The following is a 230,686-nucleotide window of genomic DNA, read 5'->3' as shown; positions in this document are numbered from 1 at the left end:
TAACACCCGAAACCGCTTTAAAAAGTTATTTACACAATAACGACTCCCATTTTAAATGGGAAATTAAAGACACCTATAAGATTGGCGAATCTACAGTTTACGATCTTCTTCTGACCTCCCAAAAGTGGCGCGAATTTATCTGGACTCATCAGTTATCAATAATGGTGCCTAAGGAGGTGACCCACAATGGAGCCTTATTGTTTATTTCCGGTGGGAGTATAAAAGACGGTTCTCCCAATTGGTCGTCAAATCTAGGGGATAAAAGAGCCCTAAGTTTTAACCATATTGCAGAAAAGAACCAAGCAATTGTAGCCATCCTAAAACAAGTTCCCAATCAACCACTTTATGATGGTTTGGTAGAGGACGAACTAATATCCTATACCCTACACAATTACAAGAATGACAAGGATCTTACTTGGCCTTTGCTTTTCCCAATGGTAAAGAGCGCTGTTAGCGCCATGGATGCGGTACAGGAGTTTAGCAGTAAAGAATTAAAACAACAAATAACCCGTTTTACCATATCGGGAGCCTCCAAAAGAGGTTGGACCACGTGGTTGACTGGTGCCAATGACAAAAGGGTAACCGCTATTGCCCCCATGGTCATCGATGTACTTAATATGCCCGTGAGCCTAGATTATCATATTACCGCATGGAACGAATACAGTGATCAGATCAACGATTATATAAAGCTAGAAATTCCCCAAACCGTACGTTCTGCAGAGGGTAATGCCATTACTCAAATGGTGGACCCCTACTCCTATAGGGACAAACTCACTATGCCCAAATTGATATTTATTGGCACCAATGACGAGTATTGGCCCGTAGATGCCGTTAAAAACTATATAGATGATATCCCCGGCGAAAATTATCTTCATTATGTTCCTAATGCAGGCCATGATCTTGCTGGGGGAGAACAAGCCTTGAAAGCATTGAGTGCGTTTTGGGGAAAATTATTAAATGAAAAACCCCAACCTCCATTATCCTATAAAATAAACTCTGATAAGGAATCAGCCACTTTAACCGTAACCACAACCTCCAAGGAACTACAAAATGCGTATTTGTGGTCTGCAGATTCCGAAGATCGCGATTTTAGGGATGAAGAATGGACCCCCATTAAAATTGAAATAAAAAACCCAAAGGATATTTTCTACCATATCCAATTTCCGAAAAACGGATTTAAGGCATTTTATATCGATTTGGAATTCAGCGACCCAAATGGTGGTCTATACACCAAGAGCACTAGGATGTACGTAACGGATACCGATGAAATTCTTTAGAAAAAAAAACAGTCGTTGGTCGGTTGCAATAGTTGCTTTACTATTGTTGACCTGCATGTATCTGTTGATATCCTTTCTTAGTACCAGCCATAGTATTTCGGTAACCAACTATTATGAATATGACAAGGCAATCCCCTTAAATGACACGCTGGCACCCTTGCAGGATACTTCTGATTTTTATCTGTACCACCTACAGTACACCAGTGTACACAACAAGATTGTAACCGGACTATTGAGTATACCCAAAATTGGAAAGGCTCCCTATCCAGTAATAATTTTAATGCACGGACTTGGCGACCATAAGGCGGTAGATTATGTAGCCTATGGCAATTCTCTTTTTACTAAAAATGGATATGCTGTCTTGCGGTTAGATATGAACGACCACGGGGAAAGAAAAGGGGATTTTTATGATTTCGATCTTACTGGGCCACACAAATATTGGACTAGGGAAATTATTGCCCAGACTGTTTTTGACCTAAGACGTGCCGTAGATTTTATAGAGACCCAAAATAATCTAGATGCCTATAGAATAGGGTATTATGGTATTAGCCTTGGGGGAATAACGGGCACAATATTCTGCGGGTTGGAAGACAGAGTAAAAGTTCCAATTGTAGCATTGGCAGGGGGACAATTAAATCTACTTTATGGAAAGGGCGGTCTATCGCGGGAGGCAAAAGAATTTACCAGTATTATTGAACCTTTAAATTTTGTAAAGCAGATAGCCCCACGTCCCTTTTTAATGTTAAACGCCAAAAATGACGAGGTAGTTCCGCCAATGATGTCCAAATTACTTTTTAAAGGCGCGAGGCAACCAAAAGAAATAATATGGTACAATGCCAAACATAGGGACGCTCCTTTAGACAGTATCTATGGCGATGGCCTCAATTGGTTTAACGAATATTTATAATCAAAAAATACATCATGAAAAAATTACTCTTAACTAAATCTATATTGGCCTTGAGTCTTTCTGTATTTCTAATGGGATGTGGAGAAAAGAAAAGTAAGGACCAAGTAGCCACAACTACCTTGGATAGCTTAGAACAGTTATCCGAAACCCCCAATACATGGGCCGAAAAATTGGGCTGGCCAGCAGGAAAAAAAATTATCATGCTACATGCAGATGATATTGGCATGTGCCCAGAAGCGAATATTGCGGCCAAAGCGCAACTGACAACTGGCCAAATTCAGTCCGCAGCGGTAATGATCCCTTGTGCCAGTGCCGAAGAATTTATCAGCTGGGCCATAGAAAATCCGAAAATGGATATCGGGTTGCACCTTACCCTCACCAGTGAATGGAAGGAGTACCGCTGGGGGCCTATCACCGACAAAACCCAGGTCCCCGGTTTAGTGGACCCAGAATCCAAATTATGGCGAAGCGTACCAGAAGTGGTACAAAACGCCTCTGATTTAGAAGTGGAAAAAGAGATCCGCGCCCAAATAGAACAATCCATTGCTTGGGGCTATACCCCAGATCATATAGACACGCATATGGGGACCCTGTATGGCGATCCTAGTTATGTGAAAGCATATATTAAGGTAGCTCAGGAATACGGTATTCCAGCAAATATCATAGACATTTCCAACCCAAAAGTATTGGCCCTATTTAAGGAACAAGGATATCCTTTGGATGATTCGGTTGTTGACATGATAGCTGGCTACACTCTTCCCAAATTAGACTTTTTTACGAGTGCCCCTAAAGCCAAATCTTATGACGAAAAGATAGCCAACTTTAAAAAACTTATTCTCGCACTGAAACCTGGACTCACCGAAATTATTTTTCACCCCTCGGTAGAGACCGAGAACTTAAAGGGAATAACCAATTCTTGGCAGCAAAGAGTATGGGAGGCCAAAATGTTCGGAGACCCTGATCTAATCGATTTTTTCAAAGAAGAGGATATCATTTTTACCAATTGGAAAGAAATTATGGAGCGGTTCAATGCCATGAAAGAATAGGACCGGACAACAATAAACAAATTAAATTATTCTTGCCTATTGCCTCATAACCGAAGACATCCGTTAATATTAGGTAATATATGATGTAATTAGCACAATATATACGAAGTAATTCTCAGTTCTTTAAAGTTTATTTGTCAGTAGTGGTTGGTTTGCGGCCATGCGTATTTTGTGTCAACAATTTAAGATAGCAACACTAATATATGAATACTACTACTGGAATTATTCTCGCAATTTCATTAATTATAATCATGTTCGGGATGGGACTTTCCCTAACCCTTTCAGATTTTAAGAGAGTTTTGATCTACCCGAAAGCCATGATTGTGGGCCTTTCCTGCCAAATTATTCTACTTCCGCTCATCGGATATCTTATCACCCTATATTTAAACCTGTCTCCTACCACGGCCATTGGCGTAATGTTATTGGCCGCATGTCCTGGTGGACCAACTTCCAATATGTTGACCTATTTGGCTAAGGGAGATTTGGCATTGTCTGTTTCCCTTACAGCGGTGGCCAGCCTGCTCACCATTATTACTATTCCGATCATAGTGCAATTTGCGCTGGTAGAATTTGCAGATCAAAGCTTAACGGTCAGCGTAGATGCCATGACCATGGTTAAACAATTATTGGTCATCGTAATTGTTCCCGTAGGGATAGGAATGTTGGTGAAAGATAAGTTTCCCCACTTTGCAAAAAAAATGGACAAGCCCGTGAAAATAGCCTCTGCCGTAATTTTTATCTTGGTCATTATTGGAGTTACTTTTAGCATTAAAGATGTTTTTATGAGTTACTTGCAAGAAGCGGGGCTTCCAGCTATTTTGTTAAATATAAGCACTATGACCGTTGGTTTTCTACTGGCTGTATTGTTTAAACTATCCAGACCACAAGCCATTAGTATTTCCATAGAAACCGGAATTCAAAACGGGACCTTGGCCATAACTTTAGCCACTATTGCACTTAACAATGCGGAATATTCCATTGTTCCAGCAATCTACGGTCTCCTTATGTTCGTTACCGCCACAGGTATCATATTTATAAGAAAACCACTTGGTGTAAAAGACGAACTAAGCATAGAAGAAAAATTATAAGTCAACATTACCTCCCTCCTCGATATGAAAAAAAGACATCTAATTGTAATTCTAATCCTTTTCATCTTTTTTGTCATTTCCTTTTTGACCAATATTTTAGGGCCTTTGATCCCCGATATTATTACGGATTTTAAAATGAGCCTTACCATGGCTGCATTATTGCCTTTTGCCTTCTTTATCGCCTATGGTGTTTTCTCGATCCCATCCGGAATTGCAGTAGAGAAATACGGGGAAAAAACAACAATTTTGGGAGCATTTTTTATCGCATTTTGTGGCGCAATTTTGTTCTCGCTCGTCCCCACTTTTCCCATTGCTTTACTATCCTTGTTTTTAATAGGTTCAGGAATGGCAATGTTACAAGTAGCTATTAACCCTTTATTACGGGTTGCAGGAGGGGAGGAACATTTCGCCTTTAACTCTGTGTTGGGACAATTGGCGTTTGGACTAGCCTCTTTTGTGAGTCCATTCCTTTTTTCTTATCTAGTTCTAAATCTAGAAGACTACTCTGGAACAGAAAACAGCAATTTTATGATCACTCTTTTTCATAATTTGGTTCCGGCAGAACTCCCTTGGGTATCTTTATATTGGATCTTTGCCATTATTTGTTTGTTGATGCTGGTCTTAATCGCTCCCGTAAAACTTCCCAAAGTGGAAAGAAATGAGGAGGAAAAAGCGGGAAATTGGGCTACAAATAAAGTGCTTTTAAAAAATAAAAAAGTCATCTTCTATTTTATGGCCGTGTTCGCCTATGTGGGTACTGAACAAGGCGTAGCCAACTGGATGTCCCAATTTTTATCCCAATATCACGGTTTTGATCCCAGAATAGAAGGTGCCACCACTATTTCCCTATTTTGGGGATTGTTGACCGTAGGTTGTATCCTTGGTCTTATTTTGCTAAAAATAATGGATAGCAAACTAGTATTAAAACTCTTCTCTGGAGCCGCAATCCTGAGTCTCACGGCCGCCTTATTTGGATCTGCCCAGGTGGCACTTATTGCATTTCCTATGATAGGTTTTTTTGCTTCTGTAATGTGGTCCATCATTATTTCATTAGCATTGAATTCTGTTAGGGACAATCACGGGGCGTTATCTGGCATTCTGTGTTCAGGAATAGTAGGCGGTGCCGTAGTCCCTTTAATAGTAGGTTCTATTGGAGACGCCATTGGACTAAGGGGTGGAATGATTTTTTTATACCTGACCTTGGGCTTTATTTTCAGTATTGGGTTTTGGGCCAAACCTTTAATCAATAATCAAACTACTAAAATAAAGGATCTATTAGGCTACAAACCTGCTCCTAAACCCTTCACTGATTTTAAGAGCAATATTTACCCACCTAACAATTAAGAAAATGAAGAAAAAATCCATTTTTCACAAAATAATCATACATCAATTTAAAAAAACCAATCGGATGAAATTACTATTCTTTTTATGTTCTTTGATACTCATATCTTGTAAAGGAAAAATAGAAAAATTACCCGATATTATTCCCTTAAACCATCCTGCCATTGTAGAACAGGAATTTATTTACGAATTAGATAAGGCACTGACTCCGGAATGTCACGCCTCTACCGTAGAGGTCAGCAATGGTATTGTGGTGGCTTCCTGGTTTGGGGGTACCAAGGAAAAAAATGACGATGTAGGGATATGGGTATCGCGCAAAACCGACGGATCTTGGTCCGCTCCCGTAGAGGTGGCCAATGGGGTACAAGCAGATGGTTCCCGATTTCCTAGCTGGAATCCGGTGCTGTTCAAGCCAAAAGACCAACCCCTAATGTTATTTTACAAGGTAGGGCCCGATCCTAAGGATTGGTGGGGTCTTTATATGACCTCCAATGACGATGGGAAAACTTGGTCTGCCCCTATAAAACTTCCTGACGGAGTCTTGGGACCTATAAAAAATCAGCCTATACAATTGGCTAATGGAGAAATAATATCCCCATCCAGTACAGAAAGCGATAAGGACGGATGGCAGATACATTTAGAACATAGCTCAGATTCGGGTAAAACTTGGTCCCGGACCGAATCCCTGAACGACGGAAAAGAATTTGGTGCCATACAGCCAGTAGTATTAAATTATGGCGATGGGAAACTACAATTATTGAGCCGTACCGAAAATAATGTAGTCTCACAAAACTGGTCCAACGACTTCGGTAAGACCTGGGATAAAATGACCGCCACACAACTACCCAATCCAAACTCGGGTATCGATGGCGTAAGTCTAAAGGATGGGCGACAATTATTGATCTACAACCCCACAGGAAAAAACTGGGGAGACCGGGTACCTTTAAGTCTGGCACTATCCTCTGATGGAAAAAAATGGGATAGAGTGCTAGATTTGGAACCCCTACGCGAAACCACGGATAAAGAAGGCGAAGAGTACTCCTACCCTACCATGCTACTGGCAGAGGACGGAATGGTCCATATTGTATATACCTGGAATCGAAAAACGGTGAAATATATAAAGTTGGACCCAACAAAACTTAAATAAAGTAGGCTGATGCAAAAATGGGGAAAGGTATTGTTAAAAATAGGGGTCGGCTTATTGCTATTGTTGGGCTTAATTTTCTTTATTGCTACTGCCTCTATAGATACCACCCCCTATTTTGAAACGGAATACTACCATAATACCATCGCGAAAATGGAGGTGGCGGCTAAAAACAAAACTGAAGCCCAGGGCTCTCTTTTAGCCGGATTTGCAAAAGTAAATATTACCCCCACGATAGTCGAGGGGAGCCCGAATCTCGAAATAGGTGAATTTAATCGAATTAAATTAGCTGGATATGGGGATGGGAAAATTGCCAATGGGGTGCACGATTCCATTTACGCCAAGGCAATAGCATTACAAGTAGGGGAACAAAAGTTGGTATTGATTAGCGCCGACCTCCTCTTAATGCCAGAGCCTGTAGTGATAGCGGTTTCGGAAAAACTAAAAGGACTTATAGAACGGGATCAACTATTATTTGGAGCAACACACACTCATTCTAGTATTGGGAACTGCCTTCCCAGCTATGTTGGCGAAAGTTTTGGTGGAGCGTATCAACCAGAAATGGTAGCCTGGCTAAGCGATAAGTTTGTCACCCTTATAAAAAAAGCGATAGCAGATAAACATCCAACTAAATTTTCATCGGGTTATATTAGAGTTCCCAATGTAGTTCGAAATAGGATTATTGGGGAACCAGGCAGATTAAACGATAAATTGGACGTGTTGTCCTTTGTACAGGACAACGGTAAGAAGGCAACCATAGGGATCTATTCTGCACACGCCACGGTAATAAGCACCTTTAACGACAAATTTAGCGGAGATTATCCTGGGTATTTTCAGCGACATTTAGAGGCGAACGGAACAGACCTTGCTCTTTTCTTTGCTGGTACCGTAGGGAGTCATTCCAACAAAGGAGAAGGTGAGAAATTTGAAAAAGCAAAATATATAGGGGAAACCCTAGCCGATTCCGCACAAGTAGTCCTAAATAGATTGGAATACAATCCAAACGTCCATTTATCAGCCATCACCACAGAATTGGAAATCCCAAAACTGCAATTCCTAAAGATTTCTGACCGACTGCGATTATCACCATTTATAGGTCAAAAATTAATGCCTGAAATAAAATCCATCCCCCTACAAGGATTCCAATTAAACAATCTTATATGGCTAGCATTGCCCTATGAACTAAGCGGAGAATATGGATTGGACCTTAAAAACGCTTTGGAAGCAGAGGGATACCAAATGGTCTTAAGCAGTTTTAACGGACAATATCTAGGTTATATCATCCCGCCAAAATACTATTATTACGACACCTACGAAGCAGCATTAATGGGGTGGTACGGTCCAAGTATGGGGGATTATCTCATGGAACTTAATTTTAAAATGGCCAATGTACTTACCCATTCCAAATTCTAAAGAGGCAACACTATGAAAGCATTTAAAAGAATCATAAAAATAACGGGACTCCTCTTTTTCCTATTTCTAATTGTTCTGGTTTCAATAGCCATGTACAATTGGCGGGACCGGCATCCGGAGTATTCCATAGATCTTAAGATAGAAAATAGTGCCCTTCAACCCATTAGGGCAGGGTTTGCAAAAAGGCCTATTACCCCAACCATTGTAGACACATGGAACGATGCCAATGGAAACCACAAATACAACAAAAGTGAGGGAGACACCTACAATGACAACAATAATAATGGCATATTTGACGCGTATTGGATTGCTGGCATGAGTAATGCCAAGCCTGCCCAAGGAGTCCATGACGATGTATGGTCTAGGGTAATGGTCATTGAGGATAACAATACAAGAATCGCCCTAGTATCATTGGATGCTATAGGTTTTTTACATGGAGACGTGGTCGATATTCGGAAACGCCTTCCCAAGGAATTAGGAATAGACTACACCCTAATTGCCTCGACCCACACCCATGAAAGCAATGATCTTGTTGGAATATGGGGAGAGAACATATTTAATTCTGGGGTTAACCCGGAGATGATGGAATACGTAAAAACCCAGACAGTGGCTGCCATTACAGAAGCGGTGAGCAATATACGAACTGCCAAACTGGTCTTTGCGGAAGATCTTTCGGGGGCCGACGCAAAGTTTATAAAGGATACTAGGAAACCCATTGTAAAGGCAACGGGAATTCATTTAATGCAGGTGCTGGATGCAGAAAATGGTACTACCATGGGCACCGTGATCAATTGGGCCAATCATCCGGAGACCCTTTGGTCTCAAAACCTTTTGATTAGCTCAGATTTTCCGCACTTCATTCGGGAAGCCATAGAAACTGGTGTGTATCACGATGGACAATTAATGCAGGAAGGATTGGGCGGAACGGCCATCTACTTTTCGGGAGCTATAGGTGGCCTAATGGCACCGCATCCCTCTTTGGCAATACCACATCCCTTCACCGGCGAGGAATTGTCAGAACCAACTTTTGAAAAGACAAAGGCGCTTGGAGATCAAATAGCCCTACTCTCCCTAGCAGCACTAAAGCAAAAGGGGGACACTATTATAGAAAGCAATATTTCTTTAAGGGCAAAGACCCTCTTGGCACCAGTAGAGAACAATATCTTTAAACTAGCCAGTGCCATGGGATTGATTGATATGGGCATGCCCGAATATTTTAAGCTAAGGACCGAAGTAGGCGCCATTCGTATTGGTCCCAGCCTTTGGTTAAGCATTCCGGGGGAAATTTACCCTGAAATTGTATATGGGGGCATTGAAGCGCCCGAAGGCAGGGATTTTGATATTCAACCCTTAGAAATCCCCCCAATAAAGGAGTTAATAAGGGACAAATACAAGTTTTACCTCGGCCTATCCAATGACGAGATTGGATATATTATTCCCAAAAGCGAATGGGACGTAGAAAAGCCCTATCTCTATAATAAGGAAAGCGCTACCTACGGAGAGAGTAACTCCTTGGGGCCAGAAACCGGGCCTATAATTTATAAGGCCTTAACGGAAGTGATTCAGGATTTGGACTAATATGATTTTCTTGGGGTCCATTTTTAATTGAGATTAAAAACTTGAGGTTGAGCAATTATTCACTGCATCCTTAACATTGGCTATTTTAAATCTATAGGGAAGCGACATTATTAATAATAGCTCTGCATTATTAACTGGCAACATAGAAAAACACAACTATCTACTATTTGTTTATCAAGGACAAGGTTAGGTTATAGTTATCGCGATGAAAGATAATCGGGAAGCACAAGCAAGCAAGTAATCAAAAGTTTACACTATCCCGTAATTGGAAAGGTTATTGGCACACATGTTTACACTTGGAAGCCTCCATCTGAATAATGATGTAAGAACATCATTATTCCATGATTTTCCCATAACTTTATTGTCCTTAAATCTTAAAGTAATAGATGTACAGCATTATAGATATAGAAACTACCGGGAACGGAATAATGGGCAATAAGATTACAGAAATCTCCATTTTCAATTTTGATGGTGAGGAAATAGTGGATGAATTCACTTCTTTGGTAAATCCGGAATGCGAAATACCTCATTTTATCACCGGATTGACAGGGATAGACGATAGTATGGTCAGAAACGCTCCAAAATGGCATGAAATAGGGGCCAAAGTATTGGAAATGACCCAAGACACCATTTTCGTGGCCCATAGCGTTAATTTCGACTATAATGTAATAAAGAATGAATTTAAGGATTTAGGGATTCCCTATATCCGGAAAAAACTCTGTACGGTTCGACTTTCCCGTAAATTGATACCTGGATTAAATTCTTACAGTTTGGGGAAATTATGCACCGCTCTAAACATTCCCTTAACCGATCGGCATCGGGCAAGAGGAGATGCGCATGCAACGGTATTGTTGTTTAAAAAATTAATGATTGCCGAGGGAGCTGATAGTGTATTCCAAACCTTTCTTAACTCGCGTTCACAGGAAGCCACTCTCCCACCCGGACTCCCTAAGGAAGTTTTTGAGAAACTTCCCAATGCGACAGGGGTTTATTATTTTAAGGACGAAAATGGCAGTATCATATATATAGGGAAGGCCATCGATATAAAAAAACGGGTCCTCGGTCATTTCTATAATAAGTCTAATAAGGAAAATCTCTTGTGCAAGGCTACCCACGACATAGATTATGAACTTTCGGGCAGTGAATTGATAGCACTTTTAATGGAATCTGATGCAATAAAACAACATTACCCAAAATACAATTCGAGCCAAAAAAGAAATTCACAAGAATTTGCTATTTTTTCCTATGAGGATAGAAATGGAATTCTACATCTGGCTTACAACAACCTAAAGATGGTTACGGACCCCATATGCACCTTCAATAACATTACGGAATGCAGGTCCTTTTTAGAGGAAATGTGCGAATCCAGCCTTCTATGTCCAAAATTCTGTCATTTACAGGAAAATACTGAAAGCTGCTCCCATTATAGCCTTAGTAGCTGCGAAGGGATATGTAGGGAAAAGGAGCCCCTTTCAGCATATAATGTAAAAGTGAAACGAGCCATTGAAGTCGTAAAGAATAAAAATCAGGATATAATGATTATCGAAAAAGGCAGACAATTTAACGAAGAAGCCTTTGTTTTAATAACGGCTGGGCAGTATAGGGGATTTGGATTTATCGAAAAAAACCAACAGATCACGACCTTGGAGGATTTGGAAAACTTTTTGGAACGTAAAAAAGAAAATATAGACACCATAAGAATAATTTCTTGGTACCTAAGAAAATTCCCCCGTAAAACCGCTCCAATACCACACACAACCCTGTAGTGCATGCAGAGATAGGAAAGCCTGGCTATAAAGCCGTTTCAGGAATCTAATTCTTTTTGCCGCTGCTTAAAAACACTAGTACTATACCCACCAACGCTACGCAGACCACGCCAAAGATTGCAATCATAACAATTCCATTACTCCAATTGACCAAGGGTAAAAATTTCATCATATTCCAAATTGTTTAAAATTTACAGATGCTAAAATAGTAGCATATAGTTTCAAATAATATGACTAATGTCAGCATCTAAAAATAATTCATCAGGTGCATTAACAAACTAAAATACAACAAAAATCTCCTAGTTACACATCAAAACTCACATAATTAAACCCAACTGGTCAACTATAAAGTCGATAATAAAAATATTGGATTACGATTAAATCACTAAAAGCAGGCAACCCTACCTCAAAAAAAATGCCCAAACAATAGGACATCTAAGTCTATTATTTGGGCAAATCTACTTATCAATTATATTCTTTACGATTAATTTCCTACAGTGTTGTGGGACACACATAGTCTGTAACCGGCACCCCGTTCTCCTTTAATCCCGCATACCCCCCTGCGATATCAATTAAGTTATGGATACCTCTACTCTTTAGGATTGAAGCGGCAATAACCGATCTATAACCTCCGGCACAATGCACATAAAATGGCGCTTCCTTCGGGAATTCTCCCATATATTGGTTAAGATAGTCCAAGGGTGTGTTATGGGCATCCACCACATGTTCCGATTGGTATTCCGAGTCTTTTCTCACATCGAAAACTGGAACTTTATCTTGAGCCAATATTGTTTTTAAATCACTTGCCGGAATAGAGGTAATGGTATCATAATCCTTACCTGCATCTTTCCAAGCATCAAAACTTCCATTCAAATATCCTATGGTGGCATCAAAACCAACTCGGGATAAGCGTATAATGGCCTCTTCTTCCTTTCCTTTATCCGTCACCAACAAAATGGGTTGTTTCACATCTGCGATCAGGGCTCCTACCCAAGGTGCAAATCCGCCATCTAATCCTATAAATATCGATCTGGGAATATGGCCCTTTACAAAATCGTCCTGATGGCGCACATCCAAGACTATCGCATCGGTAGCATTCGCCGCTTCCTCAAATTCATCTGGAGAAAATGCAGTAGTTCCCTTTTTTAGGATTTCACTGATATCTTCATATCCTTCCTTGTTCATCTTTACGTTTAGTGGAAAATATTTTGGTGGCGGCAATAATCCGTCTGTGACCTCTTTTATAAATTCTTCCTTGGTCATATCTGCCCTGAGGGCATAGTTCATTTTTTTCTGGTTCCCCAAGGTGTCCACCGTCTCTTTCATCATATTCTTTCCGCAAGCAGATCCCGCTCCATGAGCAGGATAAACAACCACCTCATCGTTTAGCGGCATAATTTTATTTCTAAGACTGTCGAACAGTATTCCCGCAAGATCTTCTTGAGTCATATTTGCGGCCTTTTGCGCTAGATCTGGTCTGCCAACATCTCCCAAAAACAAAGTGTCTCCAGAGAAAATGGCATGGTCCTTCCCATTTTTATCCTTCAAGAGGTAAGTAGTACTTTCCATGGTATGTCCTGGTGTATGCAATACTTTTATGATTAACTCTCCCAATGGGAATTCTTGTCCGTCTTTGGCTATAATAGCATCATAAGTAGGATTGGCCAAAGGACCATATACTATAGGTGCTCCGGTTTCCTTAGAAAGAGTAAGGTGACCACTTACGAAATCAGCATGAAAATGCGTTTCAAAAATATATTTCACCTTGGCTTTATCTTCTTTTACACGTTGAAGGTAGGGTTCTACTTCACGCAAGGGATCAATAATAGCTACTTCTCCTTTACTTTCAATATAATAAGCACCCTGTGCCAAACATCCGGTATATATCTGTTCTATTTTCATCTCAATTAATTTTGTTGTTTTTCAGGTCGATTTTGAATATGGCATTAATGGCATATCACAAAATCTTTAACCTTAAAATTTACTGTTATATTTAAAGTGTTTCCTTAAGCTCCCAAGAATTACTTTTTCTTGAGGGTTCTTTACAAAAATAAAGGATATCTTTCACTTCGTCGGTAACTTTAGTTACCGAGATTTTGATAAGCTACTTTTTCCCTGAAACGAGGAATGGCCTTGGGGTCGTCAAAATAGTCCACAGCCTCTTTTATTTTCACAAAAAGATAGGCCTTATCCAAGCAATTAACAATTCCACTACTGAATATGATATCCCTAGTAGGTCCTATTGCCCCTGCTATAAAGAACTGTATATTCATTTCATGAATGTCCTCTATAACCTGGATAAGCATATTAGAGGCACTTGCATCGATATAATTTATAGCTTCTGCATTCAAAATCACCGCTCTTAACGTAGGACCTTTTGCATGGATATACTTAAAAAGCTGACTTTTAAAATAGGCGGTATTCCCAAAATATAGCTGGGAGTCGAACCTAACAATCAATAGGTCATCACGCACCTCTACCTCATCCCCAAAGCGATTGACATTCTTATAATAATCCGACTCCTTTATTTTTCCCAAAACCGCAAAATGGGGCTTAGAGGTTCGGTATACCATTAACAACAATGCCAATAACACCCCAATTAGGATGCCTTGTACAATACCTACGGAAAGCGTCATTAAAAAAGTAAGCAGCAGCACCGAAAATTCGTCCTTATGTTGTTTCCATAAATATTTTGGATAGGATAGGTCGATCAATCCAAATACAGAAACCATAATAATGGATGCCAATGCCGCTTTGGGCAAGTTATAAAACAATGGGGTTAAAAACAATAAGGTTAATACCACCATAAGTACACTGACCACTGAGGCGACGGTACTTTTTGCTCCCGCATCAAAATTTATGGCAGATCTGGAAAAACTGGAAGTAACGGGATAGGCTTGAAAAAAGGAACCTATCATATTTGCACTTCCCAAGGCTACCAATTCTTGATTGGGGTCTATGGTTTCTATCTTGGTCTTCTCCTCAAAAGCCTTGCCTATGGAAATGGCTTCTAAATACCCCAACAGTGCCAATGTCAATGCAATTGGCCATATCTGCGTTACCTTATCCCAAGTAATATTATGCAACTGAAAGCTTGGTAATCCTGCCGGTACTTTTCCCACAACCTGAACATCGTAGGCCTCCAAATTAAAAAAATACACTACCAAGGTGCTCAATACCACCACCACCAATATGGCGGGAAACTTTTTAAGCCATTTTTTAAATGATACTATAATAAGAATCCCTGCAATGCCTATACCAAAGTCGTAGATATTGGTATAAGAGAGGTTTTGAAAGGTATTTATTACTAGAATGTGAAACTTATTACTATTGGCAATATCAGCTCCCAATAAGTGTTTTAACTGACTGAAAATAATAATGAGGGCGGCGGCAGAGGTAAAGCCACTGATGACGGGTTTGGACATAAAGTTCACCAAAAACCCCATCCGTAGCAGTCCCAACGACAATTGAAAGAGCCCCACCATAAAAGATAGGAACAGTGCCATAAGGATATAATTCTCTACTCCTGTAATGGCCAAAGTTCCCAATCCGGCAGCTACAAGCAGTGAGTCCATGGCCACTGGGCCAACCGCTATTTGCCTAGATGTTCCCAAAAAGGCATATACCAGAACGGGAAACAAGGAAGCATATAATCCGTATACCGGAGGCAAACCCGCAATCATTGCATAGGCCATACCCTGCGGAATAAGAATTATCCCCACTGTAAGTCCGGCTACAATATCTTTCCCAAAATATTCTTTGTTATACTTTGGCAGCCAATCTAAGAAAGGAAAAAATCTTCTCATTTGTCAAAATTAGTATTAAATACTTAAATCGAATGTAATCAAGGTTACACAATTCACATTCCCTTCTATAATCCCGAAGCAACATACCCAGATAAATAAAAATTAAAACTCCTATCTTGTACCCTTAAATTCATGAAAAATAATTTAAAATGCGGAACTATCTCACCATTGTATTGTGCTCCCTATTAGTACTGGTATTCTGCCAGTGTGGTACTGTAAAACCAATTTCCCAGCAAGAAAATGACGGCTGGATCAATATGTTCAACGGAAAGGACATAAAGGATTGGACCACCAAGATACACCATTATGAAGTAGGCGATAACTACGGGGACACCTTTAGGGTAGAGGACAGTATTATTAAAGTGCGATATGATAAGTATGAAGGCGACTTTAACGAAAGTTATGGTCATCTTTACTATAATACACCATATTCGTATTACCATTTAGTGATAGAATACAGGTTTGTGGGCGAATTACATCCTGGAGCTCCCAGTTATACGATAAAAAATAGTGGTGTCATGTTTCACTCACAAGACCCCAAAACCGTGTTGAAGGAGCAAGATTGGCCCATATCGGTGGAAATGCAGTTTTTAGCAGGATTAGAAGAGGGGAAATCGAGACCCACAGGCAATATGTGTTCCCCAGGTACTGATGTGGTATACAAAGGAAAAATAGACCCGCGTCATTGTATAAATTCTACTTCAAAAACCTATTTTGGTGATCAATGGGTCCGTGCAGAGGCCATAGTTTTGGGAGATTCCTTGGTAACGCATATTATCAATGGGGAAAAAGTTCTGGAGTACGCCAAACCACAAATTGGAGGTGGAGTAGCCAACCGATACGACCCAGCGATTAAAATTGACGGCAAATTATTGAAGGAGGGATTTATAGCCCTACAATCTGAAGGGCAACCCATAGATTTTAGAAAAGTATCCCTAAAAAACTTAAAAGGATGTATGGATCCCAAAGCAAAAAATTATCGGGATTACTATATAGAACCAGATATGGTGGATTGTAAATACTAAACCAAAACCTGTTTATTTTTCTTCGTTTCCTATATGCCATTCTTGGCTTTCACCAAATACCTAGATTCTTTTATAATACCGATTCTATAGGATTAAAATTAGGCTGCCTAGTGAATATTTCCTCCTACGGGAAGTCCACTAGGCACTTTTTCGGGAATATCCGTATCAAAATTAGGGTCATTCAACGTATTTAAAAAGGAGATGATCCTAGACATATCCTTCACGCTAAGCTGTAGCTCCCTAACAAACGGATCAAACATTTCTTTGGACACCAAAGGGTTCCTAGTTTTCCCAAAGGAGATATCCTCATAAAATTCCAGCACTTGTCTTAGGTTCTGGAAACTTCCGTTGTGCATATAGGGTGCTGTAAATCTCAAATTTCGAAGGGAAGCCGTTCTAAAAGCAAAACTCTCATCTATACCCCCATCAGGAGCATTTAATTTTTTATTCTCTGGTACCCCCAATACATGTAATTTATAATCTGAAAACATGGGCCCATTATGGCAGTTAATACATCCTACGGATTTAAAGAGGTCAAAACCTTCCTTTTCGGAATTGGAAATGGCATTAAAGTCACCATTCATATACTGATCAAAGCGCGAATTATTGGCTAGCAAGGTTCTCTCAAAGGCTGCAATGGCCTGTGATATACTGATACTATCTATGGCGACATGTTCTCCAAATGCATGGGCAAAAAGGGTCCTATACTCGGGGATATTCATTAATCTTTGTGCCACTTCGATTAATATTTCAGATTTCTCAAAATGATCGCCTTTCATTTCTTCCAAAGTCTTAATAGGTTCTAGAGCTTGTTTTTCCAAGCTCTTTACCCGGTCGTCCCAAAACATAGAGGCCTCTTCAGGATTATATCCCTTCCCATTGGCAATCCCATTAAAGGCAGTGTTTAGAATGGTTGGGGAGTTGCGTTTCATTATTGGGATTGAATTGGGTGTATTAAAAATCCGTTTACTGCCCAGCCCTCTCCCATTGGCACCAATAGAAAGATCTAAAAATTCTGCGTAACCAGTTGAAGGGTGATGGCAGCTGGCACAGGAAACGTCCTTTCCTCCAGAAAGAATGGGATCATAGAACAAAAGTTTTCCCAAATACTCTTTTTCTGGGGAGTTGGGATTATTTAAAGGAAATTTAATTTCTGATGGCAGTGCAGCAACAGTAGGCATTGGCCTAACTGGCTCCAAATCTATTGTTTTTTCCACTTTAGGGTTCCCGCAGCCTATCCATACCAATATGGGTAATACCATTACATATTTTATAGCGCTACTTTTCATCTTTGTGGTAGTTCCCCTAAATACCAAGCCACTTCTCCCTTTAATAATAAGTGATTGATGATTAAAGATTCAATATTTTAATATGATTCCGGTTAAGCTCAATTTTACCATCCTTCTCCATCTTTTTAAGCAATCTAGAGACTACCACCCTTGAGGTGTGAAGGTCATACGCAATATCCTGATGGGTGGCATAAATAACATCATCTTGAGTTACCTTGGCCTTATCATGGAGATGTTTAAGGAGACGTTCATCCATTTTCATGAAGGCAATGGAATCTACCGTTTCCATAAGCTCCATCATTCTGGAATGGTAACTATCCAAGATAAATCGCTGCCAAGTTTTATATTTCCCCATCCAGGATTCCATGTATTTTACGGGAATCATCAATAATTCGGCATCGGTTTCAGCAACTGCCCGTATTTCACTTTTATTCCCACCCATACAACAAGAAAAAGTCATGGCGCAAGTATCTCCCCGTTCAATAAAGTAAAGCAGAAGCTCATCTCCTTCATCATCTTCCCTCATAACTTTTATTGCACCTCGCAACAATAGGGGCATCGTTTGCACCAGGTCACCAATATCCATTAATTTTTCTCCCTGCTGTATTTTTCTATAAACACCAATTTTTCTGATTTCCTCCAGTAATTCCTCCTCAAAAAGATAGCCGTAATAACGCTCTAACAATTCTTCCATACCTTTACCATTCAAAAATCAGACATTATCATCACTTTAAATATATTCTCAGATTTCTTCAGGTTCTGAAAACCTGTATGCAATTGAGGCTGTTCTACATTATAAGGATAAAATGTAATGGGTTCTATACACACCATATTGGACACTTCTGTCCACAGCATAAAATTCCCAAAACCTTCGGTAGTAATCTTTAATTTCTTACCATCGGTCAAGGTTAACGAATCACAATTCAGTATAGGAAGCGCCCTATTTCCGACTTCCATTATTTGGTTTAGGGAGATAATCCTATTCCCAGCTGTAATTACCGGATTGGAGGTATGCAATTTAAAGGCGGGATGATATCCCAACATAAAAGGCATAACATCCTCGGCCTTTATTTCAAATTGGATGGTGAGTCCTTTTTCGCTTAGATGGAAAGATTTTGTGAACTCAAAATCATAGGGCCAATACAAATATTCTTCTGTAGATTTATCGGGGAACTTGGCATTTTTAACCTTGGTTCCTGCAACATATTTTTTAATAAAGGTTGTGCTATTTTCCGTCTGCTGGGCAAGTTCATACTCCAGTTCTCTAAGCAGACCATGCTGATCCTGAACAGCGATCCCCTTTGGGGTCTGTACCCTAAAATTCGACTCTTGAGTTGGACCAATAACAGGAAACATCTCCGTATCCGAATTTGACCATCCAGGACTTCCTTTTTGGTGGATATACTCATGACCATCTACATTATACCCCACCAATTCCCCAGCATCTATAGTAACCTTTTTTTCGTTTTGTGTTAAGCTTATCATTTAATAATAGTGTTGTTGTATTAACCTATAAAACCTTTTTCCTTCATCCATTCATCATTAAACATTTTACCGACATACCTACTCCCGTGATCGTGGAACAATACCACCACCACATCATCTTTGGTAAAATGTTCCGCCAGCTGTAAGACCCCTTTAATAGCCGCCCCTGCAGAATTTCCAAGAAACATGGCTTCCTCTTTTGCCAAACGTTGGGTGTATACGGCCGCATCCTTATCGGTAACCTTTGTAAATCCGTCTATAATATCAAAATGAACATTCTTTGGCAGAATATCCTCACCTATCCCTTCCGTGATATAAGGATAGATCTCATTTTCGTCAAAGATACCAGTTTCATGATATTTCTTAAAAACGGAACCATAGGTATCTACACCCCAAATTTTAATGTCTGGATTTTTTTCCTTTAAAAAGGTCCCTACCCCAGAAATGGTTCCCCCGGTACCTACGCCCACCACAAAATGGGTAATCTTGCCCTCGGTCTGCTCCCAAATCTCAGGACCAGTACTCAGGTAATGTGCTTTATAATTGGAAGGATTATCATATTGATTTACGTACCAAGAATTAGGGGTCTCTTGTGACAGCCTTCTAGCGGTGGAATAATAACTTTTAGGATCCTCCGGAGCCACATTGTTAGGGCAGACATAGACTTCACTACCCATAGCTTTAAGAATATCTACCTTTTCCTTGGATTGCTTATCACTGATAACGCATACCATTTTATACCCTTTAATAATAGCCACTAAGGCAAGTCCCATCCCCGTATTTCCGGAGGTACTTTCTATAATGGTCCCTCCAGGCTTTAGCAGGCCCGAAGCTTCAGCATCTTCGATCATTTGAAGGGCCATACGGTCCTTCACCGAATTCCCTGGATTAAAAGTCTCATATTTTGCGAGTACTAAGCAGGGTAAATCTGCCGTTATGCGGTTTACTTTCACTAAGGGAGTGTTCCCAATTGTTCCCAGAATATTTTCCGTGTATTTCATAGCCTATAAAGATAATGGATTCTTAAAGGAGGAGCAATATGCTCAATCTGCGATTCTTAATTTAATCGGATTTTTTCCCTTTGGCGCAACATGCTGCTCATCTAGGGCAAACCAAAATAAGCCTAGCCCATTAAGTAAACATACAAAATCTAGATTTCTTTTGAAGGGGGTGTAATGGATTATTGCAAATTTTCATCATAGACTGAGAATCAGCTGGTACTTTATAAGTTATTAGCTCCAATGGTCCAAGGAAAATTAGAGTGCACTATAAAATATCTTAAAATTTTATATTTTGCCCCTCCAAAAATTGCAAAAAGTTAATTTAGTTTATTCAAATTTAATGGCCTTAACAGGAGAAATTTTAGTAATAACATAGGAAGGAATCAACAACATTAGCAAGCATAAGACTAGGACACCTAGATTTAACGCCAATACCATCCAAACATCTATATACACGGGAACATAATCTATATAATACTCCTTGGGGTTAGGGAATTTCAATATCCGAAACTTATATTGCAACCCAATAATCCCCAGTCCTATACTATTGCCCAACAACAGACCAACTCCAATAAGGTAGGTAGCGTTGTACAAAAATATTTTTCGGATACTCCAATTAGAGGAACCCAATGCCTTTAACACCCCAATCATCTGGGTCCTTTCCAAGATCAACACTAAGAGGGCGGTGATCATGTTAAAGCCTCCTACGATAATCATAATACCAATGATGATCGCGATGTTTAGATCGAAGAGTCCAATCCATTCAAAGATCCTAAAATACTTCCCTTGAATGGTTTGCGTATCTAGATCGGACAAGGTTTTTCCATAGATTTCCTTAGCCTTGGATTCCATATCATCAAAATTATCGAGAAATATCTCAAAATTCCCCACTTCATCTGGGGCCCATTTGTTCATATGGCGAATGTGGCGGATATCGATAAAAATATAGGAAGCATCGAGCTCTTCAAAACCACTGTCATAAATTCCCGTGATGATGAATTTCCGCTGATTGGGCATTTTTGATTCATCGTCTTCCTTAAAAAAAATCGCTACAAAGGAATCGCCTGTTTTAAAATTTAAGCGGTTGGCCAATATTTGGGATATCAATACCTCATCATTTAACTCCCCTGAAAAGTCTGGAAGCTTCCCATCTACCAAAAATTCCTTAAATACTTCCCAATTAAAGTCTGTCCCCACTCCTTTGGAAATTACACCCTCAAAAGTTTCTTCGGTCCTAATGATACCAGCCTTTGTGGCTACTCCCTGAATGTGCTTTATACCACTGACCGATTTAAATTCAGGGTAAAATTCCTGTTCTAGAGAGACAGGGACCACGGATACGTCCGAATTATTATTATCGTAGTTATAAATCTGGATATGCCCGTTAAAGGCCGCAATCTTCTCCCTGATCTTATGCTTTAATCCTACTCCGGTCGCTATTGCCACCAACATCATTATGACCCCTAATGCAATTGCTGCGATTGCAATTTTTATTATAGGTGCAGATATACTAATTTTATGCTCCTTTGCAGTAACCAGCCGTTTGGCTATAAAAAATTCAAAATTCAAAATATGGCAGTTTTATCCGTTCTCAAAAATACAGTTTTATTATTGGTTTATATACTTTCTTCTTGTGGAAGCCCATCCAAATCCAACAACAAAGACCAAAGCACCAAGTTGGGTACAACCACATTGGAAAGCGAACCACCTATAATTGTGGCCGCCAACCGAACCGCAAAATACTTGCCCTTGTTAAATGGAAAAAAGGTAGCCGTTGTCGCTAACCAAACCAGTGTTATCTTTAAGGACACGGCCCCCTTGACCTATACTCATATTGTGGACTCTCTGATGAGTTTAAACATAGCAATAAAAAAGGTCTTTGCACCTGAACACGGCTTTAGAGGTGAGGCAGATGCCGGAGAAAAAGTTGTAGACGGCAAAGATGAAAAGACTGGCCTACCTCTAATATCGCTCTATGGAAAAAACCGAAAACCCTCAAAAGAAATGTTACAGGACATAGATGTGGTCCTTTTTGATATTCAGGATGTTGGGGTACGCTTCTACACATATATTGCTACCATGCAATTGGTAATGGAAGCTTGTGCTGCTCAGAAAATTCCTGTGATTATACTGGACAGACCCAATCCCAATGGGCATTATGTAGACGGCCCCAGCATGGAAACCGAACACCGTGGTTTCTTGGGGATGACCAATATTCCGTTAGTTTATGGGATGACGATTGGGGAATACGCTAATATGATTAATAAAGAAGGTATGATGGAGAACAAAGCTAAGGTAGACCTTACTGTAATCCCTTTGGAAAACTACGATCATTTTAAAGACTATAACCTCCCAATTAGGCCCTCTCCGAACCTGCCTAATAACACTTCTATTTACCTATACCCTAGCTTAGGCTTTTTTGAAGGCACTAATATAAATGCAGGCAGAGGAACCGAGTTTCAATTTCAGCGGTACGGTGCACCCTTTTTGGACAGCACCCAATACAACTTTAAATATACTCCAGCCCCAAATTTCGGGTCTAAAACCCCAAAACATAATGGCGAAATTTGTTATGGAAAAGATCTGTCCCAAATGCCAAAAATGAAAACTGTGGATTTAAGCTTTCTTTTGGATGCCTACCAAAACAGTACCGACAAGAAACTATTCTTCCTCACCAGTGGTTTTACAAGACACGCGGGAACAACAAAATTGCAAAAACAGATAGAAACGGGACTCTCGCAAGAGGAAATAAAGTTAAGCTGGCAAGAAGACATTAACCACTTTAAACAACTAAGAGCGAAGCACCTTCTTTATGATTGAGATGTAGATTTCATATCTACTTTTTCCGGGGATTTATAGGTTTTAAAGGGGATTTTCAACAATAATCCAATATCTGAATTTTCCCTTTCATTAAAATAGGTGTCCACCCCGTATACAATATCCTGGTTTGGCAATTTTAGGAAGGTTCCAAAGAGTCGGTCCCAAAGGGAAAAAATATTCCCATAATTGCTATCCGTATAGGGCAATTTGTAATGATGGTGAACCTTGTGCATATCTGGGGAGACAATTATCCAGCTCAACACATTGTCCAGTTTTTTGGGCAAGGAGATATTGGCATGATTAAATTGTGAAAAAACAACCGAAAGAGCCTGATAGATCATTATGATGGCGACCGGTGCACCCACTATTAAAGTTCCAAAACAAGTGAAAATAAAACGGACCATACTTTCTCCCGGATGATGTCTATTGGCAGTGGTGGTATCTACTTGATGATCGGTGTGGTGTATTAGATGAAATCCCCATAACAATTTCACCTTGTGCTCTACCCAATGGGCAAGCCAAGCACTTAAAAGATCTAGCAACATTACCCCAAGCAGTATTTTTATCCACAATGGCATTGCGGGCAGCCACTGTAAGACACCAAAATTATTAGCGATGGTCCAATCACTTGTTTTTAGCAATAAAAATGCCAATGGAAAATTCACCAGGACCGTGGTTAGGGTAAAGAAAATATTGATGCCTGCATGCTTAAACTTCTTGTATTTAAGTTGGAATAAGGGAACGATAGATTCCAATATCCAAAAGAATGCAATTCCCAACACCAAAATCAGGCTTCTATGCGCTGGAGGTATAGATTCAAAATAGTTGTAAATGGTTTCCATGATTTAAAAATACAAAATATTTACAATGAAATGGATGTGCTACAAAATTCCTATTTAAAGGAATCCACGCCCTTACAAGAAGGGCCCTAAGGGAGGTACAGCAGGTTCTATAAAATTAAGGAGAAATAACTGTTTGCAAAATTTCTGCACGGAAATAAGAGAGCTATATCGAAAATCAGCCTCTTGGGGATCGTGCATAATCATGAAATAATCCAATTCCTAAGGCGACCATTTAGGGTGCATGGATATTTCATTAGATTTCTTTCTTCCCAAGAATAACCCTCACCTCAACTTCCGTCATACACAAATAGTACCCTCGGAAATAATAAAATATTATTTCTGATATTATCAAAAGTTACTTCGAAATACGTATAAAAATCCCACTTTTGCATAGAAACACTAAATTTGAATGAATAAGGATATCTTAGGCAAGGCGGTATTGGATTACCAAAATGGAAATTATTTCGAGGATATAAAAACCTTTTCCTCCTTGGAAGAGGAAGACGTTATTCCCGTACCATACCTTTTTAGAGTGTATAAAACGATGCCCGATCTGGAGAAAAAAGCCTTAAAACTCTGCAAGGGAAACATTATGGATATTGGATGTGGCGCTGGCAGCCACAGCCTTTATTTACAAAAAAAAGGATTTAATGTAACGGCCTTAGACAATTCGCCAGGCGCGGTTGAAACCTGTAAACAAAGAGGTATTGATCAAGTGATATTGGCAGATATTTTAGACGTAAAGAACCAAAAGTACGACACCTTATTAATGCTTATGAACGGGATAGGTATCGTGGGGAAATTAAACGAGATCGATGCTTTCTTTACCCATTTAAAATCTCTTTTAAAACCCAAGGGTCAGATTCTATTAGACTCCAGTGATATAATATATATGTTTGATGAGGATGAGGATGGGGGGTATTGGATTCCAGATGGCCAAGAATACTATGGAGAGGTATCCTTTATTATGGAATACAAGGGGCAGAAAAGCGAACCATTACCCTGGCTATACATAGATTACAACACTTTACAACGGGCAGCAATTGCAAATAACCTGACATGTGAGCTGGTATACGAGGGCGAACACTATGATTATTTGGCAAAACTTACCTTGTTAGGGAAATAGAATGGCAAGTTTCCCGTTTTATTAAAGTGGCCAGACCATTATTAAATTAAATGACCATGAGAAAAATTTCCGTATTGTTACTACTAATTTTTATTTGCGCTCTTGGTTGTTCGAAGGATAATGACCTAGACACTTCAAAGACGCCAGATAAGACTGCAAATTTAAAAGATCCGGGAGATTCCGCAAACGACTTTCTTTCCGATTCAAAATATAAGAACTTGGTAATCCAAATAGGTTATGTTACTGGATTTGCCCCTACCGAAATCGCTATTTCCAATTTTGTGTCCCTGCTAAGCCAACGCACGCACAAGGATGAGATTAGCGTAGTATATAAAGAGTTGACTTCCCCTGATAAAGATAGCCTGAGCATAAAGGAAATTTCTGAGTTAGAAACAAAGAATAGAACGATGTACACTAATGGAGATACCTTGGGTCTATATATCTATTTTTCAGATGCTTCATCCAATGCAGATAAACCCGAAGAAGATTTGGTTACCCTAGGTGCAGTTTATAGAAATACTTCAATGGTCATTTATGAGGCCACCATTAGAAAATTGGCGTCAAAAAGCATCTTATTATCCACTGGAGAAGTAGAATCCGCAACCATATGCCACGAAGCTGGACATCTATTTGGATTGGTCGACATAGGATCTCCATCTGTTGTCCCACATCAGGATCCCAGCGCGGAGAGCCATTGCAATATTGCTGGCTGCCTAATGCGGGCAGAACTTCAATTTGGGAATGGTATGGCGAAAATGTTGACCGCAAAGGGTGGAAGAACTCCTGGATTTGGGGTGGAGTGTATTAAGGATTTACGTGCCAATGGAGGAAGGTAATTAAGTAGTATTGAGTACAAAGTATTGAGAGATGAGCCCCTTACTCGGCGAGCCCGAGAATACGAAATTTGTCTAGAAGTAATTCCAAAGTTGGTGATTACGCCTGCATATCACGAGAAAGGCAAACCTGCCAATCAGCAGAGTCCAAAGTACTTTCAAATAAATCTTAAGAAAGCGAAGTTTTTGCTTTATACTCTTTCCCTCTTTAACCCGATTTCTCTTTCAATAATTCGGGATTCCTAGGGAATATTCAGGTATTTATGCGTTTGAAGGGAGACCTTCCATTTCGGGTTTTGCATTACATAATCAACAATCATAGGGACAACTTTATCCCTTACGCTCCACTCTGGTTGTAGGTACAAAATACAGTCTTTATTGGTCTTGGCAGCTTGTTCCTCCGCGAAAATAAGGTCGTGTTTATTGAATACGATTACTTTTAATTCGTGTGCCTTATCATAGATAATGCCCTCGGGTAATTTATTCTTTTTAGGAGAGAGGCAGATCCAGTCCCAGGTTCCCGAAAGCGGATAGGCTCCAGAAGTTTCTATATGGGTCTTGAGATTCTTAGCCTTTAAAGCTTTCGTTAAAGGCCCCATATCCCAAGTTAGGGGCTCCCCACCGGTAATAACTATGGTGTCCGAATATTTTACGGCATTGTTCACAATATGGTCTATCCCCGTTGGCGGATGGGTTTCCGCGTCCCAGCTTTCCTTTACATCGCACCAATGGCACCCAACATCACAACCTCCCACACGAATAAAATAGGCCGCCGTTCCCTTGTGGAAGCCCTCACCTTGTATTGTGTAGAATTCCTCCATCAACGGAAGCATAAGCCCCTGATTTACCAGCGTTAAAACTTCTTCTTTTACCATTTAGCAAAGATAGAAAATAGACTGCTCTGGCCCTACTATTTTAATAAAAGATATATGACATATATGTCGGTCATCTTTGAGCGCAATCTTGTAGCAATCAACAAAAAAGCACAAATTTCTTTATTTAGTTAGGATTCCTTACTATATTTGTTTCGCAATAATGCATCAACCTTAATTGAAAACACATGAAAAAATCAGTTTTTTATCACGCAGGATGCCCAGTATGCTTAAGTGCAGAACATGAGATTCTAGAACTAATTGGCACCGATAATGTAGAAATTGTACATTTTGGTCAAAGTAAATCCCGAATCGCAGAAGCGGAGAAAGCAGGTGTTAAATCTGTCCCCGCCCTAGTAACCCCTAGCGGAAATGTGCTACATATTAATTATGGAGCCTCAATGGCAGACGTAAAGGCATAAGAAGTGTTCACGTATTCTTTTAATCCAAAAAGTTAGGATTCTTTATTGCTAGGGTCCTAACTTTATCTACTTTAAAATTGTCTTCAGTAAACCTAAACATTTTCATCACAGGAAGGAGAAAAGAAAACTGACAAAAACAGAAACCTCCCTTTAAAGTGGTGTTATTTCATTAGGTTAATTAATTTTACCTGTCGGCCAAAACCCCAGTAGGAATTTTTATGAAAGATAAGAGCGTTTTTAATCCGGACTATCAAAATTCCGACATTTCAAGTAAAATTGTTGCGGGTCTATCACGAATATCCGAAGCATTTAAAGTGCTCCTATGGGAAAAAGCCAAACTTCTGGGTCTGAGTCCCATTCAAATACAGATTCTTATTTTTATCGCTTACCACAAACCAAACGATTCCAACGTAAGCTATTTGGCTAAAGAATTTAACCTAACGAAACCTACCATTAGCGATGCTATAAAGGTTCTTCATCAAAAAGGAATGATTACCAAAAATTACTCTCTCACGGACAGCCGGAGTTACAGCATTGAATTGTCCGACACAGGAATAAAGTTGGTAGCAGAAACAGATGATTTTGCCTTTCCATTAAAAAATGGGCTTAAAGATATTGATGAGGCCAGTCTGCAACAACTCTTTGGAACCCTAAGCAACCTAATCTATCATCTAAACCAAAACGGCGTCCTCACCGTACAACGCACCTGTTACGGATGTAAATTCTACAGTAAACATCAAGAAAAGGACTATTGTAACCTCCTTAAAACTGAGTTATTAAACACGGATATTAGATTGGACTGTCCGGAGTATGAGGAAAAAAACCGAATTTGATTTCTACCAACCCTACATCATTTTAAAAAATAGAGTCCACAAGAAGAGAAATAACCTTACATTAATTCACCCACAGCATTGTGTTATCTCCCAATATTTTGGATATTTACCTGATTTCTTCTTCCAGAACATTAGGAGACCTAATCTGGGATCACATTATTGTAAACAAGATATTGCTCATGAAAAACTTCTGGTTACTAAGCGTTATATTTCAATTGTCTATTTCCTCAAGTTTTGCTCAACTAGAGAATATATCATCCCTGTCAATCAAGGAAATAATGAAGGGGGACAACTTTGTTGGGCATCTTCCTTCCAATCCACAATGGTCCGTAGACGGCCAAACTCTTTATTTTAATTGGAATCCAGAACAAGCCTATAGCGACTCTCTTTATGCACATCATTTAAAATCGTCCAATACGGTAAAAACCAATTTTGAGACAGAATTCGCCTTACCGAGCACGCGCGGGGTTTTGAACGAGGATAAATCCCTAAAATTATACGCAAAACGGGGGGATATATTTATCGTCAACCAAAAAACACAAGTCATTACCCAAATTACAGACACCGAAGAATACGAGGGCAATCCACATTTTACCGAGAACGGAACCAAAGTAGCTTTCAGTAAGGGCGATAATCTTTATACATGGAATATATCTAGCGGAACCACGGTACAGCTGACCAACTTTAAATCCGAAAAAACGGATCAAAAGAAAAGCATTAAAAACGAATGGCTATACAATGATCAATTGGCACTTTTTGATGTACTGCGTACCCGAAAGGCGAAAAATGACGAGGCTGAGGAATTAAATAAACGTTTAGAAGCAAAAGGACCACTTCCAATTGACCCCGAAGGGAAATCGATCTCAAATCTGCAAATTAGTCCAGATGGCAAATTCATTACCTACCTATCCATTAAAGCACCTTCTGATAGGGAAGGAACCATTGTGCCTCATTACGTAACAGAATCTGGTTATACCGAGGATCAGAATACCCGATCGAAGGTTGGCGACCAACCCAGTGAATATGAACTATTTGTTTATGATATTCAAAACAGAAAGGTGTATCCTGTTGTTCTAGATAACCTAGAAGGACTGGATTATATCCCGGAATATGCCAAGGACTACCCAGATAAGACGTATGAAAATAAAAATAGGATCGGATATATTACTGGTCCAGTTTGGAGTAAAGACGGAAAACACGCAGTACTAGATATTAATACCAACGATTATAAAGATAGATGGATCGTGCTTTTAGATCCAGAAAACGGCACAGTTACGAACTTAGACCATCAGCATGACGAGGCTTGGGTTGCAGGTCCAGGTATTGGCGGATACCGTGGAGGTGAGTTAGATTGGATGCCAGATGGCAAGAGCATCTGGTTCCAATCGGAAAAAACCGGTTATTCCCATCTTTACGTGATGGATGTGAGATCCAAAAAAACGAAGGCCTTGACTTCTGGTAATTTTGAAATCTACGACCCACAAATATCTAAGGATCAAAAAAGGTGGTATTTTACGGCCAATAAAAATCATCCTGGGGACAGGCAGTTTTATAGTATGCCCCTAGGAGGTGGAAAATTGCAACAATTAACGGAAATGACTGGGGGAAATGAGGTTACCCTATCCCCAGATGAAAGTAAAATGGCAATCCTTCACTCGTATGCCAATAAGCCCACCGAACTCTACCTTCAAGACAATCCTATTTGGGGAAAATCTAAAGAGGGGGCAAAACAGATTACCTTTTCCACAACCCCAGAATTTAAGAAGTACCAATGGCGCGATCCGGAAATAATCACTTTTACCGCCGAAGATGGCGCAGCCGTACACGCGCGACTCTACAAACCTAATGCTGGCGTGAAAAATAAGGCCGCCGTTATCTTTGTGCATGGGGCGGGCTATTTGCAAAATGCTCATAAATGGTGGAGTAGCTATTACAGGGAGTACATGTTCCATAATATCCTAGTTGATAATGGCTATACGGTGTTGGATATAGATTATAGGGGCAGCGCTGGTTATGGCAGGGATTGGAGAACAGGCATTTATCGCCATATGGGCGGAAAGGACTTGTCTGACCATGTAGATGGAGCCAAGTATCTGGTAAACGAATTAGGAGTGGACCAAGATAAAATAGGAATATATGGTGGTTCTTATGGTGGCTTTATTACCTTGATGGGTATGTTTACCGCCCCAGATACCTTTAAGGCTGGTGCCGCAATTAGATCTGTAGGCGATTGGGCGGCGTACAACCATGGTTATACGGCCAGAATATTAAATACCCCTGTTACGGATAGTCTGGCGTACCGAAGAAGCTCCCCTATTTATTTTGCTGATGGATTACAGGGCGACTTATTAATCTTACACGGGATGGTAGATGACAATGTACATTTTCAGGATATGGTGCGACTCTCACAACGGTTGATTGAATTGGAAAAACACAATTGGGAAATGGCCGTATACCCGGTAGAACGACACGGTTTTGTGGAACCTAGTAGTTGGACCGATGAATATACACGTATCTATAAGCTGTTCCAACAAAGCTTGCTGGACAAATAAATCGCAAAAAACTATTCGATTTTAACGGCAACCACCTCTATCTCTATCTTTGCATCCATAGCCAGTCCACTGGCTGCGAAGGTAGTACGGACAGGTTTTTGGGGAAAGTAGCCGGTGTATACCTCGTTAAAAGCAGCAAAATCATCAATATTTCTGAGAATTACCGTGCATTTAATAACATTTTCAAGCTCCATTCCATGTTGCCGTAGCACTTCTTGGATGTTATGTATGGTCTGTTCGGTCTCAGCAGTTATTCCGCCACTCACCACTTCACTTTTATGATTGTCCATTCCTATCTGGCCCGACAAAAAGAAGAGGTTCCCCACTTGTACCGCATCACTAAAAGGAGCATTTTTTTTTCGCTCCACATGACTCTTGTGAAATATTGGTATTTCTACTTGCTGCGCCATTAATTCCGTGGTAGAGGTCAGCAAACAAATAAATATGATAATGCTATAATTTTCCATAAATAAGAAGGGTAAGGATAAACACAAATACAATGCGCTTTTCTGTTGATTAAAATTACCCTATTTTTATCAAAAATTTCAACAAATGGATGCCAAGGAAAAGTTCTTTGCACATATAGAGGAAGGATACACCACCAAGGGCGATTACATAACCATGGGTGCGGCCATGCTTAATGAAGAAACTTTGACCAATGCCTTCGTGAAGATCCCGCTAAAAACATTGAACAGGCACGGACTAATCGCAGGTGCCACAGGTACAGGAAAAACCAAGACCCTACAGGTAATGGCTGAAAACCTTTCCGAAAAAGGAATCCCTGTGCTGTGTATGGATCTCAAAGGCGATCTTAGTGGTCTAGCACAACCAAGCCCCGGACATGCTAAAATAGATGAAAGGCATGCGAAAATTGGGCTACCTTTTACCGCTTCTGGATTTCCTGTAGAAATACTTTCCCTATCCGAGCAAGGCGGTGTAAAATTAAGGGCCACTGTTTCCGAATTTGGTCCCGTACTCTTGTCTAGGATTCTAGACCTATCCGTGACTCAAGAGGGAATTGTAGCGGTAATCTTTAAATATTGCGATGACCACCATTACCCCTTATTGGACCTTAAGGACTTTAAAAAAGTATTACAATATGCCACCAATGAGGGCAAAAAGGAGTTTACCGATAGCTACGGACGCATATCTACCAGCTCTACGGGTACTATCCTTAGAAAGGTAATAGAATTGGAACAACAGGGAGCGGACCTCTTTTTTGGGGAAAAATCCTTTGAAGTGAACGACCTTACCCGTATTGATGATAAGGGCCGTGGCTATATCAATATCATAAGACTGACCGATATTCAGGACCGGCCTAAATTGTTTTCCACCTTTATGTTGAGCCTTCTGGCGGAAATCTACGACACCTTTCCTGAACAAGGAGATAGTGACAGACCGGAATTGGTGCTCTTTATAGATGAAGCCCATTTACTGTTCAATGAAGCCTCTAAAGCGCTATTGAACCAAATAGAAAGCATTGTAAAACTAATCCGATCTAAAGGTATCGGACTTTATTTTGTGACCCAAAACCCCACCGATGTCCCCGATGCAGTGTTGGCCCAATTGGGATTAAAAATACAACATGCCCTAAGAGCTTTTACGGCAAAGGATAGAAAAGCTATAAAACTTACGGCAGAAAACTACCCCATTTCTGAATATTACGACACCAAAGAAGTGCTAACTTCTCTTGGAACTGGGGAAGCTTTAATCTCTGCCTTGGATGAGAAGGGAAGACCAACCCCCTTGGCCGCCACAATGGTAAGGGCTCCAATGAGCCGTATGGACGTGTTGACAGAAAGTGAGTTAAATACGCTGATAGGCAATTCCAAATTAGTTAAAAAATACAATGAGACTATAGACAGGGAAAGCGCCTATGAAATGCTGAACGACAAAATTGATCGTGCGGAAAAACTGGCTGAGAAAGAAAGTGCCAATACCGATTCAAAAAGTACCACTAGGACCAGTAACCGAAGAGCCAGCACCCGACAAAATCCCATTATAAAAGTACTTACCAGCGCCACTTTCATCCGAGGTGTATTGGGAGTATTAAAGAAAGCAATGCGCTAGAGAAGAACGATTAATACATAAAACCACCATTTCCTAATATGACAAGATTCCCTATTTATACAGTAGTACTTTTATCCTTACTATTTATTCAATGTAATACCAACAACGATTTTTTAATTACTAAAGATCAGGTAGGTAAATTAGAGAAATCTGCCTCCTTAGACCAATTGGAAACGCTTTTTGCAGCAGATTCTATTGTAAGGGATACGGCTTTTACCAGAATCGGAGCCCGGGTAAATAAAATAAACATCTATGAAAAAGGAGGAGTGCACCTAATGACTCTTACCCCTTCAACCGATAGCGTTCCCAAGGTAGAAATAATAAGAATTTACGACCCAAGGTTTGTGACGGATAAAGGAGTGGGGTTAAGTAGTACTTTTAAGGATATTAGAGATAAGCACAACATCCGAAAGATTGTAACCGCCTTAAATAACGTGGTGATTTTCTTAAAGGATTCGGATGTCTATTTTACCATTGCCAAAACAGAACTCCCCAGTAGCCTACAGTATGCTTCCAGCACCAATATAGAAGCGGTTCAGATACCGGACGCTGCCAAGATAAAATATATCATGATTGGCTGGGAATAAATTACTATATGAACAAAACTGTTTACCATACTTTGGCATTGTCCTATGGAGCCTATTTTAATACTCTTGCCCTTTTTTCGCAGTCCCATGCAGCAAAAAAGGCGTTCCAACTTTTTAGTACACCTAGAAAAGGAAAGGTGTTACCTCATCAGGAACAATTCCTAAACAATGCCAAGGACAAAACGGTTTTAATTAATGGATTGGATTTACAAACTTACCAGTGGGAAGGGCAAAACGACACCGTACTTCTAATGCACGGTTGGGAAAGCAATGCATTTAGGTGGCGCAACCTAATTGAAAAGTTACAGGAAGAAAAATTCAATGTTATTGCCTTTGATGCTCCTGGACACGGATATTCCAATGGCAATTTATTAAACTTGGCCACGTATTCCGACAGTGCAAGGCAATTGATCCAAATGTACCAACCGAAGCATATTATTGGACATTCTATGGGTGGCCTTGCCACAATCCATCATCAATACCAAAATCCAGATACTTCAATTCAAAAAATTGTGGCATTGGGAGCTCCAGCTGAACTCACAGAACTGATGGAACACTATCAAAACCTACTCAAGTTTAATGATAGCGTCCTAGAGGGGTTGGACAAATACCTATACGAGAATTACAATTTTTGGATCAAGGATATTTCTACCCCAAAATTTGCACGATCGATATCTAAACCAGGCTTAATAGTCCACGATAAGGAAGATATCATTACTCCCTTTAGCGCTTCCGAACGCCTCCACAAAAACTGGAAAAACAGTCAGCTGATAGCAACTACAGGCTTAGGACATTCCCTTCATCAAGATGAGGTGAATCGCAAAATCGCGAAATTCTTAAGCTCTTAGAATAGCTCATTTTAGTATTGCACCCTATATCCGATTTAAGGGAGAAGTAGGTAAGCAGCCTAGCATGTTGTTTTAGACCCTGTAGGAAATGCCTTGGAGTTTACCGATATATAACAGCTATTTGCAAAATAACCGACCCATTAAACTTCTAAATTCAGTCTAGAGATCCTTCATATACTCCATATTATGAGCCATACTCTCAAATGGTGTACTTGCGTATTCCTCCTGTTCTATAAATATATATTCAAGTCCTGACTCCTTCCTATGTTTTAACATTTGTGGAATATTAAGTCCGCCCCTACCAAACTCAGTACTTTCCTTTTTCTCCATGTCCATATCTTTTAAATGCCATAGGGGAAACCTTCCAGTGTATCTCTTAAAATAATCCAAGGGGTCTTTTCCAGCGACAACCACCCATCCTAGATCCAGTTCCATATGCACCAAATCTGCTTGGGTATTGTCCAAGAGCACATCGTATAGTACTTCCCCATTTTCTGATTCAAATTCGTAGTCGTGGTTATGATATCCAAATTTAATTCCCCTTTGTTTGCAATCTTCACCAGCCTTATTAAATGCCTCTGCAACTGCCTTATAATTATCCACTGTCTGCCCGTTGCTAGGCATGGAGGAACAAATAAGATACTCTTGACCTGATTCCGAAGCTTGATCCAGCGTGTTCTGCCAATTTTTGTCCAAGGCTACATGTCCGCTTCTAAGTGTCATACCTAAGCTTTTACAAACCTTTTTCATTTCTTTCGGTCCCAGCCCATAATACAAACCTTTCTCACTTCTAGCCGACTCGATCTGTTTTATGCCCAAGGCGGCAATCTTCTCTAATGTCCCTACAGCATCTGCCGCCATTTCATTGCGAAAGGTATACAATTGGACGCCTAAATTTCTCACCGCTTTTTTGGGCGCTGTAGTAAAGGAGGGCATCAACACTGTCCCTGCTACCAATAGTCCCGATTTAATTAAAAACTCTTTTCTCGTTGTCATAGGATACTGTTTTTATATTATTGGGACCAAGAAGTTGGTTTTCTATCCCAACGATGCCCTTTTAATTCTTGATATATTTCTTTAGAAAGGCCTTTGCCATCGCTCAAGGCGGTGTTCATCAATACATTTCTTTCTTTTCGCATTCCTGGAATTATGGTACTGACGTTTCTATTCATGCTAATAAAACGCAGTGCCATTTCAGCCATGGTCATTCCCTCTGGCACAACAGGTCTAAGACGTTCGGCACGTTCGGCACTGGCAATTAAATTCTCTGGAACAAAGTAACTTGCCCTCCAATCTTTTTCTGGAAAGGTAGTCTCTTTGGTAATGGCGCCTGTAAGGGTACCCTCATCAAAGGGCACCCTAGCAATAACCGCTATATTTAGATCCTCACAGAGCGGAAAAAGCTTGTCCTCTGGAGCTTGGTCAAAAATGTTATAGATAACTTGAACCGCTTCAAACTTTCCCGTTTTTAGTGCTTTTATCCCATTTTCTGGCTCCCATCTATTAACACTAATACCCATGGCGGCAATTTTTCCAGAGGTCTTTAAATCCTCGACCGCACGTTGCCACTCTTCCTGATCGGCCCAACTATCGTCCCAGGTATGGAACTGCATTAGATCTATCTGCTCTAATCCTAAATTCTTTAAGGACTTCTCGGTATAATCCATAATGTGGGCTATGGGGTAGGATTCCTCCAAAGCGTATTCGGGTTTTGCCGGCCACCTAAAATTCTTTGCGGGAATTTTGGTTGCGGTATACAATTTTTTATCCGGATGCCTTTTCACTAACTCTCCCAACAACTTTTCACTATGTCCATGACCGTAAGCCCATGCGGTATCAAAGAAATTTACCCCCTGTTCTACTGCTAGGTCCAAAGCCTTGGCAGAAAGTAGATCATCAGATTCCGTCCACTCCCCCATACCCCACATGCCATACCCTATCTCACTTATGTCCCATTGGGTTACTCCAAATTTTCTATGTATCATTTTTGGTGTCTATCTATTTCCTTGATTTAAAAAGCTATAAATTACTCTCTTGCACACTATTGATGAAAAGCATCGGATATGAACTCCAATACATTTGGTAAGGATTCTCGCCAATACGTCCAGTTATGCTTCCCGTCCCTTACGCGATATTCATGGGGTATTTCCTTTTTTTTCATGGCGATATGCACCAAGCTATTCCCTTCATACAGAAAGTCATCATCGCCGCAATCTATATACCACCGCACCGAACTGATCCCCTCCACAGGCATATTCTGGATTAGGGAAAGGGCGTTATGTTTATCAAAATACGCCTTAATATCCTTCTTATTGTACGTTTCCTTGTTCCTCTTTAACCGCTCTTCCATTTCATCCATGCTTAATGGTCCAACATAGGCGCTTAGCGGACAGGCAGAGGAAAACAATTCGGGTCGATGTAAGGCGTACATAAAAGATCCTCCACCTCCCATAGAGAGTCCGGCAATTGCCCTAAACTTTTTTTCGGCTTTAATGCGATACTCTTTTTCCACATGAGGCATTAACTCCTCAAAAAAGAAATCCTCATAGCGCCAATCCCCATTGATGCTATTAAAATAACCGCGAACCCCAGTATTCGCATCTGGCATAACAATAATCATTGGCGTGGCCCTGCCTTCTTTAATGGCTAAATCGGTAATACGTAGCACCTCGCCGAATTGTATCCAACCAGTTTGATCGTCCCCTGCACCATGCAACAAATACAAAACCGGGTAATTTCTCTGGGAAGTTTCATAATCTGGAGGCAGGTAAACTGCAAATTTGCGTTCGCTATCCAATATTTCACTTTTCATACTAAGTTGATCAAAAACTTTTCCGGATTGTGCATTAGTAGCCAACAGGCCGGTAATTAGAAATAAAAAAAGAAATGGACTTTTCATAGGTGATACTAATTTTAAGAACAATCCGGACAGCATTCCACAATAGAAATCCTTCCAATCCGAATCATTAAAAATAGAAAATATTTGCCGCTATACCTCATATGAGAAACGGAATAAATTATTTGGCAAAATGACCGACCTCTCTGGACACCATTAAAATAGAAATAAATTCCCAATAAAAAAGTCCGTTATGACCGGTAAGCCCCCTGTGTAACACAGCTAGATCTCACTACCCTTAACGGACTTTTTTTAATATAAGTCGATACTACCTTTAAATAATAGCGTATCTATTGCAATCCTTTAATTTCTACCATTTCATTTACATCCTTTTCATAATCTACCCCAGGCACCAAAAATCCAAAGAGATTAAAGAAATCCTTTTCATAACCTTTAAGGTCACCTATATTGGGCAAGGTTTCTGTTGTAGCCTTTTCCCAAAGTTCAGCTACTTCGGCCTGTACATCATCACGCATTTCCAAATCATCTATTCTAATCCTCCCTTGATCATCTGTTGGGGTGCTAGCTGAATACAGTCGGTCTTGAAATAAACGTTGAATCTGCTCTATACAACCTTCATGAATTCCTTTTTCCTTCATCACTTTGTACAGCAGGGAAATATATAACGGGATTACAGGAATGGCAGAACTTGCTTGGGTAACCAAGGCCTTGTTTACAGAAACATAAGCTTCCCCATTTACAGATTTCAGTGCATCTCCAATGCTAAAAGCTGTCGCCTCTAAATGATCTTTAGCCTTACCAATGGTTCCTTTTCTATAAACGGGTTCGGTAAGTGATGGGCCAATATAGGAATAGGCAACTGTTTTACATCCATTAGCCAAAAGTTCTTCTTCCTGTAAGGCATCCATCCACATTTTCCAATCTTCACCCCCCATAACTGCAATAGTATTGTCTACATCATCACCAACGGCAGGTTCTATAGAGATATCAGATACTACCCCCGAATGAAAATCCACTGTTTTATTTTTAAAACTAGACCCAATTGGTTTTAGCACGGATTTGTACCTAACACCTGTTTCGGGATGCGTTCTAACCGGGGAAGCCAAACTATAAATTATCAAATCAATTTGCCCTAAATCTGCCTTTATCAAATCCAAGGTCTGTCTTTTTATCTCTTTAGAAAAGGCATCTCCATTAATACTTTTAGCATAAAGTCCGGCTTTATGGGCTTCCTGCTCAAAATAGGCACTATTGTACCAACCTGGGGTAGCAGGCCTACCTTCTGAGGGTGGTTTTTCAAAAAACACTCCAATCGTAGCTGCCTGTGAACCAAAGGCACTGGTTATTCTAGATGCTAGTCCAAATCCCGTAGATGCACCAATAACCAATACTTTTTTTGGCCCATTAATGGTTCCCTCCGATTTGATGTATTCAATTTGGTCAATTATGTTTTGTTCACAGCCCGAAGGATGTGAAGTAAGGCATATAAATCCCCTCGTTCTAGGTTCTATAATCATGTTCTGTTTCTTTATTTTTCAATGCCTAATGCCCGTGCATAAAGCAGAGTGGTTTACTGTGTTTAAAATTTACCAATTATCGAAGATATATAAAAGTTTTAAAAGACTACCCTGCCAACTCTAAAATTGAATGTAAAAAAAAATTAAAACCCCTATATCTGGGAAAATATAATGATGATTATTCACTTTTATAGCAGTTTAAACTTTATCGATTTAAAAAACCAAATAGGCCTTCTCTTTTCAGATAATTATTTAAAAATAGGCTGGCATTTTCAAAGAACCTTCGCCTATAACTTCAATTTTCAGTGCATCCCATATAACAAAAGGATACTGTTTGCGTTATAATGAGAGTTTGACTTTGGATAAAACCAACAAATTTCTGAAATCATGAAAAAAATGGCAAGTGTACTTACATTATTTTTTTGTTGTATTGCTATTGGCAGTTGTACGAATGATGAAAATGATGAAAAAATAGATATCCTAACTCCAACAGATAGCACCAAAACTACACAAACAGCCAAGGCCCTAGTTTTTTTAAGATAAAAAGCGAACCACTTTAAACATTTATACAATTACTAGTCAAGGCGCCTAAACACTCCTCAAAGTGTCCATTTATACGTTAGTATTAAAACGGAACTGTTTTAAGGACCCTAAAAACGAAAGGTCTTTTACATAAAAGTAATTATAAAAGTAGCTCCCTTATTAATTTCACTACTTACAGTAATGGTACCGCCAAGGTTTGTAACATGGTTATACACTAGGTATAGGCCTACACCCTTACTGTCTGCGTTTCCATGAAATTTTTGGTTAAGACCAAATATTCTATCCCCTATCTTTTCCATATCAAAGCCAAGACCGTTGTCCTCAAAAATTAGTTGTTTCACACCATTTGTAACGCTAGTTGTAACTTGAATAAGCGGCAAAACCTCTGGTCTTGCATATTTTATAGAATTGGTCAATAAGTTTAAGAAAATACTCTCCAAATAATTCTTTTTGAAAAGCACCTTTGGTAAAGCTGAAAAATCCATTTCAATTTTCACATTTGAATTCCCTACTAAGGATTCTATGGAATGACGAACTTGCTTAAAGGTCGATTCAAATTCCACCTCCTCCATTTCCACCTTTAGGGTATCGTTCAGACTTAGTAAGTCCACATATTTATCCATGGATTGATGGAGGCCTTCAGTGGCCATCTTCATATACCCCAAGGTTTCCAAAACATCAGGATCCTTAATTTTGCTTAAATCTAAAAAGCTAAATAAGGTCAAAAGGTTGTTGACAGGAGCCCTTAGATCGTGAGAAGTGGTATAACTAAGCTGCTTTAAGTCCTTGTTGATTTCTTCCAACTGGACAATATGGTTATTCCGCTCTTCTTCCAACTTTTTTTTATGGGTAATATTTTTGGCAATGGCATAAATTAGCTGTTTATCAGGTAATGGGATCGAGGTCCATTGCAACCATATCAACTCCCCAGATTTGGTGATAAATCGGTTCTCATAATTGATCAAGGGAACAGCTTTCTTTAGGTTTTCCCGATAACTTGCCGTTATCGACTGGTCCCCTTTATAAATAAAATCGCTAATCAATTTCGAAAACAGCTCTTCCTCGGAATACCCCAAAAGCTTTCTAAAAGCTGGATTTACTCTTCTAAAATAGCCATCATAACCAGCAATACACAGTAAATCCATAGATAGCTCAAAAAAAGGATCAAGACTTAGTACCAACGGGTTATTCATAAATTTTATTTTTTAAAAATAGGTCAATTATCTCAGGGCAAGCCCATGAAGTATTGGACGGAAACTATCGATAACATTTCGACACAAGCATCTGAGCAATCAAATCTCACTTAGTGAGTATAATATAATTTTTCTAATCCTCAAAATTTTATCCTGATTCACCCAAACTATTGCATTATAAAAATATTATAAAGAGTGGGAAGAACATATTTTACAATTAAAATGAGGCTAAAAAAAAACCCGAAAATAGTAATATTTACGGGCTACTAAAACTTATTTCTTACTTCTATGACGTTCTCTGGCCAATAGCGTATTCTTTAATAACATAGCAATAGTCATGGGACCAACACCTCCTGGAACTGGAGTGATAAAAGAGGCCTTTTTACTCACATTTTCAAAGTCCACATCCCCAGTAATATAGTATCCCTTCGCTTTGGTATCGTCTGGCACCCTAGTAATTCCAACATCGATCACCACTGCATCATCTTTCACCATTTCCGCCTTTAGAAAGTTGGGAACTCCTAAGGCCGAAATTACGATATCTGCCTGTGAGATGATCTGCGTAATATTTTTAGTGTGACTATGCGTCAAGGTTACCGTAGAATTTCCTGGCCATCCTTTTCTCCCCATTAGTATACTCATGGGCCTACCCACAATATGGCTTCTACCGATCACTACGGTGTGCTTGCCCTTGGTTTCTACATTATATCTTTCCAACAGTTCTAAAATCCCGAAGGGGGTAGCCGGAATAAAAGTACTCATGTCCAAGGCCATTTTCCCAAAGTTGGTGGGATGGAATCCGTCCACATCCTTATCTGGGTCCACTGCCAACAATACACGCTGGGTATCTATCTGATCTGGTAAAGGTAGCTGAACAATAAAACCATCTATATTCTCATCTTTGTTCAACTCTTCAATTTTGTTCAACAACTCTTGTTCTGAAGTAGTACTTGGCAATTGCACCAAAGTAGACTCGAAACCTACTTTTTCACAAGACTTAACTTTGCTGCCAACATAAGTAAGGCTTGCTCCATCGTTACCCACAATTACAGCGGCTAGATGAGGTACTTTTTCTCCTCGCTCCCGCATTTTTGCCACCTCAACAGCAATTTCCTCCTTAATTTGATTCGATACTTTTTTACCGTCTAAAATTGTCATTCGTTTAAAGTTTAAAGTTTAAGGTTCAAGGTTGGTTTTAGTTAAACTTTGAGCCTTTATATTCTGATTTGTAAAGATGATTTAAAAAGGAACTGTTTTTTTTACTCTCGAACAGTACTTTTTCCAATAGTACGTTGAAAGTATCTTCATCTATATGGTTGCAATCCAACGTATGATTAAGGGGGGAATTAAGCGCACCACATGATGCTTTTGACATACTTAAAAATTGAATAAATTCCCAATTTCCATTCCGCTCGAACCCTTTCGAAATAGTATCCATTTAATTCCTTAATATATAATTTTTTTCTTAGGTAGTGGTTTCAAAAATTTGATTTACTACAATGCAAATTTCTCTGGCTAATTTCCATGTCTTCAAACCTTTCAATCTTCACCATTATGAAGTTGTCTTTGAACCTACAACTGCCAACCATTAAAAACCTACTTCATCCCCTTCATGGCACCCATCATCTGCATCATCTTTTTACCGCCCCCGCCTTGCATCATCTTCATCATTTTACTCATTTGATCAAATTGTTTTAACAGCTGGTTTATTTCTTGGATGGAGGTACCACTACCCTTAGCGATCCTTTTTTTACGACTAGCGTTCAAACTAGTTGGTGTAGATCTTTCTTCCGGAGTCATGGAATGGATAATAGCCTCTATATGCTTGAAAGCATCATCGTCTATATCCAATCCCTTTAATGCCTTACCGGCACCTGGGATCATCCCCATTAGGTCCTTAAGGCTACCCATCTTTTTAATCTGCTGTATCTGACTTAAAAAGTCGTCAAACCCAAATTTATTCTTGGCGATTTTCTTTTGGATCTTTCTGGCTTCCTCCTCATCAAATTGTTCCTGGGCACGTTCTACTAAGGAGACCACATCTCCCATCCCCAAAATCCGTTCGGCCATACGCGCAGGATAGAATACGTCTATAGCATCCATCTTCTCCCCGGTACCGATAAACTTAATAGGCTTATTTACTACGGATTTAATGGATATTGCAGCACCACCACGGGTATCTCCATCCAACTTCGTTAGTATTACCCCGTCAAAATTAAGTATATCGTTAAACGATTTCGCAGTGTTTACCGCATCCTGACCCGTCATGGCATCCACCACGAAAAGGGTTTCCTGAGGTTGAATAGCCTTATGGATGGTCGCTATTTCATTCATCATCTGCTTATCCACTGCTAACCTACCAGCGGTATCTATAATAACTACATTAAAACCATTGGCTTTGGCGTAGGCAATTCCCGCCTCAGAAATGGCCACTGGGTCAGTGTTACCACGATCGGAAAAAACTTCTACCCCAATTTGATCCCCTACTACATGAAGCTGATCGATTGCAGCCGGTCTGTAAACGTCACAGGCAACCAATAACGGATTTTTATTCTTCTTGGTCTTAAGATAATTAGCCAGTTTCCCTGAAAATGTGGTTTTACCAGAACCTTGTAACCCAGACATTAATATAACCGATGGTGTCCCAGAAAGATTAATTCCCTCTGCCTCGCCGCCCATAAGTTCGGTGAGTTCATCCTTTACCAACTTCACCATCAATTGGCCTGGTTGAAGGGAGGTCAATACATTCTGACCCATGGCTTCTTCCTTGACCTTATTGGTGAATTCTTTAGCTATTTTAAAATTGACATCGGCATCCAATAACGCTCTCCTGACCTCCTTTAAGGTTTCCGCAACATTAATTTCCGTTATTTGACCATGCCCTTTTAGAACATGTAACGCCTTATCTAACTTATCACTTAAATTATCGAACATAGTTTTCTGTATTAACAGGAATGCGCAAATTTAAGAATAAGTAAGGGAAGTGTGAAGTTTGAGATACAAAATATAAATGCAAAAAAGGGTAATCCCATAAAGAGACTACCCTTTTTCACAAAAAACTTGGGGCAAATTCGGTTATTTTTTTTCAAAAATTAAAATATTCGCACTACCATCGTCGTCTTTATCCCTTAACTCTAGCCTGTTACCACTGAAGGAAACCACCCTCCAATTATTCGTAAGCTCTTTCAAGGAACCCACCGACCCAAAATTGAGATAGCATTTCAACTGATTATCGCTATTTTTAATGACTTTCCATAATCCTAAGTGCACGGGAAGTGCATTAGAAGAAACGGTTACTACCGCAAGGGCTGAAAAGGTGAAATCGAAATTGGCATAATTTGAGGTTTCGTCTTCACCATCATCCAAGTATTTAGACACCACCCATTTGTCTACCTTCAAAATATCCCTAATCTCAACAGCATCGACATCTGCAATATTAGCCGTACAGATTTTCTCTAAAACAAGTTCGTAATCATCGTCACCCATATTAAACTCTAAGCGCTCATCTTCAAGGTCAGACAACAACCATTCAAAATTAAGGGCGGTTTCATCTGCTATATCTAGCATCATAACCAAACGTCCTTGGGAGTTACTGGCAACTTCCCAAGTTCCATCCTTGATGATAGTTCCGTTGGATATAGTAGCCCCACCATCTGCCATAATGATGAATTCATAACCCAATAACCTTTTCAATTCCTCATCATCTACCTTCACTTTACTAATAACCCAACTACATTCCTTTAAAAGCTCCCTTAAAACTTCGGGATCATTATTTATAATATCACATCCTTTTTTCAAGATTATCCTATTTCCGTCTTTGGCAATTAATTTTATTCTATCACCTCCAATATCATATACAAACCATTCTAAAGATAAATCTACCAGTTCATTAAAATCCAATTTCAATTTCACCTTAGAGCCAACCTTAACCGTACTCCAACTACCAGTTACGGTATTCCCCGTACTATTATTTAGAGCAACGGTACCATCTGCCTCAAACCTCATCACGTTTTCTAGGTATTGGGTAGTCTGGTATTTTCCATTGGCAATCACTTCTTTCATTAACAAGGGGCAGGCTCCTAGATACGCATTCAATTCTTGCTTTGAAAACTCGTCATCATCATCATCATCATCACAATTTTTCTTGGCGCTCTCTATAACGTCGGTCATTTCTGCATTATTATGGACCACAAACTCAATGTCATTATATAATTTCAAGGAAATTGGAAACTGAAAGCTAATAAGGTCATCATCATCCAAATTATCAAAATAACGTCTTAACTCCATATCATTCTTTACGGACACACTGCCTGTTTGCTGAAAAGTGATATCAAAAGAGAATACTTTAAAAGGATACATAAAGCTTACACAATCAATACTATCCTCATCACCCAATACCTGACATGCTTCTACAAGCTCCTCCAATTGGTCCTCATCCGTTAGGACAATTTCACTATAATCCGCTAAGGTGACGATGATTGGAAAGCGTATATCCAAATCATCATCGTTTTCACCCAATAGGCCTTTAATCAGTTCCAGATCATTCACTGTCTTAAGATTAACATTTAAGCCGTTAATATTTACAACATAGGGAAAGTTGATAGAGAAACAACTGGCTCCATCCACAATATTGTCATAAGAACCATCTTTTGAGGAAGCGCCTTTAATTAATTGTGCCGTATTAGAACTAGCATTAATAGCTTCCTGATTATTTTGTTCTGGCAGGTCTTCAAATTCCTTCTGGCAAGCACCAAGACAAATGAACACCATAAGCGTACAAGTGTATAAAAAATATAAAGTCGGCTTTTTCATTTCTATTTGGTTTTTCGTATTATACCTCTTTAACAATCAACTTTTAAAATACCCTACCCCGATTATTAATTATTTTAAAATATCTTTGGGCAAAACAAGAGATTGAAAACAGATACTATTACTAATGTATGCGAGGATGAAGTCTACGCTTCTATCTTTAGCACCCATTCTAAAACGGTTTTTAATTACATATATTATAAGTTTGGCAATGAGGAAAAAGCCTATGATGCCGTACAAGAGGCCTTTATAAAGCTTTGGGAAAATTGCTCTAAAGTTTCTCCCGATAAAGCCAAATCCTTTGTTTACACCGTAGCTAACAATTTGTATCTCAATGTGATAAAGGCAGAAAAGGTGCGTTTAAAACATAGGGCACAAACCCAGAATACGGAATACGAGTCTCCAGAATTTATCATGGAACAGCAGGAATTTAAGGAAAAATTGGACAAAGCGCTCCAAGATCTTCCAGAAAACCAACGCACCACATTTTTACTGAACCGTATAGATGGAAAAAAATATGCCGAGATTGCTGAGATGGAAGGAGTAAGCGTAAAGGCGATAGAAAAAAGAATGCATCTGGCCTTAAAAACACTTAGGGAGCAGATTGATGGAATTTAAAAAGTGGTATTGAATACTAAGTACAAGGTAGTGAGAAATGAATAATTTACTAGTTATTGCGGAATTATGCTCACTTCATATTGTTTATTGATTGATTTAGTTGTTCGTTGACCATTGATTACTGTTAAGGAGTTATGATGAAAACCATATCTCAGCACAACTAATTGTTGATTGAAAGTGATTTCAACTACGCTTACCTATCGGTAGGCGAACTCAATAAAAAGCTTTGAAGCTCTCATTTAGTCTGATTACTGAAATGAAATCATAAGGTTAAGATGAACACCACACCTCAATACTAAAATCTCAATGCTCCATACTAATATCTAAATACTAATAATAAAGTAGGGTTTTCATCAATTAAGTTGTTATACCGATATAAAGCTGAACACCATGGAAGAGAATTATCTAGCAAAATGGCTCAACAACGAGCTTTCCGCAGAGGAGGTCGCCAAATTTAAGGAGACTAAGGAATATGTTACCTATAAAAATATTGTGGATGCCTGTGATACCATGGAAGCTCCTGAATTTGATATGGCAAAAGCCAAAAGAGACCTATACAATAGGAAACAAGGTACTACAGGAAAGGTAGTTTCTTTAAACCCGTATAAAAAATACCTTCGTATTGCAGCGGTAATTGCATTAATCCTTGGAGTTTCATATTTCTATAATTCCACTTTGGACCAAACCGTAAGCACCCAATATGCAGAACGTGCAGCAATCATCCTCCCCGATGCTTCCGAGGTACAATTAAATGCAGAATCCCAAATTTCCTACAGCAAGAAAAATTGGAACCAGAAACGAAATATAGACTTAAAAGGGGAAGCGTTCTTTAAGGTTGCCAAAGGTGAACGCTTCACTGTAACTACGGATAACGGTACGGTAACAGTTCTAGGCACCCAGTTTAATGTAGAAAACAGAAAAAACTTTTTTGAAGTTAGCTGTTATGAGGGATTGGTCAGCGTTCTCTATAACAAAAAGGAAATAAAACTTCCCGCAGGCCATGCCCTTGTGGTTGTAGATGGCCAACTAAAAACATCAGAAGTAGCAGGCTACAGTCAACCATCATGGTTAAAACAGGAGAGTACTTTTAAAAGTATCCCCCTAAAATTTGTCTTAGATGAATTTCAAAGGCAGTTTAATTTGGAAGTAACTACCGAAAATCTAGACATAGATCAATTATTTACCGGGTCATTCAGCAATACCGATAAAAATTTAGCGTTGAGAAGTATAAGTGCACCTTCTGGCATGAAATTTAAAATAGAAGGGGAAAAAGTGCTGTTCTATGCCGAAATGCCATAATTACTTTGTAATTCTTATCTATCTTCACCTCTTCCTACTATCTTTTTTGGGAAGGGCTCAGGAAAGTACTCCCACATTAGCACCACTTATTTCCTATATAGAGCAATTGGAAAGGGAACACAACGTTAAGTTCTCATTTATAGATGCCGATGTTCGCTCCATTAAGATTACCATTCCCACAACCAAAACATTGGAAGGGATACTTACTGATCTTGAAGCCCAAACAGGCCTCAGCATCACCAAACTTAATGACCGTTACTACACCATTGTCAAAAACCCATTAGTTGATCTCTGTGGTTTTGTAGTAGAAAATTTTGAAAACAACACCATTCCAAGTGCTACAGTTGAAGTTTTGGGCACCAAAACTAACGTAATTACTGATGCGAACGGTCAATTTCACCTAACGGATGTGCCTAGAAATGCCAATATCGTCATAAAACATATAGGGTTTAAGACCATTTTTTTAAGCGCAGAAGAGTTCTCACAAACAGACCCATGCCGTAAAATTCCTTTAACTACCATCTATCAGGAACTGAAAGAGGTAGTCGTATATCAGTTCCTAACAACAGGGATCAATAAAGAACAAGATGCCAGTATTACAATAAATACGGGGAAATTCGGAATTTTACCCGGACTTATTGAACCAGACGTGTTACAGACCATACAGGCCCTTCCAGGAATAAAAAGTGTAGACGAAACGGTATCAGATATCAATGTAAGGGGCGGGACCAATGACCAAAACCTAATTTTATGGGATGGTATAAAAATGTATCAATCAGGACATTTTTTCGGATTAATTTCCGCCTTCAATCCCTATTTAACCGAGAAGGTCACCCTTATAAAAAATGGAACCAGTGTTGAATATGGAGATGGGGTAAGTAGTGTAATCAATATTCAGACCGAAAACAAAGTCAGAAAAACTTTTGTAGGAGGAGCGGGATTTAATTTATTGAGCGGAGATGTATACGGAAATGTTCCATTATCCAACAACGTCTCCTTTCAATTTTCGGGAAGACGATCTACTACTGATTTTATAAAAACCCCAACTTATGACCGATTTTTTGAAAAGGCCTTTCAAGATAGTGAAGTAACGGAAAACAACAATGTGGAAGATAATAGCGATTTAACTCGCGAGGAGGATTTCTATTTTTATGATATTACCGGGAAGCTCCTTTATGACATCAATGAAAAGCAAAAGGTACGTCTTAGTTTTATCCATATAAACAACAACCTCAATTACAACGAGACTACTGATACAGACCACAGACAAAGCCTTTTAAAACAGAACAACCTGTCCTTTGGCGGGAGTTTACAAAGCAACTGGACCCAAAGGTTCAGCTCCCACTTAAACCTTTATTACACCCGCTATAACTTAGATGCGCAGAATATAGTTTCCGAGGCACAGCAACTATTTCAGAATAACCAAGTATTGGAAAAGGCCCTTAAATTAAATACCAATTACAAACTGAACTCCACCCTAAATTGGAGTAACGGATACCAACTGAACGAAACGGGGATCACCAATCGCACCCTTGTAACACAACCTGCTTTTAGGAGCAATATAAAAGGGGTAATCCTTACACATTCCTTATTTTCAGAATTAGGGTTTAAATCTCCCAACTCCAAATGGTTTGCCAGGGGAGGAATCCGATTAAATTACATTAAGAACTTAAAGACTTTTGCCACCTTTGATGACCTAATACTAGAACCCCGGCTAAACCTCAACTACGCGATAACCCAAGACCTAAAGATTGAGGTATTGGGAGAATTTAAAAGTCAAACTACCAACCAGATTATTGATTTAGAACAAAATTTCTTGGGTATAGAAAAAAGAAGGTGGATCTTATCTGATGACCAAACGCTACCAATCACCAAGAGCAAACAAGCCTCCTTGGGGATTAATTATGAAAGGAATAGTTTATATGTTGGACTGGAAGGGTTTTACAAAAAAGTGGAGGGCATTAGCACTGCAACACAAGGTTTCCAGAATAAAGACCAATTTAGGGGCGAAATCGGAAGCTACGACGTTTCTGGAGTCGAATTTTTGATCAATAAAAATATGAATACCTATAGCACTTGGCTAAGCTATACTTACAACCTTAACAATTATTATTTTGACGACTTAGTCCCCCATAAATTCCCTAACAATCTCGATATAAGACATACGTTTACTTTTGCTGGCACCTATACCTATAAAAAATTTAGGGTCGGACTTGGGGCTAACTACCGAACGGGAAAACCATATACCCAACCACAGGAGGGAGACAATCCCATAGACAATACCACTTTCCCTAGTAGAATAAATTATGCGGACCCTAATAGCAGCCGACTTTCTGATTATCTAAGGGCAGATGCCTCTTTTATCTATAGTTTTAAAATCGGAAATAGAACAAAGGCTTCCTTTGGAGCTTCTGTATTAAATATTTTGAACAAAAAAAATATTCTGAATACCTATTATCGCCTAAACGACCAAAACGAGATAGAAACTATAAAGCGAGGTTCATTGGGAGTTACGCCCAATGTAAGTTTCCGCATGAATTTCTAATCACAGATGGCTTTTATCTATGATACTTACCTTATACATTACAGAAAATAGACACTATACTGCATAAAAAAATCGGAAGCCTTGGGAACGATCATTCCCAAAACTTCCGACTAATAAAATGTTAGCTACGGTTATTTAGCCAAATCCTTGATTCTAATATTTCTAAACGCCAATTCTGCGCCATGGCCCAAGAAGGCAATATGCCCTTTGTTCCTTAACAATCCTGGGTGATTTTTCTTATCCAAAGTGCCGTTTTTAGAGGCTTCTTTCATATTCCCATCCAAGATTACTTGTCCGTTTAGGGTGATTTTTACAGCATCTCCTTTAACGATTACTTCTTGGGAATTCCATTCCCCAACCGGATTTAACGCTCCCTTTTTGGCAGCTATGATCCCGTAAACGGAGCCATGATATTGGTAAGGTTCTAAATTGGCATAGATATCTGCCGTATCGTCTAGAATCTGCAATTCCTTACCCATATAAGCAACATCTCCTTTCAAAGGCGCATGGATACCTAGACCATTGTTGGCCCCTGGGGTAAGTTTAAAGTCGAACCTAAAAACAAAATCCGAAAATTCCTCCGCAGTATACAAATTACCATGACCTCCTTGTTTTGGACGTACAAGCAATTCGTTGTTTTCCATGATATAATCGGTCTTGTTCCCAATCCAATGATCTAGATCCCTACCATTCAAAAGGGATTTAAATCCTTCCTTCTTTTCAGCCTCGGTCAATTGATCGTCTCCCGAACTAATTTCCCTTACATAGATATTTCTAAAACCTAGGTCTTCTCCATGGGCTTGTAATTCAATGGCCTCCTTGGCAAAGATCGCCTGCTTGCGGTCCCAGTAATTTTCCAATACCACATTATCCGTAACCAATACACCATTTAAATGAACAGTAACACGATCTCCAATCATCTTGATTCTAAAGGTGTTCCATTCATCGATTGGGTTATCGGCAACTACCAAAGGCTTGGTCTCATGCTTTTGATTGTTGTAGAGTCCGCCAGAACCTACTTGGGCACCAACTTTAACCAGTGCAATGTCCCAGATCTGAACTTGTGGAGTTCCCCTTAAATAAATTCCAGAATCTCCTCCTTCTGTTATTTTCCAGTCTACAATCATTTCAAAATCGGCATAGTCTTTTACGGTACAAATATTATTATACCCTTCGCCTTTAAATCCAATAACACCATCCTCTATATACCAATCCCTCATCATTTGCGCATTGGCTTTGGCCTGCTCTTGAGCCAATTTTTTCGCAGACATTTTAGAACGTGCAATCGGGTTTTGTACCAAACCTTCCCATCCATCAAAATCTACTCCATTAAAAATGGATACAAATCCTTTTTCATTGGGCATTTTATCTAAAAACTCCTTTACATCAATTTTGATATATTGACTATCTGGACCGGTAAGGTTATCTACACTCCTAGAAACGATATCCCGCACTACTTCACCACTTAGACCATCCTTTACCCCAGGGGTTGGAAGTGCAATAGCTATGGCAGCATTTGAAGCTGTAGTCAACAACGCCTCCTCGTTTAAGTATTCGGACACAAAAACCAAGGAAAGGAAGGTCTTAATCCGTTGTGCCGCTCTCAACACCTGTTTCTTTTCAACAGTACTTTTTGCCTCTGGCATCAACTTTCTTACAAGAAGAAGTTTTTGATCTGCTGGATAATCGGACCGCACCACTTTAGACAGGTAGTTCTCAAAAGATTTTTTCCTGATTTCCCCATCCACTGCATTCTTGGTCGATTGGAACAAATATGGAATAGCATCGTTATTTTTCCAATTTGCCAAGGCGTTCAATGCAATCACCCTTTCACTTTCGTTTCCATTTAACAATTGGTCGGAAACCAGTTCTAGTGCCTTTTCGCTACTTAAAGAAGCTAATACCGGCAATAATTTAGATTTATCCGTTGCCTCTCCATAAGCGTTGTACAACTCATTGGAGAACTTACCGTTTCCGGCATTTACAATACCCAACAGCGCTTTTTGGATATTTCCAACCTGATCGGATGTATCGGTTTTATCCAACAGACCTATTAGAATTGTTAAGTCTTTATCCGAAGCTATGGATGGCAATGCACTGTATATTGCACTATTTACCTTTTCACTTCCTTTGCCCAATTGCTCCAATAGCGTATTAAACTGGTTCTTGGCATCCCTAGCGGATAATACATTTACCAACACTACCTTAGCATCCTCGCCAACTGTAGGTAATTGATCTGCCAATAACTGGTTATCCTTTGCGTTGCCCAACCTTAACAGGGTTTCTTCAATGGCTAAATACTCCTCTGGGGAACTGGCCATTTTTAAACTACTGAACAATACTGGAAATGCCTTGTCTTTCTCTTGATAAGACAACGCCTTAATTCCCGCTGTACGCACAGCTACATCCTTATCTTTAACCGCTCTTAAAACTACGGATTGAAATACGGCTTCATCCTTACTATTAGCAAGCATCCTAACAATTAATGGCTTGGTTTCCGCGGATGATTTTTTATACTGTTTTGCCCATTTAGCCACCTCTGCAGAAGAGAGATCTTCTCCAGCAGCATCCAATACGGCACCAACATAAGCAATGTTCTTATTTCTAGACTCCTTTAGCAATACCTTAGTAATACTACTGCCTTCATTTTCACTTAAGATATGCACTCCGGCAGATCTAAAATGTAACTGATCTTCATTTTTACAATTTTTAAGCAGTTTTTTGGCCACATCATTACTCAAAGCCTTATCGCCCTTTTCCTGTAATCTATTCCCGTAATGTATAAATGCCAATATACTGTTGGTTTCATCCAAGCGATAATTAGATTTGGAAGCCCAATTCTCCAACTCCCCATAAGAATTAGGGTTGGCAATATTAGCCATAGCCATTAGCGCTTTCCGTTGTACCACTTTGGAAGGGGAAGTCAGGGCAGTATGTAATACCGCCTCGGAAGGAGCAAATTTCAATACACCCAAGGCATCTATCAAATCTGCTAATTTATTTGTTTCCGCATCTTTTGCCGCTTCCAAAATAGCATTGGCGGCTTTATCTGTACCGATAGAAGTTAAGGCTGCAAGGGCAGGCTTATACATATCACTGGTTTGAAGATAGCTACTTAACGCTGAGATTGAAGTATCCGTTCCACTAAAGATAAGTCGGTCTATAAGAAAGGTTTTCACTTCCTTGTCCGATGCTTTATCCAAAGCCTTTAACAAAGCGTTTTCAACTACTCCATTTTGAATTTTAGACTCCAATCCTCCGTTATAAATTGCTAAGCTATTGATGGCGTATCTAGCTTTGGTATCGTTTCCTGTTCCTAGGGGAACCAACATATCGGTAAATTTCAAAATACCGTTTTCCCCTAATCCGATAACCTCTTGCATTAGGCGATCGGTATGTCCCAGATCCGCTGTTGGTAATTGCGCCAAAACATCTGCAACTTTGGTGTCTAGGGTCCTGTTGTCCTGTGCATTAATTACTTGTGCGCCTACAAACAACAATAGCACACTTATAGTTTTATATATATTATTCATCGTATAAATTCTTAGTATTGGTTAATATGCCCAAGAGGATCTCATTGGCTGATCGATCAATCTATTGGCTTCCTCGTCATTGATAAATTCCTGTTTTACAGGATCAAATTCTAGGGTTCGTCCTAAACGAAGTGCAATAATGCCCATATTTACTACGGTAGCAGATCTATGTCCGTTTTCCTCGTTTAGTGCAAATTTCTGCCTTGTTTTTACCGATTCGGAGAAAACAGTAATCTGTTCCTCTGGATCGGGCATACTATTGATTAAGCCCTCAATGTTGGGAATAGTGGATTTAAAACCGTTATAGATCTTTCCATTTGGCCCTTCTATATAAGCCGCATCCTTATCCTTGTTTTCTCCATCCAATATAATCTGACAGCCATCTGCATAGGTGTAGACAATTTTCCTCCAGGTACCAATAGCGTCATAATGCTGTTCTGGGGCATCAACCTCCACTTTTACTGGGCTGGTATTATCCTTCCCAAGGAAGTACTGAACAGGGTCTATATAATGTTGGCCCATATCTCCTAAACCACCACCGTCATAATCCCAATACCCTCTAAAGGTACCGTGCACCCTATGTGGGTGATAAGGTTTCTCAGGTGCAGGTCCCAACCACATATTGTAATCCAATTCTTGTGGTACGGCTTGTGGAGCTAAATTTTCCTTTCCTACCCAATAGAATTTCCAATTGAAACCGGTAACTCCACTGATGGTAACTTTTAACGGCCACCCTAAGGCACCGCTATCTACTACTTTCTTTAATTTTTTAACTGGGGTACCCATTCCGTAAAAATTATCTTTAAAACGGAACCAGGTATTTAAACGGAACATTTTCCCGTGTTGCTGCATAGCCTCAACCACTTTCTTTCCTTCCCCTATGGTTCTGGTCATCGGTTTCTCGCACCATACATCTTTTCCGGCTTCAGCGGCCATAATTGACATTAACCCGTGCCAATGTGGTGGGGTTGCAATATGAACGATATCTATGTCCGGTCTCTGTAGCACTTCACGGAAATCCCGATAGCCTGTGACACCACTTCCCACTTTTTTTAGGGTATTGGCCAAATGATTGGCATCTGCATCACAAATAGCCAACAATTTAGTGCCTTCATAGGTTAAATGTCCTTGACCCATTCCCCCAACTCCTATTACGGCCTTTGTTAATTGGTCACTAGGAGCTATAAAGTTAGTCCCCCCCATAACGTGTCTTGGTATAATACTGATACCTGCAGCTGCCACAATGGATTTTCTTACGAAATCCCTACGGCTTGTTGAATTTTTCTTCATCGATTCCTATACTATTTCTATTAATTATTTGAACATGTGCTATTTACTTGGTCAAAGAAAGACCACAATGCGTAAAAATAGGGGTAATATATGGGGTAATATTATTAAAAAATATAAAAAACTGATGATTTTTATGCCCAAGATCAAGATATGACATTTGGATCACCAAGAATATCCTCGAATTTAATAGGGTAAGTTTCCCCGTATAGTTTCTTATAGAGCTTAGCAAATTTGTCGTAAACGGAATGTGCCGTACTTAATTTACCTTGTTTTATCAATATTTGCAATTTCAACTGAAGTGCATTTTCGTTTAGATCATCGTATATGTACATTACGGAGGCTAAATCATGCAGCAGTACATTATGCTCCTCTAAATTAAGTTTTGCAGCAATCCCCTGACAAAACTCCAGAATTCTATTGCTCAATTTTTCTACAAAGGGATCTAACCATGCATCCTCAGTATTTGACAAAAAGCGTTCCTCCTTAATAATTTCGAGCAAACTGGGTAACCGACTTTCAAGTTCCTTGATCTCGATATCCTCCTTACCAAGAGAATCCAAATACTTATGGACTACTTGATATTCACAAAAACAGTCTTCCCCTACTTCTAGGAACCAAAGTTTTTCCTTAAAAATCAATCTGATCGAAGCGGAGTCTGCCAAAATTGCCCTTAAGTTCTGAATATTAGTGCCTCTAGTGTTTTTTGCACTGCTGGAACTCATTCCAGGCCAAAGAAATTCGGTAAGTTTTTTGGTGCTGATCCCTTTCTTCCCCCCAACACTGTGTAATAACACCACTAGAAAGAGTTGCTTAAGTTTAGGAGAAAGCTTTTTTGCTATATCAGAACCATCCGCAACACTTATTTTCAAAGGACCAAAGCTACGTATCCTTTCCCCATACTCCGATGTTTCCGCTACCGGAGTGGTAGCTTCCAATTTTACCGGAGCTGTGGCTATTGGCTTGCTGATATTAGCGTTTAACCGATTTCTTTTCCTCCAAAAATGAAGTATCAATAATAGCACTAGTACCGTTAAAACTCCAATTAAGGGGATAAGGAAAATATGTAGGCCAACAGCATCTCCTTGGGATGTGGTATCATACTCTTTAAAGATCTCTTCCTGATTTAGCTCTCGATTCCAAATTTTAATATTATCCAGATACCCTATAAAAAATTCTTGCCACAAATTACTCCCAATAACCAAATCGTACTCTGAAGTATCGTAGTCCTCAATCAATTGAATCTTATCGGTCTGTATCCCATTAATAAAAAATGAAAGGTCATCGTTAAGTGTAGAATGCACTAAGGCAACATGCGTCCATTCGTTCACAGGGACTGGTGAAGATGGGGAAATATAATCCTTTATATCGGCCATGGTAAAAGTAAGTAGTCCCTCATGTAGTTTCAATACAAAACTTTCCCCCTTCCCTAAGATACTATTGTTTCTATTGAGGACTGTTGGCTTTATCCAAGCTGAAATTGTAAAACTGCCTTGCAACGCCATTCTACTATCCAATCCCGCATCTACATAGGCGCCATTATCAAAATAACCCACCTTGCCACGGCTCCGATCATCTACTAGTTCAACTTTATTTACAATTAGTTCGCTATTATTTTTCCGGATATTGTTTTTAATAATCGGACCAAACGAAAAATGATCCGTGATTCCGAATTCAGGATCTAGAGGAAAACCAATAAATTCCTTTAGGTTCCCACTATTATCGGCTGTAGTTCGAATAATATCGGGGGAGAAATAATAGCCCGCCTTATGCGGAATAAAAACAGGCAAGTCTTCCTTGGAAAGCCTAGGAAAACTAAAATTACCATCTACCCTTAGGTTTTTATGGTTTTTAAACCCTACCCCATTTAACAGTCCATTTTTGGACCTGACCGTTCCAAAAACACGTTTTATTCGGTTAAGCCTTTGCACCACACTATCCGTATATAAAAAATTCTGTGGGTCTACTTGGATAAAATTAGGCACCCTTCCCGTTTTTTTCCAAAGTTTTACAATGCTACTATCGCCTATTATTTCTTTATGGGCAAACGGCATAAAAGTCAGTTCCTTACTTGGTACAGATCGCAACGAATCCTTTAGGAATACTTTCCAATTCCATTGCACAGTGTCCACCACATCCATGGATACAAATTGCGTTATATTTTCGGGAAAGGGCTCCCCTTCAAGGTAGGCCTTCCCCAATACCAACATCCTTCTATTTTTAGTGTCCAGTTGATTGAGCAACGGAAGGTACGCCTCCTTATATTCCTGAATATAAACTGCCAAGGGGGCGGCTCCTTGCATTAAACTAGATATATTGGAGGAGTTTATCTTATCGATATCGATCAAGACATAGGAATGCAGTCTTATCTTCCATTTATCCTCCTCAGAAAGTAGATGATACTCTTGAGCCGTTCCCTTTCCTAAGAAAAGAAAGAACAAAAGAGTGAAAAACTTGAAAAATAAAGGTCTATTTAACAAAATTCTGTAGGAACCCACTTTAGGGCATTTATGTTGACCCTGCAATTTAATAAGAATAAACATAAACTCCATCACAGAATTTTGCATCACCCAATAGTAGGTAACAAACGCATCAATCACTTGGGGCAACCCAATAAGTGAGGCTAAATCTTCCTTACATCCTTTCTGGAACCTGAATTCCTAAAAGCTTGAATGCAGATTTAATGACCTCCCCCACTTTTTTAGCCAATTGAATTCGGAATATTTTTTTATTCTCATCCGTTTCGCCCAATATGGAAACGTTTTGATAGAAGGAATTAAACTCCTTTACCAAATCGTAGGTATAATTGGCCAATAGGGCGGGACTAAAGTTATCTGCAGCCTGCTGTAGGGTCTCCGGGAATAATTGAATCTGTTTTAAAAGTTCTTTTTCCTTTTCATGCAGTTCAACCAGCTCCTTAGCCACTGAAATATCATAATTCAGCTCCTCGCCTTTCCTTAGAATAGACTGGATTCTTGCATAGGTATATTGAATAAACGGACCTGTATTACCTTGAAAATCTACCGATTCCTCTGGATTGAACAGGATGCGTTTTTTGGGATCCACTTTAAGGATATAATATTTAAGGGCCCCCATACCTATAATTTTATAAAGCTCCTGCTTTTCCTCTTCCGAATAGTCCTCTAATTTACCTAGTTCCTCAGAAATTTCCGCTGCGGTACGGGCCATATCCTCCATAAGCTCATCTGCATCTACAACGGTCCCCTCCCTACTTTTCATTTTTCCACTTGGCAGGTCTACCATTCCATAGCTTAAATGATAGAGATTATCTGCCCAGTCAAACCCAAGTTTTTTAAGGATTAGGAAGAGCACTTTAAAATGATAATCCTGTTCGTTACCTACCGTATATACCATACCTTTTACTTCCGGATTATCCTGAACCCGTTGTATGGCAGTCCCTATATCTTGAGTCATATATACCGCGGTACCGTCCGATCTCAGAACTATCTTTTCATCTAAGCCTTCATCGGTAAGATCTATCCACACACTTCCATCGTCTTTCTTATAAAAAACACCCCTTTTAAGTCCGTCTTCCACAAAATCTTTCCCCAACAAATAGGTATTGCTCTCGTAGTACAACTGATCAAAATCTACGCCTAGGTTTTTATAGGTGACATCAAATCCTTTATAGACCCAAGAATTCATGGTTTCCCAAAGCTGTACCACCTCTGGATCACCAGCCTCCCATTTTATAAGCATATTCTGGGCTTCCAAAAGTAAGGGAGCTTCTTTCTCTGCTACATCAGATTTAACACCTTCCGCAATCATAGCAGCAATTTCTTCCTTATAGGCCTTATCAAAAGCTACATAGTAATTCCCTACTAATTTATCCCCTTTTAGACCCGTACTTTCAGGTGTTTCGCCATTCCCAAATCGCTGCCAGGCAAGCATACTCTTGCAAATATGGATTCCTCTATCATTAATAATCTGGGTTTTATACACTTTTTTTCCAGAAGCTTTAATGATCTCTGCCACGGAATATCCCAACAAATTGTTTCGAACATGCCCCAAATGCAGTGGCTTATTAGTATTAGGCGAAGAATACTCCACCATAATGGCTTTATCCTTGTTTTGGGGCACAAAACCAAAATTTGGATCTCCCAATATTCTATTAAAAAAATCGAGATAATACCTATTACCGATCGTTATATTCAAAAACCCTTTCACCACATTGAAATCCTCCACTTCATCTACTTCATTCTTCAGGAACTGGCCTATTTGCTCGCCTATTTGTACTGGATTACCTTTTACCACACGTAACATTGGAAAAATCACAACGGTAATATCCCCAGCAAATTCTTTTCTTGTGGGTTGAAATTCTACCGTTGGCAATTGAACCTTATATATTGAGGTTATCGCTTCCTTTACCTTCTGGGATAAGACTTCTTGAATGTTCATTAAATTCTGGTGTTTAAGGCTGCAAAATTAAGCATTTTTATTGTTACACTGAGATGTTCGCCCGTAGCAGCGGCTGAAGTAGGAAGATTTCTTTAACTTTATAACAATTAACACTATTACCAAAATTCCAATTAAGGAAATAAAATGTAAATATGCTAGTCAACGTCTCTTATAACAACAAGGATATCATTCGAAAAATAGAACAAGAAGTAGGCAAACCGTTTTCATTTCAAGAGCGATTCGCCCTAGATGGAATTGGCTCCCCTAAATTAATAATTATAGACAGTAGCATCCATATTAAAAACCTGTTGATTTTAGACAATAACACCGATTCTTGCAATATAGAACTACGTCCTAAAGGAATAATAATCCGATTTAGATCACTATTGGAAACCTTTGGATTAATTATACCCTATTACAAGCTCTCGCTCTACAAAACCGATTATGGATTATACACTATTTATAGGGACCAGTATTACGTTAAGATTAGAGCGGACACCAAGGCCATTCAAAAGTTTTTCACAAAGATATTGGGCCATAGGGCAGACAATACCCCTACCAAAATTGAAGATCTCTAATAGCTTACTGTAGGTTTTAGTTTTAGACCAAGGAAAATAGGACCAGCTTCTTGAGCTCCAAATATTGTTAATCGGGAAACTAAATAGGCACAGCACATCTATGACCTAAGGTTAGGAAAAAACTTATATTTATAGGACTAAAGTCAAACAATATCAAAACGCTAAAAACCATTTTTAGAAACCCCTTACTTTCCATTTCTATCGGAATCCTGTCTATTTCGACCTTGGTCGTATTTCTAGCAACCAAATCTAGTTATAACGCCATAGAAATCGCCTCTGTATGGGTAAGAAACCATTTTGGTCAGTTTTACCTCTATCTAGGATTGGGCTGTGTTCTTCTTTTGCTGGGCGTCGCAATATCACCCTTGGGAAAAATAAAACTCGGAAAACCGTCACAAGGTCCGGAACACAGTATTTGGGCGTGGACGGCTATGTTGTACAGTGCAGGGATGGGAGCCGGAATCTTATTAAGGGCGGTACAAGAACCCGTTTTTATGCAGCAAAATTCACCTTACCCTTCCCAAGTCTCCCCAGACATCTTGGCTTTGGTGTACACGTTTTACCAATGGGGATTTACAGCATGGGCATTCTACGGGTTATTTGCTATGGTAATTGGTTATTTCCTCTTCGTTAAAAAGAAAAAAGTTTTAGTGAGCGCAACCATAGAAGATGTAATTCCACAAAAATCTTTTAAAATTGCTATAGACACCCTCACCGTAATCACTACGGTATTTGGTTTGGTTGCCGCAATAGGCTTGGGCACTACTCAAATAAATGGGGGATTAAACCATATTTTCTCCACCCAAAACGGATTGTTCACCACCTTAATATTGGCTACAATAATTTCATCCCTCGCTTTTTATTCCGCCTGGAGCGGAGTAAATAAAGGAATAAAGGTAATCTCCAAAATAAATATCCTTATAACCTTGGCCTTGTTGCTCTTTACCTTTGTAAATAGTGATATGAGTGCTATCCTTATCAATTTTTATAAAGCGACATTACAATATCTAAAAGATTTTATTCCAATGAGTTTGGCCTACGGAGATTATGACCCCGGCATTGTATTTCTTACAGATTGGACCTATTATTATTGGGCATTCTGGATTGCTTGGGCCCCTTTTACAGGAATATTTATAGCACGAATATCCAAAGGACGGTCCTTAAGGCAATTGTTATTAGGCGTCTTAATCATCCCCAGCTTGGGTACCTTTTTTTGGTTTTCCGTTTTTGGCACTTCTGCCTTTCAACTAATGGAGGGATGGGGAACTTACCAAGGTGAATTTGCGGGTGTATTTTCCTCCATTTTTATATTCTTCGCCAATTATCCTTTGGCCACCATTCTAAACGTAACAACCATAGTGCTCCTTATTGGTTTCTTGGTCACCTCGGTAGATTCTGCCGTCTTTGTCCTTAGTATGTTCTCGGATAAAGGAAAAAAAAACCCGAGTAAAACCCATAGATTGCTATGGTCTATTTTTATATTCCTAACTACAGTTGCCTTGATTTTATTGGGAAATGCAAAACCGGATATTGATGTGTTGGTTGCGGCACAAAAACTCCTCATCATTACTTCACTGCCCTTCGCTTTCTTTATGGTTGCCATGACCTTCTTATTCTTAAGGCAGTTAATGAAGAAATAACTTCGTTCTTTAAGTTCTAGGAATAGCCTCAAATGAGGAGGTAGTAAAATTTTGTATCGATTATACTATTTTTTAGGCAAAAACACCTCTGCCATCATACACCTCGCACTTCCACCTCCACAAGTTTCTATTGTTTCCAAAGAGCTGTGTACTATTCCACAATGTTTTTCTATGGCTGTTATCTGTTCAGGCCTCAGGCTATTGAATGCTGCCGTGCTCATTACGAGGAACCGCCTATCGCCCATACCCAATACCTGAATCATATTCCCTGCAAATTGGTGCATTTGGGCTTCTGTAATAGTTATTATTTCCTTCCCATCTTGCTTTAAATGGGACACCACATTTTTCTTCTCTTTTTTATCGTCAATACTGTCCAAGCAGATTACTGCGAAGGATTCTGCTAAGCACATCATCACATTGGTATGATAAATTGGCTTTCTTCCCCCACCAACCGATTGGAAAGCGGTAAATATGACCGGAGTATATTCGAAATCCTCACAAAATTCGATAAAAAGATCCTCATCGGCACGTACAGAAAGTGCACAATAAGCCTTTTTGTTTACCCTGTCCAATATAACGCTGCCAGTAGATTCCAGAAAATATCCTTCGTCCTCAGCAGAGGTATAATCCATAACATTATGGATAACAAAACCTTTTTCCTCTAAAATATCCAACACATCCTCCCTGCGTTCCTTTCTTCTGTTTTCCGCAAACAGCGGATAGAGTCCCACAGTACCATCATCGTGAAAGGATATCCAATTGTTGGGGAATACAGCATCGGGAGTATCTACCTTATCATTGTCCTCAACAACAATTACATTAACGCCTTTTTCCCTCAATACCAGAACAAAAGCATCAAATTCAGCCTGTGCCCTACTATTAATCTCCTGATTCTTTATATCGATATCTTCCTGAAAGTAATTATTTACTGCAGTTTGCTCATTCATCCGAAAATTTACGGGTCGGATCATTAGAACGGTATTGGTGATTTGCATTGCTTTTATTTTTTATATAGTTGAATTACTACTCCTCAGTTACTTAAAAGAGGTCGAAAGCTACTTGAATCGTTGATTCTTACTAATATTTTCGACACTAACATAAGCCCATACGAGCAAATCTATTCCCCCCCCTAGTGTTTAATAAAATATTACTTGAGGGCAAAGTGGCCTCCATTACTAGGTGCCACTGGTGAAATCCGATATTCAATTATCGGTATTTTTCTATACTGGGGGAAAGAAAATATCTTACTCTCTAACTAGGGGCAAGGTACTACATCTTAACAATCCCTCTTGTTTCGCTATTTCAGCATAGGGTATTTCCTCTACAGTAAAACCACGATCTCGCAACCAATTGTTCAATCTGGTAAAGTTGCGTTCCGATACCACCACTGTGGGTGAAATGGAAAAAACATTGCTCATCATACTATACATCTCGTCTTTGGTGATTTCGAAAACCTTATCTTTCCCAAAGTAATCCAACAACCACTGGTATTCCTCTTCTATTAGGAATCCATTTTCATGTAAAATGGCCATATCCTTTCCTATAGGTTGAAAACAGCAGTCTAAGTGCAGGGCATTCTCCCTTGCATTGGTATTGGATTTCCGGAGTTGGAACGATTTCACAATTTTATTTGGAAATTTTTCCTTAATAAAATCAACCGCCGCGTTATTAGTCCTAGCGGTAATGTAGCTAGCATATTCTGGTCCGGTATAGACCCCTATAAATATATATTCTTTCCAAGGCATTACATCCCCACCTTCTATATGCACTTCTTTAGGGGGGTAAATAATCTGATCTTCCTTTATCTTTTCCAGCACATATTTAATGGCCTGAAACTCTTCTTCCCTATCTGGGAGGATATTTGCTTTTATCAACTTATCTTCAATAACGAATGCAATATCCCGAGAGAATATTTGGTTGCAATCCGTTATTACCTTAGGTCTAAAAACTTGGACATTGTATTTCCTTAGGACCGCTACAAACGCATCCATTTCCCGAATCATATCGGTTTCAACGGGGTACGTGCCAGCCAAAATGTGTTCCAATGACTTTGGATCATATGCCTCCTCAGCTTGGGGGGTAGGACCACTACTTTCTGCAGTTCCCAAAACCACCGACCTTAATCTGGAAGTCTCATCAGTAACGTTCAACTTTAGCATCGCTAATTTTTAAGCAAATATAGAAATACTTATACTTATAATTTAAACTGCCCTAAGTATAAATTATACTTAGGGCAGTTTAAATAAGATGATAAATTTTTATCTTTCATCTAAGGGAACAAAGCTTCTGACTGTAGGCCCTATATACACTTGTCTAGGTCGCCCTATAGGCTCCTTATTCAGTCTCATTTCTCTCCATTGGGCTATCCACCCTGGCAATCTACCAAGGGCAAACATTACAGTAAACATTTCTGTTGGAATTCCTAAAGACCTATATATTATTCCGGAATAAAAATCCACATTTGGATATAATTTTCTATCCACAAAATACTTATCATCCAAGGCCTCTTTTTCCAAACCTTTGGCAATATCCAAAATAGAATCTTCCACACCTAGGTCGGCCAATACTTCGTCTGCTGCTTTCTTGATTATTTTAGCCCTTGGGTCAAAATTCTTATACACCCTATGCCCAAATCCCATTAAACGGAACGGGTCATTTTTATCCTTGGCCTTGGCCATATATTTTTTAGTATCCCCACCGTCGGCCTCAATGGCTTCAAGCATTTCTAATACGGCCTGATTGGCTCCACCGTGCAATGGTCCCCATAAGGCAGATATCCCTGCGGACAATGAAGCAAATAGTCCGGCATGTGAAGATCCTACCATACGAACGGTAGAAGTGGAACAATTTTGTTCGTGGTCTGCATGCAAAATCAATAATTTATCCAATGCATCTATGACCACCTTGTTCTTTTCATATTTATGATTGGGTTTTTTAAACATCATTTTATGGATGTTCTCTACATAGCCCAACGTATCATCACCGTAATCTAACGGCAATCCTTTTTTCTTTCTTAATGTCCAAGCTACCAAAACGGGAAATTTAGCCATTATTCTAACAATGGCCCAGTACATTTCCTTTTCGGAGGAGACATTAACAGAGGTAGGATTAAAGGCAATCAAAGCGCAAGTTAAACAGGAAAGCACTCCCATTGGATGTGCCGATTTTGGAAAACCATCCAAAATCTTTTTCATTTCCTCATCAACATGGGATTCTCCCTTAATATCGTTATGAAATTTATCAAGTGCTTCTTGATTGGGTAATTCACCAAAAATTAGCAAATAAGCCACTTCTAAGAAATCTGCCTTTTCCGCCAATTCTTCGATGGAATACCCCCTATACCTTAAAATGCCCTTCTCTCCGTCCAAAAAAGTTATGGCACTCTTACAAGAGCCTGTATTTTTATATCCAGGATCTATGGTAATCATTCCCGTAGCAGAGCGGATAGTTTTAATATCTATGGCCAATTCATTTTCAGTGCCTCTTATAACGGGAAATTCGTAACTTTTCCCGTCGTATTCCAATCTTGCGTTATTTGACATTCTTAACTTCCTGTTTTTTTGATTAGTCGTAAAATTACTAAAAACACTTTAGCTTAACAATTGAAGATTTCTTATTTCACAAATAATTTTAAAATCTTTTTATAATATGGCTCTATTTTGGGTTATGGATTAATGGAGTACAAATATTTATAGTAATCATCCACCGATTTTTCCCAGGTAAACCGCATTTTCTTAGCGTTGGCGCAGATCTGTTTCCACTTTGGTTTATCGTTCCCATACACATCCAGTGCCTGATCCATAACCTCTAGCATATTTTCAATTTTTTCATCATAGGTCTTCCCATCAAAACTAAAGCCCGTTTTCATATGGGAGACGGTATCTTTTAGTCCTCCAGTGTTATGTACTAGGCAAGGATTTCCATTTCTCATGGACAGCATTTGGCTAATTCCACAAGGCTCAAACAAGCTGGGCATAAAATAGAGATCGGTTTCTAAGTAAATAGAGTCTATAAGATCTTCCGATTGCCCATTGGTAAAGATAAAATTCTCATGTTCGTAGCTCAATTTACGGAACAACTCCTCATAATCGGGAGCTCCTGTCCCTAAAAGCATAAAAATACCATCTACTTTTTTCAGCTTGTCTAAGATAGCTACAAAAGCCTCTGGAGATCGCATAAAGAAATAAAATTTTTGCTCTGTCAATCTGGCTACGCTAGACACAATAAATTTGGGTTTGTTGGAAACATATTGCATTACCTTCTCCCCGGTATGCGCTAAGAAATCGGCCTTGTATTTTTTATTTTCGTCCTGTAACCATCCAAAAAGTGCCTTTACAATATTGCGATAGATTAAGCCTTTCTCAGCTATTCTAATATTTTTATAATTGGCACCATTTAAAATCCCAAATAACCTTCCCTCGTTATTGGCCTGCTGTAAGTCGGACTCCAAGCCCTCCCCTCCAATAAATTCTGGTGGAGTGCTAGGCTTTAGTACATCTTCCTTATAGGACGGCGACACAGTATGTACAGCATCTGCAAGGCGAATCCCTACTGCCATAAGATTAACACAGTCATGATATCTGTGGTCCCTTAACCTCTGTTCATCTATAGGAATGTTCGGGAACCAATTGGATAAGGACGAATAATTTCCATAAAACGGACGTATACCCTGTATGGCCAAATTGTGTATAGTGTACACAAAGCGCATTTTTTTCAATTCCGTATAATCGGGATGATAGGTTTTCAGGAATAACAGAAGACTGGAATGCCAGTCGTGCATATGTATTACATCAAGGACTCCAAAATACCCCAATTTTATGGCTTCCGCTACTGCGGTACAAAAAATAGTGTATTTTACATTGTCCGAAAAAAATGGCTCCTCGGGATCATCGTGATAAATATGACCAATTTCTCCAGCTTGTATCTCGGGGTGATGAATAACATAATGATGCAGGTTGGCAAATTCTTTTTTGGGAGCTACTTCATAAAGTTCAGCGATGTATTCGGTTCCCCTTAAACTAATCGACATTGTGCCAATTAGGGTTCCGTTCTGATGTAATCTAGAATAAGACGGCACTACAATATGTGCGGAATCTCCCCGTTCAGAAATTTGCCTTGGCACATCCCTTACCACATCCCCCATACCTCCAGCCTTACATTGAGCGATACCATCGTTCTCAGCAGCTACAAATAAAAAGTTAATCATAGGGTCTAATTAAATGGTTAGTTAATATTTCATAATATAATTATTTATTTCTGATAAGCGACCAATTCACAGGCATTTTTAATGAAAAAAATGCCTTTCAAAACTTGAAAGGCATTTTTTTTAAAATATTCGATAATCTGAAATAATTATTTAATATTGAAAGCATTTTGTTGTGGGTAATAAGCCACACTTCCCAATTCTTCCTCAATTCTTAGCAACTGATTATATTTTGCCATTCTGTCTGATCTTGAAGCTGAACCAGTTTTAATTTGACCTGTATTTAAGGCTACGGCAAGATCGGCAATTGTATTATCCTCAGTTTCCCCTGAACGGTGCGACATAACGGAGGTATACCCTGCATTTTTGGCCATATTTACGGCTGCAATGGTCTCAGTCAACGTTCCGATCTGGTTCACCTTAATCAGGATAGAGTTTGCGATACCTTCTTTAATACCTCTAGATAGACGCTCTACATTGGTCACAAATAAATCATCCCCAACCAACTGTACCTTATCACCAATTTTATCGGTCAAGGCTTTCCAACCATCCCAATCGTTCTCATCCATTCCATCCTCAATAGAAATGATAGGATATTTGGCACTCAAATCTGCCAAATACTGAGCCTGTTCCTCAGAAGTTCTTATTACTCCCTTATCTCCTTCAAATTTAGTATAATCGTATTTACCATCTACATAGAATTCTGCAGCGGCACAATCAAGAGCAATCATTATTTCATCTCCTAACTTGTATCCCGCTTTTTCTACCGCTACTGCAATGGTATCCAATGCATCTTCGGTTCCACCTGCAAGATTGGGAGCAAATCCACCTTCATCACCTACTGCTGTACTCAATCCCCTGTCGTGAAGCACTTGCTTAAGATTATGGAAGATTTCAGTCCCCATTTGCATGGCATGAGAGAAACTATTTGCCTTTACAGGCATTACCATAAATTCTTGAAATGCGATCGGAGCATCGGAATGCGAGCCTCCATTAATAATATTCATCATTGGAACAGGTAAAGTGTTAGCACTTACCCCTCCAACATACCTAAACAAAGACATACCTAACTCATTGGCAGCTGCCTTAGCTACTGCTAAGGATACCCCCAAGATGGCATTGGCTCCTAATTTAGATTTATTTGGTGTACCGTCTAGTTCTATCATTACCTGGTCTACCAAGTTTTGTTCAAAAACAGACATACCAAGTATTTCTTCAGCGATCAAAGTATTTACATTCCTCACTGCCTGAGTGACACCTTTACCCATGAATGCTTTACCTCCATCACGTAGCTCTACGGCCTCGTGCTCCCCAGTGGAAGCCCCGGAAGGAACTGCTGCCCTGCCCATAACGCCATTTTCCGTGATTACATCTACCTCTACCGTAGGATTGCCTCTAGAATCCAAAATTTGTCGTGCATGAACACTTAGGATGATACTCATATGTTGTTATTTTAATTTTAGTTAAATTATTATACAAATATAGCAAAGGAACCCCGTTTCCTCCTACTATTATTGGGGTTAATAGCGTTTTAATAACTATTAAATAAACTATAACGTTTTAGTGTGATGCGGATTCGATCATTTCAAAAAACTGATCGAACAGGTAATTTGCATCATTAGGCCCGGGACTAGCCTCGGGATGGTATTGTACAGAAATAACATTTTTTCCCTTCATTTTCATTCCTGCCAAGGTATTGTCATTTAGATGCAAATGGGTGATTTCTAAATCAGGATTAGCCTCTGCTTCTTCCTTATTTACAGCAAAACCATGATTTTGGGATGTAATCTCGCCTTTCCCCGTAACTAGGTTCATCACAGGGTGATTAATACCCCTATGCCCATTGTGCATTTTGTAGGTAGAGACCCCATTGGCCAAAGCTATTACTTGATGTCCTAAGCAAATCCCAAACAAGGGTTTGCCTGAAGCAATCACTTTCTTGGTTGCCGCAATAGCATCGTACAACGGATCTGGATCCCCTGGACCATTGGAAACAAAATAGCCATCAGGATTCCATTCACTCATTTCCTCAAAGGACGCATTGTACGGAAAGACCTTAATGTAAGCATCCCGTGCAGCCAAATTCCTAAGTATATTATTTTTAATTCCAATATCGAGAGCAGAAATCTTATATTTTGCATCCTCAGCACCATAGTAATAAGCTTCCTTTGTAGAAACTTGTGACGCAAGTTCTAAACCTTCCATGCTAGGCACTTCCGCTAATTTCCTTTTTAATCCTTCTACATTATCTACATCGGTAGAAATAACGGCATTCATTGCCCCGTGATCCCTAATGTAACCAACTAATGCCCTTGTATCTACGTCTGAAATAGCAAATAGATTGCTCTTCTCCATAAATTCTAACAAACTGGCATCGGATGATGGCCTAGAATAGGTATAACTAAAATTTTTACATACCAATCCAGATATCTTGACTGAATCGGATTCTACCTCTTCCTTATGTGTTCCATAATTACCGATGTGAGCATTAGTGGTCACCATGATCTGACCAAAATAGGAAGGATCGGTAAATATCTCTTGATAGCCGGTCATTCCCGTATTAAAACAAGCCTCTCCAAAGACGGTCCCTTCCTTATCCCCTACGGATTTACCGTGAAAAATAGTTCCATCGGCCAATAACAATATTGCTTTTTTTCTTGTTTGATACTTCATTTCTAGTGTTCCCTTTATTTAATTGACAAAATGATATAAACTCGGTTTCCTCCTTAAAAGAACCTTTTAAATTAAATAGAATTATAATATTTTAAAATATGGGCTACATCATCTATCTTATTGAACTTTAATTTATTCTGTTTTGCAAATTTTGTGACCATCTCCTTTTTATCTTCTTCTATTAAGGCAAAAATATGAGATTTTCTTAATTTAATAGTTTCCAACTCCTTGCTAGTACCTCTTTTAATATAATACATTGGATCTTGCACAAGTTCATCTGGCTGGCTCTTTTCTTTGGTTAAAGGATTAATTGCCCCTTTCTTTATTTTTATGGCATAATATTTCAGTAAGGTAGCTCCTTTAAAACTGACAATATTTTCAAAATAAGAGACTCTTGCACCCTTATCCCCCATATAACCAAAACGTTGAAATGTCTTTCCGTTAACAACTACTTTATCAACACTGGAAGGATTAATCACGAAAATAGAATCCTTTTCAAATTTAGCTTCAAAGTGATCATCTTTTAAATTATAGTTCAACCTATTTATCGCATAAATCTTATTTTTATAATAGATTTTGGAATCAGTTTCCCAATCCTTGAACAAATAATAAGATCCTCGTAATTGGTTATTGCTTTTACTTTCTTTTAAGGATTCTATTAAAACAGAAGATTTCACTTCATCAAAGTAAGAAACATTATCCAGACCCTTTTGTGCAAAGGCACTAATGGCATTAAAAAAGACACACAAAATTAAAAGGTATTTCATCAAAATGAGTTTGTTGTACAGTTAATTTCCTTGCGTTATAGTGGTTACATTAATTTCAAACAAATTTACGAGGAATCTAGCTTATTTAATATAAAAAAAGGATAAGCTTTTAGGCTTATCCTTTTTTATATGGTATTATGTAAAAACAGTATTACTCTTTAGAATCATCGGCTTTTGTATCAGCTTTTGTTTCTGGTTCTGTTTTTGTTTCCGTTTCGGCAGCTGGAGCAGCATCGGTATCCGTTTTCTTGGTTTTACCCCTTCTTGTAGTTTTTTGCTTCTTCGGCTTGCCAGCATTGTAGATTTCATTAAAATCTACCAATTCTATCATTGCCATATCCGCATTATCCCCAAGTCGGTTCCCCAACTTAATGATCCTTGTATAACCACCCGGTCTTTCGCCTATTTTATCAGCTACAGTGCTAAAAAGCTCGGTAACCGCATATTTATCGCGAAGATTCTTAAAAACGATACGACGGTTATGAGTGCCTTTTTCAACTGTCTGGTTGTTCTCTGCCTTAGATTTAGTAATCAGGGGCTCAACAAACTGTTTTAAGGCTTTCGCCTTGGCAACTGTGGTATTGATTCTCTTGTGCTCTATTAAAGAACAGGCCATATTTGCCAACATAGCTTTTCTATGGGCTGCCTTTCTTCCTAAATGATTAACTTTTTTGCCGTGTCTCATTGTACTTTTCTATATACTTTTCCTAGATATGGTTGTACCAACTCCTAAAAAGCGCTATTAATCTTTATCCAATTTATATTTTGACAAATCCATTCCGAAACTCAACCCTTTGTTGATGACCAATTCTTCCAATTCGGTCAAGGATTTTTTTCCAAAGTTTCTAAACTTCATTAAATCGTTCTTATTAAAGGAAACCAAGTCTCCCAAGGTATCCACCTCTGCCGCCTTTAAGCAGTTTAGTGCCCTTACCGAAAGATCCATGTCTACCAATTTGGTCTTTAAAAGCTGACGCATATGCAAAGATTCCTCATCGTAGGTCTCTGTTTGTGCAATCTCGTCTGCTTCCAAAGTAATTCGCTCATCTGAAAACAACATAAAGTGGTGTATAAGCACTTTTGCGCCTTCTGTTAAAGCATCTTTAGGGTGGATTGAACCATCGGTTACAATCTCGAAAACCAATTTCTCATAATCGGTTTTTTGCTCTACCCTAAAGTTTTCAATACTATACTTAACGTTCTTAATAGGCGTAAAGATAGAATCTACCTCAATAGTTCCCAACACGGCGTTTGACTTTTTGTTTTCCTCAGCTGGCACATAACCTCTACCTTTCTCGATAACGATATGCATGTTAATGCTTACTTTGGGATCCATGTTACAGATAACCAAATCTGGGTTTAGCACTTGATAGCCTGAAATGAATTTTTGAAAATCACCTGCTGTTAGTTGCTCCTTTCCACTAACGGAAATGGAAACAGTCTCACTGTCCACATCGTCAATCTGTCTCTTAAAACGAACTTGCTTAAGATTTAGAATGATTTCGGTAACGTCTTCCACAACACCTGAAATTACAGAAAACTCATGTTCTACCTTATCAATTCTGACAGAAGTGATAGCAAAACCTTCCAAGGATGAAAGCAAAACTCTTCTTAATGCGTTCCCAATTGTAAGGCCATAACCTGGTTCCAACGGACGAAATTCGAATTTGCCTTCGAAATCGGAGGAATCAATCATTATAACTTTATCGGGCTTCTGAAAATTTAATAATGCCATAACTGGATCAGTGTTGTTTTATTTAGAGTATAACTCAACTATTAATTGTTCTTTTATGTTCTCCGGAATTTGCATTCTCTCTGGAATAGCAACGAAGTTACCCTCTAATTTCTCCGAATTCCATGTAATCCACTCGTAAACGCTACTACTAGCGGACAAAGCATCAACAATGGTTTTTAGGGATTTAGATTTTTCCCTAACACCAACAACATCGCCAGGTTTTAGGGTATAGGAAGGAATATTTACCAAATGACCGTTAACGGTAATGTGTCTGTGGGAAACCAATTGTCTGGCTCCACTTCTAGAAGGGGAAATACCCATTCTGTACACAACATTATCCAAACGAGCCTCACATAGTTGAAGTAAAACCTCACCGGTTACTCCACCACTACTATTGGCTTTGCCAAAAATGTTCCTAAATTGTTTCTCCAAAATACCGTAGGTGTATTTTGCTTTTTGCTTTTCCATTAACTGGATAGCGTATTCAGACTTTTTACCACGACGTCTATTGTTACCGTGTTGTCCTGGAGGATAATTTCTTTTCTCAAAAGACTTATCATCTCCGAAAATCGCTTCCCCGAATTTACGGGCGATTTTTGTTTTTGGTCCTGTATATCTTGCCATTTTCTTTAAATTTGGCGGTGTGATCATGAATTAAGGCTAATCCTTCGATAATCGTAACTACACCTGCCTGAAAAACCCTTGTTTGGGCTATTGATTAATACTAATTATACTCTTCTTCTTTTTGGTGGTCTACAACCGTTGTGCGGCATTGGAGTTATATCGATAATCTCTGTAACCTCAATTCCGGAGTTGTGGATAGAACGAATGGCAGATTCCCTACCGTTTCCTGGTCCTTTCACATACACCTTTACCTTTCTTAAACCTGCTTCATGAGCAACCTTCGCACAATCCTCAGAGGCTATCTGAGCTGCGTAAGGAGTGTTCTTTTTAGAACCTCTAAAACCCATTTTACCTGCTGAAGACCAAGAGATAACATCTCCCTTTTTGTTGGTTAAAGAAATAATAATATTATTAAAAGAAGCAGTTACATGGGCTTCACCCACAGACTCTACTATAACTTTACGCTTCTTTGCCGCTTTTGCACTTGCCTTTGCCATAATATCCTACTTATTATTTAGTTGCCTTCTTTTTATTAGCAACTGTTTTTCTCTTACCTTTTCTTGTCCTAGAGTTGTTTTTGGTCCTTTGTCCCCTTAAAGGCAGACCAGATCTATGGCGAATACCTCTATAACAACCTATGTCCATTAAACGCTTAATGTTCAATTGGTTCTCCGAACGCAATTCTCCTTCAATTGTCAAAGAAGAAACTGCCTCACGAATTCGACCGATCTCATCATCGTTCCAGTCAGATACCTTGGTATCTTCACTTACTTGGGCAGTAGATAAAATTTCTTTTGCTCTACTACTTCCTATACCAAAAATATAGGTAAGGGCTATAACCCCTCTTTTTTGTTTTGGTATATCTACACCTGCGATTCTTGCCATAACTACCCTTGTCTTTGTTTAAATCTAGGATTCTTTTTATTAATTACGTACAATCTGCCTTTTCTGCGCACAATTTTGCACTCGGCACTTCTTTTTTTAATTGATGCTCTAACTTTCATCCTATTTGCTTAATATCTATATGTAATTCTTGCTTTAGTTAAATCGTACGGACTCATTTCTAGTTTTACCTTGTCTCCCGGAAGCAACTTAATATAATGCATACGCATCTTTCCTGAGATATGTGCCGTTACCACATGACCGTTTTCCAACTCTACGCGGAACATGGCATTTGACAATGCCTCGATAATGCTTCCATCCTGTTCAATTGCTGCTTGCTTGGCCATAAATTATGCTACCTTTCTATTTTTACCAGATTTCATCAACCCATCATAATGCCTATTCAGTAAATATGAATTTACCTGCTGCACGGTATCAATGGCCACACCTACCATAATCAATAGTGAAGTTCCTCCGTAGAATAAGGCCCATCCTGCCTGTACATCCATAAGCTTAACTATCACTGCCGGAAGAACCGCCAGCAAAGCTAGGAAAACTGATCCTGGCAACGTTATTAGGGACATAATCTTATCTAAGAAATCTCCAGTTTCTTTTCCGGGTCTAATCCCAGGAATAAATCCACCACTTCTCTTAAGATCATCGGCCATTTTATTGGTCGGTACTGTAATCGCCGTATAAAAATAGGTGAATACAATAATTAAAAACCCGAACAGTAAGTTATATGCCAAACCAAAAATATCCTGAAACTGAACTTCCATCCATTGCCCTACAGCTGTATTGTTAAATGTTTTCCCTAACAAACCAGGAGCAAACATTATAGCTTGGGCAAAAATGATTGGCATTACCCCAGAAGCATTCAATTTTAAAGGAATATATTGTCTAGACCCCGTGATGTTCTTTTCATACCCACCAGAAGCCGTACGTCTTGCATACTGTACTGGTATTTGGCGAGTAGCCATAACCAATAGTACACATAACAATATAACAACAAACCAAATAATCACTTCAATCAGCATAAACATTAGACCTCCGTTATTATTGGCAGTCCTAGATATAAATTCCTGAACAAAGTTTTGTGGCATGTTAGCGATAATCCCTACCATAATCAACAAGGAGATCCCATTTCCAATTCCCTTATCGGTAATCTTTTCTCCCAACCACATTGCGAAAATGGTTCCAGCTACCAATATTATTACCGAAGGCATAATAAAGTTAAGACCTTTACCAAAAACAAATGCACTTTCTGGAACTCCCAACGCTCCTAAACTGTACAAATAGGCGGGAGCCTGAACGATACATATACCAATGGTTAACCATCTAGTAATTTGATTGATCGTTTTTCTTCCACTTTCACCTTCCTTCTGTAATTTCTGCAGATAAGGAATAGCAATACCCATTAATTGCACTACAATAGAAGCAGAGATATAAGGCATTATCCCTAGCGCAAAAACCGAAGCATTGGATAATGCTCCTCCTGTAAATGCATTCAAAATACCTAAAATACCGCTATCCGTATTGGAAGCCAAAGCCCCCAATTGAGTAGAATCGATACCCGGAAGAACCACTTGTGCACCAAAACGATACACTAAAAGCAAACCAAGGGTAATCATAATCCTACCCCTAAGTTCTTCTATCTTCCAAATATTTGATAATGTATCGAAAAATTTCTTCATAGTATTTCTTTACTTATAAACCTATTGCTTCACCACCTGCAGCTTCTATTGCAGCCTTCGCAGTAGCAGTAAATTTATGTACAGAAACTTTAAGGGACGTCTTTAGTTCCCCACCACCTAATATTTTAACTAAGTCGTTTTTTCCTACCAATCTATTTTCCACAAGGATATCCAAAGTAACTACATCCTTTACAATTCCTTTATCAACCAATTCCTGAATCTTGTCTAAATTAACACCAGCGTATTCTTTCCTGTTGATGTTGGTAAAACCGAATTTAGGAACACGTCTTTGCAATGGCATCTGACCACCTTCAAAACCGAGTTTCTTAGAATATCCAGATCTGGATTTTGCTCCTTTATGTCCTCTGGTGGCGGTACCACCTTTACCAGAACCTTGTCCTCTTCCTACAACTTTACCGGCTCTTTGGACCGCGCCATCCGCAGGTTTTAAATTACTTAAATTCATAACACTAAAATTATATTAAGCTTCTACAATAGAAACTAAGTGTTTAACTTTATTTACCATTCCAAGAATGTTAGGGGTATCATCATGTTCTACCACCTGTCCAATCCTTCGTAAACCAAGAGCCTCTAAGGTTCTCTTTTGATTTTGAGCTCTTTTAATGGCGCTCTTTACCTGTTTTACTTTAATCTTTGCCATGTTTATCAGTTTTCAGTATTCAGTAATCAGCAATCCGTATCAGCAGTTTTCTGTTTTAACGCAACAATTCAACTCATCAATACTTCACACTTAATACTTGGTACTATAAATTTATCCTTTAAAAACTTTTTCCAAGGAAACACCTCTCTGAAGTGCTACCGTTTTGGCATCCCTAAGTTGTAAAAGTGCATCAAAGGTAGCTTTTACTACGTTGTGAGGGTTAGAAGATCCCTGAGATTTAGACAATACATCCTGAACCCCAACAGATTCCAATACCGCTCTAACAGCACCACCTGCAATTACTCCGGTACCGTGCGAAGCGGGCTGAATATACACTCTAGCTCCTCCGTATTTACCTTTTTGCTCATGTGGCAAAGTTCCTTTATTAAGAGGAATCCTGATAAGATTCTTTTTAGCTTCTTCGATCCCTTTGGCAATAGCTGTTGCGACTTCCTTGGACTTACCAAGACCGTGACCTACAACACCATTCTCATCACCAACAACAACGATAGCGGTAAATCCGAACGCCCTACCACCTTTGGTAACCTTGGTAACACGTTGTATCCCTACCAATTTATCTTTTAATTCTAAACCTCCCGGCTTAACAGTCTCTACGTTTTTGTATTTCTGATACATAATATTCTTAGAATTTTAATCCTGCTTCCCTTGCGCCTTCGGCCAATGATTTAACGCGTCCGTGGTATAAGTTGCCACCTCTATCAAAAGCTACCAATTCTATACCGGCTTCCTTTGCTTTTTCAGCAATAGCCTTACCTACCAAGTTTGCAACTTCTGTTTTAGTTCCTTTTGTCTTAGCCAATTCTTTATCCCTAGATGAAGCAGCTACCAAAGTAGTTCCGGCAACGTCATCGATCACTTGAGCATATATTTCACTATTACTTCTAAAAACAGCAAGTCTTGGCTTTTGTGCAGTACCCGTGGAGACTTTTCTAATTCTCCTTCTGATACGTAGTCTTCTTTCAGTCTTTGATAATCCCATAATCCAAATTATTAGGCTGATTTACCAGCTTTTCTTCTTAATACTTCTCCTACGAACTTAATACCTTTTCCTTTGTAAGGTTCTGGCTTACGGAAAGCCCTGATTTTTGCCGCTACTTGACCCACCAGCTGTTTATCATGGGAACTAAGCTTCACTATAGGATTCTTACCCTTTTCAGAGATAGTCTCTATTTTTACTTCTGGGGCGATATCCACAATAATATTATGTGAAAAACCTAATGCAAGGTCCAATTTCTGACCTTGATTACTTGCACGGTATCCTACACCTACCAATTCCAACTCTTTTATCCAACCTTTAGCAACCCCTTCAATCATATTAAAGATCAAAGACCTGTAAAGACCATGTTTTGCTTTGTGCTCCTTGGAATCAGACGGCCTTGTAACATATACTTGCCCGTCTTCTACCTTTACAGCCACTCCAGAAAATTTTTGGGAAAGTTCCCCCATCTTACCTTTTACGGTAATAACATCTTCCTTAACTTCTACGGTTACTCCCTCTGGAATTGCTATTGGATTATTACCTGTTCTAGACATTGTTCTAAATCTTTATTGTATTAATAAACATAACATAATACTTCCCCACCTGCATTCTCAAGCTTTGCTTGCTTACTGGTCATTACCCCATGTGAAGTAGAAACGATAGCAATACCAAGACCGTTTAGAACTCTAGGCAACTCCTTGGAGTTGGCGTATTTTCTAAGACCAGGCTTGCTTATCCGCTTAATTTTCCTGATGACAGGCTCTTTAGTGAACTTGTCGTATTTTAAAGCGATTTTTATAACACCCTGTACGGAATCGTCTTCAAATTTGTAGCTTAAAATATATCCTTGATCGAATAATATTTTAGTAATTTCTTTTTTTAAATTGGAAGCTGGTATCTCTACCACTCTGTGCCCTGCACTACTTGCGTTCCTAATTCTTGTTAGATAATCCGAAATTGGATCTGTGAACATAGTTATTGATTTGCGGTAACGGTTTTTAACATTTTGTTAAACCTGCAACCTATTTATATTTATTTTACCAGCTAGCTTTTCTTACTCCTGGAATTAGACCGTTATTGGCCATTTCCCTAAAAGTAACCCTAGATATACCGAAGGTTCTCATGTAACCTCTTGGTCTACCTGTAATCTTGCAACGGTTGTGCAAACGTACTGGAGAGGCATTCTTTGGCAATTTCTGCAATGCTTCGTAATCTCCAGCCTCTTTCAAAGCCTTCCTTTTCTCAGCATACTTAGCTACAGTCTTTTCTCTTTTGACCTCACGGGCCTTCATAGATTCTTTAGCCATACTAATTCTTTTTAAAAGGTAGTCCTAATTCAGTTAATAATGATTTGGATTCCTTGTCGGTCTCCGCAGAGGTTACAAATGTAATATCCATTCCATTGATTCTGTTAATTTTATCAATGTTTATTTCAGGAAATATGATTTGTTCCGTAATACCAAGGCTATAATTCCCTCTTCCATCAAAACCAGTGGCCTTAATTCCTTGGAAATCCCTTACCCTTGGCAAAGCTGAAGTCACCAATCTATCCAAGAACTCGTACATTCTTTCACCGCGCAAAGTAACTTTTGCCCCAATAGGCATTCCTTTACGCAATTTAAATGCCGCAACATCCTTTTTAGATATAGTTGAAATTGCCTTTTGTCCAGTGATCAAGCCCAACTCATCTACCGCATGGTCTATAAGCTTCTTGTCTGCAACAGCGGCACCAACACCTCTACTCACAACAATTTTCTCTAATTTGGGAACTTGCATTACATTTTTGTAACCGAACTCCTCTTGAAGAGCTTTTACCACTCTTTCTCTATATTCCTGTTTTAATCTTGGAACGTAAGCCATAATTAAATTACTTCTTTAGATTTCTTAGAAAATCTTACTTTCTTACCGTCCCTTACTTCAAACCCTACTCTTGTAGCCTCTCCCGACTTCGCGTCGATCAAGGAAAGATTGGATATATGTAAAGGAGCCTCTTTCTTAACGATACCTCCCTGTGGGTTGTTCGCACTAGGTTTTTCGTGTTTGGATACCAAATTAGCACCTTCAACGATCGCCTTGTTCTTCTCACGGTCTACCTTAGAAACCTTACCTTCAACCCCTTTGTGGTCGCCTGCAATAATCCTTACGGTATCCCCTGTTCTTATTTTTAGTTTTCCCATTTTGCTATTTTTATTAAAGCACCTCTGGAGCTAATGATACAATTTTCATGAATTGCTTGTCACGAAGTTCCCTGGCCACTGGGCCAAATACACGTGTACCTCTCATTTCCCCGGTTGGGTTTAAAAGCACACAGGCATTATCATCAAAACGAATATAAGAGCCGTCTGGTCTTCTGACCTCTTTTTTTGTCCTTACAACAACTGCCGTGGAAACTGCACCTTTTTTAATAGCTCCATTAGGAGTAGCTTCCTTAACGGTAACTACTATTTTATCCCCAACAGAAGCATATCTTCTTTTCGTACCTCCTAGCACACGAATGGTCAAAACTTCTTTTGCCCCCGTATTGTCCGCTACTTTTAGTCTAGATTCTTGTTGTAACATAATTATTTAGCTCTTTCAATGATTTCAACTAACCTCCAACATTTGGTTTTACTCAATGGACGAGTCTCCATTATTTTTACAGTATCACCAATATTGCAATCGTTCTTTTCATCGTGCGCAACATATTTCTTTGTTTTTAACACGAACTTTCCGTACATAGGGTGTTTAACACGCTTAACTTCTGAAACCACTACTGATTTCTCCATTTTGTTGCTAGTGACAACGCCTACTCTCTCTTTTCTTAAATTCCTTTTTTCCATAAAGCAGAACCAATTATTGTAATTCTCTTTTTGTTAATTCAGTTGCCAATCTCGCCACTGTCCTTCTTACCTTCCTGATAAGTAAAGGGTTTTCCAATGGTGTAACAGAATGGGCCATTTTCAAATCGGAGAATTGCTTTTTATATTCAGCTCTCTTTTCTTTCAGCCCCTCAACTGATAATTCTTTAATTTCTGATTGTTTCATGATTCCTTGCAATTATATTAAGCAGAATAGTCCCTGGCAATAATAAATTTTGTTTTTACTGGCAGTTTCTGTGCTGCAAGGCGTAAAGCCTCTTTTGCAATCTCTATAGAAACTCCGGCAATTTCGAACATTACCCTTCCTGGCAATACTACCGCAACAAAATATTCTGGAGCACCCTTACCTTTACCCATACGGACTTCCAATGGTTTCTTGGTGATTGGCTTGTCTGGAAATATCTTTATCCATAACTGACCCTCCCTTTTCATAAATCTAGTAGCCGCGATACGAGCTGCCTCTATTTGCCGCGATGTAACGAAAGAGGTATCCATGGATTTTATACCAAACATACCGTTTGAAAGCTGATGTCCCCTTCCGGTGATCCCTTTCATACGCCCTTTCTGCATCTTGCGGAACTTAGTTCTTTTTGGCTGTAACATTTTCTTTACTTCTTTAAAAAATTACTTTCTACGACGTTGTTTCTTCGGTCCTTCTTGCTTTCCGCCTTTGCCACCGGTCTGACTTTTCGCCATACCTACCAAAGGAGATAGTTCTCTTTTCCCATAAACCTCACCTTTCATAATCCAAACCTTAATACCTAATCTTCCGTAGGTAGTATGGGCTTCATGTAAAGCGTAGTCAATATCCGCTCTAAAAGTGGATAAAGGAATTCTTCCATCCTTATAGGATTCCGATCTAGCCATTTCCGCACCGTTCAAACGTCCTGATATCTGAATCTTAATTCCTTCAGCATTCATTCTCATTGCAGCCGCGATAGCCATTTTAATAGCCCTCCTAAAAGAGATCCTGCTTTCTATCTGACGGGCAACACTCGCCGCCACCAAATTGGCGTCCAATTCTGGTCTCTTGATCTCAAAAATATTGATCTGAACCTCTTTGTCCGTAATTTTCTTAAGCTCTTCCTTTAATTTATCTACCTCTTGACCACCTTTTCCGATAATGATACCAGGTCTAGCAGTAGTAATGGTAACTGTGATTAATTTAAGGGTTCGCTCAATAATGATCCTAGACACACTAGCTTTCGCCAAACGTGCATGAACATATTTTCTTATCTTATCGTCTTCGGCAAGCTTATCGCCATAATCGTTTCCACCGTACCAGTTAGACTCCCATCCTCTGATAATTCCTAGACGATTTCCGATTGGATTTGTTTTCTGTCCCATACTAAATGCTCTAGCTTTGTGTGTTATTGTTAGATCCCAAAACCAAAGTTACATGGTTGGAACGTTTTCTGATTCTGTGTGCTCTTCCTTGCGGCGCAGGACGTAGTCTTTTTAACATACTACCCCCATCTACTCTGATCTCTTTTACAAAAAGCTCAGCCTCTTCTATATTGGCGTCTTCATTTTTAGCTTGCCAGTTTGCTATTGCGGACAATAGCAACTTCTCTAACCTTCGTGAAGATTCTTTTTGGTTAAACTTCAAGATAGCAAGTGCTTTTTCAATTTGCACACCTCTCACCAAATCCGCAACCAAGCGCATCTTCCTAGGAGAGGTAGGGCAATTGTTTAACTTCGCAAATGCTATTTGCTGTTTTTCCGCCTTTATTCTTTCGGCCATTTGTTTTTTTCGAACTCCCATAGCTTACTACTTTTTACCTTTATTTTTTGCCCCTGCATGACCCCTAAAAGATCTAGTAGGAGAAAATTCACCTAATTTGTGACCTACCATGTTTTCGGTTACAAAAACTGGTACAAATTGTTTTCCGTTGTGTACAGCTATGGTTTGTCCTACAAAATCAGGAGTAATCATAGATGCCCTCGACCAAGTCTTAATGACTGCCTTTTTACCGGATTCAACATTTTGCTGGACTTTCTTATCCAAACTATAGTGAACGTAAGGTCCTTTCTTTAATGAACGTGCCATTTCTTTCTACTTTTTATTTCTTTCTACGTTCTAAAATATACTTGTTGGTACTCTTGGTCTTGGAACGGGTTCTAAATCCTTTAGCAGGAATACCGTTTCTAGATCTTGGATGTCCTCCAGAAGCTCTTCCTTCACCACCACCCATTGGGTGATCGACAGGGTTCATCGCTACCGGCCTAGTCCTAGGTCTTCTACCCAACCATCTACTTCTACCGGCCTTACCAGACACCAATAACTGGTGATCGTGGTTAGAAACGGCACCAATAGTTGCCATACATTCTGCCAAAATTAATCTAGTTTCGCCAGAAGGTAATTTAATGGTGACAAATTTGCCATCCTTCGCCATTAACTGCGCAAAGGTTCCGGCACTTCTCGCCATAACCGCACCTTGACCTGGACGCAGTTCTATTATCGAAATAATAGTTCCTAAGGGAATTGCCCTTAAAGGAAGTGCGTTACCTATTTCAGGTGCAGAATCTGGTCCAGAAGTTACTTCTTGTCCCACCTGCAAACCATTTGGGGCAACAATGTATCTTTTTTCACCATCAGCATAAGCCAACAAGGCTATAAATGCAGTTCTGTTTGGATCGTACTGGATAGATTCCACTGTAGCGACAACATCTTGTTTGTCTCTTTTGAAATCGATCACACGATACCTTCTTTTATGGCCACCACCTTTTTGGCGAATGGTCATTTTTCCTTGACTGTTTCTACCTCCGGACTTTTTTAACGGAGCAAGCAAGCTCTTCTCCGGCTTATCAGTAGTAATGGCGTCAAATCCATTTACTACTCTAAAACGCTGTCCTGGAGTGATTGGTTTTAATTTTCTAACTGACATTTTTTGCCTTTATAGATTACTGTAAAAATCAATAATATCTCCTTCTGCAATATCAACAATAGCTTTCTTATAAGCATTGCTCTTACCGTGCTGCACACCTGTTTTGGTGTAACGCGATTTGCGTGAGGGTCCATAATTCATTGTTCGAACTTTTTCAACGGAAACACCATAGGTTGCTTCTACTGCCTCTTTGATCTGAATCTTGTTGACCCTTGGGTCTACTAGAAAACCATAGCGATTATTTAATTCGCTTTCAGCTGTCATTTTTTCCGTAATAATTGGCTTTATTAACACACTCATGGTCTACTTATTTTGTTAAGTTAGATTCGATTCCTTCTAAAGCACCTTCCAACAACACAACACTGTTAGCGTTTAATATCTTGTAAGTGCTTAATTCTGAGCTAGTTATAACTTCAGAGTTCTTTAAATTCCGTGAGGACAAATATACATTATTATTTGCATCGCCCAACACAATTAAAGCTTTTTTACCCTCCAAGCCCAAGGACTTCAATACGTTAATGAAATCTTTCGTCTTTGGAGTGTCAAAATTAAAGTTCTCCACAACAACAATAGCGTTGTCTTTGGACTTCAAACTAAAAGCAGATTTTCTAGCCAAACGCTTAACGTTCTTGTTTAATTTCTGCTTATAATCTCTAGGTCTAGGCCCAAAAATACGTCCACCTCCTCTAAAAACCGGAGATTTAATACTTCCCGCACGAGCGGTACCTGTACCTTTTTGTTTTTTAATCTTCCTTGTACTACCTGCTATCTCGGCACGCTCTTTAGCTTTGTGCGTTCCTTGTCTTTGGTGTGCTAAATATTGTTTAACATCCAAATAAACAGCATGATTGTTCGGCTCTATTGCGAATACAGCATCAGAAAGTTCTACCTTTCTACCTGTTTCTTTTCCCTTAATATCTAAAACTGCTACCTTCATTACTTCTCAATAGTTACGTAAGCGTTCTTATGACCAGGAACACAACCTTTTACTACTAAAAGGTTCTTTTCTGGAACAATTTTTAAAACCTTCAGGTTTTGAATAGTCACCTTATCGTTACCCATTCTACCTGCCATCTTCATTCCCTTGAATACTCTCGCAGGATAAGATGCGGCACCAATAGATCCCGGAGCTCTTAATCTGTTATGCTGACCATGCGTGGATTGACCAACACCAGCAAAGCCGTGTCTTTTAACAACCCCCTGGAAACCTTTACCTTTAGATGTACCTATTACATCTACAAATTCGCCTTCCACAAACAAATCAACACCTAAAGTGTCTCCTAATTTAAATTCACCTTCCCAACCTTGGAATTCCATGACCTTTTTCTTAGGAGAAGTACCTGCTTTTTTAAAGTGACCTGTGGTCGCTTTGTTTGCACGTTTTTCTGCCTTGTCATCGAAACCAAGCTGAAGGGCACTGTACCCGTCGACCTCTTCGGTTCTGACTTGGGTAATTACGCATGGTCCAGCTTCGATCACCGTACATGGAATGTTCTTTCCATTTTCGTCGAAAATGCTGGTCATACCTACTTTTCTACCTATTAACCCAGACATATTTATAATTAATTATTGATTACTAATTAAACTTTTTGACAAAAAAATAGGGTCAAAAATAAATCGACCCTGATTTTATTTTTTTCCATCTTTCCTTCGCGAAACGCTCCGGACATGTAATTTTACCACATTGGTAAAAAAAAGTTTTGCAAACCTACACTTTTATCTCCACTTCTACACCACTTGGAAGCTCTAATTTCATTAAAGCATCAATAGTTTTTGAAGAAGAACTGTAAATATCCAATAAACGCTTGTAAGAACTCAATTGAAACTGCTCCCTTGCTTTCTTATTTACGTGCGGAGAACGCAATACTGTAAATATTTTCTTGTGTGTTGGTAAAGGAATTGGACCAGTTACTACCGCTCCAGTTGTCTTTACCGTTTTTACGATCTTCTCAGCAGACTTATCCACCAAGTTATGGTCGTACGATTTTAATTTGATTCTAATTTTCTGACTCATCTTAGTTAGATTTAAGCGGTTATACCCTTAGCTTTTTTGATAACTTCTTCAGCAATATTGGAAGGAGTTTCTGCATAATGCGAAAATTCCATAGTAGAAGTTGCTCTTCCAGAAGATAACGTTCTTAGGGAAGTTACGTATCCAAACATCTCGGACAACGGCACAGTTCCCTTTACCACCTTAGAACCTGCTCTATCATCCATATTGGTAATAGTTCCTCTTCTACGGTTAAGGTCACCCACTATATCACCCATGTTCTCTTCCGGTGTTAACACCTCCAATTTCATGATCGGCTCCATTATAACGGCACCTGCAGCTTTACCAGCAGCTTTATACCCCATTCTTGCAGCCAATTCAAAAGAAAGTCCGTCTGAATCCACAGGGTGGAAAGAACCATCCTTAAGAACCACTTTCATACGATCCATCTCATACCCAGCCAAAGGCCCAGTCTTCATTGAATCTCTAAATCCTTTCTCAACAGGTCCTATAAATTCTTTTGGAATACGACCTCCTTTGATCTGATCTACAAACTGCAATCCAGTTCCAACAAAATCATCATCCGCTGGCCCTAATTCGAAGACTATATCTCCAAACTTTCCACGTCCACCAGATTGTTTCTTATAGACCTCTCTATGAGCAGCAGTCTTAGTAACAGCTTCTTTGTACTCTACTTGGGGCTCACCTTGGTTTACTTCCACCTTAAACTCACGTCTAAGACGATCAACAATAATATCCAAGTGAAGCTCACCCATTCCAGAAATGATAGTCTGTCCAGAAGACTGATCGGTTTTAACCTGAAAAGTTGGATCTTCTTCGGCCAATTTAGCCAATGCCATTCCCAATTTATCAACATCTACCTTAGTCTTAGGCTCCACAGCGATACCAATTACGGGATCCGGGAAATCCATACTTTCCAAAACAATTGGATGCTTCTCATCAGACATGGTATCACCAGTCTTAATATCTTTAAATCCAACAGCAGCACCAATATCACCTGCCTCGATATAATCGATGGCATTTTGCTTATTGGAGTGCATTTGATAAATCCTAGAAATTCTCTCTTTTTTACCTGAACGGTTGTTCAAGATATAAGAACCAGCATCTAAACGACCTGAATATGCTCTAAAGAAAGCCAAACGACCTACGAAAGGATCGGTAGCAATCTTAAACGCTAAAGCTGCAAAAGGTTCCTTTACATTTGGCTTACGAGAAATGGGCTCTCCTGTATCAGGATCTGTCCCAACAATAGCATCCTTATCCATTGGAGAAGGCAAGTACCTACATACTGCATCCAACAAAAACTGAACTCCTTTATTCTTAAAAGAGGAACCACACACCATAGGGATAATACTCATATCCATTACGGCAGCCCTAAGAGCAGCGTGCACTTCATCTTCAGAGATAGAATCCTCATCTTCGAAAAATTTCTCCATCAAGGTCTCATCATACTCGGCAACCGCTTCAATAAGCTTCGCTCTGTATTCCCTAACCTCATCCTTCATATCAGCAGGAATGTCAACTACATCAAAAGTAGACCCGAAATTTTCATCGTGCCAAACAATAGCTCTATTCTTTACTAAATCAACAATACCTTTAAAATCGGCCTCATCACCAATAGGCAAAACAATTGGCACCGCATTAGAGCCCAACATTTCTTTTACCTGTTTGTTAACCATTATAAAGTTAGCCCCTTGACGATCCATTTTGTTCACAAAACCAATACGCGGCACCTTATAATTATCAGCCAACCTCCAGTTAGTCTCGGACTGTGGCTCAACACCATCAACCGCACTAAAAAGGAACACCAATCCATCAAGAACCCTCAATGAACGGTTAACCTCAACCGTAAAATCTACGTGACCAGGTGTGTCAATAATGTTAAAATGGTAGGACTGAGTATCATCCAATATCTCACCATTCTCCATAGGAAACTGCCAGTCACAGGTAGTAGCAGCCGAAGTAATAGTAATACCTCTTTCCTGCTCCTGCTCCATCCAGTCCATCGTTGCAGAACCCTCATGGGTCTCACCAATTTTATGGTTAACACCTGTATAAAAAAGAATACGTTCGGTAGTTGTTGTTTTTCCCGCATCAATATGCGCTGCAATACCTATGTTTCTTGTTAATCTTAAATCTCTTGCCATCTGCTCTTATTAAAATCTAAAGTGGGAGAACGCTTTGTTAGCTTCCGCCATTTTATGAGTATCAGTTCTCTTTTTAACTGCAGCACCCTCTTCTTTAGCAGCGGCTAAAATCTCACCGGCTAATTTCTGGGACATTGCTTTCTCATTACGTTTACGAGCATAGCTGATCAACCACTTCATTGCCGTTGAAATCTTACGGTCTGGCCTGATCTGCATAGGAATCTGAAAAGTTGCCCCTCCTACTCTCCTACTTCTCACTTCTACGTGAGGCATCACATTAGACAATGCATCCTTCCACAATTCCAAAGCCGTCTTCTCCTCGTCGGTCTTTTTTTCTTCTACGATATCCATGGCATCGTAAAACACTTTAAAGGCTATTGATTTTTTACCGTCCCACATCATCATATTCACAAAACGTGTCACCAACTGGTCATTAAACCTTGGATCCGGTAAAAGTGGCCTCTTTTTTGCCTGCTTTTTTCTCATTTCTTCTCATTTAATTGTTTAGATAAGGAAACCCCTATCTTTACTTCTTAGGTCGTTTTGCTCCGTATTTAGATCTTCGTTGAGTCCTCCCAGCAACACCTGCTGTATCTAAGGCACCTCTAACGATGTGATATCTAACTCCTGGCAAATCCTTTACCCTTCCGCCCCTTACTAATACTATCGAGTGCTCTTGTAAATTGTGCCCTTCTCCAGGTATGTAAGCGTTCACTTCCTTTCCGTTGGTCAACCTTACCCTTGCAACTTTACGCATTGCAGAGTTTGGTTTTTTCGGAGTAGTAGTATAAACACGAGTACAAACACCTCTTCTTTGAGGGCACGAATCCAAAGCAACCGATTTACTCTTCTTAGTAATGGTGACTCTTCCTTTTCGTACTAATTGTGAAATTGTTGGCATACTATTATATGTATAATAAAACTTAACCCCTCTTTTTAAGGGCTGGCAAATGTAATGATAATCCAGAATAATTCAAATTGTATAGCACTTTTTTTTAGTTTTTTTTCAAAACAAAGCTATATCGCACTTTACAGCAGCCCAACAAAACATCTAAAACAAGGCGACATTAGCCTACTATTTTGCATTTTATTCAAACATAACAAGTAATTACCTCGTCCTTATCAATAAACGGACCATTTTAATGATAATATATCGATTTATCAGGAGAAAAAGCTGTAAATGTTAATTTCTGAACATAAAAGCCCATGTTTGTTGGATTCCTGACTTGAAACCTAAAGATTTATTAAAATTTATTTTTTTTATTAACACTAATTTAAGATTTTTGCCATCAGCTAATTCAAATAATAATAAAATGAAAACGAAACTAAATGGAATCCTGACGCTATTTCTAGCGTTAGTCGTGCAAATTGCGTTTGCACAAGACAGAACGATTTCAGGTACGGTCACGGACCAAGACGGTTTACCGCTACCTGGAGTAAACATCCTTGTAAAAGGAACTACGAGCGGTACCCAAACCGATTTTGATGGAAACTTCGTCATTATGGGTAGTACAGGTCAATCGCTATTGTTCACCTATATAGGGCAAAAAAAATGTTACTCGGACCATTGGAGCCGGAAACACTATTGATGTTCAGATGTCCGAGGATGCCCAGGCATTGGAGGAAGTAGTAATAACCGCTATAGGTATTACCAGAAGCGAAAAAGGGCTTGGTTATAATGTGCAGACCGTGGGATCAGATGCAATCAGCACCAAACCCAACGCCGATGTAGTAAACTCACTTGCTGGAGCTACTTCAGGGGTTCAGATCGTTAACTCCTCTGGTGAGGCAGGAGCATCTACCTTTATAACCATTAGGGGATCTGCTTCTATTACCGGGAACAACCAGCCACTTTTCGTAGTGAATGGAATGCCCATTGCTTCTGGTGGAGGTGATAGTGGTGTAGGAGGAGTAAACACCTCTAGCCGTTCTATCGATATAAACCCAGATGACATAGCATCTGTTTCCGTACTTAAAGGAGGTGCAGCAACTGCACTTTACGGTGTAAGGGCAGCTAACGGTGCTATCATCATCACCACGAAATCTGGTAAAAGTTTAAGTGGCAAAAAAATTGAAGTACATAGCTCTATTGGTATAGATGTGGTTTCCCAACTCCCCGAGAGACAGAACAAATACTCACAAGGAAGTAACGGACAATGGATTGGCGGAAATGCCAACTCATGGGGCGCCCCTATAGCCGATTTAGAATATGACGGCGACACTTCATACAAATGGGATCCTTACGGTAGATTCGTACCAAAAGGGACTGGTAGTGGAAGGCCTGCCGAAGCGTATGACGTGTATGACTTCTTCCAACACGGAACCGTAAGCAACAACAGCGTAAGTATCAGTAATGGAAATGAGCAAGGAGATTATTTCTTCTCGTTATCCAACCGTGATCAAGAAGGTATTGTTCCCAACAACAAGTATGGAAGAACTACCGTTAGGCTAAATGCCAACACCAACTTGTCTGACAACATTAAATTTGGTGCCGATATGGCCTATACCAACTCCAGAGCCGTGCAAATCCAAAAAGGATCAAACACTTCCGGTATTATGTTAGGAATCTTAAGATCCGCCACCACCTTTGATAATAGCGCCGGCTACGAGTTCCCCGATGGGAAGCAACGTAACTACCGTAATGGTGGGGGATATGACAACCCGTATTGGGTTTCAAACAATATCGCCTTTGACGAAGATGTGAATCGTTTTACAGGGGGAATAAACTTGAACATAAAGTTTACTGACCACTTCAACTTAACCTACAATACTGGTATTGACTGGTACAACAGACGTTATGCAGACCGATTTAAAATTGACTCTAAATCAAGTCCAAGAGGATATCTAGGAGAATACATGAACTTTAACAGCGTATTCAACTCCGACCTTTTATTGAATTACAACAACGATCTTTCGGAGAAATTAAACCTTAGCTTTACTTTAGGAAACAACTTTTATTCTTCCAATTTCAAATATCTTTTTGGAGATGCGACAGGTCTTGAGATCCCGGACTTCTATCAGCTGAACAACAGTAGTAACAATACTACTTCAACTGCTACAAGCCGATCTAGGACTATGGCGGTATTTGCCGACCTACAATTATCCTATGATAATATGATCTATTTAGGATTGACAGGAAGGAACGACTGGGCCACCACCATGCCAGAAGAGAATGCAAGCGCTTTCTATCCCTCTGCAAGTTTAGGTTTTGTATTTACTGAAATTGAAGGATTAAAGAATAATTCCTTTCTATCTTTTGGTAAGTTAAGAGCTTCTGCAGCAACCACTGCTAACATTGCACCAGCATATCAAACTGCAAACAACTTTGTTGCAGCTGGTACTGGAGATGGATCTACTACTGGGGTAAATTTCCCATATATGGAGAAAACTGGGTTTCTAGTTAGTAGCGGCCTAGGAAATCCAGATCTAAAACACGAAACTCAAGATTCTTGGGAAGTTGGTGCAGATCTTAGATTTTTCGACAGTCGTTTAGGAGTAGATTTCACCTATTTTAATAACAATAACTCAGACCTACTTATGGATGTGCCAATTGCGGCTTCTTCAGGATTTACCTCGGTATTCCTAAATGCTGCATCCATGGAATCTAAAGGTATCGAAATCAGTTTAAACGCAACTCCTATTAAAACGGACAACTTTCAATGGGATTTTGTTGCCAACTATACTGAATTCACCAACATCGTAACTAAATTGGCCGATGGGGTAGATAATATCTTCCTTGGTGGTTTTGTTACACCACAGGTTAGAGCGGTTGTAGGAGAAGAGTACAGAAGTATCTTTGGGGAAGATTGGTACAGGGATGCCAATGGTAATGTCATCATTAATGACGACCCTACCGATAACTTTAGAGATGGCTACCCAATGACCAACACCTCACAGGGATTAGTTCCAATCGGAAACTTTAACCCAGATTGGACCGCTAACATGACCAACACCTTAACCTACAAGAATTTAAGCTTATCGTTTTTAATCGATGTGAAGTCTGGCGGGGTGATGTATAATGGATCTGCCTTCGCGATGAACTCCTTTGGAACAACTAAACGTACGGAAAAAAGAGAGGTGTACTACAATACAGACGGGAGCATAGATTTTAACCAAACTCCTGCTGAGAATATCGTAGTTATGGAAGGTGTTTACGGTCATATAGATGCAGACGGCAACGTTGTGTCTAATGGCACTAAGAACGTTACTCCAGTAGTTCAGGACCAAGAATGGTTCCAGGGCAATGGAAGTAATTTTGGTGGCGGTCCATCCTCAGCAGCCATGGAGCCTGCAGATTGGGTTAGATTAAGAGATTTGACCATTGCCTACAACTTCCCAGAAATATCACCATTGATCAAAGATGCGCAAATCTATTTTTCAGGTAGAAACTTATGGATCGATACGCCTTATTCAGGAATCGACCCAGAGACCAACCTAGGAGGTGCAACTAACGCTCAAGGAATGGACTACTTTAACAGTCCAGGTACAAGAAGTTTCACTATGGGCCTTAAATTGACCTTTTAATTGTAAATTACTAAATCATGAAAAAGATGAAAAATAACATATATAAAAACCTGATGGCGGTAATAGGAATATTACTTGTATCAGTGTCTTGTAACAATTGGATCGATCACGATCTAAATATTGACCCAGACGCTCCAGGCGATGTGCCAATGAGCTTACTTTTACCATCTGTTCAACAATCTATGGGATATGTTCTTATTGGGAACAACACGGTGAGAACCACGAACATTTGGATGCAACAATTTGACGGAGTAGACAGGCAGTCGTATACCGAAGCAAGGTACCAATTAACAGCTGCAGACGTAAATAATCCATGGTCTTCTATCTATGCAGAAATGCTAATAAACAGCAGCATTATTGTAGATAAAGCTCAAACGGAAGGTGCTGAATCCCCAAACTTTGAGGGTGTAGGACAAGTATTGTTAGCGACTACTCTAGGGATCACATCTGATTTATTTGGATCAATCCCTTATTCTGAAGCCTTACAAGGAACTAAAAACGTATTGTCCCCAGCTTATGATTCACAAGAATCTATTTACAATACCGTTTTCACCTTATTAGATGATGCTGTGGCCAATTTAAGCAACAGCACCAATGCTATACCCGTAGAAGGAGACGTTATTTATGGCGGAAATTTAGACAAGTGGAAAAAAGCAGCCAACTCTATCAAGGCAAGGCATCAGTTGCAGTTGTCAGGAGTAAATGGCAATGCAGCCTACACCGCAGCATTAGCTGCTGTAAGTGGCGGTTTCACTTCCAATGCCGATGACATGCTGGTTCCTTTTGAGGATAAAAACCGTAACCCAATCTACCAATTTATGGAAGAGAGAACGGATATTAGGATGGGATCTACCTTAATAAATATGTTAACAGCTACAGATGACCCCCGACTGCCATTTTATGCAAATAAAGATACGGACGGAAACTATGTAGGCAGTAACCCTGGAAGTCAAAATGATGTAGCTTCTAAACCAGGTAGCAATGTTGCAGCCTTTGACGCCCCTACCAAATTGATGACGTATTCAGAATTGAAGTTTATTGAGGCAGAAAGCTTGTTAGCATTAGGCCTCCCAGGAGCACAAGCTGCGTATGAAGCAGCTGTTGCCGCATCGGTATTAAGAATTACCGGTGATGCCAACCAAGTGTGGTTAGATGCCAATATAAACGGGGTTCCAGTTAGCTTGGAGAATATTATTACCCAAAAATATATTGACGGGTTTGCTACCAATCAGCCGTATGCTGACTGGAGAAGAACAGGAATCCCTGCTTTGAACTTAGCCGATGGTGCTGTACTACAAAATATACCAACAAGATTTCCATATCCTCAGGGCGAGTTGGATTACAATTCAGAAAATGTACCTGCAGCTACAATTTCGGATAAATTATGGTGGGACCAATAAAATTAAAAAAGATACAAGATGAAAAATAAAATTATATATTCAGCTTTACTAATGGTTACCGCTCTTTTTGCAGTTTCCTGTGAGTACGACGAGAACGAATTCGCAAAGCTAACGGACAATGCGCCCGACCCTAATGCAACCTATTATGTGCAGTTTAAGGATGCTTCCAAAAATTTGGAATCAGGGGTAAATGAAGAAGGTGATTTAGTGGATATTGAAACGTCTGTTGTTGTTGCAGTATTAGGCCTCCCACAATCGGAAGCTATTACGGTAAACCTTAAGGTAGACCCGTCAACTACAATAGAACCTAATATGTACGAGCTATCCTCTACATCTGTTACTATTCCAGCAGGTTCTACCGCTGCGTCCGTAAGCTTCAAAACGAATACTTCGGAAATGCCTGTGGGGGAACCATTGAAATTGGTTTTAACCGTTGACGCTGGTGCAAATACTGCAACGGCTGGAACGCTTTTAACTTATGATCTTTTGCGAATAGCGTTTTGTCCTTTAGAGAATGGTTCCGCTGATCTGGCCGGGTCATTCACCCAAACCAATGATGTTAGTGGTGCGTATTCAGATGCAATAACTGCAGTAGCAGCTGATGCTGATTTATCAATTTCTGGACTAGGTGCTAAATTTATTACAAGTGGATGGGGAGAGCCAATAATCAATGGCGGTACTATCACTGCAAAAATTGCTGGAAATGGAATAGTAACTATTCCAAGACAGTATATTTTTACCACTGAGTGGGAAGGAGATCCTTATAAATACGAAATTTCTGGAACAGGGAAATGGACCAATTGTGATGCAAAACCAACATTGGTAGTTACTTATGACATCTATTATGTAGGGGATGAAAAAGGTCTTGCTCAGCAATATGTGGCTTCAGGAACTTTAGGAGGCACCTTTACAATGAATTAAGAGTGGAACATATCACTATTATTACATTACAATAATTAAACACAAAGAGGCATTCATTAATTTGAGTGCCTCTTTTATTTTCAAGCCTTATAACCACTGTGAAAATAGTATATGAATCAGTACAATATTTCAATACCACACAGTAAAGCCCTATAGCAAAGCAACTAACCTATTCGAAAAAAAATTATGCCTAACAACTTCAATTTTGCATACCTTTACCACCATGAAAAATACTGATCAAATATATGGCATTAGAGCTGTCATTGAAGCCATAAACGCCAACGAACCTATAGACAAGGTCTTTATCCAAAAAGGACTAAAAGGAGATCTATCCCGTGAAATGGAAACACTGCTACGAAAAAATAGCATCAATGCTTCCTATGTGCCCATTGAAAAACTAAATAGGCTTACCAAAAACAACCATCAAGGAGTTGTTGCCAGCATCTCCCCTATTTCCTTCCTATCTATGGAGGAACTAGTAGAGCAAGTTGCAGAGAAGGAAACAGCACCGCTCTTCCTTTTGTTAGACCAACTTTCTGATGTACGTAATTTTGGAGCCATTATCCGTACTGCGGAATGTACCGGGGTAGACGGAATTATAATACAGAAAAAAGGTGCTGCACCTGTTACTGCAGACACTATTAAAACATCTGCAGGAGCTGCCTTTAGGGTACCCATTGCAAAGGTAGACCACATAAAAGATGCCGTGTTCTTTTTACAAGCCTCCGGAATTCAGGTTGTTGCTGCTACCGAAAAAACGAACAATACTATTTATGATGTTTCGTTTACCGCGCCTACTGCAATAATTTTGGGATCGGAAGATCAGGGAATTACTCCATCCATACTTAAGGCTGCCGACCATTTGGCAAAGCTACCTATGCTGGGAAGTATTGGCTCCTTAAATGTATCTGTTGCCTGTGGAGTCTTCCTTTACGAGGCGGTAAGACAGCGTATGGACGCCATTCCAAAATAAGGAAGACGTAATTAAGTAACAACAAAAGATTTAGTCACTATTAATTTTGAATATCCCCGTCATCGGGATCCTCTTTTTTCAGTTTCTTATAGTGGTAGATAAAACGAGGGGGTTCCTTATTTTCCTCTGGCGCCTCCTTTAGGAATTCAATGAAATTGCCCATTTCATCAAAATGTTTTAGGAACTCATCATTTTCCTCATTGTAATCCTCCAGCTCCCAATCGTATTTTTTGGGTTTTGGCAAGGATGTACGCAGCGTGATGGCCAAGAGTAATCCGGTTATAAATCCGCCCATATGTCCTTCCCAAGATATTCCGTCCTCCACCGGAAAAATATACCACAATAAGCTACCGTAGATAAAAACTACAATAAGCGATAGGGCCACCAATCTATAATGTTTGGAAAATATACCTTTAAAAAATATAAAACTGACCAAGACATAGATGATACCACTAGCCCCTATATGATAGCTAGGCCTCCCGATCAACCAGGTTATAAAACCCGACAATAGGATCCCAATAAACAGTACCTTAAAAGCTATTCCCCTATAAAAATAGACCAAGGCAGCGGTAAGTATGGCAATAGGAATGGTGTTATTGTACAAATGATCTACGGAAGCATGTAGAAATGGGCTAAAAACAATCCCTCTCAATCCTGTTAACGTCCTTGGATAGATTCCGTAGTCGTTTAGGTTGATCTTAAATTTTATTTCAAAAAAGAAGACCGTCCAAATGCTTATAATAGACAATAACGGTACTATGATTACCGAATTTGAAAACTTAAAATACGTATTATCTGTCATACCTGAAATATAGATATTAATTCAATATTTTAACCAATACTCTTCAAGACCTAAAGCCACTTACAAATCCATTTAAGATTAAAAACATATAACCTGTACTCATCAACAGAAATATCGAAATTAAAATTGGGTTCCACCTCCATCTATGCATTTTTGTTTTCTGTATCTAGCTATAGACCTGACAGGTTAACTATAAACGTGAAAGTACTTTCAGCTCCCCTCTTGAGAAGGGCCTTATTTGATGCCACACTTCAACCTATAAAAAATCAAAATCATCCAACTTATACGCATCACCGGAAATATAATTATTAATTCACTATTCTGGCCATAAATCAAATTTCAAATAAATTGTCCTCCCTATAAATGTCTTACTTTTGCCTTATGAACGAACCACTTGCGGAAAGGGTACGCCCTAAAACCCTAGAAGATTATATCAGTCAACATCATTTGGTGGGAGAAAAGGGATCCCTTACCCATCAGATCAAAAAAGGGATATTGCCTTCTTTGATCCTATGGGGCCCTCCTGGTACTGGAAAAACAACCTTGGCCAACATTATAGCCGAGACCAGTGGAAGACCATTTTACACCCTTAGCGCCATTAGCAGTGGCGTAAAAGATATTAGAGAAGTAATAGAAAAGGCAAAACAGAGTGGCGGTCTGTTTACCACCAAAAATCCAATCCTCTTTATTGATGAGATCCATCGATTTAGCAAATCCCAACAAGATTCCCTTCTGGGGGCCGTTGAGAAAGGTTGGGTCACCCTCATTGGTGCTACCACCGAAAATCCGAGCTTTGAGGTAATCCCCGCCCTTTTATCGCGTTGTCAAGTCTACATCCTAAATCCATTTGGAAAGGATGACCTAGAAGCGTTGTTAAAACGGGCCATGAATTTAGATTCCTATTTAAAATCAAAAACCATAACGTTAAAGGAAACAGAGGCGCTATTACGATTATCCGGGGGTGACGGAAGGAAGTTGTTAAACATCTTTGAACTTATCGTTAATTCGGAGGCTACCAATGAAATTACTATCACAGATGAACTGGTACTGAACAAGATTCAGAAAAACACAGTACTCTATGACAAAACCGGGGAACAGCATTATGATATTGTCTCTGCTTTTATAAAATCTATTCGTGGAAGCGATCCCAATGCTGCCGTATATTGGCTAGCTAGAATGATAGAAGGCGGTGAAGATGTGAAATTTATTGCGCGAAGACTCCTTATCTTGGCCTCGGAGGATATTGGCAATGCCAACCCCACGGCTTTAGTCATAGCCAACACCGCATTTCAGGCAGTGACTACCATTGGCTATCCGGAAGCGCGATTAATCCTTAGCCAATGCGTTATATATTTGGCCACGTCTCCAAAGAGCAACGCTAGCTATATGGCCATTAACAAAGCCCAACAAACCGTAAAACAAACGGGAGACCTTTCCGTACCCTTACCTTTGCGAAATGCCCCAACGAAACTAATGAAAGATCTGGGATATGGACAGGAGTATAAATATGCCCACGATTATGCCAATAATTTTATAGAAGAAGAGTTTATGCCCCGCGAATTAAAAGGGACAAGTTTTTACAGCCCCGGAAACAATCAAAGGGAAAATGTCATTAAAGAATTTTTAAAAAATCGGTGGAAAGACAAATATAAAATGTAAGACCATGGAACTCCAAATTGTTAGAGTTTCACCAAGATTGCACAAAACATACTTGATAGCACTCCCTTAGCCCATGAACAGGGCATGGTGTATTAAAATTTAATATTCATCTTTTTATTGACCAATTCACCATCCTCATAATATTCAAATATCCAATCTCCCCCTTTTTTAAATACAATACCACTTTCTGCCTGCCAATCTGCTTTGGCGATAAAAAAGTTACTAAAGCTGGTCTGTTTTAATATCATAATTATTTTTGGGGTACTATCTACCAATTGATATCCAATTGGAATGACCTGCGCATAGAGAACTTCACTTTCCACCACTACTTTTACCTGTTTGGATTCAGCAGTAAACCGCACCTCTCCTTGCGTGTACTCCGATGGAACGGGTGTTAAGTTCTTATACGACTGCTCCTCCAAGGTAGATTTTTGCTGCACCACTGGACTAGAAGTATTCCCATTTGTATCCTGTGTGGCATTTTGAGTAATTTTTTTTACGTCATCCTTAAAACTGACCGTCACTGACTTATTAGAACTTTTAGGATCATACTTATAACCCAGCCCAGACAGAGACTGCATACTTTCCTTTATGGCTCCAGAATAGGCTTCCTTAAAATCCTTTTCCTTACTGCTACCCTCCTTGGTAACATATACCTCCTTAGAAAAACAATCCTTTAAGCTAAGGGTTAGTTTAGTGGTAAACATGGAAGAATCATCATTTAGAGACAACAATAAGCCCAAACACCTGTTGTTCATCAATTCTTCAGGCAAAGCGTTATCATACACAGCATTAAATCCATTTTCGACCAATAAATATTTCACCAGCGTACTGGTCTGATAGTGATTCTCCTGTTTAAAAGCATCAAACTTTACCGGAACGATAATGTATTTATATTTGCTTAATTCTACTTGTGACATTCCGAAAAAACAGCTTAAAAGGAAGAGTATTATATATAAATTTTTCATATTAAAACGCGAATTATTTCTTGCCCCAAGATATAATATTTAATCCGAATTGAAAAGAAGCATAATGACTATCAGCAATATTCTTATACCCCAATAGATTATCGGCCATTACATATAAGCTTACTACACCTGCTTGGACGTTAAGTCCAATTCCAATATTGGAATATGAAAATTTATCTACGGTATAAGTGGTTTTTAAAGCCATTGTATTCCCGAACCTCCGCAAGTAAAAGGCAGTTAATGCCGCCTGAGGTCCCCTAGGCCTATTAATTACATATAATTGTCCTCCCACCGCATTGTTATACCATACTTGGTCTTGTCCCTTAAAGACATAATCCTTACAGTCGCATATTCGGCGGGATGGAATTGGCTTGCCGAAATTATACCGAAGGGACCCATATACTTTAGTAGGTCTAAAGCTCAGGTAACTTTTGGTATTGGTCCCATGGGGAAGCAAGGCATCTACTTCATCTACTAGATCCTGCCAAAAATCATCATTTGCATTGGAAAATGAATCTGGCAAAATAGCCTCTATACCTTCTACTGTTGCTGAGCCTCTTAAAGTATAATTTTTTACATCCGTAGTATTATAGATAAACCCTAGATCCAACACACTTCCTGTAACTACTGTTCTTTCATTAAGGTTATAGGTGAATCCTAGGTCGAGCCCAAGCCCTAAATCTCCCCCAAAAAACATTCTTCTAGTCAATATTCCAGGCAACAAAGAACTGTCATTGTCCAAAGCATCCTCAATTTCATTTAAACCAGAAGAACGAAATTCCATATCCGCCACCAAGGTATTGGCGCGTAAATTGTTCTGGCCCTCGGTAGTGACAAAATAACCTTTATTATTTGTGGAGGTAAAATTAAATACACTGGAATATATTTTTGCCCTTGCCCCGATAGTAAGGTTGCTACTTATTGTTTTATTAATGCCAAAATGAAAAACATTTACCATTTCTCCCCTTGTTTTTAAATGGTCAACATTAAATTTTCTCCCCAATTGATCAGCATTTCCTTCAAAAGCCAAAATAGCATAATCCTTAAACCAATAGCCTACGGCATCGGCTTCATTATAAATGCCAAAAGAATAAAAATTATCGGAGTTCCTACCCCTAAATCCCGCGTAGAGTAAGGCTATTTGATAGGTACCACTTAGCTCATCTTTAACTTCCATCCCATAAATGGCTCGCTCCCTCACCTTATCATTAAAATCCAAGCCATCATCCGCGAAAAGATCGTGAACCGTAATGTCGTTGGACCCCGCTTGAAATGACAATCCCGAAACAACGGGAATACTAGCATACCACTGATAATCTGTAAGCATCCCTGGATTTGTCATAAGAGCATCTGGGATATTTGTGAAATCGTAAAGTAATTGTTTATTCTGGGCCAAAAGCTTGGCACTACTCCATAGGTACACCAATAAGACCAAAAAGACAAATCTCATCGCAATTCAATCTTAAATTCACCCCGAGACCTAAAGATGATCTTTGGATCTGGAAGCTTTGACAGGCTACTGTTATCACCTAAATTTCGGATAAAGACCTTTATACTAGACGTATTTTTAATGATCTCAATACTCTTCCCCGAACCACTACCATAGGCTACCTCTCTTTGATCCAATCCCATAGGAGCCGGAACTATATGAAAGCTTTGTATATCCAAGAGTCCTCCCTCGTCATCTAGGAACTCAACAGTAACCTCCAATTCCTTACTCGTGGTATTTTCTATCTCGTAATAAACGAAGCCGTCCACTACGCGTTCCGAAAAGACATCCTCGCTAAAACCGTCGAAATTAAAATCTTGGCTATAAAAAATGGTGTCAGTGGATTGGTTTATTAATACTTCTGGAGCTTCAATATATAAAATACTACCTTCTATAGTGGGAGTAATGTTCAAATCATCTAATTGGTCAAAATTTTGCTTCTCCACACAGGAAACAAATCCCAGAAGTAACAAGGACACCAATAAAATCTTATTAAACATATAGTGGGCATTATAATGACTTATGCTATATTGTTGTAAGCTTATACTAAAGATAACTCTATAAAAATGATTTTATTTCACTTAAATCGTGAATTATTTGACAATAATTATGTTTTGGCTCCTGATGGGCATTAAAATGCAACACATGTAAGCCCACCGCTTTAGCCCCAATAATATCTGCCTCCACACTATCCCCAATCATTATCGATTTATGAGGGAGGGTTTTGGCCCTTTCCAGCGCGAGTTGAAATATTAAAGGATCTGGCTTCTTAACTCCGGCCATTTCAGAATTAATAATCTGATCAAAAAAGTGGTCAATATTGGCATTTCGCAACTTTTTGTCCTGAATTTCCTGAAATCCATTGGTAATGATATGCAGTTTATAATTGGGCCTTAGGTAATCTAAAACATCAAGCGCATTGGGAAATAAATGATTAAAGGTGGACAAGTGCTCAATATACTTATCGGCCAAGCTATGTATAAGCTCATCCCCTGCCCCATATTTTAAAGAATCGAAGGTTGTTTTTAGCCTTTGGAACCTCAATTCTTCTTTATTGATTTTCCCTTCCCGATACCACTTCCAAAAGGTAAGATTAATTGGAATATATGCTTTTAAAAAATCATCCAGATCCACCCCCACTTCACTTTCGGATAAGATCTTACTGAAGGTAAGGGCAGAATTTTTCTCAAAATCCCAAAGCGTGTGATCCAAATCAAAAAACACATCGGTTACCAATTCTTTAAACATACACCTTTTTAAGAATACTACTATACAATTCCTTCCAATCTAGCTTCGCTTCCCCACCGATTAGCTCATTGGAGAAGATGGTCACAAACGTACCATTTGCTTTTTTCACTTCCAAGCCAAGAGCCTCTACTGCAGCAAGCGCCTCTTCCTTAGTCCCATATTTTAACAACCCATAGTCATGAACCGCAAAAGGATGTATTATGATCGGTTGCTGTACTTCCAAAAGGATGTCATAAAAATAAAAAGGAGTACAACTCCCAGCTCTAAATCCAATTTCATGGGTATAGCCCATGGTATAGTCATGAGTGAATCCTGCATCGACCAAGTTCCTATAGGTTTCGGGAATATCCACCCTATTATAGCGCATTCGCGAGCTGTTAATGGACCTATGTATAACATTGGAAAGCTTTTTCTTCTCTTCCATCAATAGGGATATATTATTAAAGGCGCTATAGGAACAACAAAGAGATACCACATCGTAATCGGCCACCGATTTAATAAGATATTTAAAGTTATTATTATTGGGAGACACATTTTTATCATAGGTAGAATACTCCGCAAACTGAAAAAAGAACATCCCCTTAGTTTGATACTGACTATGGAGGTCTATAAGCTCAAAGAAATTATCATAGGGATCCTTTTTAAATTTCAACCACACAGAGATCCTGTCTACCACCCGTTTTATCTTAAGCGACCCTAGGTCTAAAAGCAATCCGAAAATTCCCCTGACCAAACCCCGATATAGAAAACAATGAGAAGAAGTTACATCAATTATTGGCGTAAACCGGTAGACTCTGGATTTGTGCACTAAATTGGGGAATTTAGTCTTTAACGCTTCCAATAGTTTTAAAGCCCAAATATCTACCACAGGAAGATGTAAAAAATCATTTTGAAAGGCTAGGCTGTCCTTTGGAGGAAACCTCCCATGTATATCCTTCACGTGGGGCAAATATTCTTCGTACCTGCTCAACAAATAAAAGCTCGCGGCAAAAATATCGAAGGGTAAATTACTGCGGTCCCCAGTGGCAAAAAAACAAGGGGTACCGTCCCAATCCGAAACATGTATCTGCAGATCGTTTATTCCCTGTTCAAACAACAGGTCGTTATTTCTGATAAAGAACTCGTTTTGAAGTGGCTGTTTGGTATAGGTGATTTTGGGGCCGGAATGTTTTATAAAATCCTCCACTTTTGTAGTATGGCTCACCTCAATTCCTAAGATTGTAGTGAATAAATGCTTCGTTATATACCTGAAGCGAGAGGTGATTTTATGGGTATAAATGAGCAACATAGTTTATATTTTTCCGCTTCTTATTTTTGGATTCTAATTTTATGATGTCGGTACATAGAAGCTGTAGACTATTTCCAATGACAAATCTGTAACCTAACCTCCTTGCCAAAAAAAAAATAATCAAAGCAGGCCTTCATCTGCAAAACTAAAATATTCTTTTTGAGTAATGATGATATGGTCTAACACTTTTATATCTAAGGCTTGGGATGCAATTTTTAGTTTTTGCGTAATCTGTTTATCGGCCTCACTTGGCTTTAGGGTGCCAGAGGGGTGGTTATGTGCAAGGATCAGTCCCACGGCTCCTAGTTCTAAGGCGTGTTTCAATACCAAACGAACATCAACCAAGGTTCCAGTGATACCACCTTTACTTTGTTGTCCGGCAAATAGCACCTTATTGGAATTATTAAGGTACACGATCCAGAATTCCTCATGAGGCAGTTCGCCCATTTTGGGTTGCAAAAGGTCGAACACACTGGAGCTCGAATTGATTTTAGTGATTTTTAAACCGTCTCCCCCTCTACGTCTGCGCCCAATTTCTAAAGCAGCAGCAATAGTTACCGCCTTGGCTTCCCCAATCCCTTTAAATGCCATAAGTTGCTTTATGGAGAGCTTTCCCAACTCGTTTAGGTTGTTATTCACTGAGGCCAAAATGCGTTTGGAGAGCTCCACTGCACTTTCATTTCGACTTCCTGAACCAATTAGAATAGCTATGAGCTCCGCATCCGAAAGCACGGCCTTTCCTTTATGCACCAATTTCTCTCTTGGCTTATCATCATCGGACCAATTTTTAATAGAGAAGGAGGTTGGTTTTTCTTGCATAGGTTAAAGATAAGAATTATAGTCACTTGGAAAATTATCTTTCCCCAATCTAAGCCCGAATAACTAAAAGTCTGGCCAGTAAATAGAAATTGTAGGATGTACAAATTAGTAAAAATAGCCCCCGTAGTTAAAAAAAAGAAGCCATTCTAAAAATTAGAATGGCTTCTTCTATAAAAATAATTTTCAATAATTTAAAGCAAGTGCCTAGTATCCTGGATTCTGTTTTAAGGTGGGCTTTCCATTGCCGCCTACACTTAGGTCAATTTGAGCCTGTGGAATAGGGTAGTACTCACTTTTTCCTGAAATAAACTTTCCACCTCTAACATCGGTAGTTATGTCTCCCTGAAAATCAAAATAGGCATTTAGGGTCTGCTCAGCTATACCCCATCGTACCAAATCAAAAAACCGATGTCCTTCCATGGCAAGTTCTAACTTTCTTTCAAAATATATTCTTTCCAATGCACTTTCCTTGGAACCAAAATCTGCCATAGTGTAGTCCGAAATTATATAATTTGCAGCAAAAGCAGTCTCATTAAAGCCCGCCAACGGATCGTCATCATCTAAATATTGATTTAAGAAACCATTTGGATTAGCCGCTCTTTGACGTATATTATTTATGTAACCTAGAGCTACGTCAAAACTACCAGCTTGCGCTTCAGCCTCTGCAGCCATCAATAGCACATCTGCAAAACGTATAACCCTTACATTCAACGCTGTTCCAGGCGCCCATGAACTCTGATCTGCATAGATATCCTGCGTTGATTGCCAGTAAATATTCTTTTTAGGTGCGTAAGGACCACCATAGGTTTGCTCCCTCACCCAGTTTGCACCTGGGTGTTTTCCCCAATCGTGGAAAGGTACATCCCTTCTGCCTACGGTCCAGTCCAATCTAGGATCTAAAGTTCCGGTATAAGGAGTAAAAGGATTGCTACTTGTAATTCCCATATCACTTTTTACAGAATTTTGGTTATAAGAAGCGAGATCTGGAAGTCCGCTAACTGGATCCGTTTTAAAAGAATTCACTAAGTCTTGTGAAGGCTGAAGGAATCCACAACATCTAAATGGACTATTGTAAGGGAAATTCAACATCCCTCCCTGATTGGCGTTAGTTATAGTGCCCGTACCATCATTTGCTACCATTTGGATATCAAAAACGGTCTCTGAGTTATTCTCTTCGGCAGCATCAAAATTATCACTAAACCTATCTAAAAGGGCATACTTTACACCGGAAGGATTTACGCCAAGATTAATAACATCAGTAAAAATCGCCTTGGCCTCAGGAAATTTCTTTTGATACAAATACGTCTTTCCTAAATAGGAAGCGGCTGCCCACTTATTAGCCCTTGCAAAATCACCTTGTATGGCAGGTAAATTTTCAAAAGCAAATTTAAAATCTGCTTCTATATTAGGCCAAATATCAACGTCGTTGGGTTGCTTGGGATCTTCTGTATTTTCATCAACCCATGGGACCATATTGAACATTTTCTTTAGCTCAAAATAATAATGCCCCCTTAAAAAACGCGCTTGGGCAGTCATATCCTTGCTAACTTCCGGAGAAATATCTGTTGCAATCGATAAAAGCTTTAAGGTATTATTAGTACGTTTAACTCCCTCATAGAGTGCTTTCCACTTAGAGTTGTAATAACCGTTGGACGGATTGGAGATAAACTTAACAATTTGGTCTATGGCAGGTTGATCTCCACCAAAACTTCCTTTACTGGCTTCTCCTCCAGCTACGGTTCCATATACCCAGTTATCGGGCGCTGCTTCCCAAGCGTTACCGCCAAAACCTGCTCCGTCTAATGCAGCATAAGCACCGATAAGCAATTTTTCCACACCATCTTTATTCGCGATTACGTCTTCACTTAGCGCTCCCATAGCAGGCTGTTCCAAAAAATCATCGGTGCAGCTGCCTAAGCCTATCAATGCAAGAACTGGAATATATAGTCTACTTAATTGTTTTATAATTTTCATATACTTTTTTTTTATTGTTCATTTTCATTAAAAAATAACATTTACCCCAAAAAGAAGCTGTCTTTGATTTGGATAGGCCCCTTCGTCTATTCCAAAACTAACGGTTCCTCCAGATATTTCAGGATCAATCCCAGAATAGGAGGTAATAGTAAATGCATTAACAACTTGGGCATAAAGCCTTAATTTTGAAATACTGGCTTTACTCATCAAGTCTGATGGGAAAGTATACCCCAACTGAATGTGTTTTGCTCTCAAATATGACCCATCTTCCACAAAATAGGAGTTGGGTACATCCGCTAAACTAAATGATCCGGTTGTTTCCTGTATGGGCGCTTTTGCATTAGTATTCTGTGGTGTCCAAGAATCGTATAATGCAGTTTGACTTTTAGCTCCTGTAAACGAGCTGTAAAAGTCCGTCCACCATTTAACATTGTTCCAAATGTCGTTCCCTTGAGAACCATACAGGAACATGCTTAAATCCCAAGATTTATACAGTAGCTCTATGTTTAATCCGTAGGTGAAATCTGGATTGGGATTGCCAATAAAGGTACGGTCATCAGCCGTTATTCTTCCGTCCCCATCTATATCCTCATAACGGAACCTTCCCACAGACACGTCAGATTGATATGTTGTGTTAGCATCACCAGTTGCAGCAACGGCACCAGCATTTGCACTAGTGATTTCGTCCTCTGAATTCCAAAAACCAGCAATCTTGTAGCCATAAAATTGGCTCACAGAATGTCCAACTGCATTTCTAATAATAGTACTCCCATTAAAACGTCTACCCTCTCTGTCAAAATAAGAATACCCATCAGCAATCTTTTTTATCTCATTACTATACGTAGTTAGGGTTATAGTGGTATTTAAACGTAAGTCATCCGTTAAGTTAAAAAAGGTGGACACATCCATATCCAATCCACTATTGGACATTTCCGCAACGTTCACAAAAGGAACTGTGGCAGTTCCTACCGTGGCTGGCTGATCTGGATTAAACAGCAAGTCCTTTATATCCTTTTTATAGTAATCTAAACTTAACTGGACACTATTATTAAATAGGTTTGCATCCAGTCCAATATTGGAATTAGTATTTCTTTCCCATTTAGCGTCCGGATTTCCAATTCTTGTCTGTTGAAAGCCTTCCGAAGTAGATTGGTTGCTCCCTGTAATCCCATAGTAGGAAGTTTCCTGATCACCCCCAAAAGTTGTGAATGAATTAGGAGGATCTACATTCAATTGATTCCCCATAACTCCATAACCTCCACGAATCTTAAGGTCGTTCAACCAGTCGTTTTCTGGAATAAAATCCTCATTGCCAATGTTCCATCCAGCACTAACTGCAGGGAACCATCCATACTGATTTCTTAAAAATCTAGAAGATCCATCGCGACGAATGGTAGCGCTCAATAAATATCTGTCATCAAAATTATAATCCAATCGACCAATCAGGGAAGAAAGTGCATCCTGTTTTTTAAAACTATAATTGGTCTGTGTTCCAGAGCCTGTTTCCAAAGTTACATAATCCGGATTAAAGGAGAAATAGCTCTGCATAGTACCGCCTACTTCTCTCTCTCTATTCTGATAGGCTTCCGTACCGACAAGAACATTGACGTTATGGATGTCATTAAAGGTATTTTTGTACTGTAAGGTATTGGTCCACGTATAATTATAATTTGTGGCTGCTGCCTCTGAATATGAATTTACTGAATTATTCTCGGCATTTTCATATTCTGGAAAAGTGAACGAATTAAAACTATTAGAAAAATACTGCCCCCCAAAACTAGTTCTAAGCGTGAAATTTTCCATGAAATCTACTTCGGCAAATATATTACCAAAAACACGGTTAGACACCCCTCTATTATTCCTTAATCGGTCTAACATTGCAACAGGGTTTCTTGCATTCCCAAGGTCAGAACCAAAAGACCCGGCATAATTTCCCTTTATATCCCTGACAGGAATAATAGGTTGCTGTCTAATAGCCATTCCAATAGCACTCCCTTCGGTCAAAGCATCAATCTGAGGATTATCTCTAATACTAAAACTTAGGTTTTGTCCTAATCTAATATTCTCTGTTATGTTAAATACCGAATTAGAACGCATGGTATAACGTTTAAGATATGTGTTGTTCAAGGATCCCTCTTGATCAAAATAGTTTAAAGAGAATAAATAACTCCCTTTTTCACTTCCATTACTCACGGAAAGGTTGTGACTTGTAATACTAGCAGGGCTAAAAATTTCTTGGAACCAATTAGTTCCTTGTTTATTGGCCTGTACAATTCTAACAAAATTATCTAGATCTGAACTACTAGTATAATTAGGATTCACATTATAGAGTGCTTCATCTACCGTATTTGCGCCAACTGGAGCTATATAATTCGGAAGTACGGCAGTAGCACCATTGCCATATTGGCTATGATTTATCGGGTCACCCGGATTGGTGTTTTTCAAAGCCATAAAAGTAAGGTCGGCCATTTCCTGCGAAGACAATATATTCCATGGATTACCATTTTGTACCATCTGTGTACCATAATAGGCATCATAGGTAACCTTCATTTTTCCTTTCCCTTTTTTGGTAGTAATAACGATAACCCCATTAGCAGCTCTTGATCCATAGATCGAAGCCGACCCAGCGTCCTTCAAGACCTGCATGGATGCTACATCATTAGGATTTAAGTCGTTAATATTATCTGTAGGGATACCATCTACTACATATAGTGGATTATTATTCCCAAAAGTGTTCGACCCTCTAATTTTGACTTGTGGGGCTTCACCTGGCTGTCCTCCACCTGTAATAGTAACCCCAGAGGCCCTTCCTTGTAATTGACTGGTGACCTGCCCTGAGGGTTGCTTTGCTAGATCATCGGTTTTCACTACTGAAACAGCACCGGTTAAATCTTGTTTCCGTTGAGTCCCATACCCAACCACTACAATTTCTTCCAAGGCAGTAACATCCGTTTCCAAACTTACGTCTACGGCACTTTGTCCATTAACAGGAACCTCAACGCTACGATAACCAATATAGGAGAAAACCAATACTGCATCCGATGCCGCATTAATACTATAGTTCCCATCAAAATCAGTTACTGCTCCAATGGTGGTGCCTTTTACTAATACATTGGCCCCAGGTATAGGCATGCCGGTTTCATCTAAAACTACACCTGTAATCAAATCTTGAAGACTCAGGTTATATGCGATTGAGTCATTATTGGCTGCTAACAGGGCACTTGGAAACACAAGTCCAAGCAATAGCATTAAAAACCCAGCCCAATACGAAAATATTTTTCGCCGAAACCTTAAACATAATAATGTTCTTTTAATCATAATTAAATAATGTTTAGTTATTAGTTAGTCAACTTTTAAACTTAAAAAAATAATATTTACAATCCTTATTTTTATAAATCAAAACCTGCAATATACAATATTATGTTAAAGATAACGGAACTAAGAAATCCAAATTTTACATATAATTTACATTGAAAAGAAACACATAATCTAACTAAATCCAAAGCAAATGCGGATTGAAATTTAATGACATGCCTAAAAGTTATTATAGATTGCAATTGTTGTTTATAGTATTCGATATCCCCTCATAATAAATTATAGGGTTATATAAAATTTAGTATTACCAAATACTTGAAAAAAAGAAAACTAGAAGCAAAGAATCAATTAAGTAGTTTTTCCGTAAACAAAGTCTTGTTATATAGGAACGTGAAATGACCTCGAAGTACTTTTTTATTTAGTGAACTTCATATATAATTCACATTTCCCATAGCTATAAATTTCTATTTGTGATAGAAGACCAACAACAACATATTTACTAGGCATTAGTTACCTTATCTTTTATTGCTTCCAGGTCTAGACCTCCATAATTACCGGAACTCATCAGTAATAAGACTGTATCAGCATACTGTTGATTATATAAAAACTCTTTAAACGCCTCGGCATTTGTAAAAACCTGCAGATCTTCGCGACCAAAGGCTTCTATTATTTGCTCCGGGGAAACCTCTTTGAGTCCTTTTATTTTTACCGATTCTGGCAAATAGAACACTGCTGCCACATCTGCGGGCTCCAATGCGCCTTTATACTCTTTTAAGAATTGTGGGTTAAAACTGCTATAAGTATGCAGTTCCAAACAGGACAACAGCTTCCTTTCCGGATACTGCTGCCGCACCGCTACCGTGGATGCCTTCACCTTACTGGGCGCATGGGCAAAATCCTTATAAGCTACACTCGATTTCCCTTCTGCCAGTTTCTCGAGCCGCTTGGAGGCACCTTTAAAGGTGGCTATGGCCTCATAGAAATCTTCCTCGTCCAAGCCCATATTCTGACAGATCCATTTTGCACCTGCCAAATTATTTAGATTGTGTTTACCAAAAATTGAAATAGGCATGGGGCCATCTGGAGTCTCCAATATAGTCTCTCCATTTACCACTGAATATTCTGGGGTGCTGTAGCCTAATTTTCTAATTGTATTTTCCGAAGTTTCCACCACTTCCCTTACGTCATCATCTTCCTCATTATAAGTGATACTACCACCTTTAACAATACTGTCCACAAAAACCCTGAATTGCGTTACATAGTTCTCAAAAGTAGGAAATACGTTGATATGGTCCCATGCAATGCCACTTAATAATGCAATATTAGGGCGATATAGATGAAACTTGGGCCTCCGATCAATTGCTGAAGACAGATACTCATCTCCTTCCAAAACAATAAAATCGTTCTCCTCGGTCAAGTGTACCATTCTGTCAAAACCATCGAGCTGGGCCCCTACCATATAATCTACCGCCCTATCGTGATAATCCATAACATGAAGTATCATGGCCGTGATAGTTGTTTTACCGTGACTCCCCCCTATAACCACTCTAGTCTTGTGCTTGGATTGTTCGTAAAGAAATTCGGGATAGGAAAAAATCTTCAATCCCAGTTCTTGTGCCTTTAATAGCTCTGGATTATCTTCCTTGGCATGCATTCCCAAAATAACAGCATCCAAATTTGCAGTAACCTTCTCCGGGAACCACCCAAAAACTTGGGGCAATAGACCTTGCTCCTTTAGTCTTGTTTGTGAAGGTTCGTAAATTACGTCATCACTTCCTGAAATCGTATATCCTTTATGGTGTAGGGCCAATGCTAAGTTGTGCATGGCACTTCCCCCTATTGCAATAAAATGTATTCGCATTAAAAACTAATTTAAAAATGGTAAAGATAAGAATTGATATAGCCTTATACCCGTTCCAAATAAAAATTTGAGGTTTAAATCTACTGCCCAATGTCACAAGTCCAAGACCGAAGGTTCAAATGAGTCTGCTGACTGGAAACTGCTTTCATTTAGTTATCTTAGTTCCAAATATTACCAAAAATGAAAATTAAACTCTCCAAGCTTAATTCCAAGGAAATGATGCCGGGTTATCATGGGAAACTGATCCATACCCAAAATATGAGTCTAGTCTTTTGGAAGTTGGAGGAAGGTGCTATTGTTCCAGAGCACAGTCCTAGTAACGAGCAGGTGATGCAGGTGCTTAAAGGACATTTTGAATTTACCCTTAGTGGGACAACTATCCTTTATAGTTCAGTAGACCTAGTAATTATTTCGCCAATGTCCCATCCCAGTGGCAAGGCACTTACAGCTTGCAAAATAATGGATATCTTTAGCCCACAAGGGAGGAGAATCGCTAAAACAACTCCTATACACTAAAATTAGAACCCTAGATTTATGGAAATATCACTTAAAAACAAAAAGGCCTTTGTGGGAGGAAGCAGCAAAGGAATTGGAAAAGCTGTTGCGCAGCAGTTGGCAATAAGTGGTGCCAGTGTCACCATAATGGCCAGAAGCGAAGAAAAATTAAAATCAATAATCTCCCAACTCCCAACAGATCAGGGTCAAAATCATCAATATTTAGTTGTAGATTATACCGATTATGAGAACTACAAAAATATTATAGGAGCTTATTTTATTACTAATTCCGTAGATATTTTAGTAAACAATACTCAAGGCCCATCTGCCGGAAATGCACTGGAAAAAGAGGTAACCGATTATCAGGCTGCCTTTGACCTTCTTTTTAAGACTACGGTATTCACAACCCAACAAGCACTTATGGGAATGATGGCTCAAAATTATGGCCGAATTATAAATATTGCCTCGGTTTCGGTGAAGGAACCACTTTCCTATTTGGTACTTTCCAATTCCATAAGAGCGGCAGTGGCAACATGGGCCAAATCTTTGGCGATTGAAGTCGGAAAATTCAATATTACGGTCAACAACACCTTGACTGGGTATTTTTATACAGAACGCTTAAAGAACCTCAACGAGAGTAAGGCCAAGTCAATGGACATCCCTATAGAGGAAGTAAACCAACAACTGCTCTCTAATGTCCCTGTGGGTAGATTTGGAGACCCCAAAGAATATGGATTTTTGGTAGCGTTCTTAGCCTCTGAACAGGCCTCTTTTATAACCGGGACAAATATCCCCATAGACGGGGGAATGCTAAAATCTATGTAACAATTGCCATACTGGAACTACACTAGCCTTGGAGTACCACATACTCAAGAAACCTACGCGAATCACAAATACACGGTATTCGGAACTTATTGCAGGACAATAAGGGCGTAAAATAGAACTTTATCGCAATGTATCAATCTTGAAAAATACTTTCTAAATGTATCGAGAACAACGTATTGGGTAATTCAAAAATTATAATTCGCGTTTAAAAGCAACATTGGTATCTTTTTTGCATCTAGGCCATAGAAGTTGTTTTATCAGTTCACACGAAACCATCTTCTATTTAAATCGGTAGAACATAAAAAGCAAACCAAAATTTGTTCATCACTATTTTCCTATGAAAAACATAACAAAATTACTCACTATATTTCTTTTCGCCCAAATGGCATACTCACAACAACCTTCTGACACCTTTGATGTTTTATGGGAACGGGTACAAAAACTGGAAACAGAAACCATGACCAAATCCGCAATGGAATTGGTGGCCAACATATCCGCAAAGGCAAAAAAAGAAAAAAATGGCACTCAAATTATAAAATCGCTACTGTATACTTCCAAGTACACCCTAATTTTAGAAGAGGAGGCACAATTGGCGATAATTAGTGATTTCAAGAACGAAATTGCAAAAAGCAGCTTCCCTGTAAAAAATATTTTGGAAGGATATTTGGCCAACCTCTATTGGCAATACTTCCAACAAAATAGGTACCGATTTTACGACCGCAGCAAAACGGAAGTCAAAATAGATAGCACCGATTTTAGGACCTGGGACCTTTCTACTTTGTTTTACGAAATAGGAATTCATTTTGAGGCTTCTTTGGAAAATCCTGCCATGTTACAAAAGACAGCTATCCAGCAATTTGACGGGATACTGGAGAAACAAAAGAATTCAGAAATATATAGGCCCAGTCTGTTTGATCTATTAGCACACAATGCCCTGGATTTTTATACCAGTTCTGAAAATAATATTGACCAACCTGCCGATAAGTTTCAATTGGACGATTCCGAGATTTTATGTGATGCTAATCAGTTTTCTCTTCAAAATATCAATACAGGAGACAAGACATCACTGCAATCCAAAGCCCTCTTATTATATCAAGAACTCGTGCATTTTCATTTAAATGACACTTCCTTAGAAGCACTTGTGGACGTGGATATCGCCCGCTTAAAATTTATTGAGCAAAATGCAGTATTTCCGAATAAGGACAATCAATATTTAGAGGTCCTCCAAAATTCTGCAGAGGCCATCAAAGAAGATGAAAATGGGGAACTGTACCGTTATGAAATTGCACTTTCTTCTCACGAAACTGGCAACTCTTACCACCCAGAAACCAATATAGAAACCCGATGGAAACAAAAAGAAGCCTTGGCAATTTGTGAAGCGATAATTACACAATTCCCAAAAAGTAGGGCCGCGGAAAAATCTTCTGCATTGAAATCACAAATCCTTGCTAAAAGCCTTCAATTGACTACGGAGAGGCATATTCCTATAAATAAACCTACCCGAATTCTGGTGAACTACAAGAACCTGTCCCATTTACAACTATCTGCCCATAAAATTACTACTAAGGAGCTAAAGACGTTGAACGAACTTTATCCTCAGGAAAAAAAACTGGCCTTCATAAAAAAATTAACGATTGAAAAACAGTGGGATGTCCAGTTGAAGAATGAAAGCGATTACCAAAACCATGGCACGGAAATACTTTTACCAGAACTACCCAATGGTTATTTTGTCCTTTTGGCAATCCCTAAGAACACTACAGACAGTACCTTCTCCTTTAGCACCCTGCAAGCCACAGACCTAGCCCTTATAGAGTCCACCGCTACCGATTTTCATTATTACCAGGTCATAGATCGCAACAATGGAGCACCAGCTGTAGGGGCCAAGGTACACTTCACTTATCGGCCAGGGTACAATAAACCTTTTGTCACAAACACCATGACCACGGACCATATGGGACAGGTGACGCTTCCCCGAAATTCCGACTATAAAAACAATATCAGTGTCATGGTTACGCATAAAGACCAAACAGCTTTTTTTGAAGACTTCTATGTCCCTAAAAAGTATGATTCCGATCAACTTACTACAACTTATCCTTGTTTCCTTTTTACGGATCGAAGCATCTACAGACCTGGACAAACTTTATATTTTAAGGGAATCGCCCTAAAAAGGACGGATAATATCTCTGAAATATTGACTCAGGCAAAAATTCGGGTGTCACTAAAAGACGTTAATCATCAAGAAATATCGGCACAAGAATTTAAGTCCAATGACTACGGTTCTTTTGCAGGGGAATTTATAATCCCCACTAATGGCCTAACAGGTAATTTCTTCTTGGAGGTTTCCTCTACCGAATACAATATTAATGGTCAACAGTACTTTTCCGTTGAGGAGTACAAACGCCCAAAATTTGAAACCAGCTTTGAATCTATTTCGGATTCCTATCGAGTGAACGACAGTATTCAGGTAGATGGCAAAGCAGTAGGGTATGCGGGAAGCAATATTACCGATGCCCAAGTAAGCTATACGGTGAAGCGTGTTGTGAATTTCCCGATTTGGTACTCCCGACACTTACCGTATTATAGAGAGACGCCACAAGAAATAGCCCATGGCACTACCCTTACGGATGGTGAGGGGAAATACAATATAAATTTTAAGGCCATCCCTGATTTATCGGTTTCCAAGGACAATATGCCTGTTTTCAATTACGAAATTACTGCTGATGTAACCGACCTAAACGGTGAAACTAGAAGCACCACAACAACCGTTAGGGTGGGATACCATGCCCTTACCGCAACTATACAGATCGCAGACCCCATCAACAAGAATACTAAAGATCACAAACTTAGCATTACCACCCACAATCTAAACGGGCAATTTGTTCCTACCGAAGGGGTGCTTAAAATGTACAAACTTAAAGCCCCGAACAGGGTAATACGACCGCGACCATGGGCAGCTCCGGATTACAATGGATTTGAACAAGAGAAGTTTAACGAGCTCTTTCCACATGATGCCTTTGCCAATGATGATGACAGCTCCCAGTGGGAAAATGGGGAAATGGTATGGGAATATCCCTTTGACACAGGTAAATCCAAAGAAATTGGTTTGGCTTTCAGCAAAAAATGGAGTTCAGGAAAATATCGCATAGTGCTTACCACAAAGGATAAATTTGGTCAGGAAGTAAAGGACATTGCCTATACTACTCTGTATAGCACTGCTGATAAGACCCTAGCGGACAATCAACTTTTTCAGATAAAGACCGATAAACCTTCCTACACCATTGGAGACCAAGTAGTGCTTAGCATGGCTTCTGCTGCTAAAGACCTTACCGTTTCCCTCTTCTTGGAAAAGGACCGCAAAATTGTGGCTACCCATAAGATTAAGCTCAACAACAATTCTAAGACCTTAAGGATTCCAGTTTCCGAGGGTGATCTGGGAGGTTTTGCCATTACGTATAGTTTTTCGGCATTCAACTCCTTTCAAAATGGCAATATAGCCATCCCCGTACCTTATCCAAATACGGATCTACAAATTGAAACAGTGAGTTTCCGCAATAAAATTGAACCTGGATCGGATGAAACATGGTCGTTTAAAGTAAAGGGACCGAAGGGCAACGGACTAACCGCTGAAATTATGGCCGGTATGTACGACGCTTCCTTGGATGCCTTTAAACCACATGCTTGGAGTTTTAACCCCAACAAACAGGGAAACTACTATTCCAGCTTTTACAGTAACGCTTCCAAAAGTTACGGTGTGACCTCTTTTAATACTTATTCTGATTATGGAAATGACATTAGCTATGATTCCCAGCTCTACGATTCTTTTAATTGGTTTGGATTACATTTCGGTTATGGTCTACACCTTCGGGACCGAATGATGATGAAGAGCAATGGTCCAGCTGCTATGAGGGAAGAAGCAGAATCCATGGACGAACTAGTAACTGTGCCATACAGGACTCAAGAATCTAAAAACTCAACCGGAAATACACCAGCACCAATTGAAAAGGATACTAATAAACCCGGATTTGAAGACATTCAAATTCGGAAAAACCTGAAGGAAACTGCATTTTTCTTCCCTCAACTTCTGACGGATAAAGATGGAAATGTATCTTTTAGCTTTACCACTCCAGAGGCATTAACCAAATGGAAATTACAGTTATTGGCCCACACCAAGTCGCTTGAAAGCGCCACCACCACCATGGAAACCGTCACCCAAAAGGAATTGATGGCAATCCCTAACGCCCCACGTTTCTTACGCGAAGGGGACCAACTTACATTTAGCAGTAAAATTGCCAATCTAACAGATAAACTATTGACTGGAAAGGCAAAACTGGAATTGGTAGATGCCGTTACTGGAAAAGATATAGGGAAGGAGCTACTTTTCTCCAAAAACACCTCCTCCTTAGACCTGTCTACCAAAGAGTTTAAAGTAGATGGCAAGGGAAATACAGAAGTTTCTTGGACCATAAAAATACCTGAAGGGCTACAGGCAGTACAATACAAAATCATGGCCATCGCAGGAGATTACAGCGATGGAGAACAAAACATTCTCCCTGTGCTTAGCAATCGCACTTTGGTGACCGAAACCCTTCCCATGTGGATAAACGGCAATCAGACAAAGAACTTCACCTTGGAGAAGCTAAAAAATAGCAACTCCGCTACTCTAACGCAGCATCAATTGAGTCTGGAAATAACCTCCAATCCTGCTTGGTACGCAGTACAGGCACTACCGTATTTAATGGAATACCCCTACGATTGTAACGAACAGATTTTCTCCAGATATTATGCGAATAGCTTGGGCGCCCATATTGCCAATACCAATCCAAGGATACAGGAGGTATTTAAACAATGGGCCAATTCCGATGCTTTGTTGAGCAATTTGGAAAAAAACCAGGAATTAAAATCGATTTTGATCCAAGAAACCCCTTGGCTTAGGGATGCCCAATCTGAAACCGAGCAAAAGAAGCGCATTGCCCTGCTTTTTGACCTCAATAAATTGAAAAATGACCAGCAGAATTCCTTAAAAAAATTAGAACAGAACCAAATGAACTCGGGAGCATGGGCTTGGTTTAACGGAGGACCAGAAAATAGGTTTATCACCCAACATATAATTACTGGTCTTGGTCATCTCAACAAACTTACTTCCCCCAATAAAGTTGGAAATACCTCAGTTACAACACAAAATGAAAATCAAAGGATACAACCTATAATCACGAATGCCGTTGCCTACTTGGATTCAGAATTTATTGCCGAATATGAGAAGATGAAGAAATACACTACAGATATCAACAAGGACCATTTAAGCGTAACCCAAATTCATTACCTATATATGCGTAGCTTTTTTCCTGACTATAAAATGTCTGAAAAGGTTGCGGAAATCAAGGAATATTATCTGGGACAGGCAGAGCAATATTGGACCACTAAGAGTTTATATGCCAAAGGCTTGTTATCCCTCGTCTTATTTAGAAACAATAATGTAACGACCGCCAAAAAAATTATATCGGCTTTAGAGGAAAATAGCATTACCAATGATGAAATGGGGATGTATTGGAAAGAGAACGCTGCTACCTGGCATTGGCACCAAGCGCCTATAGAAACACAATCGCTCTTAATTGAGGCTTTCTCGGAAATAACTAATGACACCAAAAAAATAGACCTTTTAAAGCTGTGGCTATTAAAAAACAAACAGACCAGCCAGTGGAAAACTACCAAGGCTACCACAGACGCTGTCTATGCTCTTTTACTACAGGGAAGCGATTGGTTGTCGGTTTCCGAAAGCGTAGCTATTCTAGTTGGCGGTGAAAAAATAGACCCCATAAAACTTGAAAATGTAACGTTAGAAGCAGGTACCGGATATTTCAAAACTTCTTGGAACGGAACTGAGATTACTTCTGAAATGGCCGAGGTACAGCTCACCAAAAAATCGGAAGGTAGCGCTTGGGGCTCTTTAACTTGGCAGTATTTTGAGGATCTGGATAAAATAACATCTGCCGAAACCCCTTTAAAATTAAAAAAGAAAGTATTCCTTAAGCAGAATACGGCTACCGGGGAGGAACTTAGTGAAGTTAAGGTGAACACACAATTAAAGGTAGGTGACCTAGTACGGATCCGCATAGAATTACGATCGGACAGACCTATGGAATTTGTACATATGAAAGATATGAGAGCCTCTGGATTGGAGCCAATAAATATATTGTCCAAGTACAAATGGCAGGATGGAATGGGCTATTATGAGAGCGTAAAAGATGCTAGCGTTAATTTCTTTTTCGACTACTTACCTAAGGGAGTTTACATATTTGAATATGACCTCAGGGTAAATAATTCAGGCAATTTCAGTAATGGCATAACCACCATTCAAAGTATGTATGCACCCGAATTTAGCAGCCATAGCGAAGGTGTACGGATACAGGTGAAATAGAAAAAACTCTTATGATTATCTGATTGTTAACGATTTTTTTCTTAAATTAACCATAACCAACATAAAATAAAACAATTATGAATGCGACATTTTTTATAGGTCTAAGAATAGTTTTCGGTCTCTTTCTCATTGTTTTTGGGGCAAATAAATTTTTACATTTTATGCCAGCGGGTGAAATGTCGGAGGCTGCCATGAACTACTTTTCGGCATTGATGAGTACTAATACCATAAACATTATAGCTATAGTTGAAATTCTGTCTGGGATTTCCCTACTGCTCAACAAATACGCAGCCTTAATGATGCTGATCCTTATGATTATCTCCGTTAATGCTATATTGTTCCATGCGTTTTTAGAGCCGGGATCCATAGGTGGCGCATTGGTCCTGATAATATTGAATATTGTTATGCTGTACGCTTATAAGGACAGATATAAAGATATACTAAGGCCGTAATTAAACCTAAAGTACAGAAACCCAAAAAGCAGTTCGTTTAAACGAACTGCTTTTTGGGTTTCTGTATATTTTATAAAGGGGATTGCCCTGTAATAATCCACTTTATTTCCGTTGTTTGGGCGGATATTTTTCAAATGCCTTCTGCACTATTGCTCTAAGTTTTTCTTCTTTAATTTCAGGAGTACTGTTATCATTAAATGCACTAACGGTTACGGCCTGCCAGAAAAGTTCATCTTTTTGGCTATCTACAAAATCGAATCGAATTTCCCGTTCCATTTTTGCTGCACCAACTGGGATACCAACAGATAGTCCGCCCCCTACATTTCTACCAGAACCACCCAGCCCAACTCCTACGGTATTCTTTCTTGCCGCCTGAAAAGACCGCCCCACAATGGCCACATAAAAATCCGGTTCCTCGGATAACAACAAGCCCTTAGCTCTCATAGTAGAATCTATGGCCCTCATCAACCTACGGTTATCCAAATCGTTAAGACCTGTTTCCATGTCCGGATAATAATTGTAAGTAGAATAAGCAGAAAATTCTGTTTCGTTATCGTAATCGTACTGAACACGCACAGCACTGCAAGAGGATATAAATAGAAGTAGCAATAGGGGTAAGGCGAATTTCATTTGGGATGTTTTTATAAAAATAGTGAAAATTATTCTTCCCCTTTTTCATTATCTATAGAATTCGTTAAAGCGGAGGAGATGATCCCCGTGGGAATAGCGACAATTCCTAGACCGATCATCAATATGACAAAGGTAAACATCCTACCTCCTAAGGTAATGGGATAAACGTCCCCGTAACCTACGGTAGTCAAGGTAATTATGGCCCACCATAAACTATCGAAAATTGAGGCAAAATGCTCTGGCTGAACTTCATTTTCAAAGTAGTAAATACCAACTGCGGATAAATAAATTAGGATCAGTGTTACAAAAAGAAACAAGGTAATCTCTTCCTTTGCCGTTTTAATAGCGATGGAGAATCGGTTTATAGCCCTATTGTACCGCATCAGCTTTAAAATCCTAAATAACCTGAGAAAACGGAGCGCTCTTAGAGATCGCAGGTCTAGCCCCAAAGCCAAATAAAATGGCAAAATGGCCAACAGGTCAATTATTCCAAAAAAGCTAAATACAAATTTCAATTTTCGTTCGGACACAAATAATCGAAGCAGATACTCCACGCTAAATACCAACACGCAAAATATTTCGATTCCCCTAAGAATAATTTTGGTATCATCGCTAATACTTGGAACGGTTTCCATAGTAAACGCAACAATGGAAATCAATATAAGGGTTTGAATAAAAAAACCGAAATACCGACTTTTCGGTGTTTCATTTCCTTCTACCATATCCCTTAGATAATCCCTCATACGCTTAATTATTCAACATGGACCAGAGCTTATCCTTAAGTTCCACCAAGCCCAATTGGGCTACGGAGGAAATAAACATATAGGGAACATCCTTAAAATCCTTGTCTAGCTCTGCCCTCATTTCAGCAATGAGTTCCTCGTCTAGCATATCCGATTTTGAGATGACCACTAATCGGCTTTTATCCAAAAGTTCTGGGTTGTACCTTCGGAGTTCATCCAAAAGAATTTCGTATTCCTTGGTGATATCCTTACTATCTGCCGGGATTAAAAATAACAAAGTAGAGTTACGCTCTATATGCCTTAAAAAATAGTGACCCAATCCCTTTCCTTCAGCAGCACCTTCTATAATACCGGGAATATCAGCAATAACAAAACTTTTAAAATCCCTGTATTCCACAATTCCCAAATTGGGTTTAAGGGTGGTGAATTCGTAATCTGCTATTTTAGGTTTTGCGGAAGTAAGTACGGATAGTAAAGTGGATTTCCCTGCATTAGGAAAACCTACCAGACCAACATCGGCCAAAACCTTTAGTTCAAAAATAAGGTCTATTTCCAATCCATCAATTCCAGGTTGGGCGTATCTAGGGGTCTGATTGGTAGCTGTTCTAAAATGCCAATTACCACGACCTCCCATTCCTCCTTCCAATAGAATTTTTTCTTCTTGGTCATCGGTTATTTCAAAAAGCACTTCTTGTGTTTCCGAGTCCTTTATAACCGTACCCAAAGGCACATCTATATATACATCCTCTCCATCGGCACCGCTACTTCTATTTTTACTTCCGTGCCCACCATGTCCTGCCCTATAGGTACGCGTATATTTGAAACCCAATAAGGTCCATAAGTTTTTGTTACCACGAACGATAATATGTCCACCTCTACCACCATCACCCCCATCGGGACCTCCTTTGGTTATAAACTTTTCCCTATGCAAGTGTATAGATCCTTTTCCTCCCTTACCGGATTCTAGGTGCACTTTTACATAATCCACAAAATTTCCCTCAGTCATTTATTTTGTTTATTATTCTAACGACAATTATCAAAAACCGTAATATCATGCTACGGCAGATCTCCAATAGCCACGCACAACTACCCTAGACGGTAGGATTTCATGTGCAACTAATCGCTATTTAATTAATAAAGTCCACCTAATCCTTAGGTTTAGACCTCCTGCAGTTCTTCGATCACTTTGGCCAAACGACTGGTAATATCCTCAATGGAACCTATTCCGTTTACACTGTGAAATTTTCCTTGAATATCGTAATAGTCCTTTAAAGGAGCTGTTTTTTCATTGTATTCCTCAAATCGGTTACGGATCTTACCTTCATCTTGATCATCGGACCTACCACTGATCTTTCCACGCTCTAACAACCTATTTATCAAGATCTCATCATTTGCCTCTAGGGCGATAGTAGCATCAATTTTCATCTGCTTAGAAATCAAGAAATCATCTAAAGCCTTTGCTTGCGCGGTAGTCCTTGGAAAACCATCAAAAATAAATCCACTGGCCTCGGCATTCTTCTCTACTTCATCCTGCAGCATTTTAATGGTAACCTCATCGGGAACCAATTCCCCCTTATCTATATAGAGTTTCGCTAGTGTACCCAGCTCTGTTCCATTCTTGATATTGTACCTAAATACATCCCCTGTGGAAATGTGTTTTAGATTATATTTTTCTTTTAAAAATGAGGCCTGCGTACCCTTTCCAGCACCGGGTTTTCCAAACAAAACGAGGTTGATCATGTGTTTTTGGTTAAGTTGATATACTTCTTTTAAATTTCTTCCTAATTCGTTATAATCCAATCCATAACCAACAATAAACCTATCCTCGATCTTCATTCCAAAATAGTCAATATCGTACTCTCCATTATAGACTTCCGATTTGTAAAACATGGTAGCGATCTTAAATTCCTTTACGTTGGTAGCGGAAAATATATCGATCAATTTTTTAACCGTTCTACCAGTATCGATAATATCTTCCAAAATAATAACACTACGTCCCTCTATATTTTCAGGGACATCCAATAAAGTTTCCACGATCCCTGTTGAGGTAAGCCCCTGATACGAACTTAATTTTACAAATGAGACCTCACATGGGTGTTGATATGCTTTAAGAAAGTCGGACACGAACATAAAAGACCCATTAAGGACCCCTACAAAAATGGGAACTTCCCCTTTATAGTCCTCTGCTATGGCATCTGCCACCTTTTTAATTGCGGACAGAATTTCGCCCTCGCTTATAAAAGGCTTAAAATATTTATCGTGAAGCTTTATCAATGCTATTGATTTTATAACAAATTTAAGATGCCAAATATACCACTTTGATTTCTCTTTTTTGCCCGTCCGCGTCTAGTTTCTAAGATTTAACTGTATTTTTGTGCCTAAAATACCATCTTTCATAAATAATTACTAGCGAAACATTTCTAATGAACTATTTTTCTTCTGATTTTAAATTGGGAATTCTTGGTGGCGGACAGTTGGGCAAGATGATGTTGTATGAGACCCGAAAATTTGATATCCACACCAAGGTAATGGATCCATCTCCCGATGCTCCATCCAGAATTGCCTGCGACGAATTTATCGAAGGAGATTTAATGGACTACGATGCGGTCTACAACCTTGGAAAAAAGGTAGATGTCCTCACCATTGAAATTGAAAATGTAAACTTAAGTGCTCTGATAAAATTAGAGGAAGAGGGATTAAAAGTATATCCCCCTACCCGCACCCTGCGCATTATCCAGAATAAAGCAAAACAAAAATTATTCTATGTGGACAATAATATTCCCACGGCCGATTTTCAACGTTTTGCATACAAAAGCGAGATAGAGGACAGCATAGATAACGGGGGAGTAAAATTTCCATTTATTTGGAAGGCAGCACAATTTGGCTATGACGGTCAGGGAGTAAAGGTGGTCCGTAAGATGGAAGATTTGAAGGACCTACCTTCCGGTGAATGTATCACGGAAGTATTAGTGCCCTTTAAAAATGAACTTGCTGTTATAGTTGCCCGAAGCGCCAATGGCGAAGTAAGGACCTATCCCGTAGTAGAAATGGAATTCCACCCAGAGGCCAATCAGGTAGAATACGTTATATGTCCAGCACGCATCTCAGATTCAGTAGCCAAAAAAGCTATTGAAATAGCGCTAAAGGTCTCGGACAAAATGGAACATGTGGGTATTTTGGCGGTAGAAATGTTCCAGACCCAAGACGATCAGATCTTAGTAAACGAAGTTGCCCCAAGACCACACAACAGCGGCCATTACAGTATTGAAGCTAGTTATACCAATCAGTTTGAACAACATATTCGCGCTATTCTAAACCTACCCCTAGGCAATACAGAAAGCAAGCTAGCAGGCATTATGGTAAATTTGGTAGGAGCTGAAGGGCATACCGGCAATGTAGTGTACCAAAACATGGAGGAAATTCTTAGGTTAGACGGAGTTACCCCCCATATCTATGGAAAAAAACAAACTAGACCTTTTCGGAAAATGGGGCATGTCTCCATCGTTAACAACGATATAGACAAGGCTAGGCAGATAGCGGAACTAGTGAAAAATACAATTAAAGTGATCAGCCAATAAGTATCGGCAAATAAGCAATCTTCAATATTATGAGTAAAGTAGCAGTAGTTATGGGAAGTACCAGTGACCTCCCTGTAATGCAGGAAGCCATTGATATATTAAGGGGGTTTGACATTGAGGTTGATGTGGACATTGTTTCTGCACATCGCACCCCGGAAAAATTATTCGAATTTAGTAAAAACGCCCATATAAAAGGGTATTCTGTAATCATAGCTGGTGCTGGTGGCGCAGCCCATTTACCCGGAATGGTGGCTTCTATGTCGCCTTTACCTGTAATTGGCGTACCTGTAAAGAGCAGTAATTCTATTGACGGCTGGGATTCCGTACTCTCAATCCTGCAAATGCCAGGAGGAGTGCCGGTTGCCACAGTTGCTCTTAATGGCGCCAAAAATGCAGGGATATTGGCAGCTCAAATCATCGGGAGTTCTGACAAATGCATATTGGACAAGATTATCTTATACAAGGAAGGCCTAAAGCTAAAGGTGATTGAAGGTGCTAAATTGGTTCGCGGAGAAAAGTAATCGCAACCAAGCAACTGGGTTGCTGCGTACACTAGTAAAAAATTAAGGAATTGACCATGGGTAGCTGGCAGTTCCTACCTACGAACAACCACCCATATACTGACCATTGAAATCAAAATAGTTGCCTATGTAATTGCATTAGGAGGCTAATAACAACGCCCATTATTTTACAAGTTCAACAAAAAAAGAAATTTTTCATCCTATGATCAATCCTTTATTATCCCCATTTGATACGGCACCATTTTCCAAAATAAGGAACGAGCACTTTAAGCCTGCAATTTTACAGGCCATAGAAGATGCCAGAAAAGAAATCGATGCCATTGCCGAATCCACAGAGCAACTTACCTTTGAGAATACCATTGCTGCTCTCGACTTTTCAGGACAACAATTGGACCGCGTCACCAGTGTGTTTTTTAATCTCAATTCGGCGGAAACCAATGCCGAAATTCAGAAAATAGCTCAGGAAATATCACCATTACTATCAGAATTCAGCAATGACATCACCCTTAACCAAGACCTATTTAAAAAGGTAAAAGCAGTCTACAACCAAAAGGACCAACTAGAGCTCACTCCTGAAGAGCACACCTTATTGGACAAAAAATACAAGGGTTTTAGTAGGAACGGCGCCAATTTACCAGAAGACAAAAAGAAACGTTTACGGGAGATCGATACGGAACTCTCCAGACTGAAATTGCAGTTTGGCGAAAATGTTTTGGCGGAGACCAACAAATACGAAATGCACCTCACTAAGGAGTCCGACTTGGATGGACTCCCTGACGGAGAAAAGGAGGCCGCGGCACATTTGGCAAAAACCAAAGATAAAACCGGATGGGTAATCACTTTAGATTACCCAAGCTATATCCCTTTCATGAAATATGCCTCCAATAGGAATTTGCGAAAGGAACTTTCCTTAGCTTTTGGCAGCAAGGGATTCCATAAGAATGAATTGGACAATCAGGAGAATATCCTCAACATAACCAGACTCAGGTATGAAAGGGCGGTGTTACTGGGATATAAATCTCATGCCCATTATGTTTTGGAGGAGCGCATGGCCGAAACTCCTGAAAAAGTAGCCGAATTCCTCGATGAATTGCAAACCATGGCCAAGCCAGCCGCCAAACGGGAATTTTTACAATTGGAGGATTTTGCCAAGGAACTGGACAATATAGACCGATTGGAAAAATGGGACAGCGCCTATTATTCCGAAAAATTGAAACAAAAACTTTTTGATTTGGACGATGAAAAGCTAAAGCCCTTTTTTAAATTGGAAAATGTTATTGCAGGAGTCTTTAAGGTTGCCGAAAAATTATTCGGACTGCAATTTGAAGAAGTTTTTGATGTTGAAAAGTATCACCCAGATGTAAAAACCTACCGCATCTACGATGGGGATAATACTATGGTATCCCTATTTTATGCCGACTTTCACCCTAGACCAGGGAAAAGGGGAGGCGCATGGATGACCTCCTATAAATCCCAATACATACACCATGGAAAAAATGTACGCCCACATATCTCCAATGTCTGTAATTTCACCAAACCCACAGCCTCAAAGCCGTCGCTACTTACCTTTAACGAGGTAACCACTTTGTTCCATGAATTTGGGCACGCTTTACACGGGATGCTAGCCAATACGATCTACCCTGGACTTTCAGGAACCTCTGTATACTGGGACTTTGTAGAATTACCGAGCCAGATCTTAGAAAACTGGTGCTACGAAAAAGAAGCTTTAGAACTTTTTGCCACCCACTATAAAACCGGGGAAACTATACCCATGGAATACGTGACAAAGATAAAGGAATCGGCCACCTTCCAAGAAGGGATGGCTACCATGCGACAATTGAGTTTTGGCATGCTAGATATGTCTTGGCATGCAGCAGATCCCACTGGGATTACCGATGTGAAAGCTCAAGAATTAAAAGCATTTAAAGATACAGACCTTTTTCCAGACGTTTCGGAAACCTGTATGAGCACTTCATTTTCTCATATTTTTCAAGGAGGATATTCTTCTGGCTATTACAGCTATAAATGGGCAGAAGTATTGGATGCAGATGCTTTTGCCTATTTTAAGGAGAACGGAATTTTCAATACGGAAATCGCCAATAAATTTAAGGATAACATCCTCTCCAAAGGCGGGACAGAAAATCCTATGGAACTCTATAAGAGATTTAGGGGCAGCGAACCTAAACTGGAACCGCTATTGGAAAGAGCAGGACTTTTAGCAAAATAGCCTATTCAGCAATAAAGAGAACAGCAACCTTGAAAACGGTATCGTGAAAATTTCACAAAAGAACAATACGGATCAAAAAGATCCAAACTTATAATATGCCCAAAATTTCAAGACAAAAGGGGCTATCAACTACTAAAGCTCCATGTGTCCAATGAGAATATCCCTCACCTAGCACATGGATTTTTTATTCTTTTGCCTTCCAGGTATCATAGCCTCCAGAGAGATTAACCACTTTAGAATACCCCATAGCCTGTAACTTTTCTTGTGCTTTGGTACTACGACCGCCTACTTTGCAGTATACATAAATGATTTTATCTCTATCTATACCCTTAAACTTATCTGCAAAATCGGAAGCCAACCAATTTATGTTTATGGAATTATCCAAGTGTCCAGCACTAAATTCCTCAGGGGTTCTAACATCTATAAGAACTGCATTTTCATCAAGCAACTCTTGGTTAAATTGGCTTATGGGTAAATCGCCTTTTACTTCTTGTACACAGCCTGTGAACAGGCCAACTACTATTAACCAAACAAATACGAATCTCATAACAAGTAAATTTGTTTCAAAAATAAGCAATCCAAGTCAAAAAAAAATCACTTACTTTGAATGTACAAAAAATATGACGAAGCAATTATTAAATCCAGACACTTGGGTAGATAGTTATTCCGACTATCTATTCAATTATGCGGTAACCCGGGTAAACGATGCGGAAATAGCCAAGGACTTAGTTCAGGAAACTTTTTTCGCAGGATTAAAGTCGGCTAAAAATTTTAAAGGGGAGGCCGCTGAGCGCACTTGGCTGATCTCTATTTTAAAACGCAAAGTAATTGACCACTATCGCAAGATAAACTCAAAGAAAGCAAAATCTATGATCCGTATTTCCCAAAACAGGGATACGGAGACCGACGGCAATTTTTTGGAGCAACAGGTTGCAGATCCTGTAAGTCTTTTAGAGAACAGCGAAATAGAAAATGAGGAATTGGGAATGGCAATCTATGAATGTATCAGCAAACTCCCCAAGAAACAGGCTTTGGCCTTTACCTTAAAAACCATAAACGGCTTAAGCACCGAAGAGGTGTGTAAGGAGCTAAATATAAATCCGTCTAATTTATGGGTAATCCTTCACAGAGCAAGGACCGCACTAATGGATTGCTTAAACACTAATTGGTTCAAAATATGAGGAATTGCAAGGAGGCTGAAATTATATGTACCAAAATACAGTACAAGGAAGCCACACTATTTGAAAAAATACGGATTAGGATTCATTTATTAATGTGTCGCACCTGCAAAACATTCATAAAAAAGAACACTAAGCTCACCTCACTTTGCGACCAGGCCAACCTAAGGACGCTTCCGCTGGAAGAAAAGGAAAGGTTAAAAAAAGCCCTAAGCGAAAGTAGATAAGAAATGCCCGATTACCAATACGGATCCCCACCAAAAAATTGGAATTGCTTCTACCCAAAATGAAGAAAAATATTTGGATTGAATCTTCTTTGTCCTATAGATCATTAGCCATAAAATAAGAAACAAAAACCCCTTACTAATGACATCCAAATAAGTGATGTCATCCTTTAAAAAAGTGCACATAAAAAATAGCAAGGAACCAAAGGCACCTAATAATTTAGAATTTATAAAACCAAAGCGTTGTGGCAAGGTATTAAGCCGCAAATCATCGTACTTTAAGTCTCTAATCTCAAAAGGCACCATTAAGACCAGCACCATTATAAACCGTTGAATTCCTTCAATAATTACATCCCAACGAATAGGCTTATCTGCAGACATCACTGGTAGCAACACCGTTGATCCCGCCCACACCAAGGCTACAATGAATATCTTAAATCCGCCCAAGCTCCTAAGATTCTTTGCACGGGGGAGCATGGGAACAGCGTACAACCCAGTCAATAATGACAAGAAAACAATACCCACCCAAGCACTAAGCGTAATGTAAAACGCATGGTATAACGCAAAGGCGCCGGCAATAAAGCTAACGAATTGTATATACCTATGGTAGGTACTGGACACCAGAATATACTTCTTGGCCTCTACTCCATATTTAACGAAATTGTAGCAAACTATAGTGCCAAAAAACACCAAAAAGGAAAAGTTATGGTCTCTGGTAATTCCAAAAAAAACACCGGTAACCTCGATCAACGCAAAAACCGCCAATGCCGTATGGATACTGGCATCCAGATAAAACTCGAACAAGCGTTTTAAATAATACATAAGTCAATTTGCAACAAACTGTTTATAAGTCGCTTGGTCGGTTAAAAACTTTAAAGGAGATCCTAATTAAACCTACAAAATAATTATAAATAATGAGTACTTTTGCACACCATTATTTTTAGATAAAATACTCAAACTATGAGGACAGACGTATTTGCCTTACGCCACATTGGCATTGAAGAAGAAGATCTTCAACAGATGTTAGCAACCATAAAAGTAGAAACTCTAGACGAATTAATTACAGAAACCATCCCCGATGATATTAGACTAAGGCAGCCACTAGTACTGGACCCACCTATGAGCGAACACGAGTACTTGTCGCACATCCAGGAACTATCGGAAAAAAATAAAATTTTCAAATCCTATATAGGCCTTGGGTACCATGAGGGTCTAACCCCTTCGGTCATTAAAAGAAACATTCTAGAAAACCCAGGTTGGTATACCGCCTACACCCCATATCAAGCAGAAATTGCCCAAGGACGTTTAGAGGCCTTGTTAAATTTCCAGACCATGGTGGTAGATTTAACAGGGATGGAACTGGCCAATGCTTCCCTTTTGGACGAAAGTACGGCAGCTGCAGAAGCAATGGCCATGCTCTATGAATTACGCTCTAGGGAGCAAAAGAAAAACAATGTGTTGAAATTTTTCGTTTCAGAGGAAATTTTACCACAGACCCTTTCCTTACTAAAAACAAGATCGGCCCCCTTAGGAATTGAATTAACGATTGGCAACCACGAAGATTTTACTTTTGGCGAGGATTTCTACGGCGCCCTTCTTCAATATCCAGGCAAAAATGGTCAGGTACACGATTTTGCACCATTTGTGGTAAAAGCTTCAGAAAATAATATAAAAACAGCAGTAGCAGCAGACCTATTAAGTCTTGTTATGTTAACCCCTCCGGGCGAATTTGGCGCCGATGTGGTAGTGGGTACTACACAGCGATTTGGTATTCCATTAGGCTATGGTGGTCCCCATGCTGCATATTTTGCCACCAAGGAGGAATATAAAAGAAGTATTCCCGGCAGAATTATTGGCGTCACCAAGGATACCGACGGCAAAACCGCCCTAAGAATGGCATTGCAGACCAGGGAACAACATATAAAAAGAGATAAAGCTACTTCCAATATCTGTACTGCCCAAGTACTTTTAGCTGTAATGGCAGGAATGTACGCAGTGTACCATGGCCCCAAAGGACTAGAATACATTGCCAACAAGGTACATTCCTCAGCCACTACCTTAGCGCAAAGCTTGGAGAAATTAGGTGTTTCCCAGATCAATTCCTCTTATTTTGACACCTTGATGGTAAACGCGGATGCTGAAAAAGTAAAAGCAATCGCCGAAAAACAAGGAGTGAATTTTAATTATATTGATGGTAATACCATAAGTATCTCACTAAACGAGGCAACCTCTTTAAAGGATTTACAGGCAATAACTGCAATTTTCGCAGAAGCATTAGATAAAGAAGAGAACACCATTGTGGCATTAAATTCCACCTCGGCCATCCTCCCATCAGTTAAGAGAAACTCCCCGTTTTTAGCCAATTCGGTTTTCAACTCCTATCATTCTGAAACGGAGTTGATGCGATACATAAAGAAATTGGAAAGAAAGGATTTGGCATTGAACCATTCCATGATTTCCTTGGGATCCTGTACCATGAAATTGAATGCAGCCTCAGAAATGCTTCCTCTTAGCATGGCACGCTGGGCCAATATACATCCTTTTGCGCCAATAGATCAGGCGGAAGGATATCAAATAATGCTAAAAGAATTAGAGAAGGACCTAAATATAATCACCGGATTTGCCGGCACCTCCCTACAACCCAATTCTGGGGCACAAGGCGAATATGCTGGACTAATGGTAATTAGGGCCTATCATGAATCTAGAAAAGAGGGACATAGAAACATATGCCTAATCCCAGCCTCAGCGCATGGAACCAATCCGGCTTCGGCAGTTATGGCGGGAATGAAGGTAGTGGTGACTAAAACCGACGATAACGGCAATATTGATGTAAGTGATTTGGCTGAAAAAGCCATTTTGCACAAAGACAACCTTGCCGCCTTAATGGTGACTTATCCATCTACCCATGGGGTTTTTGAATCGTCTATAAAAGAAATCACCAAATTGATCCATGACAATGGCGGACAAGTTTATATGGACGGTGCCAATATGAATGCCCAAGTAGGGCTCACCAACCCTGCAACCATTGGCGCAGATGTTTGTCATTTAAACCTTCACAAAACCTTTGCCATTCCTCACGGGGGAGGTGGTCCTGGTGTTGGCCCAATTTGCGTAGCAGAGCAATTGGTTCCATTTTTACCTGGAAACCCTGTAATTAAAACAGGAGGAAAGAATGCTATAACAGCAATATCTGCTGCACCTTGGGGAAGCTCCTTGGTATGTCTTATTTCTTACGGATATATAAAAATGTTAGGAGAAAGTGGACTTACCCAATCCACAAGGACCGCTATCTTAAATGCAAATTATATAAAAAATAAATTAAGTGGAAAGTTCGAGGTTCTTTACACTGGAGAAAGAGGAAGAGCTGCCCATGAAATGATTATTGACTGTCGCCCTTTTAAGCAAAAAGGCATTGAAGTATCCGATATAGCCAAAAGATTAATGGATTACGGCTTCCATGCTCCAACCGTTTCCTTCCCTGTAGCTGGAACCTTAATGATAGAGCCCACGGAAAGTGAAAGCCTCGCAGAATTGGACCGGTTTTGTGGCGCAATGCACGCAATTAGGGAAGAAATAGATGAGGCATTGATCGATGACAACAACAATCCCCTTAAAAACGCTCCACATACTTTGGAAATGGTTACTTCGGACAACTGGGAATTCCCTTATAGTAGACAAAAAGCTGCTTTTCCACTTCCTTATATCATGGAAAACAAATTTTGGCCATCCGTAAGGCGCGTGGACGAAACCTATGGAGACCGTAATTTAATCTGTACCTGCGCTCCAATAGAGGCCTATATGGACGCGTAGAAACATCAGCAAATCAACTAGTTAGCAGCCTTTTACATAAATTTAAAAGGCTGTTTTCCTTTACAACTATCAATGAACGTCATGCTTGGACATCGTAAGCAATTTTATGCCGAAAGAATAGACCTGACCCATTGTATTATATTTAAAATAAAAAATGAGTAACCTATTATGAAAATTGGAATTACAGGAACTGGTTCTTACTTACCATCAGTAGTAACCAAAAACGTAGATTTTCTAGAACATGAATTTTTAAATGATGATGGCACTTCATTTAATCATTCCAATGAAGTTATTATTCAAAAATTTAGGAGCATTACTGGTATAGAGGAGCGCCGTTATGCAACCAAAGATATAAACACTTCCAATATGGCCTTCTTTGCGGCTGAAAAAGCCATTGCCGATGCTGGCATTGATAAGGAAGAATTGGATTACATCATTTTCGCCCATAATTTCGGCGATGTTTCCGAGGGTAAAAGTCAAGGGGACACCTTACCCAGCTTGGCAACCAGGGTGAAGCACCAATTAAAAATAAACAATCCAAAATGTGTGGCATATGACCTCATGTTTGGCTGTCCAGGCTGGCTAGAAGGAGTAATTCAGGCAAATGCATTTATAAAAAGTGGGATTGCTAAAAAATGCCTTGTTATTGGGGCAGAAACACTATCTAGGGTTGTTGACAAGCATGACCGCGATTCCATGATCTACTCGGACGGAGCCGGAGCCACCATAGTAGAATCAAGAGAGGATAATGGCCAAATATTAGCTCACAATAGTGCCACTTATGCCAATGGGGAAGCGTATTTCCTTTTCTTTGGTGATTCTTTTTCCAAGCAGGTCGATGAAGACCACAGGTACATAAAAATGTACGGGAGAAAAATTTATGAATTTGCTATCACCAATGTCCCTCTAGCCATGAAAGAATGCTTGGACCAGAGCGGAGTTGCCATATCGGAGGTAAATAAAATTTTTATCCACCAGGCGAATGAAAAAATGGACGAAGCTATTATCAAGCGATTTTACAAACTATACAATCAGGAAATGCCAAAAGGCATTATGCCAATGACTATAGCTAAACTGGGAAATAGTTCGGTGGCCACAATACCTACTTTATTCGATATGGTAAAAAAAGGAAAAGTAGAAAATCAATCTATTTCCAAAGGAGATGTTGTTATCTTTGCCAGCGTTGGCGCTGGAATGAATGTAAATGCCATCGTTTACAGAGTATAATAGCAACGAGTCCATGTACGAGAAAACTTTTCCGAATAAACGTTTTAAAAATACGCTTGACTTTCTTAAAAAACACATATCTCCAGATCAAACGATCTTGGACCTTGGTGTAGAAAACCCGTTCTCTAGAATCATGAAAGAGAACGGTTATAGCGTATCCAATACTAAAGGGGAGGATTTAGATTTGGATTACACCTCTGTTCAAAAAAGTTCTGCCGAGGTGGTCACTGCCTTCGAAATATTTGAACACTTAATTGCTCCATACAACATTCTAACGGAAATAAAAAGTAATAAATTAGTGGCTAGTATCCCGTTACGTTTATGGTTTTCACCAGCCTACCGCAGTAAAACCGACGCTTGGGATAGGCATTTCCATGAATTTGAGCCATGGCAGTTTGATTGGCTATTGGAAAAAGCTGGATGGGAAGTTAAAGATAGTGCCAAATGGACTAATCCTGTTAAAAAACTAGGCATTAGACCATTGCTTAGAAGCTTTACCCCGCGTTATTACATAGTCTATGCAGAGCGGAAAATACACGCTAACAACAATTCCAAATAAAGGGATTTCCACCCCTTGAAAGAGCCAGGTGATCCACAATTGTATTTTGTATTTTAGAGGCTGTTTAAAATAAACGATGAAATACCAAATTATCATCCCAGCCCACAATGAGGGCAATTTCCTTTCGGACAACTTGCAATCCGTAGCAAACCAAAGCTTAACACCTTTTAGAGTGGTGGTAGTAAATGACCATTCTACGGACAATACGGAAAGTGTAATAGACCACTTCACCTCCAAATATCCCTTTATCACCAAGCTGAACACTACTTCCTCCGAGGAGCATATGCCGGGAAGCAAAGTAATTAATGCCTTTAACAAAGGCTTGGAGATAATTGATCTTGACTATGATTTCTTAGTGAAATTAGATGCAGACACCATACTGCCATCTGATTACTTTAAAAAAATTGCCGAAATTTTTCACCTTAATCCAAAGGCTGGAATTGCCGGAGGGTTTATTTATGAGCAGGATAAAAGCGGGGAATGGATTTTAAATCACCCCATGGATAAAGATCACGTTCGCGGAGCCTTTAAGGCGTATTCCAAAACTTGTTTTAAAGCTATTGGTGGACTTAAAAACGCAATGGGATGGGATACAGTAGATGAGTTACTTGCGCAGTACTATTCCTTTGAAATACACACTGAAGATAGCTTGGCGGTTAAACACCTTCGCCCCCTAGGAAAAGGATACAACCAAAAAGCGAGATTACTACAGGGAAAAGCCATGTACACCATGAGGTACGGGCTGATAATTAGCTTTATCGCCTCCATTAAAATGGCCTTCAAGCACCATAAGCCTAAAGTATTCTGGGATAATATGCGGGGATTTTTAAAAGCAAAAAAAGAAAAGTCACCCTTTTTAGTAAATACAGCCGAAGGTAAATTTATTCGCCAGTTGCGTTGGAAAAAAATAAGGGCCAAACTTTTCTAAGAAGAAATGCTTGGCCCTTACTAAAACAATATTTTGACTATTCTAACACCTCAACTATAGGTGCTCCAGTTGTCCCTGAAGGAAATGCCATCCCCAAAAGAGCTGAAATGGTCGGGGCAATATCAGGAATTTCAGTCCTGTTTACCGTACTCCCTTTTTTAATCCCTTTTCCAAAGAACAATAAAGGAGAATGAGTATCGTATATCCACGGAGACCCATGGGTAGATCCTGTTTTATTATAACTAATAGCAGATGGATCATAAACGATAAGGATGTCGCCAGAACGTTTCTGATTGTACCCATTCTGTATAATATTGGAAATTCCCTTGGTATAATTATTTTGCCACATCTGATTGGCGGTATATATCTTATAAATTCCTTCGTACAGTATTAGTTCTTGAGCAATATTATTTTGAATCTCAGCAAGGTCTATATCCAAATTATTCACCACCTTATGATCCAAGAATATCTGATTGTTAGAAATGTTTTTAATGATTTCCGTAGATCCAAAAGTATATTTAAGATAATCGTTTAGCTTATTCTTTATGTCTGTTAACGACAAATAGTTTGCCGGTATTTTCTGATCCTTCAAATAGGCCGGCACATGAACCGCTGCGTGGTCTGCAGTAAGAAAAACAGTGTATTCCCCTACTCCAACCTTCTCATCCAATCTTTTAAATAGGCGCTCTAAATCTTGGTCCAAACGCATATAAGTATCTTGTATCTCCTTGGAATTAACACCCCATTTATGCCCTACATAATCCGTACTTGAGTAACTCACCGCAAGGAAATCCGTGATATTATCCTCTCCCAAGGATTCCTTGTCTAACGCAGCCAATGCAAAATCGGTAGTCAGACTGTTTCCATAGGGCGTGTTGGCAAGTATGCTATATTGGTCATTATCATCCCACAAAGCCTCTAGGTCATATGGGAAAGTAGCCGAAGCCTTCCCTTTAAATAAGCCTTCATAATTATTCTTATCCGATCCGCTTTCTGCATAGGTATTGATATCCTTTAGGGTAGTCCATGGCTTTTTGTACGCATCTACACTTCTTTTGGTATTGAAATCCTTTACCCAAGTAGGCAATTCATCCATATAATACGTACTTGTTATCCAATTGCCCTCATCGCCACCTTTAAACCAGTAGGCTGCATTAGCAGAATGACCTCCAGGTAAAACAGCACCCCTATCTTTTATAGCAACTGCAATTACTTTCCCTTGCATTTGGGTATGCAATCGCAATTGATCTGTCATGGTAGTAGATTGCATCCTATGGGGAGACATTTTCCCCGAGTCGGAGGCGGTACCCACAGAGTTATAGGAATCATCTCCTGCACAGTATACACTTTTATCATCAAATTTATCGTACCAATCATTTCCTATTATACCATGTACAGAAGGGGAAGTACCGGTATACACAGATGCATGCCCCGGGCCAGTGTAGGTTGGCGCATAATTGAAATGATTGTTTTTACAGTTAAAACCGTCATTCACCATTCGTTTAAATCCACCTTCCCCATAGCGATCCCAAAAACGGGTAAGATAATCATACCTCATTTGATCCACTACGATACCAACTACCAGTTTTGGAGTAGCAGCAATCTCTTTAGTCTCACTAATCTCTATTTTATTCCGAGATTTCCTTTGGGCATGCAAAGGAACGCTGGCATAACCAAGGAATACCAACAAAAACAATACTAATACACTTCTTTTTATCATTATTATAAATTTTATGAAACTCAAAAATATAGAATTTAAACCTTTATACCTCAATTGAAGGTTAAATGATTCTTAATATTGTTATTTTTACATTTGCAAGCATATTTATATTGAATGAACTACTTAGCATCGATTGGCAGCTATTTTATTATGATCAGGGAGGTTTTTAAAAAACCCACAAAATGGTCTGTAATGAAAAAGTTGATCTTAAAGGAAATTGACGAACTTATTTATGGATCCCTCGGCATAATAATTTTTATCTCGTTTTTCATAGGTGGTGTTGTAGCAATACAGACCGCTCTAAACATTACCAATCCATTAATACCCAGAAACCTTATCGGTTTTGCCACCAGGCAATCGGTTATATTGGAATTTGCACCGACTTTCACCTCTATTATTATGGCGGGGAAAGTGGGGTCTTATATCACTTCTAGTATTGGAACGATGCGGGTAACGGAACAAATTGATGCTCTGGAGATCATGGGAGTCAATTCTTTAAACTATTTAGTCTTTCCGAAAATTATTGCCATGCTATTCTATCCTTTTGTAATAGCCATTGCTATGTACGTAGGTATTTTTGGAGGCTGGGTAGCTGGAGTTTTCGGCGGATTTAGTTCCAGTGCCGACTTTGTAGAAGGACTACAATTAGATTTTATTCCATTTCACATCACTTATTCCTTTTTAAAATCGATTGTTTTTGCACTCGTCATTGCCACCATACCCTCTTTCCATGGGTATTATATGAAAGGTGGAGCCTTGGAAGTAGGGAAAGCGAGTACTACTTCCTTTGTATGGACCAGTGTAGTTATTATTATTTTCAACTATGTGCTAACACAATTACTATTGGGCTAATGATAGAAGTAAACAACATCCATAAATCTTTTGATGACTCCCATGTATTAAAAGGGATCAGTTCTAATTTTGAGAAGGGCAAGACCAATTTAATCATCGGCCAAAGTGGGTCTGGTAAAACTGTATTTATAAAATGCTTACTCGGCCTCTTTAGTACAGATAAGGGCACTATTAGTTATGATGGAAAAATCTATTCCGACTTAACGGGAGACGAACAGCGAGATCTTAGGCAAGAGATGGGCATGGTATTCCAGGGTAGCGCTTTATTCGATTCTATGACCGTAGAGGGCAATGTTATGTTTCCATTAACCATGTTTACCAAACAATCCAAATCAGAAATGCAGGACCGGGCAGATTTTGTATTAAAAAGGGTAAACCTTTTGGATGCCCATAAAAAATTTCCTTCTGAAATATCTGGGGGAATGCAAAAAAGGGTAGCCATTGCAAGGGCCATAGTGATGAACCCCAAATATTTGTTTTGCGATGAACCCAATTCTGGATTGGATCCCAAGACAGCAATACTGATCGACAATCTGATCCATGAAATAACCCAGGAATACGACATTACCACGGTGATCAATACTCATGATATGAACTCCGTTATGGAAATAGGCGAAAAGATAATTTTCCTAAAGAACGGACTCAAAGAATGGGAAGGCAGCAATAAGGAGATTTTTAAAACAGATAACGAGGCGGTAACAGACTTTGTCTATTCCTCGGAACTCTTTAAAAAGGTGCGCCAGATGTATATAGAAGAAAGAAATTAAATTTTTTCTTCCCTTACCTGAATTTTAGCATTCTTTAATCTTAATCGCAACCAGTCAGTTAATTTTTGGGTGTCCTTTGTTTTTTGATGGCTAGACAGTCCTTTTTTCCATTGCACATTAAAAACGGGGATGGTATCTAACTTACTAAAATCGGTCGTAATAGTATAGGCAAAACCCAAATTACTCAAATTCTCATAATTGGTCTTTGCCTCTGCACTAATTTCTTGAAAAGGGATTTGTTGGGCAGCAATTTTACTCATTTTCCCCACCTCTTCTTTTAGGACCTGTATTTGTTGTTCCTTACTTAAGAGTTCAGCTTTTTTAGTTTCGTACAGTTCGTTTACGTACTTCATTTGATCCAATTCCAAATTCTTGGAACCTTGTACAATTTTTAATTCCACGTTCCGCAACTTAACATAATTGTTCTTTTGCGTATTCCAAGTAGCTACGACATTATCCGGGATAGATTCACTGCCCATAAACACCAATTCTATATAGCCATCTTTCCCATGCGCGTACGCAATATCCGTTAGGTTATCTAGGTATCTACCTTCCCCAGGTAATTCATAGGGCTTAATATTATTGGCAATAAACTGCTTGGCTTCCTTTCTGAAAAGCGATTCCTGAAAGACATCATAAAAGGTAAATCCTGCTGGAATCATAACTAAAATAGCAACTATAGAGGCCATTCTTGCAATAAACCTTCGGCGTTGAGAATTGGCATACCGCACCATAGGGAAGCGCAACACTTTTATCACCAGGAAGGTCGCCAAACCAATAAAAATGGTATTTATTGTAAAGAGGTACATTGCTCCTGTAGCATACCCAAAATTACCAATGGCCAATCCAAAACCTACGGTACATAATGGAGGCATTAAAGCGGTGGCAATTGCAACACCAAAGATCACACTGGCAATGGTCCCTTTTTTTGCTCTGGCAATCACTAGGGCAAGGCCACCAAAAAAGGCAATAAGCACATCCCTAATGTCTGGTGCCGTACGAGCTAGTAGCTCCGATGATTCATCGCGCAATGGAAAAAAGTAGAAGAACAAGAACGCAGTAAAAACACTGAGCACCACCATGACTGCGAAATTCTTTAACGATCGCCTTAAGGTATCAATATCATTGGTAGCCAAAGAAAGCCCCACACCTAAAATAGGTCCCATAAGGGGAGAGATTAACATCGCACCTATTACCACTGCTGTACTATTGGCATTCAGCCCCACAGATGCTATAAAAATAGAGCAGATCAAAATCCATGACGTATGTCCCTTAAAGGGTATATCAGCAATAATGGACGCTTTGGTAGCCTCTTGATCAGTATTGTCACGAATATCTAATAAATCCTTCAAGAATACCCCGACCCCTCCTAAAAGGCCTTTAAAATCTCTCTTGATATTCTCTGGGTTTCCATTAGAAAACCCCTTATCGTCCTTTTTCTTTAAATTTTCTTCCATCTTTACGCAAACTGATCACCAAACTGATCTTTAACCTTTGTAAGTACTTTTTTAATTTCCTGTTCCTTAGATTTCGGATATATTAGCAACACCTCTTTTTTATCCACAATTATGTAATCGTTTAATCCATCTACAACAACAATTTTCTCTTTTGGGGCACGAATGATATTGCCGTTGGCATTCACGCTTAGCACTCTAGCATTCACCACAGCGTTGTTGTCATCATCTTTATCCAACTTATCGTATAAGGACCCCCAGGTCCCCAAATCGCTCCAATCAAATGAGGCCGGTAGCACTACAATATTGGATGATGGCTCTAAAATTGCGTAATCTATGGAAATATTCTCAGCCTTCGGATAATGCTCCAAAATAAATGCACTTTCTTCCTCTGTATTGTAATAACCTACACCTTTCCAGAATAAGTTGTACTGTTCAGGGCAGTATTTCTCAAAGGAGTTGACTATGGCCGAAACACTCCACATAAAAATTCCGGCGTTCCATAAAAAATTTCCTTGGCTTAAAAATTCTTTAGCAGTTTCATAGTCTGGTTTTTCCCTAAACTGTTTTACCCTTTTTACAGGAGTGGTATCTGTTTTTTCATATTCTATATAACCAAAACCGGTATTGGGAAAGGTTGGTTTTATCCCCAGGGTACAAAGAACATCTTCTTTTTCACATTTGTTAAAACAGCTAACCACATCTCTAGCAAATGCACTTTCATCCTCGATCCAATGATCGCTGGGTGCAACAATCATAACAGCATCCGGATTCTTCTTTTGTATTTTTAATGCAGCATATAAAATACAGGGAGCGGTATTGCGCATGGCAGGTTCCAAAACCACTTGCTCCTGTTTCACCAATGGCAATTGCTCTAAAACCAATTGGTTATACCTCTCATTGGTCAAGATCAATATGTTTTCTGTAGGAATAAATTTATTCAGTCGCTTAAACGTTTTTTGAATCAAAGTATCCCCTGCACCTAACATATCGTGAAATTGCTTTGGAAAATCGGAGGTACTTATAGGCCAAAATCGCGACCCTACTCCACCAGCCATCAAAACGGCATAATAATTTTTATTCATTTCCATCGCTTAGGTCTTTATCAATTCTACCTCGGCATTCGGTTGAAAAAGATACACTTTCCCAGTTGCCACTTCTATACATTCATATCGTTTTACCCTTTTATTTTTCTTTTGGAACAATTTACCGTTATAAATTCGGAATATACTGCCATGTGGCAACTGAAACACATAATTCTTCCCCTCCTCCTGCTTGTCAAATTCCTTGAGCGCTATGGATAGTCTTGCATCGGTATCACTGCTGGCTTTAGGGTTCTTAAAATGATTGGCCAAAAGCGGCAATATTTTGGTAGGGAACACCTCTGGCCTAATAAAGGGGAGCATTAAATATTGAAATGTCATTTTCCATTGGACACCATGGGGCTTAATTGTTTTTCCATATTTCTCAAACGCCACCAGATGCGCAATTTCATGCACCAAGGTAATCAAAAATCGATATTTGTTCAAGCTTACATTTACGGTAATCATATGCGCACCGTTAGGCAACCTTCTGTAATCACCATGACGCGTAACACGCTGGTTTACAATTTTTAAGTTTACATCATTTTCCTTTATGAGCTCCAGACACAATCCTACCGCTCTCTCAGGAAGGTACTTTTCCAATGTTTCCTGCATAGTGGCAAAATTAGAAATTTTAATAAGGTATTTGATTATTCCTATATAATTTATAAAAAAATCATTCCCAGTGATTAAGAATGTTATTTACCTAAAACCTTTACCCTGATCCCAACCAAAGGAATCACTAAATAAGGCTTATTATAATACATTATCCGTTTCTGATCTGATAATCTTTATTATTGCTTTTGAGTGATAAGTTTATCTTGAAAGTTAAGGTAACGCACTCATACGTTAGGGACTTTATATCTGTAGGAATAGTTGCCCAAATCGCCTTCATGTCTTACTTATAGTAAATAAAAAAGCACCTAATCCAAATCAATTATTCGACACCTAAAAACGCGGCATCAATTACTATTGTTTTTCGAGACACTTTTAAGTACTATCCAGGAAAAGTAAAATAGATAAATCAAAATACAAAATATTTAAAATTGACGCTTAACTGCCACAGCCTAATTGGGTAAGTTACAATTTAAACGATACACGCAGTAGGCATCTACCTTATAATTGGGCATAGACACAAGACCTTAGGAGATCACAAGGAGGTAAATAAGTAATCCTACATCCCTTTTTAGAATTAAATTAGTACCAAGTAGCGCACAATTTTCATTTTACGTTTTTATTAACTATCAAAAGCCAACAGTTTCCATTAACTTAGCGGTCTGCAAAAGCTAGAAATAAACATATACTGTTAATCTACTATATGAACGATTTAAAAACAACTAATAAGCTACTGCTGATCATAGTGATCCCATTAGTATTTTATCTGCTAAAATTACTGTCGTTTATCTTTATACCTTTAATTTTTTCAATGTTCATCGCATTGTTGTTCTTACCATTAATGCGGTGGCTCAATAAAAAGAAGGTATCAAAGCCCATCAGCATTTTTATAGTAGCCTTAATTATATTGGCTGTCCTAAAAGTTGGGGGTGCACTTATACAGCTCAGTAGTCAAGAACTCCTATCACCGGACAATCAATTCCTGTCGAAGGCACAAACCAAACTGGAATTATTATTTGAAGGACTAGAGGACAATTTCGGGATTCCTTACTCCCAGGACAAAACCATCCTGAACAATATTTTCCCTCAAGAGAGCATGATGAAGAATTTTGGCAATACGCTAGATTTTCTCGGCAACACCATTACCATGATTCTCATGACCGTTTTCTTTGTGGTGCTGTGGCTAGCCGAATCCATTAATGTGCAAAAGTTAATGAACAATACCATTCTGAAACAAAGGCATACTTCTGTTAAGACCTTCGTGAAAATTGAAAAAGACCTTATAAAATTTATTAAGGTAAAGTTTTTGGTCAGTCTTTTTACCGGTATAGGAATAGGACTAGCATGTGTGTTCTTTGATGTTAGCTTTCCTATTTTCTGGGGCTTATTTGCCTTTGCCATCAACTTTGTTCAGATGGTAGGCTCTTTTGTATCCGTTATTCTCTTGAGTATATTCGCTTTTGTAGAACTCGAAACAACCAGCACCCTACTCTTCTTTATAATTGCCATCAGTGCTGTCCAAGTGCTCTTTGGATCTATATTAGAGCCTATATTTATGGGGAAATCTTTCTCCATAAATATCATTACCGTATTGGTTATGCTAATGTTATGGGGCTACATATGGGGAGTTCCAGGATTAATAATGGCCATACCTATCACCGTATTTATAAAAATAATACTGGAGCAGTTTCCGCAGACCAAGGTTGTAGCCAGTCTAATTGCCGGAAACGGTGCAACAATGCAGATCCCCAAATCCAAAGCCAACAAATTGTAAGCAGCACATTTAGGTATAAAGATTTCTGTAAACCGAATATCTCCTAGGCTCAGCTATGGAGGTATACTTCAACTCCAATTTGCACAGGGCCATAGATTAGGGGGTAGAATTGGAAACTTGCAGCAATTTACCGTTGTAAAACTTATTTCCATTCAACGAAAAATCCTTGATATAGGACGCCATTTCCAATGCCGTAGTGCCCGCTTCATATCCTGGAAAGGCTTCTTGTAACATTTCGGTCTGCACAGCACCTAAAGCCAGTACGTTGAATGCTGGACCGCTTTCTTTAAATTCCTCCGCCCAAAGCTCGGTCATGGTAATCACCGCCGCCTTACTGGAACTATAAGCGGAAAGACCCGGGAATTTCATACTTCCTTGAACCCCACCCATAGAGCTTATGGTCACCACATGTCCTGATCTGGACATGAGGGGAATTATTTTCTGAGTCAATTTTGCCACTCCAAAGACATTCACCCTGTAAACCTCCTCAAATTCTTCCATAGAAGTTTCCAAGAATGCTTGGTTCAATAATTTTCCCGCATTGTTAATGAGCACATCTACTTGCTTCCAGTTTTTTTCTAGAAAAGAATCTAATTTCTCAAAATCATTATCATTGGACAGGTCAAATGAAAAGCTCTTGATATTCTTATTTTTTAATTCTGCTATAGGTGCATCGTTCCTTGAAAGTGCCAATACCTGATGTCCCTCATCCGCGAACAACTTTGCCAATTGAAATCCGATGCCCCTACTACTCCCTGTAATGATGATATTTGCCATTAGTTATATTTTATTTCTTGCTCCTCTGCATTTATAATTCCCTCTAAAACGGGGATTGTTTTATTTACCAGATTTGCCATATGTTCCAAATCTACTAAGGAAACCTCGTCTCCAACTTTATGATAATGGTCAAAATTAGTGAAGTCGAAGGTGCAAAACGTTTGTGAAGGGACTCCAAATTCGGTATGGAACGAATAATTATCAGAACGCATAAACAAACCAAATTCTTTTGCTGTGGGCAGGAATCCGACTAATTTCTCCTTGGCATAACCATTACTGATTTCCGCCAAATTAGATTTCTCATAGCCGGTAACATACATTAAATAATCCTTATCTACCAAAGGCACACCTACCATTTCAAAATTGAGCATCACATATAGATTAAGCTCTTCTTGCTTTAGCTTCTCAGCCAGATGCTTTGCACCCAACAATCCTTTTTCCTCTGCGGAGAACAACACAAAGAGGATACTTCTTTTATTAGTTCGTGTTTCCCCAAAATACCTAGCAAACTCCAACACTGTAGTAGTCCCTGATGCATTGTCATTAGCGCCGTTTGCTATACTGTCCCCTGCAATTGGAGAAATAACACCAATATGATCATAGTGGGCACCGATAATAATAAACTCATTCTTTAAGTCCTTATCTGTTCCCTCCAAGTACCCTACCATATTATAAGTAGTCGGATTAAAATTGACTAAGGTATCCCTATAGGTCGAAAAATAAGGCGCAATCTTATAGCTCTTAAACAAATTCGCTATATAATCTGCCGCCATGTTTATTCCTTCGGTCCCGGCTTCCCTTCCCTTTAATTCATCAGAGGCTAAATAACTGATGATCTCTCCTACCTCATTACTTTTGGAAAAGGGCACACGCACCTCGGTCTTTATGGGTTCACTTTTAAGCCTGGCATCTTTGCCTAAACTAACCGATTGATCTATTTTGGTCCCTCCACATGCCAAGGCTAAACCCAAGAATGCTAATAAGAAGCTATTTTTCATCTATTTTTATTAATGTATTACTTACTCCAATAACTTCCCTATACCGTTCCCGATAGAAATTATTTTTGACCTGTCCTATTCACCTTTAAATATAAAAAAAGCATCCTGAAAAACAGGATGCTTTTTGTCAATTTTTGCCCTGCAAATAATTCCAACCTATACCTTGGAATTGTTATGTCCGATTAACAACGGACATATATTCATTTATTTAGGCAAGCATAGTCACTGGATGCTCCAAATATGCTCTTAAGGTTTGTAAAAATTGAGCTCCGGTAGCACCGTCAACAGTTCTATGGTCACATGCCAAGGTAACTTTCATGGTACTCCCAACAACAATCTCACCGTTTTTCACTACTGGTTTCTCTTCTATTGCTCCTACCGATAAAATAGCAGAATTAGGCTGATTGATAATAGAGGTAAACTCTGAAATCCCGAACATTCCAAGGTTGGAAACCGTAAAGGTACTTCCCTCCATTTCTGCGGGACTAATTTTTTTATTCCGTGCTTTGCCCGCTAGATCTTTAACTGTTGCCCCTATCTGGGTCAAGTTCATTTGATCGGCGAATTTTAATACAGGCACTAAAAGTCCGTCTTCTACAGCCACCGCTACCCCAATATGGACGTGATGGTTAATACGCGTAGTATCATTGTTCCAAGTGGTGTTTACCTGTGGGTGTTTTTTTAATGCCATAGCACAAGCCTTTACAACCATATCATTAAAGGACACCTTGATATCTGGAAGGGCATTGATCTGCACTCTAGACGCTTTAGCATGATCCATATCCACTTCAATAGTGAGGTAATAGTGTGGCGCTGAGAATTTTGATTCCCCCAAACGTTTGGCGATTACCTTACGCATTTGGGAATTCTTAACATCTTCTGTCGCCTCTTCACCAACTGGCAAATTCATAGGAGCTGGGGAGCTCGCTTTGGCCGTAGCGGATTTCTCCTCTGTTGCCACCTCTTTTTGTTTTGGCTGATACTCCTCAATATCTTTCCTAACAATCCTACCTTGATCACCACTTCCCTTTACATCACTTAGATCTATTCCCTTTTCCTGTGCCATTTTTTTAGCCAAGGGGGAGGCAAATATACGCTGACCGTCATTAGATGTAGGGGTTACCGAAACCTCGCTAGATGAAGTTGCAGTTTGTTTTACTGCTTCCTTTGAAGCCTCCTCTTTTTTAGGAGCTGCTGAACCACCACTGGCCAATACAGCGTCTACGTCGGTGCCTTTTGGACCAATCACTGCAAGAACAGCATCAACAGGAGCAGTTTCTCCCTCTTGGATACCAACGTACAATAAGATTCCCGAGTAAAAGGATTCGAACTCCATTGTAGCCTTGTCCGTTTCTATTTCGGCAAGTATATCTCCTTCTTCGATCTCATCGCCTACCTTTTTTAACCAACTGGCTACGGTACCTTCTTCCATGGTATCGCTAAGACGTGGCATTTTAATAACTTCCACTCCTTCAGGGATAACAGCATCTTGAGCATCACCAGCTACATCTTTATCTTCAGCAGTTTCTGACGCTGCTTCTTCCGTCTTTTCTTCCTTAGCTACGGGAGAAATCAATGCCGAGATATCCTCTCCTTCTTCGCCAATTATGGCAAGAAGCGATTCTACAGGGGCAGTATCCCCCTCTTTGATCCCAATGTACAATAAAGTTCCCTCATTAAAGGATTCAAATTCCATGGTAGCCTTATCGGTTTCAATTTCCGCTAAGATATCTCCTTCTTCGATCTTATCCCCTACTTGTTTCAGCCACTTAGCAACGGTACCTTCTTCCATGGTATCGCTAAGTCTTGGCATATTTATAACTTCTGCCATTTACTTATATTTTATGTTGTACAAATGGATAATCCTCTTGATCGTAGACCATATCATATAATTGGTTTATTGGAGGGTATTCCGACTCATCGGCGAATTTCTCACATTCCGTAACCAATGTTTTTATTTTTTTATCTATGTCCTTGATTTCGGCTTCCGTAGCGTAATTGTTTTCCTTGATCACTTCTAACACTTGGGTAATCGGATCAATTTTTTTGTACTCCTCTACTTCTTCCTTGGTTCTATAGTGCTGTGCATCGGACATGGAATGACCCCTATAACGATAGGTTTTCATTTCCAAAAAAGTAGGACCTCCGCCAGATCTAGCCCGCTCAATAGCCTTACTCATTTCTTTGGCAACTGTAACTGGATCCATTCCATCTACAGGACCACAAGGCATCTCATAACCAAGTCCAAGTTTCCAAATTTCCGTAGAATGCGATGTTCTGGCAACAGAAGTTCCCATGGCATATCCATTATTCTCACATACAAAGACTACTGGAAGCTTCCAAAGCATTGCCAAGTTGAAACTTTCGTGCAAAGAACCCTGTCTTACCGCACCGTCTCCCATATAACATATAGTGACCGAATCTCTTTTAAAATACTTATCGGCAAAAGCCAGACCTGCCCCTAAAGGAATTTGTCCACCAACAATACCGTGACCTCCGTAAAAACGAAACTCTTTGGAAAAAATATGCATAGAACCACCCATACCTTTTGAGGTACCGGTAACCTTACCATAGAGCTCTGCCATAACTTTCTTGGGGTCCTCTCCCATTCCTATAGGCTGAACGTGATTCCTGTAAGCGGTAATCATTCTATCCTTGGTTAGATCCATAGCGTGCAAAGCACCTGCCAAGACAGCTTCCTGCCCATTGTATAGATGTAAAAATCCACGGACTTTTTGTTGAATGTATACGGCGGCAAGTTTATCCTCAAACTTTCTCCAGAACAACATGTCTTCATACCATTTAAGGTAGACCTCTTTGGTTATTTTTTCCATTTATTATCAATTTTTGAAGTATATCGCATTATTTAAAAGTCGTGCTTAAAATAAAAACGGAGAACAAAAATACATATATAAATCAATAGGAAAAAAATTATAATTAAAAGGTTTGGATAAAGAATCCCATATATCATGTGAATGAGGGTAACCTCAAATTTTAAACCCCACATTTCCCTGCTGTTATCCCAAGAAAGTGCTATTAAAGGCAAGGGGGAGAATATCGGATACCGAGTGGCATTTAAGCACCTCCCCCGTTTCCCCGGTCATGATAATTGAAATTGGGCTTTGTTGTTTTATTTCGTATTCTGAAATAGATTGACGACAGTTTCCACAGGGGGCCGCTGGCCTGTCCATTACATAATTCCTAGAAGTGGCACTAATGGCAATTGAAATGATTGAAACATCTGGGTATTTTGCCGCTGCGTAATAAATAGCCACCCTTTCTGCACATAATCCAGCTGGGTAACAGGCATTCTCTTGATTATTTCCTTGGACTACCTCACCATTACCCAAAAGTATTGCAGCACCCACCTCAAAATTTGAATATGGGGAATAAGCCTTCTTTCGGGCCTCAATAGCGACCTCCATCAATTCTGCATCTTTACGCTCCAACTCTTCCCTAGAAGTGTAAACCAAAAGTTCAAAGGCTATATTTTTTTTTACCATATCCTATTCCAATTTAACATCCATACAAAAATACACAAAATCTACCCATGGGCAGGTTTTGTGTATTTTTTAAAACGGGATGCGACTTTTTAATCGTTATAAAATTCATCCCCTAAGTTAAAGGTCAGAGAAAACCTCAACGTATTCTCCAAGGGATTCCTCACTTTGGAGGTAGAGAATAAATAGGAAAGATCTACCTGCGCTGAATTAAATTTAAATCCGGCACCTAGGGTGAAAAATTTTCTTGATCCTTTTACATCACTCTCGTTAAAATATCCTGTCCTTAACATAAAGGCATCCTGGTACACATATTCAGCTCCCAAGGCCCAAGTAAGTTCCTTTAATTCCTCGCTAAAACCATCTGGAGCATCCCCAAACGATTTAAACACCCCTTCAAAAAAGGTGATTTTCTGATATTCATCGTTGTCCACGCCGTTGATTACTCCATCATCGTTAAAATCTTGAGGCGTTGGCACCAATAATTTATTGAATTCTGTAGTAATTCCCAATACATTATCATGATCAAGAATAAAATCGAAACCTACACCTACCTTTAGATTAGTTGGCAAGAAATTCTCTTGACCTCCATCGTCATATTTGATCTTACTTCCTAGATTAGCAATATTGAACCCAGCCCTCCATCGCCCATCAAAGTTATCATAGGCCATTTCTCTAGACCGGTAATAACCAGAAACATCCACAGCAAACGCACTTGCCGCTTTGGAGTCCTCACTGCCATTATCGGGCAATTTTAGATTGGAACTAATATAGCGTCCAGCAACGGCCATGGAAAAAGTCTGACTTAATTTTAAGGAATAGGAACCATCAAATGCAAGTTCGTTCGGCTTGGCCAATCTACCTGGATCTCCAGCAAATTGCCGTAGTTCTATTTCTCCCAAGGTGAAATAACGGATTCCAAAGGCAAAGGCACTTCTATCATTAATTTTATTATGAAAGCTAGCACTGAGTAATGAAATATCTGTAATGATACTTTCCAGATAGGGGGTATAACTAAGTCCAAACCCAATTTTACGTTCTGCGAAAGCAAATTTCGCAGGATTCCATTGTTGCGAAAAGGCATCTACAGAGGTGGCTACTCCCATATCCCCCATACCAGAGGCCCGTGCATCTGCGGCAATGGTCAAAAATGGAACTGCAGTGGTAATCACCCTGTCTTCCTGAGCCGAAATCTTAAATACCGCACAAAACAGACAAAATAGTGCAAGTTTTTTCATTTTTTACAATCTAATTAAACGTTGCCTGTAAGCCGCTGTAAATTCAACTTAATTATAAGACAATATTAGTTCTAATACCATATAAACGACTAATTTAAAGTTATCTTATACGAACCTTAGAATATTTCATCACATACTCCCATTTGCAATAAAATTTGCCCTAAACCATAGCCTAATTCTACGACTACTGTCCCGCAGGTTTTACCACTCCGGTTGTTAACATTGGTGTGCGGAATTGGATAAAAAACCGACCCCGATGGGGACAGATTTGTAGAATAGGGTGAAAATAGCTGAAGTCTTAATAAAAAAAAATCGTAAATAATTTTCGCATATTTCACAAAGAAGTACCTTTAGCCCATACTAGAATAAATTTTGAGCCGTTATTCATATTGAACATGATTGACTGCATATGCTATTGTTAAAAGAAAAATTTTAGGTTCAACAAAATATTATGCCTTAATCATCGTTTTATATGCCAAAAGCGATCCAAAATTTATAATAAAATAAGAATCTCAGACTCCTATAACGGAAGTTTGTATTTGAACTCAAGTCCTAATTATGAAAAAAGAATTCATCAAAGTTGTAATCTCTTGTGTTATTGTAGCTGGGGGTCTTACAAGCTGTAAGAACTCATCCTCGTCCAAGAACGTTTCAAGGGCCACTGGCTGGAAAATAAACGCAAAGGAAGGGGGATTTCAGTATAATTCAGACTTTAAGGAACAGGAAACCGCTCCTGGCCTAGTTTTTATTGAAGGTGGAACCTTTACAAAAGGTCAAGTTCAAGACGATGTAATGAAGGATTGGAACAATACGCCCACCTCACAGCATGTACAGTCTTTTTACATGGACGAAACGGAAGTAACCAACGTCATGTACCTGGAATATTTAGACTACCTTAAAAGCGTGTATCCTCCAGAAGACCCAAGATATGTTCACATATACACCGGAGCATTGCCAGACACTTTGGTATGGAGAAATAGGTTGGGCTTTAACGAGACCATGACCAATAATTACTTACGCCATCCTGCCTATGCAGAATATCCTGTGGTAGGAGTAAATTGGATCCAAGCTACCCAATTTGCCTTATGGAGAACGGACAGGGTAAACGAGGTTATGCTAGAAAGGGAAGGTTATCTTTCTAAAGATGCCAAATACAAGGTGATATCAGGGGAGGTCGAAGGAGGTTTCAGCACTGAAGCGTACCTAAACCGACCAGAATCCGTGTACAACGGCCAAATAGATTCTATGCAAGGAAAACAAAAAACGGATTCTGTTTCCGTATTTGCAAAACGCAGCAGCGGAATAATCTTACCGGAATATAGACTGCCTACCGAAACCGAATGGGAATATGCAGCCCAAGCTCAAATTGGCAACAGAGAATACAACAACTATAGAGGTAGAAAAAAATATCCATGGAAAGGGGACTATACTAGAAGTGGTCAACGTGTAGGAAGAGGTGACCAATTAGCGAACTTTAAACAAGGAAAAGGAGATTATGGCGGAATTGCAGGTTGGTCCGACGACGGTGCCGATATCACCGCCGAGGTAATGTCTTACAAGCCTAATGCTTTTGGTCTATACGATATGGCTGGAAATGTGGCAGAATGGGTAGCTGACGTATACAGACCAATTGTAGATGATGAAGTTAGTGATTTCAACTACTATAGAGGCAACGTATATATGAAATCTGCCATTGGCAAGGACGGAAAAGCAACTGTAATACGTGATTCCATTATTTATGACACCCTACCCAACGGAAAAATAATGGCCATAAATTTACCAGGGGAAATTAAAATGATACCAATTGGAGAAGAGGAAACTTTCTTAAGAACCAATTTTTCTTCTAGCGATAACCGCGGATATAGGGATGGCGAACCAGGATCTTCCCGCTTCTACGACAGATTTAACGATGAAGATGGTGATGGCGCGGATAGAGATAATATGTACAACTCCCCCGTTAGTAAAGTACAGGTAGATTCTACCGGCGGACTCATAAGGGCTTATGACAAATCTAACAATAGGACCACGCTGATCAACGACGAGGCACGGGTATTTAAAGGAGGCTCTTGGAGAGATAGAGCATATTGGTTAGACCCGGCACAAAGAAGATACATGCCCCAGTATATGGCAACAGACTATATAGGTTTTAGGTGCGCCATGTCCAGAGTGGGATCCAAATCCAAAACAAAGAACAAAACTCCTAGAAGTAAAAAAGTAAGGTAGTTTTATAAGTCAAAAATAATATAATTTAGCCCTTTCTAAAAAGGGCTTTTTTTATCTTCAATTTTATGACAACAGAACAACTTCACACACTTTTTTTAAGGTACCCCGTTATTTGTACCGACACGAGAAAAATAACTCCTAATTGCCTATTCTTTGCACTAAAGGGAGATAATTTTGACGGAAACGCCTATGCGGCCGATGCCATAAAGAAAGGAGCTTCTTATGCTATTATAGAGGACAGGCAATTTGCCAGTTCCGAAAAGAACATCTTAGTTGCGGATGTTCTAAGCACCCTACAACAATTAGCAAAGTTTCACAGGGAATATTGTAATGCAAAGGTAATTGGCCTTACCGGCAGCAACGGCAAGACTACTACTAAGGAGCTAATTACTGCTGTCCTGTCTAAAAAATACAAGACTATAGCCACAAAAGGCAACCTAAACAACCATATTGGAGTACCCTTAACCTTACTCTCCATAACCCCAGAAACGGAAATTGCCATTGTGGAAATGGGCGCCAACCACGCTCAAGAAATTGCCTTTCTATGCCAATTAGCGAAGCCCGATTACGGGTATATCACCAATTTTGGAAAAGCACATTTAGAAGGATTTGGCAGTGAGGAAGGGGTTATCATGGCCAAAAGCGAACTTTACGATTATCTTTTCGCAAACAATAAGTTTGTTTTTTTTAATGCCGATGATACTATACAGGCAAGCCGACTTAACTTGGTTACAAGCAAATTAGGATTCAGTGCCCACCCAGGGCCTCATTTACCAATAAAAATTTTGGGTGCAGATCCCTATGTATCTCTAGAAGTCAGAGAACTCCCAATAGAAAGTAAACTTGTAGGAAGATATAATTTCACCAATTGTAGTGCAGCCGTTTTAATAGGCGACTATTTTAAGGTACCCCTCACCGATATTAAAATTGCCTTGGAAAATTATATCCCGCAGAATAACCGTTCGCAAATCATTCAGAAAACCAGTTTTAAAATTGTCCTGGATGCGTACAACGCCAATCCTACCAGCATGAAGGCTGCCCTGGAAAATTTTCAGGAATTAAAATCGGCACGTAAAATAGCATTTTTGGGCGATATGTTCGAATTGGGGAATGCTGCAGAAAAGGAGCATCAGGAAATTGCAAATCTGGCAGCGAAAATGGATTTTGACCAAGTGTTCTTAATTGGCGAAAACTTCTACAAAACAACGACAGACCTTCACAAATATAAATCCTTTGATCAATTAGCGAAGTCTATAGGAAATATTTCCACTGAGGAGGCAACTATTCTGATAAAGGGATCTAGGGGAATGGCCTTGGAAAGATTGGTAGCCCTATTGTAAAACCCCTTGGTTCACATCAAGTTTTGTGGGACATACTGGATTCGAACCAGTGACCTCTGCCCTGTCAAGGCAGCGCTCTAAACCAACTGAGCTAATACCCCATTTACTACTTGCCAAAAAAACCTCGAGTTTTTCTGTCTTTCTATTGGCGAGAAGTATATTCACCTTTTTTAAGATGAAAAATAGTTGGACAAACTTACATCAATTTAATATAAGAGTCCAAAAAATATTCAAAGAAATTTAGTTTAATGCAAGTATTAGCCAATTACAGTTAGCGGCCTCTTTACCATTAGGATTTCCCAAAGGCAAAGACCTCTGATGGTGTTCTGGCCTCGTCAAGTATTTTCTCTATCTCCGCAACTATTTCTGGATGATCTTCCGCTATATTATGTTCCTCTCCAATATCGTTTCTTAGGTTGTACAACTCAATTTTTGCATTTGGATTTTTTAATACGTTGTATTTAACAGCCTTCCAATTGCCCATTCTAACCGCCTGTCTACCTCCTAATTCATGAAACTCCCAATAGAGGTACTTATGCTCCTCTTGCTTTACCGCTTCCCCTAAGAGGGTGGGTAAGAACGAAACTCCGTCCATAGCAATTCCCTTTTGTCCTCCCAGCAGGTCTATCACAGTGGGAAAAACATCCCAAAATGCAGAAACATGATCAGATGTGGACCCTTCTTTTATAGCTTTTGGCCATTTCACGACCATTGGAACACGTATACCACCTTCGTACAGATCTCGCTTATACCCTCTAAATGGTCCGTTACTATCAAAATAATCGGGGTCTGCACCCCCCTCCTTATGAGGGCCATTATCCGAAGTGAAAATGATAATCGTATTATCTGCGACCCCTAGTTTCTCTACTTTATTAACAATCTCCCCCACTTGTTGATCCAACAATCGGACCATTCCTACAAATGCAGCGTGTGGTTCGGGTTGTGAACCATAACCTCCAATTTTATAACCACGTCCCCCATCTACTCCTTTATAGGGCTTTTCGGGCTCAAACTTGCCACTGTACAGTTTATGGATTTCCTCAGGAACTACCAGTTCCGCATGAGGAATGATAGAAGCCACATACGCGAAGAACGGCCTGTCTTTATTCTCCTCTATAAATTGCAGGGTTTTATCGTGAATAAGGCTAGGGGCGTAATCCCCTCTGTTGGTACCAGAGTTGGCAGCCAATACTATAGAATCTTGATTGGACCAAAGATGATAGGGATAATAATTATGCCCTATCCTCTGACAGTTAAAGCCATAAAACGTATCAAATCCCTGAAAATTAGGATCCCCCTCGGAGCCTGGGTAGCCAAGCCCCCATTTCCCAAAGGCACCAGTTGTATAACCGGCTTCCTTAAGAAATTCGGCTATAGTTCGAGTGTCATCAGGGATGGGATATTGCCCTTCTGGTTGTATTTCATAATTCCCCCTAACCACGGTATGCCCCGTATGCATCCCTGTCATTAATGCCGAACGGGATGGCGCACAGACTGTACTACCCGAATAATGCTGCGTAAACAACATGCCTTGCGCTGCCAATTTATCTATGTTGGGTGTCGTAAATTTCTTTTGACCAGTAATACTAAGATCTCCATATCCCAAATCGTCGGCCAGAATATAAATAATATTAGGCTTCTCAGTGGAAGGACGATGCTCCCCCATTCCTATGGGAAGATCTGATCGAGACGATTTTCCGTCCGTTTTACAAGAAATAAAACTGAGACAACTAAGTATAAAAAGCCCAAAACGAAAAATTAAATGCATAATCCCAACAAATTTAAATAGCTCAGGCACACTAAATAATCACCCAAGAAGGTTAATCATCAAAAATATACAATCTTTAATATTTTTAAGGCTTAGGGCTGCATTAAAATCTCTCCAAAATCTGCACGCCCTTTTGAATTGGATGGGATTCCCATTACCGGACCACTAGCGGTCAGTAATTTAAAAGCAACTATATCGAATAAATCAATTAAATATTAGTTGGCAAAATCACGGTAAAAAAGATAACCGATAATTACAAAAGGATCAGAAAAAAAAAATCCATCAACAAAAACACCATGATCTACCTAAGCAAATTTCCATCTAAATATTATAAAATAGGATTGGCTGGGAAATACAATACCACAAACATCTGGTTGACTACAAAATAGTTCATCCTTTAAGATCATATAAAGGCATATTAATAAGATCAGGGTATGCATGTTATGTATGGATTTTGACTTGTAAGCCCCAATACTTTAAGCCAATTGCATATAAAACCTTACCACCTATACATTTTAGGTTTTAATACTGCGACGTCCTTACTACTTTAGTTGATAATAATTTGGACGAAGTTATATCCACTATGTCGTAGGGTCTATTTGGTAGGTTTTCCCATAATTATATAACAAAATACAACAATGGTATAACTTTTGCTCACACCCTATCGACGATATTAGCGGTATTCATTTAAACTAAAGGATTATGTCACAGTTTACTTATTTTATTTTGGAACTAAATCTTTTATTTGCTGGTGTTATCATATTGATTATCCTTTACGGAATGTTTTTTACAAAAAGAAATAATCAATTGGACACAGGTTCCAATTATCATTTACCTCATAAAAAAACGAATGAAGATCCTAGCAATCAATATTAGATAGATCTACAATCTTCATTTATTTTAATTCGCTATCATGGTCTTGGTGACATCACCTTAACTAGCTGTTGTTAACCTTTGATTTCTCGTTATGCTAATTAGGAACACAATTCACCTCGTACTCTGATGGACATTATGTTCTTAAAAATTCACATTAGAACGCCGATTTTGACTAAAATGGGTCCCAGCGAAATTTAATTCGCTCATTTTAGCGCGTCAAAGACCAACTTTCTCGGATTTTAAGCCAAGAGCAGAAAGTTCTCTTTTTCGGGTCGTGGTATATTTTCCTTTATTATCCGCAGGATCGCTGTTGAAATCAGTTCCTGAAGTTGTGAAAATCCGATTGGTTTCCGAATATAGTAGGAGGCGCCACTTTGGTACAGTAGGTTTGCTACGACAGGGTCATACGAGGTGGAAATAATTACTACAGGAACATTTTTGAGCCTATAATCACATTTTATTTCCGTTAGGCATTGGACTCCAGTTTTCCGAGGCATGTTAAGATCCAGAAAAAGGACATCGGGCATGTATTCCACATTCTTTGTAAGTAACTGCATTAGCTCCTCTCCATCATTGACAAAAGTTAAATGGGCAGAAATTGGCAACGCTTCCAAAGCTTCTTTAAAAAACTTGCAATCATCGTCGTCATCGTCGGCAAGGAGAATGTAAGGTCTTGAATCCATATTGAAAAATCTAGGTTATCCAGACCCTACCACTGGTCGGATGTTGGGTTTTTCACTCTACATAATTACAATAAAATATTTAATATCAGCACTGAACAACTATAAAAAATAAACCAAAATATAAATTTTATGAATATAAATAGGTGGCAGATAATTGACGACATAAAGAGAATTTCCCAGAAAATAGATTTGTGAGACTCCCTCCGCTTAAGATTCACTCAAACAAGTTTTGTTACTAAAGATGCTTATGTATCATAATTATTGGATAAACACAACAATTGTTGATGATCCAAGAAACATTTTTTTCATTCAGAAATATTAAGTTTCAGGGATTTTCGAATGTCAGAAACATCCTTTTAAAATTCAAGAGCCTACAGGATACCGGAGTTAAGGGAGGAGGCTTAAATAAATAATAATTATGAGGATTTAGAAATCGGAGGTTGTATAATTATTAAAAAATGAAAGATTAAATCCCACTGACTCAAATTTTTTACGGCAACATAGAACAGTAAAATGGTTACATTAGGTGTTTTGGATTAATTAGGATTTAGAATACGGGATAGGTGTGTTTATTTTTTTTTAAAAAACCATTTCTTTAATTTTAGCTTTTAGCTTTTGCTTAATATCTTTTGGATAGGGTCTTTCACCGTGAAAAATATTGGTCATTTCCTCACTAACCCGCTGTCCATATTTTTTTAAGAATAAATTTCTAATCGTCTTTTGTTCGTAAAACCATTTAGAAAGCCAGATCGCTGTTTTAAGTTCAGGTATTAAATTAGCTTCTAATTTTGCTTTGTATAAGGCTTTAGCTAATTCTGGTTTTTTGCATGCTTCGATAATAGCTTCAGCAGCTAATTTGCCGCTATAAATAGCATTAGAGATTCCTTCGGCAGTAATAGGATCTGCAAAACCAGCAGCATCTCCAATTAAGAAAACATTGTTTTTAACAAAACCATCGGTACGTGGAGATACAGGTATTTGAAAGCCATGTTGTGACTCACTGATGACACTAGTAATACCTAAGGTTTCCAAATACTCTCGATAGTATTTTTTTAAATTTATTTTACTTCTCTTTGTAGAAGTAACACCTATTGAAAGATGTTTCTTTTTGGGGAAACTCCAAGCATAACCATACGGAACAGCATCAATATCGAAGCGAACTTCTTTAGAAAGACGTTCTAAATCTTCATCAGACACTTCTACTTCATACTCTAAAGCAGGAATTAATTTGCGAGTATCCTCTAACCAACCAGCCATTTTGGCGGTAGGACTCAAGGCTCCATCAGCAGCGATTACAAAATTTGACGTTATCGTACCTTTTGAGGTAATTAAGCTTATCAGATTATCCTCAAAGACCAATGTTTCTAATGTATGATTCGCTAACAAAGTTGCTCCAGCTTCCTTCGCTTTCCCAGTAATTTGGCTATCAAAAGAATCGCGCATAACCATAGTAATGGTCGGTTCTTCTCTATATGTTTTAAAATGCAGTTTATCTCCTAAGTAGATATCTACAGTGTGAAATTCTTTTTCAACAACTTCCAAAATGTCAAAAGGCAGGCTGTTGCGCCCTCTAAATACTAAACCACCTCCACAAGTTTTATAACGTGGCAACGTCTCTTTTTCTATAATTACGGTTGAAATACCTGCTTTAGCCAGGTGAAATGCGGTTGAAGCTCCAGAAGGACCGCTTCCTATTATAGCAACATCATAATGTTTCATTCTTTATAGTTTATAAATTCACAAATATAATATTTGGATCCAACTAGGTGTAGGTTGTAGGAGATATTGTGGAAAATATAGCTGTAGAATTTTCCTTTACAGATTGACGAAATATAAATCTTACCTCATCTAATCACAAAACAAAAAAGGAATTGCTACAGATGTTATCTGGAAATCATTGCGTTATAAAGATGTATCTACGACTCAGATTTACTTAAAGTAATTGGGAGTTCGGTTTTGGACGGGGCTGCAGAACTACTACTTTTAAACGGTAGAAATATGGCTCATCCTTAAGGAGGATAATGCTTAGCACTTTAACGATTACAAGCATTGTATTTATAGCGTACTAGTTGAATTTCTATTTGTGGAGCTCCATATAATCTTGCCAAGTGACCAATAGATACTTTTCCTTCCCCATATTAGTTTTCTTCAGAAAACCATATTCATAAACAAAGAGGTACACATCACCTTTTTGATTCTTCCAATACTCTAAAAAAACCCAATAATCGCATAATCTAGATGGCAAATCTGTAGGCAATCAAATCTCCAATCTGTACGTAGCTGGACTTGCCACTAATGCGCAAATGGATTTTAGCTCGATTCGGAGGGGTACGCAAGACTTTTAATACTTCCTTACTCGGACGCACTTAAAACGCAAGCAGAACCGATACTTTTCTCACTGTTGTGATTAAAAAATATAAAACTGTTATGGAATCATTGCGAAAAAAACACTTTAGTTCAACATAACCTATGAAGTAATGTGGGCATTGGTCTTTAATTTAAAGTTTTGTCTATATTTATGAGGGCTCAAAATCTTTTGATTTGGCTTTTAGAACAATAAGAAAGAAAAGAACAAAAACGCAAAGCTTTTGCTAGGTGAATGACGGAATGGTAAGCGCAAGTTTGCTCCCGCACTACTCATACGAGCTTAGGCGTTGTGCGTCATTCAGAAAAAAACCTGTTAATATATGAACTATCAAACATTCCAACCGCATCTAGATTTAGAATCGCTTGTAAGTTGCTATTGGACTTTAGAAGTTCCTGCCGAAAATGATACGGAAAGACAGCGGATTATACCTGATGGTTGCATTGAAATGGCATTTATCCTTGGAGATGACATTAAACGATATACTTCCCAAGATGAATTTATCCTTCAACCTCGTGCAATGGTACTTGGACAAACCATTGAACCATTTTATATCGAACCAACAGGCTACGTCAATACATTTGCAATTCGATTTTATCCGTATGGTTTTGCCAATTTCGTTACTGAACCCATTAAAAATTTAGCAAACAAAGAAACCCCAATAGAATTGCTGTTCGGAGAAAATACCGCTAAAGAACTGGAACGAAAAATAATTCAGGCAACAGACAGTAAACAGCGAATAGAGATCATAGAAAATTTTTTTTTAGATAAGTTGAACGAGAAAACCACTATTGACAACATTGTAAAAATGACCATCGATGCCCTTTTATCAACAAATGGAACTGCATCAATAACCACTATTCTTAAAGAAGACTTGTCCAAAAGAAGACAACTCGAAAGAAATTTTATAAAACAAATCGGTGTTAGCCCAAAACAGTTAGGTAAAGTAATCCGACTACAAACGGCATTAAAAATGTTACTGAACAAAAAGACGGAAAACCTAACTAACATTGCATATGAAAGTGAATATTTCGACCAAGCTCATTTTAATAAAGACTTTAAGGAGTTTACCGGAATTAACCCGAAGGAGTTTCTAGGCAATGAAAATATGGCTCTTTCTACTCTTTTCTACAAATAGACAGCGTGTCGCATTTTTACAATTTTAGCCTTTGTAGGTAATCTAAATTTGTATTGTCAATTAAACAGGTCAATATGAAAAAGACAATACTATGTTTTGCAATAACACTTTCCTTTAGTACAATCGCTTGCAATGGTCAAACCAAATCTGATTCCGACAAGCAAAAGGTTGATTCAAACGTAACACAAAAAACAAACGATATGAAAAGTCATATTTCAATTTTTGAAATTCCAGCAACAGAAATTTCACGGGCAGTAGATTTTTATCAAGCAATTTTAGACATTAACATTGAGAAAATGGAAATGCCAGGAATGGAACTAGGAATATTCCCACACGAAGAACAAATGGTTACAGGAGTTATAATGAAGGGCGAAGGATACAAACCTTCGGCTGATGGAGTAACCATGTATTTAAACGGTGGAGATAATCTTCAAAGCATTCTTGATAAGGTCGAAAAAAATGGCGGAACAATCATTGTTCCGAAAACAACTCACGCAGATGAAAGTGGATTTTTTGCTTTGTTTTTAGACACAGAAGGCAATAAACTTGGTCTAAATTCCCCAAACTAAACACGACGGAAAAGAACGACGCACAATAACTAAGCATTCATGCTCGGTCGTACCGACCGCACGAATGCTTACTTATTACCAACTGGCTTTTTCCACATTAGCAGGAAAGTTCTATCCCGAATTCGCTGGCCTTATGCATAATACCAATTATGCGTTCTTCATATTTTTCCTCCATGCCCAACTCATTAATTCCGCTTGTAGCGTTGTAAAACATACTTTCCAACGCCACATAATAGCCGTCATCCCAATATCCGAAATCTTCGATAACCTCTAAACAACAACCCACATAATGTAATTCCAACTCCACATTAAGTTCAGTTATTTTCATTTTTTGAACAGTCAGTATTATATTTCGAGCCTCAGTTTCACGCAACTGCATATTCCGCCCACTTGGATAAATCTATCTTTCAATTTCCTTTTTGTATTTCTCTACAAGTTGCTTAATTTCTCCAGTCGCGAAAACGTCCAAATAGGTTTTTTCGGCCGGCATTTTTTTGTACATCTCTGAAATTAGTTTTACGATTTCAGTTTTGTCCATTCCGCTTAATTCCTTTTTCACCTCTCTTAATGCCATTCTCAGTTATATGTTTTTGCAGCTTGTTAGTAACGCCCGAGCTATAAGTGCACTCCGTCTTTAGATGGCGGAGCCATCCACTCAATTAGGTGCTGTGGTTTCGTTGGAGTAAGTAAGCACGAAACTTTGCGTTTTCCTACGAATTTATTCCGTAACGAGACCATTTACGCAACGATTACGCAAGAGTGAAATCCACTTGCGTAGTATTATACGAAACACACCAACTGTAATTATCTCAATTATATTTTTAAGTCAGATTCAGCACAGCAATTTCATTTAAATCTCAAAAACCTATCAAATATAGCCATAGTTCTGTTTAATTATTTTTATAAAATATAGTGTAAAAGGCGCGTTTTATTGAGTAAATTCAAGTAGTAATTGTTGTTACTTGGTATGGTTACGCCAAACTAAAGTAAATACAAATTAAAGCAATAGTGTCAAAAAAACCGTGTACAGCAACAATGAACCACAAATCGTATTTACGCAAGTAGAATATCAGGGCTAATAGCGCTCCGACAGACCCTGCAACAAGTTGCCCAGTAATTCCTTGATAACTATGCATAAAGCCAAAAAAACAAGCGAGTAGGACAATATTAAGAACCATACTGACTTTGCACTCTCCAAAGAATTTTACAAATTGACGCATAAAATAACCGCGAAAGATAATTTCTTCTCCAAACCCCGCAGTAGCCCAAACTACCAGTAATGCAATTAAACAGGCAGGAAGATTTCCTTTCAATGAATCAAAACTTGAATAATCTATAGGAACTCCTGTGAGTTTGGTAATTGCTGGAACTAATGCAAAGGCATAAAAAGTAAAGAGTCCTAGCGCAACTAATGGAGCATGTACGACTATGTTTTTGGCGGTGAAATTTTCACGTTGAAAACCAAGTGCTGAAAATAGTTTTCCTTTGTATTCTATATAATTGGCTATAATTATTAATATTGAAATAACTACATTTTCTATGTAGCTTAAACGGATGGGGCCAAACCATAAAAAGCAGATGATTGCAATGGTGATTAATGGAATTAGTGTTTGTCGTAAGGTCAGTCTATTCATTTTTAAGTGATTTTAAATTCTAAACGAAATACTGAACAAAATCTCTGAAAAACCTTTTAAATACTAATGTTTTTACTGAATGGTAGTGAATTTATAACTGAATAGTCGGTAGTTGATTGCATCTTTTATTGAAACCAATTCATAAATGCTTTTCGCTTGTAACGACTGATATAGATTTCAGCAATTGCATCGTTTTCAATGGAGGCTTTTAACCGAATACGTACCTTGCCATTTTCAATCTTTTCAATTTGGTCTACGGCATCTTTGTGGATTATAATTTTACGATTGGCTCTAAAAAACAATTGATCATTTATTTTTTCCTCGAGCTCATTCAATGTGAAATTGGTGGTAATTGTTGTACCATCTTTTTGAACCGTATACACAATTTTATTTTCGCTGTAAAAGCATAAAATATTTTCATAAGTGAGCTTTATGATTTTTGCACCGCTTTCAATTGTAATTTCAGCGTCTTTTATGGATAGCTTGTATAAATTATATATGTCTTGCGCATACCATAAACCTATTAGAATAAAACTCAATAATAAAGTAAGTAGCAAACCAATTAATAAATAATAAAACACTGTCTGACCCCCCACAACTTTATCTGCAATAATATTTACAGGAGTATACATGAGTGTAATATAACCCAGAGTAGAAGCCATAAACCATACAATAGTGACAATTTCTACCTTTTTAGAGAAATATTTTTTCTTGTAAAATTTAAAATTAAAATGCGCTATGATTCCAATGAGAATACATAAAACAATTGATGACATAAAACCTTCTATGGGGAATCTATACGATTCACCACCTGGAAAACTATCACGTGTTGCTAAATGATTTACCACTAAAGAGAAAATCGTCAATACAATGGCCTTTTGAAACCAACGCCATGCAGAACTACTGATAAATGCCTGTAATGCTATTTTTACTGTATTCTTGGTTGGTAGTGTAGTTCTCATGAATTAGAAGCTCATTTTTAGTCAACCTATTTCAGGACGAATTTTTTTTACCATCGCAGCTAACGCCCCAACTATGGGTAGTGCGGGAGTAGAGAAGTAATGTCCATCCTGCAGGTACCTGGCCAAAGCAATTTGTTTGTGTTTATTTTTTAGATTTCAAATGCCAAATTTTGAATATTTAGCTATCGCGTAATTTTCGATTTGGCACCATCATAAATATAGACAAAACTTTAAATTAAAGACCAAGTCCCTTTTCAACGATTTCGTACAATGCTTTTAGGGTCATCTAAAGGTAGAATGGGTCTATGCACATAGCTATAACCTGCGGTCAGAAGTCGAGCTATCTGTCTTCCAACGAATAGAGACCTGGTATAACAGAAGAAGAATACACTCCTCTTTTGGGGTATAAGACCATAGAGGAAATTGAAATAGAATTGTATAATCAAAAAATAGCAGCATGACTCTTATCTAATTGTCCACTATTTTGTTGCAGGTCCATTTCTTTTCATTTATCTAGTTCGGATGAAAAGTTAGGGTAGTTTTTTCTTAAAATAATCAGTTGTTTACGGTTTCACCTTGTTTAATGCTGAAGTTTCTAAAGAAACGAAATGATGTTGTATAGTGTCAGATGAAACTTGCCAAAGTCTAAATCCTAAAGGTCTATTGTCAAAATTCTTACTGGTAGTTTCACCACTCACGAGTTGAATGTTCTCATAATTGTTAACCACTAATTTATGAGTATGACCAGATAAGTATGCAACAACATTGTTTTTCTTAAATAATTCTAATATCTCTTTCCTTTTAATCAGAGGCAAATTAAAATAGTGTTCTTCTTCTTTGGGAGAATCAGTGTACAAAGGGTAATGTCCAATAACAACTATTGGATTCTGTTTGTCATTTTGAATCCTAAGAGTTTCTTTAAACCAATTATTATGTTTTTCTGATTCGTTCTCTACATTAGCTTTCCATAATTGTGTATTTGTCACAATAAATGAATATTTCTTATGTTGAAATTCGTAATAATCATTTCCAATAGTTTTTCGGTAATAACTTAGTTTTGAGTCGTTTGCATTATTGCCTACATCATGGTTTCCTGGAGCGACGTGGCAAGGTATATTAAACCCTTTCATAATGTTTTTAAAATCAGAATATGAACTATCAGTAGCTTCTTCAACAAGGTCACCACATATTACAACAAAATCAGGGTTAAGCTCATTTATTTGTATAACAGCCTGTTTGAATGTTTTTATATCATGTGCATAACCACCCATTCCCAATTGAGTATCGCATAATTGAACAAAGGAGAAAGGCTTTTGCCCTCTTTTGTCGCAGGAAATGAAGAGTACAAGTAATGCAATTAGTATTGGGTATTTATTCAATCGTAAAATCATAATATTTTTATATAGGAATAATAGCGTTAAATATAAGATAAGAAAGGGAAGTTTAGTAGTACCCTTAACGTATCTTCTAACTAAATTATATATTTAGGGTTGCTTGCTCTTATCTCTGAACTAGCTATAAGCAGAAAAGCCCTTATATATCATAATAGTGTTATATGTTTTTTTATTAAAAATAAAGAATGGTCGGTCAGTACCTGGTAGTAAAATATTAATTATACAATTGTTAATGGTAAACTGTAATGAGCCCTAAATTATACATTTTGCCACAACTCAAGCAGCCTTGGAATGGGTAGTATTTTCAATTTGCCCCGAAAATACACACCCGAAAAAAAGAGGCTGGTACTCGCTCCAACCATTCACAACCTTATTTATTATACTAATTCAGTTAACCAATTCATCTCTTGAATTTTACTGTCTATTGCTCTAAATGCTCTTCCAGTTTGGTCAATTTCAATTTGTAATTTTTTAATATCAATAGTTGACTTTAGATTATTGTTAGAAGATTGATTGTTAATTTGTGCAAATTATCGAATATTTCTTAATTTTTCTGATAGCATTTTCAAAGCATATCGTTTAGCTAAGGCAATCATAAGTTCACCTTCTCCATCTATTTGGGTTTGATTATTGGTTTTATTGATTTTAATAACTATTTCTTCAAATTTTAATATTGCTTCTCTTAATTTTGCAATTAATACAATTGGGTCTTCCTGCGGTATTTTTCATTCCGTAATAATAAGAACTGGATGAATTCTATTTTGTAAATGTTTAATTTTTTTAAGAAGGTCAGACCTTACTAATAATGCTTCAGCTAATTTCATTTTAGGCTTTGTATTTATTTTGTTTTTATTTTATCAAAGTATCCATCCGAGCAACTATATAAACAACGGACAAACCACATAAGAGGACCAACAAGAACGCACCGCAAATAAAGGACCTGAATTAAATAGCCTTCCGTTATTTTAACGGGGTAGATCTCTTTGCCATCGATGGACTGAGCCATTCTACAATATTGTCCATTACGAGCGAGATAGGCCCCGAAGGCTTCAATAAGTTCAAGACCGCAAAACAGTTTTCCTCTTGGCTCAGGCTCGTACCGAACAACAAGGTCAGGGGGAAAGATACTCAGTAACCGCGTGCCAAAGGGAAGCTACCGACTGAAAGTCAGCCTGTGGCAAGCAGCGAAGGCCATAGGCAACCTAAAGAATACCCACCTCTCCGATTTTTTCCGAAGGGTCGCCTACCGAAAGGGAAGGCATTCCGCAGTCATTGCGACGGCACGAAAACTTGCGGTAATCATCTGGAATAGGGTCACCAAAAAAATTGAATATCAACCACCGAAACAATACTTATTCCTAGACCAAAAAAAAAAACTTGGGCTAGTGAACCGCATTAAAAATCAAATTGATAAATTTGAATTAAAACCTGAACGCTTGGGATTTAAAAACAATCTAAAAATCAGCAACTTAATTTGACATTAGTCACAATTTTGAAACACTGAAAAGCGACATGTAATTGGTGTAAAAACGAAATAACATTTAATAACATAGTAATGAAAAATTTAATTACCAACACGAAGACAATTCACATCTTATTTTTAATTGTCGGGGTACTTTTGTTGGGTTCTTGTAAAAATGACAGAAAAAGTACAGCTAACAACGAAGCAAATTCAGAAATAGAGGAATCAATAGTTGAAAAAGAGTTTCTTGTCGGGTCCTGGAAAGACACCTCTAAATCGGCATTACATTTTACCCTTTTAAAAAATGGCACTGCTCGTTCCGATAATATGAAAACCCTTCTCTATAAAAATTGGAAGGTAAAAGCCAATCAAATTACATTCACTATCGAGAGTATTGGAAATGGCACATCGTCTATGGACACTATAACTTATAATATTGAAAAATTAACAAGAGACGAGCTGATTCTCAAAAAGGGCAATTACCTGTCTGAATACACGAAAAAATAAAAAACGAAATGCCAACGTGCTTTATAAAAAAACTGGTGTCGAGTCGATTACGTAAACCATCTGCTACGCATTAGGTGCAGTGTAGTCTGACAGGGCCGAAGCCCGCATTCCCCAGCATTTCATACACAAACCTTTAGCAACAAGTTAAATAAAACAGGAAATAAATGGCTGGAGAAAGAGATATCTCTGAATTATTAAAAGGAATGACTCCCAAACTGAATATAGGAGAATACGTGTTTTCTACTGTAAAGGATTTAAATAAGATTAGCCGAAATGATACAGTTTGTGAATTTCAAGAAATGGAAGGAACTACTATTATTATTGAGAGAAAAAAAGCAGACGAGCTAAATTTGAGCTATGAGTATATTGCTTCTTGGATTACTCTTATGATTCACTCATCCCTAGATGCAGTAGGTTTAACAGCCATATTTTCAACGGAATTAGCGAAAAATAATATTAGCTGCAATGTAATTGCTGGATATTATCACGACCATTTTTTCGTTGATAAAAAATACTCGGAGAAAGCAATTAAAGTTTTGATGGAATTATCCAAAAATCAATAATAAAATCAGTTGTCAATAACTAAGAAGTATTCCACCCTCCGATAGGCTAGGGTTGAATATATTGAACACGGTATAAACAAATTGCTAGTTTTAGCTAAACCAATGTTAGCAATAAGCCTAAGAGTACCCTTTACATTTAATACTAGAAAAACAAGATTGAAAATACCTACATCAACGCCAATTTTATTTAGGAATAATCACATCAAGAACAAATCAGATGATTTGTTAAGTCCTGAAAATAACCCACTTCTTTATCCATTCTTTTAAAGAAGATGAGGTAGCGCTTTATCTCCCATTACCCCCACATAAAAAAACTGTAAATGACTTTGTGTTTGTTACTAAGGGAAGTATGACAAGATACTTAGGAATTGATTTTATATCAGCTAAATAAAAACGACTTCCTTTTTACTCCTAAAAATAAAATCACTATTACAGCATCTGTTTCACCTTATTTGGAAGGATTTTATTGTCACTTTCCTGATGAATTAATTAGGGCTCAACTTTGTGTTATTGACGCAGGGAACGGCTATTCCTGGCAACCAAATTTCAACGACACACTAAAGGCTTGAGCTTACTGGGAGGAATCGGAACAATACTTCTGCTTATTTCTGGAATTTACCTTATTCTTCCATTTTAGCCAGCGTTAAAACTATTACCACTCATGATCACTAAGTTAGTGTTATTTCTAGTTCTTGTTATTTTGATAGTGCTTATCAACTTAGGTGCGAAAAGAAACATGAAAGCTGGAATTGGCAGCAGCTCTAAAGGAATTAAATTAATGGGAAAGATGGCACTTATGATTGGTGTTGCAATAGTAATATTAGCAGTGAGCGTTTTTCATTAAAAAATTCGCTTATACAATGCCGGCAACTAACCTTGTATATGGGCAATGCAGGCTGAATGTTTAAAAGTGACTCTATTGAAATTAAAAAAATAATGGTAAATTGTAGGTGAGTACTTCGAGAATCATGCACTACGTTTATACTCATCGTTGTATGTAATTTTAGAACAGTTATGATTTATTATTGGTACACCATCATTAAAATATTAGTACTGAGACACTTCCAAAGTGAAGTGATTCATGATCAGACGATTAGACAAACGTTTAGAGTTGGACCGTTCGATTGTGATGGATTACGAGTAATGACAGCTTCAAAGTATCCTATGTATATGGACTTTATCCGTTGGGAATTAATTGCTAGGTCAAAATTATTTAATGCTATTGTAAAAAGAGGGCTTGCACCTACCTTAGGTTCACAAAAAATCATATATAGAAAACCCCTAAAAATTTGGTCAAAATTTGAGGTGATTTTAGAAAGTGTCGGAGGGGATGATAAGTGGGTTTATCATGTTCACTATTTTAAACAAGAAAATCAAGTCAAAGCTATCGGAATTACTCGGGCTCTTATTTGGAAAAAAGATATCCCAACTGCTCTTTCTGACATTATGAACGAAGTTGGAGCAACGGAAATAAAAGATCCACCATTATGGGTTTCAAATATTTTTAAGAAGGATAAGGAAATTATAGAAAATGCAAATCAAAAAAACTATAGCTAATTCCTATACCAAATAGGGCGTGAAGTCCGCCACATCTTTTGATTTTCTTAGCCTTTTCAACAGCAAATGAAAATGCTTTTAATTGGGACGAAACAACAACCGTAAAAACAATGCCGAATGACTAACTAATACCAGTTTTTGAAGCAACGGTACAAGCGGTTGAGGAAGCAATTGTCAACGCTATGGTAGCAGCTGAAACTATGGAAGGAATTAATGGATATAAAGCATTTGCTCTACCTCACGATTTACTCATAAAAACGCTTAAAAAATATAATCGACTAAAAAAATAACGTGGTAAATTGCGTGAATGGCTCCGCAATTAAATGACGGAGTGCACCCCTCACACTACCGAACCCTTCGGCTTCGCTAAGCCTATTAGGGACCTGCCTGCGCGTCCAATAGGCGGGCTTGCACCGTCTCGACCAATACCATATTTAGATGTGATAAAGATACTCATACTAGTCACACACAAGGTGTGTGGAAAATGGCTAGTGTTCTGCTAAAGCAATGGTAGCAAACCCGCAACTTTCCATATACAAACAGCTTGTGCTGCATTTAAAAAAAATAGTGATAGGATAAATTTCAGAAAATAAAGTAATTTTAAAGAACAATTATTGGGGGAGCCTACATCAATATAAAATCATCTAAGTTAACCAATGAATAAAAGAACACTAGAAGAGCAACGGATTGAATTTTCGAATCAAAAATTCGTCGCCACACCATTAGCTGGACTAATAGTTTGGACTATTATTGGACTTATTGGATTATTTTTCTCCGATTTTATAGCAGTTTGGTCTATTTTTATTGGAACAGGTAGTATTGTATATTTAGCGATGTTCATTTCAAAATTTACAGGCGAGAATTTCCTTGATAAAACAAAACCAAAAAACGAATTCGATAAGCTTTTTTTCTTTACAGTTGGACAAGCACTATTAGCTTATTCTATTGCAATTCCTTTTTTCATTATAGACTACTCCTCTTTACCTATGACAGTCGGGATTTTGACAGGCTTAATGTGGTTACCATTTTCTTGGATCATCAATCATTGGGTTGGAATTTTCCACGCAATTTTCAGAACTACAATAGTTCTTGTACTTTGGTATTTATTACCAGAATATAGATTTATTGCTATACCATTTGCAATCGTAGTGATGTATATAATTACCATTGGAATATTAAAAAAAAGGCGAAAAAGAAAGAAGTGGGAATCTTAACGCACCACAACACGCTATAAGTCATGGCTTGGTCCGTGACTAACAAAAGAGGTTCATGCCAAATCAGGTCACACCCATATACTAAACATTAGCAACAATTTAAAAGCATTGATATGAAGAAAATATTCCGATTAGTAATCGTTCTTTTTGTAACAACTTCGGCAAGTTGTCAATCATCGTCAGATTTTAAAAAAGTTGATGAATCCCAACTTAAGCAAGAGGATATTGAATCTGTAAAAATATTATCAGAAAAGATACTTACAGCACAAAAAAACGGTGGTCATTACAAGCTTTCGGAGAATGTGGCTATCAAAGAAATGGTGGATGGACTTAACGAAACGGTACAAAAAAAATCATACCAACAAATCAAAAATCTATTCGGGGAGTATCAAGACTTGAGATTTGAATCCTTAATGGAAAGCGAAAAAGGTAAAAAGCTCAGAATATATAGATTTAAAGGATTTTTTGAATCAGAATCGGATATCGAAATCCGAACGGTTTTAAACGATGAGGGAAAACTAGCAGGATTTTCATAAAACCATGGAAAGATGAATTATAATTTTGAAAGCAGTCTAATCGTAAATGGACCTTTTACTTGGTTGGACTAAAAAGTGACGTAGAACCCGGCGGAAACAACTCACTCAGACAAAGAAAAACAGTTGAAAACAAAACCTCCTAGACCCGCTTAGAGGAAGAGAACCAAAATTGGATGTTCTTTAAATGTTATTTCTTGCAACTCATAAAAAAGTTTTAACCAACTCACAAATAAATCCTATTTTGGACCATTATAGATTTTAATGGCCTACTTATTTTATGCAAAGAAATTTAACCTTACTAATATTTTTTTTGTTTTTAAATGGAATTGATGCACAAATTACATTAACTCATAATATCGGGAACAGTCCGATAAAAACAGGTATGACTTCTTGCCAGTATGAAGAAGCTTGGTCAAGAGCCTTTACCCTTTCTGATTTTGGTATCTCTACTGCAGATCAATTTATTATCACTACTGGACAAGTGGCCATTAGCAATTCATATGATGGTGCTCAATTGGTTTTTAACTTCTATAGCTTAAACTCTGAAACACCGGGGCGAAACCCCCAACGCATAAGTTATGGAAATGTGGTTCTCGCTCCTGAAATAGGAGATACTCCTGAAATTGTTCAGATTAACTTTAGTACGCCCATTACCATTCCTGCTGGAGTTGAAAGAATTTTAGTAGAAGTTACTCAAATGGATGATATTTATAATGATGAGTATAAAGAAGTCCTTATCGCTGGTACTGAATTTGATAATGACACATCCTGGTTTAAAGGCTGCAGGGAATATTACACCCCAATACCTACCGAAAACTTAAGCACTCCGGTTCCACATGCTAATTTCTTTATAAATGTTACTGGAAAAATACAAAACATAGCCAGTAGTGGTTCATCGGTAACATTATCGCATAATGTATGTGATGACATTATTGAAACGAGCATTCACTCATGTACGTCATCCTACATTTATTGGGCAAGGGATTTTTATTTAGAAGATTTTGGTATTTCTACCAATGAGGAATTCGTTATAACCTCTGGACAAGTTGGCGTTAACAAAGTTGGATGGTTACCGGAAATTAGTTTTAATGTTTATGCCATTGATGACAATTTTCCCAGTTCGTTTTCAGAAACCGATTTGATAGGGAGTAGTCAATACCAACAACTCTCACCGAATATAGACCGTAATTCACGAATTATAAATGTAGATTTTGATACAGCTGTAGTTGTTCCAGCTGGTGTTGAAAGAATTTTAGTAGAAGTACATAAGGGAATCGTTTATGGAGATGGAGTAGCTTTTATAGCAGGTTCTACACAAGATACCGGTATTTCATGGCAAAGAGGTTGTGTAACCGGAGGTCCTCATTCAACTGAATATGTTTCTACTGAAGATTTTGGTAGGCCAGATGCTAAGTTCTATATTAATGTTACCGGAGATGTTAATCACGTGACCAATGATTTTTCATTGAACATTTCCAATGTCTGTTCAGAATTTTTAAAAGAATTCAGCGTTGCTCCCACCGGCAGTATAGCATCAATAACATGGGATTTTGGGGATCCTGCATCAGGGGGAAACAATACCTCGACAGATGCATCTCCCTTTCATGATTTTTCTACCGAAGGTACCTACACCATTACCGCAACGGTCATTTCCAGCGATGGCAATGCTGAGGTGCTAACGGAAACCATAAATGTAAAAGAGCCTCCAAATGCTTACGGTATTGATAATATTTACGCATGTGAAGACAGCTTCAATACTGGTATTTCATCATCGTTTAATCTAGCTCAGGTTACCCAACAAATCCTAAGAGGCCAAAATAACATGACGGTTACTTTTATTGATGGAAGTGGTAATGAATTTACCACACTATCCTCTCCTTTTACCAATACCATTAAAGATCGGGAGACCATTGGCGTCAGGGTTGCTCATAACAATAATCTCTGTTGCTATTCCGAAACCACATTTGATTTAATTGTGAACCCAGTTCCAGACCTTTCGGCAGTCTCGGACCTTTTAATGTGTAGTAATGAAGCCAATGGGTTTGCTACTTTTGATTTGGAGCAAGTCCAAAATGACATCTTGGGCAATAACAACGCAACTTCAGTTTCTTTTTTTCGAGAAAATGGCAATCAGATTCAGGCGCCATTGAACGCAATTAAAAACCAAACCATAAACGAAGAAAAAATAACCGTGCGAGCATTTGGAAGCGTGGGTAATTGTTATGAAGAGACTCCATTGGTACTGAGAACATCTTCCCAGCCACAATTAAACATGCAACCTCCTGTTTATGCATGTGATAAGGGCAATGGGTTCGGCAACTTTGATCTTTCAAAAATTGAATCCGAAATTATTGGTAATCAAGTAGGCTTAAAACTTTCCTATTTTGATACAACTGGAGCTGAACTACCTAGTCCGTTATCAACATCTTACGAAAACAAGGTATCGTGGAAGGAGACCATAACGGTCCGTGCAGAGAATTCAATGAATACGCTGTGTTATGCAGAAACAAGTTTTGATGTAATAGTAAACGAACTGCCGACAACAATGCTGGAGTCAAGTTATTATTTATGTCATTTGGAACCTTCGCTACCTATTCAAATAGAAAATAATTTTGATTATTACAGTTGGTCGTTCGAGGATAACAGCATAATTTCTGATACGCATAAAGTAGACCTGATAAATGCTGGGAGCTATACTCTTACTTTGGGGAAAATTACAAATGGTGTATATTGTGAAAAGAACTTTAATTTTGAATTTATAAAATCATCGCCCCCAACCATAACGGAAGTAAAGCACAAGGGGCTATCCGATACTAATTTCATTGAAATAATAGCTTCCGGTAATGGTGATTTTGAATATTCATTGGATGGTATAAATTTTAAAAAAAGTAATTATTTTTTCAATATTATTGGTGGTACATATACCGCGTTGGTAAGAGATAAAAATGGATGTGGCGAGGATGTTGAGGAAGTTACAATTCTTGATTATCCAAAGTTTTTTACACCTAACAATGATGGTCAAAACGATTACTGGCAAATTTATGGGATTGACCAATTTCCAAGTTCTAGAATATTTATTTATGACAGATATGGTAAATTGTTGGTTCAGCTATCATCAAATGATTTAGGTTGGGATGGTTTGTTTAATGGCAGAGAAATGGTTTCAAGTGATTATTGGTTTAAAGCCAATCTTGGGGAAGGCACTATTTTTTCAGGACACTTTACGCTGAAGAGGTAAAACAATAAAAGCTTTTAATATGAACCTTTCTGTATATGCAGGAATAGAAGTTTTAAAATTTGACGTCAAAGAAAATTTCTTGCACCTATGTTTAACCTGTCCAAAACAAAAAAGGCTCCCAATTTCTTGGAAGCCTTGTCTTTGTTACTGTGGGCCCTACTGGATTCGAACCAGTGACCCCCTGCTTGTAAGACTCTAAAATCACATAATAAACCAACCTAAATTTAATCATATTTCACTGATTATCAATAAATTGCATGATTTTTAACAAATTTGATATTATATGATATCATACGATATCAAGAGAAAGTGAGCCTAAAGTGAGCCTTATTTTTCACTAACTTTAAGTTAAACGAGAGAGGTTATGGCTAAGGTAAGATTAATTTTAGACACAAGAAAATCAGCGAAAAGTATAGTTAACGGATTATATCCGGTCGCATTAAGAGTATTTCACCAAAAAACAAGGATTGTACGTCTACCCTACTATACCTCCCCTGCCGGATGGAATGACAAATCCATGCAAATTAAAAAATCAGCCCACAAAAACAATCATATTGATTGTGACAAGGCTAATGAAAATATTTATGATAAGCTGCATATTGCACGAAAACTAATCGTTGAACTTGGGGACAGTATCAACTCCATAAATGCCGATACGTTGGTCGGGTATATCCGAAAAGCATGGGACAAAAAAGTGGACACAAAAATACGGGAAGAAGTAGATAACGGTCTGACCTTATCCGAATGGGGGAAGGTAATCGTTGATAGAAAATTAAAATCAAACAACCCCGGCACCGCTGGCTGGTATGCCAATGGCATCAAGGCTTTCACAAAAATGAACGGAGATAAGGATTTACACTTAAATGAAATAACCGTTACCCTATTGAAAAATTTCCAGAGCGAACATGAGGCAAAGGGAAATTCTAAAAATGGCATTAGCTGCTATATTAGAGCCGTAAGGGCCGTTTACAACAGTGCTATTAAGGAAGATCAATTTATTGCCAAAAAAAATCCTTTCGACCACTTTAAAGTACCTTCCACAAGACGGACAAAAAAGAAGGCTATATTAAAAGAAGACTTTATAAAGATTCGAGATGTGAACTATAAAAAAAGATCGCCCATCTGGCATGCAAAGAATTATGCGCTTATCATGTTCAACTGTAGGGGAATGAACTTTATAGATTTGGTAAAACTTCAGATCAAGGATATATCCACAGATCGCATATTTTATGGAAGGAGCAAAACGGGGGACCAGCTTTCCGTTCGCATTACCGACGAACTCAACGAAATATTAAGCTTTTACCTTGATGGTAAATCAAATGAAGACTATCTTTTCCCAGCAAACTATGATGGGAGCACTAAGAGTTTCGAAAAATATAAATCCCTTCGAAGAAGGATGAATGGCCATCTAAAGACCATTGCGAAAGATTCCGGAATAGAGGAGGTGTTTACTACCTATACCATCCGTCATTCCTGGGCCACGATTGCTAAATATATGGGCATATCAACAGAGGTAATAAGCGAAGGCCTGGGCCATCATTCATTAAAGACAACACAGATTTACTTGAAGAGCTTTACCAATCATGTATTGGATGAAGCCAATGAATTGGTTGTTTCTTAATAAATCCAATACTCATCGCCAAAATTCTAAGCGATATTAAAATCAATTATTTAAACATCAAAAGGCTATTCCATTAAGCTCTTATTTGTTAATGTATCTTCAATCGATTCACAGTTCCTATAACAAAAAGACTAACAACACATAAAAGCGTTATCAACTTTTATTTGAATGTTGAAGTGAAATTTATTCTTTCAAAGCTATTTCAAAACTTAAAAAAGATGAAGATAATATTCAATATTACAAGGTTTCTGTGTCTATATATTTTATTTGCCTAATTCTGGTAATGCGTGGAATAGGTGAGACATCTCAATTAATCTCTATATCCTGAAAATTTATCAAACTTTCTGAAACTTTCTGAAATAAACAATGAATATTGGTTAATCATGAATAAACTCCTAATATTGGCCAAAATGAAAATTAACCTAATCTAAATCATACAATCACACCAAAACGAATGAAAACAAAATTAAAAATTATTCTAACACTCATACTGGGGTTAGTTGTGCAAATAACAGTTGCACAAGAATCACAAATCATATCTGGAACTGTCTCAGATTCGGACAACCTGCCTCTACCTGGAGTAAATGTACTAGTTAAAGGGACTACTCGTGGAGTTATGACAGATTTTGATGGCAACTATAGTATAGCTGTTAGTAAAGGAGAAATTTTGGCTTTTACCCATATAGGAATGAAAGCCGCCGAATATCCAGTTCAGAACGCTACTACCATAAACGTTGTACTTCAGCACGATGCTTCCCAACTAGAAGAAGTAGTTGTAACTGCTCTAGGTATTACAAGAGAAAAGAGGTCTCTTGGATATGCTACTCAGGAGGTAGGTGGAGACGAGGTAAACACTGCAAAAGAAGGTAACTTTGTGAATTCCTTATCTGGAAAGGTTGCAGGTTTAAGTGTCACAAAGAGTAGTACATTGGGAGGATCTTCCAACGTTATTATTCGGGGTTATACTTCTCTTACAGGAAACAACCAACCTTTATTTGTGGTTGACGGTGTACCCATAAGTAATGAAAACACAAATACATCGAATCAACAAACTGGTCGTGGGGGATATGATTATGGTAATGCCGCAATGGACGTAAATCCTGATGATATCGCCTCTGTTAACGTTCTAAAAGGTGCTGCTGCATCTGCTCTCTACGGTTCTAGAGCCGCAAATGGAGTAATTATTATCACCACTAAAAAGGGGCGAAAAAACGATAATATTGGGGTAACCATCAGCTCTGGCGTTAGTTTCTCTACATATGACAAAGACACCTTTACAAAGTATCAAAAAGAATACGGTGCCGGTTATGGAAAAATTTATGGTCCCAACAAAAATTCTTATTTTAATGAATGGGATGTTAACGGGGACGGAAATGCAGATCAAGTAGTCCCCTTTACAGAAGATGCGTCCTATGGAGGAAGGTTCGATCCAAATCTACTTGTTTTTCAATGGGATGCCTTTTATCCCGAATCTTCCAACTACATGAAAGCAACTCCTTGGGTGGCACCTCAACGTGGGCCCGAATCAATTTTCAAAACAGGTGTTTCACTGAATAATAGTATTTCCATAGACGGTGGCACAGATATCAGCACTTATAGATTAGGCTACACACTTTATGACCAAGAGGGAATTCTTCCTAACAGTAAAATCAGAAGAAATACAGTCAACTTTAAAGGAACTCATGAGTTCACTGAAAAGCTAACTTCTGGAGTAACTGTAACTTATACTAACACCGATGGAAAGGGAAGGTATGGAACCGGATATAGTAATACAAATATTTTTCAATCTATGCGCCAATGGAACCAGAACAACGTAGATTTTGAAGCACAAAAAAATGCCTATTTCCAAACCGGAAGAAATATTACTTGGAACTATGCAAATGCCGAAGGTGGAAATTTTGATGCTATCTATACGGATAACCCGTACTGGCAGTTATATGAAAACTATCAAACTGATAACAGAGATCGTGTATATGGTGATTTTAATGTGAACTACAAGCTAACCGATTGGGTTAATGCCACAGGTAGAGTTTCTATGGATAATTATACCGATTTAAGAGAAGAAAGAGCAAATGTTGGAAGTAATGGAGTTTCCCGATACGGTCGTTATGATGCGAATTATTCGGAACTAAACTACGATTTACTCCTAAATTTCAACTACAATATTACAGAGGATTTAAACTTTTCCGGATTATTAGGCGCAACGGCACGAAGACAAAAATTTCGCCAGATGCGGGCTAGTACTACTGGAGGATTGGTAATTCCAGATTTATTCGCCTTAGCAAATTCTAAGAACTTACTGGTTCCTCCCGAAGAGGTATATGAAGAACTACATACCAATGGTTATTTTGGAAGCGCCTCTTTTGGGTATCAAAACTTCCTTTTCCTAGATGTAACTGGACGTATTGATGAATCTTCTTCTCTTCCTAAAAGCAACAATTCTTATTTTTATCCTTCGGTTTCCACAAGCTTTGTTTTTTCTGAATTGTGGAATACCAACTGGTTAACTTTAGGTAAATTTCGAGCCAATTTTGCTGAAGTAGGGAATTACGCTCCACCCCTGTCAATTCACAACGTTTACTCAAGTCCTACCAACTTTAGGACTCCGCTATATTCCGTATCAAGCACAGCAAATAATCCTGATTTAAAAAACGAAACCACTAGGAGCCTAGAAGTTGGTTTAGAAATGGAATTCTTTAATCGTAGATTAGGGTTTGACGTAGCAGCTTATAAATCGAATTCTATAGATCAATTAATGCCCGTAACAGTTACTGGCGCCACTGGATTTACAAAAAGATGGGTAAATGCTGGAGAAATTGAGAATAAAGGATTTGAAACAAGTATTCATTTTAGTCCTATAAGAAATGAGGATTTCGAATGGAGAATTAACGCTAATTGGTATAAAAACGAAAGCGAGGTCTTATCCCTATTTGGCGATAATAAAAATCTACAGTTAGCTTCCCTTCAAGGAGGAGTTACAATCAACGCTACTGTAGGACAAGCCTATGGGACTATCTGGGGCACTAACTTTGAATATCTAAATGGAGAAAGAGTTATTGACCCAGATAACGGTAAATTCGTTGTCGATGAAAATCCCCAAACCATAGGAGATATCAATCCAGATTGGAAAGCAGGTATAAGTAATACACTATCTTATAAAAACCTTTCACTTAGCTTTCTCATTGATATTCAGAAAGGCGGAGATGTATTTTCTCTTGACACCTGGTATGGCTATAGAACTGGTGTAACTGCAAATACCGCAGGGTTAAATGAGATAGGAAACCCAGTACGAGACCCTGTATCTGCAGGTGGCGGACTATTATTAAATGGCGTTAATCCCGACGGTTCGCCCAATGATACGCGTACTCATGTCCAGGATCAGAGCACAGCTATAGGATCTAAAGCAGCACCACACGCTTATCATGTATATGATGCCAGCTTTGTGAAATTAAGAGAAGCAACATTGTCCTATAGCCTACCAAAGTCAATAGCCGAAAGAATTTCCATGTCAAATATAACTTTATCTGCAATTGGTAGAAACCTTTGGATCATTGATAAAAATATACCATATTCCGATCCTGAAGCAGGATTAAGTTCAGGAAACATACAAGGGTATCAGTCTGGGGCAATCCCAACTGCAAAAGAATACGGATTTAACTTAAAGTTGCAATTTTAAACAATTATGAAAAAGATAATATTAATAACATTCTTGATTGGAGCCACCCTAGCGTGTTCTGATGATCTATCAGATGTTAATACAGATAGTAAAAGCCCTACAGTGGTAGGAGCTGATGTGCTTTTCTCCAATGCCACCAAGAGCTTGTTTGACCAAATGGTCAACGTCAGTGTAAATAGGAACATCTTTACAATGGTAGCTCAATATTGGACACGAACTACCTATATAGAGGAAGCCAATTACAATCTAATAAAAAGAAATATTAATGGAAGCCATTGGAACATCCTTTATACTGAGGTTCTAAAGAATCTTACCGAAAGTAAATTGATTCTTAGTACAAATCCAAACGCCTCTATACCTGAGGCTCAAACTTTAAACCAACAAGCAATGCTTGAAATATTACAAGTTTTTACCTGGCACGTGTTGGTCGATACTTTTGGAGATATTCCTTATTCAGAAGCACTTAACTTAAATAATAGCACACCTGCCTATGATGACGATAAAGCTATTTATGAAGATCTTGTTATTAGACTAAATGCTGCCATCACTCAAATTGAAGTTGGAGCAGGCGGTTTTACAGCTGGTACGGATTATATTTATGACGGAAATGCCTCGAAATGGAAAAAGTTTGGTAATTCTTTAAAACTAAGAATGGCTTTACGATATGCAGATTTTGATGATGCTAAAGCAACTAAAATGGCGAAAGAAGCCATTGAGTCTGGGGTATTTGAATCCGAAGGAGATAATGCATTTATGGAATACGAAGCTTCCGCTCCAAACACAAACCCAATATGGAATGATCTTGTTGAATCTGGGCGAGCAGATTATGTTGCAGCTAATACACTTGTTAATACCATGAATAAGCTAGATGACCCAAGAAGGGATGATTACTTTGCCCAAAATCAAGGAGAAGGAGTTTATATTGGTGGAACTTATGGTGGTGCTGGAAATACTCACGGTAATAGTACCATTTATAACGAACGTTTTGAAGACCCTACTTTAGAAGGTGTACTTATAGACTATTCAGAAGTGGAGTTTCTAATTGCTGAAGCAGCTGCAAGAGGTTATATTTCTAAAAATGCCCAAACCCATTATAATAAAGCTATTACCTCCTCAATTATCTATTGGGGTGGAACCGAAGTTGAAGCCAATACTTATATTGTGCAACCAGAAGTTCAATATATTCCATCCCTGTGGAAAGAACGAATTGGCGAACAAAAATGGATTGCGCTTTATAATCGTGGATTTGAAGCTTGGTCCAGCTGGAGAAAGCTTGATTTCCCACAACTTCCAAATGCAGTTGAGGAAGATATTCCGGTGCCATTACGATATACCTATCCTACTACCGAGGCCACTTTGAACGGAGATATGTGGAAAGCTGCATCAAGTGCAATTGGTGGAGATGAACAACAAACACCCATTTTCTGGGATGTAAACTAATTAATTAAATCAAAGCCTGCTCAGTTACTGAGTGGGCATTTTTTTGAAGTAGATTAAATATAATCCTTTATCCTTTTTAACCAATCTTAAAATCATGAAAATTAAGTACGTATTCATTTTTGTATTGTTGTCCAACTTTTTTATGCAAGGACAATCCAAAGACAAAAACCTTTTGAAAGAAGCGAAAAGAATCCATCAAAAAGTAATTACCATTGACACTCATGATGATATAGACGTATCCAATTTTACTGCGGATAGAAATTATACCATGGATCTGCCTAATCAAGTAACATTGCCTAAAATGGAAAAAGGCGGTTTGGATGTAGCTTGGTTTATCGTATACACTGGACAAGGTCCACTCACACGAAAAGGCTATAAAAATGCCAGTAAAAATGCAATGGCAAAGTTTAATGCTATTCATCGTTTGGTAGAGGAATATGCACCAGATAAAATTGGTCTTGCCACAACCTCCAAGGAGGTACGCGAACTGGTTGGTTCCGGGAAAAAAGTTGCAATGATTGGTGTAGAAAATGGATATTCAATAGGAACTGACATCAAGAATGTAGAGAAATTTTATAATCTTGGAGCACGTTACATGTCATTGTCCCATAATGGCCATAGCCAATTGAGCGATTCCAATACTGGTGAAATAGACGATATATGGCTGCATAACGGATTGAGCAAATTAGGTAAAGAAGTAGTTAAGGAAATGAACAGGGTGGGAATGATGATAGACGTTTCACATCCCTCCAAAGAGGCCATGCGGGATATGATTGCTCTATCAAAAGCGCCAATTATCGCCTCACATTCTTCAGCGCGTGCAATATGTAATCATAGTAGGAATTTGGATGATGAGCAATTAGAATGGATGAAAGAAAATGGAGGAGTCGTACAAACAGTAGCCTTTAGGCGATATGTGAATACGGAAAAAAACGCGGCTTATTATGCCGGGCTTAATGAAATCTATCAACAGGTTGGAAAGGAAATAGGTTTCAAAATATTAAGTAGAAATGAAATTTCAGAATTGAACGAAAAGCAACTACAGAAATATGCAGACAATTTCCATCATCTAAAAGTAGTTGCGAAGTCTAAAATAGATAATTGGAAAAAAATCGCTCCTCCTGTAAATGTTTCTGATTTTGTAGACCATATCGATTACATAGTGAAAAAAATAGGAATAAACCATGTTGGAATCAGCTCTGATTTTGATGGTAACGGTGGAGTTGAAGGATGGAATGACGCCTCCGAAACATTGAATGTAACTTTGGAATTGGTAAAAAGAGGTTATAATGAAGAGGAAATAGCTAAATTATGGGGTGAAAACCTATTGCGGGTTTTAGACGAAGTTCAAGATGTAGCTTCCAAAATCAAAAAACAAAAAACATAAATTTAACGCTTCTAAAACAAGTTAAAACCATAAATGGATTTAACTTGTTTTATTTTTATTTATCAGGCCTATTGGTGCTCTCTAAATCGAATTCAACTTAAAAGCTAAATCGGATAGGAAATATAGTGGCTTATTATGATTTTGATTCTTTATTTTTCAACTTAATAGGGTCATTACTATGAGCTGGTCAACTTTTTTTCACTCTTGCAAAATAGTCAACAACTCAATAGGTTCAACTGCAGTAAACAAAGGGGCGGTATAGGAATCAAAAAAACGTGCAATGGCTTCTTCTGATATTTCTTTATCTTTTTTGACCAATAGAATCGGAAATGAAGCCGGGATTGTCAGCAGGCTCGGTGTAAGGAATAACCCTGAAATAACTCCTTTATCTTTGTTATAATTATTAATATTTAGATAGGCATGAACGTTATTACTTTTCAAATTCCTATTTATTCTACTGTTTCTTAATTTAATATGAAGTGTATTACTATCAGCAAGGGTTGCTGAACCATTAAACGACTTTTTCTCAAAAGTTGCCTCAATTTCCGATGTTTCCAAAATCACCAATTTACCATTTAGAATTCTACCATTTTTATAGGGCCAGTAAAACACATATTCGCCCACTAAGGTTTTTGACAGTAATAATTTTGGTAAATCATCCAAAGTAGGAGGGGTGATTGTTTCGATAGTGAAATTTTTATTCAATAGAAAAGCGGTGGCCTTAGGATTAGTAGTGCCATTAATTGTTTTAATCGCCTCTTCCTTGGATTCCGCTTTTTCCATAATAACGTTCCCCGCAGTAGGAGAACCATCCCTTTTTATTGTGCTGTACGTGCCTATCAATATTGGCCTGCCATGTTTTATGGTCCCAGAAAAGAACGAATAGAATGCTCTAACGGGGGTTGTATCTCCCTTTTTTTCGAGATATAAAAAAGAATAGCTTTCAACAACATCAAATGTTCCTTTCCAAAGTGAGGATGTATGATTAGGGTCATTAAAGTCAATGGTAGCCCATTTCTTTTCTTTAATCGTTACCAACCCTTTCCCTACTATCTGCTTCGCATATGAGAAATAATATAAGACATAATATGTAGTTTCTACCTTTTGTATTTCCTGGGTAAAATCCAATCCAGTACTTGTAAATGTTTCATTGTCCTTATCATATTTGAGGCCATATTCAGCCAGTATTTTATTGAAAACCTCAGACCTGCTCTTCCCTTCTATTATTTTTTGAGGATATCTCGCTATATTTTTTGCCTTACTTAATGAATAGTAATTTATACGGCTACTCACACGGTTTTGACTAACCTTATGTTCCTTTAGAAAAATAAGTAGCTTATCAATCAATTCCGAATAATCATTTAACCCTAAGTTGTTCATAAGAAAAAGGTTTAGTAATTCTCAAAAATAACAAAATAAAAAAGAAAATTTCTGAAAATTTCTGAAATAAACAGACAGCTATAGTTTAATGGCTCATAAAATTATAATATTACATCTTCAACCAATAATACTATTGAAGGATAACCTCAAACTGAACCCTATGAAAAATAAACTTTTACAAATACAAATTATTTTTGTTCTATTAATTTGTGGCACATCAATAGGCCAGAATGTATCAATTAGCGGAACTGTAAATGACCTTAACGGGGACCCATTGCCTGGAGCATCAGTTGTTATAGAAGGAACTTCTAAGGGTGTGGTTACTGATTTTGATGGAAACTACAGTATTGAAATAGAAAGCTCAGAACTCAAATCAAATGGTGGTCCTTATGTTTATATGATTGCAAGCTATGTAGGTTTTGCAAATAGCAGGATTGAAATTGGTAATAAAACTGTGATTAATTTTAAGCTATCCGAAGATGCAGAATCGTTGGATGAAGTTGTAGTGACTGCACTTGGAATTACAAGGGAAAAAAGATCCTTGGGTTATGCTACAGAGCAAGTGAAAGCTGAAAAGCTAGGCTTATCTGCCGAGAGTAACGTGGTAAACCTTCTTTCCGGACAAGCAGCTGGAGTACAAGTCACAGGAAGTAACAATATTGGTGGTTCTTCTAGTGTAGTCATTAGGGGGGTAAGTTCTCTTGGGGGTAATAATCAACCTCTATTTGTAATTGACGGCACCCCCATGATAAACAATAATATCAATTCTTTAAACACACAACAGGGAACAAGAGGTAGAGATTATGGTAATGGAATAAGTGACATTAATTCTGATGATATAGAAACTATAACGGTATTAAGAGGTGCTAATGCCTCAGCATTATATGGATCCCGAGCTGCGAATGGTGTTGTGTTGATTACCACGAAAAAAGGAAGAGCAACTACAAAAGGACTTGGAGTCTCTGTCACTAATTCATTGGAGATAGGTCAAGTTTTCGACCTTCCTAACTATCAGAATAAATATGGTGGTGGTGCAACACAGAAATTCAGTGACTACAATGGAGAATTAATCCCAGATTACACAACAGATGAGAGTTGGGGGCCGATGCTTGATGGAACTTTGGTTAGACAGTATTACAGCTGGTTTAAGGACGATCCAGACTACGGGAAAAAAACACCTTGGGTTGCTCATCCTAATAATGTGAAAGACTTTTATCAATCTGCGATGAATAAAAAGACGAGCGTATCTGTATCAGGGCGGGGTGAGACTAGTCAGTTCCGGCTATCTTATACGAATCTGGATCAAGAAGGAGTTGTACCCAATAGCAGCTTATCACGTAATTCAATAAGTGTTAGCGCTTCTGATGAAATATCAGATAAACTAACCGCCGGTGCCAACTTCTCCTATATCAACACCTATACAAAGGGAAGACCATCTTTTGGATCCTCTGGAAATGGTAGTGAAGAAGGGTCAGGTCTGGACTCACCAGTAAGAGGAATGGACCAGTGGTTTCAAAGACAAGTCGATTTAAACCGTGCAAAGGATTACCAAACCAAATACGCTTCAAACAAATCATGGAATATTTCATCTCCTACTAATTTGGATGCGAAATTCTGGGACAACCCATATTTCACACTTTATAATAATTATACGGAAGACTGGAAAAATAGAGTATTTGGAAACGTATTTGCAAAATACCAAATCACAAAAAACCTATCTGCCGAAGTCAATGCGCGAACCGATTTTTACACTTTGAGAGCTGAAGCCAGGATTGTTAAAGGAAGTCAAGGAAATCTTTTCAATGGTGGGGAATATCAAGAATCAATGAGGAAATTTCAAGAAAACAACTATGACGCCCTTCTCAGGTATGAAAAGGATATTTCTGAATCATTGTCTCTTACTATAAATGCTGGAGCTAATAGAAGGGATTTTAGTAGTCATAAAAATGGAGGCATAACCATTGGAGGGCTATCAGTTCCAACCTTGTTTAGCCTAGAGTCTTCTGTAGATAGACCTATAATTGAAGACACAACGTTTAAGAAAAGAGTTAATAGTGTTTATTCTAGCGTCAGTTTGGGATATAAGGATTTACTTTATCTGGATGGGTCTTACCGATCAGACTGGTCATCCACTTTGCCTTCTGAAAACAATTCTTACCAATATCCTTCTTTTAACGGTAGTTTTATATTTTCAGAATTAATAGACTCTGGTTTATTGAATTATGGGAAACTAAGGGCTGGCTGGTCCAAAGTAGGTAACGACACCGACCCTTATAGTCTTGTTGGTGCCTTTTCAGCGGGTGTAGGCTATGGCAACTTGCCATTATACAGTGTGCCAAACACACTTAACAACTCCAATTTAAAACCTGAAGAGACCTATTCGAAGGAAATAGGTGTTGACCTCAAGATTTTGAACAACATAGACTTAGGCCTTACATATTACGATAGCTATACCACTAACCAAATAATCACATTGCCAGTTTCATCAACTTCAGGGTATTCCTCTTTCATAATTAATGCGGGGAGATTGAGCAACAGTGGCGTTGAAGCTACATTAGGAGCATCTCCCATACGAAGTCAGGATGGATTCAATTGGGATTTTTCCACCAATTTCGCTAAAAACACAAGTAAGGTAGAAGAGTTATATAAAGATGAATTGGGCAATGAAATTAATTCTGTAGTAATTAACAATAATAGCTCCAGCGTATTCATTACTGCGGAGGTAGGGAAACCTTATGGTACTTTTGTAGTAGATGGGTTCGAAAGAAACGAAAAGGGTGAGCGCCTAGTTGATGCTAACGGTAAATATATTAGGGAAAGAGGCATTAAAAAAGGTAGTTATTTACCGGACTGGACAGGTGGATTTTACAATACTTTTAGTTATAAAGGGTTTTCATTGTCTGCTAATATTGCCGTTCAAAAAGGAGGCCTTATCTTTTCTTATACCAACAGAGTGGGCACACGTTCGGGACAATTCGAAAATACGACAGGCTTAAATGACAAAGGGAATCCTGTCCGGAATCCTGTGGCTGAAGGAGGTGGTGTTTTAGCTCAGGGTGTTGATATCAATGGCAACCCTAATACAGTGTATCAAGATGCAAAAAGCTACTTTAAGAATTTAGACGATTTTTATGAAAACTTCCTATACGATGCTAGTTTTATAAAATTAAGAGATATCACCTTAAGTTATAAACTTCCTCGTAAATGGCTCGATAGAACACCTTTAGATAATATTGCTATTTCAATTTATGGACGAAATATTGCAACCTTACACAAAAACACTCCAAATATCGACCCAGAAGTAACCTATGGATCAGGGAATATTCAGGGGATAGAAAATTCCACCACTCCCGCTACACGTTATTTTGGAATGAACCTTAATGTTAAATTTTAGAATTATGAAAAACCTCGATATGAAAAAAAATAGCATTATGGCATTGGTTTTTACATGTTATATTACCTTAATCGGATGTACTACAGACTTTGAGGAAATAAATACCAACCCCAACAGTCCCGAATTTGTAGAAACATCTCAATTGCTGGCTGCCGCACAGAGTAATGCGAAGAGTACCCTCTTTACTCGTGAAAGAACTTCGATGATGTACGCCCAACATTGGGCAGAAACTGATTATACAGACGAAAGTACATATGCAAACCCAGAATCTAGTTTTTATAGTTTTTACAGTGGATGTTTAGCGGATCTTGAGGCAATTATAAAACTTAACACAGATGAAAAGACCAAATCCTCAGTTGTGGTTTCAGGTAGCAACAATAATCAATTGGCGGTTGCCAGAATCCTTAAAGCTTGGGTATACATGAACCTAACGGATATTTGGGGAGAAGTGCCCTATTCAGAAGCACTTCAAGGCAATTTAAACGCTAGCCCAAAATATGATCCACAATCTGAAATATACACAGATTTGATAAAAGAACTTAAAGAAGCTTCCCTTCAAATAGAAGCAGATGATCTACCTGTAAAAGGAGATATAATCTACAATGGCGATATGATGAAATGGAGGAAGTTTGCAAATTCCCTATTATTAAGAATAGGAATTCGACTTTCCAAGGTAGCGCCGGAAACGGGAAAGAAAATCGTTGTTGACGCGCTAGCTGCAGGAATATTTGAAAGCAATGATGATAATGCACTATACACCCATTTAGAAGATGAGAATAATGCAAATGATCATTATATAAATTTTATCAGACGTCAAGATTATGCCGTAAGTAATACTATGATCGCATATATGGAGGCTGGAAGCTTATCTGCAGTATTCGATCCAAGAATAGAAAAATATGCAAACCCCGCTGAAAATCCTGATCCTTCTAACGGTAATGTCTTTTATATTGGAGATTATGGTGGAATGCCATATGGCTTGACCAGCGAAGCTGCTTTAGATCTTTCCAACACCCTAAGTTCTTTCCCTGGAGATGCCGTAAGAAGTAAAACCACTCCAGCAATTCTTATGAGCTACCCTGAATTACTCTTCATTCAGGCTGAAGCTATTGAAAGAGGTTGGATAGCAGGGGAAGCAAAAGATAAAATGAAAGAGGCGGTTGCTGCAAGTATGGGATATTGGGAAATATCTGATGAAAAAGCACAGATTTATATTGATGGGTTGCTTATTGATCCGAATTCAATGATTGAAACAATCATGACCCAAAAATGGATAGCCCTTTATATGCAAGGGATTACTGCTTGGTCTGAATGGAGAAGGACTAACTATCCTGTTCTATCTCCTGGACCTTATACACAGGCCACAGATCAAATTCCACGAAGAAGATCTTATGATTCTGAAGAGCTTACCCTAAATGGCACCAATGTGAAAGCAGCCATCGAGAGACAAGGGCCAGACAGCTTTGAAACAAGAGTGTGGTGGGATAAAGAGTAAACTTTCCTTGAATATCAAAATTATTACAAAGACCAAATCTTCCTTTAGAATTAGCAAATGTATTGAGTTAGTTTAGTTAACATGGAGTCGGTTTAAAAAATCGATTCCATGTATTTTATGGAAGATTTTATCCTGTATGAAAGTTTAGTCATTATACCGAAAAGCATAAATTAAATATTGATGAAAAAATATATTAAAAAAGTTCCCCAATATATATGGACCCTCCTCGGTCTAATTATGGGAGTATTATTGGGCGGTTTTTTCCCTACCGAATTGGCATTTGTGGGTAAAGGAGTCTCAGTTTTCTTAAACGGTTTTATTGCAATTGTGCCATTGTTGATATTTTTTGCATTGAGTCCGGCAATAGCCAGTTTAGTTAAAAAAGGAAAAGGAGGCAAGTTGGCTACCTATGTTGTTCTGTGGTATGTAGGCACCTCAATTGTTGCGGGCTTGTTAGGAGTTATAATCTCTTCACTACTTTTTGATATGGCACCTTCCACAGGTGAAAATAGTTTTGCGGATGTAATTAGCATGTTTCAAATGCTAAATGGTGAAGCCGGCGCCTCCATGCCACTCATCGCGATTTTAATAGCGGTGCTGGCAGGGCTTTTAGCAATTAAAATACAGGCTCTTGACAACTTTTTGCAGAAAGTTCAAAACGGAATTTCAAACTCGTCAAGCTATTTGGGATATGTAATGATTCCATTGGTGTTTTTTCTCGGAATTACATTAGGGATTAAAAGTGGAGCTAGAGAAAGTCTAAATTATTATTTGCTCATGTCCTTGTATACTTTAGGCCTGTGTTTTCTTTGGTGGCTGCTTTACATTTTTATTATTGTAAAATGGGTGGCAAAACAACCCCTCAAAAAAGTAATTCGCGAATACTATTTACCAACAGCTGTATTTGCTGCTGGCACATGCTCTTCTTTAGCTACATTACCAATAAATATGGCTAATATTAAAAAATATGGTGTCGATAAAGATGTTGCGGATTTTGTGCTTCCAGTAGGGTCGATAATAAATCTAGACACTAGTGCTCTAGCTTACGTAGCCTATGCCCCATTTATTTTAACCGTGATTTTTGATATTCAGATAAGTTGGTCCATTCTGTTTATGGCATGGCCAGCAATAGTTTTGTTTACAATAGCTGCACCGGGGTTACCGGCTGGTATGGGGACCGCATTGTGGAGCTCCACACTATTTGCCTCTATGGTGGGACTTACAGGAGAGGTAAGAACAGAATTTATTGCCACATGGATTGCGCTCTCTGGTGGAATCCCCGATATGATCAGAACGGCAACAAATTGCACAAGCGATGGTTTCGCTGCCATTTTTTTCAATAAATATTTTGGCAAAGAGAATAAGAATAATTAATACTAATCAATTAAAGATAATAAATACGAAAAAACATGAATGATGTAAGATTTGCAAAAAGCTTCAAGAAATTAGTAGAAGTTAACGGAAATGTACAACCGGGAGAAACAGTAGTTATTGTAACCGATTTTTCAATGACCGATATTGCGCGCCAGTTAGCGGTGGCAGTAACTGCCGTAGACGGCATTGTAAGTATGTGCATAATGGACCAGAGAACTTTAGATGGACAGGAACCGCCAAAGCCCATTGCCGCAGCGATGAAAGAGGCCGATGTGATTTATTCCCCAGTGCAATATTCCATCACCCACACCATAGCTATGAAAGAGGCTCTTAAAAACGGAGCAAGAGCAATCTTGATGACTGCTCACAATGAGGAAGTCTTGTTAAGCCCTGCACTATTGAAAACAGATTTTCAAGCACAAGTACCCAAGTGTAAGGCTTTAGGTGAGGCGTTTTTAAAGGGAAATACAGTTAGACTGACATCTCCTAAAGGTACAGACCTAACATTTTCAACCAAAGGAAGAGGAGTTAATGTGTTGACTAATATTCCAAATCCCGGTGAATTGGCACCAGTACCGGATATAGAGGTAAATGTAGTTCCCGTAACCGGTTCTGCCAATGGTAAGCTTGTCATTGATGCCAGCGTACCTTATTTGGGCATTGGAATATTAAAAGAAGATATTATCTGTATAGTAAAAGATGGATTTATCACAAGTATGGAAGGTGGGGAGCAAGCAAAATTCCTAAAGGAAAAACTTGATTCCTATAACGACCCTAACTGTTTTAATGTGGCAGAACTTGGTGTTGGTATGAATCCAGAAGCACGATTAACTGGAAATATGCTGGATGACGAAGGAATTGTCGGTACAATCCACATTGGCATTGGAACTAGTCTTACATTAGGTGGAGAAATCGTGGCTCCAATACACTATGATTTAATTATGTGGGAACCAACCATTGAAATAGATGGGGTGGTGGTGCAACGGAACAAGGAACAACTTTTTTATAAGCCAGAAGAGTCCACTAAATAGATAAAGTAATTATTTGCAAAAATCAGGAAACCTATACCGCTTCGGTCAAAAGATTAGATTTAGATACTTCTTTTTTCCTTTGTGGTATAGGTATCTTCACAATCATACAAGCACCAAAAATAGAATTTAAAGTGGTGTTGAACCATGCTTAGTAAGTTACAAAAGATTGAAATAAACGAATTCTCAATAAATCGCTAATCAATTGCAATAAGAACTTAAATATTATCATTTTCACCATATTGAAACTCATAAAAAGATAAACATTAGTTGTGTTAGGGTGAGAAAATGACAGTCGATTAACTTAAAGAGAACAGCAAACTAAAATGCAATGCAATTAATTTTTAAACTCACACTAGTATTAGGAGTACTCTTGCCAGGAATCATATGTGCCCAGAATATTTCCAAGCGACAAGCTCTTGAAGATGTTGAACAATTTAAAGGTATATTACTCAATGAATCTTCCTATTTAAATAGTAAAGGGCTAAATCTAGAAAAGGAATTAGATTTCCTTTACAATTCATTGGATGAAACGGTTGACATAGAGGGTTTATATTATAGTTTAATGAAAATTGTTGGAAATATTGGTGATCGTCATGCTAGGGTGAGATGGGAAGGGATTAAAAACAGCGAAATCGGATTACCCTTTATCATGGCACCAATTTCAGGTAAGATTGTAGCATTAAAAAAGGACCTTAAAAACGACAAATATCTTCATTTCCAAAAAAATCATCCATTTGTAAAGGCAATTAATGGACTACCAATCGATCAATTTATGGATAGCATTGCCTGGTCCTATAAATATGCCCCTAAATATTCCAAAACCCATTACGTTACCAAAGAGCGGAACTATGACAAATTATTATCAAAAGTTTTCGGCAAATCGGATTCTTATGCGTTCACCTTTACAAATGAAAATGGAGATAAGGATAAAATTATAAATCTTAAGCTGGAAAACAATCCTAAGCTTTGGACGGATATCACCTATAAACCAAATATTGACGATGCTCAGAGTCTATTTAAGATTATAGGTAAAAATATAGGTTATATCAGTATTCCAGCAATGATCGATAGGAACGGTAAATACGGGAATCTATATAGATATGTTGAAGCATATATGCATGATTATAAAAATACTGATGCACTTATTATAGACTTAAGAAACAATGGTGGTGGCACACGACAGTTTTTAATGCAATTGGCCCCCTATTTTTTAAGTCCAGAAGCAAAGCCATGGATAGCCAATGTTGCTAAAATTAGAAGCGACCAAATGATTAGTGAAGATATGGAGTCTATGCAAGATCGTTATTTATATAATTATAATTCCCAAAATCTAACCGATTTAGACCGTAATGAAATTGATCTCTTTATGAATGACTTCAAATCAGCTTGGGAATATGATCCGAAACGATTTTCAGATTATTTTTACATGATTCTTCGACATGATATGGGCGTGAACCATTACTATTATGATAAACCGGTTTATATACTAGTGAACGAGCGCTCTTTTAGCGCTGCAAGTGTTTTTACAACAGCCGTAAAAGGAATGGGAAAGGTGAAAATCGCTGGGATACGTACTGATGGATCTAGTGGAAGAAGCAGGAAATATGACCTTAAGCATACTAAAATCAACCTGAAATTATCATCAATGATATCACTTCAGCGCGATGGTGAAACTTTGGACGCCAACGGTACGGAACCAGATATAATAATTGCGAAGGAAATGGACCAAGTATTGGGAAATAAGGATACACAACTAGAAACATTAATCCGACTCATAGAAAAATAACATTATGAAATCAAAGCTATTAACTTGCATTTATCTTCTGGCTATTATTTCTGGATGTGCCCCAAAAATGTCAAACAAGTATCAAGACATTGTTAGAAAACCCGCCGTTAATGACACGATGAACGCGTCTAAGATTAGCAAGCAGGAAGCTTTGCAAGATCTGGATGAAGTTGCGAAAATAATTAAACAGAATCATTCGTATATCCATACTGTCGATTTTAACTACCAGGAAGCCTTATCTGAAATAAAAGAAAGCTTGGACGATTCCGTATCAGTTTCCGTTCTTGCATTACAAATACATAAACTGGTACAGCATTTAGGTGATTCACATGCTTATGTAAATAACTGGATGGATTTATTGCCAAAACAGTTTGCTCCTGCTAAATATGGAATTAGAAATGGACGCATATTTGCCTACGATTTGAATGTCGACAGCTTATTGGCAAATCAATTTCCTTATGTTAAGTCTATAGATAATGTGCCAATAAAAAAATATTTTGAAAGAGCTGGCGCCATTTCGAGCGGTGAGGGCTCCTCAGAATCCTCAAAGTTTTTTAGGGGTAGACAGTTAATGCAGTACATCGGTTTCATGAGAAGTGAATTAGGTATTGCACAAGGTTCAACTGTCGAATACGTTTTAGAATCAGAAGATGGTTTAAAGGAAAAGAAAGTGGTGCTCCCTGTCTCTACAAAATCGGATTTCACTAAACCTTTCGGCCTAACTAAAGTAAGTAGTATACTCCCAAACAATATTGGATACTTACGTATGTATTCACAAAATGACACAGTATTGCTAAAGAGTATTGATTCCTTAATGATTTCTTTTAAGGATACGCAAGCACTTATTATAGATGCCAGACAATGTGGAGGTGGTAAAAGAAGCAATTTACAGGCTTTATTTCCTTATTTTATGAATATGGAAGATTCCCCTTATATTGCAAATGTGGCAAAACTAAGAATTCCACAAGATGTGTCTGAATTTGACCCCAAAGGCAAATTGGATGTAGGAGATAAAAAATTAAAATATATAGAGGATGACGATACTACTAAAGATGAATTAGAAGCATTACACCGATTTCTTACAGATTTTGAACCAGCTTACGAAGCTTCAAATACCGATTTTACGGATTGGTACTTTATGGCGATGACGGCGAAACCAGGAAAGTTTTATTATGACAAGCCAGTATATCTGATTATGGACTTTGGCGTGGGCAGCGCTGGTGATATATTTGTGTCCACTTTTAAAAACTGGAGAAATGTTACTCTGGTGGGCTCACCTAGCAACGGTAGAAGTGGTAATAGTATAACAACGAAACTCCAGCATAGTGGTATCCCGGTTAGGCTATCCACAATGATTTCTTATCAAAAAGACGGAGGATTATTTGATTGGGTCGGCATTCAACCAGATGTTAATATTGAACCAGAAATATCGGATTGGTTAGAAGAAACCGATACGGTTTTGGACCAGGTATTGATTATGGCCAATAATTAGGAGTTCACATCACTATAATTACTTGGATAATTATAGGGTTAGAAGTTCAGGCTATTTTAAACGTTAACACATTAATTAAAAACTCCGTTCTTTTCATATGAATAGCTACTACATCAATTTTTATTGACTCATCAAGATTCCAATTTCTTTATAGAATAGAAGATTTGTCATATTATACTTCTAAATTAAAAACCATTAGAAGGGTGTTAGCCATTTGAGTAGATAGTGTCATTCAACAGGGGTCAGATGACTTTAAAAAAATCTAACCTCTGTTATTTTATCCTTATACATATAACAAAATCTAAAATCACTCAATTATATACTTACTGATATCGCGATATTCAAGTTTTCTGTGGTGTTCAAAACACTTATTGACCATCTCATCCAATATATTTCTTGTAATCTATAACCCCATAATAAATTACTCAAAATGTCCATCCCAATAAGGATTTCTAACTCTTGTAGCTCCTCCTAAGGCATTCATGAGCTGAATTAAAAACTGAACGGACATATCATTCAAATTTAGCACGTTCTCCCCGATCCAATTTGTAATTAGTCCATTCTTTTACTTTCCTTAATCAAAGCTTGCAGAATAACTATAGCAAATCCGGTTATACTCTCCCTTCTTTTACTATGTGCCGCGTCTACAGTGTTTGACAAAAATCCAAGTTCTAGCAACACACCTTGGCAAGAAGATTGGGTTTCCCTAAGCACTTGAAAATTGGCGTATTTCCTTCCCCTTATTTTATAACCCAAGGAATTGTGGAATATATCCAGAATTGATTGCGCCAAGTATTCGGATTCTCTTCGGTAGTCCTGAATTTTTAAATCTTTAGGGTGTTGAATATAAACCTCAATTCCCTGTGCCTCCTTTCTTGTTGCCTGATTACAATGAATGGACACATAAACATCAGCCTGCAACGCCTTAGGTAATTTTGTCCGATCAGCCAATGAAATTAAAGTGTCGGTATATCTGGTCAAGTAAATATCCAAATGATTGTTATAAAGTTCCTTATTCAGCCGGATTACCTCTCTAGCTACTTCCAGGACAACACCCTTTTCCCTTATCCCATTTACCCCGATTGCCCCTGAATCCACACCCCCATGCCTGGATCCAGGACAACTATTTGTCGATTATTTTGTTGGGCCAAAACTGTACAGCAGTTAAAGGCCAATCCTATACAGAGCCAAACCATCCAAAGTAGTTTCATAATTCAATAAAAATTTAGTGCGTGTTGCACAATTTTCATCGATTTCCCAGAATCACCTATAATCCGTGAAATTTTAACGCTTCCGAGTGTTAAAATTTATTCGATTCCAATCAATTTGTACAATCCTTTGGAAATTCCCTAATGAATAATTAATCAAATGCCCAATTCCGATTACTCGGGAAGGCATAAAAAAAGTATCGTCATGAAAAAATCATTCAAATCAGTTTTACTGCTTCTTTTGACAACCTTACCAGCCTATTCCCAAATCGGGGGAATAGAAGACTCTGTTAACGATGTTTCAGATACCATCAGAACCATTTTTCCGATCATTTTGGGTGTCATCTTCCTTATTGGGTTCTTATTCAACGCCGGTCATTTTTTTGGGGAAAACGCGGACCTTAAAAAAGGCATCACTAGGGTACTAGTCTTTGTCCTTATTGCTGGCGCAGTGGTAGGCATCTTTACTTATTTAATCGGAATTGTGGTCTAATGAATATCAAAAGATGAAAAAATTCGAGGTTTATAGGAATATTAGAAAAAGGGCTATGATATTCGGCTTGCCAATATCATTATTCGCACTACAAATATTGTCCATAGTCGGTTCTTTGATGGTAATTATATTCTCGTTTAGCCTATCAATTAGCATAATTGTATTTGTCTTCAATACCCTACTCTATGTATTCTTGACCAGGATTACCATCAAACCGATTCCCTTCCTCCTATTTGGCACATTTCCAAAAATCATCAGTAATAAGAAATCCACATCCCTGAACTATGGAGAAGATTGACCTTTTTTCTCAGCATCCCATTGCCGACATCCAATCTAATATTGTCTTTGCTAACAATGGCAATGTGGTACTGTGTTTTGAAGGGATCTTACCGGAAATCTATTCCCTTTCCGAAAAGGATTTTGAGGATATCCACAGTACTTGGTTCCAAGCGATAAAATCTTTGCCCATAGGATGTGTCATCCACAAGCAGGACATCTATACAAAAAAACCATACTCCTCCAAAAATTTGCCCAAAACCACTTTTTTGGCAAAGGCCACACATCAACATTTCAAAGGTCGGGAGTATATGGAACATCGATGCCTCTTATTCTTCATACTTACCAAAAATAAGGCCTTGAACAATGCCAAATATGTAAACCCCTTTCGAAAGGTTCCCAAAGGGATCCATTTGGAAATGGATGACCAGGTCAGAAATTTCATAGCATCCGTTAACGATTCCGTTTCATATATCAACAACAGTCGCAAAATGAGTTTTTCTTCCTTGGGGTCCAAGGAAATCCTCCAGGTCACCGATAATTACTTTAATGGTTTCAATGAGGGCTTTGATACAGATATCCTTATGGAAAGGTCACAGGTCAACATAGGGGAGAACTACTTTGACGTTTTGGCCATAAATAGCGAGCTGTGCTTTGGTGATAGTGTACAGAGCAGTAAGACCAATGAACGGTTTACCTCGGACGATTTTGTATTCCATCAGGGGTTTATAGATGGGGTCGGACTTACATTAAACGAAAACCATATTGTAAATCAGATCCTTTATCTGGACGACAAACATAAATGGCGCAAGCTCTTGGACAAGAAAATCGAGGAACTTAACAAAAGTTCCAATTTCGGTTCCCAAAACAAAGTAACGCTCACCAAAGTACAGCATATCCTGGATCAGATCAATAGCGATGACAGTTCACGGATTATCAGGGGCCATCTAAACATCATCTATTGGGATCGAGAGATAAAGCAGTTAGAAAAAATAGGTTCGAAAATAAGGGCCGAGTTCAAGGAGCTAGATATCATCCCCTATTATCCAAGGGGCGAGGAACGTAAAAATTACATTCTGAACAGTTATTTCTGTTTTTCCCCAAACTTTTCGGACCATGACCTTTATGTGACCGATCTAAAACATGCCCTTTGTCTCTACATCAATAATAGCAACTATAAATCTGACGGCACCGGAATTATTTTTAATGACAGGGTGCATAATATCCCAGTCCTCAAAGATGTCTGGGACGAAAAGAAAAAACGTATCAAGGCCCGGAACTTTGCCATATTCGCCCCCACAGGAGAAGGCAAGTCCTTCTTGGCCAATAATATACTCCGACAGTATTTTGAAATCGGGGTACGCCTGGTCATTATCGACCTTGGCGGATCCTACACCAAATTTGCACGGTTGTATCCAGGACAATATACCATACTTAGATATGAGAGCGGTAAGAATTTAGGCATAAATCCATTTTACATCCAGAAGCAAGAAGTCCTTAGCCCTGAACGTTTAGAAGACCTATCGGTATTCCTATTTGAGCTTTTGGCCTCAGATTTAAAGGCTTCCAAGGCACAATCGGTATCCATAAAAAAAATACTACAATACTATTATCAATCCGTTGAGGAAGGACATTCCCTGGGCAGTTTCTATCGATTTATAGAAGAACGTCAACAAAACCTGTTGACCGGACTAAAAATACAACCCGAGTATTTTAACATAGCAGGCTTCCTTCATATTATGTCCGAATATGTAGGCGATGGACTCTATAGTTTCCTGTTCGAAGTGAGTGAGGACCAGACCTATAAGATTGAGGACAAAAGATTGATTGTCTTTGAACTGGATGAAGTAAAGGACAATAAGGAGATTCTTTCGGTGATGCTAAAACTGATCAAATCGGCCATCCAAAGGACTATCTGGAAGAACCGTGCGGAAAAGGGGATCATCTTGTTCGATGAGTTCGCCAAACAGCTCAAATTTGATAATGTGTTGGAGAGTGTGGAATTCTACTATCAGGCTATAAGAAAACAGAACGGGGCCATTGGGATCATTCTTCAATCCATCAACCAATTACCCAACAATTCTACATCAGCGAGCATCCTCGAAAACACACAGGTCATCTATAGCCTCAATAATGAGAAGGGTTATGAGAATCTGAAAAACAGGCTTAACCTGTCCAGCCATGACCTGAACCAACTGAAATCGATCAAGAATAACCTGACCGGTTCCCGAAAGTATACCGAAATGTTCATCAAGATCGGTAAGGAAAGCAACATTTTTAGGTTGGAAGTTCCCAAGGAGGTCTATGCGGCCTATTTAACGGACGGAGCTGAAAACGAGTCGATCTTGGCGCTGTATAAAGAACATCGGGACATGGAAAAAGCCATAAAAATTTTTATGCAACAGTCTTGATCCAATTTAATAGTAACAGTTAAAACCATAAAAAGATGAAACACAAAATCATGAAAATCATTTTAGCAGCAACATTTTCACTACTTATTGGTGTTAGTGGAACTGCCCAGGGAATGCCCGTGTATGACAACACTAATTTCATATCCTTTATGAAATCCCTGTTGGAATCCGGAAAACAGACCTCACAATTATTAAAGACCGTAAAATTTCTAAAACAACAGAAAGAGAACGTGGACAAGGTCAATAATGTCATCAAACAACTAAAGGCGGTAAAGGAACTTGCCAATAGCAATCAACGTCTGTTCGATATTGTACAGGATGATCTAAGGGATATTTTCAACTCCCCCTATATCAAACCAAATGAAGTTACCAGAATATCAGAGTCCTTCAATGACATCATAGAGAACTCTTTGTCCGGGATGGATTATATAGAACAGGTACTTACCAGTGACAATATGAGGATGACCGATGCCGAACGCGCTTCGGTTCTCAAGGAAAAGGAACTACAATCCAAGGAAATGGTAGCAGAAATTGAATCCAAGACAAGACGGTATCGGGAGATCATCGCCTTTAGGGAAATGCAGGACAAGATCAACAATCGCGAAGCCAACTACTAATGACAGATATTCTTTTAGGGATCGGGCTCGAATATGTGGATACTGTTTTTCAGATGATCAAAAACAGTGATTTCTCACGATATACCATCACAGGTATGAAAACCCTTGCTGTGCTATTTTTCCTGATCAATATCCTGAAAAAATATAATGAGGGCGTAGCGAACAATGAGGGATATACCTGGGGCCTGACCCCTACCGAACTGGCAAAGAATTTTGCAGTGGTCATTTTGGTGATATTTTCCACCCAGGTATTGGCGGTGTTCGATACCATTTTGGTGGCCATCGAGGGCCAATATAGGAACACGGCCCCGGCACTCCTCCCGTTGCAGATGCATGATATTGACATAGAACAGGATGTGGGTGCCTTGGACGCCGCCAAGAAAGCCATGGCCCTATTATTCGAGTCTTTGGTCACCCCCTTGTACGGACTCAAGATCTTGGCCTTTATTGTTGGTTTGTTCCTATGGTTGTTGGATCTCTTTATCTATCCCCTGTTTTTGGCGGAACGATTCTTTTTGTTGGGAATAATGCAGGCCTTTTTCCCATTGGTCATCAGTTTGGCGGTATTTGAAAAGTTTCGATCCTTGGCCTATAATTTTTTCAAGCTGTATACAGGGATATATATGATCGTGCCCGCCTTCTTTTTGGTAAATGTTTTTATCAATCACCTATATACGGAAGTGAACACCAACTTTTGGTCCAGCTTGTTCGGTACCGACTGGGGAAGTAGGATCTATGCCCCTGTGGTGCAATTGGGGTCGATAGGGTTCATTGTACTGCTAAAGTTCAAATTATACCGCAGGGCGATCTCATTTACCATTCGGCTTTTTAGTGGTGCATAATTCATAGCAGGACTCAACGGAAACAGAAATACCAACCAGTAAATAAAAAACACAAAACTGATGAAAACACCATATAAAAACATATATAATCTCCTGAATCAAAACCGGTTGATAGTCTGGTCCCTGGTCATTGGCACCACTGTCACCTGTATAGTCGCCATTTTATCGGTTATAAAACTACAAAGGGAAACCGTCAACAATGCATTTATGGTCAATACAGATGGCAACGTAATTCCATTGAAACTGGTTTCACAAAAGGAAAACCTGGCGGTGGAGGCGTTGTCCCATTTGGAACTGTTCCATACTTATTTCTATAATATCGATGCCAGCAATTATCAAAAGAATTTGGAGAAGGCACTATGGTTGGGAAACAGCGCCGTTGATGCGCTGTACAGGCAGAAAAAATCCGATGGGGTATACAATCGCTTGTTGCAGTATTCCCTGATCCAGAAGGTGCTGCAGGTGGATTCTGAAATAGACCTGTCCAAAGAACCCTATAGCTTCCAGACCACAACTCGTTTTGAAATCAATCGGGGAACCGTTGTGGATTCCTATGAATTGGTAACCACCGGGAACTTGATCCATGTGGACCGGAATTATCCCAAAAACACCCATGGGCTTTTGATCACCGATTATTTTGAGAAATCCTTAAAAAAATTGCGCAATGAGAATTGAGAAAAACAAAATGGTGTTTGGCTCCGTATTACTGGTCATTATCCTCTTCATATTAGCATATACCATGATGATCATGGAGAATGAGGATAATGGAGACAAGACATTGGAACAGACAGAAGTGCCGAAATTGGAACAACAACAGAAAGAGTATACCTCTAAATTGGAAGCGGTGGACAACATTCCAGAGGAACGTGTAAAAAATGCCCCAAGCGTTTACGACGAACGATTTCTGGATTCTACCGGGGTATATGACCCTGACTTTTTGGATAAGGATAAGCAGCGTATAGTGGACAGTATTTACAGTCAGGGAAGGATAGATTACACAGAAAACAAGTACCGAAATACAGATCCACCTAAGCAAACCATGATCAAAGCTACTGCCAAGGATACTTTAGAATCTGAAGTCAACGAGCCTATATCCTCCAAGGAGTTGGCACTGGAGCATCAACTGTTCTTTGCTTCGGACCCACGACCGATCGCTATTTCTTTTGATCCAAATATTCAGGAGGTTTATGCGGAAGTGGAAGGGGACCAAGTGGTGAAGGTCAATACCAGATTGAGGATGCGCTTGTTACAGGAATTAAAATTGGGCACTAAAACAATTTTAAAGAATACCTTGATTTATGGGGTGGTCAGTTTTCAACCCAACCGGATCCTTATAAAAATCGACAATATCGACCATATTCCCGTAAAACTAAAGGCCTTCGACCTGCAAGATGGACTTGAGGGCATTTATGTAGAAAATAGTTTTAGGGGGGAAGTGACCAACGAAGTAGTAGATGATATTATAAATGACATCAATATTGCCGGAGTTCCCCAAGTAAGCGGTATCAAAAAAGTATTCCAACGCAGCAATAGAAGCGTAAAGGTTGCCGTGACCAACAATTACAAACTCATTCTAAAAGCCCATTAAAACGATAAATCCTTACTGCAATGAGAAATTCAATAACCTTCATCAGCCTTTTTTCTGTTTTGAGTTTTACCCAAGCGCAGAACTCTGTGGAAGTCGACACCATCTTCGCCAATGAACAAAAGACCGTTTCTATGTTCTTTCCTAAACCCATTCGCCAAGGAATTACGGGTTCCTCCAATTATGCCTTTAGTTACAATCGGGAAAAAGAACAATATTTTGGACTGCTGCAAGCCATGCCCGGAAAGGAAAGCAATCTTTTAGTGGTTACCAGCGATGGGGAGGTCTACTCCTATTTATTGCGGTACTCCGAAAAGCTGAATAGACTCAACTATTTTATCCCAGCTTCTAAAAGTATCGGTAATGAAAGGAGCGGTCTCATTAAATTCCCAATGCAAAAAACATCTTTTGCAGACTCCGATACCTTTACCAATCCGTCCAAAACTTTGGACTATCCCAAACTCTGCTCCCAACTGCTACGAAACCCTAGGCCTTTTCACCAAATAAAAAAGAAAAAAGGAATCTCAATAAGAATGACCAAAAGCATCTATTATTCCACAGACGTGTATATCATATTCGAAATCTCCAACAGTTCCGGAATCGATTATGAAATCAACTCCTTAATCCTTTTCAAAGTAAATGGCAATAAAAGACGAAAGGCTTCTTATCAAGAGCTTCCCCTCTCCCCTATTGTTCAGTTTAACATGCCGCAAGTAGTTCCCAAGGGGCAAGCGGTCGAATTCGTATTTGTGTATCCCAAATTTACTTTGGGGGCACATGAGAAGCTATTAGTTAAACTGGATGAGTTGAATGGTGCTAGGGATGTGGTGTTAGGATTTAAATGAACAAAGGGCAACGATACATTAAGAATATACTCTAGGTGAAGAACTTGATATAAGGGTAACAAAACCGACTTCACTCCATTAAAATAGAATATATATATTCTATTAAAAATCAGAAACTTCATTAAACCATCTGACAACCGGACCGAAATTGAGGGTATTTATTCGCTCGGTAATTTCAACTAATTTAAAATGCGTAATTTTATAATAAGAGCCAAGTATTACCTTTGAATTAAACATTACATTCCTTTATAGTTGGATCTCCACATTTTACACCACAATCTCGTGGACTTAATATAGTATTATACTTTAGGCTCTTCTAGCCAATAAGCCTCAATCTCTTCCAATGATTTACCCGCTGTCTCAGGTATGTATTTCCACATTAAGTAAAGATACGGCAAACACATAATTGCAAACAGTAAAAATGTGCCGGCTGGTGCTAAAATCTCTAACAACCAAGGAGTAAGTTGCCCTATAAGATAAGTCCCTACCCAAAGCGAAAATCCAGCAATAGACATCGCAATTCCGCGAATTTGATTGGGGTACATCTCGGACAGCAATACAAAAATGACTGCGGAGATACTAATTGCAGTAGCAAAAACATAAAAAAGGAAGAGGATTAAAAGATAAATACTTCCTATGCCCAACTCTTCTCCATACACGAAATAAAAACTAATTAACATTAAGGATAGAATCATACCTGTATCCACCCCACCAAGCACATATTGCTAACCTGATTTCTTGGATTTAGCTTTGCCCAAAAATAGTATAAGATGAGCAAGGAACAGGAAATGTTTGCCCTAATCGGAGAATTTGAGAGCAGTCCCCTTAATGGGAGGGACTTCTGTAAGGCCAAAGGTCTGCTGCCCTCCACCTTCTATTACTGGAAAAAAAAGAGGGCCGAGGAGGTAGGTGCCATAGGATTTGTAGAGATAGACTCCGACCCGGTCCCGGATGGGATCTTGGAACTTATTTATCCCAATGGCACCCGTATCCGGTTGAGTACCTCACAAATTCCATTGATCGGCAAACTCCTCAGGCTTTACTAATGTTTGTCCTGGGTTCTTACCATACCTACCATTTTTATCCAAGGCCGTGCGATATGCGCAAAAGTTTCAATGGCCTGAGCGGTCTGGTCCAAAATGAACTGGGAAGGGAGCCGGCCAGTGGGGATGTATTCATTTTCCTGAATCGCAACCGTACGCACCTCAAACTGCTGCACTGGGAGGCCGGTGGTTTTGTACTATATTACAAACGTCTGGAACAGGGCAGTTTTACCCCGCCCATCTTTCAGGGCAGTTCTTCCACTATTACCTGGTCCGAACTGGTGCTGATGGTCGAGGGACTTCAGATAAAAAAGGCTCATCAAAAACTTCGGTATCCACGGTGAAAAAAGCGATAAAAAATCAATGAATACAAGGGATTCCGCTTGGTCAATAACATCATTTTCCGTATCTTCGACCTATGCAAAAACCCTTGGAAAACCTCTCTAAAGATGAACTTTTAGCGCTGCTTGAAAAGCAGGGGGGATCCATTCAAAAGCAGGTCAAAAGATTCGTAAAAGTCGAGCGTGACCTTGCCAGGGCAGAAAGAGAAAATACCGACCTTAAATTCCAATTGGCCTATTACAAACGTCTGGTCTATGGCCAGAAAAGGGAACGCTTCGAGGGCGATAAAAACCAAATGAGCCTTCCCTTTGAAATGGAACCTGGAAAGGCGGAGGAACAAGAGGTGGAGCTCAAGGAAAAACTCACCTATGAGAGACGCAAAAGGACATCGGCCCATAAGGGAAGGGTGGCCCTTCCGGACCACCTGCCCGTGGAAGAGATCAAGATCTACCCCGAGGGCGATCTGACCGATATGGTATGCATCGGGGAAGAAGTGACCGAGGAACTGGAATACGAGCCCGCCAAATACTACATCAAACGCTACATCCGCTATAAGTATGCTCCCAAAAATAAAGAAGGAGTGGTAATAGGTGCACTTCCCGATCGGGTGATCGAAAAGGGTATTCCCGGGGCAGGATTGTTGGCCTCTATCCTAGTCGATAAATATCAGGACCATCTCCCGCTCTACCGACAGCTCCAGCGGTTTAAAAGACAGAATATCCCGATAGCCTCCTCGACCCTGGAGGGCTGGACCAGACAGAGCCTTAAAATACTGGATATTCTTTACCAATACCTTTTGGAGGACACCAAGTCCCAAGGGTATCTGCAGGCGGACGAGAGTCCGATCAAGGTCATCGATAAGAACAGGAAAGGCACCACCCATCAAGGGTATTACTGGGTGTACCATAGTCCTATGGAGGGTACCGTACTCTTTGATTACCGGAGCGGGCGTAGCCGGGAGGCCGCCAATCATGTATTGGCCGGATTTAAGGGCTACCTCCAAACCGATGGCTATATTGTCTATGACAAGATAGGCAAACGTGAGGGGGTCACCTATCTGAACTGCTGGGCCCACGCACGAAGGGAATTCGACAAGGCCCTGGATAATGATAGGGAGCGTGCGGGGAAGGCGCTGACCTACATCCAAAAACTATATGCGGTAGAAGCTGCCGCCAGGGAAAGGGGCCTCGATCCCCAAGAACGCAAGGCACTTCGTCTAAAAGAGTCCCTGCCGGTGATCAATGAACTGGGAAAATGGATGTACGGGCAGACAAAAAATCATCCGATGCTTCCAAAGAGCCCTATCGGAAAAGCCTTCCGGTATACCATGGACCGTTGGGATCAGCTTAGCGCCTATCTTTATGACGGCATCCTGGAAATCGATAATAATCTAGTGGAAAATGCCATCAGGCCCCTGGCCCTAGGAAGAAAGAACTATCTGTTCGCCGGTTCCCATGACGCGGCACAAAGGGCCGCCTGTATCTACTCCTTCCTTGCCATCTGTAAAAAGCATCAGGTGAATCCTTACCAGTGGCTAAAGTATACACTGGAAAACATTATGGGCATCAATCATAAAAATATCCGAGGTCTGTATCCACAGAACTACAAGAAATTACAGTTGCAAGCTTAGATGATTCGCTAATAGGTCTATTAAAAAATAATATTATAATTTGCAATATGTGCTTGGTGGGGTGGATACCTATAAACTGGTTAGATTTAAGCAGTCGGTACAATTCCGTAAGGTTTCCTTCTTTGGCTTTTTTGTTCAGGATACGATGATGTTTCCCCATTTTTTCAATATAAATAGAGCATAAGTTAAGAAACCGTCCAATGTATTCTTCTTTAATACTATTTGCTTCAGCTAAAGCAATATTATTATTTTGGAGTTTTTCATTTGCAACCAACGTAAGTTTACGGGCTTCTGAAAGTTTATAAAATTGGCGAATTATGAATATAATGGTTAGAATCAGTAACACTGATAAAATACTAGCAAGGATCAGTAAAGTCTGAAGTCTCTTTTTTTGGTGCTCCCTTTCTAACTGATATGCATTTTCTATTAATGGATACACTCTAGATATCTGAATGCTCCTCAAACGAGCATTAAAGAAATTCGCATCCTCTAAGCTCTTTAGCATTTGTTCCCTATTCTGTTTGTAGCCCCTCTAGAGCTGCCTTTTTAACAGGACTGTACACTAGACAAACAGGTCATATTGGACTTTCTACTCATAAGTTTGCAATGTTCAAAGACTTTAAAACAATGCCAGCATATTTTAAAGAAGCTGGTTATTACACAGGGTTTTTAGGCAAAACTCACATAAACCCCGAACGCTTAGTTGAGGACTATATTGATCACCGTGCCATTAAAGAAGCTAACTTTTCAAATACTATAAGCATAGAAGAATATGCTAATCAAGCAAAATCTGTAATGAAAAATGCTGCGAAAGAAAATAAACCATTCTTATTGATAATTAATTACGCAGACGCACATAGAGAGTTTATAGAAATTTCTGAAAGTGGTTATCCCACTGTAAAAATCAAAGACGATATTGAACCTTTACCATGGATTGGATCAGACACACCGTATTTACGTCATGAAATGAAAAACTATTATAGCTGTATAAATCGTTTGGACGAAGGCATCAAAATGGTACTTAGTGATTTGGATAAATTAAAGGCTAGGGATAATACTTTAATTATTTACATTAGTGACCATGGAGCTGATTTCCCTAGAGCTAAAGGAAGTGTTTATGAAGCTGGACTAAAAGTTCCTATGATATTGAATTACCCAAAAGTGTTCTCTCAAGGAAAGGTAGAAAACCGAATGGTTTCGACTCTAGATATTTTACCTACAATGCTTAAATCAGCTAATATAAAAGTACCTAAAAACCTTGTTGGCAACACTCTTCAAGATATAGATTCAAGTATATTAAATGGACATGAATTCATACACTCTTTTACAACGGGTTCTGCTCCAATTCTTTTATTTATGCAATTTGGAATAAGAGATAAAAGATTTAAATTAATTTACAATCCATCTCGCGACTTAAATTTGCTAGCAGCTTCTCGTTACGTGTTAAGCAATGTAAGCAAACAACACCAAATAAATGCATTTCTTTATCCAGAAGAGTTGGAGCTATATGATTTAGAAAAGGACCCCAATGAATGGAACAATCTAGCTTATGACCCTACATACAAACAAATTAGGGAACACTTGTGGACTGAAATGAAAATCTTTCAACATAAAATCAAAGATCCATTTATCTATAAAGAGAATATTGAGTTTTTCATTAAAGAACAAAAAATTTATAAAGATCCTTCAACTTATAGAGGAGTAAAAGGATTTGAATGGCCACATCTTGAATTATTTAGAAAAGCTAACCGAAACTAAAAAATTGTCTAGATTTAAATATATCCATCTAATTAACAAATCTATTTTCCAATTAAATTTATAAAAAAAGTATAGAATAGGCTGAGTGGTCTTTTACTTTAAACAGAATCCGAAAGACAATGTAAATGTGCTTTTCTGCAACGGACTTATAAGTTCTATTGGGGCCACTTCAATTCGATTATTTCTTTCGATGATTTGGTCAAGAAGAAAAAGTAAACCTAATTTTTCTTTTCAATTAATATTTATCCAGTTCACACCTCTCCTCAATTCCCTGGCTCAACATAAAGCTCCCTCCCCCATTCGGACAACTCCTTTTCTAAGTAGATTTCATTATGGAACAGAGTCTCAAATTCAGCAACCAGCTCTTTTACTGCTTTCCGATCAACCATACGGATTCGGGTTTCGTAGTTGTTTCGCGTACCATTGTTAGTGAAGTTCAGTGAGCCCAAATAAGCGATCTCATCATCGATCAAGTATATCTTGCCGTGGATAAAAGGATGTGAATAGGAGTTGCTTTCTGGAGTAGTAAAAACCTTGAAGGGAAATAACTGACTATAGGAATAATGGTAGATTTTGGCGTTTCTAATTCTCGAGGTATAATACCGAATTAAGAAGCATACTGGAAGTAACGGTATAAACCCCCATAAAACCATCCGCTCCTGAATCAGAATTGCAGTTGCAATTAGTGCCAGAATCAAAAAGGTCAAAATAAGGAAAAGAAGTTGTTTCCTTTTGCGCCATTTTAATCGTTGGGCTTCTGCCTCCTTGTCGATCGTTCTATCCTGAAAGATAAGTTGGTGTATATTCTTTTGTCTATCCCCATAAAAATCTTCAATCGTATCTACGGTTATCAGCTGCACCTCAATTTCCTTGTAGTGAAGGTCGATCAACTTTCGTACCAAAAAGGGAGAAAGAAATGGGGAAACGATCTTAACGGAACGCTTGGCATTCCCAATATCTTCCATCAATTTTTTTCCGGCTCCAGTTCCGATATATACATCGCAGATGGCCTGATTAAAATACATGGTCTATTCATTTTTGGTTACCTATTAAATTACGAAAAGTCGAGCAAAACCTAAAACAGCACATACCACCAAATCAATTAGTTATCAACAAATTACTGACGTTTGGACGTTAATATGAGGAACTGCTGAACTTCCAAATGGATCCGATTAAAGTTTTCCAGTATTGCTCCATCACCGATGGGGAATTTAGGTGCGGGAAGCCCTTTCACTATATTGGGTTTTGGGAAGCGCACTTTTTTATCCTTTCCATCGGCAAAGGCAATAAACTCCCCTTCCTTCAACCTAAAAAATTCTTCTGCCCTGATTTTACTCACCTCCCTCTCCCCTTTTGTAATCCTTGTGTCGGATTTGAAGGTGTCCTGTCCCTTGCTCACACTCTTTGTCGGCCGTTTTACGATTTCAAAAAATCGTTCGTAATATCGTGCCGTATCGGGATCGTTAGCCTTGCCAAAAAACTGGTAGGATAGGTTGCTCAGTATGGCTCTACTTGCCTTGTCGCCATACATGATATCGTTTTGAATTTTATCCTGTAGCACATAGATTGTAGCAATATCATAACTCCTTAAAGTTGCTGGAATCCTGTGCATATTTAGCAATCTAATCGTTGGCGCTTCTTCCATAAGGATAAAGGAGCGCTGGCGGCCACGTATGCTCAACTGCTTGGTAATGGTGTGTATAATAGTGGCTATCACCGGGGAGTAGGCGGTTTCAAATTTTGGGTTGTTCACAATGGAAACCACCGAAGGATGCTCTGGATTATTGATATCCAATGGCACTTCATCTGCGGAAAGTGCCATAAATATCCGTTGGGTACTGATTTTTTTAAGGGCATTGGCCAAGGTGCTCATCACCCCTGCAGTTTGGCGTTCCGAATCCTGCCCGGAAATAAAGGCATCCGCCATGGCCTTTGAAGTGTAATCTGAACTCAGGAACTGTATTAAGTTTTTGGTATCCAGGTACTGAAAGGTGGCAATAAGATGTGGCAAGGTACAATATTGCTGATGGCTAGTTTTCAACTTCCAAATAAGCCCTCCCAGAAGGCCTTCCACGGCATCGTTAAAGAACTTTGAGGAACCCGAGGCAATAGATTCCCGCTGCTCCAAAAGATTCTCCAACAGCACCCGGGAAACCTCATTGACACTTTCTTCATCCTCCATATACCGTGGTGCTATAGGGTTCACCCGACTATGAATATCATCAAATGAAATAATATGAAATGGTATTTTGGAGTCCTTAAAAAGGGGAAAAGCCATTTCGGTAATCTCAAAATCCTTGTAATCATGAATTACTCCAGAAAACTGGTGTTGGTTAAAGTGTTTTAAAAAATTATAGACTACACTTTCTGTTTTGCCACTTCCCGCCGACCCTATAATAGAGGCCCCTCTTCGTATATTCCTTAACACCAGGCTGCCGTTCAATAATTTAAACTTCACACGATAACTTTCAGGATCCTTGGGACTCCTTAAACTATAATTAAAGTAGATAAAAAACCCTAGATTGGCAATCTGAAAAGGCAACAACCAAAACAGCATAATTTTAATAAAAATTGGCCAACCATGCTGCCATTGAAATATTCCTCCCAACAGAAATAATATAAAAAAATTGAAGGCAAAGGGATACTTGTACCACTTATAGGATACATATTCCAATGCGATTCCCACACCATAGATCAATACCTTTAATAATATCAAAAAGTCTATCATCATCAATTCATATTATCAATTAACCCAGTTTGACGAATACACTCACACCCCGATTGAGCTTGCCGTTTTAGCCACTTCTATCACCTTTTTAAATTGTTTAATGGCTTGGAGGGCGGCTTCTACCTTGTTGGTAGGAATGTTAAGCTTGGGGATATTTACCCCGGCAGCTCCCATGATTTTAAAGGCAGCACTTCGTTCATTGGTGGGCAGTCCTAAGAGATGGGCGAAATAAATTTTCGGATCGTTTAAAAGGCTCTTTCGGGCGTGGTAGGTCTCCACGAAATTTCGCTTATATTTGAACATGGCATCAAATCTTTTCTCGGCACTTTCATAAAATTGGTCCCGCCTAAATCCCCGTTTGACCACTTTGTTGTTTAGAATCGATTCTGATTCCATGTATTTGCTTCCGGGGGAAAGACTGAACCGGTTGGATACGTCCTTTCTGCTTACAATGACATGGATATGGGTCTGCAACCCTGGCTTATTCATCCCCTGTGCAACTACTTCCCCATTTAAACGATGGGGAATTTGAGCAGTAAGTTTGGTGATTTCCTTCTTCATGGCGTTGACACTGCCTTCCAGGTCACCTCTTAATACCATTCGGATATCATTTTCCAATTTGACGATCTGCGCCTTAAAAACCTGATTCTCTTTTACCTGTTTGTCATATCCCTTAAAGGTGCGTTCATACTCCAACTTTGCATAATATTTTAAACTATGGACCGATACGGGCTTATCCCTATAAAAGGAGGCAGCATAATCCTTCATCACCTCCCGGACATATTCTTTTAATTTATTTGGGTCGTTATTGATATGCCTTAATTCCCGCTGACTTGGATTGATGGTCAGGGAATAGAATTTAGGCTCCAGATTTTTCAATTTGGCCGTATTTCCATCTATTTCCCTGATTACCTTTTCGGGGGCGATCCGGTCGTTGCGCTGATCAAAAAAATGTTCCTGCTGATCCAGTTGTTTCCCTTCGTTCTCTTTCTCCAGATAGGCCACAAAATCTGCGGAACTCGGGGAAAAAGTAGCATCCAAATGCTGTTTGGTGATATTGATATACATGGTGTTATTCTTTTTTCAACCTCTGTTTTAAATTTTCAAAAACGTCAGGACTCATGTCCAATTGCAACCTAGGTTTCCCAAACCCACTTTTCACTAATTGTACTTTATCTAGCAGTAAAGCAAACTCTTTCTTTGTTTGCTTTAGGTCTCGATGAAGGTTGGTGTTCTCTCTCTCCATGGCCAAGGCTTGCTCCACCTTTTTAAAAAACACATCCCTTTCCACATCATTCTCTTGGCTCCCGATCAACAAGGGTGCTTGTTCCGGTTTCTTTTGGGGAGAGTGTTCAAAAAGAAGTTCCAGCATGGTAGTTGTGGGCAGGGTTTGGCTCTTTTCAATCTGACGAATAATGGCAATTGCCGCTTCCGTCCGTTTTCTGTTCTTTAAGATTTCCTTACCCACACTCTTTTCAAACTTTTCCGACGGTAAAAATCCGTGCCATTCAAAAAAATCAATAATCATCTCTAACGACTCCGAATAGGAACTGGAGACTTTTTTGGAAAACCGTTTGAACCGCTGGGCAGTATTCCGTCTAAACCGTATCGTATAAAACTTCTCCATTGGGTCAAATTTCTTCAATGTTCTTGGGGGTTGACGAGGATTTTGACCCATTGGGCAAGATTCATCCTAAAATCCAAAACGCTCCAAACCCCTACAAACAAAGGCCTTGCGAAGCAAGACATCATCGTAACGTCGCTTTAGCGCGTTACCCTCTTGCTATTCCTTTTTTTCGCCCTCAGCGAAAAATTTCTCAACCTTCTATTCAAAGTAGTACACTGCCACTTAGACCTAAAGTCAACCGAAAACTTTAAGAGTATAAAACAGGTGTTTTTATGGAATTTGCAATGATTTGGAGAAAACGATGCGAATAATAAAATTTAGAAATAAGATTACCCCTCGCTTGTGGGTTTTTCATTGTCCCCAGTTGAAGTAACCAGAAAAAAGAGGGCGGTACTTTGGTCGGTCCGCCCTTTTTTTCGATTAATATTCGCTGGGCAACATCAAGGTGTCGTCCACAAAAAACAATCTGAGCTGGTCCAATGGAAAATCGGTTATATTGTATTTATGGGTTTCATAAATATTTCCATTGCCATCACTATAAACGATGGTAGCCTCATAACCCAGATTTTCTTTTTCCTGCTCAGAACATTTTTTAAAAACGATTGTGATAAACCGACTTTTGTTCATCAAACTTTTCGCGATTACAGAGGTATCCGTAACGAGCCAAAAACATTCGGCCGCATGGGCAAGATATTTTATACCGTCCGTAAATTTGGTCTTTAATAAAGGGAGTTGAAAAACTATTTCCGAACCGTGAAAATGTTGCAGCCCTTCGTTTATTTCTTTAGATTTGCTGTCCATTACTATTAAGTATTAAGTGAATAATGACAACATCGAGAGGGCGTTGAATTTCGGGAACGCCCTCCGTTGTTGTTCTGCATCTTGGATACGTGGTCTAACGGTTAGGCCCTGCTACCAAGTAATAAAATCTCATCGGCAACAACTTCTGTGATATATCGGGTAGACCCATCAGCAGCCGTATAGCTCCGGGTCCTTAATTTCCCGACTATACCGATTTCCTTTCCCTTTCCCCCAAACTTCTCCACGATCTCTGCCGTTTTTCCCCAGGCTACCACGCTGTGCCAGTCCGTACGTTTTACTTTCTCCCCTTTGGCGTTCTTGTAAAAGTCATTGGTCGCCATTTGAAAACGGGCCACCTTTTTTCCACTTTCTAGATTAGTGATCGATGGAACATCCCCGATGTTCCCCATCAGCTGTACATGGTTTCTTAAATTGCTCATAATTGATAAAGATTATGTCCACATCACTGCAGACGGTTAATAATTGATTTAATACTGATCTACTTATTATATCTTGAGCGTTTTCCATTTTTTGATTTTTTTGTGCCGTTTCATTTTTAGGATCTGGATACGCTTTCATGATGTTCTGTTTTTGATCTACTTCCCATAGAGCTCTCGCTGTTACCTTTTTTTGATGCAATACCCAGCACAATATTCGAGCTTGGCAAGACGTATAAATAAGAGCGATCGGAGCCTGGTTTATGCCGTCGGGCAAGAGCGAATATTGTTATTTCGCCATCGAAAAAAGGTTATAGTGGGACCTTCGCAGCAGTACTAAAACACCTCATGAAAGAATACCAACGCCGATGAAATGGCACAAAATGTAAACAGGGAAATCCAATGAATCATGTCCCTGTTAAATTCTTGGGTCTTCATTTTTTAGAATCCGCTAGTGGTCGATGGGGTGGCCAAGCGGACTTGAGCAATGGGTTTATGGGAGAGAGTGAAGGGAACCCGGAACGATGCCCGGAAACCCATTGTTCGTGTCCAAGACCTTGGTTTGAGGCTCATTGTCCAAAATGGAATGGAGTGGCAATGTGCCGAAGACCTGGCAATTCCTTTGGGTAGGATAAATCTACATCTTATGCACCACCTTAATAATCCTCAAGTTTCTACTACCAAATATCAAACTCTCCCCAGATCAAAGGGTGTGCACTGGCCGCATGTTCTCTGTTTTTAAGGGTTGGATACACTTCCCATTTCATATTCCGTTCCGGCCACATCGCTTTACGATTAATTCCGCATGTGATTATCTTCTGGCTCATTTCATAGGAAAGAAGCATATAGTCTTTCTGTTTGATATTTACCCCTTTCCGATAGGCCCCCAGCCGAAAATATCCAGCAGCTTTTCCCTTATCCTTGTCTACCTCACACATGGGTAACCTAGAAATATCTTCTAGGTCCGTCTCTCGGAGTATTGGGGACAAGCAATCGCTATAGGATACATCGTTCAAGGTGCCACAGACTAGGACCCGCTCCTTCCCTTCTACTTTCAATTTATCGTAAATGGCAGCAACCTCCCGAGCCTGTAGCTTTCTCTTGGCAGTGTTATGCCCCGAAAATTGTGTGGAAAGTATAAAAACTGTTTCCTCTTTTGGGGTAATGATCGCATACTCTTGACAGTCCGTTTCAAACGTAAGGTCCCTCCCATCCGCAATATCCACGGTATGGCATCTCACCGTATCCAACCGATATCCATTTTTGGTCATAATTGCCATGGACAGGCCACGGTCATCGTTCCCCTCCAAGACCATGACCTGATCATAGGACGCAATATTAAAATCTTTCAGCATCCGATTGAACTCCATTAACGAAGGCTTATCCTCTACCTCTTGCAGCACTAGAATATCGGCATCGATTTCAGCAATAAGCCGCGCTTTATGTAAGGTCGATTTATGGTCCACAGCTACGGTCTGCAGAGCTACCCAACCGTTCCAATCCGTTAACCTAGAGGCTTTGGATTCGTTGGCAAAATCACGTTGTTTTAGAAAAAGTCCCCCATTTCTTTTTCTCATTACCGCGTAGGGATGGGTATCGATGTTTTCAAAACCCAATAAAAATGTGAGTTCCCGAATACGTGCCATATCATTTTCGCTTTTTTGTATTCTGGGCATCAGGGCGTCCAATTCCAGAATCCAATCGGACGCACACTTACCTAGATTGGATCTGGACAATCCCTTGTCCCGGTGATAAAGGTTTTCAATGTTCCATGTAGCTACTTTCATTTTTTCAGGTATTAAATTCGTTTGTCCTTTGTGTTCTTATCAAATGCGATCAGGTTAAAAAGGTCCCTCATCCGGCTGCGTACCCTATTCCCGTAAAGTTCTTCCAATTCTCCGGCGTTCAGGTTGGTAGTGGCATGGGTCTTGACCTTGCCCTTGGTCTCTAGGAACAGTTCATAGCGCGAGAGCAGTACCTCGCCCATCACGTTGCAGTCATGCCCATAATAGCGGCCTATCGGCTCTATCCCGAGGTCGTCGAAGCAGTAGGACCTACTGTTCCCAAAATCTTCGATGGTCTTATAGCCCAAGTGGTTAAAGCTAAAGGTTATGTTTCTTGAGGGGATTACCTCGAAGGGTCGTTGCATCGGGACAAGATGGCGGATCAACTTCATCAAGCTGGTCTTACCGCAACCCACGGGGCCGGTCAGGAGGATGCCTTTTTGGGGATCAATATTCTCCTTTTCGCAATACTTCCTGTCTTTGATGAAGTAATTGCAAAGTTTAAAAACGATGTCCCGATCCTGGTCATAGATTTTAAATTGGTTTCCAAAAAGCAGTTTCCCCTTGGCGTTCAGGTAAATCAGGATCTTATCAAAATCATACAGCACTTCCTTTCCGTCAAATACCCCAAGAGAATATTCCAGATGGTCTTCGATTATTTTAGAGGGGTTGTCCATAATCTTTGTCTTTGGTGATTTTTAGGTTGTCCCGTTTTTGGGACGGTCCGTTCGTCGTTTTTTCTTTTTCTATTTCATCGGCCTTTAACATCCAATTCCTAGCTGTAGAATGCCAATCCTCTATCGCTATTCTTCCGCCCAATTTCCACCCGATCGAATTGTAATGGTTGAAGAATTTTTTTCCTTCATTAGCGGGCCATTTTTCTTTTTTGAAAAAATTAAAAACTTCATTTTCACTTTTGGGTAGCTTAGGTTTATTAATGTTTCTATTTTGTTTATTAATGTTTATATAAGGTACTAATGCTTGTACCACTACTTGTTCACTACTTGTACCAGTAGTTGTCCCAGTACTTGTTCCAGTACTTGTACCGAATTCGAGCATCTGTATTTGGCTTCCCTTATAGGGATTATGGGAAGGCAAATACCGGATGTATTTCCAATCGTGCAATCTTCGTAGACAGCGATGGTAGGTCGCTTTTGATCCTATTTTTGCAATGGCCATCACTTCTTCCCTATTGATATAAAATACCGTTGGAAAACGATGGATGTTCCATAACTGGAACAGCGCTATATAAAGACTGATGTGGGTAGGATTCAGCCTTTGGTCTTTAGCAAATTGTCCAAAAACAGAATTAAGGTGCCGTATGTAGTTCATCGCTTTTTCTTTAAGGGATTCACGGTATTCTCCATTAGGACCTTTTCAATTTCCCCTGCTTCATAAAAAATAAGCCCCCCTATTTTTATAAAGGGGAGGGTTCCTTTTACCCGAAGACCTTGAAGGGTGGTCATACTGATCTGGAGCATATCCATGACCTGGGTGCTCCTGAGCCATTCCTTTTTCATCATTTTAGTCTGGTTCTCGTTCAATAGTTCCTTGATCGAAGAGAGAAGTTCCAGTTTAAATTCTCTCAGATCATCCGTAGTAATAATAGCTGTTGGCATATCCAATGGTTTTATACAGGACCAACACCCCTGCGTTGGTCTGTGATTAGGATACAAAAATGAAAAAGAGTTTTGGAATGAATCGCCAAGTCATAGCCAGTTGGCTAAATTGGGTTTTGTATTGAATTTATAGTTTTTAGTAGGAAAATACCTCTGGAATAAGGCAAATATGGGGGTGATTTGATTGATTTCGTCTCAAAATATAAAACAGCCAACTGGCTATGACCTGACATTTTTTAATCGTCCAAATCGGCCATCCAATTCTCTAGAGATCTTGTAAGTTTATCCATAAATTTTGTGGGTTGGGAACGGTTCCGAAATCGGACAGAGGTATGGTGGTAATCCCCCAAATCCACCCCGGTTACCTGTTCTAGAGCTCGAATTATAGATTTTAAAGTGGCCTTACCCTGATTAATAGCACCGCTATAAAACAGGGCAAAAGCAAGTTCTGTAAGAGCTACTTTAGATTCTGTCCAGGCAATTTTAGGAAGGGATTTGTTGGGATAGGAACTCGAAATATTCAACTTTTGTTGAAGAAACTGAAGAAAACCTTGATATCCCACTATATGGGCCAACAGCCCATCGTGGGAAGAACTAAATTCTGGGTCAAAACTGAATCCATGCGGACCTGGATAGGTATAGAACCCCTTGTTCTTTCGCAAGAAATATTGGGCATCCAGCTCTTGATTTTCAAGTTCAATATAAAGCACTATATCCCTATGGTGGGACAAAAAGGTATTTACTTCCAGGATCTTCTGCAAAATAATACTCTCGTTAGAGGCATAGGCAATTTTTGCAAAATCAAGTTCAAAAGTCAACTGATGCGTAAACCGTAAAAGTTGCCCCATTATAAAAGGCTTTTCATTTTTGAAAAATCGAATTTCCGCGCTTTCATCAGGGAAGCCTTCGGAAACTACAGCAGAACGGTACTGCTCCAAAATATTTTGGCAATAGGAAATAGCCTTGTTGTAGGATACAATCTTATTTAAGAATGATTCTTCGATCTTGATCAATCCAGATTTAATTTCTATATGAGATCGTAACCAATCCATTTTCCCGTCCTTTATAGATTCTTATTCCTTCCTGCTCCTGAACCGTTCTTGATTCATTATAAAACCAACCTTAGTGGATGGCCTTTTAAATATCATAAGAAAAATAAAGAATAAAAAATCGGATTGGGCGTCATTTATAAATGGCGACCTTCATTTATAAATGACGACCAAATAATGGGATAATGAATAATAAAAAATGAATTAATTACGAGACGATTAGCTAAAGGAGTCAATTTTAACGCTGCATATTCAACTTAGCAAAGCTAAATATTCGGGCATATGATTCTATTTCTGCATCATAACCAGCCGAGTTCTCATGACCCGACTTGTAGTTTATATCCAATATTATGGGAGTATTGGCAGTGTTAAAATGTTGAAGTTTCGCAATATATTTGGCGCTATCCCATAAAGGGATACGGTCATCATTGCTACTTGGCATAAGTAAAGTTGCTGGATATTTCGTTTTTGGGGTAAGATTTAAATAAGGGTCCATTTCTACAAGTCCTAGGAATTCCAAACTGTCTTTTACCGTACCATATTCCATGTAACTAGTACTGCTGCTAGAAGTAGCGGATTCTAGGCCGAAAGGGTTCATTCTAGGTACTTCTGCAATAAAAGATGAAAATAGTTCTGGACGCTCATTAACAGCCATACCCGCAGTAATTCCACCGGCACTATTAGTATATAATGCAATCAATCCTTTTTTGGTATATCTGTTCTCAACTAGGAATTCTGCACATGAAATTAAATCATTCCATGAATTACTTTTTACACCTTTCATTCCTTGAAGGTGCCAATCCTTTCCTTTTTCCCCTCCCCCACGGACATGGGGAAATGCAAGGATGCCTCCTTGTTCCGCCCAATCCAGAAATATGGGAGAAAAAAACGGACTCATACTTATACCATATGCACCATATACGTACACAAACACTTCATTTTTGGATTCTAACTCCATATCTTTTCGATAAACTAAGGATAACGGTACTTCTTCTCCATCATGCGAAACAACCATAACCTGTTCGGTAATCAGGTTCTCATATTCGGGAAATAATGTGGTTTTATTCAAACCCTCTTTGGTAAGATTCCCTTTTAAATCAATATCGTATCTAACGTAGTCAGAGGTCCAACCATCCAATTCCACCCCAATTCTATTATGGGTGATAGATTCCCCAAAGAAGGATGCATAACCGGGAACAAATGGTAGAGTTAGTTGAGTCTCAATACTATTTTCATTAATTTTAAATAACGAAACTTCCACTCCAAATTTTTCTCTAATAAAGTATATATAGTCTTTTGTTACTTCAAATTTGGTAATGGGATTATCACCACTTCCCTTTGCTAAAATTATTGGACTATCAAAGTTTACATTTTGGATATCGACTTGGCAAATTTCATTTCCGTTTGGAGTGGCCCTTCTGTAAATAAAGTACTTACCTCTTACTTCTCCCTGATCATAATATATATTTTCCTTTGTAGTATAGAAAGGTTTCCAATTTGGTATACCCATCTTCACATCTTTATAAGAAGCAATAAAACTGTTATAAAAATCACCTGATTTTGCAGAATATGCAATGATATATTTATCCAAGCTCGAGCCAGTCTTCACTTTCGGATAATTATCCGCTGGAATTTTATAGGATTCTTCCATCCCGAAAATCGGAGTCCTTTTCTCAGGATTATCTCCTAGAAAATGAATTACAGAATAGGACTCTTTTTTATAGTTCGGTTTGGATGGATCTATGTTTGGAAAATATAGATATATGAAGCCTGAACTATCCGGCAACCATTCAATTCCGCCAAAGTCTGGGTTAATATTTGTTATTATCTCTTTTAAAACCTTTTTACTTTCCAGGTCATAAATTATGATTGTGGTGGTAAACTCCCCTTTGGAATCGAGCCCTAGTGCTATTTTATTTCCGTCAAAAGATGGCTCTAAATATGTTATGTTTGGGTTTTCTGGGTAATCTATAGAAGGATTATACACTTCAAACTCTTGCTCGGACAAACCTTCCTTAAAAAACAGAACGTCAATCTCTTTCAGTGCATCGTATCGCAAATAAAAATACTGACTTAATTCACTGACTCTTAATAGACTGATATCGCCAACGGTTCTGTCCTGCAGGTTATGAAATCTCTTCCGATAATTTACTAAAAGGTCATTTTTTAAAAAGTATGATTCGGCCATTGAATCCTGTGCATTAAGCCATATTTGAATTTTTGGTTCCTTTAAATCAGATAATTGATGATAATCATCCAAAACCTTAGTCCCAAAATATTCTTCAATTTTAGGACTAAGTTCTAGTTGCGGATAGATCCATATCTTTTCCGTCTTATTTTGATTACAAGACATAAGAGTGATAAATGCACCACACAATAACAACATGTATTTTACCATGATTTCTATCCTTATTTAATCAAAATTAAAACCAAATAAATCAATTAAATGACCTAATTAATTTTTGCGCTTTCTCCCTGGTCTTCTTATTTTATCCGTATCTATTGGTCCATCTTCACCACCACCTTTTATCTTGGTAAGGTCCTTTAAAGCTCTACTTTTAAACTCTTCCATTTTTTTTCTCATGACATTATTTATTAAAAGGTTACACAATTACTTATTAGTTTAATTTACCGTGAATTGCTAAAATTTCCTAAAAAATTTGGTCGCCATTTATAAATGACGTGCATTTTCTCGATTTTTTAATTCTTTTAATAATTTGGAAGGATATATCCCGGTCCTTGAATAAAAAGCTTTAGAAAATGATTCCCCGGTTTTGAATCCAAAGGTCTCTGCCAATCCTTGATAGTTGAATTTCAATAATTCTGGGTCTTTAGAAAGTCTTTCTATCGCGATAGAAATTTTTAAATCTTTGATATATTTAGGGAAACTCATTCCTTTATAATGATTGATAATCGTTGACAAATAAGAAGTGTTGGTGTCCATCTCCAGTGCCAATTGGGCCATATCCAAATCTTTTTTTAAATAGAGATCCGACTTCTCAAACGCATCTAATTTCAACAACAATTCATTCCGTATTTCTTTGGGAACAGATTCGGGATGGGTTCCCACTTCTTTAGAAAAGGTTTTAAGCGGACTGGTACCGTCGAGCATTCGTTTTACTTTCAGTTTCGTAGTTCGGGCCCTAATGTAGAAATAGGGGGCCATAAGTACCCCAACTCCTGCGACTACCCCTAATATCACAATCCATATACTTTTAGCTTTGAGCTCTTCCTCTACTTTCCTTTTCTGGAATTTAAGATAAGGGATGTCGTAAGCAACAGTCGCCTGCTCTATAACCCCTCTATGTTCTGAAGTAATCAAACTATCGTAATAAATCAACTTTTCAATTGATTCTATTTCCCGTTGCTGATTTCCTTGAAGTCCGTAGTGAAGAATTAATTGCTGATAAACATCTTTAACTTTATCAAATGGTCTTTTCGTCCTCTCTACAATTGAATCAATTTGCTGGAAATAGGTAATGGCCAATGCATCGTTTCCTGTATTTTGAGCAATTTTACCGAGGTAATAGAATTTCACCGCTTTACTATTCCCTTCTAATTCATCTGTATATTTTATAAGGGAGTCCTTGGCTTTTTGAAAATTATTTTCATAATAATCCAACTGGGCGCCAACTAAAATTAAATCACGATACTCCAAGGAGTCATTTTCTGAAATCGCTTTTCCGATACCCATTGTCAAATAATAACGAGCAGAATCTAATTGAGATAACCTTAGGTGTGCGAGAGAAAGATTGTGCATTAACATGATATAATCCTTATAATTGCTGTATTTGTAATCCTTCTCCTTTTGTAATAATTTTAATGATCTTGTATAAATATCGGCAGCGGCATGCGGTTGCCCGTTTAAATTTCTAATTGCAGCTATAGCCATAGAGCTGGTAAGTTGATCGGTGAAATTTTTCTTTTCCACGGCAAGATTATACGCTATTATATAATTCTGCAGCGCTCGCTGATAATCACCTTTATCATAATAAATTATAGCTTTAAGAATATAGCCGAAGGTAGGATGCTCTGGATGGTTACTATATTTGGTCGCTAAAATTATGGAGTCCGAATAATTTATTGCAATTTCTGGCACCTCTGTAATTGTGCGATAATAATACCCATTAACCATCTCCAAAGGATTGGCCTCAAGCTTGGCCTTACGAATATGTATATCAGTTAATTTGCGGAGTTTGTTTAGGTCAATATTTTCAAACGCCTCATCCTCCAAGTCCATTATATAATCATAAGGTTGATTAAAAATGTGATTGACATCCAACTTAATGGTGTCCTTTAGAGATGGTGCTTCTTGAGCAAAGGAATTGGTAATCAGAAAAGACAATATCACGCCCCTGATAACTAAGCCTAGGTCTTTTGATCGATATTTATTGGAATTCTTAACCATCACCCTATGTTTTCCCAAAGTTCCCTAAACTGGTAAAAAATCCGTTGTATAAGAGAAACTTCGGCTAATATAATTTTGGCGTTGCCGTGCATTTCTTGCTTAAATTCCAAAGTTTTTCCATAAGAAGTAATCAAGTCGTCCACTTGTACATACACAACATAACCTTGGTTTTCGCCAACTTTAGGAACTTCCGAAATTGTTTTTACTTTTCCTTTCAGTGAACCCCATTCTCTATAAGGATAATTATCCAATTTTATGATAACGTGCTGACCTTGCTTTATCTTACCAGAATTGTAAATAGGTACTTGACACCTTCCCAATAACTTTTGCTTATCCATAGGAACGATAGTAAAAATCACTTGCCCTTCCTCTATATTCTGGTGTTTGGCCCAAACATCTAAAAAAGAAACACGACCAGAAATAGGACTTCTTAATAAGTACATGTCCTCCCATTCTTTTAATACAGCCAATAATTCCTGTTTTTCAGATTCCAATTTAGACGTGTGGGCGCTGTTATTTTTGCTCTTAGAATTTTGAAACAATAAAAGATTGTTCTTTAGCCAGGATTGTTCTATTTGGAGTTGGGATAATTCTTGAATTAGATTCGAAAATTGCCTTTGAACGTTTAAATAAAGTTTTTCGGTCCGCTCCAATTCCTGCAGAGATATCACTCCTTTTTCAAATAACCCATTATAGCGTTCATAATCAGTTCTGGAAATCTCTAGGTCCCGTTGAAGCACTTGAATTTCATATCGCTTATTCTCTATTGTATTGTTCTGACCTTGATATCGCTGTTCAAGCTCAGACTCTTTCAGTTCTTCATCATTTAGATTCTGATACAATAATAAATCACGATAGGCATTTAAAAAATCGTTGTAAAGGGGTCTAATTTGATTCCCAAGGTTTAAATGAGTAGGGAACTGATTTTTAAAAAGCTCAAAATCTAGAAATTTCGGCTGTTCTGAAGTTAGCTTCTGTTTCAGCTTCATTATATGCTGTACATTTCCCGTGTTTTCCAAAACCCCTAAAATATCTCCTTTGGAAACAATATCATTTGGACTGTTATTAATATCAAGGATTCTTCCGATTTGTTTAGCCCTTAAATGTACCGGTGGATCTTCTGTTGTCAATACCAAAGATGTATTTATACTTTCATTATAGGAGAAAAGGGAAGCAAACATCATGACCATAACGAAAAAAACGAACACCATAGCTATTCCCCTTCTTATCATCCATGTGGGTTTCCTTTTTATATAGGCATTTTCTTCGTAAGGATAATTATCTCTATCTTCCATAGCGCTCACAGTTGATTTGAAATGAGATCATAATACCTTCCTTTTCTTTTCAACAATTCATGATGATGACCCTGTTCCACAATCCTCCCTTTATCCATAACCAAGATTTGATCTGCATTGCGGACCGTGGATAGTCGATGGGCGACAAGGATTACAGTTTTACCGGAATAGAATGATTTTAAGTTCTTTGTAATCATCATTTCGCTTTTGGCGTCAAGAGCACTTGTAGCCTCATCAAAGAAAAGATAATCCGGGTTATTATAGATTGCCCTAGCAATCAACATGCGCTGTTTCTCACCTCCACTAAGAGTATTGCCCCAATGCCCTATTCTGGTATTATAACCTAAGGGAAGATTCTCGACCAATTCGGTAAGATTGGCCATTTGCACAGCTTCTCGCAAAAGTTTTCGATTAGTAGGCCGATTGGAATTTGATTCAGTAATATTTCGCTCCAAAGTATCATTGAACAACATACTATCCTGGAGGACTGCGCCACAATGCGCTATCCATATTTTTGGACTTACATATTTTAAATTCTCCTTTCCAATAAGGATATTACCATTGTTAGGCTGATAAATTTTGAGGAGAATTTTTAAAAGTGTAGTTTTTCCGGAGCCACTGGGACCCACGATAGCTGTAACTCTATTTTTAGGTATAGTAGCATGTATATTGTGCAATACCTTCTGGGCGGTTCTTTCCCCATATCGGAAATCCAGACCGGTAATAATAATATCACCAAGTTCCAAAGCAGAGGTATCTCCATGGGACATTATATCCAATTCCTGGGAATGGATTTCGGATAATCGTTTTAGGGAAAGTGTTGCCCGTTGCAATCCGACAATAAAATCCAGCGTATTTGCAATAGGAATGGAAAGACTGCCTACAATAAATTGAATGGCCAACATGGCACCGAGTGTAATCTCCCCATAAACTACAGCTTTGGCCGACCAAAAAATAATTAATATGTTGGTCATTTCATTAAAAAGAGATCCTCCCTTTAACTGGACCTGATCTGCCCTGAGAATCTTAATTTTCAGGCTATATAATCTAATCTGCAACTTCTTCCATTCCAATTTTCGTCGTCTTTCAGATCCGTTCAGCCTTATTTCTCGCACCGCGGTAATCATTTGTAGCAACAAGGATTGCTCTCTTCGGTTCAAGTTAAAGAGCTGATGATCCAATAGAGCTTTTCTTTTTAAGTAAAGTAAGGTCCAACCCATAAAAAGCGAAGTACCTATAAGAAAAATCACTAAAATCTCTATATCGAAGTATCCCAGAACAACTGCAAATACCAAAATGCTGAACAAATCAAAAATAATGGAAAGAGAGCGCCCTCCTAAAAATTCATCTATACGATGATGGTCATAAATTCGTTGCATAAAATCCCCTGTAGATTTGGAATCAAAATAAGCAATTGGCAACAACAATATTTTATCCAAGAAATCCGATACCATCGAAATATTTATTTGGGTAGACATATGCAGCAATAACCAATCACGGATAATTTCGGATGCCAATATTGTAAGAAAAAGAAAGATTTGGGCGATTACGATCAAATGGATAAAATTGAGATTTCCATAGTCAATACCATAATCAACAAGGCTCTGGGTTAAAAAAGGTAGTAACAACTGAATTATTGAGGCCAGAAAAATCCCCAGAAATAATTGTCCGATATAATCTTTAAAAGGTAAAAGATACCTTTTCAGAAATGCAATGCCGCTATAGGATACATTTTCATCATTGAATTCCTTGAAAATGTGTGTTGGTTCTGCTAATAAGAGAATCCCCTTTCCATTTTTGGAAGCCCATTTCTCCATAAATTCTGTATATCCGTACCTGGCCAGTCCTATTGCGGGATCAGAAACATATATGGACTTTTTGGTCGTTTTGTAAACCACCAGAAAATGATTGTTTTCCCAGTGTGCAACAGCTGGCAGAGGAACATCGTTCACTAACTCTTTTAAATTAGTCCGTATTCCAATGGCATCCAACCCAATCGTTACCATAGCATCGGAAAGTCCGGACATGGACACTCCTTCATTTTCTAAACTTGAGATTCTTCTCAGATAATCCAGCCTAAGCTCCCTACCGTAATGTTTGGCGATAATTTTAAGACAAGTGGGACCGCAATCCATCTGATCGAGCTGGCGATAATTCGGAAATGTTGTGAACGCAAACATTTTTTATCTTTCAGTTACACCAGTATAAAACAACTTAAAAACCATTTTGGAATAGATAATTTTCCCTATGGTTTTAAATGAAGGCCAATTGATTTTAAGTGAACTACATCACAAAAAACACAAGAAAATCATTTTGATTTACAAAGGATAAACTCCTCTTAAATCCATTTGCAATTAAAAGCTATGGGGGTGCTTAATAACTTGTTTTAGAAAATGCTGAAACAAAATACATGACTGGAACATTGTCATTAAAAAATGGAATAAAAGTGGTCTTAAACCATTTTTGAACCATAAGGAGCTAATTAAATGCAGTTTAAGTTGCATCTATCATTTTAAAAAGATACGAAAAATGTAGAACAAATTTGAATTTTCTTCAAAATGTAAATTTTCATGTCTCACTAGAGCTAATTTTTTCGAATACTAATCTTTTTGTGATAGCTTTTTAATGTTTAGGATTAACAGCAGCTTCAATATGCGACTATTTTAGAAGATAAATTTGAGAAACAGCCGTAACGAATATTAAGTACCCTTCAGTAATGACAATTTTACATTATTTATTTCAGTTGCTGACACAATCAATAAAAGTGAAATGACCCTGTGGAAGTTACAATAGGGTACGAAGCCAAGCATAGCAGAAAGCGATAGCAAAAGCACGCAAATATGCCGGCCTGGTCAGGGGAACATGATAGCTTAATGCAATATGGTTGACCATGACTTGCGGGTTCAACATGATACACAGGTCGATTCGGTGCAGTAATTTTATTCTATAGGGATAATCTCGATAGAATTTTAACCTAAAACAAAGCAAATGCCTTTTATAACAAATACCAACGCAAAAGAACAAGTCGATATATTTTATGAGGACTATGGCGAAGGCCAACCTGTGATTCTGATTCACGGCTGGCCCCTGAGTCACAAGTCATGGGAACAACAAGTTTGGAAAATCGTAGAAGAAGGATTTCGTTGTATTGCCTATGACAGAAGAGGATTCGGAACTTCCTCGTCGCCATGGGGGCCGTATGACTACTCGGCCTTGGCGAGCGACCTTAATTCTATAATTAAGGAATTGGATTTAAAGGATTGCGTTTTAGTAGGCTTTTCCATGGGGGGTGGCGAAGTAGTTCGCTATCTGACCAATTTCGGAACCGACCGCATTGCGAAAGTTGCATTGATAAGTTCGATAATTCCCTTGGTCAAGAAGAAAGATGACAATCCCGATGGTGTACCGCAGGACGCTTTAAACGGAATTATTGATAACCTGCAATCCGACCGGGTGGGCTTTTTGAAAGAATTCAGTAAAGGATTCTACAACTTCGAGGATAATAAGGACAAGGTGAGTCAAGCCCAACTAGATTACGATTTTATTGTGGCTTCTTTCGCCTCCCCAAGAGCGACCATTGAAACAGCATTGGCCTGGATGGATACCGATTTTAGACCAGAACTCAAAAACGTAAACGTACCAACGCTCATTGTACATGGCGATGCGGACCAAACCGTACCGATAAAAACTTCTGGCAAGCAGGCAGCGGAGGGTATTACAGACAATCGTTATGAGGTTATCGAAGGTGCCCCGCACGGACTGAACGTTACCCATGCCGATGAACTGAACGAGATTTTGATTTCGTTCTTAAAGGAATAATGATAGGTCTTTTGTAATATGAAAAACCTCTCCATCGGAGGTTTTTCTTTGTTTTTAAATAAGAAAAATATGAAATACCGAGTGAACTAATACGGCCACTTTCAGAAAAACACAAAGTTCCTAGGTATCTCGATACTAAACTAAATATTCTTTTGGGTTTTTTGTTCTTCAGAATATCGAGGGTCTGGAATTACAGGTACCCTATAAAGCTCTTCCGTGGTAATTGCATAATACCCTAAATCTTCTGTGACCATACCTTTGATCCAATATATCCCAATTCCTTTCAGAGCGTATTTGGCCCTAATTTTAGGAAATTGTACGCTGTCAAAACATATTCCTTCTAGATCCAAAAATGTGGAAAATGCCATATGGTCTCCCTTGGACGTCTTCGTGGTTTTAGAGGTAACAAGTTTTCCCACAATAGTAATCCTTTTGCCCACATTGTGCTTAAAATCCTTTTCCAAGGTTATGGGATATTTGCCAGGGCGGATCAATGAAAAATTATTTTGCAGTGTAAATCCCATTAATTCCAGATTGTCATAGGCATCTATAATTGAATCGCCCTTTAACACGGGTAAATTGTAATTTATTCTTTTAGGTTTAAACAACTGTGGTTGTGGGCTCTTGCTTCTGATAGAATTTTCATCCATATGGGCGTTCCACATCAATCTTTGTTTGTTCGGTTCAAAGAGTCTAAATGCGTTGATGCGTATCAATAACATAAGTTGCTCCAGACCTATTCTACAACGCTCTAAAAAATCATTGAAATCTTTAAAATCCCCGTACAATTGTCGTTCATTTAAGATCCGTTGGATACATCTGTGCTCAAGATTCTTCACAATGCCAAATCCCAGATAAACAGTTTTACCTTTTATGGTATTGCCATGATCACTATGGTTGATGCATGGGTTTTCGACCATTCCTCCACAGCGTAATATTTCATTGATATAAGTATCGTAGTTATAAAAACCGCCGCCGTTATTGAGAACGGAGGTCATAAATTCCAACGGGAAATATTTTTTTAAATATAAGCTTTGATAACTTTCTACCGCATAAGAAGCAGAATGGCCTTTGGCAAAAGCATATCCTGCAAACGCTTTTATCTGGTCCCAGACCTCTACTATCACCTTAGGTTCATATCCCTTATCCTTACAGTTCTCATAGAATTTTTTTTCCAAGGCATCAAACTGCTCCTTGCTCCTACCTTTTCCACTCATCCCTCTTCGCAATACATCCGCTTCCGCAAGGCTAAGGCCAGCAAAATAATGCGCTACCTTAAGCACATCCTCTTGATAGACCATTACTCCATAGGTATCTGCCATAATCGCTAAAAGCACGGGATGGGCCTCTGTCCTTTTCTCCGGAAAACGATGTCTTTCTATATAGGCATTCTTCATCCCACCATTGGTCACCCCTGGTCTAATAATAGAGCTCGCTGCTACCAGCCCTAGATAACCCTGTGTTTGTAAGCGCGTCATCAAAGTGCGCATAGCTGGGGATTCTACATAAAAAACACCCATGCAATCCCCCGTTTTTAATAAATTATTTATGGCAGGATCGTTTTTAAAAAAATCCGTATCATTTAGATCCTTTAATTTGGCATTTGGCTGGTTCGTCCTTACCAGTTCTATTGCATCCTTAATTTTAGAAAGTCCACGTTGGGCCAAGATATCAAATTTGAATATTCCTACCTTCTCCGCAATATGCATATCTATCTGTAAGGTCTGAAATCCTTTTGGGGGCATAAAAGTCGCACAATAGGCCTGTACGGGCTGTTTGGTGATGACTATCCCCCCTGAATGCACACTCAGGTAATTTGGAAAACCATGGATCAGCTGTCCATATTTCGCGACCAACTTAAAATAATGGTCGTTCTTACTATGCAGATTATTTCCTTTTAGAAAATCATCTATCTCCGCTTTCGGCAACCCAAATACTTTCCCCAATTCCCGTACCACCGCTCGATACTGAAAAGTAACATACGTTCCCATTAGGGCGGTATAGGGAAAACGTTCAAAAATATAGCGGGTAACGTCGTCCCTGTCCTTCCAAGAAAAATCAATGTCAAAGTCTGGCGGGGAAGAACGATACGAATTGATAAAGCGTTCGAAATAAAGATCCAGTTCTATCGGATCAACATTGGTGATACCAAGTATATAGGCCACTACGCTATTGGCACCGCTTCCCCTACCTATATAGGGGTAATCATTTTTAATAGCGTATTGTAGAATATCATAATTAATAAGGAAATAGGATACAAAATCCATTTGTTGAATGGCGTCCAACTCTCGTTTTATTCGATCGGTTATTTGTTTGGTCAAAACTTTATACCTTGTATGCTTTCGCTCGTTTACCAAGGCAAGCAATAAGTCGAAATCTTCCCCGCTGGAATCTAAATAGGTGGTTTGGTTTTGATTTTCCCGCTCTTCATCAAAATTGAACCTAACGGAACATTGTCCCATCACTCGTTTGGTATTATCCAAAATACCCTCAAAACCTTCAAATAATTCATAAAGCTCAGAAATGGGGTACATCCTATCCTTTTTACTTCCCTGCTCCGATTCCGGTAGCTTGCTCAAGACGATGTTATGATCTACACATCTTAAAAGCCTATGAATGTTCATATGGGTTTGTTTACAAAACGTTACAGGCTGTAACAAAACCAATTTATTTCTAAATTCTTTCAAACGCGAAAACTTCAGTTTGTTCAGCTCCGCTACAGAAATACCTATATACCAATCCGGGGCGAAACTCTCCATTTCATATTCCAACACTTTTTCAAATGGAATTATACTGATCACATTCTGAAATGAGGGCGGCACCTCTGGGAATTTGGTGCCCGTATGAAGGTGTTTTGTCAGAAACTGGTTCAGTTCCAAAAAGCCTCCATTGTTCTTTGCCAAACTTACATAACAGCGGTCATTAACATTGCGGACATCGGCACCCACTATAGGTCTTATTCCATACATAGGCGCTTCTTTTATAAATTCCAAACAGGCAGAAGTACTGTTGATATCGGTCAATGCCATTTCATTGACGCCATTCAGCTTCGCAAGTTCCAATAATTGTGAAACAGAGAGCACCCCATAGCGTAGGGAATAATAGGAGTGGCAATTGATGTACATTACTGATTTCTATGGGCCAAGAGAACGGGAGGCTCCCCATCAAAGGGGTTCCTACCCGATATTACGGATTTCACATCCAAGGTCGAAGCTTTCATAATACTTCCTGCCCCAAAACGATTACGTATTTTATCTAAGGATCTATACAATTCTAGAATCTTCTCATTGTCATCAAAAAGGTCGATCTGGTAATGCCCTCCAACAAGATGGGAAAATTTTACCCCGATCAACCGGACTAAAATTCTTCGCCCATACAATTTATTAAATAGTTCCATCACGGTGGGCAGCAATATATGATCGGCACTTGTATAAGGAATCCGTATTTGCTTATTATAGGTCTGAAAATCAGAATACCTGATTTTTATCGAGACACATCCTGTCATTTTATCTCCCAACCGCAATTGATAGGCTAGAGTGTCTACCATGGCGGTAAGGGTGTCACGAAGTTTCTGCACATCTATAGTGTCCAGGTTAAAAGTTCGCTCATTGCTTATGGATTTTCGCTCGCAATAAGGGATTACTGGACAATTATCTATTCCATTGGCACGGTTCCAAATAGTACGCCCATTTTTTCCCAATACTGTCATCAGCATTTCTACTGGCATATCTTGAATTAATTTTACCCGGTCTATACCCATATGAATCAAAGTTTGGGCGGAGGCTTTCCCTATCATAGGAATCTTTCTAATTGCCAAAGGCGCTAAAAATTGCTTTTCATAGCCATAGTCGATTTTCAACTGATTATTGGGCTTCGCTTCACCGGTAGCCACTTTACTTACAATTTTGTTCTGTGACAGGCCAAATGAAATAGGCAGTCCTGACTCTTTAATGATACGTTTGCGCAGCTCTATAGCAAACTTATAATTGCCAAAAAATCGGTCCATCCCCGTTAGATCTACATAAAACTCATCTACACTTGTTTTTTCGAACAAAGGAACCGTATCTCGTATGATATCGGTAATAAGGTTCGAATGTTTCATATAGGTACCGGCATTGCCCCTGATTACAATTGCTTCCGGACACAGTTGTTTTGCCATCTGCATGGACATACCCGAACGCACGCCAAAACGTCGAGTCTCATAACTACAGGCAGCCACCACTCCCCGCTGTCCCGTACCGCCTACCATTACAGGCTTTTTAAGCAGTTCGCTATGGAGCAACCGTTCTACGGAAACAAAAAAGGTATCGAGATCCAGATGCAAAATTGACTTGTTCATTGTACAAAACTATGGAATATTTCCATTTTATTGGAAAATATCCATAGTTAAAGATATCAACAATCAATTTCAGGGGTGAAATAAATAAGGACATAATTAGGAAGTAAGTACTCCTTAAGATATATCGCGTTGTACTTCAAGGCTATGGCACCACTTCAGACAACCACTTTAAGAATCCATAACTATCCATCTTGTATAAAATTTGGATTCAGTGGCTAATTTTTTCTAGGCACAAAATCCTGATCTACGGATATTTTTTAAAAACACTAATTTAGTTCACTGAATCCCCACCATAAAAGTTAAATTCTTAAATTAGAGGAAAACTAGAATTATGTGTTTCGGTACCAGGGTAACGACTTCCATAAAAGACTTGCAAAAATTCTATAATGTATCCAAGCTGGTCGGTAAAACCCCCGTTGAGGATGAGTTGGTATATTACCATGCCAATGGGTGGGCCCATCCGCTACTATGGATTGTTCCCCAAGAAAGAAATGATCACATTACTCCTTCCATGTGGGGCGTAATGCCTGTAAGCGAAATGGGGGCCGACTACCAGAAGTATTATAAGGATGCCGCACGATTTGGGGCAGGATTAAATGCGCGCTCCGAAAAGCTCTTTGATCATTTTATTTATAAGCACAGTGCCTTTACCAAACGCTGTATCATTCCCGTAGATGGTTTTTTTGAGCCCCATACCGCACCAAAAAAATTTAAGGTCCCTTTTTATTTCGAGCGAAGGAATAAAGAATTGATCAGTCTCGCTGGAATCTACACTACAACAAAGGATGGATATAACACCTTTACCATCCTAACCAAGGAGGCCACTCCCCTCTTTGAAAAAATACACAACACCAAAAAAAGACGTCCCGTAATATTAAAGGATGAGGATGTAGAAACTTGGTTGAATTCTGACCTTTCTGAAAAAGAAATTCAAGAAGTGATAAAGCATGATATGGGTGATACCGACCTCCACGCCTACCCCATCAGCAAAGATTTATACAGTCCACAGATAGACTCTAACAGACCGGATATAATTAAAGAAGTAAAGTACAAGGAATTAGAGATTGAGTATTGATCTGATTGGAAATCCTGCTTCTATCTGGGAACGATTTAAGAAAAATGTTTCTACACTAATACACCGCTAAATTCCCTTATGCTTTTACATATTTAGAATTTCAATGAATTTGTACATGTGCAACCAGTTAGCAAAGTCTATTTTCTTAGAATTGTTTACAATATGTATTTATTTGTACTTTAGAGGTTCAAATATTTCAAAATCCTGAAATCACAAAGCCCTAATATCGACTCATCCATCTTTAGCAATGAATTGCGAAAGGGAGATATTAAGGCCTATGAAACCTTGTTTCGCCTTTACTATGACAAACTTCTACATATCGCAAAAGGTTATCTCGGAAACCTGGAAGATGCTGAGGGAATCGTACAAAATGTCTTTATAAAGGTATGGGAACGGAAGAGTGAATTCGGTAAAATCAAAAGTATCAATAACTACCTTTATACCATGACCAAGAACTCCTGCTTGGATCACATAAAGCATCTAAAAGTCAAAGAATCTTTTTCAAAAACTTTTTATAATGAAAAGACTGCAATAAATTATCAGTTCATTAAAGATGAAGCAGCCGCCACAATTCTGGAGGAAGAACTGGAGTTGAGGATTAACCTTGCAATTGAATTACTTCCTGAAAAATGTAAAAAAGTCTTTATAAAAAGTAGGATAGAGGGGATGAAACATGCTGATATTGCTAAAACCCTGAACATATCTAAACGAACCGTGGATAACCATATTTCCAATGCTCTTAAGCATATGAAGTTCCATTTAAAAGAG

General features: G+C 38.8%; 204 protein-coding genes, 1 tRNA gene and 2 pseudogenes (2 of these 207 only partly in view). 86 read left to right on the top strand and 121 right to left on the bottom strand.

Annotated elements, in window-relative coordinates; translation table 11 throughout:
* The 9 genes from KCTC52924_RS10545 to KCTC52924_RS10505 form a co-directional block, all read left to right on the top strand.
* Positions 1-1,277 carry the 3' portion of a PhoPQ-activated pathogenicity-related family protein gene (locus KCTC52924_RS10545; RefSeq protein WP_251808188.1) on the top strand. It extends 106 nt beyond the left edge of the window, so only the last 1,277 of its 1,383 coding nucleotides appear in the window; the start codon falls outside the window, past its left edge; the stop codon is at positions 1,275-1,277.
* On the top strand, positions 1,264-2,184 hold the full coding sequence (locus KCTC52924_RS10540; protein WP_251808187.1) for an alpha/beta hydrolase: 921 nt from the start codon (positions 1,264-1,266) through the stop codon (positions 2,182-2,184). Before KCTC52924_RS10545 ends, KCTC52924_RS10540 begins: the two co-directional genes overlap by 14 nt.
* Before the next feature lie 14 nt (positions 2,185-2,198).
* The gene (locus KCTC52924_RS10535; RefSeq protein ID WP_251808186.1) at positions 2,199-3,230 is read left to right on the top strand and encodes a polysaccharide deacetylase family protein; all 1,032 of its coding nucleotides are present in this window, start codon (positions 2,199-2,201) and stop codon (positions 3,228-3,230) included.
* Between the two features lie 203 nt (positions 3,231-3,433).
* Complete coding sequence (locus tag KCTC52924_RS10530) at positions 3,434-4,318, top strand: bile acid:sodium symporter family protein (RefSeq protein ID WP_251808185.1); 885 nt, start codon at positions 3,434-3,436, stop codon at positions 4,316-4,318.
* A 24-nt stretch (positions 4,319-4,342) separates the two neighbouring features.
* Positions 4,343-5,662, top strand: a complete 1,320-nt coding sequence (locus KCTC52924_RS10525) for a sugar MFS transporter (RefSeq protein WP_251808184.1) — start codon at positions 4,343-4,345, stop codon at positions 5,660-5,662.
* Positions 5,663-5,726: 64 nt separating this feature from the next.
* On the top strand, positions 5,727-6,806 hold the full coding sequence (locus KCTC52924_RS10520; RefSeq protein ID WP_251808183.1) for an exo-alpha-sialidase: 1,080 nt from the start codon (positions 5,727-5,729) through the stop codon (positions 6,804-6,806).
* Between the two features lie 9 nt (positions 6,807-6,815).
* Entirely contained in the window at positions 6,816-8,216 is a 1,401-nt protein-coding gene (locus tag KCTC52924_RS10515) for a neutral/alkaline non-lysosomal ceramidase N-terminal domain-containing protein (RefSeq protein WP_251808182.1), read from the top strand.
* A gap of 12 nt (positions 8,217-8,228) precedes the next feature.
* On the top strand, positions 8,229-9,794 hold the full coding sequence (locus KCTC52924_RS10510) for a hypothetical protein (RefSeq protein ID WP_251808181.1): 1,566 nt from the start codon (positions 8,229-8,231) through the stop codon (positions 9,792-9,794).
* A gap of 386 nt (positions 9,795-10,180) precedes the next feature.
* On the top strand, positions 10,181-11,560 hold the full coding sequence (locus KCTC52924_RS10505) for an exonuclease domain-containing protein (protein WP_251808180.1): 1,380 nt from the start codon (positions 10,181-10,183) through the stop codon (positions 11,558-11,560).
* A 46-nt stretch (positions 11,561-11,606) separates the two neighbouring features.
* On the opposite strand, the gene KCTC52924_RS10500 is transcribed toward KCTC52924_RS10505, so the two are convergent.
* The 3 genes from KCTC52924_RS10500 to KCTC52924_RS10490 all read right to left on the bottom strand — a co-directional run bounded on the left by KCTC52924_RS10500 (position 11,607) and on the right by KCTC52924_RS10490 (position 15,366).
* Complete coding sequence (locus KCTC52924_RS10500) at positions 11,607-11,732, bottom strand: hypothetical protein (protein WP_285903392.1); 126 nt, start codon at positions 11,730-11,732, stop codon at positions 11,607-11,609.
* Between the two features lie 320 nt (positions 11,733-12,052).
* Positions 12,053-13,462 carry a rhodanese-like domain-containing protein gene (locus KCTC52924_RS10495; RefSeq protein WP_251808179.1) on the bottom strand — a complete coding sequence of 470 codons (1,410 nt, stop codon included), beginning with the start codon at positions 13,460-13,462 and terminating at the stop codon, positions 12,053-12,055.
* 179 nt (positions 13,463-13,641) lie between these two features.
* A complete protein-coding gene (locus KCTC52924_RS10490) occupies positions 13,642-15,366 on the bottom strand; it encodes a SulP family inorganic anion transporter (protein ID WP_251808178.1) in 1,725 nt (574 codons plus the stop codon).
* Positions 15,367-15,515: 149 nt separating this feature from the next.
* Here KCTC52924_RS10490 and KCTC52924_RS10485 point away from each other — a divergent pair, with 149 nt between their 5' ends.
* Positions 15,516-16,391 carry a DUF1080 domain-containing protein gene (locus KCTC52924_RS10485; RefSeq protein WP_251808177.1) on the top strand — a complete coding sequence of 292 codons (876 nt, stop codon included), beginning with the start codon at positions 15,516-15,518 and terminating at the stop codon, positions 16,389-16,391.
* 107 nt (positions 16,392-16,498) lie between these two features.
* Here the strand turns inward: KCTC52924_RS10485 and KCTC52924_RS10480 are convergent, their stop codons facing one another.
* The 5 genes from KCTC52924_RS10480 to KCTC52924_RS10460 all read right to left on the bottom strand — a co-directional run bounded on the left by KCTC52924_RS10480 (position 16,499) and on the right by KCTC52924_RS10460 (position 21,735).
* Positions 16,499-17,653, bottom strand: a complete 1,155-nt coding sequence (locus tag KCTC52924_RS10480; RefSeq protein ID WP_251808176.1) for a cytochrome-c peroxidase — start codon at positions 17,651-17,653, stop codon at positions 16,499-16,501.
* Positions 17,654-17,741: 88 nt separating this feature from the next.
* Entirely contained in the window at positions 17,742-18,374 is a 633-nt protein-coding gene (locus KCTC52924_RS10475; RefSeq protein ID WP_251808175.1) for a Crp/Fnr family transcriptional regulator, read from the bottom strand.
* 11 nt (positions 18,375-18,385) lie between these two features.
* Positions 18,386-19,165 (bottom strand): aldose 1-epimerase, encoded by a 780-nt coding sequence (locus tag KCTC52924_RS10470; RefSeq protein WP_251808174.1) that lies wholly within the window; start codon positions 19,163-19,165, stop codon positions 18,386-18,388.
* 20 nt (positions 19,166-19,185) lie between these two features.
* Positions 19,186-20,166 (bottom strand): PLP-dependent cysteine synthase family protein, encoded by a 981-nt coding sequence (locus tag KCTC52924_RS10465; RefSeq protein WP_251808173.1) that lies wholly within the window; start codon positions 20,164-20,166, stop codon positions 19,186-19,188.
* Between the two features lie 327 nt (positions 20,167-20,493).
* Positions 20,494-21,735, bottom strand: a complete 1,242-nt coding sequence (locus KCTC52924_RS10460; RefSeq protein WP_251808172.1) for an ABC transporter permease — start codon at positions 21,733-21,735, stop codon at positions 20,494-20,496.
* A 3-nt stretch (positions 21,736-21,738) separates the two neighbouring features.
* Here KCTC52924_RS10460 and KCTC52924_RS10455 point away from each other — a divergent pair, with 3 nt between their 5' ends.
* Complete coding sequence (locus tag KCTC52924_RS10455; protein ID WP_251808171.1) at positions 21,739-22,986, top strand: exo-beta-N-acetylmuramidase NamZ domain-containing protein; 1,248 nt, start codon at positions 21,739-21,741, stop codon at positions 22,984-22,986.
* Here KCTC52924_RS10455 and KCTC52924_RS10450 read toward each other — a convergent pair.
* Positions 22,977-23,828, bottom strand: coding sequence for a sterol desaturase family protein (locus tag KCTC52924_RS10450; RefSeq protein ID WP_251808170.1), 852 nt, complete (start codon positions 23,826-23,828; stop codon positions 22,977-22,979). The two genes, KCTC52924_RS10455 and KCTC52924_RS10450, sit on opposite strands and share 10 nt — an antisense overlap.
* A gap of 409 nt (positions 23,829-24,237) precedes the next feature.
* Here KCTC52924_RS10450 and KCTC52924_RS10445 point away from each other — a divergent pair, with 409 nt between their 5' ends.
* Both KCTC52924_RS10445 and KCTC52924_RS10440 read left to right on the top strand, forming a co-directional pair.
* Positions 24,238-24,954, top strand: coding sequence for a bifunctional 2-polyprenyl-6-hydroxyphenol methylase/3-demethylubiquinol 3-O-methyltransferase UbiG (locus tag KCTC52924_RS10445; RefSeq protein ID WP_251808169.1), 717 nt, complete (start codon positions 24,238-24,240; stop codon positions 24,952-24,954).
* Positions 24,955-25,010: 56 nt separating this feature from the next.
* Positions 25,011-25,790: a hypothetical protein gene (locus KCTC52924_RS10440; protein ID WP_251808168.1), complete on the top strand. Its 780-nt coding sequence runs from the start codon at positions 25,011-25,013 to the stop codon at positions 25,788-25,790.
* 239 nt (positions 25,791-26,029) lie between these two features.
* On the opposite strand, the gene KCTC52924_RS10435 is transcribed toward KCTC52924_RS10440, so the two are convergent.
* Complete coding sequence (locus KCTC52924_RS10435; RefSeq protein WP_251808167.1) at positions 26,030-26,662, bottom strand: 7-carboxy-7-deazaguanine synthase QueE; 633 nt, start codon at positions 26,660-26,662, stop codon at positions 26,030-26,032.
* A gap of 185 nt (positions 26,663-26,847) precedes the next feature.
* On the opposite strand from KCTC52924_RS10435, the gene KCTC52924_RS10430 reads away from it, so the two are divergent.
* From KCTC52924_RS10430 to KCTC52924_RS10420, 3 genes are all read left to right on the top strand, one after another.
* Positions 26,848-27,081 carry a conjugal transfer protein TraF gene (locus tag KCTC52924_RS10430; RefSeq protein ID WP_251808166.1) on the top strand — a complete coding sequence of 78 codons (234 nt, stop codon included), beginning with the start codon at positions 26,848-26,850 and terminating at the stop codon, positions 27,079-27,081.
* 218 nt (positions 27,082-27,299) lie between these two features.
* Positions 27,300-27,914 (top strand): MarR family winged helix-turn-helix transcriptional regulator, encoded by a 615-nt coding sequence (locus KCTC52924_RS10425; protein WP_251808165.1) that lies wholly within the window; start codon positions 27,300-27,302, stop codon positions 27,912-27,914.
* 179 nt (positions 27,915-28,093) lie between these two features.
* Positions 28,094-30,466, top strand: coding sequence for a prolyl oligopeptidase family serine peptidase (locus KCTC52924_RS10420; RefSeq protein WP_370671456.1), 2,373 nt, complete (start codon positions 28,094-28,096; stop codon positions 30,464-30,466).
* An 11-nt stretch (positions 30,467-30,477) separates the two neighbouring features.
* Here the strand turns inward: KCTC52924_RS10420 and KCTC52924_RS10415 are convergent, their stop codons facing one another.
* Positions 30,478-30,933, bottom strand: a complete 456-nt coding sequence (locus KCTC52924_RS10415; RefSeq protein WP_251808163.1) for a RidA family protein — start codon at positions 30,931-30,933, stop codon at positions 30,478-30,480.
* An 85-nt stretch (positions 30,934-31,018) separates the two neighbouring features.
* Here KCTC52924_RS10415 and KCTC52924_RS10410 point away from each other — a divergent pair, with 85 nt between their 5' ends.
* The 3 genes from KCTC52924_RS10410 to KCTC52924_RS10400 are packed head-to-tail and all read left to right on the top strand — an operon-like array spanning position 31,019 to position 33,971.
* Positions 31,019-32,536: a helicase HerA-like domain-containing protein gene (locus tag KCTC52924_RS10410; RefSeq protein WP_251808162.1), complete on the top strand. Its 1,518-nt coding sequence runs from the start codon at positions 31,019-31,021 to the stop codon at positions 32,534-32,536.
* 38 nt (positions 32,537-32,574) lie between these two features.
* A complete protein-coding gene (locus KCTC52924_RS10405) occupies positions 32,575-33,123 on the top strand; it encodes a hypothetical protein (RefSeq protein WP_251808161.1) in 549 nt (182 codons plus the stop codon).
* A gap of 8 nt (positions 33,124-33,131) precedes the next feature.
* Positions 33,132-33,971, top strand: coding sequence for an alpha/beta fold hydrolase (locus KCTC52924_RS10400; protein ID WP_251808160.1), 840 nt, complete (start codon positions 33,132-33,134; stop codon positions 33,969-33,971).
* Between the two features lie 159 nt (positions 33,972-34,130).
* Here KCTC52924_RS10400 and KCTC52924_RS10395 read toward each other — a convergent pair whose 3' ends face one another.
* From KCTC52924_RS10395 to fabV, 4 genes are all read right to left on the bottom strand, one after another.
* Positions 34,131-34,967, bottom strand: coding sequence for a sugar phosphate isomerase/epimerase (locus KCTC52924_RS10395; protein ID WP_251808159.1), 837 nt, complete (start codon positions 34,965-34,967; stop codon positions 34,131-34,133).
* A gap of 17 nt (positions 34,968-34,984) precedes the next feature.
* Positions 34,985-35,956 (bottom strand): aldo/keto reductase, encoded by a 972-nt coding sequence (locus KCTC52924_RS10390; protein ID WP_251808158.1) that lies wholly within the window; start codon positions 35,954-35,956, stop codon positions 34,985-34,987.
* A 56-nt stretch (positions 35,957-36,012) separates the two neighbouring features.
* On the bottom strand, positions 36,013-36,870 hold the full coding sequence (locus tag KCTC52924_RS10385) for an esterase family protein (RefSeq protein ID WP_251808157.1): 858 nt from the start codon (positions 36,868-36,870) through the stop codon (positions 36,013-36,015).
* A 287-nt stretch (positions 36,871-37,157) separates the two neighbouring features.
* Positions 37,158-38,345 carry an enoyl-ACP reductase FabV gene (gene fabV, locus KCTC52924_RS10380; protein ID WP_251808156.1) on the bottom strand — a complete coding sequence of 396 codons (1,188 nt, stop codon included), beginning with the start codon at positions 38,343-38,345 and terminating at the stop codon, positions 37,158-37,160.
* Between the two features lie 387 nt (positions 38,346-38,732).
* Here fabV and KCTC52924_RS10375 point away from each other — a divergent pair, with 387 nt between their 5' ends.
* Positions 38,733-38,888: a hypothetical protein gene (locus KCTC52924_RS10375; protein WP_251808155.1), complete on the top strand. Its 156-nt coding sequence runs from the start codon at positions 38,733-38,735 to the stop codon at positions 38,886-38,888.
* A gap of 125 nt (positions 38,889-39,013) precedes the next feature.
* On the opposite strand, the gene KCTC52924_RS10370 is transcribed toward KCTC52924_RS10375, so the two are convergent.
* The 5 genes from KCTC52924_RS10370 to KCTC52924_RS10350 form a co-directional block, all read right to left on the bottom strand.
* On the bottom strand, positions 39,014-40,081 hold the full coding sequence (locus tag KCTC52924_RS10370) for a PAS domain-containing sensor histidine kinase (RefSeq protein ID WP_251808154.1): 1,068 nt from the start codon (positions 40,079-40,081) through the stop codon (positions 39,014-39,016).
* 273 nt (positions 40,082-40,354) lie between these two features.
* Positions 40,355-41,239, bottom strand: a complete 885-nt coding sequence (locus KCTC52924_RS10365) for a bifunctional 5,10-methylenetetrahydrofolate dehydrogenase/5,10-methenyltetrahydrofolate cyclohydrolase (RefSeq protein ID WP_251808153.1) — start codon at positions 41,237-41,239, stop codon at positions 40,355-40,357.
* A gap of 37 nt (positions 41,240-41,276) precedes the next feature.
* Positions 41,277-41,456, bottom strand: coding sequence for a hypothetical protein (locus KCTC52924_RS10360; protein WP_353057500.1), 180 nt, complete (start codon positions 41,454-41,456; stop codon positions 41,277-41,279).
* A gap of 221 nt (positions 41,457-41,677) precedes the next feature.
* Positions 41,678-43,015 (bottom strand): signal recognition particle protein, encoded by a 1,338-nt coding sequence (gene ffh, locus KCTC52924_RS10355; RefSeq protein ID WP_251808152.1) that lies wholly within the window; start codon positions 43,013-43,015, stop codon positions 41,678-41,680.
* Positions 43,016-43,156: 141 nt separating this feature from the next.
* The gene (locus KCTC52924_RS10350; protein WP_251808151.1) at positions 43,157-44,893 is read right to left on the bottom strand and encodes a hypothetical protein; all 1,737 of its coding nucleotides are present in this window, start codon (positions 44,891-44,893) and stop codon (positions 43,157-43,159) included.
* A gap of 102 nt (positions 44,894-44,995) precedes the next feature.
* Here KCTC52924_RS10350 and KCTC52924_RS10345 point away from each other — a divergent pair, with 102 nt between their 5' ends.
* From KCTC52924_RS10345 to KCTC52924_RS10335, 3 genes are all read left to right on the top strand, one after another.
* On the top strand, positions 44,996-45,508 hold the full coding sequence (locus KCTC52924_RS10345; protein ID WP_251808150.1) for an RNA polymerase sigma factor: 513 nt from the start codon (positions 44,996-44,998) through the stop codon (positions 45,506-45,508).
* A gap of 390 nt (positions 45,509-45,898) precedes the next feature.
* Positions 45,899-46,807 carry a FecR family protein gene (locus KCTC52924_RS10340; RefSeq protein WP_251808149.1) on the top strand — a complete coding sequence of 303 codons (909 nt, stop codon included), beginning with the start codon at positions 45,899-45,901 and terminating at the stop codon, positions 46,805-46,807.
* Complete coding sequence (locus KCTC52924_RS10335) at positions 46,791-49,352, top strand: carboxypeptidase-like regulatory domain-containing protein (RefSeq protein WP_251808148.1); 2,562 nt, start codon at positions 46,791-46,793, stop codon at positions 49,350-49,352. The genes KCTC52924_RS10340 and KCTC52924_RS10335 overlap by 17 nt, the downstream gene beginning before the upstream one ends.
* 131 nt (positions 49,353-49,483) lie before the next feature.
* Here the strand turns inward: KCTC52924_RS10335 and KCTC52924_RS10330 are convergent, their stop codons facing one another.
* The 4 genes from KCTC52924_RS10330 to argS form a co-directional block, all read right to left on the bottom strand.
* On the bottom strand, positions 49,484-52,885 hold the full coding sequence (locus KCTC52924_RS10330; RefSeq protein ID WP_251808147.1) for a DUF1080 domain-containing protein: 3,402 nt from the start codon (positions 52,883-52,885) through the stop codon (positions 49,484-49,486).
* Between the two features lie 21 nt (positions 52,886-52,906).
* Complete coding sequence (locus KCTC52924_RS10325) at positions 52,907-54,175, bottom strand: Gfo/Idh/MocA family oxidoreductase (RefSeq protein ID WP_251808146.1); 1,269 nt, start codon at positions 54,173-54,175, stop codon at positions 52,907-52,909.
* A 143-nt stretch (positions 54,176-54,318) separates the two neighbouring features.
* Positions 54,319-56,613: a LamG-like jellyroll fold domain-containing protein gene (locus tag KCTC52924_RS10320; RefSeq protein ID WP_370671455.1), complete on the bottom strand. Its 2,295-nt coding sequence runs from the start codon at positions 56,611-56,613 to the stop codon at positions 54,319-54,321.
* A 193-nt stretch (positions 56,614-56,806) separates the two neighbouring features.
* A complete protein-coding gene (gene argS, locus KCTC52924_RS10315) occupies positions 56,807-58,591 on the bottom strand; it encodes an arginine--tRNA ligase (protein ID WP_251808144.1) in 1,785 nt (594 codons plus the stop codon).
* A gap of 152 nt (positions 58,592-58,743) precedes the next feature.
* Here argS and KCTC52924_RS10310 point away from each other — a divergent pair, with 152 nt between their 5' ends.
* Together KCTC52924_RS10310 and KCTC52924_RS10305 are read left to right on the top strand one after the other, a co-directional pair.
* Positions 58,744-59,169, top strand: coding sequence for a hypothetical protein (locus KCTC52924_RS10310; protein ID WP_251808143.1), 426 nt, complete (start codon positions 58,744-58,746; stop codon positions 59,167-59,169).
* A 125-nt stretch (positions 59,170-59,294) separates the two neighbouring features.
* The gene (locus tag KCTC52924_RS10305; protein WP_353057505.1) at positions 59,295-60,809 is read left to right on the top strand and encodes a BCCT family transporter; all 1,515 of its coding nucleotides are present in this window, start codon (positions 59,295-59,297) and stop codon (positions 60,807-60,809) included.
* A 65-nt stretch (positions 60,810-60,874) separates the two neighbouring features.
* Here the strand turns inward: KCTC52924_RS10305 and ctlX are convergent, their stop codons facing one another.
* The 39 genes from ctlX to rpsL all read right to left on the bottom strand — a co-directional run bounded on the left by ctlX (position 60,875) and on the right by rpsL (position 86,853).
* The gene (gene ctlX, locus KCTC52924_RS10300; RefSeq protein WP_251808141.1) at positions 60,875-61,804 is read right to left on the bottom strand and encodes a citrulline utilization hydrolase CtlX; all 930 of its coding nucleotides are present in this window, start codon (positions 61,802-61,804) and stop codon (positions 60,875-60,877) included.
* A 249-nt stretch (positions 61,805-62,053) separates the two neighbouring features.
* A complete protein-coding gene (locus KCTC52924_RS10295; RefSeq protein ID WP_251808140.1) occupies positions 62,054-62,968 on the bottom strand; it encodes a dimethylarginine dimethylaminohydrolase family protein in 915 nt (304 codons plus the stop codon).
* A gap of 99 nt (positions 62,969-63,067) precedes the next feature.
* Entirely contained in the window at positions 63,068-64,351 is a 1,284-nt protein-coding gene (locus tag KCTC52924_RS10290; RefSeq protein WP_251808139.1) for a citrate synthase, read from the bottom strand.
* Between the two features lie 122 nt (positions 64,352-64,473).
* On the bottom strand, positions 64,474-66,015 hold the full coding sequence (locus KCTC52924_RS10285) for a glycogen synthase (protein ID WP_251808138.1): 1,542 nt from the start codon (positions 66,013-66,015) through the stop codon (positions 64,474-64,476).
* 146 nt (positions 66,016-66,161) lie between these two features.
* Positions 66,162-67,454: a phosphopyruvate hydratase gene (gene eno, locus KCTC52924_RS10280; protein WP_251808137.1), complete on the bottom strand. Its 1,293-nt coding sequence runs from the start codon at positions 67,452-67,454 to the stop codon at positions 66,162-66,164.
* Between the two features lie 118 nt (positions 67,455-67,572).
* The gene (carA, locus tag KCTC52924_RS10275; protein ID WP_251808136.1) at positions 67,573-68,685 is read right to left on the bottom strand and encodes a glutamine-hydrolyzing carbamoyl-phosphate synthase small subunit; all 1,113 of its coding nucleotides are present in this window, start codon (positions 68,683-68,685) and stop codon (positions 67,573-67,575) included.
* Between the two features lie 71 nt (positions 68,686-68,756).
* A complete protein-coding gene (locus KCTC52924_RS10270) occupies positions 68,757-69,452 on the bottom strand; it encodes a hypothetical protein (protein WP_251808135.1) in 696 nt (231 codons plus the stop codon).
* Positions 69,453-69,603: 151 nt separating this feature from the next.
* The gene (gene rplQ, locus KCTC52924_RS10265; RefSeq protein ID WP_251808134.1) at positions 69,604-70,137 is read right to left on the bottom strand and encodes a 50S ribosomal protein L17; all 534 of its coding nucleotides are present in this window, start codon (positions 70,135-70,137) and stop codon (positions 69,604-69,606) included.
* Between the two features lie 57 nt (positions 70,138-70,194).
* Entirely contained in the window at positions 70,195-71,187 is a 993-nt protein-coding gene (locus KCTC52924_RS10260; RefSeq protein ID WP_251808133.1) for a DNA-directed RNA polymerase subunit alpha, read from the bottom strand.
* A gap of 18 nt (positions 71,188-71,205) precedes the next feature.
* Positions 71,206-71,811, bottom strand: a complete 606-nt coding sequence (gene rpsD / locus KCTC52924_RS10255; protein ID WP_251808132.1) for a 30S ribosomal protein S4 — start codon at positions 71,809-71,811, stop codon at positions 71,206-71,208.
* A gap of 104 nt (positions 71,812-71,915) precedes the next feature.
* Positions 71,916-72,308 (bottom strand): 30S ribosomal protein S11, encoded by a 393-nt coding sequence (gene rpsK / locus KCTC52924_RS10250; RefSeq protein WP_251808131.1) that lies wholly within the window; start codon positions 72,306-72,308, stop codon positions 71,916-71,918.
* Between the two features lie 13 nt (positions 72,309-72,321).
* Positions 72,322-72,696, bottom strand: coding sequence for a 30S ribosomal protein S13 (rpsM, locus tag KCTC52924_RS10245; protein WP_251808130.1), 375 nt, complete (start codon positions 72,694-72,696; stop codon positions 72,322-72,324).
* A 2-nt stretch (positions 72,697-72,698) separates the two neighbouring features.
* Complete coding sequence (ykgO, locus tag KCTC52924_RS10240; RefSeq protein ID WP_013621733.1) at positions 72,699-72,815, bottom strand: type B 50S ribosomal protein L36; 117 nt, start codon at positions 72,813-72,815, stop codon at positions 72,699-72,701.
* A gap of 9 nt (positions 72,816-72,824) precedes the next feature.
* On the bottom strand, positions 72,825-73,040 hold the full coding sequence (gene infA / locus KCTC52924_RS10235; protein ID WP_013305172.1) for a translation initiation factor IF-1: 216 nt from the start codon (positions 73,038-73,040) through the stop codon (positions 72,825-72,827).
* 3 nt (positions 73,041-73,043) lie between these two features.
* Positions 73,044-74,387, bottom strand: a complete 1,344-nt coding sequence (secY, locus tag KCTC52924_RS10230) for a preprotein translocase subunit SecY (RefSeq protein ID WP_251808129.1) — start codon at positions 74,385-74,387, stop codon at positions 73,044-73,046.
* Positions 74,388-74,400: 13 nt separating this feature from the next.
* Positions 74,401-74,853 (bottom strand): 50S ribosomal protein L15, encoded by a 453-nt coding sequence (rplO, locus tag KCTC52924_RS10225; protein ID WP_251808128.1) that lies wholly within the window; start codon positions 74,851-74,853, stop codon positions 74,401-74,403.
* Positions 74,854-74,868: 15 nt separating this feature from the next.
* Positions 74,869-75,048, bottom strand: coding sequence for a 50S ribosomal protein L30 (gene rpmD, locus KCTC52924_RS10220; protein WP_251808127.1), 180 nt, complete (start codon positions 75,046-75,048; stop codon positions 74,869-74,871).
* Between the two features lie 111 nt (positions 75,049-75,159).
* Positions 75,160-75,684 carry a 30S ribosomal protein S5 gene (rpsE, locus tag KCTC52924_RS10215; protein WP_251808126.1) on the bottom strand — a complete coding sequence of 175 codons (525 nt, stop codon included), beginning with the start codon at positions 75,682-75,684 and terminating at the stop codon, positions 75,160-75,162.
* Positions 75,685-75,691: 7 nt separating this feature from the next.
* Entirely contained in the window at positions 75,692-76,048 is a 357-nt protein-coding gene (rplR, locus tag KCTC52924_RS10210) for a 50S ribosomal protein L18 (RefSeq protein ID WP_251808125.1), read from the bottom strand.
* Between the two features lie 11 nt (positions 76,049-76,059).
* A complete protein-coding gene (gene rplF / locus KCTC52924_RS10205) occupies positions 76,060-76,602 on the bottom strand; it encodes a 50S ribosomal protein L6 (protein WP_251808124.1) in 543 nt (180 codons plus the stop codon).
* Between the two features lie 20 nt (positions 76,603-76,622).
* Positions 76,623-77,021, bottom strand: a complete 399-nt coding sequence (gene rpsH, locus KCTC52924_RS10200) for a 30S ribosomal protein S8 (RefSeq protein WP_251808123.1) — start codon at positions 77,019-77,021, stop codon at positions 76,623-76,625.
* Positions 77,022-77,085: 64 nt separating this feature from the next.
* The gene (gene rpsN / locus KCTC52924_RS10195) at positions 77,086-77,355 is read right to left on the bottom strand and encodes a 30S ribosomal protein S14 (RefSeq protein WP_251808122.1); all 270 of its coding nucleotides are present in this window, start codon (positions 77,353-77,355) and stop codon (positions 77,086-77,088) included.
* 1 nt (position 77,356) lies between these two features.
* Positions 77,357-77,908 (bottom strand): 50S ribosomal protein L5, encoded by a 552-nt coding sequence (rplE, locus tag KCTC52924_RS10190; RefSeq protein WP_251808121.1) that lies wholly within the window; start codon positions 77,906-77,908, stop codon positions 77,357-77,359.
* A gap of 2 nt (positions 77,909-77,910) precedes the next feature.
* Positions 77,911-78,225 (bottom strand): 50S ribosomal protein L24, encoded by a 315-nt coding sequence (rplX, locus tag KCTC52924_RS10185; RefSeq protein WP_251808120.1) that lies wholly within the window; start codon positions 78,223-78,225, stop codon positions 77,911-77,913.
* Positions 78,226-78,238: 13 nt separating this feature from the next.
* Positions 78,239-78,607: a 50S ribosomal protein L14 gene (gene rplN / locus KCTC52924_RS10180; RefSeq protein WP_066424974.1), complete on the bottom strand. Its 369-nt coding sequence runs from the start codon at positions 78,605-78,607 to the stop codon at positions 78,239-78,241.
* Positions 78,608-78,609: 2 nt separating this feature from the next.
* Complete coding sequence (gene rpsQ / locus KCTC52924_RS10175; RefSeq protein ID WP_251808119.1) at positions 78,610-78,867, bottom strand: 30S ribosomal protein S17; 258 nt, start codon at positions 78,865-78,867, stop codon at positions 78,610-78,612.
* 13 nt (positions 78,868-78,880) lie between these two features.
* Positions 78,881-79,072 (bottom strand): 50S ribosomal protein L29, encoded by a 192-nt coding sequence (gene rpmC, locus KCTC52924_RS10170; RefSeq protein ID WP_251808118.1) that lies wholly within the window; start codon positions 79,070-79,072, stop codon positions 78,881-78,883.
* A 17-nt stretch (positions 79,073-79,089) separates the two neighbouring features.
* The gene (rplP, locus tag KCTC52924_RS10165; protein ID WP_251808117.1) at positions 79,090-79,509 is read right to left on the bottom strand and encodes a 50S ribosomal protein L16; all 420 of its coding nucleotides are present in this window, start codon (positions 79,507-79,509) and stop codon (positions 79,090-79,092) included.
* Between the two features lie 21 nt (positions 79,510-79,530).
* Positions 79,531-80,253: a 30S ribosomal protein S3 gene (rpsC, locus tag KCTC52924_RS10160; RefSeq protein WP_251808116.1), complete on the bottom strand. Its 723-nt coding sequence runs from the start codon at positions 80,251-80,253 to the stop codon at positions 79,531-79,533.
* A gap of 10 nt (positions 80,254-80,263) precedes the next feature.
* Complete coding sequence (gene rplV, locus KCTC52924_RS10155; protein WP_251808115.1) at positions 80,264-80,671, bottom strand: 50S ribosomal protein L22; 408 nt, start codon at positions 80,669-80,671, stop codon at positions 80,264-80,266.
* A gap of 6 nt (positions 80,672-80,677) precedes the next feature.
* Positions 80,678-80,956, bottom strand: coding sequence for a 30S ribosomal protein S19 (gene rpsS / locus KCTC52924_RS10150; protein WP_026810026.1), 279 nt, complete (start codon positions 80,954-80,956; stop codon positions 80,678-80,680).
* Between the two features lie 13 nt (positions 80,957-80,969).
* The gene (gene rplB / locus KCTC52924_RS10145) at positions 80,970-81,794 is read right to left on the bottom strand and encodes a 50S ribosomal protein L2 (RefSeq protein ID WP_251808114.1); all 825 of its coding nucleotides are present in this window, start codon (positions 81,792-81,794) and stop codon (positions 80,970-80,972) included.
* Between the two features lie 9 nt (positions 81,795-81,803).
* Positions 81,804-82,094, bottom strand: a complete 291-nt coding sequence (rplW, locus tag KCTC52924_RS10140) for a 50S ribosomal protein L23 (protein ID WP_251808113.1) — start codon at positions 82,092-82,094, stop codon at positions 81,804-81,806.
* Positions 82,095-82,101: 7 nt separating this feature from the next.
* A complete protein-coding gene (gene rplD / locus KCTC52924_RS10135; protein WP_251808112.1) occupies positions 82,102-82,731 on the bottom strand; it encodes a 50S ribosomal protein L4 in 630 nt (209 codons plus the stop codon).
* Positions 82,731-83,348 (bottom strand): 50S ribosomal protein L3, encoded by a 618-nt coding sequence (gene rplC, locus KCTC52924_RS10130; protein ID WP_251808111.1) that lies wholly within the window; start codon positions 83,346-83,348, stop codon positions 82,731-82,733. The genes rplD and rplC overlap by 1 nt, the downstream gene beginning before the upstream one ends.
* A gap of 154 nt (positions 83,349-83,502) precedes the next feature.
* Positions 83,503-83,808, bottom strand: a complete 306-nt coding sequence (rpsJ, locus tag KCTC52924_RS10125; protein ID WP_010230113.1) for a 30S ribosomal protein S10 — start codon at positions 83,806-83,808, stop codon at positions 83,503-83,505.
* A gap of 11 nt (positions 83,809-83,819) precedes the next feature.
* On the bottom strand, positions 83,820-85,952 hold the full coding sequence (gene fusA / locus KCTC52924_RS10120) for an elongation factor G (RefSeq protein ID WP_251808110.1): 2,133 nt from the start codon (positions 85,950-85,952) through the stop codon (positions 83,820-83,822).
* Between the two features lie 9 nt (positions 85,953-85,961).
* Positions 85,962-86,438, bottom strand: coding sequence for a 30S ribosomal protein S7 (rpsG, locus tag KCTC52924_RS10115; RefSeq protein WP_251808109.1), 477 nt, complete (start codon positions 86,436-86,438; stop codon positions 85,962-85,964).
* 40 nt (positions 86,439-86,478) lie between these two features.
* Complete coding sequence (gene rpsL / locus KCTC52924_RS10110; RefSeq protein ID WP_251808108.1) at positions 86,479-86,853, bottom strand: 30S ribosomal protein S12; 375 nt, start codon at positions 86,851-86,853, stop codon at positions 86,479-86,481.
* Between the two features lie 412 nt (positions 86,854-87,265).
* Here rpsL and KCTC52924_RS10105 point away from each other — a divergent pair, with 412 nt between their 5' ends.
* From KCTC52924_RS10105 to rlmB, 5 genes are all read left to right on the top strand, one after another.
* The gene (locus KCTC52924_RS10105) at positions 87,266-87,541 is read left to right on the top strand and encodes a carboxypeptidase-like regulatory domain-containing protein (protein WP_370671454.1); all 276 of its coding nucleotides are present in this window, start codon (positions 87,266-87,268) and stop codon (positions 87,539-87,541) included.
* Between the two features lie 7 nt (positions 87,542-87,548).
* Positions 87,549-90,476 (top strand): SusC/RagA family TonB-linked outer membrane protein, encoded by a 2,928-nt coding sequence (locus KCTC52924_RS10100; protein ID WP_370671453.1) that lies wholly within the window; start codon positions 87,549-87,551, stop codon positions 90,474-90,476.
* A 26-nt stretch (positions 90,477-90,502) separates the two neighbouring features.
* The gene (locus KCTC52924_RS10095; protein WP_251808106.1) at positions 90,503-91,876 is read left to right on the top strand and encodes a SusD/RagB family nutrient-binding outer membrane lipoprotein; all 1,374 of its coding nucleotides are present in this window, start codon (positions 90,503-90,505) and stop codon (positions 91,874-91,876) included.
* An 18-nt stretch (positions 91,877-91,894) separates the two neighbouring features.
* On the top strand, positions 91,895-92,797 hold the full coding sequence (locus KCTC52924_RS10090; protein WP_251808105.1) for a DUF1735 domain-containing protein: 903 nt from the start codon (positions 91,895-91,897) through the stop codon (positions 92,795-92,797).
* Positions 92,798-93,020: 223 nt separating this feature from the next.
* Positions 93,021-93,770, top strand: coding sequence for a 23S rRNA (guanosine(2251)-2'-O)-methyltransferase RlmB (rlmB, locus tag KCTC52924_RS10085; RefSeq protein ID WP_251808104.1), 750 nt, complete (start codon positions 93,021-93,023; stop codon positions 93,768-93,770).
* Positions 93,771-93,810: 40 nt separating this feature from the next.
* Here rlmB and KCTC52924_RS10080 read toward each other — a convergent pair whose 3' ends face one another.
* Complete coding sequence (locus tag KCTC52924_RS10080; RefSeq protein WP_251808103.1) at positions 93,811-94,572, bottom strand: rhomboid family intramembrane serine protease; 762 nt, start codon at positions 94,570-94,572, stop codon at positions 93,811-93,813.
* Between the two features lie 381 nt (positions 94,573-94,953).
* Here KCTC52924_RS10080 and KCTC52924_RS10075 point away from each other — a divergent pair, with 381 nt between their 5' ends.
* Complete coding sequence (locus tag KCTC52924_RS10075; protein ID WP_251808102.1) at positions 94,954-96,231, top strand: replication-associated recombination protein A; 1,278 nt, start codon at positions 94,954-94,956, stop codon at positions 96,229-96,231.
* 92 nt (positions 96,232-96,323) lie between these two features.
* Here KCTC52924_RS10075 and KCTC52924_RS10070 read toward each other — a convergent pair whose 3' ends face one another.
* From KCTC52924_RS10070 to murC, 9 genes are all read right to left on the bottom strand, one after another.
* Positions 96,324-97,151, bottom strand: a complete 828-nt coding sequence (locus KCTC52924_RS10070; RefSeq protein ID WP_251808101.1) for a hypothetical protein — start codon at positions 97,149-97,151, stop codon at positions 96,324-96,326.
* A 61-nt stretch (positions 97,152-97,212) separates the two neighbouring features.
* Positions 97,213-98,649, bottom strand: coding sequence for a DUF5723 family protein (locus tag KCTC52924_RS10065; protein WP_251808100.1), 1,437 nt, complete (start codon positions 98,647-98,649; stop codon positions 97,213-97,215).
* Positions 98,646-99,188: a hypothetical protein gene (locus tag KCTC52924_RS10060; RefSeq protein ID WP_251808099.1), complete on the bottom strand. Its 543-nt coding sequence runs from the start codon at positions 99,186-99,188 to the stop codon at positions 98,646-98,648. The genes KCTC52924_RS10065 and KCTC52924_RS10060 overlap by 4 nt, the downstream gene beginning before the upstream one ends.
* A 58-nt stretch (positions 99,189-99,246) precedes the next feature.
* On the bottom strand, positions 99,247-99,936 hold the full coding sequence (locus KCTC52924_RS10055) for a YjjG family noncanonical pyrimidine nucleotidase (protein ID WP_251808098.1): 690 nt from the start codon (positions 99,934-99,936) through the stop codon (positions 99,247-99,249).
* Entirely contained in the window at positions 99,929-101,224 is a 1,296-nt protein-coding gene (locus KCTC52924_RS10050; protein ID WP_251808097.1) for a polysaccharide deacetylase family protein, read from the bottom strand. Before KCTC52924_RS10050 ends, KCTC52924_RS10055 begins: the two co-directional genes overlap by 8 nt.
* 120 nt (positions 101,225-101,344) lie before the next feature.
* Positions 101,345-102,043: a DNA repair protein RadC gene (gene radC, locus KCTC52924_RS10045; RefSeq protein ID WP_251808096.1), complete on the bottom strand. Its 699-nt coding sequence runs from the start codon at positions 102,041-102,043 to the stop codon at positions 101,345-101,347.
* A 204-nt stretch (positions 102,044-102,247) separates the two neighbouring features.
* Positions 102,248-104,017: a RagB/SusD family nutrient uptake outer membrane protein gene (locus tag KCTC52924_RS10040; protein ID WP_251808095.1), complete on the bottom strand. Its 1,770-nt coding sequence runs from the start codon at positions 104,015-104,017 to the stop codon at positions 102,248-102,250.
* A gap of 27 nt (positions 104,018-104,044) precedes the next feature.
* On the bottom strand, positions 104,045-107,335 hold the full coding sequence (locus KCTC52924_RS10035) for a TonB-dependent receptor (RefSeq protein WP_251808094.1): 3,291 nt from the start codon (positions 107,333-107,335) through the stop codon (positions 104,045-104,047).
* 496 nt (positions 107,336-107,831) lie between these two features.
* Positions 107,832-109,193: a UDP-N-acetylmuramate--L-alanine ligase gene (gene murC / locus KCTC52924_RS10030; protein WP_251808093.1), complete on the bottom strand. Its 1,362-nt coding sequence runs from the start codon at positions 109,191-109,193 to the stop codon at positions 107,832-107,834.
* Between the two features lie 180 nt (positions 109,194-109,373).
* Between murC and KCTC52924_RS10025 the strand changes: the two genes are divergently transcribed.
* From KCTC52924_RS10025 to KCTC52924_RS10010, 4 genes are all read left to right on the top strand, one after another.
* Complete coding sequence (locus tag KCTC52924_RS10025; RefSeq protein ID WP_251808092.1) at positions 109,374-109,709, top strand: cupin domain-containing protein; 336 nt, start codon at positions 109,374-109,376, stop codon at positions 109,707-109,709.
* A gap of 18 nt (positions 109,710-109,727) precedes the next feature.
* The gene (locus KCTC52924_RS10020; protein ID WP_251808091.1) at positions 109,728-110,513 is read left to right on the top strand and encodes an SDR family oxidoreductase; all 786 of its coding nucleotides are present in this window, start codon (positions 109,728-109,730) and stop codon (positions 110,511-110,513) included.
* 337 nt (positions 110,514-110,850) lie between these two features.
* Positions 110,851-116,928 carry an alpha-2-macroglobulin gene (locus KCTC52924_RS10015; RefSeq protein WP_251808090.1) on the top strand — a complete coding sequence of 2,026 codons (6,078 nt, stop codon included), beginning with the start codon at positions 110,851-110,853 and terminating at the stop codon, positions 116,926-116,928.
* Positions 116,929-117,005: 77 nt separating this feature from the next.
* Positions 117,006-117,380 carry a DoxX family membrane protein gene (locus tag KCTC52924_RS10010; protein WP_251808089.1) on the top strand — a complete coding sequence of 125 codons (375 nt, stop codon included), beginning with the start codon at positions 117,006-117,008 and terminating at the stop codon, positions 117,378-117,380.
* A gap of 102 nt (positions 117,381-117,482) precedes the next feature.
* On the opposite strand, the gene KCTC52924_RS10005 is transcribed toward KCTC52924_RS10010, so the two are convergent.
* The 4 genes from KCTC52924_RS10005 to KCTC52924_RS09990 form a co-directional block, all read right to left on the bottom strand.
* Complete coding sequence (locus KCTC52924_RS10005; protein ID WP_251808088.1) at positions 117,483-118,010, bottom strand: DUF4136 domain-containing protein; 528 nt, start codon at positions 118,008-118,010, stop codon at positions 117,483-117,485.
* A 29-nt stretch (positions 118,011-118,039) separates the two neighbouring features.
* The gene (locus tag KCTC52924_RS10000; protein WP_251808087.1) at positions 118,040-118,753 is read right to left on the bottom strand and encodes an ion transporter; all 714 of its coding nucleotides are present in this window, start codon (positions 118,751-118,753) and stop codon (positions 118,040-118,042) included.
* Positions 118,754-118,757: 4 nt separating this feature from the next.
* Entirely contained in the window at positions 118,758-119,759 is a 1,002-nt protein-coding gene (obgE, locus tag KCTC52924_RS09995) for a GTPase ObgE (RefSeq protein ID WP_251808086.1), read from the bottom strand.
* A 152-nt stretch (positions 119,760-119,911) separates the two neighbouring features.
* The gene (locus tag KCTC52924_RS09990; RefSeq protein ID WP_251808085.1) at positions 119,912-121,027 is read right to left on the bottom strand and encodes an adenylate kinase; all 1,116 of its coding nucleotides are present in this window, start codon (positions 121,025-121,027) and stop codon (positions 119,912-119,914) included.
* A gap of 149 nt (positions 121,028-121,176) precedes the next feature.
* On the opposite strand from KCTC52924_RS09990, the gene KCTC52924_RS09985 reads away from it, so the two are divergent.
* From KCTC52924_RS09985 to KCTC52924_RS09975, 3 genes are all read left to right on the top strand, one after another.
* Positions 121,177-122,331 carry a 5-(carboxyamino)imidazole ribonucleotide synthase gene (locus tag KCTC52924_RS09985; protein ID WP_251808084.1) on the top strand — a complete coding sequence of 385 codons (1,155 nt, stop codon included), beginning with the start codon at positions 121,177-121,179 and terminating at the stop codon, positions 122,329-122,331.
* Between the two features lie 29 nt (positions 122,332-122,360).
* The gene (gene purE, locus KCTC52924_RS09980) at positions 122,361-122,852 is read left to right on the top strand and encodes a 5-(carboxyamino)imidazole ribonucleotide mutase (protein WP_251808083.1); all 492 of its coding nucleotides are present in this window, start codon (positions 122,361-122,363) and stop codon (positions 122,850-122,852) included.
* A gap of 202 nt (positions 122,853-123,054) precedes the next feature.
* Positions 123,055-125,079, top strand: coding sequence for a M3 family metallopeptidase (locus tag KCTC52924_RS09975; RefSeq protein ID WP_251808082.1), 2,025 nt, complete (start codon positions 123,055-123,057; stop codon positions 125,077-125,079).
* Between the two features lie 184 nt (positions 125,080-125,263).
* Here KCTC52924_RS09975 and KCTC52924_RS09970 read toward each other — a convergent pair whose 3' ends face one another.
* Positions 125,264-125,626 carry a rhodanese-like domain-containing protein gene (locus KCTC52924_RS09970; protein WP_251808081.1) on the bottom strand — a complete coding sequence of 121 codons (363 nt, stop codon included), beginning with the start codon at positions 125,624-125,626 and terminating at the stop codon, positions 125,264-125,266.
* Positions 125,627-125,699: 73 nt separating this feature from the next.
* Between KCTC52924_RS09970 and KCTC52924_RS09965 the strand changes: the two genes are divergently transcribed.
* Positions 125,700-126,260, top strand: a complete 561-nt coding sequence (locus tag KCTC52924_RS09965) for a sigma-70 family RNA polymerase sigma factor (protein WP_251808080.1) — start codon at positions 125,700-125,702, stop codon at positions 126,258-126,260.
* A 206-nt stretch (positions 126,261-126,466) separates the two neighbouring features.
* Here KCTC52924_RS09965 and KCTC52924_RS09960 read toward each other — a convergent pair whose 3' ends face one another.
* A complete protein-coding gene (locus tag KCTC52924_RS09960; RefSeq protein WP_251808079.1) occupies positions 126,467-127,303 on the bottom strand; it encodes a hypothetical protein in 837 nt (278 codons plus the stop codon).
* A gap of 138 nt (positions 127,304-127,441) precedes the next feature.
* On the opposite strand from KCTC52924_RS09960, the gene gcvP reads away from it, so the two are divergent.
* The 4 genes from gcvP to KCTC52924_RS09940 all read left to right on the top strand — a co-directional run bounded on the left by gcvP (position 127,442) and on the right by KCTC52924_RS09940 (position 133,005).
* The gene (gene gcvP / locus KCTC52924_RS09955) at positions 127,442-130,291 is read left to right on the top strand and encodes an aminomethyl-transferring glycine dehydrogenase (protein ID WP_251808078.1); all 2,850 of its coding nucleotides are present in this window, start codon (positions 127,442-127,444) and stop codon (positions 130,289-130,291) included.
* 168 nt (positions 130,292-130,459) lie between these two features.
* Entirely contained in the window at positions 130,460-131,518 is a 1,059-nt protein-coding gene (locus KCTC52924_RS09950; protein ID WP_251808077.1) for a 3-oxoacyl-ACP synthase III family protein, read from the top strand.
* 13 nt (positions 131,519-131,531) lie between these two features.
* Positions 131,532-132,077: a class I SAM-dependent methyltransferase gene (locus KCTC52924_RS09945; RefSeq protein ID WP_251808076.1), complete on the top strand. Its 546-nt coding sequence runs from the start codon at positions 131,532-131,534 to the stop codon at positions 132,075-132,077.
* A 76-nt stretch (positions 132,078-132,153) separates the two neighbouring features.
* Positions 132,154-133,005, top strand: a complete 852-nt coding sequence (locus KCTC52924_RS09940; RefSeq protein ID WP_251808075.1) for a glycosyltransferase family 2 protein — start codon at positions 132,154-132,156, stop codon at positions 133,003-133,005.
* Positions 133,006-133,042: 37 nt separating this feature from the next.
* Here KCTC52924_RS09940 and pafA read toward each other — a convergent pair whose 3' ends face one another.
* Positions 133,043-134,725, bottom strand: a complete 1,683-nt coding sequence (pafA, locus tag KCTC52924_RS09935; RefSeq protein WP_251808074.1) for an alkaline phosphatase PafA — start codon at positions 134,723-134,725, stop codon at positions 133,043-133,045.
* A 114-nt stretch (positions 134,726-134,839) separates the two neighbouring features.
* On the opposite strand from pafA, the gene KCTC52924_RS09930 reads away from it, so the two are divergent.
* Both KCTC52924_RS09930 and KCTC52924_RS09925 read left to right on the top strand, forming a co-directional pair.
* A complete protein-coding gene (locus KCTC52924_RS09930) occupies positions 134,840-135,577 on the top strand; it encodes an ABC transporter permease (protein ID WP_251808073.1) in 738 nt (245 codons plus the stop codon).
* Positions 135,577-136,344 carry an ABC transporter ATP-binding protein gene (locus KCTC52924_RS09925; protein ID WP_251808072.1) on the top strand — a complete coding sequence of 256 codons (768 nt, stop codon included), beginning with the start codon at positions 135,577-135,579 and terminating at the stop codon, positions 136,342-136,344. Before KCTC52924_RS09930 ends, KCTC52924_RS09925 begins: the two co-directional genes overlap by 1 nt.
* Here KCTC52924_RS09925 and KCTC52924_RS09920 read toward each other — a convergent pair.
* From KCTC52924_RS09920 to KCTC52924_RS09910, 3 genes are read right to left on the bottom strand one after another with little or no spacing between them, the layout of a single operon-like run.
* Entirely contained in the window at positions 136,341-137,801 is a 1,461-nt protein-coding gene (locus tag KCTC52924_RS09920) for a DUF389 domain-containing protein (RefSeq protein ID WP_251808071.1), read from the bottom strand. The two genes, KCTC52924_RS09925 and KCTC52924_RS09920, sit on opposite strands and share 4 nt — an antisense overlap.
* A 2-nt stretch (positions 137,802-137,803) precedes the next feature.
* A complete protein-coding gene (locus KCTC52924_RS09915; protein ID WP_251808070.1) occupies positions 137,804-138,883 on the bottom strand; it encodes a mannose-1-phosphate guanylyltransferase in 1,080 nt (359 codons plus the stop codon).
* Positions 138,884-138,892: 9 nt separating this feature from the next.
* Entirely contained in the window at positions 138,893-139,495 is a 603-nt protein-coding gene (locus KCTC52924_RS09910; RefSeq protein ID WP_251808069.1) for a SprT-like domain-containing protein, read from the bottom strand.
* Between the two features lie 703 nt (positions 139,496-140,198).
* Between KCTC52924_RS09910 and KCTC52924_RS09905 the strand changes: the two genes are divergently transcribed.
* On the top strand, positions 140,199-141,269 hold the full coding sequence (locus KCTC52924_RS09905) for an AI-2E family transporter (protein ID WP_251808068.1): 1,071 nt from the start codon (positions 140,199-140,201) through the stop codon (positions 141,267-141,269).
* Positions 141,270-141,365: 96 nt separating this feature from the next.
* On the opposite strand, the gene KCTC52924_RS09900 is transcribed toward KCTC52924_RS09905, so the two are convergent.
* The 6 genes from KCTC52924_RS09900 to porV all read right to left on the bottom strand — a co-directional run bounded on the left by KCTC52924_RS09900 (position 141,366) and on the right by porV (position 147,782).
* A complete protein-coding gene (locus KCTC52924_RS09900; protein ID WP_251808067.1) occupies positions 141,366-142,046 on the bottom strand; it encodes an SDR family oxidoreductase in 681 nt (226 codons plus the stop codon).
* Positions 142,046-143,044, bottom strand: coding sequence for a M28 family peptidase (locus KCTC52924_RS09895; protein WP_251808066.1), 999 nt, complete (start codon positions 143,042-143,044; stop codon positions 142,046-142,048). The genes KCTC52924_RS09900 and KCTC52924_RS09895 overlap by 1 nt, the downstream gene beginning before the upstream one ends.
* Positions 143,045-143,252: 208 nt before the next feature.
* Positions 143,253-144,875 carry a pyruvate dehydrogenase complex dihydrolipoamide acetyltransferase gene (locus KCTC52924_RS09890; RefSeq protein ID WP_251808065.1) on the bottom strand — a complete coding sequence of 541 codons (1,623 nt, stop codon included), beginning with the start codon at positions 144,873-144,875 and terminating at the stop codon, positions 143,253-143,255.
* Between the two features lie 4 nt (positions 144,876-144,879).
* A complete protein-coding gene (gene pdhA, locus KCTC52924_RS09885) occupies positions 144,880-145,878 on the bottom strand; it encodes a pyruvate dehydrogenase (acetyl-transferring) E1 component subunit alpha (RefSeq protein ID WP_251808064.1) in 999 nt (332 codons plus the stop codon).
* 183 nt (positions 145,879-146,061) lie between these two features.
* Positions 146,062-146,547 carry a cytidine deaminase gene (locus KCTC52924_RS09880; protein WP_251808063.1) on the bottom strand — a complete coding sequence of 162 codons (486 nt, stop codon included), beginning with the start codon at positions 146,545-146,547 and terminating at the stop codon, positions 146,062-146,064.
* A gap of 89 nt (positions 146,548-146,636) precedes the next feature.
* Positions 146,637-147,782 (bottom strand): type IX secretion system outer membrane channel protein PorV, encoded by a 1,146-nt coding sequence (gene porV / locus KCTC52924_RS09875; protein WP_251808062.1) that lies wholly within the window; start codon positions 147,780-147,782, stop codon positions 146,637-146,639.
* Between the two features lie 558 nt (positions 147,783-148,340).
* Between porV and gldJ the strand changes: the two genes are divergently transcribed.
* Positions 148,341-150,005, top strand: a complete 1,665-nt coding sequence (gene gldJ / locus KCTC52924_RS09870; RefSeq protein ID WP_251808061.1) for a gliding motility lipoprotein GldJ — start codon at positions 148,341-148,343, stop codon at positions 150,003-150,005.
* A gap of 65 nt (positions 150,006-150,070) precedes the next feature.
* Positions 150,071-151,345, top strand: coding sequence for a UDP-N-acetylmuramoyl-tripeptide--D-alanyl-D-alanine ligase (murF, locus tag KCTC52924_RS09865; RefSeq protein ID WP_251808060.1), 1,275 nt, complete (start codon positions 150,071-150,073; stop codon positions 151,343-151,345).
* 26 nt (positions 151,346-151,371) lie between these two features.
* Here the strand turns inward: murF and KCTC52924_RS09860 are convergent.
* A tRNA-Val gene (locus tag KCTC52924_RS09860) sits at positions 151,372-151,446 on the bottom strand.
* Positions 151,447-151,634: 188 nt separating this feature from the next.
* Positions 151,635-153,113 (bottom strand): arylsulfatase, encoded by a 1,479-nt coding sequence (locus KCTC52924_RS09855; protein ID WP_251808059.1) that lies wholly within the window; start codon positions 153,111-153,113, stop codon positions 151,635-151,637.
* 702 nt (positions 153,114-153,815) lie between these two features.
* On the opposite strand from KCTC52924_RS09855, the gene KCTC52924_RS09850 reads away from it, so the two are divergent.
* A complete protein-coding gene (locus tag KCTC52924_RS09850) occupies positions 153,816-153,989 on the top strand; it encodes a hypothetical protein (RefSeq protein ID WP_370671452.1) in 174 nt (57 codons plus the stop codon).
* 239 nt (positions 153,990-154,228) lie between these two features.
* Here the strand turns inward: KCTC52924_RS09850 and KCTC52924_RS09845 are convergent, their stop codons facing one another.
* Complete coding sequence (locus KCTC52924_RS09845; protein ID WP_251808058.1) at positions 154,229-154,672, bottom strand: response regulator; 444 nt, start codon at positions 154,670-154,672, stop codon at positions 154,229-154,231.
* Between the two features lie 579 nt (positions 154,673-155,251).
* Entirely contained in the window at positions 155,252-156,391 is a 1,140-nt protein-coding gene (locus KCTC52924_RS09840; protein WP_251808057.1) for a geranylgeranyl reductase family protein, read from the bottom strand.
* A 968-nt stretch (positions 156,392-157,359) separates the two neighbouring features.
* On the opposite strand from KCTC52924_RS09840, the gene KCTC52924_RS09835 reads away from it, so the two are divergent.
* Positions 157,360-158,175, top strand: a complete 816-nt coding sequence (locus KCTC52924_RS09835; protein WP_251808056.1) for a helix-turn-helix domain-containing protein — start codon at positions 157,360-157,362, stop codon at positions 158,173-158,175.
* A gap of 74 nt (positions 158,176-158,249) precedes the next feature.
* The gene (locus KCTC52924_RS09830) at positions 158,250-158,744 is read left to right on the top strand and encodes a VOC family protein (protein WP_251808055.1); all 495 of its coding nucleotides are present in this window, start codon (positions 158,250-158,252) and stop codon (positions 158,742-158,744) included.
* 97 nt (positions 158,745-158,841) lie between these two features.
* Here KCTC52924_RS09830 and KCTC52924_RS09825 read toward each other — a convergent pair whose 3' ends face one another.
* The 4 genes from KCTC52924_RS09825 to KCTC52924_RS09810 form a co-directional block, all read right to left on the bottom strand.
* Positions 158,842-159,072 (bottom strand): hypothetical protein, encoded by a 231-nt coding sequence (locus tag KCTC52924_RS09825; protein ID WP_251808054.1) that lies wholly within the window; start codon positions 159,070-159,072, stop codon positions 158,842-158,844.
* A gap of 72 nt (positions 159,073-159,144) precedes the next feature.
* On the bottom strand, positions 159,145-159,318 hold the full coding sequence (locus KCTC52924_RS09820; RefSeq protein ID WP_251808053.1) for a hypothetical protein: 174 nt from the start codon (positions 159,316-159,318) through the stop codon (positions 159,145-159,147).
* A gap of 397 nt (positions 159,319-159,715) precedes the next feature.
* Positions 159,716-160,378 carry a CPBP family intramembrane glutamic endopeptidase gene (locus KCTC52924_RS09815; protein WP_251808052.1) on the bottom strand — a complete coding sequence of 221 codons (663 nt, stop codon included), beginning with the start codon at positions 160,376-160,378 and terminating at the stop codon, positions 159,716-159,718.
* Between the two features lie 125 nt (positions 160,379-160,503).
* Positions 160,504-161,340 (bottom strand): LytTR family DNA-binding domain-containing protein, encoded by an 837-nt coding sequence (locus KCTC52924_RS09810; RefSeq protein ID WP_251808051.1) that lies wholly within the window; start codon positions 161,338-161,340, stop codon positions 160,504-160,506.
* Between the two features lie 286 nt (positions 161,341-161,626).
* On the opposite strand from KCTC52924_RS09810, the pseudogene KCTC52924_RS09805 reads away from it, so the two are divergent.
* A pseudogene (locus KCTC52924_RS09805) lies at positions 161,627-161,801 on the top strand (IS3 family transposase); the annotation flags it as partial.
* A gap of 102 nt (positions 161,802-161,903) precedes the next feature.
* Here KCTC52924_RS09805 and KCTC52924_RS09800 read toward each other — a convergent pair.
* Positions 161,904-162,731, bottom strand: a complete 828-nt coding sequence (locus KCTC52924_RS09800; protein WP_251808050.1) for a metallophosphoesterase — start codon at positions 162,729-162,731, stop codon at positions 161,904-161,906.
* A 380-nt stretch (positions 162,732-163,111) separates the two neighbouring features.
* Positions 163,112-163,456: pseudogene (locus KCTC52924_RS09795) on the bottom strand (DIP1984 family protein).
* 227 nt (positions 163,457-163,683) lie between these two features.
* Here KCTC52924_RS09795 and KCTC52924_RS09790 point away from each other — a divergent pair.
* The 13 genes from KCTC52924_RS09790 to KCTC52924_RS09730 all read left to right on the top strand — a co-directional run bounded on the left by KCTC52924_RS09790 (position 163,684) and on the right by KCTC52924_RS09730 (position 179,935).
* Positions 163,684-163,869: a transposase gene (locus KCTC52924_RS09790; RefSeq protein WP_353057504.1), complete on the top strand. Its 186-nt coding sequence runs from the start codon at positions 163,684-163,686 to the stop codon at positions 163,867-163,869.
* Between the two features lie 420 nt (positions 163,870-164,289).
* The gene (locus KCTC52924_RS09785) at positions 164,290-164,703 is read left to right on the top strand and encodes a lipocalin family protein (RefSeq protein ID WP_251808049.1); all 414 of its coding nucleotides are present in this window, start codon (positions 164,290-164,292) and stop codon (positions 164,701-164,703) included.
* Between the two features lie 164 nt (positions 164,704-164,867).
* Positions 164,868-165,266 (top strand): ACT domain-containing protein, encoded by a 399-nt coding sequence (locus KCTC52924_RS09780; RefSeq protein WP_251808048.1) that lies wholly within the window; start codon positions 164,868-164,870, stop codon positions 165,264-165,266.
* Positions 165,267-165,927: 661 nt separating this feature from the next.
* A complete protein-coding gene (locus KCTC52924_RS09775; RefSeq protein ID WP_251808047.1) occupies positions 165,928-166,110 on the top strand; it encodes a hypothetical protein in 183 nt (60 codons plus the stop codon).
* Between the two features lie 170 nt (positions 166,111-166,280).
* Positions 166,281-166,823 (top strand): thioesterase family protein, encoded by a 543-nt coding sequence (locus tag KCTC52924_RS09770; RefSeq protein WP_251808046.1) that lies wholly within the window; start codon positions 166,281-166,283, stop codon positions 166,821-166,823.
* 128 nt (positions 166,824-166,951) lie between these two features.
* A complete protein-coding gene (locus KCTC52924_RS09765) occupies positions 166,952-167,113 on the top strand; it encodes a P1 family peptidase (protein ID WP_353057503.1) in 162 nt (53 codons plus the stop codon).
* A gap of 366 nt (positions 167,114-167,479) precedes the next feature.
* Positions 167,480-168,037, top strand: coding sequence for a DUF7010 family protein (locus tag KCTC52924_RS09760; protein ID WP_251808045.1), 558 nt, complete (start codon positions 167,480-167,482; stop codon positions 168,035-168,037).
* Positions 168,038-168,150: 113 nt separating this feature from the next.
* Positions 168,151-168,573, top strand: coding sequence for a hypothetical protein (locus KCTC52924_RS09755; RefSeq protein WP_251808044.1), 423 nt, complete (start codon positions 168,151-168,153; stop codon positions 168,571-168,573).
* A gap of 277 nt (positions 168,574-168,850) precedes the next feature.
* A complete protein-coding gene (locus KCTC52924_RS09750; RefSeq protein ID WP_251808043.1) occupies positions 168,851-171,811 on the top strand; it encodes a T9SS type B sorting domain-containing protein in 2,961 nt (986 codons plus the stop codon).
* Positions 171,812-172,175: 364 nt separating this feature from the next.
* Entirely contained in the window at positions 172,176-173,432 is a 1,257-nt protein-coding gene (locus tag KCTC52924_RS09745) for a site-specific integrase (protein WP_251808042.1), read from the top strand.
* A gap of 454 nt (positions 173,433-173,886) precedes the next feature.
* Positions 173,887-177,108, top strand: a complete 3,222-nt coding sequence (locus tag KCTC52924_RS09740) for a SusC/RagA family TonB-linked outer membrane protein (protein ID WP_251808041.1) — start codon at positions 173,887-173,889, stop codon at positions 177,106-177,108.
* A 6-nt stretch (positions 177,109-177,114) separates the two neighbouring features.
* Complete coding sequence (locus KCTC52924_RS09735; RefSeq protein ID WP_251808040.1) at positions 177,115-178,548, top strand: SusD/RagB family nutrient-binding outer membrane lipoprotein; 1,434 nt, start codon at positions 177,115-177,117, stop codon at positions 178,546-178,548.
* A 94-nt stretch (positions 178,549-178,642) separates the two neighbouring features.
* Entirely contained in the window at positions 178,643-179,935 is a 1,293-nt protein-coding gene (locus tag KCTC52924_RS09730; protein ID WP_251808039.1) for a dipeptidase, read from the top strand.
* Positions 179,936-180,133: 198 nt separating this feature from the next.
* Here KCTC52924_RS09730 and KCTC52924_RS09725 read toward each other — a convergent pair whose 3' ends face one another.
* On the bottom strand, positions 180,134-181,315 hold the full coding sequence (locus KCTC52924_RS09725; protein WP_251808038.1) for a hypothetical protein: 1,182 nt from the start codon (positions 181,313-181,315) through the stop codon (positions 180,134-180,136).
* 160 nt (positions 181,316-181,475) lie between these two features.
* Here KCTC52924_RS09725 and KCTC52924_RS09720 point away from each other — a divergent pair, with 160 nt between their 5' ends.
* From KCTC52924_RS09720 to KCTC52924_RS09695, 6 genes are all read left to right on the top strand, one after another.
* Positions 181,476-184,709, top strand: coding sequence for a SusC/RagA family TonB-linked outer membrane protein (locus tag KCTC52924_RS09720; RefSeq protein ID WP_251808037.1), 3,234 nt, complete (start codon positions 181,476-181,478; stop codon positions 184,707-184,709).
* A gap of 4 nt (positions 184,710-184,713) precedes the next feature.
* The gene (locus tag KCTC52924_RS09715; protein ID WP_370671451.1) at positions 184,714-186,204 is read left to right on the top strand and encodes a SusD/RagB family nutrient-binding outer membrane lipoprotein; all 1,491 of its coding nucleotides are present in this window, start codon (positions 184,714-184,716) and stop codon (positions 186,202-186,204) included.
* A 180-nt stretch (positions 186,205-186,384) separates the two neighbouring features.
* A complete protein-coding gene (locus tag KCTC52924_RS09710; protein WP_251808035.1) occupies positions 186,385-187,578 on the top strand; it encodes a cation:dicarboxylate symporter family transporter in 1,194 nt (397 codons plus the stop codon).
* 35 nt (positions 187,579-187,613) lie between these two features.
* Positions 187,614-188,609, top strand: coding sequence for an aminopeptidase (locus KCTC52924_RS09705; RefSeq protein WP_251808034.1), 996 nt, complete (start codon positions 187,614-187,616; stop codon positions 188,607-188,609).
* Between the two features lie 328 nt (positions 188,610-188,937).
* A complete protein-coding gene (locus tag KCTC52924_RS09700) occupies positions 188,938-190,395 on the top strand; it encodes a S41 family peptidase (RefSeq protein ID WP_251808033.1) in 1,458 nt (485 codons plus the stop codon).
* Between the two features lie 67 nt (positions 190,396-190,462).
* Positions 190,463-191,887 carry a S41 family peptidase gene (locus KCTC52924_RS09695; RefSeq protein ID WP_370671450.1) on the top strand — a complete coding sequence of 475 codons (1,425 nt, stop codon included), beginning with the start codon at positions 190,463-190,465 and terminating at the stop codon, positions 191,885-191,887.
* Between the two features lie 552 nt (positions 191,888-192,439).
* Here the strand turns inward: KCTC52924_RS09695 and KCTC52924_RS09690 are convergent.
* The gene (locus KCTC52924_RS09690; protein WP_251808031.1) at positions 192,440-192,985 is read right to left on the bottom strand and encodes an N-acetylmuramoyl-L-alanine amidase; all 546 of its coding nucleotides are present in this window, start codon (positions 192,983-192,985) and stop codon (positions 192,440-192,442) included.
* Positions 192,986-193,300: 315 nt separating this feature from the next.
* Here KCTC52924_RS09690 and KCTC52924_RS09685 point away from each other — a divergent pair, with 315 nt between their 5' ends.
* From KCTC52924_RS09685 to KCTC52924_RS09655, 7 genes are all read left to right on the top strand, one after another.
* Positions 193,301-193,588 (top strand): hypothetical protein, encoded by a 288-nt coding sequence (locus tag KCTC52924_RS09685; RefSeq protein WP_251808030.1) that lies wholly within the window; start codon positions 193,301-193,303, stop codon positions 193,586-193,588.
* Positions 193,589-193,872: 284 nt separating this feature from the next.
* Positions 193,873-196,275 (top strand): TraG family conjugative transposon ATPase, encoded by a 2,403-nt coding sequence (locus tag KCTC52924_RS09680; RefSeq protein ID WP_251808028.1) that lies wholly within the window; start codon positions 193,873-193,875, stop codon positions 196,273-196,275.
* A gap of 35 nt (positions 196,276-196,310) precedes the next feature.
* A complete protein-coding gene (locus tag KCTC52924_RS09675) occupies positions 196,311-196,892 on the top strand; it encodes a conjugal transfer protein (RefSeq protein WP_251808027.1) in 582 nt (193 codons plus the stop codon).
* On the top strand, positions 196,892-197,734 hold the full coding sequence (locus KCTC52924_RS09670; RefSeq protein WP_251808026.1) for a hypothetical protein: 843 nt from the start codon (positions 196,892-196,894) through the stop codon (positions 197,732-197,734). Before KCTC52924_RS09675 ends, KCTC52924_RS09670 begins: the two co-directional genes overlap by 1 nt.
* 60 nt (positions 197,735-197,794) lie before the next feature.
* Positions 197,795-198,409: a conjugal transfer protein TraK gene (locus KCTC52924_RS09665; protein WP_251808025.1), complete on the top strand. Its 615-nt coding sequence runs from the start codon at positions 197,795-197,797 to the stop codon at positions 198,407-198,409.
* A complete protein-coding gene (traM, locus tag KCTC52924_RS09660; RefSeq protein WP_251808024.1) occupies positions 198,399-199,322 on the top strand; it encodes a conjugative transposon protein TraM in 924 nt (307 codons plus the stop codon). The genes KCTC52924_RS09665 and traM overlap by 11 nt, the downstream gene beginning before the upstream one ends.
* Before the next feature lie 20 nt (positions 199,323-199,342).
* Positions 199,343-200,164 (top strand): DUF4138 domain-containing protein, encoded by an 822-nt coding sequence (locus KCTC52924_RS09655; RefSeq protein ID WP_251808023.1) that lies wholly within the window; start codon positions 199,343-199,345, stop codon positions 200,162-200,164.
* 299 nt (positions 200,165-200,463) lie between these two features.
* Here KCTC52924_RS09655 and KCTC52924_RS09650 read toward each other — a convergent pair whose 3' ends face one another.
* Complete coding sequence (locus KCTC52924_RS09650; protein WP_285903394.1) at positions 200,464-200,859, bottom strand: MFS transporter; 396 nt, start codon at positions 200,857-200,859, stop codon at positions 200,464-200,466.
* Positions 200,860-200,934: 75 nt separating this feature from the next.
* Between KCTC52924_RS09650 and tnpA the strand changes: the two genes are divergently transcribed.
* From tnpA to tnpC, 3 genes are all read left to right on the top strand, one after another.
* Positions 200,935-201,210, top strand: coding sequence for an IS66 family insertion sequence element accessory protein TnpA (gene tnpA, locus KCTC52924_RS09645; protein ID WP_251808021.1), 276 nt, complete (start codon positions 200,935-200,937; stop codon positions 201,208-201,210).
* Positions 201,210-201,551 (top strand): IS66 family insertion sequence element accessory protein TnpB, encoded by a 342-nt coding sequence (gene tnpB, locus KCTC52924_RS09640; RefSeq protein WP_353057497.1) that lies wholly within the window; start codon positions 201,210-201,212, stop codon positions 201,549-201,551. Before tnpA ends, tnpB begins: the two co-directional genes overlap by 1 nt.
* A gap of 74 nt (positions 201,552-201,625) precedes the next feature.
* Complete coding sequence (gene tnpC, locus KCTC52924_RS09635; protein ID WP_251808019.1) at positions 201,626-203,179, top strand: IS66 family transposase; 1,554 nt, start codon at positions 201,626-201,628, stop codon at positions 203,177-203,179.
* On the opposite strand, the gene KCTC52924_RS09630 is transcribed toward tnpC, so the two are convergent.
* A complete protein-coding gene (locus KCTC52924_RS09630; RefSeq protein ID WP_251808018.1) occupies positions 203,115-203,684 on the bottom strand; it encodes a DUF6377 domain-containing protein in 570 nt (189 codons plus the stop codon). The genes tnpC and KCTC52924_RS09630 overlap by 65 nt on opposite strands.
* A 50-nt stretch (positions 203,685-203,734) precedes the next feature.
* Here KCTC52924_RS09630 and KCTC52924_RS09625 point away from each other — a divergent pair, with 50 nt between their 5' ends.
* A complete protein-coding gene (locus tag KCTC52924_RS09625; protein ID WP_251808238.1) occupies positions 203,735-204,937 on the top strand; it encodes a sulfatase-like hydrolase/transferase in 1,203 nt (400 codons plus the stop codon).
* Positions 204,938-205,200: 263 nt separating this feature from the next.
* Here the strand turns inward: KCTC52924_RS09625 and KCTC52924_RS09620 are convergent, their stop codons facing one another.
* From KCTC52924_RS09620 to KCTC52924_RS09595, 6 genes are all read right to left on the bottom strand, one after another.
* A complete protein-coding gene (locus KCTC52924_RS09620; protein WP_251808017.1) occupies positions 205,201-205,962 on the bottom strand; it encodes a phospholipase D family protein in 762 nt (253 codons plus the stop codon).
* 92 nt (positions 205,963-206,054) lie between these two features.
* On the bottom strand, positions 206,055-207,668 hold the full coding sequence (locus KCTC52924_RS09615) for a type IV secretion system DNA-binding domain-containing protein (protein WP_251808016.1): 1,614 nt from the start codon (positions 207,666-207,668) through the stop codon (positions 206,055-206,057).
* 39 nt (positions 207,669-207,707) lie between these two features.
* Complete coding sequence (gene mobB / locus KCTC52924_RS09610; RefSeq protein ID WP_251808015.1) at positions 207,708-208,733, bottom strand: MobB family relaxase; 1,026 nt, start codon at positions 208,731-208,733, stop codon at positions 207,708-207,710.
* 4 nt (positions 208,734-208,737) lie between these two features.
* The gene (locus tag KCTC52924_RS09605) at positions 208,738-209,292 is read right to left on the bottom strand and encodes a BfmA/BtgA family mobilization protein (protein ID WP_251808014.1); all 555 of its coding nucleotides are present in this window, start codon (positions 209,290-209,292) and stop codon (positions 208,738-208,740) included.
* Positions 209,293-209,712: 420 nt separating this feature from the next.
* The gene (locus tag KCTC52924_RS09600) at positions 209,713-210,093 is read right to left on the bottom strand and encodes a DUF6876 family protein (RefSeq protein WP_251808013.1); all 381 of its coding nucleotides are present in this window, start codon (positions 210,091-210,093) and stop codon (positions 209,713-209,715) included.
* Positions 210,094-210,194: 101 nt separating this feature from the next.
* Positions 210,195-210,533 carry a single-stranded DNA-binding protein gene (locus tag KCTC52924_RS09595; RefSeq protein WP_251808012.1) on the bottom strand — a complete coding sequence of 113 codons (339 nt, stop codon included), beginning with the start codon at positions 210,531-210,533 and terminating at the stop codon, positions 210,195-210,197.
* A gap of 399 nt (positions 210,534-210,932) precedes the next feature.
* Between KCTC52924_RS09595 and KCTC52924_RS09590 the strand changes: the two genes are divergently transcribed.
* Positions 210,933-211,160 carry a hypothetical protein gene (locus KCTC52924_RS09590; protein WP_251808011.1) on the top strand — a complete coding sequence of 76 codons (228 nt, stop codon included), beginning with the start codon at positions 210,933-210,935 and terminating at the stop codon, positions 211,158-211,160.
* Between the two features lie 47 nt (positions 211,161-211,207).
* On the opposite strand, the gene KCTC52924_RS09585 is transcribed toward KCTC52924_RS09590, so the two are convergent.
* The 10 genes from KCTC52924_RS09585 to KCTC52924_RS09540 all read right to left on the bottom strand — a co-directional run bounded on the left by KCTC52924_RS09585 (position 211,208) and on the right by KCTC52924_RS09540 (position 222,865).
* Positions 211,208-212,317, bottom strand: a complete 1,110-nt coding sequence (locus KCTC52924_RS09585; RefSeq protein ID WP_251808010.1) for an endonuclease/exonuclease/phosphatase family protein — start codon at positions 212,315-212,317, stop codon at positions 211,208-211,210.
* 11 nt (positions 212,318-212,328) lie between these two features.
* A complete protein-coding gene (locus KCTC52924_RS09580) occupies positions 212,329-212,991 on the bottom strand; it encodes an ATPase (protein ID WP_251808009.1) in 663 nt (220 codons plus the stop codon).
* Positions 212,975-213,646: a hypothetical protein gene (locus tag KCTC52924_RS09575; protein ID WP_251808008.1), complete on the bottom strand. Its 672-nt coding sequence runs from the start codon at positions 213,644-213,646 to the stop codon at positions 212,975-212,977. Before KCTC52924_RS09575 ends, KCTC52924_RS09580 begins: the two co-directional genes overlap by 17 nt.
* Positions 213,643-213,933, bottom strand: coding sequence for a helix-turn-helix domain-containing protein (locus tag KCTC52924_RS09570; RefSeq protein WP_251808007.1), 291 nt, complete (start codon positions 213,931-213,933; stop codon positions 213,643-213,645). The genes KCTC52924_RS09575 and KCTC52924_RS09570 overlap by 4 nt, the downstream gene beginning before the upstream one ends.
* 236 nt (positions 213,934-214,169) lie before the next feature.
* Positions 214,170-214,985: an RteC domain-containing protein gene (locus KCTC52924_RS09565; RefSeq protein ID WP_251808006.1), complete on the bottom strand. Its 816-nt coding sequence runs from the start codon at positions 214,983-214,985 to the stop codon at positions 214,170-214,172.
* Positions 214,986-215,220: 235 nt separating this feature from the next.
* Positions 215,221-217,380, bottom strand: a complete 2,160-nt coding sequence (locus tag KCTC52924_RS09560; protein WP_251808005.1) for a prolyl oligopeptidase family serine peptidase — start codon at positions 217,378-217,380, stop codon at positions 215,221-215,223.
* A 57-nt stretch (positions 217,381-217,437) separates the two neighbouring features.
* A complete protein-coding gene (locus tag KCTC52924_RS09555; protein ID WP_285903391.1) occupies positions 217,438-217,566 on the bottom strand; it encodes a hypothetical protein in 129 nt (42 codons plus the stop codon).
* Positions 217,567-217,653: 87 nt separating this feature from the next.
* On the bottom strand, positions 217,654-219,390 hold the full coding sequence (locus tag KCTC52924_RS09550) for an AraC family transcriptional regulator (RefSeq protein ID WP_251808004.1): 1,737 nt from the start codon (positions 219,388-219,390) through the stop codon (positions 217,654-217,656).
* Positions 219,390-220,685: an HlyD family secretion protein gene (locus KCTC52924_RS09545; RefSeq protein WP_251808003.1), complete on the bottom strand. Its 1,296-nt coding sequence runs from the start codon at positions 220,683-220,685 to the stop codon at positions 219,390-219,392. The genes KCTC52924_RS09550 and KCTC52924_RS09545 overlap by 1 nt, the downstream gene beginning before the upstream one ends.
* Positions 220,686-220,690: 5 nt before the next feature.
* A complete protein-coding gene (locus KCTC52924_RS09540) occupies positions 220,691-222,865 on the bottom strand; it encodes a peptidase domain-containing ABC transporter (RefSeq protein WP_251808002.1) in 2,175 nt (724 codons plus the stop codon).
* 808 nt (positions 222,866-223,673) lie between these two features.
* Between KCTC52924_RS09540 and KCTC52924_RS09535 the strand changes: the two genes are divergently transcribed.
* Positions 223,674-224,504: an alpha/beta fold hydrolase gene (locus KCTC52924_RS09535; protein ID WP_251808001.1), complete on the top strand. Its 831-nt coding sequence runs from the start codon at positions 223,674-223,676 to the stop codon at positions 224,502-224,504.
* Between the two features lie 140 nt (positions 224,505-224,644).
* Here the strand turns inward: KCTC52924_RS09535 and KCTC52924_RS09530 are convergent, their stop codons facing one another.
* Complete coding sequence (locus tag KCTC52924_RS09530; RefSeq protein ID WP_251808000.1) at positions 224,645-227,629, bottom strand: DNA polymerase III subunit alpha; 2,985 nt, start codon at positions 227,627-227,629, stop codon at positions 224,645-224,647.
* The gene (gene dinB / locus KCTC52924_RS09525; RefSeq protein WP_251807999.1) at positions 227,629-228,843 is read right to left on the bottom strand and encodes a DNA polymerase IV; all 1,215 of its coding nucleotides are present in this window, start codon (positions 228,841-228,843) and stop codon (positions 227,629-227,631) included. The genes KCTC52924_RS09530 and dinB overlap by 1 nt, the downstream gene beginning before the upstream one ends.
* A gap of 331 nt (positions 228,844-229,174) precedes the next feature.
* Between dinB and KCTC52924_RS09520 the strand changes: the two genes are divergently transcribed.
* Positions 229,175-229,918: an SOS response-associated peptidase gene (locus KCTC52924_RS09520; RefSeq protein ID WP_251807998.1), complete on the top strand. Its 744-nt coding sequence runs from the start codon at positions 229,175-229,177 to the stop codon at positions 229,916-229,918.
* A 252-nt stretch (positions 229,919-230,170) separates the two neighbouring features.
* A protein-coding gene (locus KCTC52924_RS09515; RefSeq protein WP_251807997.1) for an RNA polymerase sigma-70 factor crosses the window boundary here: on the top strand, positions 230,171-230,686 show its 5' portion. Its footprint extends 33 nt past the window's final position; 516 of the gene's 549 nt are visible here — the first part of the coding sequence; the start codon lies at positions 230,171-230,173; the stop codon falls past the right edge of the window.

The organism is Arenibacter antarcticus (assembly GCF_041320605.1).
Lineage (GTDB): Bacteria > Bacteroidota > Bacteroidia > Flavobacteriales > Flavobacteriaceae > Arenibacter > Arenibacter antarcticus.
The sequence above is the reverse complement of the archived record's forward strand: the minus strand, read 5'-3'. Positions and strand labels throughout refer to the sequence as shown.

Coding starts and splice junctions, on each gene's coding strand:
- KCTC52924_RS10540 (WP_251808187.1), top strand. CDS start 1,264: ATGAAATTCTTTAGAAAAAAAAACAGTCGTTGGTCGGTTGCAATAGTT.
- KCTC52924_RS10535 (WP_251808186.1), top strand. CDS start 2,199: ATGAAAAAATTACTCTTAACTAAATCTATATTGGCCTTGAGTCTTTCT.
- KCTC52924_RS10530 (WP_251808185.1), top strand. CDS start 3,434: ATGAATACTACTACTGGAATTATTCTCGCAATTTCATTAATTATAATC.
- KCTC52924_RS10525 (WP_251808184.1), top strand. CDS start 4,343: ATGAAAAAAAGACATCTAATTGTAATTCTAATCCTTTTCATCTTTTTT.
- KCTC52924_RS10520 (WP_251808183.1), top strand. CDS start 5,727: ATGAAATTACTATTCTTTTTATGTTCTTTGATACTCATATCTTGTAAA.
- KCTC52924_RS10515 (WP_251808182.1), top strand. CDS start 6,816: ATGCAAAAATGGGGAAAGGTATTGTTAAAAATAGGGGTCGGCTTATTG.
- KCTC52924_RS10510 (WP_251808181.1), top strand. CDS start 8,229: ATGAAAGCATTTAAAAGAATCATAAAAATAACGGGACTCCTCTTTTTC.
- KCTC52924_RS10505 (WP_251808180.1), top strand. CDS start 10,181: ATGTACAGCATTATAGATATAGAAACTACCGGGAACGGAATAATGGGC.
- KCTC52924_RS10500 (WP_285903392.1), bottom strand. CDS start 11,732: ATGATGAAATTTTTACCCTTGGTCAATTGGAGTAATGGAATTGTTATG.
- KCTC52924_RS10495 (WP_251808179.1), bottom strand. CDS start 13,462: ATGAAAATAGAACAGATATATACCGGATGTTTGGCACAGGGTGCTTAT.
- KCTC52924_RS10490 (WP_251808178.1), bottom strand. CDS start 15,366: ATGAGAAGATTTTTTCCTTTCTTAGATTGGCTGCCAAAGTATAACAAA.
- KCTC52924_RS10485 (WP_251808177.1), top strand. CDS start 15,516: ATGCGGAACTATCTCACCATTGTATTGTGCTCCCTATTAGTACTGGTA.
- KCTC52924_RS10480 (WP_251808176.1), bottom strand. CDS start 17,653: ATGGTATTACCCATATTGGTATGGATAGGCTGCGGGAACCCTAAAGTG.
- KCTC52924_RS10475 (WP_251808175.1), bottom strand. CDS start 18,374: ATGGAAGAATTGTTAGAGCGTTATTACGGCTATCTTTTTGAGGAGGAA.
- KCTC52924_RS10470 (WP_251808174.1), bottom strand. CDS start 19,165: ATGATAAGCTTAACACAAAACGAAAAAAAGGTTACTATAGATGCTGGG.
- KCTC52924_RS10465 (WP_251808173.1), bottom strand. CDS start 20,166: ATGAAATACACGGAAAATATTCTGGGAACAATTGGGAACACTCCCTTA.
- KCTC52924_RS10455 (WP_251808171.1), top strand. CDS start 21,739: ATGGCAGTTTTATCCGTTCTCAAAAATACAGTTTTATTATTGGTTTAT.
- KCTC52924_RS10450 (WP_251808170.1), bottom strand. CDS start 23,828: ATGGAAACCATTTACAACTATTTTGAATCTATACCTCCAGCGCATAGA.
- KCTC52924_RS10445 (WP_251808169.1), top strand. CDS start 24,238: ATGAATAAGGATATCTTAGGCAAGGCGGTATTGGATTACCAAAATGGA.
- KCTC52924_RS10440 (WP_251808168.1), top strand. CDS start 25,011: ATGAGAAAAATTTCCGTATTGTTACTACTAATTTTTATTTGCGCTCTT.
- KCTC52924_RS10435 (WP_251808167.1), bottom strand. CDS start 26,662: ATGGTAAAAGAAGAAGTTTTAACGCTGGTAAATCAGGGGCTTATGCTT.
- KCTC52924_RS10430 (WP_251808166.1), top strand. CDS start 26,848: ATGAAAAAATCAGTTTTTTATCACGCAGGATGCCCAGTATGCTTAAGT.
- KCTC52924_RS10425 (WP_251808165.1), top strand. CDS start 27,300: ATGAAAGATAAGAGCGTTTTTAATCCGGACTATCAAAATTCCGACATT.
- KCTC52924_RS10420 (WP_370671456.1), top strand. CDS start 28,094: ATGAAAAACTTCTGGTTACTAAGCGTTATATTTCAATTGTCTATTTCC.
- KCTC52924_RS10415 (WP_251808163.1), bottom strand. CDS start 30,933: ATGGAAAATTATAGCATTATCATATTTATTTGTTTGCTGACCTCTACC.
- KCTC52924_RS10410 (WP_251808162.1), top strand. CDS start 31,019: ATGGATGCCAAGGAAAAGTTCTTTGCACATATAGAGGAAGGATACACC.
- KCTC52924_RS10405 (WP_251808161.1), top strand. CDS start 32,575: ATGACAAGATTCCCTATTTATACAGTAGTACTTTTATCCTTACTATTT.
- KCTC52924_RS10400 (WP_251808160.1), top strand. CDS start 33,132: ATGAACAAAACTGTTTACCATACTTTGGCATTGTCCTATGGAGCCTAT.
- KCTC52924_RS10395 (WP_251808159.1), bottom strand. CDS start 34,967: ATGACAACGAGAAAAGAGTTTTTAATTAAATCGGGACTATTGGTAGCA.
- KCTC52924_RS10390 (WP_251808158.1), bottom strand. CDS start 35,956: ATGATACATAGAAAATTTGGAGTAACCCAATGGGACATAAGTGAGATA.
- KCTC52924_RS10385 (WP_251808157.1), bottom strand. CDS start 36,870: ATGAAAAGTCCATTTCTTTTTTTATTTCTAATTACCGGCCTGTTGGCT.
- fabV (WP_251808156.1), bottom strand. CDS start 38,345: ATGATTATAGAACCTAGAACGAGGGGATTTATATGCCTTACTTCACAT.
- KCTC52924_RS10375 (WP_251808155.1), top strand. CDS start 38,733: ATGAAAAAAATGGCAAGTGTACTTACATTATTTTTTTGTTGTATTGCT.
- KCTC52924_RS10370 (WP_251808154.1), bottom strand. CDS start 40,081: ATGAATAACCCGTTGGTACTAAGTCTTGATCCTTTTTTTGAGCTATCT.
- KCTC52924_RS10365 (WP_251808153.1), bottom strand. CDS start 41,239: ATGACAATTTTAGACGGTAAAAAAGTATCGAATCAAATTAAGGAGGAA.
- KCTC52924_RS10360 (WP_353057500.1), bottom strand. CDS start 41,456: ATGTCAAAAGCATCATGTGGTGCGCTTAATTCCCCCCTTAATCATACG.
- ffh (WP_251808152.1), bottom strand. CDS start 43,015: ATGTTCGATAATTTAAGTGATAAGTTAGATAAGGCGTTACATGTTCTA.
- KCTC52924_RS10350 (WP_251808151.1), bottom strand. CDS start 44,893: ATGAAAAAGCCGACTTTATATTTTTTATACACTTGTACGCTTATGGTG.
- KCTC52924_RS10340 (WP_251808149.1), top strand. CDS start 45,899: ATGGAAGAGAATTATCTAGCAAAATGGCTCAACAACGAGCTTTCCGCA.
- KCTC52924_RS10335 (WP_251808148.1), top strand. CDS start 46,791: ATGCCGAAATGCCATAATTACTTTGTAATTCTTATCTATCTTCACCTC.
- KCTC52924_RS10330 (WP_251808147.1), bottom strand. CDS start 52,885: ATGAATAATATATATAAAACTATAAGTGTGCTATTGTTGTTTGTAGGC.
- KCTC52924_RS10325 (WP_251808146.1), bottom strand. CDS start 54,175: ATGAAGAAAAATTCAACAAGCCGTAGGGATTTCGTAAGAAAATCCATT.
- argS (WP_251808144.1), bottom strand. CDS start 58,591: ATGAACATTCAAGAAGTCTTATCCCAGAAGGTAAAGGAAGCGATAACC.
- KCTC52924_RS10310 (WP_251808143.1), top strand. CDS start 58,744: ATGCTAGTCAACGTCTCTTATAACAACAAGGATATCATTCGAAAAATA.
- ctlX (WP_251808141.1), bottom strand. CDS start 61,804: ATGCAAATCACCAATACCGTTCTAATGATCCGACCCGTAAATTTTCGG.
- KCTC52924_RS10295 (WP_251808140.1), bottom strand. CDS start 62,968: ATGCTAAAGTTGAACGTTACTGATGAGACTTCCAGATTAAGGTCGGTG.
- KCTC52924_RS10290 (WP_251808139.1), bottom strand. CDS start 64,351: ATGTCAAATAACGCAAGATTGGAATACGACGGGAAAAGTTACGAATTT.
- KCTC52924_RS10285 (WP_251808138.1), bottom strand. CDS start 66,015: ATGATTAACTTTTTATTTGTAGCTGCTGAGAACGATGGTATCGCTCAA.
- eno (WP_251808137.1), bottom strand. CDS start 67,454: ATGAGTATCATCCTAAGTGTTCATGCACGACAAATTTTGGATTCTAGA.
- carA (WP_251808136.1), bottom strand. CDS start 68,685: ATGAAGTATCAAACAAGAAAAAAAGCAATATTGTTATTGGCCGATGGA.
- KCTC52924_RS10270 (WP_251808135.1), bottom strand. CDS start 69,452: ATGAAATACCTTTTAATTTTGTGTGTCTTTTTTAATGCCATTAGTGCC.
- rplQ (WP_251808134.1), bottom strand. CDS start 70,137: ATGAGACACGGCAAAAAAGTTAATCATTTAGGAAGAAAGGCAGCCCAT.
- KCTC52924_RS10260 (WP_251808133.1), bottom strand. CDS start 71,187: ATGGCATTATTAAATTTTCAGAAGCCCGATAAAGTTATAATGATTGAT.
- rpsD (WP_251808132.1), bottom strand. CDS start 71,811: ATGGCAAGATATACAGGACCAAAAACAAAAATCGCCCGTAAATTCGGG.
- rpsK (WP_251808131.1), bottom strand. CDS start 72,308: ATGGCAAAGGCAAGTGCAAAAGCGGCAAAGAAGCGTAAAGTTATAGTA.
- rpsM (WP_251808130.1), bottom strand. CDS start 72,696: ATGGCAAGAATCGCAGGTGTAGATATACCAAAACAAAAAAGAGGGGTT.
- ykgO (WP_013621733.1), bottom strand. CDS start 72,815: ATGAAAGTTAGAGCATCAATTAAAAAAAGAAGTGCCGAGTGCAAAATT.
- infA (WP_013305172.1), bottom strand. CDS start 73,040: ATGGCCAAGCAAGCAGCAATTGAACAGGATGGAAGCATTATCGAGGCA.
- secY (WP_251808129.1), bottom strand. CDS start 74,387: ATGAAGAAATTTTTCGATACATTATCAAATATTTGGAAGATAGAAGAA.
- rplO (WP_251808128.1), bottom strand. CDS start 74,853: ATGAATTTAAGTAATTTAAAACCTGCGGATGGCGCGGTCCAAAGAGCC.
- rpmD (WP_251808127.1), bottom strand. CDS start 75,048: ATGGCAAAGATTAAAGTAAAACAGGTAAAGAGCGCCATTAAAAGAGCT.
- rpsE (WP_251808126.1), bottom strand. CDS start 75,684: ATGTATCAGAAATACAAAAACGTAGAGACTGTTAAGCCGGGAGGTTTA.
- rplR (WP_251808125.1), bottom strand. CDS start 76,048: ATGGGATTATCAAAGACTGAAAGAAGACTACGTATCAGAAGGAGAATT.
- rplF (WP_251808124.1), bottom strand. CDS start 76,602: ATGTCTAGAACAGGTAATAATCCAATAGCAATTCCAGAGGGAGTAACC.
- rpsH (WP_251808123.1), bottom strand. CDS start 77,021: ATGTTCACAGATCCAATTTCGGATTATCTAACAAGAATTAGGAACGCA.
- rpsN (WP_251808122.1), bottom strand. CDS start 77,355: ATGGCTAAAGAATCTATGAAGGCCCGTGAGGTCAAAAGAGAAAAGACT.
- rplE (WP_251808121.1), bottom strand. CDS start 77,908: ATGGCTTACGTTCCAAGATTAAAACAGGAATATAGAGAAAGAGTGGTA.
- rplX (WP_251808120.1), bottom strand. CDS start 78,225: ATGGGAAAACTAAAAATAAGAACAGGGGATACCGTAAGGATTATTGCA.
- rplN (WP_066424974.1), bottom strand. CDS start 78,607: ATGTTACAACAAGAATCTAGACTAAAAGTAGCGGACAATACGGGGGCA.
- rpsQ (WP_251808119.1), bottom strand. CDS start 78,867: ATGGAAAAAAGGAATTTAAGAAAAGAGAGAGTAGGCGTTGTCACTAGC.
- rpmC (WP_251808118.1), bottom strand. CDS start 79,072: ATGAAACAATCAGAAATTAAAGAATTATCAGTTGAGGGGCTGAAAGAA.
- rplP (WP_251808117.1), bottom strand. CDS start 79,509: ATGTTACAGCCAAAAAGAACTAAGTTCCGCAAGATGCAGAAAGGGCGT.
- rpsC (WP_251808116.1), bottom strand. CDS start 80,253: ATGGGACAGAAAACAAATCCAATCGGAAATCGTCTAGGAATTATCAGA.
- rplV (WP_251808115.1), bottom strand. CDS start 80,671: ATGGGAGTTCGAAAAAAACAAATGGCCGAAAGAATAAAGGCGGAAAAA.
- rpsS (WP_026810026.1), bottom strand. CDS start 80,956: ATGGCACGTTCATTAAAGAAAGGACCTTACGTTCACTATAGTTTGGAT.
- rplB (WP_251808114.1), bottom strand. CDS start 81,794: ATGTCAGTTAGAAAATTAAAACCAATCACTCCAGGACAGCGTTTTAGA.
- rplW (WP_251808113.1), bottom strand. CDS start 82,094: ATGAGTGTGTTAATAAAGCCAATTATTACGGAAAAAATGACAGCTGAA.
- rplD (WP_251808112.1), bottom strand. CDS start 82,731: ATGAAGGTAGCAGTTTTAGATATTAAGGGAAAAGAAACAGGTAGAAAG.
- rplC (WP_251808111.1), bottom strand. CDS start 83,348: ATGTCTGGGTTAATAGGTAGAAAAGTAGGTATGACCAGCATTTTCGAC.
- rpsJ (WP_010230113.1), bottom strand. CDS start 83,808: ATGAGTCAGAAAATTAGAATCAAATTAAAATCGTACGACCATAACTTG.
- fusA (WP_251808110.1), bottom strand. CDS start 85,952: ATGGCAAGAGATTTAAGATTAACAAGAAACATAGGTATTGCAGCGCAT.
- rpsG (WP_251808109.1), bottom strand. CDS start 86,438: ATGAGAAAAAAGCAGGCAAAAAAGAGGCCACTTTTACCGGATCCAAGG.
- rpsL (WP_251808108.1), bottom strand. CDS start 86,853: ATGCCAACAATTTCACAATTAGTACGAAAAGGAAGAGTCACCATTACT.
- KCTC52924_RS10105 (WP_370671454.1), top strand. CDS start 87,266: ATGAAAACGAAACTAAATGGAATCCTGACGCTATTTCTAGCGTTAGTC.
- KCTC52924_RS10100 (WP_370671453.1), top strand. CDS start 87,549: ATGTCCGAGGATGCCCAGGCATTGGAGGAAGTAGTAATAACCGCTATA.
- KCTC52924_RS10095 (WP_251808106.1), top strand. CDS start 90,503: ATGAAAAATAACATATATAAAAACCTGATGGCGGTAATAGGAATATTA.
- KCTC52924_RS10090 (WP_251808105.1), top strand. CDS start 91,895: ATGAAAAATAAAATTATATATTCAGCTTTACTAATGGTTACCGCTCTT.
- rlmB (WP_251808104.1), top strand. CDS start 93,021: ATGAAAAATACTGATCAAATATATGGCATTAGAGCTGTCATTGAAGCC.
- KCTC52924_RS10080 (WP_251808103.1), bottom strand. CDS start 94,572: ATGACAGATAATACGTATTTTAAGTTTTCAAATTCGGTAATCATAGTA.
- KCTC52924_RS10075 (WP_251808102.1), top strand. CDS start 94,954: ATGAACGAACCACTTGCGGAAAGGGTACGCCCTAAAACCCTAGAAGAT.
- KCTC52924_RS10070 (WP_251808101.1), bottom strand. CDS start 97,151: ATGTCACAAGTAGAATTAAGCAAATATAAATACATTATCGTTCCGGTA.
- KCTC52924_RS10065 (WP_251808100.1), bottom strand. CDS start 98,649: ATGAGATTTGTCTTTTTGGTCTTATTGGTGTACCTATGGAGTAGTGCC.
- KCTC52924_RS10060 (WP_251808099.1), bottom strand. CDS start 99,188: ATGTTTAATAAGATTTTATTGGTGTCCTTGTTACTTCTGGGATTTGTT.
- KCTC52924_RS10055 (WP_251808098.1), bottom strand. CDS start 99,936: ATGTTTAAAGAATTGGTAACCGATGTGTTTTTTGATTTGGATCACACG.
- KCTC52924_RS10050 (WP_251808097.1), bottom strand. CDS start 101,224: ATGTTGCTCATTTATACCCATAAAATCACCTCTCGCTTCAGGTATATA.
- radC (WP_251808096.1), bottom strand. CDS start 102,043: ATGCAAGAAAAACCAACCTCCTTCTCTATTAAAAATTGGTCCGATGAT.
- KCTC52924_RS10040 (WP_251808095.1), bottom strand. CDS start 104,017: ATGAAAATTATAAAACAATTAAGTAGACTATATATTCCAGTTCTTGCA.
- KCTC52924_RS10035 (WP_251808094.1), bottom strand. CDS start 107,335: ATGATTAAAAGAACATTATTATGTTTAAGGTTTCGGCGAAAAATATTT.
- murC (WP_251808093.1), bottom strand. CDS start 109,193: ATGCGAATACATTTTATTGCAATAGGGGGAAGTGCCATGCACAACTTA.
- KCTC52924_RS10025 (WP_251808092.1), top strand. CDS start 109,374: ATGAAAATTAAACTCTCCAAGCTTAATTCCAAGGAAATGATGCCGGGT.
- KCTC52924_RS10020 (WP_251808091.1), top strand. CDS start 109,728: ATGGAAATATCACTTAAAAACAAAAAGGCCTTTGTGGGAGGAAGCAGC.
- KCTC52924_RS10015 (WP_251808090.1), top strand. CDS start 110,851: ATGAAAAACATAACAAAATTACTCACTATATTTCTTTTCGCCCAAATG.
- KCTC52924_RS10010 (WP_251808089.1), top strand. CDS start 117,006: ATGAATGCGACATTTTTTATAGGTCTAAGAATAGTTTTCGGTCTCTTT.
- KCTC52924_RS10005 (WP_251808088.1), bottom strand. CDS start 118,010: ATGAAATTCGCCTTACCCCTATTGCTACTTCTATTTATATCCTCTTGC.
- KCTC52924_RS10000 (WP_251808087.1), bottom strand. CDS start 118,753: ATGAGGGATTATCTAAGGGATATGGTAGAAGGAAATGAAACACCGAAA.
- obgE (WP_251808086.1), bottom strand. CDS start 119,759: ATGACTGAGGGAAATTTTGTGGATTATGTAAAAGTGCACCTAGAATCC.
- KCTC52924_RS09985 (WP_251808084.1), top strand. CDS start 121,177: ATGAACTATTTTTCTTCTGATTTTAAATTGGGAATTCTTGGTGGCGGA.
- purE (WP_251808083.1), top strand. CDS start 122,361: ATGAGTAAAGTAGCAGTAGTTATGGGAAGTACCAGTGACCTCCCTGTA.
- KCTC52924_RS09975 (WP_251808082.1), top strand. CDS start 123,055: ATGATCAATCCTTTATTATCCCCATTTGATACGGCACCATTTTCCAAA.
- KCTC52924_RS09970 (WP_251808081.1), bottom strand. CDS start 125,626: ATGAGATTCGTATTTGTTTGGTTAATAGTAGTTGGCCTGTTCACAGGC.
- KCTC52924_RS09965 (WP_251808080.1), top strand. CDS start 125,700: ATGACGAAGCAATTATTAAATCCAGACACTTGGGTAGATAGTTATTCC.
- KCTC52924_RS09960 (WP_251808079.1), bottom strand. CDS start 127,303: ATGTATTATTTAAAACGCTTGTTCGAGTTTTATCTGGATGCCAGTATC.
- gcvP (WP_251808078.1), top strand. CDS start 127,442: ATGAGGACAGACGTATTTGCCTTACGCCACATTGGCATTGAAGAAGAA.
- KCTC52924_RS09950 (WP_251808077.1), top strand. CDS start 130,460: ATGAAAATTGGAATTACAGGAACTGGTTCTTACTTACCATCAGTAGTA.
- KCTC52924_RS09945 (WP_251808076.1), top strand. CDS start 131,532: ATGTACGAGAAAACTTTTCCGAATAAACGTTTTAAAAATACGCTTGAC.
- KCTC52924_RS09940 (WP_251808075.1), top strand. CDS start 132,154: ATGAAATACCAAATTATCATCCCAGCCCACAATGAGGGCAATTTCCTT.
- pafA (WP_251808074.1), bottom strand. CDS start 134,725: ATGATAAAAAGAAGTGTATTAGTATTGTTTTTGTTGGTATTCCTTGGT.
- KCTC52924_RS09930 (WP_251808073.1), top strand. CDS start 134,840: ATGAACTACTTAGCATCGATTGGCAGCTATTTTATTATGATCAGGGAG.
- KCTC52924_RS09925 (WP_251808072.1), top strand. CDS start 135,577: ATGATAGAAGTAAACAACATCCATAAATCTTTTGATGACTCCCATGTA.
- KCTC52924_RS09920 (WP_251808071.1), bottom strand. CDS start 137,801: ATGGAAGAAAATTTAAAGAAAAAGGACGATAAGGGGTTTTCTAATGGA.
- KCTC52924_RS09915 (WP_251808070.1), bottom strand. CDS start 138,883: ATGAATAAAAATTATTATGCCGTTTTGATGGCTGGTGGAGTAGGGTCG.
- KCTC52924_RS09910 (WP_251808069.1), bottom strand. CDS start 139,495: ATGCAGGAAACATTGGAAAAGTACCTTCCTGAGAGAGCGGTAGGATTG.
- KCTC52924_RS09905 (WP_251808068.1), top strand. CDS start 140,199: ATGAACGATTTAAAAACAACTAATAAGCTACTGCTGATCATAGTGATC.
- KCTC52924_RS09900 (WP_251808067.1), bottom strand. CDS start 142,046: ATGGCAAATATCATCATTACAGGGAGTAGTAGGGGCATCGGATTTCAA.
- KCTC52924_RS09895 (WP_251808066.1), bottom strand. CDS start 143,044: ATGAAAAATAGCTTCTTATTAGCATTCTTGGGTTTAGCCTTGGCATGT.
- KCTC52924_RS09890 (WP_251808065.1), bottom strand. CDS start 144,875: ATGGCAGAAGTTATAAATATGCCAAGACTTAGCGATACCATGGAAGAA.
- pdhA (WP_251808064.1), bottom strand. CDS start 145,878: ATGGAAAAAATAACCAAAGAGGTCTACCTTAAATGGTATGAAGACATG.
- KCTC52924_RS09880 (WP_251808063.1), bottom strand. CDS start 146,547: ATGGTAAAAAAAAATATAGCCTTTGAACTTTTGGTTTACACTTCTAGG.
- porV (WP_251808062.1), bottom strand. CDS start 147,782: ATGAAAAAACTTGCACTATTTTGTCTGTTTTGTGCGGTATTTAAGATT.
- gldJ (WP_251808061.1), top strand. CDS start 148,341: ATGAAAAAAGAATTCATCAAAGTTGTAATCTCTTGTGTTATTGTAGCT.
- murF (WP_251808060.1), top strand. CDS start 150,071: ATGACAACAGAACAACTTCACACACTTTTTTTAAGGTACCCCGTTATT.
- KCTC52924_RS09855 (WP_251808059.1), bottom strand. CDS start 153,113: ATGCATTTAATTTTTCGTTTTGGGCTTTTTATACTTAGTTGTCTCAGT.
- KCTC52924_RS09850 (WP_370671452.1), top strand. CDS start 153,816: ATGTCACAGTTTACTTATTTTATTTTGGAACTAAATCTTTTATTTGCT.
- KCTC52924_RS09845 (WP_251808058.1), bottom strand. CDS start 154,672: ATGGATTCAAGACCTTACATTCTCCTTGCCGACGATGACGACGATGAT.
- KCTC52924_RS09840 (WP_251808057.1), bottom strand. CDS start 156,391: ATGAAACATTATGATGTTGCTATAATAGGAAGCGGTCCTTCTGGAGCT.
- KCTC52924_RS09835 (WP_251808056.1), top strand. CDS start 157,360: ATGAACTATCAAACATTCCAACCGCATCTAGATTTAGAATCGCTTGTA.
- KCTC52924_RS09830 (WP_251808055.1), top strand. CDS start 158,250: ATGAAAAAGACAATACTATGTTTTGCAATAACACTTTCCTTTAGTACA.
- KCTC52924_RS09825 (WP_251808054.1), bottom strand. CDS start 159,072: ATGAAAATAACTGAACTTAATGTGGAGTTGGAATTACATTATGTGGGT.
- KCTC52924_RS09820 (WP_251808053.1), bottom strand. CDS start 159,318: ATGGCATTAAGAGAGGTGAAAAAGGAATTAAGCGGAATGGACAAAACT.
- KCTC52924_RS09815 (WP_251808052.1), bottom strand. CDS start 160,378: ATGAATAGACTGACCTTACGACAAACACTAATTCCATTAATCACCATT.
- KCTC52924_RS09810 (WP_251808051.1), bottom strand. CDS start 161,340: ATGAGAACTACACTACCAACCAAGAATACAGTAAAAATAGCATTACAG.
- KCTC52924_RS09800 (WP_251808050.1), bottom strand. CDS start 162,731: ATGATTTTACGATTGAATAAATACCCAATACTAATTGCATTACTTGTA.
- KCTC52924_RS09785 (WP_251808049.1), top strand. CDS start 164,290: ATGAAAAATTTAATTACCAACACGAAGACAATTCACATCTTATTTTTA.
- KCTC52924_RS09780 (WP_251808048.1), top strand. CDS start 164,868: ATGGCTGGAGAAAGAGATATCTCTGAATTATTAAAAGGAATGACTCCC.
- KCTC52924_RS09775 (WP_251808047.1), top strand. CDS start 165,928: ATGATCACTAAGTTAGTGTTATTTCTAGTTCTTGTTATTTTGATAGTG.
- KCTC52924_RS09770 (WP_251808046.1), top strand. CDS start 166,281: ATGATTTATTATTGGTACACCATCATTAAAATATTAGTACTGAGACAC.
- KCTC52924_RS09760 (WP_251808045.1), top strand. CDS start 167,480: ATGAATAAAAGAACACTAGAAGAGCAACGGATTGAATTTTCGAATCAA.
- KCTC52924_RS09755 (WP_251808044.1), top strand. CDS start 168,151: ATGAAGAAAATATTCCGATTAGTAATCGTTCTTTTTGTAACAACTTCG.
- KCTC52924_RS09750 (WP_251808043.1), top strand. CDS start 168,851: ATGCAAAGAAATTTAACCTTACTAATATTTTTTTTGTTTTTAAATGGA.
- KCTC52924_RS09745 (WP_251808042.1), top strand. CDS start 172,176: ATGGCTAAGGTAAGATTAATTTTAGACACAAGAAAATCAGCGAAAAGT.
- KCTC52924_RS09740 (WP_251808041.1), top strand. CDS start 173,887: ATGAAAACAAAATTAAAAATTATTCTAACACTCATACTGGGGTTAGTT.
- KCTC52924_RS09735 (WP_251808040.1), top strand. CDS start 177,115: ATGAAAAAGATAATATTAATAACATTCTTGATTGGAGCCACCCTAGCG.
- KCTC52924_RS09730 (WP_251808039.1), top strand. CDS start 178,643: ATGAAAATTAAGTACGTATTCATTTTTGTATTGTTGTCCAACTTTTTT.
- KCTC52924_RS09725 (WP_251808038.1), bottom strand. CDS start 181,315: ATGAACAACTTAGGGTTAAATGATTATTCGGAATTGATTGATAAGCTA.
- KCTC52924_RS09720 (WP_251808037.1), top strand. CDS start 181,476: ATGAAAAATAAACTTTTACAAATACAAATTATTTTTGTTCTATTAATT.
- KCTC52924_RS09715 (WP_370671451.1), top strand. CDS start 184,714: ATGAAAAACCTCGATATGAAAAAAAATAGCATTATGGCATTGGTTTTT.
- KCTC52924_RS09710 (WP_251808035.1), top strand. CDS start 186,385: ATGAAAAAATATATTAAAAAAGTTCCCCAATATATATGGACCCTCCTC.
- KCTC52924_RS09705 (WP_251808034.1), top strand. CDS start 187,614: ATGAATGATGTAAGATTTGCAAAAAGCTTCAAGAAATTAGTAGAAGTT.
- KCTC52924_RS09700 (WP_251808033.1), top strand. CDS start 188,938: ATGCAATTAATTTTTAAACTCACACTAGTATTAGGAGTACTCTTGCCA.
- KCTC52924_RS09695 (WP_370671450.1), top strand. CDS start 190,463: ATGTCAAACAAGTATCAAGACATTGTTAGAAAACCCGCCGTTAATGAC.
- KCTC52924_RS09685 (WP_251808030.1), top strand. CDS start 193,301: ATGAAAAAATCATTCAAATCAGTTTTACTGCTTCTTTTGACAACCTTA.
- KCTC52924_RS09680 (WP_251808028.1), top strand. CDS start 193,873: ATGGAGAAGATTGACCTTTTTTCTCAGCATCCCATTGCCGACATCCAA.
- KCTC52924_RS09675 (WP_251808027.1), top strand. CDS start 196,311: ATGAAACACAAAATCATGAAAATCATTTTAGCAGCAACATTTTCACTA.
- KCTC52924_RS09670 (WP_251808026.1), top strand. CDS start 196,892: ATGACAGATATTCTTTTAGGGATCGGGCTCGAATATGTGGATACTGTT.
- KCTC52924_RS09665 (WP_251808025.1), top strand. CDS start 197,795: ATGAAAACACCATATAAAAACATATATAATCTCCTGAATCAAAACCGG.
- traM (WP_251808024.1), top strand. CDS start 198,399: ATGAGAATTGAGAAAAACAAAATGGTGTTTGGCTCCGTATTACTGGTC.
- KCTC52924_RS09655 (WP_251808023.1), top strand. CDS start 199,343: ATGAGAAATTCAATAACCTTCATCAGCCTTTTTTCTGTTTTGAGTTTT.
- KCTC52924_RS09650 (WP_285903394.1), bottom strand. CDS start 200,859: ATGATTCTATCCTTAATGTTAATTAGTTTTTATTTCGTGTATGGAGAA.
- tnpA (WP_251808021.1), top strand. CDS start 200,935: ATGAGCAAGGAACAGGAAATGTTTGCCCTAATCGGAGAATTTGAGAGC.
- tnpB (WP_353057497.1), top strand. CDS start 201,210: ATGTTTGTCCTGGGTTCTTACCATACCTACCATTTTTATCCAAGGCCG.
- tnpC (WP_251808019.1), top strand. CDS start 201,626: ATGCAAAAACCCTTGGAAAACCTCTCTAAAGATGAACTTTTAGCGCTG.
- KCTC52924_RS09630 (WP_251808018.1), bottom strand. CDS start 203,684: ATGCTAAAGAGCTTAGAGGATGCGAATTTCTTTAATGCTCGTTTGAGG.
- KCTC52924_RS09620 (WP_251808017.1), bottom strand. CDS start 205,962: ATGTATTTTAATCAGGCCATCTGCGATGTATATATCGGAACTGGAGCC.
- KCTC52924_RS09615 (WP_251808016.1), bottom strand. CDS start 207,668: ATGATGATAGACTTTTTGATATTATTAAAGGTATTGATCTATGGTGTG.
- mobB (WP_251808015.1), bottom strand. CDS start 208,733: ATGTATATCAATATCACCAAACAGCATTTGGATGCTACTTTTTCCCCG.
- KCTC52924_RS09605 (WP_251808014.1), bottom strand. CDS start 209,292: ATGGAGAAGTTTTATACGATACGGTTTAGACGGAATACTGCCCAGCGG.
- KCTC52924_RS09600 (WP_251808013.1), bottom strand. CDS start 210,093: ATGGACAGCAAATCTAAAGAAATAAACGAAGGGCTGCAACATTTTCAC.
- KCTC52924_RS09595 (WP_251808012.1), bottom strand. CDS start 210,533: ATGAGCAATTTAAGAAACCATGTACAGCTGATGGGGAACATCGGGGAT.
- KCTC52924_RS09590 (WP_251808011.1), top strand. CDS start 210,933: ATGAATCATGTCCCTGTTAAATTCTTGGGTCTTCATTTTTTAGAATCC.
- KCTC52924_RS09585 (WP_251808010.1), bottom strand. CDS start 212,317: ATGAAAGTAGCTACATGGAACATTGAAAACCTTTATCACCGGGACAAG.
- KCTC52924_RS09580 (WP_251808009.1), bottom strand. CDS start 212,991: ATGGACAACCCCTCTAAAATAATCGAAGACCATCTGGAATATTCTCTT.
- KCTC52924_RS09575 (WP_251808008.1), bottom strand. CDS start 213,646: ATGAACTACATACGGCACCTTAATTCTGTTTTTGGACAATTTGCTAAA.
- KCTC52924_RS09570 (WP_251808007.1), bottom strand. CDS start 213,933: ATGCCAACAGCTATTATTACTACGGATGATCTGAGAGAATTTAAACTG.
- KCTC52924_RS09565 (WP_251808006.1), bottom strand. CDS start 214,985: ATGGATTGGTTACGATCTCATATAGAAATTAAATCTGGATTGATCAAG.
- KCTC52924_RS09560 (WP_251808005.1), bottom strand. CDS start 217,380: ATGGTAAAATACATGTTGTTATTGTGTGGTGCATTTATCACTCTTATG.
- KCTC52924_RS09555 (WP_285903391.1), bottom strand. CDS start 217,566: ATGAGAAAAAAAATGGAAGAGTTTAAAAGTAGAGCTTTAAAGGACCTT.
- KCTC52924_RS09550 (WP_251808004.1), bottom strand. CDS start 219,390: ATGGTTAAGAATTCCAATAAATATCGATCAAAAGACCTAGGCTTAGTT.
- KCTC52924_RS09545 (WP_251808003.1), bottom strand. CDS start 220,685: ATGGAAGATAGAGATAATTATCCTTACGAAGAAAATGCCTATATAAAA.
- KCTC52924_RS09540 (WP_251808002.1), bottom strand. CDS start 222,865: ATGTTTGCGTTCACAACATTTCCGAATTATCGCCAGCTCGATCAGATG.
- KCTC52924_RS09535 (WP_251808001.1), top strand. CDS start 223,674: ATGCCTTTTATAACAAATACCAACGCAAAAGAACAAGTCGATATATTT.
- KCTC52924_RS09530 (WP_251808000.1), bottom strand. CDS start 227,629: ATGTACATCAATTGCCACTCCTATTATTCCCTACGCTATGGGGTGCTC.
- dinB (WP_251807999.1), bottom strand. CDS start 228,843: ATGAACAAGTCAATTTTGCATCTGGATCTCGATACCTTTTTTGTTTCC.
- KCTC52924_RS09520 (WP_251807998.1), top strand. CDS start 229,175: ATGTGTTTCGGTACCAGGGTAACGACTTCCATAAAAGACTTGCAAAAA.